The 225,954-nt window shown below is 60.1% G+C and carries 215 protein-coding genes, 4 tRNA genes, 1 other RNA gene, 1 pseudogene and 2 riboswitches (1 of these 223 only partly in view); of the genes and pseudogenes, 137 read left to right on the top strand and 84 right to left on the bottom strand.

Annotation, left to right across the window (positions count from 1 at the left end; all coding sequences use genetic code 11):
* Positions 1 to 45: 45 nt before the first annotated feature.
* Together B5M06_RS02925 and mutY are read left to right on the top strand one after the other, a co-directional pair.
* Positions 46 to 2,013, top strand: a complete 1,968-nt coding sequence (locus B5M06_RS02925; protein WP_054066739.1) for a dynamin family protein — start codon at positions 46 to 48, stop codon at positions 2,011 to 2,013.
* Positions 2,014 to 2,062: 49 nt separating this feature from the next.
* Positions 2,063 to 3,136, top strand: coding sequence for an A/G-specific adenine glycosylase (gene mutY, locus B5M06_RS02920; protein ID WP_054066740.1), 1,074 nt, complete (start codon positions 2,063 to 2,065; stop codon positions 3,134 to 3,136).
* 88 nt (positions 3,137 to 3,224) lie between these two features.
* Here mutY and rapZ read toward each other — a convergent pair whose 3' ends face one another.
* Genes rapZ through B5M06_RS02905 form a run of 3 tightly spaced genes read right to left on the bottom strand, consistent with a single transcriptional unit; the run spans position 3,225 to position 6,718 of the window.
* Positions 3,225 to 4,139 (bottom strand): RNase adapter RapZ, encoded by a 915-nt coding sequence (gene rapZ / locus B5M06_RS02915; protein WP_054066741.1) that lies wholly within the window; start codon positions 4,137 to 4,139, stop codon positions 3,225 to 3,227.
* An 18-nt stretch (positions 4,140 to 4,157) separates the two neighbouring features.
* Entirely contained in the window at positions 4,158 to 5,813 is a 1,656-nt protein-coding gene (recN, locus tag B5M06_RS02910) for a DNA repair protein RecN (RefSeq protein ID WP_054066742.1), read from the bottom strand.
* Between the two features lie 2 nt (positions 5,814 to 5,815).
* Positions 5,816 to 6,718, bottom strand: a complete 903-nt coding sequence (locus tag B5M06_RS02905; RefSeq protein WP_054066743.1) for an NAD kinase — start codon at positions 6,716 to 6,718, stop codon at positions 5,816 to 5,818.
* A gap of 29 nt (positions 6,719 to 6,747) precedes the next feature.
* On the opposite strand from B5M06_RS02905, the gene hrcA reads away from it, so the two are divergent.
* The 4 genes from hrcA to B5M06_RS02885 all read left to right on the top strand — a co-directional run bounded on the left by hrcA (position 6,748) and on the right by B5M06_RS02885 (position 9,989).
* A complete protein-coding gene (gene hrcA / locus B5M06_RS02900) occupies positions 6,748 to 7,755 on the top strand; it encodes a heat-inducible transcriptional repressor HrcA (protein WP_054066744.1) in 1,008 nt (335 codons plus the stop codon).
* Between the two features lie 51 nt (positions 7,756 to 7,806).
* A tRNA-Ile gene (locus B5M06_RS02895) sits at positions 7,807 to 7,883 on the top strand.
* A 335-nt stretch (positions 7,884 to 8,218) separates the two neighbouring features.
* Complete coding sequence (gene ychF / locus B5M06_RS02890; protein WP_054066745.1) at positions 8,219 to 9,313, top strand: redox-regulated ATPase YchF; 1,095 nt, start codon at positions 8,219 to 8,221, stop codon at positions 9,311 to 9,313.
* A gap of 217 nt (positions 9,314 to 9,530) precedes the next feature.
* The gene (locus B5M06_RS02885) at positions 9,531 to 9,989 is read left to right on the top strand and encodes an Arm DNA-binding domain-containing protein (RefSeq protein ID WP_054066746.1); all 459 of its coding nucleotides are present in this window, start codon (positions 9,531 to 9,533) and stop codon (positions 9,987 to 9,989) included.
* On the opposite strand, the gene B5M06_RS02880 is transcribed toward B5M06_RS02885, so the two are convergent.
* Positions 9,937 to 11,120, bottom strand: a protein-coding gene (locus B5M06_RS02880) for an IS3 family transposase (protein WP_114070859.1) whose coding sequence is annotated in 2 segments (ribosomal slippage) — positions 9,937 to 10,844 and positions 10,844 to 11,120 — 1,185 coding nt in all. Because the reading frame shifts where the segments join, the coding sequence is not laid out codon by codon here. The two genes, B5M06_RS02885 and B5M06_RS02880, sit on opposite strands and share 53 nt — an antisense overlap.
* 93 nt (positions 11,121 to 11,213) lie before the next feature.
* On the opposite strand from B5M06_RS02880, the gene B5M06_RS02875 reads away from it, so the two are divergent.
* A complete protein-coding gene (locus B5M06_RS02875; protein ID WP_054067586.1) occupies positions 11,214 to 11,393 on the top strand; it encodes a hypothetical protein in 180 nt (59 codons plus the stop codon).
* Here the strand turns inward: B5M06_RS02875 and B5M06_RS02870 are convergent.
* Positions 11,379 to 12,089, bottom strand: coding sequence for a helix-turn-helix domain-containing protein (locus B5M06_RS02870; RefSeq protein ID WP_054067585.1), 711 nt, complete (start codon positions 12,087 to 12,089; stop codon positions 11,379 to 11,381). The genes B5M06_RS02875 and B5M06_RS02870 overlap by 15 nt on opposite strands.
* Before the next feature lie 129 nt (positions 12,090 to 12,218).
* Between B5M06_RS02870 and B5M06_RS02865 the strand changes: the two genes are divergently transcribed.
* Entirely contained in the window at positions 12,219 to 13,793 is a 1,575-nt protein-coding gene (locus B5M06_RS02865) for an AAA family ATPase (RefSeq protein ID WP_054067584.1), read from the top strand.
* Positions 13,794 to 13,898: 105 nt separating this feature from the next.
* Here the strand turns inward: B5M06_RS02865 and B5M06_RS02860 are convergent, their stop codons facing one another.
* The 12 genes from B5M06_RS02860 to B5M06_RS02805 all read right to left on the bottom strand — a co-directional run bounded on the left by B5M06_RS02860 (position 13,899) and on the right by B5M06_RS02805 (position 21,214).
* Positions 13,899 to 14,336 (bottom strand): GyrI-like domain-containing protein, encoded by a 438-nt coding sequence (locus B5M06_RS02860; RefSeq protein ID WP_054067593.1) that lies wholly within the window; start codon positions 14,334 to 14,336, stop codon positions 13,899 to 13,901.
* Between the two features lie 30 nt (positions 14,337 to 14,366).
* Entirely contained in the window at positions 14,367 to 14,681 is a 315-nt protein-coding gene (locus B5M06_RS16945) for a hypothetical protein (RefSeq protein WP_130932701.1), read from the bottom strand.
* Entirely contained in the window at positions 14,644 to 15,264 is a 621-nt protein-coding gene (locus B5M06_RS02855) for a DUF5710 domain-containing protein (RefSeq protein ID WP_054067583.1), read from the bottom strand. Before B5M06_RS02855 ends, B5M06_RS16945 begins: the two co-directional genes overlap by 38 nt.
* A gap of 170 nt (positions 15,265 to 15,434) precedes the next feature.
* A complete protein-coding gene (locus tag B5M06_RS02850) occupies positions 15,435 to 15,704 on the bottom strand; it encodes a hypothetical protein (RefSeq protein ID WP_054067582.1) in 270 nt (89 codons plus the stop codon).
* A complete protein-coding gene (locus B5M06_RS02845) occupies positions 15,691 to 16,155 on the bottom strand; it encodes a putative molybdenum carrier protein (protein ID WP_240183985.1) in 465 nt (154 codons plus the stop codon). Before B5M06_RS02845 ends, B5M06_RS02850 begins: the two co-directional genes overlap by 14 nt.
* An 11-nt stretch (positions 16,156 to 16,166) precedes the next feature.
* Positions 16,167 to 17,126, bottom strand: coding sequence for a hypothetical protein (locus B5M06_RS02840; RefSeq protein WP_240183984.1), 960 nt, complete (start codon positions 17,124 to 17,126; stop codon positions 16,167 to 16,169).
* 248 nt (positions 17,127 to 17,374) lie between these two features.
* Positions 17,375 to 17,908 (bottom strand): GIY-YIG nuclease family protein, encoded by a 534-nt coding sequence (locus B5M06_RS02830; protein WP_054067581.1) that lies wholly within the window; start codon positions 17,906 to 17,908, stop codon positions 17,375 to 17,377.
* Positions 17,905 to 18,624 carry a hypothetical protein gene (locus B5M06_RS02825; RefSeq protein ID WP_054067580.1) on the bottom strand — a complete coding sequence of 240 codons (720 nt, stop codon included), beginning with the start codon at positions 18,622 to 18,624 and terminating at the stop codon, positions 17,905 to 17,907. The genes B5M06_RS02830 and B5M06_RS02825 overlap by 4 nt, the downstream gene beginning before the upstream one ends.
* Entirely contained in the window at positions 18,621 to 19,358 is a 738-nt protein-coding gene (locus B5M06_RS02820) for a hypothetical protein (RefSeq protein WP_205245384.1), read from the bottom strand. Before B5M06_RS02820 ends, B5M06_RS02825 begins: the two co-directional genes overlap by 4 nt.
* Positions 19,359 to 19,473: 115 nt before the next feature.
* Positions 19,474 to 19,899, bottom strand: a complete 426-nt coding sequence (locus B5M06_RS02815; RefSeq protein WP_054067579.1) for a hypothetical protein — start codon at positions 19,897 to 19,899, stop codon at positions 19,474 to 19,476.
* Positions 19,896 to 20,540 carry a hypothetical protein gene (locus tag B5M06_RS02810; protein WP_054067578.1) on the bottom strand — a complete coding sequence of 215 codons (645 nt, stop codon included), beginning with the start codon at positions 20,538 to 20,540 and terminating at the stop codon, positions 19,896 to 19,898. The genes B5M06_RS02815 and B5M06_RS02810 overlap by 4 nt, the downstream gene beginning before the upstream one ends.
* 17 nt (positions 20,541 to 20,557) lie before the next feature.
* On the bottom strand, positions 20,558 to 21,214 hold the full coding sequence (locus B5M06_RS02805; protein ID WP_054067577.1) for a hypothetical protein: 657 nt from the start codon (positions 21,212 to 21,214) through the stop codon (positions 20,558 to 20,560).
* Positions 21,215 to 21,357: 143 nt separating this feature from the next.
* On the opposite strand from B5M06_RS02805, the gene B5M06_RS02800 reads away from it, so the two are divergent.
* From B5M06_RS02800 to B5M06_RS02750, 11 genes are all read left to right on the top strand, one after another.
* A complete protein-coding gene (locus B5M06_RS02800; protein WP_011806687.1) occupies positions 21,358 to 21,597 on the top strand; it encodes a helix-turn-helix domain-containing protein in 240 nt (79 codons plus the stop codon).
* Between the two features lie 65 nt (positions 21,598 to 21,662).
* Positions 21,663 to 22,037, top strand: coding sequence for a helix-turn-helix domain-containing protein (locus B5M06_RS02795; RefSeq protein WP_240183983.1), 375 nt, complete (start codon positions 21,663 to 21,665; stop codon positions 22,035 to 22,037).
* Positions 22,034 to 23,257, top strand: coding sequence for a type II toxin-antitoxin system HipA family toxin (locus tag B5M06_RS02790; protein ID WP_054067576.1), 1,224 nt, complete (start codon positions 22,034 to 22,036; stop codon positions 23,255 to 23,257). The genes B5M06_RS02795 and B5M06_RS02790 overlap by 4 nt, the downstream gene beginning before the upstream one ends.
* Before the next feature lie 157 nt (positions 23,258 to 23,414).
* Positions 23,415 to 24,341: an NUDIX hydrolase gene (locus B5M06_RS02785; protein ID WP_054067575.1), complete on the top strand. Its 927-nt coding sequence runs from the start codon at positions 23,415 to 23,417 to the stop codon at positions 24,339 to 24,341.
* 85 nt (positions 24,342 to 24,426) lie between these two features.
* The gene (gene nadC, locus B5M06_RS02780) at positions 24,427 to 25,293 is read left to right on the top strand and encodes a carboxylating nicotinate-nucleotide diphosphorylase (RefSeq protein ID WP_054067574.1); all 867 of its coding nucleotides are present in this window, start codon (positions 24,427 to 24,429) and stop codon (positions 25,291 to 25,293) included.
* A 1-nt stretch (position 25,294) separates the two neighbouring features.
* Positions 25,295 to 26,281 carry a tripartite tricarboxylate transporter substrate binding protein gene (locus tag B5M06_RS02775; protein WP_054067588.1) on the top strand — a complete coding sequence of 329 codons (987 nt, stop codon included), beginning with the start codon at positions 25,295 to 25,297 and terminating at the stop codon, positions 26,279 to 26,281.
* A gap of 335 nt (positions 26,282 to 26,616) precedes the next feature.
* Complete coding sequence (locus B5M06_RS02770; RefSeq protein WP_080025151.1) at positions 26,617 to 26,964, top strand: hypothetical protein; 348 nt, start codon at positions 26,617 to 26,619, stop codon at positions 26,962 to 26,964.
* Positions 26,965 to 27,116: 152 nt separating this feature from the next.
* Positions 27,117 to 29,855: a magnesium-translocating P-type ATPase gene (gene mgtA, locus B5M06_RS02765; protein WP_054067572.1), complete on the top strand. Its 2,739-nt coding sequence runs from the start codon at positions 27,117 to 27,119 to the stop codon at positions 29,853 to 29,855.
* Positions 29,856 to 29,946: 91 nt separating this feature from the next.
* Positions 29,947 to 30,687 carry an MgtC/SapB family protein gene (locus B5M06_RS02760; protein WP_417034257.1) on the top strand — a complete coding sequence of 247 codons (741 nt, stop codon included), beginning with the start codon at positions 29,947 to 29,949 and terminating at the stop codon, positions 30,685 to 30,687.
* Positions 30,688 to 30,697: 10 nt separating this feature from the next.
* Positions 30,698 to 31,822, top strand: a complete 1,125-nt coding sequence (locus tag B5M06_RS02755; protein ID WP_054067570.1) for a sensor histidine kinase — start codon at positions 30,698 to 30,700, stop codon at positions 31,820 to 31,822.
* A 1-nt stretch (position 31,823) separates the two neighbouring features.
* Positions 31,824 to 32,480, top strand: a complete 657-nt coding sequence (locus B5M06_RS02750) for a response regulator transcription factor (RefSeq protein WP_417034255.1) — start codon at positions 31,824 to 31,826, stop codon at positions 32,478 to 32,480.
* On the opposite strand, the gene B5M06_RS02745 is transcribed toward B5M06_RS02750, so the two are convergent.
* Positions 32,473 to 32,997 (bottom strand): YqaA family protein, encoded by a 525-nt coding sequence (locus B5M06_RS02745; RefSeq protein ID WP_174566375.1) that lies wholly within the window; start codon positions 32,995 to 32,997, stop codon positions 32,473 to 32,475. The genes B5M06_RS02750 and B5M06_RS02745 overlap by 8 nt on opposite strands.
* 102 nt (positions 32,998 to 33,099) lie before the next feature.
* Here B5M06_RS02745 and B5M06_RS02740 point away from each other — a divergent pair, with 102 nt between their 5' ends.
* The 6 genes from B5M06_RS02740 to B5M06_RS02715 all read left to right on the top strand — a co-directional run bounded on the left by B5M06_RS02740 (position 33,100) and on the right by B5M06_RS02715 (position 39,181).
* Complete coding sequence (locus tag B5M06_RS02740) at positions 33,100 to 33,606, top strand: M15 family metallopeptidase domain-containing protein (protein ID WP_151043781.1); 507 nt, start codon at positions 33,100 to 33,102, stop codon at positions 33,604 to 33,606.
* A 137-nt stretch (positions 33,607 to 33,743) separates the two neighbouring features.
* Positions 33,744 to 34,796 carry a tRNA dihydrouridine synthase DusB gene (dusB, locus tag B5M06_RS02735; protein ID WP_054067555.1) on the top strand — a complete coding sequence of 351 codons (1,053 nt, stop codon included), beginning with the start codon at positions 33,744 to 33,746 and terminating at the stop codon, positions 34,794 to 34,796.
* A complete protein-coding gene (locus tag B5M06_RS02730; protein WP_054067554.1) occupies positions 34,793 to 35,044 on the top strand; it encodes a Fis family transcriptional regulator in 252 nt (83 codons plus the stop codon). Before dusB ends, B5M06_RS02730 begins: the two co-directional genes overlap by 4 nt.
* 84 nt (positions 35,045 to 35,128) lie before the next feature.
* The gene (purH, locus tag B5M06_RS02725; protein ID WP_054067553.1) at positions 35,129 to 36,715 is read left to right on the top strand and encodes a bifunctional phosphoribosylaminoimidazolecarboxamide formyltransferase/IMP cyclohydrolase; all 1,587 of its coding nucleotides are present in this window, start codon (positions 35,129 to 35,131) and stop codon (positions 36,713 to 36,715) included.
* A gap of 238 nt (positions 36,716 to 36,953) precedes the next feature.
* Complete coding sequence (locus tag B5M06_RS02720; RefSeq protein ID WP_054067552.1) at positions 36,954 to 37,403, top strand: c-type cytochrome; 450 nt, start codon at positions 36,954 to 36,956, stop codon at positions 37,401 to 37,403.
* Positions 37,404 to 37,705: 302 nt separating this feature from the next.
* Positions 37,706 to 39,181: an APC family permease gene (locus B5M06_RS02715; protein WP_054067551.1), complete on the top strand. Its 1,476-nt coding sequence runs from the start codon at positions 37,706 to 37,708 to the stop codon at positions 39,179 to 39,181.
* 151 nt (positions 39,182 to 39,332) lie between these two features.
* Here B5M06_RS02715 and hemL read toward each other — a convergent pair whose 3' ends face one another.
* Together hemL and thiD are read right to left on the bottom strand one after the other, a co-directional pair.
* Positions 39,333 to 40,637: a glutamate-1-semialdehyde 2,1-aminomutase gene (gene hemL / locus B5M06_RS02710; RefSeq protein WP_054067550.1), complete on the bottom strand. Its 1,305-nt coding sequence runs from the start codon at positions 40,635 to 40,637 to the stop codon at positions 39,333 to 39,335.
* Positions 40,621 to 41,610 carry a bifunctional hydroxymethylpyrimidine kinase/phosphomethylpyrimidine kinase gene (gene thiD, locus B5M06_RS02705; protein WP_054067567.1) on the bottom strand — a complete coding sequence of 330 codons (990 nt, stop codon included), beginning with the start codon at positions 41,608 to 41,610 and terminating at the stop codon, positions 40,621 to 40,623. Before thiD ends, hemL begins: the two co-directional genes overlap by 17 nt.
* Positions 41,611 to 41,886: 276 nt before the next feature.
* On the opposite strand from thiD, the gene B5M06_RS02700 reads away from it, so the two are divergent.
* The 13 genes from B5M06_RS02700 (at position 41,887) to arsC (ending at position 57,331) form a co-directional block, all read left to right on the top strand.
* The gene (locus B5M06_RS02700; RefSeq protein WP_054067549.1) at positions 41,887 to 42,285 is read left to right on the top strand and encodes a response regulator; all 399 of its coding nucleotides are present in this window, start codon (positions 41,887 to 41,889) and stop codon (positions 42,283 to 42,285) included.
* Between the two features lie 28 nt (positions 42,286 to 42,313).
* The gene (locus B5M06_RS02695) at positions 42,314 to 42,685 is read left to right on the top strand and encodes a response regulator (protein ID WP_054067548.1); all 372 of its coding nucleotides are present in this window, start codon (positions 42,314 to 42,316) and stop codon (positions 42,683 to 42,685) included.
* A gap of 11 nt (positions 42,686 to 42,696) precedes the next feature.
* Entirely contained in the window at positions 42,697 to 43,239 is a 543-nt protein-coding gene (locus B5M06_RS02690; protein WP_054067547.1) for a chemotaxis protein CheW, read from the top strand.
* Positions 43,240 to 43,264: 25 nt separating this feature from the next.
* Complete coding sequence (locus tag B5M06_RS02685; RefSeq protein WP_054067546.1) at positions 43,265 to 45,499, top strand: methyl-accepting chemotaxis protein; 2,235 nt, start codon at positions 43,265 to 43,267, stop codon at positions 45,497 to 45,499.
* A 133-nt stretch (positions 45,500 to 45,632) separates the two neighbouring features.
* Positions 45,633 to 51,572: a hybrid sensor histidine kinase/response regulator gene (locus B5M06_RS02680; RefSeq protein ID WP_054067545.1), complete on the top strand. Its 5,940-nt coding sequence runs from the start codon at positions 45,633 to 45,635 to the stop codon at positions 51,570 to 51,572.
* 176 nt (positions 51,573 to 51,748) lie between these two features.
* Positions 51,749 to 52,348, top strand: coding sequence for a YqgE/AlgH family protein (locus B5M06_RS02675; protein ID WP_054067544.1), 600 nt, complete (start codon positions 51,749 to 51,751; stop codon positions 52,346 to 52,348).
* On the top strand, positions 52,345 to 52,797 hold the full coding sequence (gene ruvX / locus B5M06_RS02670; protein WP_054067543.1) for a Holliday junction resolvase RuvX: 453 nt from the start codon (positions 52,345 to 52,347) through the stop codon (positions 52,795 to 52,797). Before B5M06_RS02675 ends, ruvX begins: the two co-directional genes overlap by 4 nt.
* Positions 52,794 to 53,303, top strand: a complete 510-nt coding sequence (gene pyrR, locus B5M06_RS02665; RefSeq protein WP_054067542.1) for a bifunctional pyr operon transcriptional regulator/uracil phosphoribosyltransferase PyrR — start codon at positions 52,794 to 52,796, stop codon at positions 53,301 to 53,303. Before ruvX ends, pyrR begins: the two co-directional genes overlap by 4 nt.
* A 2-nt stretch (positions 53,304 to 53,305) precedes the next feature.
* Complete coding sequence (locus B5M06_RS02660; protein ID WP_054067566.1) at positions 53,306 to 54,271, top strand: aspartate carbamoyltransferase catalytic subunit; 966 nt, start codon at positions 53,306 to 53,308, stop codon at positions 54,269 to 54,271.
* Positions 54,272 to 54,332: 61 nt separating this feature from the next.
* Positions 54,333 to 55,628 (top strand): dihydroorotase, encoded by a 1,296-nt coding sequence (locus B5M06_RS02655; RefSeq protein ID WP_054067541.1) that lies wholly within the window; start codon positions 54,333 to 54,335, stop codon positions 55,626 to 55,628.
* A gap of 126 nt (positions 55,629 to 55,754) precedes the next feature.
* Positions 55,755 to 56,564 carry a lysophospholipid acyltransferase family protein gene (locus B5M06_RS02650; protein ID WP_077345212.1) on the top strand — a complete coding sequence of 270 codons (810 nt, stop codon included), beginning with the start codon at positions 55,755 to 55,757 and terminating at the stop codon, positions 56,562 to 56,564.
* An 8-nt stretch (positions 56,565 to 56,572) separates the two neighbouring features.
* On the top strand, positions 56,573 to 56,968 hold the full coding sequence (locus B5M06_RS02645; RefSeq protein WP_054067540.1) for a DUF423 domain-containing protein: 396 nt from the start codon (positions 56,573 to 56,575) through the stop codon (positions 56,966 to 56,968).
* Positions 56,969 to 56,980: 12 nt separating this feature from the next.
* Positions 56,981 to 57,331 (top strand): arsenate reductase (glutaredoxin), encoded by a 351-nt coding sequence (gene arsC / locus B5M06_RS02640; protein ID WP_054067539.1) that lies wholly within the window; start codon positions 56,981 to 56,983, stop codon positions 57,329 to 57,331.
* Positions 57,332 to 57,365: 34 nt separating this feature from the next.
* Here arsC and B5M06_RS02635 read toward each other — a convergent pair whose 3' ends face one another.
* The 4 genes from B5M06_RS02635 to trxB form a co-directional block, all read right to left on the bottom strand.
* Positions 57,366 to 57,881: a 6,7-dimethyl-8-ribityllumazine synthase gene (locus tag B5M06_RS02635; protein WP_054067565.1), complete on the bottom strand. Its 516-nt coding sequence runs from the start codon at positions 57,879 to 57,881 to the stop codon at positions 57,366 to 57,368.
* A 115-nt stretch (positions 57,882 to 57,996) separates the two neighbouring features.
* A riboswitch (FMN riboswitch) is annotated at positions 57,997 to 58,150 on the bottom strand.
* A gap of 129 nt (positions 58,151 to 58,279) precedes the next feature.
* A complete protein-coding gene (gene rpmG / locus B5M06_RS02630) occupies positions 58,280 to 58,450 on the bottom strand; it encodes a 50S ribosomal protein L33 (RefSeq protein ID WP_054067538.1) in 171 nt (56 codons plus the stop codon).
* A gap of 22 nt (positions 58,451 to 58,472) precedes the next feature.
* Positions 58,473 to 58,706, bottom strand: coding sequence for a 50S ribosomal protein L28 (gene rpmB / locus B5M06_RS02625; protein WP_003058229.1), 234 nt, complete (start codon positions 58,704 to 58,706; stop codon positions 58,473 to 58,475).
* A gap of 225 nt (positions 58,707 to 58,931) precedes the next feature.
* Positions 58,932 to 59,882, bottom strand: coding sequence for a thioredoxin-disulfide reductase (gene trxB, locus B5M06_RS02620; protein WP_054067537.1), 951 nt, complete (start codon positions 59,880 to 59,882; stop codon positions 58,932 to 58,934).
* 323 nt (positions 59,883 to 60,205) lie between these two features.
* Here trxB and B5M06_RS02615 point away from each other — a divergent pair, with 323 nt between their 5' ends.
* Together B5M06_RS02615 and lolA are read left to right on the top strand one after the other, a co-directional pair.
* Positions 60,206 to 62,530, top strand: a complete 2,325-nt coding sequence (locus B5M06_RS02615; protein WP_054067536.1) for a DNA translocase FtsK — start codon at positions 60,206 to 60,208, stop codon at positions 62,528 to 62,530.
* Between the two features lie 17 nt (positions 62,531 to 62,547).
* Positions 62,548 to 63,186 carry an outer membrane lipoprotein periplasmic chaperone LolA gene (gene lolA, locus B5M06_RS02610; protein WP_054067535.1) on the top strand — a complete coding sequence of 213 codons (639 nt, stop codon included), beginning with the start codon at positions 62,548 to 62,550 and terminating at the stop codon, positions 63,184 to 63,186.
* Positions 63,187 to 63,381: 195 nt separating this feature from the next.
* Here lolA and brnQ read toward each other — a convergent pair whose 3' ends face one another.
* Positions 63,382 to 64,689 carry a branched-chain amino acid transport system II carrier protein gene (gene brnQ, locus B5M06_RS02605; RefSeq protein WP_054067534.1) on the bottom strand — a complete coding sequence of 436 codons (1,308 nt, stop codon included), beginning with the start codon at positions 64,687 to 64,689 and terminating at the stop codon, positions 63,382 to 63,384.
* A gap of 352 nt (positions 64,690 to 65,041) precedes the next feature.
* Between brnQ and B5M06_RS02600 the strand changes: the two genes are divergently transcribed.
* The 3 genes from B5M06_RS02600 to B5M06_RS02590 all read left to right on the top strand — a co-directional run bounded on the left by B5M06_RS02600 (position 65,042) and on the right by B5M06_RS02590 (position 68,464).
* Entirely contained in the window at positions 65,042 to 66,364 is a 1,323-nt protein-coding gene (locus B5M06_RS02600; protein WP_240183982.1) for a replication-associated recombination protein A, read from the top strand.
* Between the two features lie 416 nt (positions 66,365 to 66,780).
* Positions 66,781 to 67,428: a DUF47 domain-containing protein gene (locus B5M06_RS02595; RefSeq protein ID WP_054067563.1), complete on the top strand. Its 648-nt coding sequence runs from the start codon at positions 66,781 to 66,783 to the stop codon at positions 67,426 to 67,428.
* 25 nt (positions 67,429 to 67,453) lie between these two features.
* Positions 67,454 to 68,464 carry an inorganic phosphate transporter gene (locus B5M06_RS02590; RefSeq protein ID WP_054067533.1) on the top strand — a complete coding sequence of 337 codons (1,011 nt, stop codon included), beginning with the start codon at positions 67,454 to 67,456 and terminating at the stop codon, positions 68,462 to 68,464.
* Positions 68,465 to 68,585: 121 nt separating this feature from the next.
* Here B5M06_RS02590 and B5M06_RS02585 read toward each other — a convergent pair whose 3' ends face one another.
* A complete protein-coding gene (locus B5M06_RS02585; protein WP_054067532.1) occupies positions 68,586 to 69,110 on the bottom strand; it encodes a GNAT family N-acetyltransferase in 525 nt (174 codons plus the stop codon).
* Between the two features lie 126 nt (positions 69,111 to 69,236).
* Between B5M06_RS02585 and rpsP the strand changes: the two genes are divergently transcribed.
* From rpsP to B5M06_RS02555, 6 genes are all read left to right on the top strand, one after another.
* On the top strand, positions 69,237 to 69,491 hold the full coding sequence (rpsP, locus tag B5M06_RS02580) for a 30S ribosomal protein S16 (RefSeq protein WP_054067531.1): 255 nt from the start codon (positions 69,237 to 69,239) through the stop codon (positions 69,489 to 69,491).
* Between the two features lie 85 nt (positions 69,492 to 69,576).
* Positions 69,577 to 70,146, top strand: coding sequence for a ribosome maturation factor RimM (gene rimM, locus B5M06_RS02575; RefSeq protein ID WP_054067530.1), 570 nt, complete (start codon positions 69,577 to 69,579; stop codon positions 70,144 to 70,146).
* 11 nt (positions 70,147 to 70,157) lie between these two features.
* Positions 70,158 to 70,928 carry a tRNA (guanosine(37)-N1)-methyltransferase TrmD gene (gene trmD, locus B5M06_RS02570; protein ID WP_054067529.1) on the top strand — a complete coding sequence of 257 codons (771 nt, stop codon included), beginning with the start codon at positions 70,158 to 70,160 and terminating at the stop codon, positions 70,926 to 70,928.
* A 111-nt stretch (positions 70,929 to 71,039) separates the two neighbouring features.
* Complete coding sequence (gene rplS, locus B5M06_RS02565; RefSeq protein WP_054067528.1) at positions 71,040 to 71,426, top strand: 50S ribosomal protein L19; 387 nt, start codon at positions 71,040 to 71,042, stop codon at positions 71,424 to 71,426.
* Positions 71,427 to 71,501: 75 nt separating this feature from the next.
* Positions 71,502 to 72,218, top strand: a complete 717-nt coding sequence (locus B5M06_RS02560; RefSeq protein ID WP_054067527.1) for a CoA pyrophosphatase — start codon at positions 71,502 to 71,504, stop codon at positions 72,216 to 72,218.
* A 50-nt stretch (positions 72,219 to 72,268) separates the two neighbouring features.
* Positions 72,269 to 73,255 (top strand): CobD/CbiB family protein, encoded by a 987-nt coding sequence (locus B5M06_RS02555; protein ID WP_054067526.1) that lies wholly within the window; start codon positions 72,269 to 72,271, stop codon positions 73,253 to 73,255.
* 105 nt (positions 73,256 to 73,360) lie between these two features.
* Here B5M06_RS02555 and rsgA read toward each other — a convergent pair whose 3' ends face one another.
* Together rsgA and B5M06_RS02545 are read right to left on the bottom strand one after the other, a co-directional pair.
* Entirely contained in the window at positions 73,361 to 74,344 is a 984-nt protein-coding gene (rsgA, locus tag B5M06_RS02550) for a ribosome small subunit-dependent GTPase A (RefSeq protein WP_054067525.1), read from the bottom strand.
* Complete coding sequence (locus B5M06_RS02545) at positions 74,341 to 75,633, bottom strand: M48 family metallopeptidase (RefSeq protein WP_080025149.1); 1,293 nt, start codon at positions 75,631 to 75,633, stop codon at positions 74,341 to 74,343. Before B5M06_RS02545 ends, rsgA begins: the two co-directional genes overlap by 4 nt.
* Positions 75,634 to 75,692: 59 nt before the next feature.
* Here B5M06_RS02545 and orn point away from each other — a divergent pair, with 59 nt between their 5' ends.
* Positions 75,693 to 76,289, top strand: a complete 597-nt coding sequence (gene orn, locus B5M06_RS02540; protein ID WP_054067523.1) for an oligoribonuclease — start codon at positions 75,693 to 75,695, stop codon at positions 76,287 to 76,289.
* A 287-nt stretch (positions 76,290 to 76,576) separates the two neighbouring features.
* Positions 76,577 to 78,538, top strand: coding sequence for a DEAD/DEAH box helicase (locus B5M06_RS02535; protein WP_054067522.1), 1,962 nt, complete (start codon positions 76,577 to 76,579; stop codon positions 78,536 to 78,538).
* Between the two features lie 208 nt (positions 78,539 to 78,746).
* Here the strand turns inward: B5M06_RS02535 and B5M06_RS02530 are convergent.
* The 6 genes from B5M06_RS02530 to B5M06_RS02505 form a co-directional block, all read right to left on the bottom strand.
* A tRNA-Lys gene (locus B5M06_RS02530) sits at positions 78,747 to 78,822 on the bottom strand.
* A 49-nt stretch (positions 78,823 to 78,871) separates the two neighbouring features.
* Positions 78,872 to 78,947, bottom strand: a tRNA-Lys gene (locus B5M06_RS02525).
* Between the two features lie 22 nt (positions 78,948 to 78,969).
* Positions 78,970 to 79,045 (bottom strand) — tRNA-Lys (locus B5M06_RS02520).
* Between the two features lie 96 nt (positions 79,046 to 79,141).
* Complete coding sequence (locus B5M06_RS02515; RefSeq protein WP_205245383.1) at positions 79,142 to 80,044, bottom strand: NAD(P)-dependent oxidoreductase; 903 nt, start codon at positions 80,042 to 80,044, stop codon at positions 79,142 to 79,144.
* A gap of 126 nt (positions 80,045 to 80,170) precedes the next feature.
* A complete protein-coding gene (locus B5M06_RS02510) occupies positions 80,171 to 80,713 on the bottom strand; it encodes a VUT family protein (RefSeq protein WP_054067521.1) in 543 nt (180 codons plus the stop codon).
* Between the two features lie 13 nt (positions 80,714 to 80,726).
* On the bottom strand, positions 80,727 to 82,511 hold the full coding sequence (locus B5M06_RS02505; RefSeq protein ID WP_054067520.1) for an NAD(P)/FAD-dependent oxidoreductase: 1,785 nt from the start codon (positions 82,509 to 82,511) through the stop codon (positions 80,727 to 80,729).
* Positions 82,512 to 82,608: 97 nt separating this feature from the next.
* On the opposite strand from B5M06_RS02505, the gene B5M06_RS02500 reads away from it, so the two are divergent.
* Positions 82,609 to 83,685 carry a J domain-containing protein gene (locus B5M06_RS02500; protein WP_080025148.1) on the top strand — a complete coding sequence of 359 codons (1,077 nt, stop codon included), beginning with the start codon at positions 82,609 to 82,611 and terminating at the stop codon, positions 83,683 to 83,685.
* A gap of 5 nt (positions 83,686 to 83,690) precedes the next feature.
* On the opposite strand, the gene B5M06_RS02495 is transcribed toward B5M06_RS02500, so the two are convergent.
* The 5 genes and pseudogenes from B5M06_RS02495 to cysK form a co-directional block, all read right to left on the bottom strand.
* On the bottom strand, positions 83,691 to 87,122 hold the full coding sequence (locus B5M06_RS02495) for an AAA family ATPase (protein ID WP_054067518.1): 3,432 nt from the start codon (positions 87,120 to 87,122) through the stop codon (positions 83,691 to 83,693).
* Complete coding sequence (sbcD, locus tag B5M06_RS02490) at positions 87,119 to 88,360, bottom strand: exonuclease subunit SbcD (protein ID WP_054067517.1); 1,242 nt, start codon at positions 88,358 to 88,360, stop codon at positions 87,119 to 87,121. The genes B5M06_RS02495 and sbcD overlap by 4 nt, the downstream gene beginning before the upstream one ends.
* A 742-nt stretch (positions 88,361 to 89,102) precedes the next feature.
* Positions 89,103 to 89,447: pseudogene (locus tag B5M06_RS17755) on the bottom strand (PAS domain-containing protein); the annotation flags it as partial.
* 283 nt (positions 89,448 to 89,730) lie between these two features.
* Positions 89,731 to 91,575 carry an ABC transporter ATP-binding protein gene (locus B5M06_RS02480; protein ID WP_054067515.1) on the bottom strand — a complete coding sequence of 615 codons (1,845 nt, stop codon included), beginning with the start codon at positions 91,573 to 91,575 and terminating at the stop codon, positions 89,731 to 89,733.
* A 212-nt stretch (positions 91,576 to 91,787) separates the two neighbouring features.
* Positions 91,788 to 92,711: a cysteine synthase A gene (gene cysK / locus B5M06_RS02475; protein ID WP_054067514.1), complete on the bottom strand. Its 924-nt coding sequence runs from the start codon at positions 92,709 to 92,711 to the stop codon at positions 91,788 to 91,790.
* A gap of 181 nt (positions 92,712 to 92,892) precedes the next feature.
* Here cysK and B5M06_RS16940 point away from each other — a divergent pair, with 181 nt between their 5' ends.
* From B5M06_RS16940 to B5M06_RS02460, 4 genes are all read left to right on the top strand, one after another.
* Positions 92,893 to 93,063 (top strand): hypothetical protein, encoded by a 171-nt coding sequence (locus B5M06_RS16940; RefSeq protein WP_162777462.1) that lies wholly within the window; start codon positions 92,893 to 92,895, stop codon positions 93,061 to 93,063.
* 35 nt (positions 93,064 to 93,098) lie between these two features.
* An RNA gene (gene rnpB / locus B5M06_RS02470) (RNase P RNA component class A) lies at positions 93,099 to 93,438 on the top strand.
* Between the two features lie 113 nt (positions 93,439 to 93,551).
* Positions 93,552 to 95,222, top strand: a complete 1,671-nt coding sequence (locus tag B5M06_RS02465; RefSeq protein ID WP_054067561.1) for an MBL fold metallo-hydrolase — start codon at positions 93,552 to 93,554, stop codon at positions 95,220 to 95,222.
* Positions 95,209 to 95,967: a S4 domain-containing protein gene (locus B5M06_RS02460; protein WP_054067512.1), complete on the top strand. Its 759-nt coding sequence runs from the start codon at positions 95,209 to 95,211 to the stop codon at positions 95,965 to 95,967. Before B5M06_RS02465 ends, B5M06_RS02460 begins: the two co-directional genes overlap by 14 nt.
* Positions 95,968 to 96,037: 70 nt before the next feature.
* Here the strand turns inward: B5M06_RS02460 and B5M06_RS02455 are convergent, their stop codons facing one another.
* Positions 96,038 to 96,427, bottom strand: coding sequence for a DoxX family protein (locus B5M06_RS02455; RefSeq protein ID WP_054067511.1), 390 nt, complete (start codon positions 96,425 to 96,427; stop codon positions 96,038 to 96,040).
* Between the two features lie 262 nt (positions 96,428 to 96,689).
* Here B5M06_RS02455 and B5M06_RS02450 point away from each other — a divergent pair, with 262 nt between their 5' ends.
* The 26 genes from B5M06_RS02450 to thiC all read left to right on the top strand — a co-directional run bounded on the left by B5M06_RS02450 (position 96,690) and on the right by thiC (position 127,066).
* Positions 96,690 to 97,259: a lipid-binding SYLF domain-containing protein gene (locus B5M06_RS02450; RefSeq protein ID WP_240183981.1), complete on the top strand. Its 570-nt coding sequence runs from the start codon at positions 96,690 to 96,692 to the stop codon at positions 97,257 to 97,259.
* A gap of 181 nt (positions 97,260 to 97,440) precedes the next feature.
* Positions 97,441 to 98,319 (top strand): diaminopimelate epimerase, encoded by an 879-nt coding sequence (dapF, locus tag B5M06_RS02445; RefSeq protein ID WP_054067509.1) that lies wholly within the window; start codon positions 97,441 to 97,443, stop codon positions 98,317 to 98,319.
* Positions 98,316 to 99,020 carry a DUF484 family protein gene (locus tag B5M06_RS02440; protein ID WP_054067508.1) on the top strand — a complete coding sequence of 235 codons (705 nt, stop codon included), beginning with the start codon at positions 98,316 to 98,318 and terminating at the stop codon, positions 99,018 to 99,020. The genes dapF and B5M06_RS02440 overlap by 4 nt, the downstream gene beginning before the upstream one ends.
* Positions 99,021 to 99,030: 10 nt before the next feature.
* Entirely contained in the window at positions 99,031 to 99,969 is a 939-nt protein-coding gene (locus B5M06_RS02435) for a tyrosine recombinase XerC (RefSeq protein ID WP_054067507.1), read from the top strand.
* Positions 99,970 to 100,177: 208 nt separating this feature from the next.
* A complete protein-coding gene (locus B5M06_RS02430) occupies positions 100,178 to 101,275 on the top strand; it encodes a CobW family GTP-binding protein (protein WP_054067506.1) in 1,098 nt (365 codons plus the stop codon).
* A 173-nt stretch (positions 101,276 to 101,448) separates the two neighbouring features.
* Complete coding sequence (gene dksA, locus B5M06_RS02425; protein ID WP_077345159.1) at positions 101,449 to 102,150, top strand: RNA polymerase-binding protein DksA; 702 nt, start codon at positions 101,449 to 101,451, stop codon at positions 102,148 to 102,150.
* Positions 102,151 to 102,237: 87 nt separating this feature from the next.
* Positions 102,238 to 103,815, top strand: coding sequence for an STAS domain-containing protein (locus B5M06_RS02420; protein ID WP_162777461.1), 1,578 nt, complete (start codon positions 102,238 to 102,240; stop codon positions 103,813 to 103,815).
* Positions 103,816 to 103,873: 58 nt separating this feature from the next.
* A complete protein-coding gene (hslV, locus tag B5M06_RS02415; RefSeq protein WP_054067504.1) occupies positions 103,874 to 104,440 on the top strand; it encodes an ATP-dependent protease subunit HslV in 567 nt (188 codons plus the stop codon).
* 62 nt (positions 104,441 to 104,502) lie between these two features.
* Entirely contained in the window at positions 104,503 to 105,819 is a 1,317-nt protein-coding gene (gene hslU / locus B5M06_RS02410; RefSeq protein ID WP_054067503.1) for an ATP-dependent protease ATPase subunit HslU, read from the top strand.
* A 319-nt stretch (positions 105,820 to 106,138) separates the two neighbouring features.
* Positions 106,139 to 106,567 carry a division/cell wall cluster transcriptional repressor MraZ gene (gene mraZ / locus B5M06_RS02405; RefSeq protein ID WP_054067502.1) on the top strand — a complete coding sequence of 143 codons (429 nt, stop codon included), beginning with the start codon at positions 106,139 to 106,141 and terminating at the stop codon, positions 106,565 to 106,567.
* The gene (gene rsmH / locus B5M06_RS02400; RefSeq protein ID WP_420809973.1) at positions 106,542 to 107,510 is read left to right on the top strand and encodes a 16S rRNA (cytosine(1402)-N(4))-methyltransferase RsmH; all 969 of its coding nucleotides are present in this window, start codon (positions 106,542 to 106,544) and stop codon (positions 107,508 to 107,510) included. Before mraZ ends, rsmH begins: the two co-directional genes overlap by 26 nt.
* A gap of 37 nt (positions 107,511 to 107,547) precedes the next feature.
* Complete coding sequence (ftsL, locus tag B5M06_RS02395; RefSeq protein ID WP_054067559.1) at positions 107,548 to 107,829, top strand: cell division protein FtsL; 282 nt, start codon at positions 107,548 to 107,550, stop codon at positions 107,827 to 107,829.
* Positions 107,826 to 109,568, top strand: coding sequence for a peptidoglycan D,D-transpeptidase FtsI family protein (locus tag B5M06_RS02390; RefSeq protein ID WP_054067500.1), 1,743 nt, complete (start codon positions 107,826 to 107,828; stop codon positions 109,566 to 109,568). The genes ftsL and B5M06_RS02390 overlap by 4 nt, the downstream gene beginning before the upstream one ends.
* Positions 109,565 to 111,064 (top strand): UDP-N-acetylmuramoyl-L-alanyl-D-glutamate--2,6-diaminopimelate ligase, encoded by a 1,500-nt coding sequence (locus tag B5M06_RS02385; protein ID WP_205245382.1) that lies wholly within the window; start codon positions 109,565 to 109,567, stop codon positions 111,062 to 111,064. Before B5M06_RS02390 ends, B5M06_RS02385 begins: the two co-directional genes overlap by 4 nt.
* Positions 111,064 to 112,461, top strand: a complete 1,398-nt coding sequence (locus tag B5M06_RS02380; RefSeq protein WP_054067498.1) for a UDP-N-acetylmuramoyl-tripeptide--D-alanyl-D-alanine ligase — start codon at positions 111,064 to 111,066, stop codon at positions 112,459 to 112,461. The genes B5M06_RS02385 and B5M06_RS02380 overlap by 1 nt, the downstream gene beginning before the upstream one ends.
* Entirely contained in the window at positions 112,452 to 113,630 is a 1,179-nt protein-coding gene (gene mraY, locus B5M06_RS02375; RefSeq protein ID WP_054067497.1) for a phospho-N-acetylmuramoyl-pentapeptide-transferase, read from the top strand. The genes B5M06_RS02380 and mraY overlap by 10 nt, the downstream gene beginning before the upstream one ends.
* Positions 113,631 to 113,633: 3 nt before the next feature.
* Positions 113,634 to 115,526 (top strand): UDP-N-acetylmuramoyl-L-alanine--D-glutamate ligase, encoded by a 1,893-nt coding sequence (gene murD, locus B5M06_RS02370; RefSeq protein ID WP_054067496.1) that lies wholly within the window; start codon positions 113,634 to 113,636, stop codon positions 115,524 to 115,526.
* Positions 115,523 to 116,791, top strand: coding sequence for a putative lipid II flippase FtsW (gene ftsW, locus B5M06_RS02365; RefSeq protein WP_054067495.1), 1,269 nt, complete (start codon positions 115,523 to 115,525; stop codon positions 116,789 to 116,791). Before murD ends, ftsW begins: the two co-directional genes overlap by 4 nt.
* Positions 116,788 to 117,852: an undecaprenyldiphospho-muramoylpentapeptide beta-N-acetylglucosaminyltransferase gene (murG, locus tag B5M06_RS02360; RefSeq protein ID WP_054067494.1), complete on the top strand. Its 1,065-nt coding sequence runs from the start codon at positions 116,788 to 116,790 to the stop codon at positions 117,850 to 117,852. Before ftsW ends, murG begins: the two co-directional genes overlap by 4 nt.
* Entirely contained in the window at positions 117,849 to 119,282 is a 1,434-nt protein-coding gene (murC, locus tag B5M06_RS02355; RefSeq protein ID WP_054067493.1) for a UDP-N-acetylmuramate--L-alanine ligase, read from the top strand. The genes murG and murC overlap by 4 nt, the downstream gene beginning before the upstream one ends.
* A complete protein-coding gene (locus B5M06_RS02350) occupies positions 119,279 to 120,259 on the top strand; it encodes a D-alanine--D-alanine ligase (RefSeq protein ID WP_054067492.1) in 981 nt (326 codons plus the stop codon). The genes murC and B5M06_RS02350 overlap by 4 nt, the downstream gene beginning before the upstream one ends.
* Positions 120,259 to 121,113 carry a cell division protein FtsQ/DivIB gene (locus B5M06_RS02345; protein ID WP_054067491.1) on the top strand — a complete coding sequence of 285 codons (855 nt, stop codon included), beginning with the start codon at positions 120,259 to 120,261 and terminating at the stop codon, positions 121,111 to 121,113. The genes B5M06_RS02350 and B5M06_RS02345 overlap by 1 nt, the downstream gene beginning before the upstream one ends.
* Position 121,114: 1 nt before the next feature.
* Positions 121,115 to 122,344 (top strand): cell division protein FtsA, encoded by a 1,230-nt coding sequence (gene ftsA, locus B5M06_RS02340; RefSeq protein ID WP_054067490.1) that lies wholly within the window; start codon positions 121,115 to 121,117, stop codon positions 122,342 to 122,344.
* Positions 122,345 to 122,465: 121 nt separating this feature from the next.
* Positions 122,466 to 123,716: a cell division protein FtsZ gene (gene ftsZ / locus B5M06_RS02335; protein ID WP_054067489.1), complete on the top strand. Its 1,251-nt coding sequence runs from the start codon at positions 122,466 to 122,468 to the stop codon at positions 123,714 to 123,716.
* A 168-nt stretch (positions 123,717 to 123,884) separates the two neighbouring features.
* The gene (gene lpxC, locus B5M06_RS02330) at positions 123,885 to 124,808 is read left to right on the top strand and encodes a UDP-3-O-acyl-N-acetylglucosamine deacetylase (protein ID WP_054067488.1); all 924 of its coding nucleotides are present in this window, start codon (positions 123,885 to 123,887) and stop codon (positions 124,806 to 124,808) included.
* A gap of 202 nt (positions 124,809 to 125,010) precedes the next feature.
* A riboswitch (TPP riboswitch) is annotated at positions 125,011 to 125,120 on the top strand.
* A gap of 101 nt (positions 125,121 to 125,221) precedes the next feature.
* Positions 125,222 to 127,066, top strand: coding sequence for a phosphomethylpyrimidine synthase ThiC (gene thiC, locus B5M06_RS02325; RefSeq protein ID WP_054067487.1), 1,845 nt, complete (start codon positions 125,222 to 125,224; stop codon positions 127,064 to 127,066).
* 54 nt (positions 127,067 to 127,120) lie between these two features.
* Here the strand turns inward: thiC and ruvC are convergent, their stop codons facing one another.
* From ruvC to B5M06_RS02295, 6 genes are all read right to left on the bottom strand, one after another.
* Positions 127,121 to 127,678, bottom strand: a complete 558-nt coding sequence (gene ruvC / locus B5M06_RS02320; protein WP_054067486.1) for a crossover junction endodeoxyribonuclease RuvC — start codon at positions 127,676 to 127,678, stop codon at positions 127,121 to 127,123.
* A 109-nt stretch (positions 127,679 to 127,787) separates the two neighbouring features.
* Positions 127,788 to 128,501, bottom strand: coding sequence for a monofunctional biosynthetic peptidoglycan transglycosylase (gene mtgA / locus B5M06_RS02315; protein WP_054067485.1), 714 nt, complete (start codon positions 128,499 to 128,501; stop codon positions 127,788 to 127,790).
* Entirely contained in the window at positions 128,489 to 129,355 is an 867-nt protein-coding gene (gene aroE / locus B5M06_RS02310; protein WP_054067484.1) for a shikimate dehydrogenase, read from the bottom strand. Before aroE ends, mtgA begins: the two co-directional genes overlap by 13 nt.
* Positions 129,356 to 129,375: 20 nt before the next feature.
* The gene (locus tag B5M06_RS02305; RefSeq protein WP_417034232.1) at positions 129,376 to 130,209 is read right to left on the bottom strand and encodes an energy transducer TonB; all 834 of its coding nucleotides are present in this window, start codon (positions 130,207 to 130,209) and stop codon (positions 129,376 to 129,378) included.
* A gap of 23 nt (positions 130,210 to 130,232) precedes the next feature.
* Complete coding sequence (locus B5M06_RS02300; RefSeq protein ID WP_054067482.1) at positions 130,233 to 132,311, bottom strand: ribonuclease catalytic domain-containing protein; 2,079 nt, start codon at positions 132,309 to 132,311, stop codon at positions 130,233 to 130,235.
* A gap of 176 nt (positions 132,312 to 132,487) precedes the next feature.
* Positions 132,488 to 133,072: a YqiA/YcfP family alpha/beta fold hydrolase gene (locus B5M06_RS02295; protein WP_054067481.1), complete on the bottom strand. Its 585-nt coding sequence runs from the start codon at positions 133,070 to 133,072 to the stop codon at positions 132,488 to 132,490.
* Positions 133,073 to 133,155: 83 nt separating this feature from the next.
* Between B5M06_RS02295 and rodA the strand changes: the two genes are divergently transcribed.
* The 5 genes from rodA to B5M06_RS02270 all read left to right on the top strand — a co-directional run bounded on the left by rodA (position 133,156) and on the right by B5M06_RS02270 (position 138,305).
* On the top strand, positions 133,156 to 134,328 hold the full coding sequence (gene rodA / locus B5M06_RS02290; protein WP_054067480.1) for a rod shape-determining protein RodA: 1,173 nt from the start codon (positions 133,156 to 133,158) through the stop codon (positions 134,326 to 134,328).
* Between the two features lie 114 nt (positions 134,329 to 134,442).
* Positions 134,443 to 134,784, top strand: coding sequence for a YegP family protein (locus B5M06_RS02285; RefSeq protein WP_054067479.1), 342 nt, complete (start codon positions 134,443 to 134,445; stop codon positions 134,782 to 134,784).
* Positions 134,785 to 134,846: 62 nt separating this feature from the next.
* A complete protein-coding gene (gene tldD, locus B5M06_RS02280; protein ID WP_054067558.1) occupies positions 134,847 to 136,307 on the top strand; it encodes a metalloprotease TldD in 1,461 nt (486 codons plus the stop codon).
* Between the two features lie 316 nt (positions 136,308 to 136,623).
* Entirely contained in the window at positions 136,624 to 137,778 is a 1,155-nt protein-coding gene (locus tag B5M06_RS02275; RefSeq protein WP_054067478.1) for a 3-deoxy-7-phosphoheptulonate synthase, read from the top strand.
* A gap of 215 nt (positions 137,779 to 137,993) precedes the next feature.
* A complete protein-coding gene (locus tag B5M06_RS02270) occupies positions 137,994 to 138,305 on the top strand; it encodes a hypothetical protein (protein WP_054067477.1) in 312 nt (103 codons plus the stop codon).
* A 66-nt stretch (positions 138,306 to 138,371) separates the two neighbouring features.
* Here the strand turns inward: B5M06_RS02270 and mpl are convergent, their stop codons facing one another.
* The gene (gene mpl / locus B5M06_RS02265) at positions 138,372 to 139,775 is read right to left on the bottom strand and encodes a UDP-N-acetylmuramate:L-alanyl-gamma-D-glutamyl-meso-diaminopimelate ligase (protein WP_054067476.1); all 1,404 of its coding nucleotides are present in this window, start codon (positions 139,773 to 139,775) and stop codon (positions 138,372 to 138,374) included.
* Between the two features lie 265 nt (positions 139,776 to 140,040).
* On the opposite strand from mpl, the gene B5M06_RS02260 reads away from it, so the two are divergent.
* The 7 genes from B5M06_RS02260 (at position 140,041) to B5M06_RS02230 (ending at position 146,485) form a co-directional block, all read left to right on the top strand.
* A complete protein-coding gene (locus B5M06_RS02260) occupies positions 140,041 to 140,643 on the top strand; it encodes a hypothetical protein (RefSeq protein WP_054067475.1) in 603 nt (200 codons plus the stop codon).
* Positions 140,640 to 141,188 (top strand): TlpA family protein disulfide reductase, encoded by a 549-nt coding sequence (locus tag B5M06_RS02255; protein ID WP_054067474.1) that lies wholly within the window; start codon positions 140,640 to 140,642, stop codon positions 141,186 to 141,188. The genes B5M06_RS02260 and B5M06_RS02255 overlap by 4 nt, the downstream gene beginning before the upstream one ends.
* A 136-nt stretch (positions 141,189 to 141,324) precedes the next feature.
* On the top strand, positions 141,325 to 141,792 hold the full coding sequence (gene accB, locus B5M06_RS02250; protein WP_054067473.1) for an acetyl-CoA carboxylase biotin carboxyl carrier protein: 468 nt from the start codon (positions 141,325 to 141,327) through the stop codon (positions 141,790 to 141,792).
* An 86-nt stretch (positions 141,793 to 141,878) separates the two neighbouring features.
* Complete coding sequence (gene accC, locus B5M06_RS02245; protein WP_054067472.1) at positions 141,879 to 143,237, top strand: acetyl-CoA carboxylase biotin carboxylase subunit; 1,359 nt, start codon at positions 141,879 to 141,881, stop codon at positions 143,235 to 143,237.
* 82 nt (positions 143,238 to 143,319) lie between these two features.
* Positions 143,320 to 144,210 (top strand): 50S ribosomal protein L11 methyltransferase, encoded by an 891-nt coding sequence (prmA, locus tag B5M06_RS02240; protein WP_054067471.1) that lies wholly within the window; start codon positions 143,320 to 143,322, stop codon positions 144,208 to 144,210.
* Positions 144,211 to 144,332: 122 nt separating this feature from the next.
* Positions 144,333 to 145,553 (top strand): zinc-ribbon and DUF3426 domain-containing protein, encoded by a 1,221-nt coding sequence (locus tag B5M06_RS02235; protein WP_054067470.1) that lies wholly within the window; start codon positions 144,333 to 144,335, stop codon positions 145,551 to 145,553.
* A 23-nt stretch (positions 145,554 to 145,576) separates the two neighbouring features.
* Positions 145,577 to 146,485: a carbohydrate kinase family protein gene (locus tag B5M06_RS02230; RefSeq protein ID WP_054067469.1), complete on the top strand. Its 909-nt coding sequence runs from the start codon at positions 145,577 to 145,579 to the stop codon at positions 146,483 to 146,485.
* A gap of 65 nt (positions 146,486 to 146,550) precedes the next feature.
* Here B5M06_RS02230 and queF read toward each other — a convergent pair whose 3' ends face one another.
* The 3 genes from queF to B5M06_RS02215 all read right to left on the bottom strand — a co-directional run bounded on the left by queF (position 146,551) and on the right by B5M06_RS02215 (position 151,377).
* Positions 146,551 to 147,399, bottom strand: coding sequence for an NADPH-dependent 7-cyano-7-deazaguanine reductase QueF (queF, locus tag B5M06_RS02225; RefSeq protein WP_054067468.1), 849 nt, complete (start codon positions 147,397 to 147,399; stop codon positions 146,551 to 146,553).
* A 108-nt stretch (positions 147,400 to 147,507) separates the two neighbouring features.
* Positions 147,508 to 148,284 carry a peroxide stress protein YaaA gene (yaaA, locus tag B5M06_RS02220; protein ID WP_054067467.1) on the bottom strand — a complete coding sequence of 259 codons (777 nt, stop codon included), beginning with the start codon at positions 148,282 to 148,284 and terminating at the stop codon, positions 147,508 to 147,510.
* A gap of 75 nt (positions 148,285 to 148,359) precedes the next feature.
* Positions 148,360 to 151,377 (bottom strand): Rne/Rng family ribonuclease, encoded by a 3,018-nt coding sequence (locus B5M06_RS02215; protein ID WP_054067466.1) that lies wholly within the window; start codon positions 151,375 to 151,377, stop codon positions 148,360 to 148,362.
* 602 nt (positions 151,378 to 151,979) lie between these two features.
* On the opposite strand from B5M06_RS02215, the gene B5M06_RS02210 reads away from it, so the two are divergent.
* From B5M06_RS02210 to B5M06_RS02200, 3 genes are all read left to right on the top strand, one after another.
* Positions 151,980 to 152,984, top strand: coding sequence for an RluA family pseudouridine synthase (locus B5M06_RS02210; RefSeq protein WP_054067465.1), 1,005 nt, complete (start codon positions 151,980 to 151,982; stop codon positions 152,982 to 152,984).
* 29 nt (positions 152,985 to 153,013) lie between these two features.
* Complete coding sequence (locus tag B5M06_RS02205; protein ID WP_240183980.1) at positions 153,014 to 153,673, top strand: HAD family hydrolase; 660 nt, start codon at positions 153,014 to 153,016, stop codon at positions 153,671 to 153,673.
* Positions 153,674 to 153,734: 61 nt separating this feature from the next.
* Complete coding sequence (locus B5M06_RS02200) at positions 153,735 to 154,790, top strand: S49 family peptidase (RefSeq protein ID WP_054067463.1); 1,056 nt, start codon at positions 153,735 to 153,737, stop codon at positions 154,788 to 154,790.
* Between the two features lie 114 nt (positions 154,791 to 154,904).
* Here B5M06_RS02200 and B5M06_RS02195 read toward each other — a convergent pair whose 3' ends face one another.
* On the bottom strand, positions 154,905 to 155,690 hold the full coding sequence (locus tag B5M06_RS02195) for an SAM-dependent methyltransferase (RefSeq protein ID WP_054067462.1): 786 nt from the start codon (positions 155,688 to 155,690) through the stop codon (positions 154,905 to 154,907).
* On the bottom strand, positions 155,687 to 156,289 hold the full coding sequence (locus tag B5M06_RS02190) for a Maf family nucleotide pyrophosphatase (RefSeq protein ID WP_054067461.1): 603 nt from the start codon (positions 156,287 to 156,289) through the stop codon (positions 155,687 to 155,689). The genes B5M06_RS02195 and B5M06_RS02190 overlap by 4 nt, the downstream gene beginning before the upstream one ends.
* 25 nt (positions 156,290 to 156,314) lie before the next feature.
* Between B5M06_RS02190 and B5M06_RS02185 the strand changes: the two genes are divergently transcribed.
* The 25 genes from B5M06_RS02185 to purT all read left to right on the top strand — a co-directional run bounded on the left by B5M06_RS02185 (position 156,315) and on the right by purT (position 180,378).
* Positions 156,315 to 156,860: a YceD family protein gene (locus tag B5M06_RS02185; RefSeq protein ID WP_054067460.1), complete on the top strand. Its 546-nt coding sequence runs from the start codon at positions 156,315 to 156,317 to the stop codon at positions 156,858 to 156,860.
* 263 nt (positions 156,861 to 157,123) lie between these two features.
* Complete coding sequence (gene rpmF / locus B5M06_RS02180; protein WP_054067459.1) at positions 157,124 to 157,306, top strand: 50S ribosomal protein L32; 183 nt, start codon at positions 157,124 to 157,126, stop codon at positions 157,304 to 157,306.
* A 105-nt stretch (positions 157,307 to 157,411) separates the two neighbouring features.
* Positions 157,412 to 158,464, top strand: coding sequence for a phosphate acyltransferase PlsX (gene plsX, locus B5M06_RS02175; RefSeq protein WP_054067557.1), 1,053 nt, complete (start codon positions 157,412 to 157,414; stop codon positions 158,462 to 158,464).
* Between the two features lie 6 nt (positions 158,465 to 158,470).
* A complete protein-coding gene (locus B5M06_RS02170; protein ID WP_054067458.1) occupies positions 158,471 to 159,448 on the top strand; it encodes a beta-ketoacyl-ACP synthase III in 978 nt (325 codons plus the stop codon).
* Positions 159,449 to 159,509: 61 nt separating this feature from the next.
* Positions 159,510 to 160,454, top strand: coding sequence for an ACP S-malonyltransferase (fabD, locus tag B5M06_RS02165; protein WP_054067457.1), 945 nt, complete (start codon positions 159,510 to 159,512; stop codon positions 160,452 to 160,454).
* Complete coding sequence (gene fabG, locus B5M06_RS02160; protein ID WP_054067456.1) at positions 160,451 to 161,188, top strand: 3-oxoacyl-ACP reductase FabG; 738 nt, start codon at positions 160,451 to 160,453, stop codon at positions 161,186 to 161,188. The genes fabD and fabG overlap by 4 nt, the downstream gene beginning before the upstream one ends.
* Before the next feature lie 105 nt (positions 161,189 to 161,293).
* The gene (acpP, locus tag B5M06_RS02155) at positions 161,294 to 161,533 is read left to right on the top strand and encodes an acyl carrier protein (RefSeq protein WP_019575021.1); all 240 of its coding nucleotides are present in this window, start codon (positions 161,294 to 161,296) and stop codon (positions 161,531 to 161,533) included.
* A gap of 48 nt (positions 161,534 to 161,581) precedes the next feature.
* On the top strand, positions 161,582 to 162,826 hold the full coding sequence (gene fabF / locus B5M06_RS02150) for a beta-ketoacyl-ACP synthase II (RefSeq protein WP_054067455.1): 1,245 nt from the start codon (positions 161,582 to 161,584) through the stop codon (positions 162,824 to 162,826).
* A gap of 99 nt (positions 162,827 to 162,925) precedes the next feature.
* Positions 162,926 to 163,396 carry a hypothetical protein gene (locus B5M06_RS02145; RefSeq protein ID WP_058880112.1) on the top strand — a complete coding sequence of 157 codons (471 nt, stop codon included), beginning with the start codon at positions 162,926 to 162,928 and terminating at the stop codon, positions 163,394 to 163,396.
* Positions 163,397 to 163,447: 51 nt separating this feature from the next.
* A complete protein-coding gene (rpoE, locus tag B5M06_RS02140; protein WP_054067453.1) occupies positions 163,448 to 164,077 on the top strand; it encodes an RNA polymerase sigma factor RpoE in 630 nt (209 codons plus the stop codon).
* Between the two features lie 40 nt (positions 164,078 to 164,117).
* Positions 164,118 to 164,750 (top strand): sigma-E factor negative regulatory protein, encoded by a 633-nt coding sequence (locus B5M06_RS02135; protein ID WP_054067452.1) that lies wholly within the window; start codon positions 164,118 to 164,120, stop codon positions 164,748 to 164,750.
* Positions 164,751 to 164,989: 239 nt separating this feature from the next.
* The gene (locus B5M06_RS02130) at positions 164,990 to 166,507 is read left to right on the top strand and encodes a DegQ family serine endoprotease (protein WP_054067451.1); all 1,518 of its coding nucleotides are present in this window, start codon (positions 164,990 to 164,992) and stop codon (positions 166,505 to 166,507) included.
* 413 nt (positions 166,508 to 166,920) lie between these two features.
* Entirely contained in the window at positions 166,921 to 168,729 is a 1,809-nt protein-coding gene (gene lepA / locus B5M06_RS02125) for a translation elongation factor 4 (protein ID WP_054067450.1), read from the top strand.
* A 15-nt stretch (positions 168,730 to 168,744) separates the two neighbouring features.
* Complete coding sequence (gene lepB / locus B5M06_RS02120; RefSeq protein ID WP_054067449.1) at positions 168,745 to 169,716, top strand: signal peptidase I; 972 nt, start codon at positions 168,745 to 168,747, stop codon at positions 169,714 to 169,716.
* Positions 169,717 to 169,787: 71 nt separating this feature from the next.
* The gene (locus tag B5M06_RS02115) at positions 169,788 to 170,144 is read left to right on the top strand and encodes a DUF4845 domain-containing protein (protein WP_054067448.1); all 357 of its coding nucleotides are present in this window, start codon (positions 169,788 to 169,790) and stop codon (positions 170,142 to 170,144) included.
* Complete coding sequence (gene rnc / locus B5M06_RS02110; protein ID WP_054067447.1) at positions 170,145 to 170,828, top strand: ribonuclease III; 684 nt, start codon at positions 170,145 to 170,147, stop codon at positions 170,826 to 170,828.
* Entirely contained in the window at positions 170,825 to 171,967 is a 1,143-nt protein-coding gene (gene era, locus B5M06_RS02105) for a GTPase Era (RefSeq protein WP_054067446.1), read from the top strand. Before rnc ends, era begins: the two co-directional genes overlap by 4 nt.
* 176 nt (positions 171,968 to 172,143) lie before the next feature.
* The gene (gene recO / locus B5M06_RS02100) at positions 172,144 to 172,908 is read left to right on the top strand and encodes a DNA repair protein RecO (RefSeq protein WP_054067445.1); all 765 of its coding nucleotides are present in this window, start codon (positions 172,144 to 172,146) and stop codon (positions 172,906 to 172,908) included.
* Positions 172,905 to 173,690, top strand: a complete 786-nt coding sequence (locus B5M06_RS02095) for a pyridoxine 5'-phosphate synthase (RefSeq protein ID WP_054067444.1) — start codon at positions 172,905 to 172,907, stop codon at positions 173,688 to 173,690. The genes recO and B5M06_RS02095 overlap by 4 nt, the downstream gene beginning before the upstream one ends.
* A gap of 92 nt (positions 173,691 to 173,782) precedes the next feature.
* Positions 173,783 to 174,184, top strand: a complete 402-nt coding sequence (gene acpS / locus B5M06_RS02090) for a holo-ACP synthase (RefSeq protein WP_054067443.1) — start codon at positions 173,783 to 173,785, stop codon at positions 174,182 to 174,184.
* A 69-nt stretch (positions 174,185 to 174,253) separates the two neighbouring features.
* Positions 174,254 to 175,348 (top strand): beta-N-acetylhexosaminidase, encoded by a 1,095-nt coding sequence (gene nagZ, locus B5M06_RS02085; protein ID WP_054067442.1) that lies wholly within the window; start codon positions 174,254 to 174,256, stop codon positions 175,346 to 175,348.
* Between the two features lie 16 nt (positions 175,349 to 175,364).
* On the top strand, positions 175,365 to 176,420 hold the full coding sequence (locus B5M06_RS02080) for a 6-phosphofructokinase (RefSeq protein WP_054067441.1): 1,056 nt from the start codon (positions 175,365 to 175,367) through the stop codon (positions 176,418 to 176,420).
* Positions 176,421 to 176,697: 277 nt separating this feature from the next.
* The gene (locus B5M06_RS17635; protein ID WP_420809979.1) at positions 176,698 to 178,473 is read left to right on the top strand and encodes a methyl-accepting chemotaxis protein; all 1,776 of its coding nucleotides are present in this window, start codon (positions 176,698 to 176,700) and stop codon (positions 178,471 to 178,473) included.
* Positions 178,474 to 178,591: 118 nt separating this feature from the next.
* Positions 178,592 to 179,074, top strand: coding sequence for a hypothetical protein (locus B5M06_RS02070; RefSeq protein WP_054067439.1), 483 nt, complete (start codon positions 178,592 to 178,594; stop codon positions 179,072 to 179,074).
* A gap of 86 nt (positions 179,075 to 179,160) precedes the next feature.
* A complete protein-coding gene (gene purT, locus B5M06_RS02065; protein WP_054067438.1) occupies positions 179,161 to 180,378 on the top strand; it encodes a formate-dependent phosphoribosylglycinamide formyltransferase in 1,218 nt (405 codons plus the stop codon).
* Positions 180,379 to 180,468: 90 nt separating this feature from the next.
* On the opposite strand, the gene B5M06_RS02060 is transcribed toward purT, so the two are convergent.
* The 3 genes from B5M06_RS02060 to B5M06_RS02050 all read right to left on the bottom strand — a co-directional run bounded on the left by B5M06_RS02060 (position 180,469) and on the right by B5M06_RS02050 (position 183,746).
* Positions 180,469 to 181,182, bottom strand: a complete 714-nt coding sequence (locus tag B5M06_RS02060; protein ID WP_054067437.1) for a mechanosensitive ion channel family protein — start codon at positions 181,180 to 181,182, stop codon at positions 180,469 to 180,471.
* 165 nt (positions 181,183 to 181,347) lie between these two features.
* Positions 181,348 to 182,895, bottom strand: a complete 1,548-nt coding sequence (lysS, locus tag B5M06_RS02055) for a lysine--tRNA ligase (RefSeq protein ID WP_054067436.1) — start codon at positions 182,893 to 182,895, stop codon at positions 181,348 to 181,350.
* 230 nt (positions 182,896 to 183,125) lie between these two features.
* A complete protein-coding gene (locus tag B5M06_RS02050; RefSeq protein ID WP_054067435.1) occupies positions 183,126 to 183,746 on the bottom strand; it encodes an LON peptidase substrate-binding domain-containing protein in 621 nt (206 codons plus the stop codon).
* A gap of 126 nt (positions 183,747 to 183,872) precedes the next feature.
* Here B5M06_RS02050 and B5M06_RS02045 point away from each other — a divergent pair, with 126 nt between their 5' ends.
* A complete protein-coding gene (locus tag B5M06_RS02045; protein WP_054067434.1) occupies positions 183,873 to 184,430 on the top strand; it encodes a YggT family protein in 558 nt (185 codons plus the stop codon).
* Between the two features lie 94 nt (positions 184,431 to 184,524).
* On the opposite strand, the gene accD is transcribed toward B5M06_RS02045, so the two are convergent.
* From accD to grpE, 17 genes are all read right to left on the bottom strand, one after another.
* Entirely contained in the window at positions 184,525 to 185,406 is an 882-nt protein-coding gene (gene accD / locus B5M06_RS02040) for an acetyl-CoA carboxylase, carboxyltransferase subunit beta (RefSeq protein WP_054067433.1), read from the bottom strand.
* Positions 185,407 to 185,472: 66 nt separating this feature from the next.
* Entirely contained in the window at positions 185,473 to 186,294 is an 822-nt protein-coding gene (gene trpA, locus B5M06_RS02035; protein ID WP_054067432.1) for a tryptophan synthase subunit alpha, read from the bottom strand.
* Positions 186,291 to 187,559 carry a tryptophan synthase subunit beta gene (gene trpB, locus B5M06_RS02030; protein WP_054067431.1) on the bottom strand — a complete coding sequence of 423 codons (1,269 nt, stop codon included), beginning with the start codon at positions 187,557 to 187,559 and terminating at the stop codon, positions 186,291 to 186,293. The genes trpA and trpB overlap by 4 nt, the downstream gene beginning before the upstream one ends.
* The gene (locus B5M06_RS02025) at positions 187,552 to 188,283 is read right to left on the bottom strand and encodes a phosphoribosylanthranilate isomerase (RefSeq protein WP_054067430.1); all 732 of its coding nucleotides are present in this window, start codon (positions 188,281 to 188,283) and stop codon (positions 187,552 to 187,554) included. The genes trpB and B5M06_RS02025 overlap by 8 nt, the downstream gene beginning before the upstream one ends.
* Before the next feature lie 24 nt (positions 188,284 to 188,307).
* Positions 188,308 to 189,123, bottom strand: a complete 816-nt coding sequence (gene truA, locus B5M06_RS02020) for a tRNA pseudouridine(38-40) synthase TruA (RefSeq protein ID WP_054067556.1) — start codon at positions 189,121 to 189,123, stop codon at positions 188,308 to 188,310.
* Between the two features lie 44 nt (positions 189,124 to 189,167).
* Positions 189,168 to 191,885 (bottom strand): motility hub landmark protein FimV, encoded by a 2,718-nt coding sequence (locus B5M06_RS02015; RefSeq protein WP_080025145.1) that lies wholly within the window; start codon positions 191,883 to 191,885, stop codon positions 189,168 to 189,170.
* 368 nt (positions 191,886 to 192,253) lie between these two features.
* Positions 192,254 to 193,366 (bottom strand): aspartate-semialdehyde dehydrogenase, encoded by a 1,113-nt coding sequence (gene asd, locus B5M06_RS02010; protein WP_054067428.1) that lies wholly within the window; start codon positions 193,364 to 193,366, stop codon positions 192,254 to 192,256.
* Between the two features lie 389 nt (positions 193,367 to 193,755).
* Complete coding sequence (leuB, locus tag B5M06_RS02005; RefSeq protein WP_054067427.1) at positions 193,756 to 194,835, bottom strand: 3-isopropylmalate dehydrogenase; 1,080 nt, start codon at positions 194,833 to 194,835, stop codon at positions 193,756 to 193,758.
* A gap of 129 nt (positions 194,836 to 194,964) precedes the next feature.
* Positions 194,965 to 195,621: a 3-isopropylmalate dehydratase small subunit gene (gene leuD / locus B5M06_RS02000; protein WP_054067426.1), complete on the bottom strand. Its 657-nt coding sequence runs from the start codon at positions 195,619 to 195,621 to the stop codon at positions 194,965 to 194,967.
* Positions 195,622 to 195,648: 27 nt separating this feature from the next.
* Entirely contained in the window at positions 195,649 to 195,774 is a 126-nt protein-coding gene (locus tag B5M06_RS01995; protein ID WP_054067425.1) for an entericidin A/B family lipoprotein, read from the bottom strand.
* Between the two features lie 35 nt (positions 195,775 to 195,809).
* Positions 195,810 to 197,231, bottom strand: a complete 1,422-nt coding sequence (gene leuC, locus B5M06_RS01990; RefSeq protein WP_054067424.1) for a 3-isopropylmalate dehydratase large subunit — start codon at positions 197,229 to 197,231, stop codon at positions 195,810 to 195,812.
* Positions 197,232 to 197,276: 45 nt separating this feature from the next.
* Positions 197,277 to 198,218 carry a LysR family transcriptional regulator gene (locus B5M06_RS01985; RefSeq protein ID WP_054067429.1) on the bottom strand — a complete coding sequence of 314 codons (942 nt, stop codon included), beginning with the start codon at positions 198,216 to 198,218 and terminating at the stop codon, positions 197,277 to 197,279.
* Between the two features lie 290 nt (positions 198,219 to 198,508).
* Entirely contained in the window at positions 198,509 to 200,668 is a 2,160-nt protein-coding gene (locus B5M06_RS01980; protein WP_054067423.1) for a TonB-dependent receptor family protein, read from the bottom strand.
* Positions 200,669 to 200,856: 188 nt separating this feature from the next.
* The gene (locus tag B5M06_RS01975; RefSeq protein WP_054067422.1) at positions 200,857 to 201,405 is read right to left on the bottom strand and encodes a PQQ-binding-like beta-propeller repeat protein; all 549 of its coding nucleotides are present in this window, start codon (positions 201,403 to 201,405) and stop codon (positions 200,857 to 200,859) included.
* 341 nt (positions 201,406 to 201,746) lie between these two features.
* Positions 201,747 to 202,871 carry a molecular chaperone DnaJ gene (dnaJ, locus tag B5M06_RS01970; RefSeq protein WP_054066809.1) on the bottom strand — a complete coding sequence of 375 codons (1,125 nt, stop codon included), beginning with the start codon at positions 202,869 to 202,871 and terminating at the stop codon, positions 201,747 to 201,749.
* Positions 202,872 to 202,969: 98 nt separating this feature from the next.
* Positions 202,970 to 204,910 (bottom strand): molecular chaperone DnaK, encoded by a 1,941-nt coding sequence (gene dnaK, locus B5M06_RS01965; RefSeq protein WP_054066808.1) that lies wholly within the window; start codon positions 204,908 to 204,910, stop codon positions 202,970 to 202,972.
* A gap of 106 nt (positions 204,911 to 205,016) precedes the next feature.
* Complete coding sequence (grpE, locus tag B5M06_RS01960) at positions 205,017 to 205,574, bottom strand: nucleotide exchange factor GrpE (RefSeq protein ID WP_054066807.1); 558 nt, start codon at positions 205,572 to 205,574, stop codon at positions 205,017 to 205,019.
* A gap of 197 nt (positions 205,575 to 205,771) precedes the next feature.
* On the opposite strand from grpE, the gene rpsF reads away from it, so the two are divergent.
* The 5 genes from rpsF to dnaB all read left to right on the top strand — a co-directional run bounded on the left by rpsF (position 205,772) and on the right by dnaB (position 208,876).
* Positions 205,772 to 206,134 carry a 30S ribosomal protein S6 gene (rpsF, locus tag B5M06_RS01955; protein WP_054066806.1) on the top strand — a complete coding sequence of 121 codons (363 nt, stop codon included), beginning with the start codon at positions 205,772 to 205,774 and terminating at the stop codon, positions 206,132 to 206,134.
* 21 nt (positions 206,135 to 206,155) lie between these two features.
* Entirely contained in the window at positions 206,156 to 206,446 is a 291-nt protein-coding gene (gene priB / locus B5M06_RS01950) for a primosomal replication protein N (protein ID WP_054066805.1), read from the top strand.
* A gap of 18 nt (positions 206,447 to 206,464) precedes the next feature.
* Entirely contained in the window at positions 206,465 to 206,746 is a 282-nt protein-coding gene (gene rpsR, locus B5M06_RS01945) for a 30S ribosomal protein S18 (protein ID WP_042411225.1), read from the top strand.
* A gap of 12 nt (positions 206,747 to 206,758) precedes the next feature.
* The gene (gene rplI, locus B5M06_RS01940; RefSeq protein ID WP_054066804.1) at positions 206,759 to 207,208 is read left to right on the top strand and encodes a 50S ribosomal protein L9; all 450 of its coding nucleotides are present in this window, start codon (positions 206,759 to 206,761) and stop codon (positions 207,206 to 207,208) included.
* Positions 207,209 to 207,448: 240 nt separating this feature from the next.
* A complete protein-coding gene (gene dnaB, locus B5M06_RS01935) occupies positions 207,449 to 208,876 on the top strand; it encodes a replicative DNA helicase (protein WP_054066803.1) in 1,428 nt (475 codons plus the stop codon).
* Positions 208,877 to 209,029: 153 nt separating this feature from the next.
* On the opposite strand, the gene B5M06_RS01930 is transcribed toward dnaB, so the two are convergent.
* From B5M06_RS01930 to B5M06_RS01915, 4 genes are all read right to left on the bottom strand, one after another.
* A complete protein-coding gene (locus B5M06_RS01930) occupies positions 209,030 to 209,431 on the bottom strand; it encodes a hypothetical protein (protein ID WP_054066802.1) in 402 nt (133 codons plus the stop codon).
* Positions 209,431 to 211,305 (bottom strand): PhoH family protein, encoded by a 1,875-nt coding sequence (locus tag B5M06_RS01925; protein ID WP_054066801.1) that lies wholly within the window; start codon positions 211,303 to 211,305, stop codon positions 209,431 to 209,433. The genes B5M06_RS01930 and B5M06_RS01925 overlap by 1 nt, the downstream gene beginning before the upstream one ends.
* Positions 211,306 to 211,479: 174 nt before the next feature.
* Positions 211,480 to 211,968 carry a peroxiredoxin gene (locus B5M06_RS01920; RefSeq protein ID WP_054066800.1) on the bottom strand — a complete coding sequence of 163 codons (489 nt, stop codon included), beginning with the start codon at positions 211,966 to 211,968 and terminating at the stop codon, positions 211,480 to 211,482.
* 139 nt (positions 211,969 to 212,107) lie between these two features.
* The gene (locus B5M06_RS01915; protein WP_054066799.1) at positions 212,108 to 212,476 is read right to left on the bottom strand and encodes an Mth938-like domain-containing protein; all 369 of its coding nucleotides are present in this window, start codon (positions 212,474 to 212,476) and stop codon (positions 212,108 to 212,110) included.
* 177 nt (positions 212,477 to 212,653) lie between these two features.
* Here B5M06_RS01915 and B5M06_RS01910 point away from each other — a divergent pair, with 177 nt between their 5' ends.
* The 7 genes from B5M06_RS01910 (at position 212,654) to B5M06_RS01880 (ending at position 219,357) form a co-directional block, all read left to right on the top strand.
* Complete coding sequence (locus B5M06_RS01910; protein ID WP_054066798.1) at positions 212,654 to 213,937, top strand: pyridoxal phosphate-dependent aminotransferase; 1,284 nt, start codon at positions 212,654 to 212,656, stop codon at positions 213,935 to 213,937.
* A gap of 73 nt (positions 213,938 to 214,010) precedes the next feature.
* Positions 214,011 to 215,345 carry a homoserine dehydrogenase gene (locus tag B5M06_RS01905; RefSeq protein WP_054066797.1) on the top strand — a complete coding sequence of 445 codons (1,335 nt, stop codon included), beginning with the start codon at positions 214,011 to 214,013 and terminating at the stop codon, positions 215,343 to 215,345.
* Positions 215,345 to 216,769 (top strand): threonine synthase, encoded by a 1,425-nt coding sequence (gene thrC / locus B5M06_RS01900; RefSeq protein WP_054066796.1) that lies wholly within the window; start codon positions 215,345 to 215,347, stop codon positions 216,767 to 216,769. The genes B5M06_RS01905 and thrC overlap by 1 nt, the downstream gene beginning before the upstream one ends.
* 188 nt (positions 216,770 to 216,957) lie before the next feature.
* The gene (gene mobB / locus B5M06_RS01895) at positions 216,958 to 217,512 is read left to right on the top strand and encodes a molybdopterin-guanine dinucleotide biosynthesis protein B (protein WP_054066821.1); all 555 of its coding nucleotides are present in this window, start codon (positions 216,958 to 216,960) and stop codon (positions 217,510 to 217,512) included.
* The gene (locus B5M06_RS01890) at positions 217,512 to 218,750 is read left to right on the top strand and encodes a molybdopterin molybdotransferase MoeA (RefSeq protein ID WP_054066795.1); all 1,239 of its coding nucleotides are present in this window, start codon (positions 217,512 to 217,514) and stop codon (positions 218,748 to 218,750) included. Before mobB ends, B5M06_RS01890 begins: the two co-directional genes overlap by 1 nt.
* A 19-nt stretch (positions 218,751 to 218,769) precedes the next feature.
* Positions 218,770 to 219,021, top strand: a complete 252-nt coding sequence (moaD, locus tag B5M06_RS01885; RefSeq protein ID WP_054066794.1) for a molybdopterin converting factor subunit 1 — start codon at positions 218,770 to 218,772, stop codon at positions 219,019 to 219,021.
* 3 nt (positions 219,022 to 219,024) lie between these two features.
* Positions 219,025 to 219,357: a recombinase family protein gene (locus tag B5M06_RS01880; RefSeq protein ID WP_054066793.1), complete on the top strand. Its 333-nt coding sequence runs from the start codon at positions 219,025 to 219,027 to the stop codon at positions 219,355 to 219,357.
* 303 nt (positions 219,358 to 219,660) lie between these two features.
* Here B5M06_RS01880 and B5M06_RS01875 read toward each other — a convergent pair whose 3' ends face one another.
* The 5 genes from B5M06_RS01875 to B5M06_RS01855 all read right to left on the bottom strand — a co-directional run bounded on the left by B5M06_RS01875 (position 219,661) and on the right by B5M06_RS01855 (position 222,737).
* Positions 219,661 to 220,266 (bottom strand): TetR/AcrR family transcriptional regulator, encoded by a 606-nt coding sequence (locus tag B5M06_RS01875; protein WP_054066792.1) that lies wholly within the window; start codon positions 220,264 to 220,266, stop codon positions 219,661 to 219,663.
* Positions 220,267 to 220,308: 42 nt separating this feature from the next.
* Complete coding sequence (locus B5M06_RS01870) at positions 220,309 to 221,526, bottom strand: multidrug effflux MFS transporter (protein WP_054066820.1); 1,218 nt, start codon at positions 221,524 to 221,526, stop codon at positions 220,309 to 220,311.
* Between the two features lie 233 nt (positions 221,527 to 221,759).
* Positions 221,760 to 221,957, bottom strand: coding sequence for a CsbD family protein (locus tag B5M06_RS01865; protein ID WP_054066791.1), 198 nt, complete (start codon positions 221,955 to 221,957; stop codon positions 221,760 to 221,762).
* Between the two features lie 187 nt (positions 221,958 to 222,144).
* Positions 222,145 to 222,471 carry a hypothetical protein gene (locus B5M06_RS01860; protein ID WP_054066790.1) on the bottom strand — a complete coding sequence of 109 codons (327 nt, stop codon included), beginning with the start codon at positions 222,469 to 222,471 and terminating at the stop codon, positions 222,145 to 222,147.
* An 11-nt stretch (positions 222,472 to 222,482) separates the two neighbouring features.
* Positions 222,483 to 222,737 carry a hypothetical protein gene (locus tag B5M06_RS01855; RefSeq protein ID WP_054066789.1) on the bottom strand — a complete coding sequence of 85 codons (255 nt, stop codon included), beginning with the start codon at positions 222,735 to 222,737 and terminating at the stop codon, positions 222,483 to 222,485.
* 118 nt (positions 222,738 to 222,855) lie between these two features.
* Here B5M06_RS01855 and moaE point away from each other — a divergent pair, with 118 nt between their 5' ends.
* A complete protein-coding gene (moaE, locus tag B5M06_RS01850) occupies positions 222,856 to 223,317 on the top strand; it encodes a molybdopterin synthase catalytic subunit MoaE (protein ID WP_054066788.1) in 462 nt (153 codons plus the stop codon).
* 69 nt (positions 223,318 to 223,386) lie between these two features.
* Here moaE and B5M06_RS01845 read toward each other — a convergent pair whose 3' ends face one another.
* The 3 genes from B5M06_RS01845 to B5M06_RS01835 all read right to left on the bottom strand — a co-directional run bounded on the left by B5M06_RS01845 (position 223,387) and on the right by B5M06_RS01835 (position 225,269).
* Complete coding sequence (locus B5M06_RS01845; protein WP_054066819.1) at positions 223,387 to 223,962, bottom strand: YceI family protein; 576 nt, start codon at positions 223,960 to 223,962, stop codon at positions 223,387 to 223,389.
* Between the two features lie 129 nt (positions 223,963 to 224,091).
* Positions 224,092 to 224,664 carry a YceI family protein gene (locus B5M06_RS01840; protein WP_054066818.1) on the bottom strand — a complete coding sequence of 191 codons (573 nt, stop codon included), beginning with the start codon at positions 224,662 to 224,664 and terminating at the stop codon, positions 224,092 to 224,094.
* A gap of 38 nt (positions 224,665 to 224,702) precedes the next feature.
* Positions 224,703 to 225,269 (bottom strand): cytochrome b, encoded by a 567-nt coding sequence (locus B5M06_RS01835; protein ID WP_054066787.1) that lies wholly within the window; start codon positions 225,267 to 225,269, stop codon positions 224,703 to 224,705.
* A 243-nt stretch (positions 225,270 to 225,512) separates the two neighbouring features.
* On the opposite strand from B5M06_RS01835, the gene clpB reads away from it, so the two are divergent.
* Positions 225,513 to 225,954, top strand: partial view of an ATP-dependent chaperone ClpB gene (gene clpB, locus B5M06_RS01830; protein WP_054066786.1) — the 5' portion only. The gene runs 2,168 nt beyond the window's last position; the window shows 442 of its 2,610 coding nt (coding positions 1-442); it begins with the start codon at positions 225,513 to 225,515; its stop codon lies off the right edge, out of view.

The raw sequence follows: 225,954 nt of genomic DNA, 5'->3' as shown, positions 1-225,954 counted from the left end.
TATTCAGAAGCTTTGAGAGGCAATCACAGCGAAGAGGGAGAAATCGTGGGCCCTTCACCTTCATTTAGCGAGCAGTTCGACCGTCTGAGCCACTGGCGCAAAAGCTTTGCGGCGCAGATGGCCAGTTTCCGGGAATGGCTGGCGGCCCATGAACTGCTGGATGCGGCGGTGCAGGAGCAGCTGCAGCGGCTGGAAAACCTGTTGCGTGGCGACAAGGTGAGCGTAGCCTTTGTGGCAGAGTTCTCCCGTGGCAAGTCAGAGCTGATCAATGCCGTGTTTTTTTCCCACTACGGCCGGCGCATCATGCCCGCCAGCCCCGGGCGCACCACCATGTGCCCGACCGAGCTGAGCTACGACACCGGCCTGCAACCCTGCCTGCGCCTGCTACCCATTGAAACACGTGCTCAGCCCTACAGCCTGGCCGAGTGGCGTGAGCGCCCTTCCACCTGGGTGCAGCTGCCGCTGGATGTGGATGATGCCGACCAGCTGGCGCAGACCATGGCCCATGTGGCGCAGGTACGCAAGGTGCCGGTGGACGAAGCCCGCCAGCTGGGTTTCTGGAGCGATGAAGACGGCGTGGAAAACCCGCTGGTGGATGCGCAGGGGCTGGTGGAAATCCCCAAATGGCGCCACGCCCTGATCAATATGGCGCATCCGCTGCTCCGGCAGGGGCTGGTGATTGTGGACACCCCGGGCCTGAACGCCGTGGGTATGGAGCCGGAGCTGACGGTCAACCTCATCGCCCAGGCCCATGCCGTGGTGTTTGTGCTGGCGGCTGATACGGGCGTGACCAAGTCAGACCTGGCGATCTGGAAAGGGCTCCTGCAGCCCTGCCACCGTGAAGGGGATGCGTATCTGGTGGTGCTCAACAAGATTGACACCCTGTGGGGCAGCCTGGACTCCGGCACGGAAGTCAAAGAGTTGCTCAACCGCCAGCGCAGGCAAAGCGCCCAGATTCTGGATATTGATCCGGCGCGCATCGTGCCGCTGTCGGCACAGAAAGGGCTGGTGGCCAAGATTGAAAGCAACACCGCACTGCTGCAAAAAAGCGGTCTGCCCTTGTTTGAGGATTTGCTGGCCCAGGGCATTCTGGCCCATCGCCAGAGCATTTTGCGCAGCGTGGTGGGTGAGGGCATGGCGCATTTGCAGCAGCAGGTGCTGCGTTCCATCCTGATTCGCCGCCGTGATCTGGATGAACAGATGCTGGAGCTGCGCAGCCTGCGCGGCAAAAACACGTCCATGATTGGTCGCATGCGCCAGCGCATTGAGCAGGAGCAGCAGGCCTTTGAGAACAGCACGGCCAAGATACTGGCGCTGCGCACCGTGCATCTGAAGCTGATGAACCAGGCCTTCCATCTGCTGGGCGCGACTTCGCTGCGCAAGGAGCTGGAGCAGCTGTCTGGTGCGCTGGAGCATTCGGGGCTGAAGGTGGGGGTGCGCAAGGTCTATGCCTCAACGTTTGAGCGCCTGCGTGATCTGGGTGCGCAGGTGCGTGCAGCGGCAGCCGAGGTGCAGACCATGCTGGCTGCCATGTTCCGCGAGCTGAATGCGGAGTTCGGCTTTTCGCTGCAGCCGCCAGGTGATCTGCAGCTGCATGACTTTGAGCGCGAGCTGGCGCAGATTGAAGAGAGCTATCTGCAGTACCTGAGCTTTGGCAACACGCTCAAGCTGGCCAACCCCATGTTCGGCCAGCGCATGCTCAAGGCGCTGGGCATGCGGCTGCGTGCGGTGTTTGAATCCGCAGCCAATGACCTGGATTTATGGAGCAAGAGCGCCACGGCACAGCTCGATGCACAATTGAAGGAGCGTAAGCGCAGCTTTGCCCGGCGCATGGAGGCGGTAGACCGCATCCACGAAGCCGCCAGCGGCCTGGCGCAGCGCATTGCCGAGATTGAGTCGGCCGAGCAGCAGTTGGACCAGCTGGAGCAGCGCCTGGCGCAGTGGGCGCAGCAGCTGCTGCAGGTACCGCAGGCGCAGGCCCTGGAGCTAGCCGTTGTGCCCGAGGCGGTCTGAGTGCTGCTGCGCTGACTCTCTGAACCTTCCTCTTTCCCCCGAGCTTCCTTTGAGCGTTCCGAATCCTTTGATTGCCACGCAGGTGGTGCAGTGGCAGGCCGTGCATGGCCGCAACTATCTTCCCTGGCAGCAAACGCGTGACCCGTACCGCGTCTGGCTGTCTGAAATCATGCTGCAGCAGACCCAGGTCACCACAGTGCTGGGCTACTACGAGCGTTTTCTGCAGGCTTTTCCTGATGTGGCCAGCCTGGCGGCTGCACCCGAAGACGATGTGATGGCGCTGTGGAGCGGCCTGGGCTACTACAGCCGCGCACGCAATCTGCACAAATGCGCCAAGGCGGTGATGGCCGAGCATGGTGGCGCTTTCCCGCGCAGTGCCGAGGTGCTGGCGACCTTGCCGGGCATTGGCCGCTCCACCGCAGCGGCCATTGCCTCGTTCTGCTTTGGTGAACGTGCAGCCATTCTGGATGCCAACGTCAAACGCGTGCTCACGCGCGTGCTCGCCTTTGGCGAAGACCTGTCGAGCAGCCGCAATGAAAAAGTGCTGTGGGCGATGGCTGAAGACCTGCTGCCCACGCAGGATTTGCAGCACAGCATGCCGCGCTACACGCAGGGCCTGATGGATCTGGGGGCCACCATTTGTCTGCCACGCAATCCCTCCTGCCTGGTGTGCCCGCTGCAGGCAGACTGCCGTGCTGCACAGCGTGGCAATCCGCAGGACTATCCCGTCAAGACGCGCAAGACCAAGCGTGGCTCACAGGCCTGGTGGCTGCTGGTGTTGCGTGATGTGGGAGGCAATCTCTGCCTGCAGCGCCGCCCTTCCAGCGGTGGTGACACGGGCATCTGGGCGGGGCTGTTCAGCCCGCCGGTCTATGCCGGCGCAGAGGCGTTGAACACGCAGCTGGCCACGCTGGGCGTGCAGGTACAGGCGCGCCAGGACTGGCCTGCGCAGCTGCATGTGCTTACGCACCGTGATCTGTTTCTGCACCCTGTGGTGGTTGATGTGGCCGGAGTGCAGCCTGCGCTGGATGTGCAGGACGCAGGCTGGCAGTGGCAGTCACCGGCCGCATGGCCCCAGTTGGGGTTGCCAGCACCGGTGCGCAAGCTGCTGCAGGATTTATAAAAAACAGAGCTGCCAGCGCTTGTCTAGCAAGTATTTCAGATACTTTTATATCTGAAATGCTTTATTTATAAGCGCTAGCAGCTATTTTTTAGTGAGCGATGGTGACGGTATTTGCCAGCGCGCGGCTGTCCATTTCACGGTGGCGGCGCAGGGTTGACCATTGCTGCTGATAGCGCTGTGCCAGCTGTTCCACCAGATAGACAGAGCGGTGCTGCCCGCCGGTACAGCCAATGGCCACGGTCACATAGCTGCGGTGGTTGGCGTTGAGCACCGGCAGCCAGTGGTCCAGAAACTGCGCAATATGGGCCTGCATGGTCTGCACGTCGGCCTGCTGCTGCAGAAAGTCCTGCACTGGTGCATCCTTGCCGGTCAGCGGGCGCAGCTGCACGTCGTAGTAGGGGTTGGGCAGCATGCGCACATCAAACACATAGTCGGCATCGACCGGAATGCCGTGCTTGAAGCCAAAGGACTGGAACACCAGCGTCATCTGGTTGGCCGGTGCCTGCAGCAGCTGCTTCACATAGCTTTGCAGCTGCGCGCCGCGTATGTCGCTGGTGTCGATGACGTGGGCGTATTCGCGGATTTCGCCGAGTAGCTCGCGCTCGTGGTCGATGATCTGAATCAGCGCCTCGCGTGCCTCCGGGCCCTGTGGCCCCTCGGCCTGTGACAGCGGGTGGCGGCGGCGCGTTTCAGAAAAACGCCGCACCAGGGTGTTGGTGGAGGCGTCCAGAAACACCACATGCAGGCGCAGGCCAGAGGCTTTGAGCCGCTGCAGCTTTTCCAGCTCGCGCGGCAGATTGGGCAGGCTGGTGGCGCTGCGGGCATCAATGGCGACGGCCACGCGGTTGCGCTGCTGTGCGCGCTGCAGGCGGATAAAGTCGCCCAGCAGTTCGGGCGGCAGGTTGTCCACGCAGTAGTAGCCTGTGTCTTCCAGTGCATGCAAAGCCACGGATTTGCCTGAACCGGACATGCCGGTAATCAGCACAATCTCCAAATTCTTCATATCCCTGCCTTCCCTCTCTCAAGCAGACGTTGCGGCCAGCAGCATCTCACGCGCGTGTGCCATGGTCGTGTCAGAAATCTTCTCGCCGCCCAGCATGCGTGCAATTTCGCGCTCGCGCTGACTGCTGTTGGTGGGGGTGACGGTGCTGAAGGTGCCTGCCTTGTCGCGCTTTTTGGACACCACATAGTGGTGATCGGCACAGGCTGCGACCTGGGGCAGGTGGGTGACGGCCAGCACCTGGCGGTCCTTGCCCAGGGCACGCATGAGCTTGCCGACGGTTTCAGCCACGGCACCGCCGACGCCGGAGTCCACCTCGTCAAAAATCAGCGTGCCAGCCTGACCCAGCTTGCTGGTGGTCACGGCAATGGCCAGCGACAGGCGAGAGAGTTCGCCGCCTGAGGCGACCTTGCCAATGGGCTTGGGCGTTGCGCCGGGGTGGCCTGCGACCAGGAATTGCACGCTGTCCAGCCCGTGGGGCGTGGGTTCATCCAGCTTGTCCAGCTGCACTTCAAACTTGCCGCCCTGCATGCCCAGCCCCTGCATGGCCTGGGTGATGGCGCGCGAGAGCTTGGGTGCAGCCTTGGTGCGCTGCAGCGACAGCTCGCGCGCAGCGCTGTGGTAGGCCGCAAGCGCTTGCTGCTCTGCATGGCGCAGGCGGTCCAGGTCCACCACGGCGTCCAGCTGGTGCAACTCTTCACGCCATGACTGCAGCATGCCCGGCAATTCTTCCGGCGTGCGCTTATAGCGGCGTGCCAGCTGCATCCATAGCGACAGGCGCTCGTCCAGCTCGGCCAGCTTGTCTGGGTCCAGCTCGGTGCGGCGCAGATAGATCTGCAGCGAATGCTGGGCATCATTGATCTGCGCCAGACTGGATGCCAGCACATCTGCAATCGCTTTGAATTCAGGCTCCAGATGCTCTTTATCCTGTAGCAAATCCTGGGCGCGGTTCAGCGGGGTGCCGACGCCGCTTTCGTCGTTTTCCAGCAGGTACAGCGCATTCTGTGCGGCATCCAGCAGCGCCTGTGCGTGGGACAGGCGGGTGTGCAGGGTGTTGAGTTCTTCCCACTCATCCATGCCGGGGCTGAGCTTTTCCAGCTCGCCAATCTGCCACTGCAGGCGTTCGCGCTCACGCTGCAGCGTGTCCTGCGCTGCAATGGCGTGTTCCAGGTCTTTGGCTGCAGAGCGCCAGATCAGCCAGTGCTGGCGCAGGCTCTGGGTGTTGACACCGGCGTAGGCATCAAGCAATTGACGCACGGCATCCGCACGGGTCAGGCTCTGCCAGGCGTGCTGGCCGTGAATGTCCAGCAGCTCCTCACCCAGCGTACGCAGCTGCGTGGCGGTGGCCGGTGCGCCGTTGATCCAGGCGCGGCTGCGGCCCTGGCTGTCAATCACACGGCGCAGCAGCAGCACCTCTTCCAACGCAAAGCCGCCTTCTTCCAGCCAGTTGTGCAGGCGGGCGGGACAGTCAAACTCAGCGCTGATGTCCGCCTGTGTCGCACCTTCTCGCACCACTCCGGCATCGGCGCGGCTGCCCAGTACCAGCTGCAGGGCATCAATCAGAATGGATTTACCCGCGCCGGTTTCGCCGGTCAGCACGGTAAAGCCTGCGTGCAAATCCAGCTCCAGCTGCTGCACGATGACAAAGTCGCGCAGCGTGATCCGCTTGAGCGCCATGGTCAGTAACCTCCCTCGTTCCAGCCGAGCTTCTTGCGCAGCGTTGCAAAGTAGTCCCAGCCCACAGGATGGATGAAGCGCACGCTGTGTTCGGAGCGGCGCACATAGATGCGGTCGCCATGCAGCAGTGAGGCCAGTGACTGCATGTCAAAGTTGGCGCTGATGTCCCGGCCGCTGACCACTTCCATCATCACCTCGGTCTGGTCGGACAGCACAATGGGCCGGTTGGACAGCGTATGCGGCGCAATAGGTGCCATCAGCCAGGCAGGAATCGAAGGGTGCATGAGTGGGCCGCCGACCGACAGGGTGTAGGCCGTAGAGCCTGTGGGCGTGGCCACAATCAGGCCGTCTGCACGCTGGTTGGAGACAAAGCGTCCATCTACCTCGACGCGAATTTCCACCATGCCCGAGGTGCCGCCACGGTTGACCACCACATCGTTCATGGCCAGGGCTTCAAACACGGTGGCACCATCGCGCACCACGCGTGCATGCATCAGCGGGCGGGCTTCCTGCTCGTACACGCCCTGCAGCATGGAGGGCAGCACTTCTTCATAGCGGTCCAGCGCAATGTCGGTGACAAAGCCGAGGCGGCCTTGATTGATTCCTATCAGTGGCGTGCCGTATTTGGCCATCTGGCGGGCAATGCCCAGCATGGTGCCATCGCCGCCGACCACAATGCCCAGGTCGCAGTGTTGCCCCAGCTGGTCCACATCCATGGAAGGAAAACTGTGCTGCAGGCCCGTGTGGGCTGCGGTTTCAGCCTCCAGGACGACTTCACATCCCTGTGTACGCAGGAAATTTGCAATACCGTGAAGCACTGTGCTGGACTGCTCGGTAGCAGAACTAGAATGGCTCGGAGACTGGTATTTACCTACCAGTGCGACATGGCGAAACTTGGACGTCATACCGGAAATTACATCATTAAAATCAAAGCATGCTCGATGAACGTGCCAAGTTATTGTTGAAAGCGCTGATCGAGCGCTATATCGCGGATGGTCAGCCGGTGGGCTCGCGCACTTTGTCGCGAGCCTCGGGGCTGGAATTGTCGCCTGCAACCATACGCAATGTCATGTCTGACCTGGAGGAGTTGGGGCTCATCGCCAGTCCTCATACCTCGGCCGGACGGGTGCCCACGGCGCGTGGCTATCGCCTGTTCGTCGACACCATGCTCACGGTCCAGGGCAGCGAACTCACCCCCCCGGAGCTGCCCGCTGAGCAACCCCAGAAAGTGATTGCCAATGCGGCGCAGCTGCTGTCCAACATGTCCCAGTTCGTGGGCGTGGTCATGGCGCCGCGCCGCAGCTCGGTGTTCAAGCACATTGAATTTGTGAAGCTGTCCGAGCACCGGGTGCTGCTCATCATCGTCTCTCCACAGGGCGATGTGCAAAACCGCGTGCTGTTTACCGATGTGGAGTTTGATGCCTCGGAGCTCACCACCGCCTCCAACTTCATCAACACACACTACGCCGGTCTGGACATTGAAGAGGTGCGCGAGCGCATCAAGCAGGAAGTGGTGCGCTTGCAGGGTGAAGTGGTCAAACTCATGCAGTCTGCTGTCAATCTGGGCGCCGAAGCCATGATGCCCGGCCCCCAGGAACAGGTCGTCATCTCTGGAGAGCGCAATCTCCTGTCTGTCAGCGATTTCTCCAGTGACATGGGTAATCTGCGCCGTGCTTTTGAGCTGTTCGAGCAAAAGACCCAGATCCTGCGTCTGCTCGATGTCTCCAGCAAGGCCGAAGGCGTGCGTATCTATATTGGTGGCGAAAGCCAGGTCGTGCCTTTTGAGGAGCTGTCGGTTGTCAGTGCCCCATATGAAGTGGATGGTCAGGTGGTTGGCACTCTGGGCGTGATCGGCCCCACGCGCATGCACTACGACAAGATGATTCAGATTGTGGACATCACATCGAAATTGGTCAGCAATGCGCTCAGTCAGCATCGCTAGCCGTTACAATGCGCGGGTTTCGTCCTTCGCAAGGAGCGGCGAGGCCCGGTTGGGGCGTTAGCTCAGTTGGTTAGAGCAGGGGACTCATAATCCCTTGGTCGTCGGTTCAAGTCCGCCACGCCCTACCAACATACATAAGGAAAGCCTGCTATCTAAAAAGTAGCAGGCTTTTTTCTTGTCTTGATGGACTGGTGCTCTGTCACTGTCAGCCTGATCTGAAAGACACTTGTCAGGCAGCATAGGAGTGGATGAGCCACCGCAATCCGCCCCTCGCCAGCAGAGATTCGCTGATCATTACAATCGGCATAGATTTCAGTGACAAAACTGGCACAAAACTCTGTCTACACAGAGCGCATCCACGTCACATCTGCCCCCGAACACCGAATACGCGTCCATGCGGATCGGGCACTTCCACCACGGCTGTGTGGTGCTCGATAGTGCATTGATATTTAAGGAAAAATCCATGAGCCTCAAATGCGGCATCGTGGGCCTGCCCAACGTCGGCAAGTCCACCCTTTTCAACGCGCTGACCAAGGCTGGCATCGCCGCCGAGAACTATCCCTTCTGCACGATCGAGCCTAACACCGGCGTGGTGGAAGTGCCTGATCCCCGTCTGAAGCAGCTCGAAGAGATTGTCAAACCTGAGCGCATCGTGCCTGCCATCGTGGAGTTTGTGGACATTGCTGGTCTGGTGGCTGGCGCCTCTCAGGGTGAAGGCCTGGGTAACCAGTTCCTGGCTCACATCCGTGAGACAGACGCCATCGTGAACGTGGTGCGCTGCTTTGAAGACCCCAATGTGATTCACGTGGCGGGCAAGGTGGACCCCATTGCCGATATCGAAGTGATTCAAACCGAGCTGTGCCTGGCTGACCTGGCCACCGTGGAAAAGGCGCTGAATCGCTACTCCAAGGCTGCCAAGTCTGGCAACGACAAGGAAGCGGCCAAGCTGGTGTCTCTGCTGACGCCCATTCAGCAGGCGCTGAATGAAGGCAAGCCAGCGCGCGTAGTGCCCGTGTCCAAGGAAGATGCACCGCTGCTCAAGCCCTTCTGCCTGATTACGGCCAAGCCCGCCATGTTTGTGGGCAACGTTTCGGAAGACGGCTTTGAAAACAACCCCATGCTGGACAAGCTCAAGGCCTACGCCGAAGCCCAGGGTGCGCCTGTGGTGGCGATCTGCGCCAAGATTGAAGCGGAAATGTCCGAGATGGACGACGAAGACCGTGACATGTTCCTGCAGGAAATGGGCCTGGAAGAGCCTGGACTGAATCGCCTGATCCGCGCTGGCTACTCGCTGCTGGGTCTGCAGACTTACTTCACTGCAGGTGTGAAGGAAGTGCGTGCCTGGACTGTGCGCGTGGGCGCAACAGCACCTCAGGCTGCTGGCGTGATCCATGGTGACTTCGAGCGTGGTTTTATCCGTGCCCAGACCATTGCGTTTGAAGACTTCATCGCCTACAAGGGCGAACAAGGCGCCAAGGACGCAGGCAAGATGCGTGCTGAAGGCAAGGAATACATCGTCAAGGATGGCGATGTGATGAACTTCCTGTTCAACGTTTGAGTCGCCAAGCCGTTTTCCTGATGTTTCATGAAACACCGGGAAGGTATAAAAACCCCAATAAAACCGCGCAGTTGCGCGGTTTTATTGTTTCATGGTGCTGCTTCGCGTTTCCCGAGCAGTCAAAGCATGCCTGAGTACGCTAGCGAGTACAGCTCTTGGAGTATGTACAAATAAGTGAGTATAGTGACGTTGTCGCCATGACAAGGAGTCAGCCACCATGCTTACCGACACGCACTGCCGCAACGCCAAGCCCAAGGAGAAGCTCTACCGCTTGAATGACCAGCGCGGGCTCTACCTCGAAGTCAAGCCCAACGGAGTCAAGGCTTGGCGATACCGCTTCACACTGGATGGCAAGGCCAGCATGTTTGCGCTTGGCGAATACCCTGCCGTTACGCTCTCTGAAGCCAGGGAACGCAGCGAGGCTGCACGCAAACTGGTCAAGCAAGGCATCAATCCCGCCCAGCAAAGGCAGCTAGACCGCATTCGGCAAGCCAGCGAAGCAAAGAACACCTTCGAGATCGTCGCCAAGGAGTGGCTGCAGACAAAGGACTGGGAAGATGTCACCAAGAACCGGCGTCTGGATATGATGTTGCCCCTGCTTTGTGGAGTTCTTAGCTCCCTGCTTACGCGGCCTTTTTGCGCTGTGCCTCGTACCAGCGTTTCTCGTATTGCATAGGGCTGAGATAGCCCAAGCTCGAATGCAATCTGCGGCAATTGTAGAAGGCCATCCAGTTCATGATGGCCTGCCTTGCTTGCTCCCGAGTAGCGAAGCGCTGCCCATGCACGCAAGCGGTCTTCAATCGACCCCAGAAGCTTTCGATGGGCGAGTTGTCCCAGCAATTGCCTTTGCGGCTCATGGACGAGCGTAGGCCCCAGCCTGCTAACGCAGCTTGGAAGTTCTGGCTGCAATATTGGGCTCCCCTATCGCTGTGGAAGATGGCCCCTGGCTCGGGCCGCCTTCGCCACCAAGCCATTGCCATGGCATCTTTAACCAAGCTGCTTTGCATGTGGGGCTGCAGGCTCCAGCCCACCACCTGACGGCTGAACATGTCAATCACTGCAGCCAAGTACAACCAGCCTTCATCGGTCTGGATGTAAGTGATATCTCCACACAGAAGCTGGTTAGGGGCCTGTGGCGTAAAACGCCGTTGCACCAAGTCTGGAGCTACAGGCAGACTGTGCTTGCTGTCTGTGGTCACGATGAACTTGCGCTTGGTTTTAGCTCGTATGCCATGACTTGCCATCAGCTTACGAACCCGCTCTTTGCCAATGCGCAGCCCTTTGGCTTGCAGCTCTTTGTGCATGCGAGGCCAGCCGTATTCGCCTTTAACCTGTGCATGAATGGCACGTATGTGGGCTAGGGCCAGTTCATCGCTACACAAGCGTGATACCTCACCACCGTTGCGTCTGAATCGGAAGTAACCACTGCTGCTCACTTGCAGAACATGGCAAGAAACAGCGATTGGATAGACGTTCTTCATTTGGTCGATCCAGGCATACCTCGCAGCACGTCCTGCGCGAAGTACGCCGCCGCTTTTTTTGCGATGTCACGCTCCATTCGCAGGCGTGTAACTTCGGCTCGCAGACGGCTTATCTCCATTTGCTCCGGCGTGACCTTGCTTGCACCATCGGCAACCCCAAGCTTCAGAGTACCTGCTTTTACTTGTCGCACCCAACTGCCCAAGCTGGCCTTGGGGATGCCCAGCGTCTGGCACACCTGCATCTGAGACTGCCCGCTTTGCACCAAGCGCACAGCCTCCAACCTAAATTCCTGCGTGTATGCCGCACGTACTTGCTTTGCCACCATTTCTTAGCTCCTTGTCTACATTTTGGACAAAGCTAAGAACTCCCATTTCTAGGGGCAACTTCACAGCTTGGTGATGCTTGTGAATGCTGGCTGATGCCCGACTGGCAAAGCAAACTGGCACGCTATGGCAGCCAGCGGCTATGGCAGGATACGTTTCGGGACTTCGCCAGTGCCGTTGCCCAGTTGCCCGACTATCTGAGCCCGTTAACCGCACAAATGCGCCAATCCGGGCTGGCACTCGAACAGGAAGCGGTCTGGCTACCTGTTCTGTAGATGTCCTTTAAGCAAGCTCGCAATGTCATCTGGGGACAGACCAGCCCCCAGGGCCCGCCTCAGGGCCTGCTCCAGTTGTTGCCAGCCCTGCGCTGAAGAGACATGACTGCCCACTGTTTCAGCTAGGCGAAAAATTAGCCCTTCCAGCAGTTCTTCGTCACCCACATCCGCTGCGGTCTGCTCCGCCAGGGCCAAGAGGACGTTGCGCGCAGATGCCAACGAGTCGATTGGTACCCCGGCCAATGCTGTAGGGGTGCTGATGACACGATCCACCCTGACGACTGTCGCCAAATCAAGGGCTTGATCGACGCCCGGCTCGATCTCCATGCGGATCAGCACATCGCCAGCCAACAGAAAGCGGGTCTTGATAAGCCCCGGCTGCTCATCCTGAAACAACCACACCGGCTGCGTGTTGGCCAGCAGCTTGCCTAGCACGAGCTTGCTGTCATCCAGTGCCCCACGATCCTGCCACTGGTGCAACACGTCGGTACGCAGGCGACCGCCTTCCACGCCGAGGTAGTGCAACAGGCCGACCAGTCGTTTGGCGGAGATCACCTGTTCCTTGCCGCGCAGCCAGACCGAGAGATTAGCGGTGCGGATACCGGTGGCTTCGGCGATCCGCCCCAGCGTTTCCCCGCGCAGTCGTATCAAGGCAGCGGCAAGGGCTGGCAATTGTTCGGGGGCAAGGGTTGGCATGTCGGGCTCTCTGAATTCACTGTAAATCACTATAAGACTTATCGACCAACAAGGCGAGCGTGCAGGTCTTGGCTGTTTGCACAAATCACTGTTATAGTAATTTATAGTTAAACCATTTGGGAGGCCATCATGCGCAAGCCAAAGCAAGCCCGTCCGTTGCGCCTGCGGGAATACGAAGCCGCCATTGCTGCACTCAAGGTGCAGCATCCCTGGCTTGCCCGGCAGATCGTCGAACCTGCGCCGGGGCATTTGGCCGTGGTAGCACATCTGTTTGCCCAAGTGGAATACCTGCTGCCACCCGCCGTGCTCGCCTGCAAGGGCTCACTGTCCGTGAGCTGCAATCGGGATCGCCTGGCCATCCATTACCAGCCGCCGCGACGCCACAGCGAACGCGCAGCAGCCGTGTTCGATCTGATTGCCCAAACGAAGCACCTTTCGCAGCAACAATGCCCCGTTTGCGGTGCACAAGTTATCGGGGACGGCATCCGCCCGCAGCGTTGCCCGCAACATGAAGGAATCCAGGGGCTGTTTGCCGAAGAAGTGCGCCGCAGCCGCCAACTCATCGTCGAACAGGGGGTACAGCAGGTGGTGCGCGATCTGGGCAAGGTGACGACCGAAGACGTGCGCGCTGCCACGGCGGTTGAAGATGAGCCCATTCCGAGTGAAGCCAAGTCGGAGCAGGTTCAGGAGCAGCCAGCAGAAGCCGCTCAATCAGTGCCCTTGCCGAGCATCGTCTTTCTTGATGAAGCAGGACTGGAGGCGTTTGTGAATCGCCACCGACCGAAAGGCGATGACAAGTTCAAGCGCGCGCAGGCGATGGCGGAGCGGATCAAGCGGGCAGGCCATGGTAGCCGCCAACTGGGCCTGCTGCCTCCGGACAGGAAAGCCCTTCTGGATGAGTTCGCGCTGGCTTTTCCAAACTTCCATGAACTGGCCGAGCTGCTACGTGACCACTTTGCCCTCTCCAGCCTGGGCGATGGCCGTGTATCCTGGCCTGCCGTGTTGCTGGTCGGCCCGGCGGGCATTGGCAAAACCGAGGCTGCACGCTGGCTGGCCGATCAGTTGTATTTGCCCTTTCGTGTATTTGATATGGCGAGTACGCAATCGAGTTCGCCGCTCGCAGGTTCCGAAGCCTTCTGGAGCAACTCCGAGCCAGGCCGGCTCTTTGAGCTGCTGGCCTACCAGCCACTGGCCAACCCGGTGGTGGTGCTCGATGAACTGGACAAGGCCAGCAACGGTCGACCGCAATACGATCCGCTGGCCGCGCTCTATACCTTGCTGGAACCGCGCAGTGCGCGGAATTTCATCGACCTGTCGATTCGTGATTTCTCCATCGATGCCAGTCATGTGAATTGGATGGCTACCGCGAATGAGCTGGAGGCAATTCCGGGGCCGCTGCGCTCACGGCTGACGGTGTTGCACATTCAACCGCCCAAGCCGGAGCAGGTCAGAAGCATTGCTCAGTCGATTTACAACCGTCTGCGCGACGAGGCGAGCTGGGGCAACGCCTTTGCCGAGAGGCTGGATGATGATGTCCTGTCCCGTCTGCAAGCCTTGCCGCCGCGCAGTGTGCGTCTGGTTCTTCAGCGCGCCTTAGGTTCGGCGGCTCGTGAAGGCCGGGGACGCGTGCAGGTGCAAGACATCCGATCAACTATCGAGGTAAGTCGCCGAGCTGTTGGTTTTGTCGGCGAAGGGTGGGGTTGAGGCTGCCCAATAAGGCCAGGGAGAAAATGATCATCGGTAAACCCAGCCTCATAGACAGGCGACCTCAATAAAGGGGCAAACTGTACAAGATGTGTTGCTGAAGACTCATTCAATCACACCAATCTGGATCTCAATGCGATTCTTGTCGGATGCAGGTCCGTACCATTCATGATAAACCTCGCGACTTTCATTGCTTGGCGTGAGGCCCGCATCCTCAATGCTGCGAAGCAACGTCTGGTATCCGTGGTTGAACAATCTATCCAGAGGACCTTCGAACATGAAGCAAGCGCAGCGAAAAGCCGACAGTTTCGGCAAATCATTGCCTTTCACAGGTAAACAAAAGGTCAGTTCAAATTCTGTATGAGCGTCCTGGGGCATTGAATGTGCAACAAAAATCGACGGCCCATTTACGACAAGTTGACGTGCTTGAGCCTCTGCACGCATGTTCTCGTATGCCTGTGCTGCCTGTTCGCCAATCTGTGGAATGGTCATGCGCACTGTGCGCTGCAATGCAGTGATTGCTTCTGTTGTATGAATGTTCATGATTCCCTCCTCGTTCGTCATGATGTCAAATTAATAGCCACTGCGCTTCGGTGGAATCCAAGCTGATATGTCATCAAGAGAAGGCGAGATGCTGCTTGAGAGACCATGGTCGACTTCAAGTGTTAACGCCCAAATGACCCATCCGGCAACCCAATCAACCTGCACGACTAGTTCAGAAAGATGCCCCCGAAAGCGAGCACAGAAAGCAAGATGGCGAAGACCACTACCCAGCGCCTTGGCCGAAATTCCGATAAACGCAATAAACTCCACAGTAACAGGCTCATCGATTTCCGGAGGGCTAGCATGATTAGGCCCGCCGCATGTATTCAAAGAGGTGATCGCCATAAGCCGTGCTGCCATTGCAGCCAAACGGTTCGGCAAATTCGTGCAGGACGATCAGGGAAGCGGCACGCTCATCCATCGGAAAGAACGCCCCCTGCGGCTCGCAGTACATCTCGAAGTCCCCTTGCTTCATGCCGCAGTGTTCGCAGTGATTCATCCAGTACGAGCTTTGCGTGGTCTTGCTGAAATCGACGCGGTAGTGCCGCGAGAATGCTTTGATGCGTGTCGCGACGGCGGGGAGAAGATCGGTGACGTAGTGAACAATGGTTGGCTCGTCATACCGATACCACGCATCTCGCTCATAATCCTCTTCGTCGGGTTCCAGCGTTTCATGCCCGGCAGGCAGGATGAAGCCGAACACGCTTGTGTGTTCGTTGCACTTCCAGCACGGCTTGGTGGTCTGGGCGATGAAATAGCTGCTAGAGCGCACGCTGATGTCCGGTTCGCTCGGCAACCAACGCTTGAACACGCCTGCATCCAAACCGTCTGGCACATACCAGAGTTTGCGCTCAGCGTCCCACCGTGCGCCAAGTCGCTTAGCCTCATTCTTCTCTGCGAAGGGTACCGTTAGGTCGATGCGCGGCATACAGCTTCCTTAATATAGTCCTTTGGTTTCCCAGCCTTAGCTCTCTAGCCTGATGGCGGATTGGACTCCTTGCACCAGCGCCGTCAGTTTGTTTCTCGTTGGCCTTAGGAATTACTACATGGTAACGAAGAGGATGCGGATGGAATAGCCAAGCAGGAGATGATCGAGGTTCAGTCTTGTCCTGCAAACCAAGCCGCCCCCGCAGCCAAGGCCGCTGATTCACTAGGATAAGTTGTCGATGGGCCGCTGATGATGCAGGGCTCGTTTTCGCCGTCGCCTTCCACCGTCCACAGCTCCCAAGTTCCGTCGTTTTTCCAGCTGGGGATGGCGGTATAGGGTTTGTCTTTCAGCGCAGCCAGCGCGGCATCCACTTCGGGGCGGATCTGCAGCTCACCCGAATAGATATAAGGTGTCGCGCAGCGGGCGTCAGATGGGTTCATGTTCCGTGCTCCAAAAAAGCGCCAGTAGTGCGCTCGCCTGCAAGTAAATACCGGGGTTGCGAGCTTCACTCGGGCCAGCAATGTTGAGAATAGCGATGGGATGGCTAACCAACCAGTCTTGCCATGCAGCCAACAGCTCTTCTGTAGGGGCATGCAAATCGCACAGCAGCAGCGGCTTGCCGTGTCCCGCCGCCAGATCGCGAGTGAGCAGGCTGCCACCTTCGAGCCTGTCCCAGTAAATGATCAGCGTGGCGTCAGCGTCCAGCACATTGCGCTTGGTACGCTGGCGATAGCCGCTGGATTCGGTCTCCATCAACTGGTAGCGAGCATCCAGTACGCCATCAGCGGCCCGTCGGCCTGCCGGGCACCAGCCGCCGTGCGGAATCTGCCGGGCAATGGCGAAATCCAGCGCTGCTCGGTCTACGCCGGTTTGGCCGCCGGAGATGATCATTAGAACGCCAATCAATCCAGACCCTTTGCTTCCCAGCCTTGGCTGGTCAGCTTGACGGCGTGCTTGGATTCCTTGTTGCCAACACCATCGAGAATGCTCTTGACCACCGGGAAAGCGGCTTGCACCTCGGGCTTCTTGGCCCAGTCGGCAAGGTTGTTGACCTTATAGGTGTAGGTGATGCCTGCCTCTTGGTAGTCACCGAGCTTCATCGGGCCTTCCCACTTCACCACCTTGTCGAGGCTCTTCTGTCCCCAGCACAGATCAGTCTGGGTCACCTTCTGGGAACCGTTCAAACCCCAACTGGTTGCTTCCTTCTCCCGGACAAAGGGTTTGGCGGCATCGGTCAGCGAACAACGCTGTCCCTTGTCCACAGCTTCGCACTTCACCAGCCCGGCGGCCTCAAGCGCGGCCATCTGATTGGCTGTACCGCTTTGCATGGTCTTCTGAAGACGCATGTCCATTTCGGTGACCGCCACCGGGAAGTCGCGGTACTGGTTGAGGCACAACTGCCCCTTTTTCTCGAAATACTGGCTCAGCGCCGCACCGAAGTTCTTTTCGTTTGCATCGGTTTTGCTACCACAAGCGGCGAGCGTGACGGTGCCGAGTACGGCGAGGATGGCAAGCTGTTTGGACATAGGCATGAACTCCCTGTTCTTATTGGTGAATGAAAATGGCATCAGGATAGATCCCAGACTTCGATGGTCAGCACCTTGTCGGGCGGACAGGCGGCGATCTTGTCGTGATGCAAGACGACGGCGAACCCGATTGACGGGCATCACATGGTCGTCGCCGATGACGGCAGGATCGTTGCGCGCTGGCGGGCCGTTCTCGATGATCGGCAGGACATCACTGGCCTTGGCCGTGTAACGGCTGGGATAGCCTCCCGACAGCAGTTGTACCGCCTTGCCCTCATCAACCAGCCGCTGCACCCAGCCATTTCCGCCGACACTGGTTTCCCAGTTCGCCAGCACCGCATCCCTTCGGCCAATGCCTGTATCCCGCTCCTCGGGGGGGCTGGGCGGCAATGACGATCCACCATCCGATCATGTTTTCCTTCCTTCGTCTTCGATCACAACGGAGTTCGACTGGCAACAAACAACTCGACAGGCGTGATGCCACGCTCGACCAGTTCCAGCAGGGGGAGAGACGCGGCAAAGACTTCCATTGCAGGCCAGCGATTCGGCTGGCCTGTAGGGTTTTCTGGCTGCGGCAACCGTCCCTAGTTATGGGCATCGGGAGCTTCGAAGCCCGCCTCAACCGCCAATCTCAGCCAGTAGCCCTCAAATTGGGATGCATAACTCTGGTCGCCATCAACCCATGAGAGAACGGTCGCACGAACCTCGGCCTGTTCGCGAACGGCCCACTCGAAGAGAGCGAACGAGGCATGGCCGGGGCGATGCCGACGCAGATGCTCGCGAAATCGACGTTTGAGATTTACCGTCTGCCCGATGTAGCAGGCTTTTCGCTCGCCATTCCGGCTATGCGCCGTCAGCGCGTAAATCCAGTATCCGCGTGAACGGATGACCGGGACGGCGCCCGTGTCAATCGAACATTCCGGCCTTGTAGGAAATGCGCCGCCGGCAAACGCGAAACGAATCCGGAACCTCTTCCCATCAGGCCCAAGCAACCCGATGTAATCACGCCCATTCCTTGTCACCGTCAGGCCGAGAGCTTCTGCACGCTCAAGCAGTTCTTGCTTCGTGTTGATTTGCCCAGAGGAGATGGCGGCTTGCAACGTGGCTTTCATCGTCATGAAACACTTGCGGCCTCGTTTTCATCGCCGTAGTAGCTTTCGCCTGCCGCTTGCTCGTTCCGCCAATAGCGGATCGTCTCGTCGATGCTTGCCCTGTCGTGAGCCTCGATCTCCTCCCAGACACCATGCTGCTTCCAGTCATCGAAGGTCTGCTCATGCAGTTTTTCCGCGACCTCGGCAAGAGCCATGTTCGGATCAAACAGCTCTTCGTGGTCGATGCCCGGATTGAACCAGTCGTCAGGGTCGTATCCATTGGGCAGATCGCAAAAGCGCCACCATCCCCGATAGGTCTCAGGCGTGCGGCGGGCGCAGTCGGCAAGATACTCGGCCTCATCCTTGTTCGACCATTTACCCCGTTCAATCCGTGAGTCACGGTAGGCATCACGGTCATGGAAGAAGCATTCGTGCATTCTGGGATCGTGTTTCGCCCAGTCGTAAAAGTCACAGCCGATGCCCGACTGTCCCCACCGCATAACGGTTCGCACGACGGCAGACTTCGACGTGCCGAACACCCATTCGTATTCGCGCAAGAAGGTCTGTCCGCTGGTTACGCCTTTGCCCTCGCAGGCAAGTTCGAATTGGCCCTTGTGCTCCTCCCAGAATTGCTCAAGCTCATCAAGTGTCCGCAGGGTGGCAAACATGACGCCATCCTCAAGCAAGACGCGCTCGGGCAACTTTATGTCCACAGGCAACAGCGGCTTTTTCTTCGGCTTCATCGAACTGGCATCCCAAGTTGGGCAGAAGGGTAGTCAACGCTTGCCAGCGCCTCTTGCTCACGCACCAATGGCAGGTGATCACTCGGCACCGCCTCGGACGACACCCAGTCGGTTTCTCCAATCGCGAGGAAGCGGTCAATCGCAGCTTCGATAGCTGCTTGATTGATGACCTCCACATCCTGGACGATACGAAGGCCAATCCCGTAGGCGTAGCTCCAGTCGAGCTTGAACGATTCGTAGATCACAGGCGGCTCGTCGCGAATGATGGCTGTTTCCAGCAGGTCGATCTGCTCGGAGAGTGTCCGTCCGTCGAACTGTACGTACCGAACAGGTTCTCGCTTCACTATCCGATAGGTGAGGACCTTCCCCGTGCGCGAGACATCGGCTGGCTCGAAATCCAGCTTTGGTTCCCTGTCCAGGTCGGCGTCTCCCAGTGCTGCGTAGGCCCGCGAGGACGCCTCGTTGTGCGCGGCATCCCAGAACGCTTGCCGTGCCGTCACAATCTCGGCGTTCCAGATCGTGAATCGATCCATGCCGAGGAAGTAAAAGTCGAACCATTGGTTGTACAGATCGGGGCGGCCCGGCTCGTTTAGCACGAGATGGCTGGTGAATCGCCCGCCATATTCGGCGGCGTCGCGACGCATCTTACCTTTGAGGCGGATGACCTCATCGCTTCGCTTATGCCGTGGCAAAGAACTGAAGGGAGGGCGTTGCTTTCGATGACGCAGGCTCATGCATCCATTCCCACTGTTGCAACCCATCCAGTTTGGGTTCTCAGGCATGCAAAATCATTATGCTAATGTTGCAACGCAGAGTTGTCACTCATTAGCAATAGGCGCCTTTCAACAGCTATTGCCCCACATTCTGCTCCTGCCAGACCTCCGTGCAGCTTACTAAAACCTCTGCGCTGGGCTGATCTGCCGATAGCTGGCCGATGCGCCCGCGCTGGCTGGCAAGCTTCAGTTGCTCGCGCACCTGTTCCAGGCTGCGCTTTTCAATAACCGCTGTATAGCTTGCACCCAGCTCGCCATCCGGGTCGATGAACAGCTCGATCCGCTTCACCGGCAACCCGAACACCGTGAAGCTGCGTGCCGGCGTCAGCGCCCAACTGCCGGGAGCATTGGGCGCAATGCCCTCCAGTACGCGCATCGTCAAGGCTTGGCGGCATTCCACGGCGGCGACAATGGCCGGCTCGATCCGCAACCAGCGGTCGATGTCTGCCGTATTGCCATCCATCAGCACAACCGGCATGGCCGCCAGCAGCAACGCTTTCATCCCTTGATGTTCCTGATCCAGAAGCGGCGGTCATCGACCGTGAAGTTGGGGTCGTAGCCGACCAACGTCAGCAATGAACCGACATAGTAAAGGCCGAACTGATTCATCAGCCAGCGCTCCATCGCCGGGTCGCTGGGCAGCTTGCTGTACGGTGGGATCGGCCCATCGCTGCGAACCTGACCGCTGGTATTGCCGGAGATGGAAAAGCTCTTCCAGGTCAGCACGAAGTTGTTTGACTGTTTCGGCAGCTCCGGCGCGCAAAGCGACAGATTGCTGAAGCGCTCGGAGCGCTTGGCGTCGTGCCAGAGCACGGCGTCAAAGCGAATGCAATCGCTGGCTTTGAGCGTGAGGCTGCGGGTCAGCGTCATCTGATCAGCCGGAATTTGCAGATTGCTGATCACCACCTTGGGCCACTCCGGCGCGCGACCGTCGGTAGACGGATTCTGGCGCAAGGCGTTATGCAGTGGAGTGCCCAGCAAGCTGTTGCGGTTTGCCGCGCTTGCCGACGTAGCCGCTTGCGACAGACGGGCCCCAATGGATTGTCCCAGTCCGTTCAGGGAGTCCAGCGCTCCCTGCATGTCGGTTGTGGCACAACCCGTCAATACAAAAGGCAGAAGCAGCAAGCTCCGGTAGTGTTTCATCGCAGTTCCTCGCGAGGTTATCCGTTGAAGAGGGCGTTGAGCCTGGCACACCAAGTTTCCGCCGCCCGACGGCTCATGGGAAAACTGAGCAGTGGTTGTTGCGGATCGGCGGTTTGCAGCTCGACGGCGAAGTCTTTGGCGCGTACCGTGCGCTCGAAGGTCGGCACGCTCATGCCGCTGGCGTTGACCTGACGGCTGCCGCCGTTCATCTCCATGCTCTCGACCTCGCGCCAGGTCATCCGCCAACCAAGCAGCCAGGAGAAGTCGTGGATTCGCCAGGTTTCATCCACGATTGAACAGACAGCCAGTTTGCGATGCTGCCGGTCAAACACCAGAAAGGCCGGCGCGGGGTAGCCCAAGAGATGTCCAGCATCGAATGACAGGCCCTGCTGGGCGTTGATCCTGGCGACAAGGGCCTGACAGCGGGCCTGCAGACGCGCCAGAAAGCGGAAGGACAGCGTGAAGATCGCCAGCGAAATCAGCAGATAGAGCATCAGCTCACTGGTCAACAGCCCCCAAAGCGATGTCTGTGACAGGCGCGCAGGCCCCACGCCGACCATCGCCAGTACAAGAATCAGCGTAAGACCAGCGGCAGCAAGACCTGAAAGCCCGGCCACCGGAACTGCCAGCCCCGCAGCCGCCCCCATCCCCGCAGTCTTCCAGACGCTTGCCATACGTCATCACCTCCATGTTGTTACTCATAGAGGCCATTTTATGGCGCCTGCATTCAATTGTCACTCATAGTGCGGGTACTTATCGGGCGTAGCCCTATAGAGGGGGCACTCATAGAGTCATTTCTCTTTAAGAAGAGAGAAATATGGCCCTTGATCCCCGACTACGCTTCGGCCTGAAGCTGATAGAAATCAGAAAGACCAGAGGGTGGTCGCAAGAACGCCTGGCACTGGAAAGTGGCTTGGCGCGCAGCTATCTGGGGGGGGTTGAGCGTGGGCAACGCAACATCGCATTGCTGAACATCTTCAAGCTGGCCGAGGCGCTGGGGGTGGAGCCTTCAGTACTGCTGGAGGCACCGGCTGCCGGACAGGAGCCTGCACCGTAACATCGTAGCGTTACGATGGTCACTGCCTGATCGCTCGCGGCAGCTATCGCGGCCATGTGCTTTTAATGGCAAATAAAGTTCACTATAATGGAACTTATGCAATTTATTTGGCGTTAAGGGTCATAAAAGTGGCTTTTAATCTCTCGACTTCCGCCGAAATCCTGCACGCGCTGGGTGTTCGTCTGCGCGAGCAGCGGCTTGCCCAATCGCTTACGCAGCGCGAACTGGCGCAAATGGCCGGACTGTCGCTGGGGGCGTTGCGCAAACTCGAAAGCGATGGCCAGTGCTCGCTGGAAACGCTGGTCCGTGTCGCGCAGGCACTTGGCTTGCTGGAGGCGCTGGACGATCTCTTCGTGCTCAAACGGCAATCCATCGCCCAGATGGAGCAGGCGGACCTTGTCAGCCGCCGCCAGCGTGCGCCGCGTAAGAGAACATCATGAAGCTGCTTACCGTGCATTATTGCGGCTGGGGAGAAGACTGGCCGCTGGGACGCCTGGCCGATGACGGTCAATCCCTGCTCTTCGAATATTCTCCCGAAGCTCTGTCTCAGGGCTTGGAACTGTCGCCCTTGCACCTCAAGCTGCGTGCGGATGCCTACGGTGGTTTTCCGACCCATTTGCATCGCCTTCCGGGCCTAATAGCCGACAGTCTGCCTGACGGCTGGGGTTTGCTGCTGATGGATCGCCTGTTCCGTCAACACGGCTTGCGCCATCCCGGGCCACTGGACCGCCTGGCCTTCATTGGTGAGCGCGCGATGGGCGCGTTGCGCTTCGTTCCGGCAAGCGACGCCGGCGCCCACGAGCCCGACTGGTCCTTGCTGGCGCTGGCCGAGCAAAGCCGTCTCGCGCTCGCGGGCGAGGCGGGGGCAGCCCTGCGCGAGCTCGCGCTCACCGGCGGCTCACCGCAAGGGGCCAGGCCCAAGGCCTTGGTGCAGTACGACGCAATGACCGGGCAGGTCAGCACCCGTCCGGATGCGCCCGGCAGCCCCTGGCTAGTCAAGTTCCCGGCGCAGAACGAACACAAGGAGGTCTGCGTCATCGAGCAGCTCTATGCCGAGTTGGCTCGGGATTGCGGACTGGAAGTGCCCGAAAGTCGCTGGTTCGACCTTGGCCCTGAACTGGCCGCCTTTGGCGTCGCGCGCTTCGACCGGGAAGGTGGGCAACGTGTCCCGGTGCATAGTCTGGCTGGATTGTTGCAGGTGGATTTTCGCCTGCCCGGTGCCACCGACTACACCGCCTTCCTGCGGGCTACCCGTTTCCTGACGCGCGACGAGCGCGAAGTGGAGAAGGCCTACGCGCGAGCCGTCTTCAATGTGCTCTTCCACAACCGGGACGACCATCCCAAGAACTTCGCCTGGCGTCTCGGGCCTGACCGGCGCTGGCGTCTGGCTCCGGCATTCGACCTGACCTTCAGCGAAGGCCCGATGGGTCAGCATCACCTGGACGTTTGCGGCGAAGGTGCTGCCATCGAACGCCGGCATTTATTGCGTCTGGCGGAGGAAGGTGGCGTCCCAAGGAAACGGGCGGAAGATGTCATCGAACGGATGTTGCTGCAGGCAAGCTCATTGGGTGAACGGTTGGAGCGTGCGCCGATCAGGCAGATGCTGGCGCAACAGATAAAATCCACCATTGATGCCTGCCGCTGGCGTCTGAAAAGCTGAATCCGAGCCGGCGCAGCGGCGCCAGATCACGGTTGAACGTACTCAATGCTGAGTTTCTTGAGTACAAACATGAGTATGTTTTTTAATGGAGCAGCATGGTGAACTGTTTATTCAACGACTTGCAGTCACATTCGCTGTTCAACGTTTAACGTCTCAATTGAACGCCACTCCTACCCAGGCTTTGCATGCTGAACTGGTGGCCGTCCTTGTGGCGGTCAGCCAGGGCGCACCCCGTGTGCTGACGACGCAATGCGGGCAGGCGCTGCCAGCGGGCCCGTTCCAGATGGTGCACCGCTCGCTGCAGGCGGGCCTGCGTGCCTGGGTGGAAAGCCAGACCCAGCACTCGCTGGGCTATGTGGAGCAGCTCTATACCTTTGCCGACCGCGAGCGTGAAGAGGCTGCCCATGTGCTGTCCATCAGCTATCTGGGTTTGACCTGTGAGCCGGAGCAAAGCCCGCAGGGCGCGACCAGCTGGCAGGACTGGTATAGCTTTTTTCCCTGGGAAGACTGGCGACAAGGTGCACCTGCAGTACTGCAAAGCTGCATATTGCCGCATCTGCAGGCGTGGGTGGATGAAGCACAAAATCAGGCTCTAAGGCAGACCAGGCAAGCGCGAGTAGCTATTAATTTTGGAATTAATGGCCAGGCCTGGAATGAAGAGCTGGTGCTGCAGCGCTATGAGCTGCTGTTTGAAGCAGGCTTGATTGAAGAAGCGGCACGCCGTGGCTTGCCCATGCGTGGTCAGGTGCCGGGCAAGGCCATGGCGCATGACCATCGCCGTATTCTGGCGACGGGCATGGCACGGCTGCGCGCCAAGATCAAATACCGTCCCGTGGTGTTTGAGCTGATGCCGCCGGAGTTCACCTTGCTGCAGCTGCAGCAGACGGTGGAGGCGCTGGCAGGCCGTGGCCTGCACAAGCAGAACTTCCGCCGCCTGATTGAGCAGCAGGCGCTGGTGGAAGAAACCGGGCAGATGACGGCGGGCAGTGCAGGTCGGCCTGCCAAGCTGTTTCGCTTTCGCAGCGATGTGCTGCAGGAGCGTGCCACGGCTGGCACCAAGCTGCCGCTGGCGCGTGGTGCTTGACAAAAGCTTGTGCTCAAAATTAGCATAACTAGGCATGCTGCTTCATCTGCAGCATGTCTATTTTTTTGTCTGATAAATACTCAAAATGAGCATTAATAACCACCGTTTGCCTGTACCTGCGCTGCCCGATGTGATGCTGCAGCCGCTGGTACAGATGGCCTTGCTGGAAGACCTGGGCCGGGCAGGAGACTTGACGACGGACACCATCGTGCCTGCCGATGCGCAGGCCCAGCTGCGTCTGGTGGCACGCCAGGAAGGTGTGCTGGCCGGGCTGGATATGGCACGGCTGGCCTTTCAGGCGCTGGATCCGCAGGCACGCTTTGAAGTGCTGCTGTGTGATGGCGCGGATTTGCAGCCCGGTGCCGAGATTGCCCGCATCAGCGGCAGTGCGCGCGCCATGCTGTCTGCCGAGCGTGTGGCGCTGAACTATCTGTGCCACCTGAGTGGCGTGGCGACGGCTACGGCCTCCATTGCCCGTGCGATTGCACCGTACGGCGCGCGCGTGACCTGCACACGCAAGACCATGCCCGGTCTGCGTGTGGTGCAGAAGTACGCCGTGCGCGTGGGCGGTGGCAGCAACCACCGCTTTGGTCTGGATGATGCTGTGCTCATCAAGGACAACCATATCGCGCTGGCCGGTGGCGTAGAGCAGGCCGTGCTGCGTGCACGGGCCGGCGTGGGGCATATGGTCAAGATCGAACTGGAGGTGGATACCCTGCAGCAGCTGGAAGTGGCGCTGCAGCTGGGTGTGGATGTAGTTCTGCTGGACAACATGAGCCTGGATGATTTGCGCACGGCTGTCGCCATGTGCAAGGGCCGTGCGATTACTGAGGCGTCCGGCCGTATCACACCAGAAACTGCACCCGCCGTGGCGGCGACGGGCGTGGACCAGATTGCCGTGGGCTGGTTGACGCACAGCGCCCGTGTACTCGACATCGGCTTGGATGCCTGACATGCGTCGCCTTATTCAACGTGCATGCGCTGTGGCGCTGCTTCTGGGGCTGGCAGCCTGTGGTAACCAGAAAGCAGGGGAGGGGCTGCAGACCTTCCAGCCCCAGCAGCCGCTGACCATTGTGGTGACTTTCCCGCCCGGTGGCGGCACAGACTGGCTGGCGCGCAAGCTGGGGGCTGAATTACAGCAGCAGCTGGGCGTGCCCGTGGTGGTGGACAACAAGCCCGGCGCCAGCGGCAATATTGGCGCTAAGATTGTGGCCGATGCCAAGCCGGACGGGCATACGCTGCTCATGGTCAACAGTTCGTTTGCCATCAACCCCGGGGTGTTCAGCAAGCTGGAGTTTGACCCGCGCAAGGACTTTGCAGGGGTGATGAATGTGGGCTTTGTGCCTTCGGTCATCGTCGTGCCTGCAGATTCAGCTTGGCAGAACCTTGCACAGGTACTGGCCGCTGCACAGCAGCAGGAGCCTGTGCCATTTGCCTCCTGCGGCAATGGAACGCCTCAGCATCTGGCCGGGGAAATGCTGGCCCAAGCGCGTCAGGTACCGCTGCAGCAGGTGCCTTACAAGGGCTGCGGCCCGGCGCTGGCGGCTGTGGCAGGCAGCCAGGTGCCCATGGCGATTATTACGGCCAGCAGCGCCGCGCCACTGGTGCAGTCTGGCAAGCTGCGCGCACTGGCGGTCACTTCGCCGCAGCGCTCACCCTTGCTGCCGGGGGTGGCCACAGTGGCGGAGCAGGGTGTGCCTGACTTTGCCGTCGACCAGTGGCATGGCCTGCTGGCACCTGTTGCAACGCCTGCCGCCACAGTGCAGCAGCTCAATCGTGCGCTGCGTGAGGTGCTGCGCAAGCCCGAGGTCGCACAGGCGATTGCGGCCCAGGGCTTTGCCATGGATGGTGGCAGTGCCGAGGATTTTCAACGCATGGTGCTCTCAGATATAGAGCGCTATGCGCAGGTGACACAAGCCATAGGGCTGAAAATTGATTAAAAGCTGCCCCAAGGGCTGCACGCAAAACGGCATCTTTGGATGCCGTTTTTTGTATCTGGGTGGAGGTAGCGATATACCAAGGTATATCGCCACGCTACCAAGAGCATCTGGTCGTCGGCAGGCGTGGCAGTGACAATACATGCAAGCACAGCACAGGCATGGGCTGTGATGTTTTTTTATTCAAGGAGTACTGAGGCATGGATCTGGAACCTGACCCTGAAAGGCGCATAAGCGCCGCTTCGATTGACCGTTTACCGATTGCAAATGGCGGTTTGTCCAGGATCTGATTCCGTGTCTTGACATGGGGCCTGGGCACGCTGCCCTGGAGGATTCCCATGAGCTACCACCCCCTCACCCGTTCTCTGCGCGCAGCCCTGATGGACCGCAATGTCTGCCAGGTGCGTGCCTTGCTGGCCACCCATGGTCTGGTGGCGTTTTGCAACGCCCTGTCTGGCTGCTCTCCCCGTGTGATTGCCGATGTGCTGAGTCTGCTCAATGACAGCAGCCGTGAGGCCGTACTGCGTCATCTGCACAGCGCACAGCGTGCAAGCCTGAAGCCGCTGGGCATTGCGCTGCAGGCAGAGCAGGCAGCAGTTGCTCCCCAGCCTGCTTCTACCGCCAGCCCTGCCGCGCGTCTGCCTCTGCCCTGGGGTGGCCGTCGCCTGTTTGGCATGGCTTTGTAAGCCTTGGCTTCAGCCATTCGCTTGCACTTCATTTTGCGTTCCAGCCTGTACGGCTGAACGCCCCTCCTGATCTGTACACCACCATTGCCTGATGGAGCGCCTCCATCCGGGAAGAGGTGTCTGTGCACGCCTTCCTCCGAGGAGATTGCACCGTGAAATTCATGACCACATGGTTTGGTAATTTTCTGCGCCGCAGGCGCAGCAAAGGGCTGTTTTCGCGCAGCGCGCTGCCAAGCTTTACGCGCCGTGCGGATGGCAAGTCCGACATGGCTTCTGCGCAGGTGTCCGAGCATGTGAGCTGTGCACTGTGGCGTGCGGCCTGTGATGATGTGCCTGCTACTTTGGTTCGCCTGCGTTCATCCGAGTCAGGCTTGACGCAGCAGGAGGCCGAAGAGCGCCTGGAGCGTCATGGTCCGAATGAGGTGGACCATGAAAAGCCACTGGCTTGGTGGCAGCACCTGTGGCAGTGCTACAGCAACCCTTTCAACATTCTGCTGACCGTGCTGGCACTGGTCTCGGCTGCGACCGATGACATGGAAGCCACCGTCGTGATCGGCTGCATGGTGCTGCTGTCTACGGTGATTCGCTTTGTGCAGGAAGGGCGCTCACACCGCAGCGCCGAGCGCCTGAAGGCCATGGTCAGCAGCACGGCCGCCGTGCTGCGCGTGGCGCAGGAGGGCACTGCCGCGCAGCAGATGGAAGTGCCCATGCGCGAACTGGTGCCGGGGGACCACATCGTGCTTTCCGCCGGTGACATGGTGCCTGCTGACTGTCGCGTGATCAGTGCCAAGGATTTGTTTGTGGCGCAGGCTGCCATGACCGGCGAATCGCTGCCCGTGGAAAAGTTTGCGGACCGCCAGCATTCGTCCGAAGGCATTCTGGAGCAGAGCAACCTGCTGTTCATGGGGACGAACATCGTCTCCGGCGTGGCAACGGCAGTGGTGATTTCCACCGGCAATGACACGTACTTTGGCACGCTGGCGCAGCGCACCATGGCAGCTGACCGGGTGCAGACATCGTTCCAGCTGGGGGTGAATAGCGTCTCATGGCTGTTGATCCGCTTTGCGCTGGTCATGGTGCCCATCGTGCTGCTGCTCAATGGCTTTACCAAGGGTGACTGGCCAGAGGCTTTCCTGTTCGCGCTGTCGGTGGCTGTGGGGCTGACGCCCGAGATGCTGCCCATGATTGTGACGTCCACCCTGGCCAAGGGCGCGGTCGTGCTCTCGCGCCAGAAGGTCATCGTCAAGCGGCTCGATGCGATTCAGAACTTTGGTGCCATGGATGTGCTGTGCACCGACAAGACTGGCACCCTGACGCAGGACAAGATTGTGCTGGAGCGCCATACCGATGTGCTGGGTGAAGCCTCACAGGACACCCTGCGCCTGGCCTGGCTCAACAGTTACTACCAGACGGGGTTGAAGAACCTGCTGGACCGTGCGGTGATTGAGCACATGGAGGCGACTCCTCAGGACAACTGGCAGGAGCAGTGGCAGAAGGTGGACGAGATTCCCTTTGACTTTGTGCGCCACTGCATGTCCGTGATTGTGCGCCCCGTAGACAGCGACGAGCATGTACTGGTCTGCAAGGGGGCGGTGGAAGAAATTCTCTCTGCCTGCAGCCATGTCAGTCTGGGCATGGAAACGCTGCCGCTGGCCGAGGCACAACTGGCACGCGTGCGCAGCGTGACGCAGGAGTTGAACAACCAGGGCCTGCGTGTGGTGGCTGTTGCCAGCAAACGCATCCAGCGCCCGCAAGGTGCGCAGGCCTTCCCTTATAGCGTGACTGATGAGGCTGACCTGGTGCTGGTGGGCTATATCGCTTTTCTGGATCCACCCAAGGAGTCGACCGCTCCTGCCATTGAAGCGCTCAAGGCCCATGGCGTGGCCGTCAAAGTGCTCACAGGAGACAACGAACTGGTGGCAGCGCGTGTGTGTGAGCAGGTGGGTATTGACCCTGGTACCCCGCTGACCGGTGCACAGATTGAACGCATGAGCGACAGCGCATTGGCTGAAGCTGCACAAAAGCACCGCCTGTTTGCAAGGCTGACGCCGCTGCACAAGGAACGCCTGGTGCATGCACTGCGCAGCAAAGGCCATGTGGTGGGCTTTATGGGCGACGGTATCAACGATGCGCCTGCGCTGCGTGCGGCCGATATCGGTATCAGCGTGGACAGTGCCGTGGATATCGCGAAGGAAGCGGCCGACATCATCCTGCTGGAAAAGAGCCTGATGGTGCTGGAAGAGGGGGTGATGCAAGGGCGTCGCACCTTCAGCAACATGCTCAAGTACATCCGCATGACGGCCAGCTCCAACTTCGGCAATGTGTTTTCGGTGCTCGTGGCTTCGGCTTTCCTGCCCTTCCTGCCCATGCTGCCGCTGCAGCTCTTGGTGCAGAACCTGCTCTACGATATCTCGCAGATCGCCATTCCCTTTGACAAGGTGGATGACGAACTGGTGCGCGAGCCACTGCGCTGGAACCCGCAGGATATTGGCCGCTTCATGCTGTTCTTTGGGCCGCTGAGTTCGATTTTCGACATTGCTACCTTTGCCATGATGTGGTTCATCTTCCAGGCGAATACCGATGCACAGGCGCCATTGTTCCAGTCCGGCTGGTTTGTGGTGGGGCTGCTGACCCAGACGCTGATCGTGCACATGATCCGCACGCCCAAGATTCCGTTCCTGGAAAGCCGCAGTTCCTGGGCGCTGATGGTGATGACCATCATCATCATGGCCATCGGTGTATGGCTGCCCATGGGGCCGCTGGCTGGCTACTTTGGTCTGGTGCCCTTGCCTGGAGCCTACTGGCCGCTGCTGGTCGCCATTCTGGTGGGATATGCCGCGCTGACGACCTTTGTGAAGCGCTATTACATCCGACGCTTTGGCTGGCAGTAAAAGCCGATGCAGCAAGCCCTGGACTCAAACCCCGGACTTTTTCTGCTGTTGGCTTACGGCAGCTGTCATATGTTTGTGAAACACTTTCACCATGTCATCACACATGCTGCAATGGACAACGTTTGATCTGGCTGCCTGGCTTAGCACCCTGGGCAGTCTCAGTCTTGCCTTTGTGCTTGGTGCACTGGTGGGGCTGGAGCGTCAGGTGCGTCAACGTACGGCGGGGCTACGCACCAACACACTGGTGGCCGTGGGCGCTGCGGTATTTGTAGATCTGGCCGTGCGCTTTTACAGCATGCATGGAGGCTCACCCAGTCCCATGCAGGTGATTGCGTATGTGGTCTCAGGCATCGGCTTTCTGGGTGCAGGTGCCATCATGAAAGAGGGGGCCAATGTCTCAGGGCTGAACACGGCGGCCACGCTGTGGTGCTCTGCAGCCGTGGGCTGCTGCGCCGGAGCGAAGATGCTGCCGGAAGCTGTGCTGGCCACCTTGTTTGTACTGGCTGCCAACACTTTGCTGCGCCCCGTGGTCAACCGTATCAACCGCCAGCCCATGGGCGAGCTGTTTACGGAGGCCACCTATTCCGTGCATGTGGTCTGTCAGCGTGCCTTGCAGGCGGACTTGCGGGAAAAAGCCGTGGAATGGCTGGATGCAGCGCATTACCCCGTGCGAGATATTGAGCAGCATGCAGCAGACCATGGCGAAGTAGAAATTGAGCTGACGCTGTATGCCACTGCCGTGCACGTGGCTGAGCTGGAAGGCATTGTGCAGCGGCTGGAGCAGGAAGCAGGTGTCAGCCAGGCGTACTGGCAGGCGCGGGCACAGGAATAGAGAGGGTGGAATGAGGGCCGTATCCGTATCGCATATGCGCCAAGGTGCGTTGCTGGCTTGCATCGGGCTGGCCATGCTGCTGATTGCCTGGTGGGACACCTATATGGAACAGGCCGTGGCGGCCGCCGTGCTTTACATCATGGTGATCTTGGTGGCGCTGCGCTGGCTGCCTGCACGCAGCGTGGTGACGGTGACGCTGGTTGCCGTGGTGCTGACGGTGCTCAGCTATGCGTGGAGTGCAGGTGTTGCCAGTGAGGCGGGCTGGCAGGTCACAGAGGCAGGATGGATCAATGCCTGCATCAGTGTGCTGGCAATTGTGATTACGGCCTATCTTGGGCTGCGCATGCAGCAGGCGCGGGCGGCGGAGCATGCCGCCCGTGAGCGGCTCGGGCGGCTGACCCGCATGGGAAATCTGGGCGCTTTAGGTGCAGCGATTGCGCATGAGGTGAACCAGCCGCTGAGCGCGATTGTGACCAGCGGTAATGCCTGCCAGCGCTGGCTCAACCGGCAGCCCCCGCAGCTGGAGCGCGCACACCAGGCTTTGCAGCGCATGCTGGATCAGGCAGAGCGTGCCAGCAATGTGATCAACCGGGTGCGTGGCATGGCGCGTGGTGAGGCACCGAATCTGGAGGCGGTAGATCTGGATGCAGTGGTTCAGGAAATGCTGCCATTGATTCAGGCGCGTCTGGCAGAGCGGCACCTGCAGGTGCGCTGGACGCCTCCCGTGGCACTGCCGCATGTGTGGGCTGACAAACTGCAGCTGCAGCAGGTGCTGGGCAATCTGCTGCTCAACGCTGCCGATGCGGTGGAAGAAGCGGTACACCATTGGACTGTGCCCAGCGATCCCATTGCCGTGCAGGTGTCTGCGGCGGTGCTGCCTGCACAGCAGGTGCAGCTGACCGTACAGGATTGCGGTGTAGGCTTGCCAGCAGCCATCGCCGAGCATGTGTTTGATGCTTTCTGGAGCACAAAGCCTCAGGGCATGGGGCTGGGCCTGAGTCTGTGCCGCAGCATGGTGGAATCCATGGGGGGGCGCATCTGGGCGCAGCCTCGCAACGATGGCACCACTGGCGCCATGTTTTTCATCACTTTGCCCCTTGCAGATACAGAGCATGCCATTGCCCAATCTTTCTGAGATGCCTGCCACAGCCACGGTGTTTGTGGTGGATGACGATGCGAGCGTACGCGCAGCGCTGGAGGATTTGCTGGAGTCCGTAGGTCTGCAGGTGCATGGTTTTGGCACGACGGCAGCGTTTGTACAGCACTGGCAGGCACAGCCGCCGCAGGGGGCGGCCTGTCTGGTGCTGGATATACGCATGCCGCAGCAAAGCGGGCTGGATTTTCAGCGCAGCATGCAGCTGCTGGGCATTGGCTTGCCCGTGATTTTTATCACCGGCCATGGAGATGTACCCATGAGCGTGCAGGCCATGAAAAATGGTGCCATTGAGTTTCTGACCAAACCGTTTCGTGACCAGGATCTGCTGGATGCGATCCAGCAGGCTGTAGCCCTGGATGAGCAGCGCTGTGCACAGCAGCAGTCTGATCAGGCCTTGCTGGCGCAGTGGCAGACGCTCACGGCAGGAGAGCAGGCCGTGGTGCGTGGTGTGGTGGCCGGGCAGTTGAACAAGCAGATTGCCGCCGACCTGGGTGTGAGCGAAATCACGGTCAAGGTGCGGCGCGGCAATGCCATGCGCAAGCTGCAGTTGCGTTCGGTGGCAGATGTGGTGCGCCTGTGGGACCGGTTGCAGGCACTGCAGACGGATGCCGGCAGCTCGGGGTCAACAATCAGTTAGGCAGGGCCCAGAGAATGGCCGTAGTCATCACCAGGTAGCGCAGAAATTTGCCTATGGCCATATAGAAGACACAGGGCCAGAAAGGCAGGCGCAGCCAGCCGGCCACGGCGCACAGGGGGTCACCCACAACAGGCAGCCAGCTCAGCAGACAGGTCTTGGCACCCCAGCGACGCAGCCAGATGCGTGCGCGGCGTTCGGTGCGTGTCAATTCTCGTGGTGGTTTGTGGTTGGCAGGCACTGGGTGGCCTTGCCGGCGATGCTGGCGTGCCACTTTCCAGGCCTTGTGAGCGCCAAGCCCCATGAACCAGCTGATGGCGCCTCCAATGGTGTTGCCGGCCGTGGCTGTAAAAATGGCAGGCCAGAACAGTTCAGGGTTGAGGTGCAGCAGGCCAACGACTGCAGGCTCCGAGCCCATGGGCAGCAATGTGGCAGACACGAGTGCCACCAGAAACAGGGTACTCAGACCGTACTGAGGCAGGGCCAGTGCATTGAACAACGCTTGAATCCAGACATCCATGCACGCAAGTGTAGAGGTTGTTTCGCAGCACGCGCTGTACGCCGACAGCGCATGAAAGTTTCTGGTTACAGACGGGCGCAGGCCAGCCTCTACACTGGCAGCATGATCATCAAGTCTTGGAAGCAGAGTGTCTGTATCGGTCTTGGCATGGCATGGGGACTGGCTGCTGCAGTGCATGCCGAAAGCAGCCCGTTGCCTGAAATGACAGAGGCTTCAGAGCGTGCTTTTGAATGTGAGTCTTTGCTGACGGTTTCGCATGCCCGAGGGAGCCTGCAGCTGCTCAAGGTCTGGCTGCATTCCCAGGGCATGCATCTGGTGTTGCAGGGCTGCCCTTTTGTGCGCGTGGCCGAGGCACAGATGGCGCAGGTGCTGGATATACGTGTCGAAGTGCTGGACAGCGAGATTGCTGCCCGCTATGTACGCGGCCCTCTGGCAGACGGCGAGCCCGTGGACATGGGTGATGTGCATCTGGGAGAGCCAGAGCCTGAGGATGACATCTCACCGGATGTCGCTTTCAACCGCCAGTGGCTGGCTGCGGTCATGCAGCGTTACGGCTGGCGGGTGGTGCCGGGACAATGGTGGGCCTTTGTGCCTGCAGCGTCTCGCTAGATTGCTTAGGCGATGCTGTTTACCTGATGCTTTGCTAGTGTCTTTGTAGCGTGGCAATGTGCTCAAAAAATGGGCAGGTAGAATGCAGGCCCTTTCCTTCCTGACAGTTCCCTTTCTCCCCTTTGGGCTTGCCTTCCATGTCTGCGCTACGCATCGGTCAGCACACGCTGACTAACAACCTGTTTGTTGCCCCCATGGCGGGCGTAACGGACCGGCCATTTCGCCAGCTGTGCAAGGCCCTGGGGGCAGGCTATGCGGTCAGTGAGATGGTGACATCGCGCAAAGACCTGTGGAACAGCCTCAAGACCAGCCGCCGAGCCAACCACGCGGGTGAGCCTGGCCCGATTGCCGTGCAGATTGCAGGCACGGATGCGCCCATGATGGCCGAAGCCGCTGTCTACAACATCGAGCGCGGCGCGCAGATCATCGACATCAACATGGGCTGCCCGGCCAAGAAGGTGTGCAACAAATGGGCAGGTTCTGCCCTGATGCAAAACGAGCCCCTGGCCGTGGAAATTGCCCAGGCCGTGGTAGAGGCTGCACGCCCCTACAACGTGCCCGTGACCTTGAAGATGCGCACTGGCTGGTGCGATGCCGAGAAAAACGCCGTCAAGCTGGCGACCCAGTTTGAGGAGGTGGGCATCCAGATGCTGACGGTGCATGGACGCACCCGTGAGCAGGGGTACAAAGGCTTTGCGGAATACGACACCATCGCCGCCGTCAAGCAGGCCGTGCAAGTGCCGGTAGTGGCCAATGGCGACATCACCAGCCCCGAAAAGGCGCGCGACGTGCTGGCCTACACCGGTGCGGATGCCGTGATGATTGGCCGTGCGGCGCAGGGCCGCCCATGGATTTTTCGCGAGATTGGTCACTTTCTGGCAACGGGTGAGCACATGGCGCCACCGCTGGTGTCTGAACTCCGGCAGCTGCTGCTGGAGCATCTGCAGGATCACTACGGCCTGTACGGTGAACTGACCGGGGTGCGCAGCGCGCGCAAGCATATTGCGTGGTATGTGCGTACCTTGCCAGGAGGGGAAGCATTTCGCAAATACATCAACACCATCGAAGACTGCCAAGCGCAGTGGCAGGCCGTGGCCGATTACCTGGACCAGTTAGGCCTGCAGATGGAACGTCTGCCATATGCAACGAATGGGGCAGACGAGCAAGCAATTGAGGAATTGGCTGCATGAGCACCCAAGTACAGAACGACAATCAGAATATTGAGGAATGCATTCGCGCAAGTCTGGAAAACTACTTCCGTGATCTGGGCGGTGAGACCCCCTGCAATATGTATGACATGTTGCTGCGGCTGGTGGAAAAGCCGCTGCTGGATGTGGTCATGCAACATGCAGCCAACAACCAGTCCAAGGCATCCCAGTGGCTGGGCTTGAACCGCAACACCTTGCGCAAGAAGCTGCTGGATCACGGCATGCTCTGAGCGCTGAGGTATTCCTCTTCTGATAGCTGTCAGCGCTTGCAGGGTAAGCGCTGAGTCACGATTTCATCATTATTGAGTTGCACCATGAAAGCACTGCTCTCCGTCTCCGATAAGACCGGTATTGTTGAATTTGCCCAAGCCCTGCACGCGATGGGTATTCAGCTGCTCTCTACCGGCGGTACTGCCAAATTGCTGGCTGACAAGGGACTGCCTGTTACTGAAGTAGCAGAAGTCACCCAGTTCCCTGAGATGCTGGACGGCCGCGTCAAGACCCTGCACCCCAAGGTACACGGCGGTCTGCTGGCCCGCCGCGATCTGCCTGAGCACATGGCTGCGCTCAAGGAACATGGCATCGAGACCATCGACCTGCTGGTGGTGAACCTCTATCCCTTCGAAGCCACCGTGGCCAAGGAAGGCTGCACACTGGCCGACGCCATCGAGAACATCGACATTGGCGGCCCCGCCATGGTGCGCTCCGCTGCCAAGAACTGGAAGGATGTGGGCGTGGTCACGGCCGCTGACCAGTACGAGAAGGTGCTGGCCGAACTGAAGGCCAACGGCAAGCTGTCCAACAAGCTGCGCTTTGAGCTGTCTGTGGCAGCCTTCAACCGCATCAGCCAGTACGACGGCGCAATCAGCAACTACCTGTCGAGCGTGAAGTTCGAAGAAGAAAAGCTGAGCGAAGAGTACGTGCCCGCACGTGCCGAGTTCCCCGGTCAGTTCAACGAGCAGTATGTGAAGGTCCAGGACCTGCGCTACGGCGAAAACAGCCACCAGCAAGCTGCTTGGTACCGCGATCTGGCGCCTGCTGCCGGTTCGCTGGCCACCGGCGTGCAGCTGCAGGGCAAGGAACTGAGCTACAACAACATTGCTGACGCCGATGCTGCGTGGGAATGCGTCAAGAGCTTTGAAGTGCCTGCCTGCGTGATCATCAAGCACGCCAACCCCTGCGGTGTGGCCATTGGTGCCAACCCCTTCGAGGCTTACTCCAAGGCCTTCCAGACCGACCCCACCAGCGCGTTTGGCGGCATCATTGCCTTCAACCGCCCTGTGGACAAGGCCGCCGCCGAAGCCGTGTCCAAGCAGTTCGTGGAAGTGCTGATGGCCCCTGACTTCACCGCCGAAGCGCTGGAAATCTTCAAGGCCAAGGTCAATGTGCGTCTGATGAAGATTGCACTGCCTGAGAACTATGGCGTTGTGCGCAACGCGCTGGAAACCAAGCGTGTGGGTTCCGGTCTGCTGCTGCAGTCTGCCGACAACCACGAGTTGCAACTGGCCGATCTGAAGGTCGTGACCATCAAGCAGCCTACCCCTGAAGAGCTGAACGACCTGCTGTTTGCCTGGAAGGTCGCCAAGTTCGTCAAGTCCAACGCCATCGTATTCTGCAAGAACGGCATGACCATGGGCGTGGGTGCTGGCCAGATGTCGCGTCTGGACTCGGCTCGCATTGCCTCCATCAAGGCAGAAGCCGCCAAGCTGAGCCTGCAAAACACGGTCGTCGCGTCGGATGCCTTCTTCCCCTTCCGCGACGGTCTGGACGTGGTGGTCGATGCCGGCGCAACCTGCGTGGCGCAGCCTGGTGGTTCCATGCGTGACCAGGAAGTGATTGATGCGGCGAACGAGCGTGGTGTGGCGATGGTGTTTACTGGCGTCCGCCACTTCCGCCACTAATATTGAATTGCTGATCTAACCCTTGATACTTCGTTGGGCCAGCTCGCCGTAGCGCTGCTACTGTCTTCGCTGGCCCGCCTCGTCTCAACCGCCCATCTGACGATGGGCTGGGCTACCTCAGCAATTCAAGCGTACAGCGCAAAGCCACTGCCACCATCAGGTTGAGCAAGGCGGCGCACACTCGGCATGGTGGTTTCGGCGCCATGCCGATTTTGGTTTTGGGTGAAAGGATTTTTTCATGGAGGACTACGACGATGTTCCCGTGCAGCGTCCCAAGTGGATTGGCTGGGTCATCATCATTGGCATGATTCTGGTGGTGCTGGGCCTGCTCAATCTGGGCGTGCGCCTGTACATCGGCACACCTTCGGACCAGGCAGCGGCCAAGGTCGTGGGTGATGTGGCGCAGCAGCTCCCGGAGCTGGTGCAGGGCAAGGCCTGGATTGATGGCAGTGACTGCATGCGCTGCCATGGTGTGGATCGCAAGTTTGTCGGCCCCGGCTTTATGCAGGTGGCCGAGCGCTATCGCGAGCAGCCTGAGGTACAGGCCTATCTGGCGCGCAAGATTCGTGAGGGCAGCGTGGGGGTCTGGGGCAATGTGATCATGCCGCGCCACCCGCAGGTGACGCAGGAGCAGTCCGAAGGCATGGCCGCCTGGATCCTGGCGCTGCCGTCTCCAAAAGCTGAATAAGCTTATGAGCTTTGCGTCTTATGGCCCGAAAGCCTGGCTCCAGGTTTTCGGGCTTTTTTGCGTCATATCCGCTCTGCATGCATGTAATAAGCGCTTTGAGGACTGCATGGGCAGGCATCCTGAGTGGGTGTGGGCGCTAACTCGATTGGCCGGCGGTTGCAGGCAGTGTGCGCAATAAACAAGCGTTGCCTCGGGTGTAAATGCAGGCTTTGTGCGCTTGATGCGGGTAATCCCTATGCTCTCTTTTTTGAATCAAAGATGGCTGTCTGCGCTGAACGCGAGGACAGTGAAAAAGGGTTTGCATGCAGTGGTTACGAACCAAATCCGTCGCACAGGCACTGGCTGATGCGGACGAGCCCGGGCGCCAGCTCAAGCGCACGCTGGGTACTTTCGACTTGATCATCATGGGCCTGGCCGTGGCCGTGGGCGCGGGCATTTTCTCGGTGGGCGCACGTGCGGCAGGCACGTTTGCCGGGCCAGCCGTGATCTTTTCTTTCATCATCGCGGCGTTTACCTGCGCGCTGGCCATCATGTGCTATGCGGAGTTTGCGTCCAAGGTGCCTGTCACTGGCAGTGCCTACACCTATACCTATCTGACGCTGGGCGAGGGTCTGGCCTGGATCATTGGCTGGAATCTGCTGCTGGAGATGATCTCGGCCGGTGCAGTGATTGCCAAATACTGGGGCATCTATCTGTCCACCGTGTTTGCCACGGCAGGCTGGGACATTCCCTCTACGATGCAGCTGGGCAGCCTGACGCTGAACTGGGGCCCCTTCCTGATCGTGACCGTGTTCACGCTGCTGCTGATCAAGGGCACCAAGGAATCTGCGCGCGTGAACAACATCCTCACCATAGTGAAGATTGCCATCACCCTGTTTGTGATTGTGGTGGGCTTTACCTATATGGACACCAGCCACTTCACGCCCTTTATTCCTCCGGCACAGGCGCCTGTGATTGCGCATGGCGTGACGGGCGATGTCTGGGGCCAGCCCATGCTGGCCTGGCTGTTTGGCGCGCAACCCAGCCAGTATGGCTGGCTGGGCGTGATTTCGGGGGCTGCGCTGGTGTTCTTTGCCTTCCTGGGCTTTGACATCGTGGCCACTTCCGCCGAAGAAGTAAAAGACCCGCAGCGCACCCTGCCACGTGGCATTCTGGGTGGTCTGGCGCTGGTGACGGTGCTCTACATTCTGGTGACGCTGGCGCTGACTGGCATGGTGCATTACAGCGAGCTGGCCAAGGCCGAGAACCCATCGCTGGCTACCGCCTTCATCGCCGTGGGGGCTGACTGGGCCGCGCAGATCATCGCCATTGGCGTGCTGGCAGGCATGACCACCGTGGTCATGGTGCTGCTCATGGGCAGTGCCCGTGTGCTGCTGGCGCTGTGCCGTGACGGTCTGCTGCCCCGCAGCTGGGGCGTGACTTCCAAGGTCAACAAGACGCCGGTGCGGCTGCAGATTGCCGTGGGTATCGTGGTGGCGCTGCTGGCAGGCTTTACCAATGTGGAAGCGCTGGAAGAGATGATCAACATCGGCACGCTGTCGGCCTTTGTGCTGGTCAGTGTGGGCGTGCTGGTGCTGCGCAAGAAGAACCCCAATGCGGGTGGCTATCGCGTGCCATTGGGCCCGGTGCTGCCTGTGGTGTCGGCCGTGCTGTGCGTGTACCTGATGATGAACCTGACCAACCTGACCTGGGTGCGCTTTCTGGCCTGGATGGGGCTGGGTGTAGCCATCTACATCGGCTACGGCATGCGCCATTCGCGCCTGGCCAAAGGCGAGTGAACTCAAAAATAAAAGCGCCTTGCGCTTGATTCATAAGGGTTTCAAAGTGAAAACTATCTGAAGCCTTTGATTTTCAAGCGCTGGCAGCTATCAAAAAAGCCCTGCAGACATTGCCGCCTGCAGGGCTTTCTGTTGGGTGAAGCTGTGTGGCTTACAGCGTCTTGAACACTTCGCGCGCAGCTTCCACCGTGCGGTCAATGTCTTGCTCGCTGTGGGCCATGCTCACAAAACCGGCTTCGTACAGCGCAGGCGCAAAGTAGTGACCGCGCTCCAGCATGCCGTGGAAGAACTTGTTGAACATGGCACCGTCGGTCTTCATGACCTCGTGGTAGGTCTTGGGCAGCTCGGGCAGCAGGTAGAAGCCAAACAGGCCACCTTGCCAGTCGATGCTGAACGGAATACCGGCTTCATCCGCTTCGGCCTTGAGGCCCTGCATCAGGTGGCCGGTCTTGAGGTGCAGCTCGGCATGGAAGCCGGGGCGGCTGATCAGCTCCAGCGTTTTCAGACCGCAGGCCGTGGCAATAGGGTTGCCCGACAGCGTGCCAGCCTGATAGACCGGGCCCAGGGGCGAGAGCTTTTCCATGATCTCACGGCGGCCACCAAAAGCTGCCATAGGCATGCCGCCGCCAATGACCTTGCCCATCACGGTGATGTCGGGCTCAAAGCCTTCGATCTCCTTGGCATACAGGCTTTGCGCGCAGCCCAGAGCCACGCGGAAACCGGTCATGACTTCGTCATAGATCATCAGCGCGCCGTGCTCCTTGGTCAGCTCACGGATGCGGCGGGTGAACTCTACGGAAGCGCGCACAAAGTTCATATTGCCCGCGATGGGCTCCATGATCACGCAGGCAATCTCGCTGCCCATCTTGGCAAAGGCTTCTTCGAGCTGGGCCACATCGTTGTATTCCAGCACGATGGTGTCCTTGACCACATCGGCAGGCACACCCGCCGAAGAGGACGAACCAAAGGTCGCCAGACCGGAGCCAGCTTTCACCAGCAGCGAATCCGCATGGCCGTGGTAGCAGCCGTTGAACTTGATGATCTTGCTGCGGCCGGTGTAGCCACGGGCCAGGCGCAGGGCGCTCATGCCCGCTTCCGTGCCGGAGGACACCATGCGCACCATTTCCATGGAAGGCACCAGCTCGCGAATCTTTTCGGCCAGCACCACTTCGCGTTCGGTGGGGGCGCCAAAGCTGAAGCCTTCCAGCACGGCGGCCTGCACGGCGGCCACGACTTCAGGGTGGCCGTGGCCCAGGATCATGGGGCCCCAGGAGCCGATGTAGTCCACAAACTGCTGGTCGTTCGTGTCCCAGAAGTAAGCGCCCTGTGCACGCTTGACGAAGCGAGGCGTGCCGCCCACGGCATTGAAGGCACGCACGGGGGAGTTCACGCCACCAGGGATCACGCCCTTGGCGCGCTCGAATAAAGCTTGATTCAGGTCAGTGTTTTGTGTCATGTAGAGGCATCACAAAGCCCTCGAGGGGCGGTTGGTTTTCTGCTTCAGGAGCGGCTGGCTGTGCTTCGGGCGCAGCCTCTGCTTCGGCAGCAGCGGCAACGGTGCCTTCTTCGGGCTGGGCCCAGAACATGCGGTCGGGGATGAGCTGGCCCATGCCAGGGCGAAAGCCCGCTCCCAGGCTGTGGTCCAGATACTCCAGCGCTTCCTGTGCAGCAGCTCCCAGTTCATTGCCAGCGGCCAGCAAGGCCGTCAGCGCTGCCGAAAGGGTATCACCTGCACCATGGAAGCTGCCATCAAACAGCTCAAACTTGCTGCTGCCAATAACGGTTTCGGTGGAGGCCAGCACGTTGTCCAGATGCTGCTCGGGTAGGGGAATGCCCGTGACCAGGACAAACGGTACATCGCGCGCTTCTGCGGCCTTGGCAATATCACGGGCCGTTGGTGGGCGGCTGTGGCTCCAGTCCGGCAGCAGCCAGCGGCTCAAGGTGCCGTAATTGCCGACCAGTACCGAGGTCTGCGGCATGACCAGCGCCTGAAAGGCGTCGAGATATTCTTCGAGACCGTCGCCCTGCCACCAGGACAGGTCCGGCATGTAGCTGATGATGGGAATGTCCGGGTAGTCGCTGGCCAGCTCGGCAATCGCTGCAAGGTTGGACGGGCTGCCCGCAAAACCCAGCTTGATGGCGCGCACGGGAATGTCCTCCAGCGCAGTGCGTGCCTGGTCGGTGACGAGCTCGTCATCCATGGCGGTGTGTGAAAACACATGGCTGGTATCGCGCACGATGACCCCGGTGGCAACGGCGACGGGGTGGCCGCCCACAGAGGCAATGGTGGTGATGTCCGCAGTCAGTCCGCCTGCGCCGCTGGGGTCGATGGCATTGAAGCACATCACGCACATGGGTTGGGCCAGCGTGGCGGAGGGAGTGTCGGGGGAGGGGGGCGCAGTGGGGACTGCAGGGGGCTGAAATGCCATGCGTTGTTCAATGACCTGCTCTTTGTCAAGAGGGGGCGGGTTGGTGCCTAAATACAATCATTGCATTCTATTGGAAGCGACTTTAAGCTGTTGCAGACCCTAAGACTTGGATGTGTTTGGTGGGTGATAGCTGCAAGATGGCGCCTCAGGTGCAAGGCAGCAAAGACCGGGAGGCGGTACAGCCGCCAGACATAAAAATGGTCGAAATGAGAGAGTTGGGCAGTGCCGGGAGGGCGCAGTCCGGGAGATTTCGGTGAACCCTGAGGGCATTTCAAATTGAGTACAGCCGGAGCATCTTTCAGAGTGTTGGTGGTGGATGACAGCAACACCATTCGTCGCAGTGCAGAGATTTTTCTCAAGCAGGGAGGGCATGAGGTCCTGCTTGCCGAAGATGGCTTTGATGCACTGGTCAAGGTGAATGATTTCAGGCCGCATCTGATCTTCTGCGACATCCTGATGCCCAAGCTCGATGGCTATCAGACCTGCGCCATCATCAAGCGCAACGCACATTTCGCAGACACGCCCGTGGTGATGCTTTCATCCAAGGATGGCGTGTTTGACAAGGCACGCGGGCGCATGGTCGGCTGCCAGGACTATCTCACCAAACCATTTACCAAGGACCAGCTGCTCAAGGCTGTGCAGCAGCTTGGCAAGGTCGAATCGGTAGCAGGCTGAACAGAAAACAGACAGAGAGGAGAGGGAAATGTCTATCCAGAAAGTACTGGTCGTGGATGACTCCAAGACGGAGTTGATGTTTCTCACGGAGATATTGCACCAGCAGGGGTACCAGGTACGTACTGCAGAAAACGCCGAGCAGGCACTGGCCAGGCTTGAAGAAGAAAAGCCGGATCTGATTCTGATGGACGTGGTCATGCCCGGTCAGAACGGTTTTCAGCTCACCCGTTCGCTGGCACGCAACACCAAGTTTGCCGATGTGCCCATCATCATGTGCACCAGCAAGAACCAGGAAACCGACCGCGTCTGGGGGCTGCGTCAGGGTGCCAGTGACTACATCACCAAGCCCGTCAATCCGCAGGAGCTGCAGGCCAAGATTGCTGCGCTGTCCAGCGTCTGAAGTGAGCATCCATGGCAAACCGACAAGCGCTGCGTGAGCTTCAGGTACGTCTGGCCGAGCGCCTGCAAGCCGCGCGCAGCAACACATCCAAGGGTGCGAGCTGGCTGGCGGTGCAGGCCGGTTCGCGCAACTATCTGCTGCCGCTGGATCAGGCCGGCGAAATTTTTCCGTGGACTGCCACCATGAAGGTGCCCTATACCGCGCCCTGGTTCTGGGGCGTGGTCAATTTGCGTGGCAGTCTGGCTGGGGTGGTTGATTTGTGTGCCTTGCTCGGGCATCCGGTCGAGCGCACGGAGCAGTCGCTGCATGAGGTGAGCCTGCTGCTGATCAATCCCGGTCTGCAGGTCAATGCGGCGCTGGTGGTGGACCGGCTGCAGGGGCTGCGTGGTGCGGAAGATTTTGCTTCCATGCAGGAGCCTTCCTCGCAGGCCACGGCCCAAACACCATCCAGCTGCCTGGGCACAGGCTATGTGGATCACACCGGCGCGGTGTGGCAGGTCCTGCAATTGCACGCCCTGGTGCAATCGCCGGAGTTTCTGAACATTCGTATGTGAATCTTTTAATTCTTAGAGGTTGAGCATGTCTTTTGTCCAGCGAGTCAGCAAATTTTTTCGTCGCAAGCCTGAGGGCCAAGACGAAGTGACAGTAGCGCAGCAGCAGGAGGCAACTGCGCAGCAGATGTCCGCAGAAGATGCCTGGCCCAGCGTGCAGGACACGGATGTGCTCGACGATGCACCGGTCGAGCAAAGTGAAATCCATCTGCCCTTGCTTGGCCCCGCACCAGCGGCTACCCACCAGCGGCGTCTGCTCACCATGCTGGCTCTGGGTGTGATTTTGCTGGCCCTGGTGGCAGGCTGGGTGCTGCAGCAGGCAGACCGTTCGGCCAAGCAGCTGGCGGCAACGGGTCAGTCGCTGATGCAGTCGCAGCGACTGGCGAAGTCTGTGACGCAGGCCTTGCTCGGCAAGGAGCCTGCCTTCCCTGAGCTGCAGGACAGTGCCAGCGTGCTGGGGCGCAATGTGCGCGCGCTGACCCAGGGGGATGCTGAACTGGGTGTGCAAAGCCTGGATGCAGCCTATGAAGAAGATCTGGGCTCGGTCAGCAGGCTGGCCCAGCAGGCAGAGAAAAACGCCCGTGCGGTGCTCAATCAGCAAAAGATTCTGATGCAGGCCGGTGATGCGCTGCGCTCCATCAATCGCCAGTCTTCGGGCCTGCTGGAGCTGGCAGAAGCCGTGGCCACCACCAAGCTGCAAATTGGCGCCGCAGCGCCCGAAATTGCAGCAGCCAGCCAGCTGGTCATGCTGACGCAGCGCATTGGCAAGTCAGCCAACGAATTCCAGACCATTGATGGCGTGAGTCCCGAGGCAGTGTTTCTGCTGGGGCGCGACCTGAACTCCTTCAAGGAGCTGGCCGAAGGCCTGCTGCATGGCAATGCCGAACTGCGCCTGTCAGCAGCGCGTGATGCGCAGGTGCGTGAGCAGCTGACTGCCATGCTGGAAATGTATGAGCAGACACGTGAGGAAGCGGCTTCGATTCTGAGCAATCTGCAAGGCCTGGTAGCGGCGCGTGAAGCGCAGAATGCCATCATTGCTGACAGCGAACCGCTGCGTGCACAGCTGGAGCAACTGCAGAACAAGCTCTCGCAGCAAAGCGGTATTTCTGCAGGGCAGATGGCTCTGCTGGTGATGCTGGGTCTGTTTGTGCTGCTGTGCGGTATTAGTATCTCGCGCGTGCAGCTGCTGGACAGCCGTCAACGTCAGGAACTGGCCGAGCAGCAGCGCATGGATGCACGCCGTCAGGAGCAGGAAGCCAAGCGCATCAATGATGCCAACCAGGCCGCGATCTTGCGCCTGATGAACGAACTGCAGAACGTGGCTGAAGGTGACCTGACCCAGGAAGCCACGGTGACGGAAGACATCACCGGCGCCATTGCTGACTCGGTGAACTACACGGTGGAAGAGCTGCGTCTGCTGGTGGGCAGTGTGCAGAATACGGCCCAGCGCGTGGCGCAGACTACGGCGCAGGTGGACAGTACTTCCTCACAACTGCTGGCCACATCGGCAGAGCAGCTGCGCGAAATCCGCGAAACCGGTCAGTCGATTCTGGACATGGCTGATCGCATTACCCAGGTGTCAGCACAGGCACAAGAATCTGCTGCGGTGGCGCGCCAGTCCAGACAGGCGGCTGAAGATGGCCAGCGTGCGGTGCAGAACACCATCAATGGCATGAACGCCATTCGCGATCAGATTCAGGAAACTTCCAAGCGCATCAAGCGACTTGGTGAGTCCTCGCAGGAAATTGGCGAAATCACTGAGCTGATTTCCGACATTACCGAGCAGACCAACGTGCTGGCTTTGAACGCCGCTATTCAGGCTGCATCGGCAGGTGAAGCAGGTCGAGGTTTCTCTGTGGTGGCGGAAGAAGTGCAGCGCCTGGCCGAACGCTCGGCGGACGCGACACGCCAGATCGCTGCGCTGGTGAAAACCATTCAGACCGACACCCTGGATGCGGTGGCCGCGATGGAGCGCTCTACCCAGGGCGTGGTGGAAGGCGCACGCCTGTCTGACTCTGCGGGCGCTGCGCTGGCAGAAATTGACGCGGTGTCACGCAAGCTGGCGGATCTGATTGAGCAGATCGCCCAGACCTCGCAGAACGAAGCGGCGCTGGCCGGTGAAGTGGCAGGCAATATTCAGCACATTTTTGCCGTGACCGAGCAGACCGGAAACAGTACCCGCACCACGGCAGAGCAGGTGCAGGAGCTGGCCAAGATGGCTGAGGAACTGCGCCATTCCGTGTCCCGTTTCAAGATTGCCTGAACCATTGATGAGCCGCGCGCGTGTTGATCATCGACAGGTTGAAGAAAACCATGCCACCTGTTGCGCATGGAAAGGCGCTTGAGAAAGCCTATGTCAGATTGCCAGATGGATCGCGGTTGAAAGCCAAGGATAGATGATGTCAACCACTCGAGTCACAGCACCAGCAGCACAGCACTCCCTTGGGGAGCACGATTTAGGTCCATTGGCATGGGTGCTGGAGGAGGTCCGCAAGTCGCTGGACGGCGCCATCAAGGCCACACGACTTTTTGTCCGAGAAGCCGAGGCAGCGCGCGACTCGGACCTGGCAGTGCTGGACAGCAGCCCTTTGCGCATGGCCAAGCAGCATCTGCACCAGTCCTGCGGGGCTCTGGAAATGGTGGGCATGCCGCAGGCTGCATTGCTGCTGCGTTCCATGGAAGCAGCCGTGCAGCATTATGTGCAAAAACCAGCGGATTGCACGGAAGCCGTGGTCCAGACACTGGAAAAAGCCAGCTTTGCCTTGCTGGAGTTTCTGGAGACCGTGCTGGCTGGCAAACGGATTGCGGCGGTGGCCCTGTTCCCCCAGTACCGTGATGTGCAGGCCCTGTTTGATGCCCAGGGCAAGGTGCATCCTGCCGACTTGTGGCCGATTGAGCGTCGTCTGCGTGATCCGGAACTCGGCGTGCAATGTGCACCGCTGGCGTATGACGCACAGCAGCGCAAGATTCTGGATGCGGCCGTGCTGCAGATCGTGCGTGGCGACGATATTGCGCAATCCAGCATGCGCATGCGCGACGTCTGTCTGGGCTATGCCCAGGCGCAGACAGAAGCACCGATGCGCATTTTCTGGAAGGTAGCAGCAGCTTATTTCGATGCCATGGCCCATGGCCTGCTGAAGGTGGACATCTACTCCAAGCGCGTGGCATCGCGCGTGCTGATGGTGTCTGTGGCGCTGGCCAAGGGCGATCCAGTGGCTCCGGAGCGCTTGCTGCAGAACATGCTGTTTTTCTGCGCACAGGCCAGGACCTCGGCCGCGGGGGCGCAGGATGCCACGGTCTGGAAGACGGTCTATGACGCCTTCGGACTGCAGCGGCACACCCCCGTAGATTATGAGCAGGTGCGCTTCGGGCGCTTTGAGCCTACTGCGCTGGCGCAGGCACGCAAGCGGATTGCGGCCGCAGCAGAAATCTGGTCGGCACTGGCTGGTGGCGACGTGCAGAAGATCAAGCCTGCGGTGGATCAGTTCTCTCTGGTCTGTGATTCGCTGCAAAAGCTGATGCCCGGTGGGCAGGGGTTGGCCAAGGCGCTGACGCAGGTGCTCAGCAGTGTGGCCACACGCAACCAGCCGCCTTCACCTGAAGTGGGCATGGAAGTGGCAACAGCCGTGCTGTATCTGCAGGCAGCGTTGACCTCACTCGACATCAGTGATGAGGACATGTCCGCCCATGCAGCAACGCTGGCTCAGCGTCTGACATCGGTGCTGGCAGGTGCCGCATCTCAGCCGCTGGAGTCCTGGATGGAGCAGCTGTATCGTCAGGTGAGCGACCAGCAGACCATGGGCAGTGTGGTGGGGGAACTGCGTGGCACGCTGGCCGAAACCGAAAAGCTGCTCGACCAGTATTTCCGCAGTCCGGACGACAAGTCCATGCTCAGCGCCGTCGCCACCCATTTGTCGCAGATGCGTGGCGTGCTGTCGGTGCTGGGGCTGGAGCCAGCTTCCCAGGCCATGGTGCGCATGCGCCAGTATGTGGAGCGCCTGCAGACCGAAGACATGCCGGAAGACGAACAGCGCACGCTGTTCGACAAGATTGGCAACAGCCTGGGTGCATTGGGCTTTTTGATCGACATGCTGGGCTACCAACGCAATATTGCCCGCAAGCTGTACGAGTTTGACGAGCAGGATGGCGAGCTCAAGCTGCTCATGGGGCGTGTGCGCCTGCGTGCAGGTGATGAGACCGTGGCCAAGCCCGTTGAGGAAGTGCTGCAGGCACGTGTGCAGCAGATTGACCAGCCCATCATCCTCAAGCAGCCTGCTGCGCCCGCAGTGCAGGAAGTGCAGGCGGCGGAGGCAGCAGCTGAGTCAGCGTCTGTGCCTGCTGCGGAACCTGCGTCTGCATCCCAGCCAGCAGCGCCTGCATTGTCCATAGAGCCCGTCGTACAGGCAGACGCTGCGTCTGCAGCGCCGCTTGAAGTCGCACATGAAGACTCGGACGACGAACTGCTGGACATCTTCCTGGAAGAAGCGCGCGAGGTGGTGGGCAATGGCCGTGCAGCCCTGGAGCTGCTGGCCGAAGACCCAGCCAATATGAGCGAGCAGACGGTGCTGCGCCGTGCCTTCCACACCCTCAAGGGTAGCTCGCGCATGGTCGGGCTGGACGAATTTGGGCAGGCAGGCTGGGCCATGGAGCAGATGCTCAATGCATGGCTGGCCGAGCAAAAAGCCATGCCTGCGCCCATGCGCCAGCTGGCAGCTCAGGCGCTGGACGGATTTGAAGCCTGGGTGGCAGCCATTGAGGCCGGTGCTGCCCAGTCCTGGCAATCTGCGCCTTTCCGGGCCAGTGCAGATGCCATGCGGCTGGAAGGTCGCCTGATTGCGTTGGACATTCATGCTGCCAGCGGCCAGCAGGCAGCTGCACCGAGTGTGGTGCTGGAAGTTGCAGATGATGCGCAGGTGGACGCGCTTTCTGTGGCTGCGCTGGAAGACGTAGCCGAAGCAGCGCCTGCGGTGCACGAGGAAGCCAGCGAGTCAGCGCTGCAGCTCGATATCTCTGAGCGGGTGCTGCAGGACGAAGCCGCAGCACCCGCTCTGGAGCCGCAGAGCACCCAGGAGGCGGCTGCAGACATTCCGGTGGCGGAGGAAATCAGCTTTGACGAGTTTGATGCACTGCTCAAGGCCTCAGAGGATGGGCCGCAAAGCAGTGCGGAGCCTGCATCTGTGCAGCCGCAGGAGCCAGAGGCTGCCGAGGTGCCGCAGGTGCTGGAGCTGCCTGAACTGGAAGCACTACAGCTGCAGACGGACGCTGCCGAAACCATGCAGGCCATGCCAGCCGAGAAGGAAATGGAGCCTGAGGCCGAAGCAGTGCCTGTTGCACAGCAAGAGCAGGAAGCGCCCGCTACACCTGCTGTGGAAATCAAGCAGATTGGTGATGTTGCCGTCTCGCTGCCGCTGTTCAATGTCTATCTGGGCGAGGCTGAAGAGTGGTCTGCCCGACTGCTGGCGGCCCTGACAGGCTGGCAGTCCGAACTGCACGAAGCGCAGCCAGACATGGTCAATGTCTGGGCGCATTCGCTGGCTGGCAGTTCCGCCACTGTAGGCTTTGCTGCACTGTCTGGCTTGGCGCGCAAACTCGAGCATGCTCTGCAGCATGTGGCACCACAGTCGCATGGCGTGGCCGAACAGGTGCAGGTGTTTGTGCGTGCTGCAGAGGAAATTCGCTCCATGCTGCACCAGTTTGCTGCTGGCGTGCTGCCGACTGCCTCCGAGCAGCTGCATGCGCAGCTGCAGCACATACTCGATAGCGCACTGCTCAGCCAGGCACCGTCACAAGTGCAGGCAGACGTGGAGGCGGCCGCTACGCCCACGGTTGCAGAGCAGCTGGCGACTGCACCTGAGCCAGAGCCTGTGGTTCCAGCCATGGAGCAGCAGCCCGCCGTGCATGCTGTGGCGCTGGATGATGACGAGATTGAAGCCGTTGACGCCATCGACCCCGACCTCTTCCCCATCTTTGAGGAAGAGGCCATGGAGCTGTTGCCCACCATCGGCGCAGCCATGCGTGAATGGAGCGCGCACCCGGCGCGTACAGAGGCACGCCATACCCTGCTGCGTGCCCTGCACACCTTCAAAGGCAGCTCACGCCTTGCAGGTGCCATGCGTCTGGGTGAAATGGCCCACCGCCTGGAGTCAGCGGTGGAGGCGCTGGATGCTGAGACCGCATCGGCTGAGCGGATCGACCCCCTGTTTGCGCGCCTGGATGCCATGGAAGCAGGCTTTCGGGCACTGTGCGCGCAAGGCGAAGCTGGAGGGGCAGAGCAGCTCAAGCAGCCTGTGCCCGTCGAGGTGGAGGAAGCATCACCACCTGCCACAGCGCAGCCGCAGTACACCGCATGGACAGACGCTACACCTGCAGGGGCTGCAGCACCCGCGGTGCAGGATGCGGCACGTGCAGCCAGCCAGCAGACGGTGCGCGTGCGCTCGCAGCTGCTGGATCGCCTGATCAACGAAGCGGGTGAGGTGCTGATTGCGCGTTCGCGTCTGGATGTGCGCATGCATAGCATCAAGCATTCGCTGCAGGACCTGTCGGTCAATCTGGACAAGCTGCGCCAGCAGCTGCGTGATGTGGAGGTGCAGGCCGAGTCACAGATGCAGTCGCGCATGCAGCTGGCCAAGGAAGCCGGTGCAGACTTTGACCCGCTCGAGTTTGACCGTTTTACGCGTGTGCAGGAGCTCACGCGCATGATGGCCGAGTCGGTCAACGACGTGGCCACGGTGCAGCGCAGTCTGCAGCGGGATGTGGACGCGGCGGAAGACGATCTGATTGCCCAGGGCCGTCAGTCCCGTGAGCTGCAGCGTGACTTGCTGCGCACGCGCATGGTGGAGTTCGACGCTATCTCTGAGCGTCTGTATGCCGTGGTGCGCCGCACGTCCAAGGAAACCGGCAAGCAGGTCAAGCTGGGCCTGACGGGTGGCACCATTGAAATGGACCGTGGCGTGCTCGAGCGCATGGTGCCTGCGTTTGAGCATTTGCTGCGCAACTGCGTGGACCACGGTATTGAAAAGCCCGAGCTGCGCACCGCAGCGGGCAAGCCTGCCAGCGGCACCATCAGCGTGCAGGTGCAGCAGGAAGGCAATGACGTAGCGGTGAGCTTCCACGATGACGGCGCAGGCCTGAATGTGGAGCGTATCCGCGACAAGGCCCTGGCACAGGGGCTGATCACTGCTGATGAGGTGGTGGATGCCGCACGCGCAGCCCAGCTGATCTTCATGCCCGGCTTTACGACGGCGCAGCAGGTCACAGGCGTGTCGGGCCGTGGTATTGGCATGGATGTGGTGCGCTCCGAAGTGCAGGCGCTTGGTGGCCGTATTGAAACGCACACCCTGCCCGGCCAGGGCTCTGCCTTCCGGCTGGTGCTGCCACTGACCACGGCGGTGACGCAGGTTGTGATGCTGCGTGCTGGTAGCTTCTCCGTAGGTGTGCCAGCCAGCCTGGTGGAAGTCGTGCGCCGTGTGAGCATGGCGGATCTGGAAGCCGCCTACCGCAGCGGCGAACTGATGGAGGGCGACGAGCGCATTCCGTTCTACTGGGCCGGTGCCGTTTGGAGCCAGTCACCCCGCAGTGTGGACGATGGCGCAGGCAAGACACGGCCTGTGGTGCTGATCCGAAGCGCCTCGCAGCGCATTGCATTGCACGTGGATGAAGTGCTGGGCCAGCAGGAAGTGGTGATCAAGCCGCTGGGCGCGCAAATGTCTCGCCTGCCTGGTCTGACTGGCATGTCGGTGCTGGCCTCTGGTGCTGTGGTGCTGATCTACAACCCTGTGGCGCTGACTACGGTGTACGGTGCGCAGATCCGTGAACTGGGCAAGGGCTTGCCCGCCGTGCTGGACGAGCAGACCGCCAAGCAGCTGCAGCGCGAAGCAGCGCCTGCCGAGCCCGTCACCGGCGTGCAGCCATCGAGCCAGGTGCCGCTGGTCATGGTGGTGGACGACTCCATCACCGTGCGCCGTGTGTCGCAGCGCCTGCTGCAGCGCGAAGGCTACCGCGTCATCACCGCCAACGATGGCCTGCAGGCGCTGGACAAGCTGCAGGGCGAAGAACTGCCCAGCGTGGTGCTGTCCGATATTGAAATGCCGCGCATGGACGGTTTTGATCTGCTGCGCAGCATCCGTGCTGCCGAGCGTCTGCAGCACCTGCCGGTGATCATGATTACCTCGCGTATTGCCCAGAAGCACCGTGACCATGCCATGGAGCTTGGTGCCAACCACTACCTGGGTAAGCCGTACTCAGACGACGAACTCATGGCGCTGGTGCACCACTATGCAGTGGGCAAGCCTTTGCCTGAGCCGCAGGAAGATGCTGTCGCTGTACGTAGCGAATAAGACTGCTCTTATAAAGAGAGCTGCTAGCGCTTGTTATTCAAGGATTTCAGATGGAAAGTATTCTGAAATCAAGTAATTTCAAGCGCTGGCAGCTCTCTTTTTTCTTGCTTTCAGGACTGCAGGGGCTTGTGTGGCACTGCCAAATGGCGCATGGATCATCGCTAAAATACGCGGTTATGCCCGCTGAATCTGCGCCTATCAATTTGACGCACCACTTCCTGATTGCCATGCCCAATCTGGAGGATGAGTCCTTTTCCCGCAGCGTGGTGTATTTGTGTGAACACAACGAGCGCGGTGCGCTTGGTCTGATCATCAACAAGCCTTCCACGCTGAGTCTGCAATCCTTGCTGCGCAAGATCGATCTGCCCATGGGGCGAGAGGACCTGCAGGAAGACATGGTCTTCCGTGGTGGCCCTGTGCAGACCGATCGCGGCTTTGTACTGCACGACCCCATCATCATCGAAGGCGCGGAAGCCAACCAGTCTGCCTATGCCTCTACGCTGACCGTGCCTGGAGGGCTGGAGATGACCACCTCCAAGGACGTGCTGGAAGCCATTGCCAATGGCGCGGGCCCACGCCGCGTGCTGGTCACGCTGGGCTATGCCTCCTGGGGTGAAGGACAGCTGGAGTCCGAGCTGGGTGAAAACGCCTGGCTGACGGTGCACGCCGACCCCCAGGTGATCTTCGACACCCCCGCCGAAGAGCGCTACAACAAAGCCTTGAGCCTGCTGGGCCTGCAGCCCTGGATGCTCTCTCCCGAAGCAGGTCGCGCATGACCCCCGATACTTCCCTTCCACGGCCCGGCAATGCTGCTGACAAGGCCGTGGTCATTCCTGCGCATGTGCAGCAGTTACTGGCCTTTGACTTCGGCACCAAGCGCACGGGCTGCGCTTCGGGCAACCGTGTGTTTGGCGCAGCCAGTCCGCTGCCCACCATCAAGGCCGAAGGCGCAGATGCACGCTTTGTAGCCATTGAGAAACTGATCAAGGAGTGGCAGCCACAGGCGCTGGTCATTGGTGTGCCTTACCACCCGGATGGCGCACCGCACGAGAACACGGCCAAGGCGCTGAAGTTTGGCCGCCAGCTGCGCGGGCGCTTTAACCTGCCTGTTTATGAAGTGGATGAGCGCTACAGTACTACCGAAGCCCTGGCCGGTGGTGCCAAAGATGCCGATGCTGCGTCGGCATGCATCATCCTGGAGCAATTTTTGAGGAGCATTGCATGAGTCTTTCCGCTGGTTCTTTGGTGCTGGACGCCGAAGCCCTGTACCGTGAGCTGCTGCGCGGCGTGCGCAGTCTGATGGGACCGAACACCCAGTTGGCAGGCGTGGCCTCGGGTGGTGCCTGGCTGGCAGAACGACTGCACAAGGACCTGGGCCTGCCCGGCAAGCCCGGCGTGCTGTCCTCGGCCCTGCACCGCGATGACTTTGCCCAGCGTGGCATGGCGCAGAGCGTGCAGACACAGCTGGACTTTGATGTGAACGGCGCTGACATTCTGGTGCTGGACGATGTGCTCTACACCGGCCGCACCGTGCGTGCCATTTTGAACGAGCTGTACGACTATGGCCGCCCAGCAAGCGTGCGCCTGGCCGTGCTGGTGGACCGTGGTGGCCGTGAGCTGCCAGTGGCCGCCGAATTTGCCGCCGCACGCGTGGCGCTGCCCGCCAGCCAGTCGCTGGCGCTGGCACGCACAGAAGACGGCACCTTCCAATTTGAAGTCAAAGAGGCATGAACGTGCTGTACAAGCGCAACAACCCCCAACTGAACAAGAACGGCGAGCTGATCCACCTGCTCTCCACGGAGGGATTGTCCAAAGACATCCTGACCCAAATTCTGGACACCGCTGAGAACTTCGTCAGCGTCAATGACCGTGAAGTCAAGAAAGTGCCGCTGCTGCGTGGCAAGAGCGTGTTCAATCTGTTCTTTGAAAACAGTACACGCACGCGCACCACGTTTGAGATCGCGGCCAAGCGCCTGTCGGCTGACGTGTTCAATCTGGACATTGCCCGCTCCTCGACCGCCAAGGGCGAGACCCTGCTGGACACCATCGACAACCTCTCGGCCATGGCGGCCGATATTTTTGTCGTGCGCCACAGCGAGTCCGGTGCGCCTTACCTGATTGCCCAGCACGTGGCACCCCATGTGCACGTGGTCAATGCCGGTGACGGCCGTCACGCACACCCCACACAGGGTCTGCTGGACATGTACACCATCCGTCACTACAAGAAGGACTTCTCCAACCTGCGCGTGGCCATCGTGGGCGATGTGCTGCACTCGCGCGTGGCGCGCTCTGACATCCATGCGCTGACCACGCTGGGCGCTGCTGAAGTGCGCGTGGTGGGGCCTCGTACCCTGGTGCCCTCCGACATGAGCAGCATGGGCGTGCGCGTCTTCCACAACCTGGAAGAAGGTATCAAGGACTGCGACGTCATCATCATGCTGCGTTTGCAGAACGAGCGCATGAGCGGCGCGCTGCTGCCTTCGAGCCAGGAATACTTCAAGAGCTTTGGCCTGACCGAAAAGCGCCTGGCACTGGCCAAGCCCGATGCCATCGTCATGCACCCTGGCCCCATCAACCGCGGCGTGGAGATTGACTCCGCCGTGGTCGATGGCCCGCAGGCCGTGATTCTGTCGCAGGTGACGTTTGGTATTGCCGTGCGTATGGCGGTCATGTCTATCGTCGCAGGCAACGAAGCATAATTGTTTTGATAGCTACTAGCGCTTGCTGGATAAGCGCTAGAGGCCAATTTGGTATGTAACCATGAAAATCTTGATTCAAAACGGCCGCGTGATTGATCCGGCCCGTGGTTTTGACCAGGTATGTGATGTGGCCGTGGCTTCTGGCCGTGTGCTGGCCATTGGTCAGCTGCCTGCAGGCTTTGAAGCAGACCGTGTGATTGATGCTTCTGGCCAGTGGGTACTGCCCGGTCTGGTGGACCTGGCGGTGCGCCTGCGTGAACCCGGTCATGAGCACGAAGACATGCTGACGTCCGAAATGGCGGCCAGCGTGGCTGGTGGTGTGACCAGCCTTGTGTGCCTGCCTGATACCGACCCCGTGCTGGACGAGCAGGGACTGGTGGAAATGCTCAAGCTGCGTGCTGAAAAGCTGCACCAGTCGCGCGTCTTCCCCATGGGGGCGCTGACCAAGGGCCTCCAGGGTGAAGTGCTGACGGAAATGGCAGAGCTGTCTGATTCAGGCTGCGTGGCCTTTGGTCAGGCGGATACGCCCCTGTCCAGCATCACCACGCTCAGCCGTGCGCTGAGCTACGCCAACACCTTTGGCTATGCCGTGTGGCTGCGTCCCCAGGATAAGGACCTGGGCAAGGGCGTGGCTGCCAGCGGTGCGCTGGCCACACGCATGGGCTTGTCCGGCGTGCCTGTGGCGGCCGAGACCATTGCCCTGCACACGATTTTTGAGTTGATCCGTGGCTCGCAGACCCGCGTGCACCTGTGCCGTATTTCCAGCGCCGCTGGCGTGGAGCTGGTGCGCAAGGCCAAGGCTGAGGGCATGAATGTGACGGCAGACGTGTCCATCAACAGCCTGCATCTGACGGAAAATGACATCGGCTACTTTGACAGCAGCGCACGCCTGATTCCCGTGCTGCGCCAGCAGCGCGACCGCGAGGCGCTGTCTGCCGCCCTGGCCGATGGCACGATTGATGCGCTGGTGTCTGACCACTGCCCGGTCGATGATGACGCCAAGGTGCTGCCTTTTGCAGAGGCAGAAGCTGGTGCCACTGGCGTGGAGCTGCTGCTGTCGTTGGCTGTCAAGTGGTCGCAAGACCAGAATGTGCCGCTGCTGCGTGCGCTGGAAGTGGTGACCGCTGCTCCTGCACGTCTGCTGGGCAGCGCGCTGGGAACCTTGCAGGCCAGCCTGGGTCAGCTGGTAGAAGGCGGCGTGGCCGACCTGTGCGTGGTTAATCCGCAGCAGGCATGGACTGTCACGCCACAGGCCCTGGTCAGCCAGGGCAAGAGCACACCGTTTACAGGCTATGAAGTGCCTGCACGCGTGCAGCTGACCATGGTCAATGGCCATATCGCGTTTGAGCGCAACTAAGCCTTGATCGCATCACCGGCAGGCTTTGGCTTGCTGGTGGCTGCAGAGCCGTTGCGTGCGAGTGCGCAGCCGTGTGCTGAGGATGAACAAGAGGGTGTAACCGCAAACACAAAGTGGGAGAGCTTGATGGCAGGAACTCTGCGTGCAGTTGGACGTTTTTCGCGCATGCTGTGGCATGCACTCAAGGGTGTGCGCACCGCACGCCAGGGACTTGACCATCTGGATGCGCAGCAACAGCAGCGCATGGTGGAAAACTGGGCACGAGAGTTTTTAAGCAGGGCAGGTATTGCGCTGCACATCGAGGGACAGCCTGTGGCACAGGGTCCTGTGCTGCTGGTGGCCAACCACCAGTCCTGGCTGGATATTCCCACTTTGCATGCGGCACGCCACTGCCGTTTTATCTCCAAGGCAGAGATTGCCAACTGGCCCATCGTCGGCCATCTGGCACGTGCGGCGGGCACGCTGTTTGTGCAGCGCAGCTCGCGCCGTGACACGCAGCGCACGGTGCAGAGCATGACGCAGGCGCTGCGCAACGGTGACATCCTCACCGTCTTCCCCGAAGGCACGACAGGCAATGGTCGTGAACTGCTGCCGTTTCACGGCAATATGCTGCAGGCTGCCATTGATGCCGATGCAGCCGTGCAGCCCGTAGCCATGACCTTTGTGGATGCACGCACGGGTGAGCGCTCCTTTGTGCCCTGCGAGGCCTATGAAGACGAGCCCATGCTGCGCAGCCTGTGGCGCACCATTCAGACCGAGCACCTAGTAGCAGTGGTCCGCTATGGCACACCAGAAAAAGCCAATGGCCGGGATCGCCGGGTATGGGCCCAGGATCTGCGTGACCGTGTCGAGGCGCTGCGCCAGCCATCGCTGGTGGCTGTAGCCCAGGCAAGCCCTGTTTCGAAGCCGCAGCAAGTTGCGGTCATGACAGATTGAAAGCTTTTATGTACAAATTCTGGATTCCTGCGGCAGCCTTGTTGGGTGTGACGGGCGTGGCCATGGCCGCCTATGCTTCGCATGGTTTGGGCTTTATTGCAGATGCTACGGTGCGAGAGGCCACACGCGCTTCGCTGCAGATGGCTGTACAGCAGCAGATGTTCCATGCGCTGGCCTTGCTGGGTGTGGGCATGCTGGCGCTTACAGGGCGCGGCAATCGCTGGATCTGTGCGTCTGGCGGGCTGTTTGTGCTGGGTGTGCTCTTGTTCAGTGGCTTGATCTATCTGCGCACACTGACTGGGGTTGAGGCTTTTCGTCCTTTGGTGCCCTGGGGTGGCAGCTGTCTGATGCTGGCCTGGCTGCTGCTGGGTATTGGCGGCTTCAAAGCCGCGCGCAGCGCATAGACTAGGCATCCTATGAGCGACATCACCATTTTTCACAACAACCGCTGCAGCAATTCGCGCGGCGCCCTGCAAATTCTGCGTGACAAGGGCATTGAGCCAAATATCGTGGATTACATCGCCACGCCGTTGACGGCGCCTGAGCTGTCGGAGCTGGTGGCTCACATTGGTGTTCCCGTGCGTGAGTTGCTGCGCAGCAAGGAAGCTGTGTTCAAGGAACTGGGGCTGGACAACCCAGCGGTGACGGATGAGCAGCTGATCATGGCTGTGGCCCAGCACCCGGTGCTGCTCAACCGCCCCATCGTCGTCACCCCCAAGGGGGCGGCACTGTGCCGTCCACCGGAGAAAGTGCTGGAGCTGCTGTGATGCCATCGGGGCCGCAGCGAGTCTGGGGTGTGATTCAGGCCTGTACTGTTTCGCTGAGCAGGGCGTCAACATTCGCATGTGCTGCCAGTGTCTGCGCGCAGGCATCGGCAGCTTCCATCCCCTTTTTGATGAAATGCTGGCGGAAGAAGCCTTGCAGGTCTTCCGAAGGCTGGAAGTTGTAGGGCGTCAGTGCTACCGAGAAGACAGGCACGCCGGTGCCTAGCTGTACGCGCATCAGACCATCAACCACGGCGGTTGAGACAAACTCATGGTGGTAGATGCCACCGTTCACAATCACGGCGCAGCCAATCACTGCGTCAAACTTGCCAGATTCGGCCAGCTTCTTGGCCATCAGCGGAATTTCAAAGGCACCGGGGACTTCAATCTGATGGATGCGGGCGGGCGCTACGCCGAGCGTCTGCAGCTGGCGTGCGCAGGCATCGCGGGCCTGGTGCACGACATCGCTGTGCCAGTTGGCGCTGATGATGGCGATGCGGGCCTGTTGCAAGGCTGCGTTGGAAGCAATGGTGTGGGTCATGGTCTGATTCATGGTCTGTGTCTGCACAAGAGAGAACAACAAATGAATCAGGGCGCGCGAAGGCAGACATAGCAGAAAGACCAGCGTGCATGCGCACACAGGCCTCTCGGCTGGGAGAGAACTATCTTCACGTTGCTCTTTCATCCGGACTTTGACCGTCGGCTCTGGAGTTACACCAGATCTGCTGACCCTGCATGGCTGGAGCCATCCAGGCGCTCGCGGGCTTGCAGTCAGGGCTGCTTACCGCCGGTGGGGAATTGCACCCCGCCCTGAGAACGTATGTGACCAGCTGAAGCAGCTGGTCACAGCACTGATTGTAGGCAGCGTACAAGCCACTGCCGGGCACGCAGGCAACAAAAAACCGCCAGCGCAGATGCGAAGGCGGTTTTTTTGTAAAAGCAAAGACTGAATTACTTCAGTTTGGTTTCCTTGTACTCGACGTGCTTGCGAGCCTTGGGGTCGAACTTGATGATCGACATCTTTTCAGGCATCGTCTTCTTGTTCTTGGTCGTGGTGTAGAAGTGACCTGTGCCAGCAGTCGAAGCCAGCTTGATCTTTTCGCGTCCGCCTTTGGAAGCCATGTTGATTCTCCTTCAGTGGAAATTAAGCCTGGCCACGGGCGCGCATGTCTGCGAGCACGGAGTCGATGCCGTTCTTGTCGATCAGGCGCAGAGCAGCGCTAGAAACGCGCAGACGCACCCAGCGGTTTTCGCTTTCAACCCAGAAACGACGGTACTGCAGGTTAGGCAGGAAACGACGCTTGGTCTTGTTGTTGGCGTGGGAAACGTTGTTGCCCACCATGGGCTTCTTGCCCGTAACTTCACATACGCGTGCCATTTGGACACTCCGATATTTGAAACGGCCGCCGACTCCGGGGCTCTGCGTTGCGCAAAGCAATGTGTCGACAACCTCACCTCGCCAATTAATGGGTGGCGGTAACCCGATTTGTAGCACCGTGTGCCAGACGCTGGTGCGCCAAGGCCAAATGCAGCAAAGCCCGCGATTATACGGGCTTTGTCTAAATGGGCCTAAGGCTGCAGGGTATTACCTGTGCGCGGCCGTTTATTCCTGTTCCAGGAAGCGCTGGGCATCCAGTGCTGCCATGCAGCCTGTGCCTGCGCTGGTGATGGCCTGGCGGTAGACGCTGTCCTGCACGTCACCCGCAGCAAACACGCCGGGCACGCTGGTCTGTGTGGCAAAGCCCTTGTGACCGCCCTGGGTGACGATGTAGCCGTTTTCCATCTCCAGCTGACCCTTGAAGATCTCGGTGTTGGGCGAGTGGCCGATGGCGATGAAGCAGCCTTGCAGCGTGATGTCTTCGGTGTGGCCATCCTGCGTGTGCTTGATGCGCACGCCGGTCACGCCCGACTGGTCGCCCAGCACTTCATCCAGTGTGAAGTGGGTCTTGAGCTCAATCTTGCCTTCCTTGACCTTGTCCATCATCTTGTCGACCAGGATGGGCTCGGCCGTGAACTTGTCGCGGCGGTGGATGACAGTGACCTTGGAGGCAATATTGGACAGGTACAGCGCCTCTTCCACGGCTGTGTTGCCGCCGCCGACCACGCACACGGGCTGGTCGCGGTAGAAGAAACCGTCGCAGGTCGCGCAGCCGGAAACGCCACGGCCCATGAAGGCTTCTTCGGAGGGCAGGCCCAGGTACTTGGCCGATGCGCCGGTGGCAATGATCAGGCTGTCACAGGTGTAGGTGCCGCTGTCGCCCTGCAGGGTGAAGGGGCGCTTGGACAGATCCACGCTGTGGATGTGGTCAAACACCAGCTGGGCCTTGAAGCGCTCGGCGTGCTCCATGAAGCGCTGCATCAGCTCAGGGCCTTGCACGCCGTTGACGTCGGCAGGCCAGTTGTCCACTTCGGTGGTGGTCATGAGCTGACCGCCTTGCGCCATGCCCGTGACCAGCATGGGGTTGAGGTTGGCACGCGCAGCGTAGATGGCAGCGGTGTAACCGGCAGGGCCGGAGCCCAGGATCAGAACTTTGGCGTGTTGGTTGGTGGACATGTTGCTTTTCGAAGAAGGTGCTGCGCACTTGGCGCAACACGGTTGAACACACGGGCCAGCCCAGATGCATGCCACAGTCATGGCTTGCATGGGATACGCTGGCATTGTAGAAAGCTGGCGGAGTCCCTGCGGCGCATGCCTGTAAACACAGGCTGCTTGCGACAAGGAACTGCCAGCCTGTTGAGCCAGGGCAAGCAGTGTACGGACAGGCTTGTATAGCGCCACGTCTGTCAGACAGTGCCCTGTATGTTGCAAGTGCTTGCACTGGCGTTGCAACCGTTTGTGTAGTGGGCTGCGCGCCTAAGGTAAGCTTCCGCCTGCGTATGACTTATTCCTCGAATGCATTGAATGCCAATTCTTCACCATCTGCGCCCAGATATGGCTTGGCGCGGTTTGGTCATGAGATCTGCCTGATCGCAGGTGCTCTGGGATTGCTGTTCTGGCTGCTGGCCATGTTGAGCTATTCCGGCACCGATCCGGCATGGTCTACCTCGGGCAGCGGTGATGGCGGCATCGTCCATAACTGGCTGGGCCGCTCGGGCGCGCTGCTGGCGGATGCCTGCTATTTTGGTTTTGGCATGTCCGTGTGGTGGCTGCTGCTGATTGCGGGCTATACGCTGGGCAGTTCTGCCTTGCGCTGGGTGCGCGGGCAGAGCATGGAAATCACCTCTGTGCGTGAGCGCATGAAGTGGTGGGCCGGTGTGGGCTTGCTGCTGGCCGTGAGCTGCATGCTGGAGTGGTCGCGCCTGTACCGTTTTGAAGACCTGCTGCCCGGCCATGCCGGTGGCGTGCTTGGTTATGCGCTGGGCTTGGGGGCGGTGCGCTGGCTGGGCTTTACGGGCTCGGGCCTGATTGGCATTGTGCTGATGGTGCTGGCCCTGGCTCTGGTGTTCCGCTTTTCCTGGGGCAGCGTGGCAGAAAAGCTGGGCGCGGCCATTGAAGCGGCGGTGCGCCTGAACCAGCAAAAGCGCGAAAAGATCAAGGACACGGCCGAAGGCCGCAAGGCCGCGCGTGAGCGTGAAAAAGTGGTGGAAGAAGTGCGCCAGGAGCTGGATGACGTGCACCAGCATGAGCCTGTGCTCATCATCACCCCCACGGCAGCGCCTGCAGTGCCCAGTGAGCGCGTGCTCAAGGAGCGCCAGAAGCCGCTGTTTCAGGACACGCAGATGCAGGACGGTCACCTGCCGCAGATTGATCTGCTCGATGCCGCTCCGGTCAAGCAGGAAACCGTCGCTCCTGAGACGCTGGAGATGACCAGCCGCCTGATTGAGAAAAAGCTCAAGGACTTTGGCGTGGAAGTGCGCGTGGTGCAGGCCACGCCCGGCCCTGTGGTCACGCGCTACGAGATTGAACCGGCCACGGGCGTGAAGGGTTCGCAGATTGTGAATCTGGCCAAGGATCTGGCGCGCTCGCTGTCGCTGGTGTCTATCCGCGTGATCGAGACCATTCCCGGCAAGAACTACATGGCGCTGGAATTGCCCAATGCCAAGCGCCAGTCGATTCGCCTGTCGGAAGTGCTGGGCTCGCAGGTCTACCACGAGGCCAAGAGCCTGCTGACCATTGGCCTGGGCAAGGACATCGAAGGCAAACCCGTGGTGGCTGACCTGGCCAAGATGCCCCACGTGCTGGTGGCGGGCACGACCGGCTCCGGCAAGTCCGTGGGTATCAATGCCATGATTTTGTCGCTGCTGTACAAGGCAGACCCCAAGGAAGTGCGCCTGCTCATGATCGACCCCAAGATGCTGGAAATGTCGGTCTACGAAGGCATCCCGCACCTGCTGGCGCCTGTGGTGACCGATATGAAACAGGCTGCCAACGGCCTGAACTGGTGCGTGGCTGAGATGGAGCGCCGTTACAAGCTCATGTCCAAGCTGGGCGTGCGCAATCTGGCGGGCTACAACACCAAGATCAGCGAAGCCAAGGCCAAGGGCGAGAGCATTGGCAACCCCTTCAGCCTGACGCCAGAGCAGCCCGAGCCGCTGGACCGCCTGCCGCACATCGTCATCGTGATCGATGAGCTGGCAGACCTGATGATGGTGGTCGGCAAGAAGATTGAAGAGCTGATTGCCCGTCTGGCCCAGAAGGCGCGTGCAGCGGGTATCCACCTGATTCTGGCCACGCAGCGCCCCAGCGTGGACGTGATTACCGGCCTGATCAAGGCCAACATTCCGACACGTATTGCTTTTCAGGTTTCGTCCAAGATTGACAGCCGCACCGTGCTGGACCAGATGGGTGCCGAGAGCCTGCTGGGCATGGGGGACATGCTCTACATGGCCAGCGGCACAGGTCTGCCCATCCGCGTGCACGGCGCGTTTGTGTCGGACGATGAAGTGCACCGCGTGGTAAGTTATCTGAAAGAGCAGGGCGAGCCTGATTACATCGACGGCGTGCTGGAGGCCGCCACCTCTGAAGAGGGCGGCGTGGACGGCGACGGCGAAGTCGGCGGAGAGCGTGACCCCATGTATGACCAGGCCGTGGAAATTGTGCTGAAAGACCGCAAGGCCAGTATTTCCTACGTGCAGCGCAAGCTGCGTATTGGCTACAACCGTTCGGCCAATCTGCTGGAGCAGATGGAAAAAGCAGGGCTGGTCAGCGCACTGACGGCCAGCGGCCAGCGCGAAGTGCTGATGCCAGCACGGCCGGAATAAAGAGAAAGACAGTTGTCATGAAGAAACAAAGCATAGGCGCATGGGTGCTGCTGGGTCTGCTGCCATTGGCGGCCTGGGCGGATGGGCTGCAGAGCCTGGAGCAATTCATGCGCACGGCCAAGGCTGGGCAGGCGCAGTTCACGCAGACGGTGACAGCCCCTGCAAGGGAAGGCGAGACGGCGCGCAGCAAGGTCAGCAGCGGCAGTTTTGAATTTCAGCGTCCGGGCCAGTTCAAGTTTGTCTACGCCAAGCCTTTTGAGCAGACCATTGTGGCGGACGGCAACAACGTCTGGCTGTATGACGTAGACCTGAACCAGGTCACCCAGCGCAGACAGGCTGATGCGCTGGGCAGCACGCCTGCGGCGGTGCTGGCTTCGGCCAATGACGTGGGGGCGCTGCAAAAGACTTTTCATCTGAAGGCATTGCCTGCAGCGGATGGCCTGGAATGGGTGGAGGCCGAGCCGCGTGAGGCAGACAGCCAGCTCAAGAGCGTGCGCGTAGGCTTTCAGGGTTCTACGCTGGCTGCCATGGACATTCTGGACAGCTTTGGTCAGCGCTCTGTGATCCGCTTTGAGCAGATGCAGGTGCTGCCTTCCCTGCCCGCGGTGAATTTCCGATTTGAAGTGCCTGCAGGTGCAGACATCGTGCAGCAGTAAATCAGATGCCGATGCATGCTTTCAAAGCAATAGCTGCTAGCGCTTGAAATTAGAGGGTTTCAGATACTTTTATATCTGAAGTCATTGATTTATAAGTGCTGGCAGCTTTTCTTTTGATAGTGGCTATGAAAAAAAGCCCTGCGGAGGGCATGTCCGCAGGGCTTTTTTGCTGAAGCAGCAGGCTTTGTGAGGCGCTTAAGCCTTGGCAGGAATGGCGCGAACGCGATCCAGCACGCCTGCCACCACCATGACCACCAGCACGGGCACCAGCCAGCCCAGGCCTACTTCGCTGCCAGGCAGCGAGGCAAACACCTCGGGCACGTTCAGGCCAGCGGCCTTGGCGCCGTCAATCAGGCCAAAGACCAGCGCAGTGCTCATCGCGGGAATGAATACGCGTGCCTTATGGCGCCACAGCTTGGACAGCAGGCCCAGTGCAATCAGGGCAATGGCTACGGGGTAGATCAGCACCAGCACGGGTACGGCCACGGCAATCAGCTGGGCCAGGCCCTGGTTGGCCACGGCGGCGCAGAACACCGACATCACCACCACCACGGTGCGGTACTTCACGCCCAGCAGCTGGCTGAAGTAGGCCGAGCAGGCGCTGACCAGGCCCACGCCTGTGGTCAGGCAGGCCAGCAAAATCACGGCCGCCAGCAGCACAATGCCGCTGGTACCAAAAGTGCGCTCTACATAGAGGGTCAGAATCTGCACGCCGCTGGCATCCGCAGGCACGGTGGTGCCGCTCATGGCACCCAGATAGATCAGCGAGACATAGACCAGACCCAGACCCAGCGCAGCAATGATGCCGGCATAGATGGTGTAGCGGGTGTGCAGACGGGTGTCCGTGACGCCTGCGGCCTTGATGGAAGCCACAATCAGGATGCCAAACACCAGTGATGCCAGCGCATCCATGGTCTGATAGCCCATCAGAAAGCCCTGTGCCAGTGCCTTGCCTGCGGCGTCATAGGCGGCTGCAGGGGCGGCGATGTCACCCGCAGGCGCCACGAAGGCGGCAATGCCCAGAATGGCCAGCACAGCAATCAGCGCAGGGGTGATGATCTTGCCGATGTTGTCCATCAGCTTGCCGGGGAACAGTGCCAGCACCATCACCAGCAAGAAGTAGCCAATGGTGAAGATCAGCAGGGCTTCCGGGGTGTTGCCCGTGAAGGGCGCCATGCCCACCTCAAACGACACGGTGGCCGTACGCGGTGTGGCAAAGAAGGGGCCAATCGTCAGGTAGATGGCCAGGCCCATCAGGGTGCCAGCCAGCTTGCCGATAGGGTGGGTCAGGGTATCCAGACCGCCGCCCACACGTGCCAGCGCAATGACGCCCAGCAGCGGCAGGCCCACGGCTGTCAGCAAAAAGCCAAGCGCTGCCGACCACTGGAACTCACCTGCGGCCAGGCCTACGCTGGGAGGAAAAATGATGTTGCCAGCGCCGAGAAACAGCGCAAATGTCATGAATCCGAGGGCAATGATGTCCCGCGTCTTGAGTGTTTTCATACGAAAAACCGAAATACCTCAGCAACCGTGGCACCGTGGTGCTGCAGTCTGGTGTTAGAACAAGCGATGATTCACGGACTTTGTGAGCGCAGCGTCAGCAGCTGCATGCAGATGGCAGCCAGCGCTGGCTCTCAGATGCGTTGCAGTCGAGGGTCGCAGCGACTGCAAGCGGAGCAGGGAAGATTCGTGCCGTTTAAGCTTGTGGCTTCGCGGAACGAACAAGCAGTGTTGTTGGGCGGTGGTGGTGGCCATCGCGCAAAACATGCAAAGATCCGATGAAACACTGATTCTGCACCATATAAACATCTGTTATATGGCGGCTTTTGTAATACCCGGTAAGAACGAGGCTGATTTGCGTGATATCAAAGCCGATGGCTTGTACCAACCCCTTCCCGAGCGTCTGCGCCCTCGCCATCTGAGCGAGGTGGTTGGCCAGCAGCATGTGCTGGGTGAAGGCATGCCGCTGCGGCTGGCTTTTGAGTCGGGTCGCCCCCACAGCTGCATCCTCTGGGGCCCGCCGGGCGTGGGCAAGACCACGATTGCGCGCCTCATGGCTGATGCCTTTGATGCGCAGTTTCTGACCATCAGTGCCGTGCTCGGCGGCGTCAAGGACATCCGCGAAGCCGTAGAAAAGGCCGAAGCTGCACGCAGCGGCCTGATGCCCCAGTCCACCATTGTGTTTGTGGATGAAGTGCACCGCTTCAACAAAAGCCAGCAGGATGCCTTTTTGCCGCATGTGGAAAGCGGCTTGTTCACCTTTATTGGAGCGACCACGGAAAACCCGTCGTTCGAGGTGAACTCTGCGCTGCTGTCGCGCGCCGCGGTCTATGTGCTGCAAAGTCTGACGCCGGAGGATTTGAAGCAGATTGTGACCAAGGCGCAGGCGCTGAAAGCGGTTCCAGCTATTGAAGATGAAGCGCTGGAGCGCCTGATTGCCTATGCGGACGGCGATGCTCGCCGCCTGCTCAACACGCTGGAGACGCTGTCCATCACGGCCGAGCAGGCCGGGGTGGCAAGCATTACCGATGCCTGGCTGCTGCAGGTGCTGGGCGAGCGCATGCGCCGCTATGACAAGGGAGGGGAGCAGTTCTACGACAGCATCAGCGCGCTGCACAAGTCGGTGCGCGGCTCCGACCCCGACGCTGCGCTGTATTGGCTGTGCCGCATGCTCGACGGTGGGGCAGATCCGCGCTACATGGCACGGCGTATTGTGCGCATGGCCTGGGAAGACATTGGCCTGGCAGACCCGCGCGCCATGCAGATTGCCAATGATGCAGCCGCCACCTACGAGCGCCTGGGCAGCCCCGAAGGGGAGCTGGCGCTGGCCCAGGCGGTGATCTATCTGGCAGTGGCGCCCAAGAGCAATGCAGGCTACAAGGCCTACAACCAGATGAAGGCGCTGGTCAAGACCGAAGGCACACGCCCCATTCCCATGCACCTGCGCAATGCACCGACCAAGATGATGCAAGACATGGACTGGGGCAAGGGCTACCGCTATGCGCATGACGAACCCGAGGCCTTTGCGGCGGGTGAGGATTACTTCCCCGAGGGCATGGACAACCCGCATTTTTACCAGCCCGTGCCACGCGGGCTGGAGATCAAGATTGCTGACAAGCTGGCCCGTCTGCAGCAGCTCAATGCACAGTCGCCGCAGCAGCGCAAACCGCCGCGCTAAAGCATGGATGTGCAGCATCCGTGCCTGTTTTTATGACTGGCCAGGGCTCAATGTTTAAATTTGTTGCGGTGCAGCAACGTTTTTTGCATCCTGATGATCGCTGCATGGAAATATGTCTGTGTGCATAATTCATCAGCGATTCAAATGAAGCTGGCACTTACATAGCCCTGTTCGGGTTTGGGTGTTGTCACAGAAATGTCATAAAAAATTCATCCAATCTTCATGCGGTTGTCATGGAGAATTTCTGAAGTTCCATGCACCTGCAATCGGCGTCATGTCGTGGCGCTTTGCAGTCACTGGTCGGCGAGGCACTTTTTTCTGCGCGCTTGCCGTACAACCAAATATTTCAGCAGCCTACGCTTCATGGTGGCGGGACTGCTTAACTTTTACCTGCACATCATCTTTGGGGAATGTCCATGCTGTTTGGCAAACTCTTGCCGCGCGAAGGCAACTTTTTTGAAATGTTCAACCAACATGCGGATCGCATCGTTGAAGCTGCTCGCGCGTTTTCGCAGCTGGTCGCTAACTACAACGATCCGCACTTGCGCGAAAAGTACATCAGCGATGTGGATAACGCAGAGCGTGCCGCAGACCGCGTGACACACGAAGTCACCAAGACGCTGCACCAGACCTTCATCACGCCACTGGACCGTGAGCACATCCACAGCCTGATCAATGGCATGGACGATGTGGCTGACCTGATCCAGGACTCGGCCGAAGCCATGGCGCTGTATGACATCCGCAGCATGAATGAGGAAATCCACCGCCTGACCGATCTGAGCGTCAAGTGCTGCGAGCGCCTGAGCGATGCCGTCAAGCTGCTGGGCAATATTGCAAATCCCGACAACGTGGAAGCGGCCATCAAGACCTGCGAAGAAATCGACCGTCTGGAGTCGGACGCTGACCGCGTGCTGCGCGCAGCCATGAGCAAGCTGTTCCGTGAAGAAGAAGACGTGCGTGAACTGATCAAGCTCAAGGCCGTGTACGAACTGATGGAAACCATCTCCGACAAGTGCGAAGACGTTGCCAACATCATCGAGGGCATCGTCCTCGAAAACTCCTGATTGACCAGCACAGAGACTCCTGATCATGGAAACCGTACAAGCTGCCCTGTGGGTGGTCATTTTGCTGGTGGCAATGGCGCTGATTTTCGACTTCATGAACGGGTTTCATGATGCGGCGAACTCCATTGCAACCGTTGTCTCTACGGGCGTTCTCAAACCCACGCAGGCCGTGGTGTTTGCCGCCTTTTTCAACTTTGTAGCAATTTTTGTCTTTCACCTGAGCGTAGCTGCGACGGTGGGCAAGGGCATTGTGACCCCTGACATCGTGGACACCCATGTGGTGTTCGGTGCGCTGGCGGGTGCCATTGTCTGGAACCTGATTACCTGGTACTACGGCATTCCATCGAGCTCTTCGCACGCGCTCATCGGTGGCATCGTCGGTGCGGTGGTTGCCAAGGCCGGCACTACGCCCTTGATTGCTGCTGGCCTGATCAAGACCGTTGCCTTTATCTTTATCTCGCCATTGCTGGGCTTTGTCTTCGGTTCGCTGCTGATGGTGATCGTGGCCTGGATTTGCCGCCGTGCACGCCCCAACAAGGTGGATAAGTGGTTCCGTCGCCTGCAGCTGGTGTCTGCCGGTGCGTACTCGCTGGGCCACGGTGGTAACGATGCGCAAAAGACCATCGGTATCGTCTGGCTGCTGCTGCTGGCTACGGGCTATATGTCTTCGGGCGATACATCTCCTCCCATGTGGGTGATTGTGAGCTGCTATGCAGCAATTGGCCTGGGCACCATGTTCGGTGGCTGGCGTATCGTCAAGACCATGGGCCAGAAGATCACCAAGCTCAAGCCTGTGGGTGGTTTCTGTGCTGAAACGGGCGGCGCGATCACGCTGTTCACGGCCACCATGCTGGGCGTGCCTGTGTCGACTACGCACACCATCACCGGCGCTATCGTGGGCGTGGGTTCTACGCAGCGCATGAGTGCCGTGCGCTGGGGTGTAGCGGGCAATATTGTGTGGGCCTGGATTCTGACCATCCCCGCCAGTGCCTTTGTGGCCGCGATTGCATACTGGATCAGCCTGCAGCTGTATTAAGTCGCTTTGATAAGCTAGCAAAAACGAAGCTGCTAGCGCTTGAAAATAAAGGACTTTAAGGTGTTTTTGCCTTGAAGTCCTTTTTATTTCAGCGCTAGATGCTCTCTTTTTTGAATAGAGCTCAGACTGGCGCGGTGCTGGAGCCCGCACCCAGGCTTTTTTCCATCATCACCACATCCAGCCAGCGCTCCAACTTCCAGCCCACATTGCGCAGCGTGCCTGCGTGCTCAAAGCCCATTGCGCGGTGCACGCCAATGGAGCCCGCGTTGCTGCTGTCGCCAATCACCGCAATCAGTTTGCGCACGCCAGCGGCTTCGCACTCGCGGCACAGGGCTTCGAGCAGCAGGCGGCCAATGCCCCGGCCACGGGCATGCTCGGCCACATAGATGGAGTCTTCCGCAGAAAAGCGAAACGCCGGACGTGGCTTGAACCAGTTGGCATAGGCGTAGCCAAGGATGCTGCCGTCCTCATCTTCGGCCACCAGCCAGGGGAGTTGCTTGTCGAGCACATCCTGGCGGCGTTGCGACATTTCTTGGAGCGACGGAGGTTCGGTTTCAAAGCTGCCCGTGCCGTGCAGTACATGGTGTCGGTAAATGGCCGTAATAGCCGGTAAATCTAAAGGCTGGCTTGCCCGGATGGTAGGCATAAAAATCAGAACCCTATATAATCTTTAGTTTTCGGCGTGTCGCTGGCCGGGTGGCCATGTCGCGTGTCTCAAACGCCGTGAAAAACACTTGCAGTAAATTTGCTGCGACCACCCGAAGGATAAATCATGGTCGTTATTCGACTCTCCCGCGGCGGCTCCAAGGCTCGTCCGTTCTTCAATATCGTTGTTGCTGACAAGCGCGTGCGTCGTGACGGTGCTTTCATCGAGCGCTTGGGTTTCTACAACCCTAACGCCCGTGGCGCTGAAGAAGGCCTGCGTTTGGCTATGGACCGCGTGACTTACTGGAAGAGCGTTGGTGCTCAAGCTTCCGACACAGCGGAGCGCCTGATCAAGCAAGCTGCTGCCAAGGCTGCTGCTTAATCAGTCCTGCTGATTGAAAACGGGTTCCGTTGGCTTGTCTGACGGAACCCGTTTTTTTCTTTTCTTCTGCCTTTTATAGATACCCATGAGCCACATGCCTGAACTTGAGTCCACCACGCTGCCTGCCGATGCCGTGGAGGTAGGGCGTATTGCGGATGCCTGGGGTGTGAAGGGCTGGTTTAAGGTCATTGCCTACAGCGCTGACCCTGAGGCCCTGTTCACCGCCAAGCAATGGTTTTTGCTGCCCGCTGAAAAAGGGGCAAAGAATTTTGCAGGTGCCGTGCTGCTGCCTGTGAAGCAGGCGCGTCCTCATTCGGACTCCATCGTGGCGACTTCGCCTGCCGTAGCAGACCGTAATGCTGCGGAAGCGCTGCGCGGCGCCCGTGTGTTCATTGCACGCGAACATTTCCCCAAAACCGATGACGGCGAGTACTACTGGGTGGACTTGCTGGGCCTGAAGGTCAGCAACCGCGAAGGTGTGGCACTGGGTACGGTCAAGGACTTGCTGGCGACTGGCCCTCAGACCACGCTGGTGCTCAGCTATGAAGAGGATGGCAAGGAGCGCGAGCGCATGATCCCCTTTGTGGATGCGTATATCGACCAGGTCGATCTGGCTGCGAAAACCATTGTGGCTGACTGGCAGCCCGATTACTGAGGCCATCTGACATGCGCTTTGACATCATCACCCTGTTCCCCGAGCTGTTTGCCCCATTTCTGGAAAGTGGTGTGACGCGTCGTGCCTATGCCTCCGGGCAGGTGGCCGTGCATCTGTGGAATCCGCGTGATTACGCCCAGGGCAACTACCGCCGTGTGGATGACCGTCCCTTTGGCGGCGGCCCTGGCATGGTGATGATGGCCGAGCCGCTGCAGCACTGCATGGACGCCATCCGTGCAGCGCGCGCTGACAGTGGTGAGACTGAAGCGGTGCCCGTCGTGCTGTTCTCTCCGATTGGCACCACGCTCAAGCATGAGGTGGTGGCGCAGTGGAGCGACAGCCAGGGCGCCATCTTGCTGTGTGGTCGCTACGAAGGCATCGACCAGCGGTTTATCGATAAGCACGTCACGCACCAGATCAGCCTGGGTGACTTTGTGCTCTCGGGTGGCGAGCTGGCGGCCATGGTCATGCTGGATGCAATTGCGCGTTTGCAGCCTGGCGTGCTCAATGATGAAGGCAGCTTTCAGCAGGACAGCTTCAACCCCGCGCTCGACGGCCTGCTGGACTGCCCCCACTACACACGTCCAGAAGTCTGGAATGGGCAGGAAGTGCCGCCAGAACTGCTGTCTGGCCACCATGCCAATATCGAGCGCTGGCGCCGTGAGCAGCGTCTGAAGATCACCAGCCTGCATCGGCCAGAGCTGATCGAGCAGGCACGGGCCAAGGGCTTGCTCACTGCCAAAGACGAAGGGTTTTTGGCAAAAATTGCACAACAGCTATAATTGCCGGATCTTCGATCCTCTATCCGGCCGCTGCAACGGTTTGAATGCAGCCATAGCACCAATCCCGGTGCTTGCCAATCCTGGCGCGGACAAGATCGATTTGGATGAATCATGAACCTGATCCAAACTCTTGAGCAAGAAGAAATTGCTCGCCTGAACAAGGAAATCCCCGCTTTCGCACCTGGTGACACCGTCATCGTGTCCGTGAATGTGGTGGAAGGTAACCGCAAGCGTGTCCAGGCCTACGAAGGCGTGGTGATCGCTAAGCGTAACCGTGGTCTGAACAGCGCTTTCATCGTGCGCAAGATCTCCTCCGGCGAAGGTGTGGAACGTACATTCCAGACCTACTCTCCTATGATCGCTAAGATCGAAGTGAAGCGCCGTGGTGACGTGCGTCGTGCCAAGCTGTACTACCTGCGTGAGCGCAGCGGTAAGTCCGCACGTATCAAGGAAAAGCTGCCACAGCGCAAGGCTGCTGCAGTTGCTGCTGCTGAGTAATCAGCGCCAGTCTTTCCTGAAGAAAACCGCTACAGTTCGCTGTAGCGGTTTTTTTATGTCTGTACCGAGGGACACTTGTCTTCCAACGATTCTCCGAACCAGCGCTTCAGCTCGCTGACGGCCAGTATTCCCAGCTTTGATCCACGCCAGGTGCCTGTCGTTGGCACGGATGCGCACCTGCCAGCGATTGCTGCGGCTGGTATGACGCCGCAAGCCTTGCGCCAGCGCTTTGCACAGCCCCCGCAGTGGCAGCCCGAGGTGCGCCGTGAAGCACGTTTTGCGCAGCGACAGCCTGTGCCTGCATCCGTGCTGGTGCCCGTGGTGCAGCGGGAAGAGTTGACGGTGCTGCTCACCCAGCGCACGCAGCAGCTGTCTACGCATTCCGGGCAGGTGGCTTTCCCCGGAGGCAAACAGGATCCGGAAGACCGCGACCCCATCATGACGGCCTTGCGCGAGGCGCAGGAGGAAGTGGGGCTGGAGCCGTCGGCCGTGGAAGTGCTGGGCAGCCTGCCGATCTATGAAACGGGTACGGCTTTTATCGTCACGCCCGTGGTGGCGCTGATCTCCCCGCGCATCACTTTGCGGCCCAACCCGCAGGAGGTGGCCGATGTGTTTGAGGTGCCGCTGCGCTTTTTGCTGAACCCGGCCAACCATCGCCGTCATCGCCTGCAGTGGCAGGGCATGGAGCGGGAGTGGTTTTCCATGCCTTATGACGATGGGGGGAAGGAGCGCTATATCTGGGGTGCCACCGCAGGCATGCTGCGCAATTTTTACCGGTTCATGACTGCCTGAGATCAGAGAACTCTCATAGCGCGGTGAGTGCTTGCCGCTATCATAGTCCCATGAGCTTCTTCGCCATCTTGCTTGCCTTGCTGCTGGAGCAGGCCCGACCTCTGTCACGCGATAACCTCGTTCACGCGGGGGCCAGAGCGTGGACCGTATCCGTACGTCGCAACTTTGATGCGGGACGAGAACACCATGGATGGGTAGCCTGGGGGCTGGCCGTGGTGCCTCCCGCCTTGCTGGCAGTTGGGGTGTACTGGCTGCTGATGCGCTGGGTGGGTTGGCCGGTTGCCATGCTGTGGAATGTGGCGGTGCTGTACGTGACGCTGGGCTTTCGCCAGTTCAGCCACAACTTCACGCGCATCCGTGATGCGCTCGATCATGGGGATGAGCAGGCCGCTCGTGAAGCGCTGGCTGAATGGCGTCAGGTGGATGCCTCTGAAGTGCCGCGCAGCGAAGTGGTGCGCCATGTGATTGAGTATTCCGTGCTCAGTGCCCACCGCCATGTGTTTGGTGTGCTGTTCTGGTTTGCCCTGCTGGCTGCGCTGGGCATGGGGCCTGCGGGTGCGGTGATGTACCGCATGGCGGAGTACCTGTCGCGCTACTGGTCGCGTAAATCCATTGCGGGTGCAGCGCCGGTGAGTGAACGCCTGCAGCAGTCGGCCAAGCAGGCCTGGACCGTGATTGACTGGATGCCTGCACGCATGACGGCCATGGGCTTTGCCGTGGTCGGCAGTTTTGAGGATGCGATTGACGGCTGGCGTTTCCACACCAAGTACTTCCCCAACGATAACGATGGCGTGATCCTGGCAGCCACGGCCGGTGCCATCAATGTGCGCCTGGGGGGCGCAGGCCTGAAGATGCGCGAAGACCTGACCGTAGCCCCGATCTACGACGACGAGGATAGCAGGCAGGAGCCCGGGGTGACGCCAGGCCGTGAAGCCGAAGTGGGGCATCTGCGCAGCGTGGTGGGCTTGGTCTGGCGCAGCGTGGTGGTGTGGATGCTGCTGCTGGCGCTGCTGAGTTTGGCGCGTCTGCTTGGCTAATTTAATAGCTGCCAGCGCTTTCTGCATAAGCCTTAGAGCCATATTTGATGCATAAAAAAGCCTGCTGTTTGTACAGCAGGCTTTTTGTTTTTCAGTGGCTGGGCTTCAGTATTTGAAGCCCGCGTTCAGCTCCTCAAACAGCTCGGCATAGATGCGGTAGCGGTTCGGGTGGATGTAGTGTGGGCTGCCTTCATTGTCCACCTCGGCCATGACGGCGCAGCCGGGTTCGTGCAGGTGGGTGCAGTTGTAGAACTTGCACTGGTCGGCCAGTGCGCCAATGTCAGGCATGCATTTGGGCAGGTCGGTGGCTGCAATGTGGTACAGGCCAAATTCCTGAAAGCCGGGGGAGTCAATGATGGCGGTGCTGCGTGCCTCATCCATCCAGTACAGGCTGGTGGTGGTCGTGGTGTGCTTGCCGGTGTTGAGCACGCGCGAGATTTCGTTGGTTGCGGCCTGCGCGCCGGGCACCAGCAGATTGATCAGCGTGCTCTTGCCAACGCCCGAGGGGCCGAGCACAAAGCTGCGCTTGCCCTGCAGCAAATCCATGAGGGCTTCTTTTTGCTCAGGGTCATCGCTGGTCAGGTTCAGCGGGATGATGGGGTAGCGCGCGCTGCCATCCGCGTTCAGGATGCCGCGGTAAGCCTCCAGTCGCTGCCAGGCCATGGCAAAAGGCTCTTCCAGATCGTACTTGTTGAGCGCAATGATGGGGGTGATGCCAGCATCTTCGGCGGCAATCAGCGCGCGGGCCAGCTGGCTTTCCGAGAACACGGGCTCGGCGGCAATCAGCACCAGCACCTGGTCGATATTGGCAGCAAAGGTCTTGGTGCGGATTTCATCCTGGCGGTACAGGAGATTGCGGCGCTCGAGCACTTTTTCGATCGTGCCTTCTTCGCCCTGACCCGGAGGTGGCGGCTGCCACAGCACATGGTCGCCAACGACGGCCTGGCTTTTCTTGCCACGGGGGTGGCAGATGCGGCGCTGGCCGTCGGGTGTCTCTACGATGCAGTGGCGGCCATGGCTGCCCACCACCAGACCTTCGGTGGATGCGGCTGCCGAGGCGACTGCGGCTTTGCTATGTCTGCGGCTCATGCGGCGCTCACGGATTCAGGGGCTGTGGGGGCGGGCATGCGTGCCAGGCGCTCCACGGCAGGAGGGTGGGAGTAGTAGTAACGCGCGTACACAGGGTCGGGGGTGAGGGTGGAGGCGTTGTCTTTATAGAGCTTGAGCAGGGCGCTGGCCAGTGCACTGCCTTGGGCTTGCTGCATGGCGTAGGCATCGGCCTCAAATTCATCGCGGCGCGAAAAATGCGCGGTCAGCGGCCCAGCCCAGAAAGTAAAGACGGGCATGGCCAGTGCAAACAGCAGCAGGGCCAGTGCATGGTCATGCGCAGGCAGGCCGAAGGCCATGGCAGGGCTGGGCAGAACGCCCAGGCCCGTAAAGAACCAGACCTGCTGCGACAGCCAGCCCAGCAGGGCAAAGCCAGACAGACTCAAGGCAAACATGCCCAGCATGCGCTTGAGGATGTGCTTGTGCTTGAAGTGGCCCAGCTCGTGGGCGAGCACGGCCTCCACCTCGTCGGCATTGAGCTGCTTGAGCAAAGTGTCATAAAACACCACGCGCTTGGAGTTGCCAAAACCTGTGAAATAGGCATTGGCATGGGCCGAGCGGCGGCTGCCGTCCATGACGAACAGGCCCTTGGCCGCAAAGCCGCAGCGTTGCATCAGCTGTGTCACGCGAGATTTAAGGGATTCATCGGCCAGGGGCTCGAACTTGTTGAACAGCGGGGCGATGAAGCTGGGGAAAATCCACATCAGCAGCAGCTGAAAGCCCGTCCAGATGCACCAGGCCCACAGCCACCACAGGCTGCCAGTGGCTGCCATGAACCACAGAATCACCCATGCAATAGGCAGGCCGATCACAGCGGCCAGCAGGCTGGACTTGAGCAGGTCGCCCAGCCAGATGCCGCGCGTGCTCTTGTTAAAGCCAAAGCGCGCTTCCAGCACAAAGGTCTGGTAGTAGGAGAAAGGCAGGTCCAGCAGGCCGGAAATCAGTGCAAAGCAGCTCAGCAGCACCAGTTGCTGGAGCATGCCGGGTTCCATGGCCTGGAGCAGCAGTTCGTTGAGCAGGTTGAGGCCGCCCAGCAGCGTCCAGCCCAACAAGATCAGTGTGCCCCAGGCCATGTGGGCCAGGCCGAGCCGTGCCTTGGCCAGGGTGTAGTCTGCAGCTTTCTGATGGGACTGCAGGGAAATAAAGGGAGCGAAAACGGCCGGAACAGCATGGCGGTGCTGTGCCACATGGCGCACCTGGCGGGCATTGAGCCAGACCTGCACCAGCAGCTGCAGCACCAGGGCCGCCGCGAAGGCCAGAGTCAATAACATCGAGGGGGAAAGCGAATTTGTTGTCGGCATGTGCCGCGAGTGTAGGCGACAATTTGCGGATGTCTCTTGCTTCTTCCCCTGAAACCCCTGTGTTGCCCAAGTCAGACCTGAACCTGGTGTGGCTGGACTGTGAAATGACGGGGCTGAACCCCGAACATGACCGCATCATTGAAATTGCGGTGGTTGTGACCAATGCCCAGCTCGACATTCGCGTGGAGGGGCCGGTGTTTGCCATTCACCAGAGCGATGCGCTGCTCAATGGCATGGATGCATGGAACAAGGGCACGCACGGCCGCAGTGGTCTGATTGACCGCGTCAAGGCCTCTGAAGTGACCGAGGCCCAGGCGGAAGCCGCGCTGATTGCTTTTCTGAGCAAGTACATCCCCAAGGGCAAGGTGCCGCTGTGTGGCAACAGCATTGGCCAGGATCGCCGCTTTCTGGCGCGCTACATGCCCAAGCTGGAGAGCTATCTGCACTACCGCAATGTGGACGTGAGCACCCTCAAGGAACTGGCCAGACGCTGGAAGCCAGAGGTGGTCAGCCGCTTCAAGAAGGCGCAGCGCCACACGGCACTGGCCGATGTGCTGGAGTCGATTGACGAGCTGGCGCACTATCGCGCGCATTTCCTGGCACTGGCACCTGTGGCGGCTGAATAAAGCCCCTGTCATTGAAGGAAAACCGAGGTCGTGTGATAATCCACCTCTTGCCTTGCTGCGCGAGCAGCTGCATTACACAGGCAATAACGCACATCTCCCATCACTCACCGGGCACCGACACCCGCACGCCGGGCCGCTTGCACAAGCGGCCAGCGCTGCCAGATACGACAGCCCACGGTCTCCACCATGCAGTGGAGCGCATTGTTTGACGGTTGATGTTCCTTCCCTAACCGTCATGAAAGCAGCACCGCCGTTGTGTGTCGTGCAGCTTTCCGTGTGAGAAATACATGAACGACTTTTTGAATGAGCAGGGCCAGCAGGCCGCTGCAGACGTGTCTTTGGACGCAACTTTGGACACCATGCTGGCTGAAATGGATGCGGAAGATACCGCTGCCGCCGCAGAAGAAGTGCCCGCAGGCCCCAATCCTTTTGAAGCACTGGGTCTGGCTCCTGAGCTGGTCCGCGCTGTCACCGACATGGGCTACACCCAGCCTACCCCCGTACAGGCACAGGCCATTCCTCTGGCCATGGGCGAAGGTGCTGATGCGGACGGCTATATCGACCTGATGGTCTCCAGCCAGACAGGTTCGGGCAAGACCGCAGCTTTCCTGCTGCCCGTGCTCAACACCCTGATTCAGCAAAAGGCAGAAGAAGAAGCAGAAGCCAAGGCGGAATACGACCGTCTGGTGGCAGAAGCTGCTGCTCGCGGCGAACCTGCTCCCAAGCGCAACAAGCGCAAGGACCCCACTAATCCTCGCAATTTCAAGGCTGCCGTGCCCGGCGCCCTGATCCTGTGCCCCACACGTGAGCTGGCACAGCAGGTGGCGCATGACGCCATCGAGCTGGTCAAGCACTGCCGTGGCCTGCGCATTGCCAACGTGGTGGGTGGCATGCCTTATCAGGTACAGATTGCCAAGCTGCAGAATGCCAACCTGGTCGTGGCTACGCCAGGCCGCCTGCTGGATCTGCAGCGCTCCATGCAGATCAAGCTGGACAAGGTGCAGTTTCTGGTGGTGGACGAAGCGGACCGCATGCTGGATCTGGGCTTTGCCGATGATCTGGCAGAAGTGAACCAGATGACTGCGCAGCGCAAGCAGACCATGATGTTCTCGGCCACGTTTGCACCACGCGTGCAGCAACTGGCCATGCGTGTGATGCACGACGGTGGTTCCAACGTCAAGAAGGTGACCATCTCTACGGCGCAAGAAAAGCACACCAACATTAAGCAAGTACTGTTCTGGGCGGACAACGCTCAGCACAAGCGCAAGCTGCTGGACCACTGGCTGCGTGATGAGTCCATCAACCAAGCCATCGTGTTTGCCTCTACGCAAGTGGAGTGTGATGGTCTGGCAACTGACCTGCAAGAGGCTGGCTTCTCGGCTGCTGCTTTGCACGGCGCTTTGAGCCAAGGTTTGCGTAACCGCCGTCTGATGGCGCTGCGCAATGGCCAGATTCAGGTGCTGGTGGCAACTGACGTTGCTGCGCGAGGTATTGACGTGCCCACCATCACCCACGTGTTCAACTATGGCCTGCCTATGAAGGCAGAAGACTACACCCACCGCATCGGCCGTACCGGTCGTGCCGGTCGTGAAGGTGTGGCTGTGACATTTGCGGAATTCCGCGACCGCCGCCGTGTGTTTGACATTGAAGGCTATACACGCCAGCAGTTCAAAGCTGAAGCCATTCCTGGCATGGAGCCTCAGCAGCGCTTCCCAGCCGCTGGCGAGCGTGATGGTCGCCGTGGCGGTGGCGGCGGTCGTGGTGGCTTCGGTGGCCGTCGCGATGGCGAAGGCTATGGTCGCAAGCAGGGCTTTGGTGACCGTGGCGGTTTTGGCGGTGGTCGTCGTGAAGGTGGCTTCGGCGGTGATCGTCCTCGATTTGGTGGTGATCGTGACCGTGGTGGCTTCGGTGGTGACCGTCCTCGCTTTGAAGACCGTGGCGGTGATCGCGGTGGCTTCGGCGGTCAGCGTCGCGAAGGTGGTTTTGCAGATCGCAAGCCCGCATTCGGTGACCGTCCTGAGCGCGGTGGCTTCGGTGGCGATCGTCCCCGTTTTGGTGGCGAGCGCGAGCGTGGCAACTTTGGCGGTGACCGTCCTCAGCGCGAGCCTCGCAGCTTTGGCGGTGATCGTCCCCGCTTTGAAGACCGTGGCGGTGACCGTGATCGCGGTGGTTTTGGCGGTGGTCGCCGTGAAGGCAAGTCTTTCGGTGGTCGTGACGACCGTCGCAAGAGCTTCCAGCACGACCGCTAAGCTGCAAAGCTTTTTGCAAGAAAAAACCGGTTGCGTGCCGGTTTTTTTGTGTCTGTTGTTTTAAAAAGAGAAGCGTCTGGCGCTGGTGAAAAGCCAGTTTCAGAATGCTTCCTATCTGAAAGTGGCTTGCTGCCGGCGCAAGCAGCTATGGTTTGTGCAGAAGGCAACAGCAAAAAAGCCTGTCTTGTTTCCAAGACAGGCTTTGATTTGGTGGGCCCTGAAGGATTCGAACCTTCGACCAACGGATTAAGAGTCCGCTGCTCTACCAACTGAGCTAAGAGCCCTTCTGTAACCAGAAAGGATTCAATGCGCTGTGGCAATGAAGAGAAATTTTGGTGGGCCCTGAAGGATTCGAACCTTCGACCAACGGATTAAGAGTCCGCTGCTCTACCAACTGAGCTAAGAGCCCGACTGGACAGGAAGACAAGAAGTGGTGGGCCCTGAAGGATTCGAACCTTCGACCAACGGATTAAGAGTCCGCTGCTCTACCAACTGAGCTAAGAGCCCACTTCGTTGCGCTTCGTATCAAGCGAAGCCGCAATTATGCACCAATTTTTTTATCCCTGCGGGAAAACACTTGCAATTTTTGAAAAAGTAGCGGCCTTACTGCATGGCATTGCGGCTGGCTAATTCCACAAACAGCCCGCTGTGGTCCAGATCACCCAGACCGTGCTCCACGCCATCGGCGTACAGCTGCTCAAACAGGGCGGTAATCGGCGCATCAAAACCGATTTCCTGGGCAGTGGCCATGGCGTTGCGCATGTCCTTGAGCTGCACTGTCATCTTGCCGCGTGCAGCAAAGTCGCGCTCCACCATGCGCTGGCCGTGCAGCTGCAGGATGCGGCTGTCGGCAAAGCCGCCGGTAATGGCTTCGCGCACCTTGGCAGGGTCTGCACCGCCTTTGGCGCACAGCAGCAGGGCTTCCGCCACGGCGCCGATGGTGATGCCCACAATCATCTGGTTGGCCAGTTTGGCCAGCTGCCCTGCGCCATGTGGGCCTACATGCGTGGCACGGCCCAGCGGTGCAAACACGGGCAGGGCCGCCTCAAAGTCTTCGGGTTTGCCACCAGCCATGATGACCAGCGTGCCGGCTTCTGCACCCACAGTGCCGCCGGAAACCGGTGCGTCCAGATGGCGGATACCGCGCTCGGACAGGCGCGCGGCATGGTCGCGGGCTTCGCGGGGCTGGATGGAGGCCATGTCAATCACCAGCACGCCTGCGCGCATGCCCTGGATGGCAGCATCCGGACCCATGCCAAACAGCACTTCACCGACGATCTTGCCGTTTTCCAGCATGCTGATGACGTAGTCGGCATGGAGGCAGGCCAGGCGAGGGCTGTCGTGCACATGGGCGCCTTCCACAGCCAGTGGCTCCGCCTTGGAGCGGGTGCGGTTCCAGATGTGCAGTTCATGGCCTGCAGCCAGCAGTCGGCGTGCCATGGGCAGGCCCATGAGGCCGCAGCCGAGCAAGGCAATGCGCAGGCGTTGCGAAGAGGTGGCAGTCAACGTATGTCTCCGGTCGTAGTTATGGTCGGCTCATGCGCTGCAAGCGGGCGAGACCGTAGGTGCAATGATGGAGAGTTTTTCGCCCATCAGGCTTGCAAATGGCTTGCAAGCCCGGGGCGCTGTGCCTTAGACCGGGGCGTTGGTCTGTGCGTGCCGACCAATGAGCAGGCGAAATGGCAGCAGCAGGCACACAGCCATCAGCAGTTTGACGCCCAGATCACCCAGTGCCCAGGTGATCCAGGGCAGGTCTTCTCCGGCAAAGGCCACGCTCCAGAACACCGTGGTGTCCAGCACGGCCGCCAGTGCCGTGGCTGCCAGCGGCGCGCGCCACCAGCGGCTGTGGCGCAGTTTGTTGAACACGGAAATATCCAGCATCTGCGACAGCAAAAAGGCCAGGCCAGATGCTGCAGCAATGCGTGGTGGTGCCAGCACGGCAGAGGCGGCTACGGCCACGGCAAAGCCTACCCAGGCCACACGTCGCGCCTGCGCTGGGCCAAAGGCGCGGTTGACCAGTTCTGTGACCAGAAAGGCAAACGGATAGGTGATGGCACCCCAGGTCAGCCAGTCATTGATGGCGTACTGCACCAGGATGTTGGACGACAGCACGACCAGGCCCATGGCCAGCACGGCCACGCCCAGTTGTGCAGTGTTGGGACGGGGGTAACGCATCGTGCTGTCCTTCTTAGTAAGCGCCGGAGTTGCGCACGCCAGACGAAGGCACGTCCACGCCCAGAATGGCAGCGGCTACGGCTTCACCCACCTTGATGCCATCCACACCGGCCGACAGAATGCCGCCTGCGTAGCTGGCACCTTCCCCGGCGGGGTACAGGCCGCGCGTATTCACGCTCTGGAAGTTGGCATCACGCGCAATCTTCACAGGCGATGAGGTACGCGTTTCCACGCCCGTGAGCACGGCATCGTGCATGTCGTAGCCGCGAATCTTCTTGCCAAAGGCAGGCAGGGCTTCGCGCATGGCTTCGATCGCAAACGTGGGCAGTGCCTGGTGCAGGTCGCCCCAGGTAATGCCGGGCTTGTAGGAAGGTGGCACGCCACCTACGTCTTGCGAAGGCTTGCCCTTGATAAAGTCGCCCACCAGCTGGCCCGGCGCGTTGTAGTTGCGCCCGCCCAGCACATAGGCCTTGGATTCGAGTTGGCGCTGGAACACGATGCCTGACAGGGGGTGGTACTGGCCTGCAGGCTGGTGCTCTACGCCAAAGGTCTTGCCGTCAAAGGCCCAGGCAAAAGATTCTGCATCCTGTGGGTAGTCCGAGGGCTCAATCGCGCAGACCATGCCCGCATTGGCGTTGCGCTCGGCGCGCGAATACTGGCTCATGCCATTGGTGACCACGCGCTCAGGCTCGCTGGTGGCCGCGACCACGGTGCCGCCGGGGCACATACAGAAGCTATAGACCGCACGGCCATTCTTGGCGTGGTGCACCAGCTTGTAGTCGGCCGCGCCCAGCAGGGGGTGGCCTGCATTCTTGCCCCAGCGTGCCTTGTCAATCACGCTCTGGGGGTGCTCGATACGAAAGCCCACGGAGAAAGGCTTGGCCTCCATGTAGACACCGCGCTCATAGAACATGGTAAAGGTGTCGCGTGAGCTGTGGCCCAGCGCCATCACCACATGATCGGTTTCCAGCGTATAACTTTCGCCCGTGGCCTGCTTCAAAACTTGTAGTGCCGTGACGTGGCGGTCATCGCCTTCACCTTCGATGGTGATGTCGGTCACGCGCTCTTCAAAGCGGATTTCGCCGCCCAGACGGCGGATTTCTTCGCGAATGCCTTCCACCAGCTTCACCAGTTTGAAGGTGCCGATGTGGGGGTGGGCGGCATACATGATCTCGGGCGGTGCGCCATAGGTGACGAACTCGGTCAGCACTTTGCGGCCCAGATGGCGTGGGTCCTTGATCTGGCTGTAGAGCTTGCCGTCAGAGAAGGTACCTGCGCCGCCTTCGCCAAACTGCACGTTGGACTCAGGCGTCAGCTCGCGCTTGCGCCACAGACGCCAGGTGTCCTTGGTGCGCTCGCGCACGGTCTTGCCGCGTTCCAGCACGATGGGCTTGAAGCCCATCTGCGCCAGCACCAGCGCAGCAAACATGCCGCAGGGGCCAAAGCCTACGACCACGGGGCGGTGCTTGAGGTCTGCGGGGGCATGGCCCACAGGCTTCCACGTCATATCGGGCGTGGGGTTCACATGGGGGTGCTCGGCAAACTGGGCCAGCAGCGCGGCTTCCTGTGCGGGGTCTGCCAGTGTGATGTCGATGATGTAGACGGCCAGCAGTTCGGCCTTGTTGCGCGCATCAAAGCTGCGCTTGTGCACGGTGAGTTGGGCGATGGCCTCAGGTGCAATCCCCAGCCGTGCTGCGGCCTGGGCACGCAGCTGGGCTTCGGGATGGTATTCGGTGTGGTTCTCGGGGTGGTATGAAACGGCCGAGAGAGGGACTTTGAGTTCTGCAATACGAATCATGGGCTTGTACCTATCAAGCAAGAGATGCGCATCGTAGCGCCAAGTGTTTGGCCTTGTCGCAGGCTCTGAATGTGCGCTTCACAGACAATTAGCGCCTATGGATACCGCCCGTCTGCCCGTTTTTCCCACCCAGTTATTGATTCGCCCTGCACAGCCTGATGTACCCCTGAGTGCGGCGCAGCAGGCATTCAACCGCTTACTGGAGCAGCTCGATGCTGCCCGCACCCAGTGGCAGGCTTGGCAGGACGCCACGCAGGAAGTGCACACGCGCTATGCGCAGCAGGTGCGCCCGCTGATGCAGCAGCTGTGGCAGGCACAGGCGGCACTGGCGCAGTGGCTGGACAGCTGCTCGGGCCAGGCCATGAGCAAGCTCGATCGCCAGACCCTGCAGCACATGATTGTGCAGCTGAGCGAAGACGGGGCGCAGCAGGCCAGCGGGGTAGTTGGCGCGACACTGGCCGAGCTGCATGCCCGCTATGCACCTGCGCAGCAGGCAGAACCTGAGCCAGCCGAAGAAGTGGCAGCGCAGACGGTTGCGCACAACGCCGCGCCTGAGATCGACTGGAACGATGCAGATGCCGTGGCCGCCTATGTGGAGGCGCAGACCCAGGCTGCACAGCGACAGGCGCAGCGCGCACGGGCCGCGCATCAGCAGCAACGCCAGCGCCAGCAGGCCCAGCGCAAGGCGCAGGCTGCGCAGCAGGAGGCCAAGCCTTCGGTCAAGGCGGTCTACCGCAAGCTGGCCAGCAGCCTGCACCCGGACCGGGAGCAAGACCCGAAAGCCCGCGCACGCAAAACCGCGCTGATGCAGCGTGTGAATCAGGCCTACGAGGCCGATGATTTGTTGGCCCTGCTGGAGCTGCAATGGGAGGTCGAGCTGCTGGATGCTAAGCGCATGGCGCAGTTGCAGGACGCCCATTTGCAGCGCTACAGCCTGGTGCTGCAGGAGCAATTGCAGCAGCTGCAGCAGGCCACACGGGATGCACAGGCCGAGCTGGCCCAGATGCTGGGCCTGAACCCGCAGCTGCGCCATGCGCCGCACAAAATGCCCAAGCTGCTGCGCCAGTATGTGCAAAGCCTGCAGCAGCAGGTGGCGCAGCTGCAGCATGCCACCGTGCATTTGCAGCGCCAGCCAGATGCGCTGGTGGACTGGCTGCGCGCACAGCGCGCATAGCTGGGTTAATACGTCAGGGTGGAATAGCCTACGCCGCCTGCCTTGCTCACGCGGATTTGCACGGGAATGCGCTCCTTGAGGGCTTCCACGTGGCTGATGATGCCAATCATCTTGCCGCTGGCGTTCAGGGCATCGAGGGCGCTGAGGGCCGTCTCCAGCGTATCGCCATCCAGTGTGCCAAAACCTTCGTCGAGGAAGAGCGAATCAATAGACACCTTGTGGCTGACCAGATCCGACAGGGCCAGCGCCAGTGCCAGACTCACGAGGAAGGATTCACCGCCTGAGAGTGTGCGCGTGTCGCGTGCCACATCGCCCTGCCAGCCATCCACAATGTCCAGTTCCAGCTCGCCCGTGGTTTTGCGGCGCAGGCTGTAGCGGCCATGCAGGCGCTGCAGATGCCGGTTGGCCAGGTGCAGCAGGTGGTCCAGCGTCAGCCCCTGCGCAAACCTGCGGAATTTGTCGCCCTTGGCAGAGCCAATCAGGGCATCCAGCCGTTGCCAGACGTCGCAGTCCTGCTGCGCACGTTCGATGGCTTGCAGCAAGGCCTGCTGTTGCTCGCGCAGCTGGGCGTCCGCTTCAAGGCGTGCCAGGTTAGCGCCCAGCTGTGTGTTGTGTTGATCGCGCTGGTTCTGCACATCGGCCATGTGTGCCTGAATGGCATCCGGTGCTTCTTCGCTCAATGCCTGTTGCTGCAGTTCAGCCAGACGCTGCTGGGCCGCGTTCCACAGCGCATGGCTGCGCTGCACTTCGCCATGCAGCTGCTCGTGCAGGCGCTGCAGACGTAGCAGCTCGGCTTCAGGCAGCAGTGCGGCAAGGAAGTCCTGCTCTGTGGCGAAAGGGCTGGCCTGCAGGGCCTGCTGCCAGTCGGCTTGCGCAGCCTGCAGGTCTTGCTGCAGTTGATGCAGGGTCGCTTCCGCCTGGCGCAGTTGGCCTTGCTGGCTGTGCTGTTGCTGGCGGCAGTGTTCCAGTTGTTGCACGCAGCTTTCCAGATCCGCTGGCAGTTGGGCATTGCGTCCAGACAGGGCATCGGGCGCAAGGCCCAGCGCTGCACATTGCTGCTGCCAGTGCTCGGCGGTGGACGCAGCCTGTGTGTGCTGGTGGTGCAGGCTGTCCAGCGTGCGCGCCAGTGCCTGGAGTTGTTGCTGGCGCTGCTGCCAGCTGTGCCACTCCTGCTGGCGGGCCTGCAGCCAGTTCTGCATGTCGGCGGCCTCGGGCAAGGCATAACCCTGTGCCTTGAGACTGTCTGACAGGGCTTGTTGCAGTGCCTGCATGTCCTGCTGCAGCGTCTGTAACTCGGTCTGGGCCTGTTGCAGTTGCTGTACGCGCTCGTGCAGTTGCTGCTCGGTCAGCGCGAGGGTGTGGGCGCAGTCCTTGTGCTGCTGCTCGGCCTGCTGCAGGGCTTGCTGGGTTTGCTGCAGCTGCTGCTCGGCGGCATCGGCAGCTTGCAGCTGTTGGTGCAGCTGTTCGGTGGCTTGCTGGGCTTGCCGGTACTGTGCTTCCAGCGCCTGCGCCGAGGTTTCGGCGGCGGCGGTGCTGGCCGTCAAAACTTCCCAGCGCTGCTGCCATTGCGCCAGCTGCTGCTCAGCGGCTTGCAGCTGGGTGTTCCGCTCTGTCTGCTGGGCGTGGACGGCGGCCAGCTCGGCGCTGACCGTTTCACCCTGGCGCTGTACGGCATCGCGCTCGGCTTCTGCCTGCTGCAGGGCCTGCTGTGTGGCGGAGACATCCAGCGCCGCATAGCGCGCAATGGCCGGGTGTTCCTGAGAGCCGCACAGCGGGCAGGCTTCGCCGGGCTGCAGCGCATGGCGGTACTGCTCCAGACTCTGGATGCGTTGCTCCTGTAGCAGCAGGGTCTGCTTGTCCTGCACTTTTTCCTGCAGGGCCTTGTATTGCGTACGTAGCTGGTGGCGCTGCGCTTCCAGTTGCACGATGCGCTGCGCAATGTCCTGCAGGGCCAGCGCATGCTGCTGGCGTTGCACTTCCATGGCACTGCGCTGCGCGGCATGGTCGCGCAGCTGCTGCCTGTGCTGTGCCGTTTCCAGTGTGATCTGCCAGCGCTGGCGCAGGGCTTGCAGGCTGCTTTCCGCACCCAGTTGCTGCTGCAACGCCTTTGTAGCCCGTGCGTGCTGCTGCTGTGCGGTCTGCACGGCTTGCGCGGCCTGTGTGCAGGCTGTCTGCTGCTGGCCGCGCTGTTGTTGCAGGCGTTCAGCAGCGTGCTTGAGCTCAGCGATATGGCGGTTGTGGGCTGCCAGCTTGCCTTGGTCTTGCTGCAGTTGCTCCAGCTTGGAGCGCCAGCCGCTCAGCGCTTCGCCCAGCTGTGCATAGGGGGCATGTTGCTGCAGCCAGTCTTGCCATTCGGATTGCTGTTGCTGGGTTTGCGCGAGTGCTTGCTCAACCTGCTGCAGCGCATGGGTACTCAGCGTACGGGCCTGCAGGTGCAGCAGCTCCAGCGCCTGCTGTGTCTGCTGCAGGCTGCGCTGCAGTTGCTGGCGCTCGGCGCTGGCCTGTGTGTGCTGCTGGTGCAGGCGCTGGCAGTGGGCATGGCGTGGCGCAATGGCCTGGGCGGGGGCATGGGCCTGCAGACGCTGCAACTCGGCGCTGGCGTTGTACAAGGCTTGCTGGGCTGCGGCATGGGCTTGCTCCGCACGCGTGACTTCCTCAGCCGTGCTGGTGGTCTGTGCTTGCCATTGCGCAATGGTGTGCAGTTGGCGCAGCTGTTCCTGTAATTGCTGCAATGTGCTGCGCAGGGTGTCGGACTGGGTTTGCAGCGCTTCGCGTGTGGTGGCGTCCAGCGGCTGCATGCCTTGCAGCAGGGCTTGCTGCTTTTCCAGCTGCTGGCGTGCTTCGCGGGCACGCTCAAACACAGCTTGAGAGATCTGGCCGTAGACCTCGGTGCCGGTCAGCTCTTCGAGCAGCTCGGCACGCTCGTTGGCGTTGGCGTTCAGAAAAGCCGCAAAACCGCCTTGCGCCAGCAGCATGGACTTGGTGAATCGTCCAAAGTCCAGGCCCGTGAGGCCGACGATGCGCTTGAGCTTGTCATTGCTGTGGGTGGTGAGAATTGCTCCTTCACCCGTGGCTGGGTCAATGTGTGCCAGCTCTACCTTGGGTGGCTGCAGTGCGCCATGGGCCTTGTCACGCGCACGGCGCTGGCTCCAGAAGGCACGGTAGGTCTGGCCTTTGACGGAAAAAGTCACCTCGGCCATGCAGTCGGCCGTGTGGCGCGTCATCAAATCGTTGTTGCTGCCACCAATGCTGCTCAGGCGCGGGGTCTGGTGGTACAGGGCCAGGCAGATGGCATCGAGCAGGGTGGACTTGCCAGCCCCCGTCGGCCCGGTGATGGCAAACAGGCTGTTGTCGGCAAAGGGCGGCTGGCTGAAGTCAATGGCAAATTCGCCTTTGAGGGCGTTGAGGTTTTTCAGGCGCAGGCTCAGGATTTTCATGCGGCCTCTCCAGTAGTGATGCTGCGCAGCACGTGCTCATAGCGCTGCTGCAGCGCGGTCTGCAGCTCGGGCGCCAGGCTTTCCTGCGCCAGCCTGCGTGCAAACACGTCCTGCGGCGTGAGTTCCTGCAGCGATTCGCTGGGCTCGCCCAACAGCTGGGCGGTGGCTGTGCCGCGCTGGCGCTTGGTGCGCAGCACTTCCACGGGTAAGTCCTCCGTCATGCTGGCAATGCGTGCAGCCAGATCGGGCAGGTAGTCGTCTTCCTGCACCGTCACTTCCACCCAGGCGGGGTGCTCGGTGCTAACGCCTTCACGGGCAGCGATTTCCTTGAGGGCAGCGGGCAAGCTGGTCAGATTGCCGGAGACCGAGGCCAGTACCTGAACCACCGGCGTGGGCAGGGGCGTGACGCTGTGCAGGCCTTGTGCGTGGAGATCCACCAGCAGCACTTCCTTGGTCTGTCTGGCTTCGTCGAAGCCCAGTGCAATGGGTGAGCCGCAGTAGCGAATGTGTTCCAGCCCACCGACTTTTTGTGGCTTGTGGATATGGCCGAGCGCAATGTAATCAGCGGGGGGGAAGGCGCTGGTCGGGAACGCTTCTAGTGCACCCACATAAATTTCGCGCACGGATTCATTGCTGCTGGCACCCACGGTGGTCAGGTGCCCGGTGGCAACAATGGGCACTTGCACGCCATGGGCCTGCTGCAGTGCGGTCTGCTGGGCCTGTGCGGCGGCAAAGACGCGGGCATAGGTGTCGGCAATGGCAGTCTGCAGGCTGCGCTGCTTGTCTTCGGCGCTTTGCCCGGCCTGGCTGGTCAGCACATCGCGGGGGCGGATAAAGGGCAGGGCGCAGACAATGCAGCCGGGTTGCGCGCTGCCGCGCAGGGGCAGGGTGATGACATGCTGGGCTGCCTTGCCCGTGGCCGCAATCACTGTGGTGTTCAGGTGGTGCATCAGCGGCAGGCTTTCGCTGAGCACGCTGACGGAGTCATGGTTGCCGCCCAGCAGCAGCAGCGCCACGTTCTGGCGGTGCAGTTCGGCAATCAGGCGGTAGTACAGCGCACGGGCGTAGCTGGGCGGGGTGCCGGTGTCGAAAATGTCACCCGCAATCAGCACGGCGTCCACCGCGTGCTGCTGTACCTGTTCCAGCAGCCAGTCAATCAGCAGCGCGTGCTCGCGCTCGCGGCTGTGGTTCATGAAGTTCTGGCCCAGGTGCCAGTCAGAGGTGTGAAGAATGCGCATGCGGTAGCAAGGAGAAAAGACAAAGCAGACAGCATGTGGATGCTATCAATGCCGCAGTGGCTGTGCGGCGGTGCTTGAAAAATAAGAGCTTCCAGCGCTTGATAGTGCTTGGATTCAAATTGAAAAGCATCTGAAATCCTTGCAATACAAGCGCTGGCAGCTATGAAAAGTAGTAGCGCTTTCAGAGCCTGCAGATGTCCAGCGTGCGGCGCAGAATGCCTGCGTGGGCATCCATGTGGTGGGCCGACTGGGCAGAGACCTCTGCCAACTGTGCATTGTCCTGGGTGACGGTGTCCAGGTCATGGAGCGCATCGTTGACCTGGGCAATGCCCTGGCTTTGCGCGTCCGCTGCCGTGGTCACGTCCTGCAGCAGCTGGCTGACGTCGGTGACCGAGGCCACCACCTGCTGGATGGTCTGGCTGGCCTGCTGCATATGGCGTGCGCTTTGCTCGATCTGGCCGGCCAGGCTGGAAAAGCCGTCAATCTCATGCCGGGCATCCCCCACCACAGCGCGCAAGTTGGTCTGCACCTGCTTGAGCCGCTCCAGCAGAAAGCCCATGGGGTGTCGCCCCTGGTAGGCGGGCAGCGCACCATCGAGCTTGCAGCCTGCAATATCGCTGCACAGCGACACGGCGGCCTCAAAAGGCTGGGTAATGCGCAGATGCTGGCGGTACAGCACCAGGCCCGTCAGCGCCGCCAGCAGCATGGCTTGCAGGCCTATCTGCCAGCCCTGCGTGCCCTGGCGGAATCTGGCGTACAGCGCAGTGGCAGCGCGCACTTCGCCGTCCGTAGGCTTGACACGCACCGACATATGGCCGCGCGGCTTGCCGCCTTCCATGATGGGGGTGACATAGGCTCGCACCCAGTAGTAGCGCCTGTCCTTGCGCAGGTTCTTGACCAGCCCGGTCCAGGTGCGGCCATGGCCGATGGTGGCCCACATGTCCTTGAAGGCTTCGGCAGGCATGTCGGGGTGGCGCACCATGTTGTGCGGCTGGCCCATGAGCTCATCCATGCTGTTGTAGCCGCTGACGTGGCAGAAGGCAGCGTTGCAGTGGGTGATACGGCCCGTGCGGTCCGTGGTGGACATGAGCAGTTCGTGCTCAGGGAAGACAAATGCCTCATCGCGCACGGCGATGCTGCGCTGTGCGGGTTCAAACACCGGAGGGGGTGGAGGTGGTGTCTGAATTCTGGGCGATGTGCGGCGCTGTGTGATGGCGTCAGATCGCGAAGCCGTAACCTGCATGGAGCCTCCTTCATGCTGCGTTTTTTCAGGTCAAAAACGCTGACATGCTAGGTAGACCCTGTCTCCAAGCAGGCACCGCTCATCACATGAACGGTGCCTGCATGGCAGCTTGTTTTAGAGCAAGCAGTTACAGCTGCCCTTCCGTGGGCTCATTCAGGAAACCCCCACTCTGGTGGGCCCACAGGCGTGCGTAGATGCCGCCCAGCTGCAACAGCTCCTGGTGCGTGCCCTGCTCCACGATATGGCCCTTGTCCATGACGATGAGGCGGTCCATGGCGGCAATGGTGGAGAGGCGGTGGGCAATCGCAATCACGGTCTTGCCTTCCATGAGGTCGTCCAGGCTTTGCTGGATCGCGGCTTCCACCTCGCTGTCCAGCGCGCTGGTGGCCTCGTCCAGCAGCAAGATGGGCGCGTCCTTGAGCATCACGCGCGCAATCGCCACGCGCTGGCGCTGGCCGCCTGAGAGTTTCACGCCGCGCTCGCCCACTTGTGCGTCATAGCCGCTGCGGCCATGGCGGTCGGTCAGCGTGTCAATGAACTCGGCCGCCTTGGCACGCTCGGCGGCGGCGCGCATTTGCTCCTCGGTGGCATCGGGGCGGCCATACAGAATGTTTTCACGCATGGAGCGGTGCAGCAGCGAGGTGTCCTGCGTCACCATGCCAATTGCGCCGCGCAGGCTGTCCTGCGTGACCTGGCTGATGTCCTGGCCGTCAATGGTGATGCGGCCCGCCTGTGGCTCGTGAAAGCGCAGCAGCAGGTTCACCAGCGTGGACTTGCCTGCACCCGAGCGGCCAATCAGGCCAATGCGCTCGCCGGGGCGAATGTGCAGGTCCAGCCCGTCGATGATTTTCTTGGCGCCGTCCTTGTAGCCAAAGCTCACGTGCTCAAAACGAATTTCGCCCTGCTTGACCTGCAGCGCAGGAGCGTTGGGTGCATCCACAATGGTGCGGGGCTTGGACAAGGTGGTAATGCCGTCATGGATGGTGCCAATGTTTTCAAACAGGCCCGTCATCTGCCACATCACCCAGTGGGAGTAGCCCGCAATGCGCAGCGCCATGGCAATCACGGCCGCGACCACGCCTGCGCCGGTCTGGCCCGTGCTCCACAGCCACAGCGCCATGCCGCCACTGCTCAGAATCAGGAGCGTGATCATGGTGTGGTTGCTCAGCTCGAACAGGCTGACCAGACGCATCTGCGCGTAGCCGGTTTTCTTGAAGTCTTCCATGGCGCTGCGTGCGTACTCGGCCTCGCGGCGGGTATGGGCAAACAGCTTGACGGTGGCGATGTTGGTGTAGGCATCGGTCACACGGCCCGTCATCATGGATCGCGCATCGGCCTGCTCCTGGCCAATCTTGCCCAGACGCGGCACAAAGTACCAGCAGGCCAGGGCATAGCAGAGCAGCCAGATGCCAAAGGGCAGCAGCAGGTAGGCATCAAAACTGCCAGCCAGCAGCAAGATGCTGATGAAGTACACGCCCACGCCGACCAGCACATCGACCACGATGAAGATCACCTCACGCACAGCCAGCGCGGTCTGCATGATCTTGGTGGTGATGCGTCCGGCAAACTCGTCTGCGTAGAACGACATGCTCTGGCCCAGCATCAGCCGGTGGAACACCCAGCGCATGCGCATGGGAAAGTTGATCGCCAGCACCTGGTGCATGACCATGGTGTGCAGGGCCAGCAGCACGATGGAGCCCAGCAAGATGGCTGCAATGCCGAGCAGACTGCCGCGCTGCACCTGCCAGAACTCTGCCATCGGCGTGGTAGACAGCCAGTCCACCACGCGGCTCATCACGCCAAACAGAAAGGCTTCATAGATGGCCAGCAGGGCGCTGGTGATGGTCATCAGCACAATCCAGCCGCGCATGCCGCGCGTGCAGGACCACAGAAAGGCGACAAAGCCCGTGGGCGGCAGCTGGGGCTCGTCCGCGGGATAGGGGGGAATGCGTTTTTCAAAAAATCCGAGCAAGCTGTGTTTCTCCTTGTTCGGGCAATGGTAGGCAAGAGCCTTGACCTGTGAGGGTGCAGGGATTCGTTTTCTGAAAACAATAGCTGCCAGCGCTTGTATTTATTGAATTTCAGATAGAAAACTATCTGAAATCCTTTATTTGCAAGCACTGGCAGCTATAAAAAAGCCGCCGGCATGGCGTGCGGCGGCTGATGGGGCAAAGACAGCGTGTCTTATGCGCCAGTCGGCAAAAAGCCCTCGACGGACAGATAGCGCTCGCCCGTGTCATAGGCAAAGCCCAGCACCTTGGCGCCAGCGGGCAGCTCAGGCAGCTTTTGCGCAATCGCAGCCAGCGTTGCCCCCGACGAAATACCGACCAGCAGGCCTTCCTGCGCAGCCGCGCGGCGGGCGTATTCACGGGCAGGCTCACCTTCGACCTGGATGACACCGTCCAGCAGCGCCACGTCAAGGTTCTTGGGAATAAAGCCCGCACCAATGCCCTGAATAGGGTGGGGCGCAGGGCTGCCGCCAGAGATCACGGGCGAAGCCGCAGGCTCCACGGCAAACACTTTCAGATTCGGGAACTTGGCCTTGAGTACCTTGGCCACGCCAGACAGGTGGCCGCCCGTGCCTACGCCGGTGATCAGCACGTCCAGCCCATCGGGGAAGTCCGCCAGGATTTCCTGGGCCGTGGTGGCTTCGTGGATGTCTACGTTGGCAGGGTTTTCAAACTGTTGGGGAATCCATGCGCCGGGAGTCTGTGCCGCCAGTTCCTGCGCGCGGGCGATGGCGCCCTTCATGCCTTTTTCCTTGGGGGTCAGATCAAACGTAGCGCCATAGGCCAGCATCAGGCGGCGGCGCTCGATGGACATGCTCTCTGGCATGACCAGAATCAGCTTGTAGCCCTTGACTGCTGCGACCAAGGCCAGACCCACGCCGGTATTGCCGCTGGTGGGCTCAATGATGATGCCGCCGGGTTTGAGTGCGCCGGATTTTTCTGCCGCTTCCACCATGGCCAGTGCAATGCGGTCCTTGATGGAGCCACCGGGGTTGCCGCGCTCAGACTTGATCCACACATTGGCATTGCTGCCGAAGATGCGGTTCATGCGGATGATGGGCGTGTTGCCAATCGTCTGTAAAACGTTGTCGAACTTCATTGCGGCTCCTTGGGTGCATGCACGTTAGATCAGAACATTGTGGCGCAATTGTTCACACACCGGGCGATATGCATATAGCTGCTTGCCATATGTTCCGTATCAGCTTGTGCGTGCAGACTGCTTGCTATCCGGTACGGCCTCCGTTACCGTGTCACACAGACTGACAAAGGGAGTCCAAGCGTTGCCTTTACTGCACATCAACATGGCCGTGATGACGGTTGCCTGCCTCTTGCTGCTGGTAGGTTTTTCACTGCGCGAATACGTATGGGGTCCGGGAATGATGCTGCTGGGCTCACTGACCATCATGGGCCTCATCATCTACGACATACGGATTCTTTCCGCCATGTCCTGAGGGTGCACAGATTCCTGAGGGATAATGGCCGCCGTGAAGTTCGCCAGACTGCCGCTGGTGCAAGCGTGGAAACACGGCACTGGAGGAACGTCCGGACTGCATAGGGCAGCGTAGCAGCTAACAGCTGTCCACCGTGAGGTGAGGATCAGAGCAACAGAGACGTAGTCTTGGGGGCGTACCGCAAGGTAAACCACCAAGGGTGAAACGGGCAATCTCTACGCGCAGCAATACCAAGTAGGCACACGTTGACGGGGCCCCCGGAGTGTGCGGGTAGGTAGCATCGAGCCAGTTGGGCGACCACTGGCCCAGAGTAATGGCAGTCACGCAGCGGGTAACCGCTGTGCACAGAATCCGGCTTATCGGCGGACTTCACACTTATCAAACACCCATACCAGCGCCCCGGACCTCCGGGGCGCTGCTGTTTCTGGCGCGTGCAACGGCTTTGCAGGTGACAGCTCTGACAGCATGCTTGCTCAATAATGTGCAGCATGCTGCGTCCTGAACAATTGCTCTATCCCCAGCGGGTGCCCAGCGAGCCGCTGGCTGCCTCCACCTTGCTGCTGCTGCGTGACCGCCCCGAAGGTGGCTGGGAGGTCCTGATGACACGGCGCTCCAGCGCCGCCAGCTTTGGCCCTGGCATGTACGTCTTTCCTGGTGGCTGCATTGAAGCGCAGGATGGGCAGATCCCTGCAGAGGTGGTGCAGTTCCGCCCGGAGATGGAGGCCGCGACCCCCACGGCCACCGTGGCGGCCCTGCGCGAAACTCTGGAAGAGATGGGCGTGCTGCTGGCCTTGCGTGCCGATGGTGCGCCTGCCGCGCAGGCAGAGGTGGATGCGCTGGACCGCCATGCACCGCTGTGGCCCCAGCTGCAGCAGACCGGGTTGCGGCTGGATGCAGCAGCGCTGTGGCAGGTCGGGCACTTCACGGCTCCGGCCCATCTGCCCAAGCGCTTTGCCGTGCCCTTTTTTGTGGCACGCATGCCAGAGGGGCAGACGCCCGTGCCTGACAACAGCGAGCAGTTTGAAGCTGTCTGGATAGAGCCCAAGGCCGCACTCGACAAGCACCGCAGCAAGCAGATGCCCATGATGCTGCCCACGGTGTATACGCTCAAATACCTGTCACGCTATGACAGCGTGCAGGCGATCCAGCAGGCCGCAGCCCATGGTTTGCTGTGGAGCCATGCACCACGCTTTGTGCTGGACCAGGGCAAGGAGCGGGCGCTGATTGAAAGCGATCTGGCCTATGGTGAAGCGGCCATGGTCTGCCCTGATGGCCAGGTGCTGCACGACATTGCCTGGCAAAACGAGCGTGCCGTGCCGCTGCGCAAAAACCTGCTGCGCCTGACGGCACCGAACGCCAATGTGATGACTGGCCCTGGCACCAACAGCTATCTGGTGGGGGAGCAGGCTACGGGCTATATCGCTATCGACCCTGGACCGGCAGACCGCGCGCATGTGCAGCGCCTGCTGGATGCGGCTGGGGGGGATATTCGCCACATTGTCTGCACCCATTCCCATCCGGATCACTCGCCCGGCGCATTTTTGCTGCAGTCGCTGTGCGAGACGCGGGGCTGGCGGCCGCAGATTTACGGCATGCCATCGGCGGCCACTTCCCGTGCAGACAGCCAGTTTGTGCCCGATGTGGTGCTGCAAGATGGTGAGCAGCTTAGGCTTGTGGGACAAGCGCTGGATGGCAAAAACATTGTGCATACCCTGCGTGCTGTCTTCACGCCGGGCCATGCGGCCAATCACCTGTGCCTGCTGCTGGAAGAGGATGCGCTGCTGTTCAGCGGTGACCACATCCTCAATGGCAGCACCACCATCATCGATCTGCCGGATGGCAATATGCGCGACTACATTGCCAGCCTGGACAAGCTGGCGGCGCTGTGTGCACAGCAGGGCGTGGAGTTCTTGCTGCCTGCCCATGGCTATGTGCTGGGTCAGGCGCAGCAGGTGATTGCCCAGCTCAAGGCCCACCGCCTGGCGCGTGAGGCCAAGGTGCTCGCTGCCATGCAGCAAAAACCTGATGGAACGCCGCAGGACTGGGTGGCACTGGCTTATGCCGACACGCCCCAGCATCTGTGGAAGCTGGCAGAAAGAAGCCTGATGGCGCACGTGGATCGGATTCGTGCCCTAAGCTTATTGCATGTCACAGACTGAATCCCACAAGGACAACGCCGTTCGGCTGTCCAAGCGACTGGCCGAGCAACTGCAATGCTCGCGCCGCGAAGCAGCGCTTTATATTGAAAACGGGGCCGTGCAGGTGGACGGTATCACCGTCGAACACCCGGGTGCGCGCGTGCTGCCAGAGCAAACCATCACGTTGGAGGCCGGGGCCAAGCCGCAGGAGGTGCCGCCTGTCACCATCTTGCTGCACAAGCCTGCCCATTACGCTGCATTGACCCCGCGCGGTGCAGAGCAGAGTGCGCAGGACTTGCTGACGGTTGACCACTGGAACCAGGGCAATACGCCAGCTCCCATCCGCGTGCTGAACAAGCATTTTCAGCATCTGGAGTGCCTGGAAGCTTTGCCGCTGCCTGCCAGTGGACTGACGATTTACTCTCAGGACAGGCGCGTGATACGCAAGCTGCAGGAGGAGGCTCGTTTTCTGGAGCAGGAGTGCATTGCCGAAGTGCAGGGCAAGATCGTGGACGGCGGCCTGGAGTGCCTGTGCAATGGCACTGCGATAGAAGGCAAGCAGCTGCCACGCATCAAGGTCAGCTGGCAAAGCGAGCAACGCCTGCGTTTTGCGCTCAAGGGGATTGCCCCGCATGAAATCGATGCCATGTGCCGGGGCGTGGGGCTGAAGCTGGTCGGGCTCAAGCGCCTGCGCGTAGGCCGCATCTCCATGGCTGGGCTGACCGAAGGGCAGTGGCGTTACCTCATGCCCTGGGAGCGCTTTTAACTGCTTGCTTCACGCAGCAGCAAATGCAAAGGGGCCGTCAGGCCCCTTGTGCTTTTCAGGTGCAAAGCGTTTATTTGCTTTTGCTGTGTCCCATGGCAACCACCAGCGCGGTCACCAGAAAAAACGCCTGCAGCTCCAGCATCCAGCCCCCCGATTTGTTGAGAAGCAGAAACTGCTGGCTGTGCACCAGAATCAGTGCTACGACCATATTGATGGCGATGACCAGTGCCGCAGGCACTACGTACAGCCCTACGAGCAGAAACAGTGGGGCTACCACCTCGCCCAGAAATACCGCATAGGCCAGAAAACCTGGCAGCCCGGTCTGCGTCACCATGGCTTCAATATGCCCGATGCCATAGCGGACCTTGGCCCAGCCGTGGAACAACATCAGTATCGCCAGTGTGACTCTCAGTAACACCATGGCTGCCTGCGGATGGTAGAAATATTTCCAGAAGCTCATGGGCGTTCAGCTTACGCAGTTTCGCGCGTCAATGAAAGGGTGGTGGCAGGGTAAAGGCTGCTCCAGCGCATATTGCTGTTTAACGTGCAGCATGAACGATGCAGATCAGGGTGCAGCCTGTGTAGTCCAAGTTCGCTACTTGTGGCTGAAAAGCAGGAATGTGGCGCTTTCCGTCACCTGAGCCAGCAGGCATTGCGTATGCTTTCAATCATGGGTGTGCACTGCACACGTATGTCAAAAAGGGGTGTGAATGAAACAGTCTTTGCAAGCAAAAGTATGGGCCGCCAGCCTGGTGGCTGTGCTGGGTATGGTGGGCTGCTCCACCACGGGAACAACGCAGGGCCAGGGTGGAGCACCCAGCACGCGGGCGGAGCTGGAGGTGCAATCGACCGCAGCGCTCAACCGCCTGTACAAGGCCATGCCAGATACGCAGCAGCTGGTGGCCAAGTCCACCGGGGTCTTGATCTGCCCGGCGGTGATTGGTGGCAGCTTTGTCGTGGGTGCTGAATATGGTCAGTGCGTGCTGCGCTCTGGTGGCGCTACGCACGGTGTGTATCGGCTGATGGGCGCATCGGTGGGCTGGCAGGCTGGTGGCTTGTCCAAGTCCGTGATTTATGTGTTCACCACGCGCGACGCCTACCAGAACTTTGTGGACAGCGATGGCGTCTCCTTTGGTGCCGGGGTGAATGTGGCTGTGGGCCGTGCAGGGGTGAATGGCCGTATCGACACGGAAACGGCCATGGCCCCAGTCAGTGCCTATGTGCTCAACAACGTGGGGCTGGAAGCTGGCGCTTCGGTGCAGGGGCTGAAGTTCAGCAAGATTGCGCAGTAATCACAGACTGCCATGCTGAGACTGACCGGCTGCAGCCGGTCTTTTTCATGGTGCACAGTGCTGACAGGCAGATAATTCGCACCTGTCCCTGCCGCATGTTCCCGCTGAACAGGTGCAAGCAGCAGGCTGACATATCTATCACTTTCGCGTGGCCATGGCCACGCATGGATCTCACTGCACCATGCACATTCGCTTCACCAAAATGCAGGGCGCGGGCAATGACTTTGTCGTGCTCGATGAAACACAAGGCCGGCTGGGCCTGACGCCAGCGCACTACCGTTTTCTGGCCGATCGCCACTTTGGCGTAGGTGCCGACCAGATTCTGACGGTGCGCCCTGCGCCAGCCGATGGCCTGGATTTTGAATATGTGATCCATAACGCCGATGGCGGTGAAGTCGAGCAGTGCGGCAATGGGGCACGCTGCTTTGCGCGCTACGTGTATGACAAAGGCTTGACCAGCAAGACCGAAATCCGTGTGCAGACCAAGGCCGGAGTGATTGCTCCACGGCTGACGGATGATGGCCGCGTGACCGTGAATATGGGCAGGCCTGTGCTGGATGCAGCCCAAGTGCCTTTTGATGTCAGCGGCCTGACGGCACGCCAGCAGTCCCATGCCCAGGTCTGGCCTCTGGCGTTACCTGCATCTGCTTGCGTTGCGCAGGTGGAGGTCGTGGCGGTTTCCATGGGCAATCCCCATGCCGTGCAATGGGTAGAGAACGTGGACACGGCGCCTGTTGCAGAGCTGGGCCCGCTGGTAGAGTTGCATCCGCGTTTTCCGCAGCGCGTGAATGCGGGTTTTGCACAGCAGCTATCTGCTTCGGAGATTCGACTGCGTGTGTATGAGCGTGGAGCCGGTGAAACCCTGGCGTGCGGGACAGGAGCCTGTGCTGCCGTGGTTGCCGGTATCCTCTTGGGGAAACTGGAGCACTGCGTGGACGTACACACGCGCGGTGGACGGTTGACCATTGAATGGTCAGGTGGGGCCCAAGATGCTGTCATGATGACGGGTCCGGCTACCACCGTGTTCGAAGGCCAGATTGAGATACCTGACGAGATATGAACAGCATCGACAACTCCGCTATCAATGAAGAGCGCATCGCTGAATACCTGCTGCAGCATCCCGAATTTTTTGAGCGCCATGCGGAAATGCTCACCCGTGTGCAGCTGAGCAGTGGTCATGGTAGCCGTGCCGTCAGCCTGCAGGAGCGCCAGGCTGAAATGCTGCGTGACAAGATCAAGGGGCTGGAGCAGCGCATCATGGAAATGGTGCGCAACAGCAGCGAGAACGCATCGATTGCACACAAGGTGCACCGCTGGAGCTGTGCGCTGGCACAGGTCAGCGATCCCCGCAATCTGCCCCATGCCATTGCAGAGGGCATCCAGCAGGAGTTTGATGTGCCCCAGGTAGGGATACGCGTCTGGGATGTGGCTGGCCCTTATGTGGGTTCGCTCTTCACCATGGGCGTGAGTGATGATGCGAAATCCTTTGCCACATCGCTGACCATGCCGTTCTGTGGTCCTAACCTAGGCTTTGAACCCACAGCCTGGCTGCCTAACCCCAGCGAAGTGCAGTCCATTGCCTTGCTGACACTGCGCGAAGGCAGCAACGACAGCCAGACCCCGGCCTTTGGTTTGCTGGTGCTGGGTTCACCGGATCCGCTGCGTTTCGATGCCACCATGGGCACGGAATTCCTCTCGCGCATTGCGGAACAGGCCAGCGCCGCGCTGGGCCGTTTGCGTGTAACAGCATCTGGCAACTGATCGCGCCACCATGCCAGCGGCTGCCGAGCTTGCTCCAGAACTGCAGCGCTATGTGCAGCATGTAAGCAGTGAGCGTAGGCTGGCAGCACGCACTGTCGCCATTTATACGGAAGGGCTGCAACAGCTGCAGACCATGGCCCAGCAGGCTGGGCATGAGGTGCTGGCGCTGCAGTCAAATCATATTCGCCGTTTTGTGGCGGCACTGCATGCCAAAGGCCGACATGGACGCAGCATTGCGCTGTGGCTGTCGTGCTGGCGGGGTTTTTTCAGATGGGCTGCCTGGCAAGGGCTGGTGGCGCGTAACCCGGTAGAAGGGATTCGTGCCCCGAAAACCTCTAAACCCCTGCCCAAGGCGCTGGGGGTGGATGCCGCGGTGCAGCTCGCCTCTTTTTCCGATCCTCAAGCCGATCCCTGGGAAGAAGCGCGCGATGCAGCCATGACAGAGCTGCTCTACAGCAGCGGCCTGCGTGTCAGTGAGCTGGCGAATCTGGACGTTGAAGCAGGTGCTGGCCTGGGCTGGCTGGATCTGCAGGCGAGGCTGGTGCATGTCACCGGTAAGGGCGGCAAGCGCCGCAGCGTACCTGTGGGGACTGCTGCCAAGGCTGCCTTGCAACGCTGGCTGGATCTGCGTGCCAGTCGTTTTTCACCGCACTGGCAGGAAGCAGCCTTGTTTGTCGGTGTGCGCGGTGCACGTATGACACCGCAAGCGATCTGGAAAAGTCTGCGCCAGCGCAGCCAGCAGGCCGGGCTGACGCAGGCGGTGCATCCCCACGTGCTGCGGCACTCCTTTGCCAGCCATGTGCTGCAGTCCAGTGGCGATCTGCGCGCGGTGCAGGAGCTGCTGGGGCACGCCAACATCACGACCACCCAGATCTATACCCGGCTGGATTTCCAGCATCTGGCGCAGGCCTATGCCCAGGCACACCCCAGGGCACAGAAAAAATCTTGAGGGCTGCAGCACTTGCGAAGCCCACGAATGACACCATGTTTAGCTGCTCAGGCAGCTTCGAGCATCTCCGGTAAAAGCCATATGCTTGGTGGGATGGCTACACTTGCTGCCTTCAACGCCGCCCTGACAGCGGCTCGCGTTGTGTTTTTTGACTAATTGGCAAGCTGCCTATTGGGTGGTTTGCATACTGCGACAAGGTTGTATTTCCATGGCACTCATTCCCGTCAGCATCCTTACCGGCTTCCTGGGCTCGGGCAAGACCACGCTGCTCAAGCGCGTGCTCAGCGAGTCGCACGGCATGAAGATTGCCGTGATCGAAAACGAGTTCGGTGAAGAAAATATTGATACCGACATTCTCAAGACCGAATCCAAAGAACAAATCCTGCAGATGAGCAATGGCTGCATCTGCTGCACCATCCGCGAAGACCTGCGCGAAGCTCTGCAGCTGCTGGCTGCCAAGCGCCGTAAAGGGCTGGTGGAGTTCGACCGCATCGTGATTGAAACCACGGGTCTGGCTGATCCTGGTCCTGTGGCTCAGACTTTCTTCATGGACGATGAGATCGCTGAGACCTACATGATCGATTCCATCCTGACGCTGGTGGATGCCAAGCATGCCAACCAGCAGCTGGATGACCGCCAGGAAGCGCGCCGCCAGGTTGGCTTTGCTGACCAGATCTTCCTGTCCAAGACCGATCTGGTGACTGAAGCTGAAAAAGATGCGCTGATTCATCGCCTCAAGCACATGAACCCACGTGCACCTATCAAGGCGGTGCATTTTGGCGAAGTGGCGCTGAATGAAGTGTTTGACCTGCGCGGCTTCAACCTGAACGCCAAGCTGGACATCGACCCTGACTTCCTCAAGGAAGACGAGCACGATCACAGCCATTGTGACCATGAGCATGGCCACTGCACGCATGACCACGACCACGAGCATCACCATGGTCATGACTGCGGCCACGATCACGAACATGGCGAACACTGCAGCCATCCTCACCACCATCACCACGACGATGATGTGAAGAGCTTTGTGTATCGTGCCGATCGTGCTTTCGATCCTGCCAAGCTGGAGGACTTTCTGGGTGCCATCGTCAATATCTATGGCCCCAAGATGCTGCGCTATAAAGGCGTGCTCGACATGAAGGGTACCAACCGCAAGGTGATTTTTCAGGGGGTCCACCAGTTGATGGGCAGTGATTTGGGCCCAGAATGGGCCCCCGACGAGCAACGCCAGAGCAAGATGGTCTTTATTGGCATTGATCTGCCACAAGATATATTCCGCCAAGGTCTGGAGCAGTGCCTGGCCTGAGGGCTTACATTCCTCAGCCAGGGATTTATCCAGATAAGACTGTGCGTTATGTGCAACTACAGGGGCGTGAAGGTATCTGGTCGATACAATCGCGGCCCTGACAGGCGTCGGGCGCTCCTGTTCCATCGGGGCAGGGCTGCCCAGGCCATGCTAGTACTGTGAGGAGACAGGAAGTGACAGCAGTAGAAACCAGTAAGAAAAAAGCGACGACCAAAGCAGCTGCCAATGCCACAGAGCAGAAGGTCAAGGTTGCAGCCAAGAAGACTGCTGCCAAGTCCAGCGCTACTGCTGCCAAAACCACGGCGGGAGCCAAATCCCGCTCGGTTCCCAATGAATCCATCAAGGCTTCTGTTGCTGCTACTCACGCAACCTCAGCCGTTTCTGACAAAACCATGCCAACGACTACTTCCTCTGTGATCCAACGTGATCCCAAGCTCGCCAACAACTGGAAAACCAAGCCTGTGGAAGCGCTGACTGACGCTGAAATCGTGGCCATGCCTGATGACGAGTACATGAACGATGTACAGCTGGCGTATTTCCGCGCCAAGCTGTCCAAGCTCAAGCAGGACATGCACCAGAACGCGGGTGAAACTGCTGAAAATCTGCGTGAAGACACTGTGGTGGTGCCTGATCCAGCAGACCGCGCGACCATCGAAGAAGAGCATGCGCTGGAGCTGCGTACGCGCGACCGCGAGCGCAAGCTGCTGAAAAAAATCGAGCAGGCTATTGCGCGTATTGATGCGGGCGAATATGGTTACTGCGATGAGACGGGCGAGCCCATCGGCGTGCCCCGTCTGCTGGCTCGCCCCACGGCCACGTTGTCGCTGGAAGCACAGCAGCGTCGTGAGCTCAAACAGAAAATGTTTGGTGACTAAATCTTCTGCCGGGCCTGATGCACGGCTTTGAACTATTTGCCCATGCACCCAGATAGCAGCAAATCAGGCGGTTTTTTCAGCAAAGTCATGCATCTGATGCGCAGCAAGGCTGGCACGGATATTCCGTCGGATGCAGACCATCTGGGTGTTTTGGAAACTTCGCAGGAAGTGCGTGAGCGCAGGCGTCGCAATGAAGCCATTCGCCGCCAGGAATTTGCGCAGTTGCGTGCGCTGCGACAAAACGGTGCCGAAGGTGCAGCGCTGACACCAGCGCACCAGCGCGATGAAGTCCTGCAGTCCGTTCTGGGACAGGAAACGCGCACTGCGGAAACCCTGCAAAAAATCGATGCCATCGAGGCACAGATGTCTGACCAATGGTGGCGTCAGCGGCCTGCATCAGCCGATAAGGCTACGACGACGGCTTTTCAGGGAAGTGAATGCAGCGCATCAACCACTGCCGAAAAGCTTCCTGCAGGTGCAGCAGCCACTGCGGTGAGCACCGCTGCAGCCCAGATGCAGCCTGTCGAAGCCCCGCAGCCTGCGTCTGCTGCAGATACTGCGCTTACACCGGTGTTGCGCTCCTTTGTTCCTCACCCTGATGTGGAGGAGGCCGCCATCTTGTTTGCCCATGGCGATATGGATGGTGCACGCACGTGTCTGCTGGAGCAGCTGCTGCAAGCGCTCAATAACTCACCTGTAGACGACGGCAAGGTCGCAGTCCTGTGGCATGCCGCGCTGGACCTGTGTCGGGCGACTGGTGATGAAGAAGCCTTTGAGTCGCTGGCGATTGACTATGCCGAGCACTTTGGTCGTTCTGCGCCGCTGTGGGTGTCCATTCCTGAACGTCTGGGGCTGCCTGCCCTGTGTGGTGCGATGCGGCCTGTGGTGAACAAGCGTCAGTTTCAATGGTCTGCCGCAAGCGTGCTCACGGTCAGCAGTGTGGCTGCGCTGCGAGCATCCAAGGAAGGGGCGCAGCAGCCCTGGCACCTTTCCTGGACGCGCCTGACGGAGATCGAAGCCGCAGCGCTTGCGCCGCTGGCGGATCTGCTGCAGGAGTGGGCAGACAGTGCGGGCCAGTTCGTTTTCTCAGATGCCGCCAAGCTGCTGCAGGTGCTGGAGCAGCACACGCTGGTATCTGATGCCAGTCAGCGCATGGAGTGGTGGACGCTGCGCATGGCGCTGCTGCGGCTGATGGGGCGCATGCAAGCTTACGAGCAGGTGGCGCTGGATTACTGCATCACCTACGAGGTGTCACCGCCATCCTGGGTGGAGCCTCAGTGCCATTGCGTGGTCCAGGAAGAGGGCGAGGCCGATGTCTCGCTGCTGCATGACGCATCGCAACACACGGGGGCTGCTCAGGAAGGTGGCGCGGTGCCCGTGGTCATTGATCGCAGCCAGGGGCTGGCAGGTGTGATCGAGGGTGATCTGCAGGAATGGCTGGATTTGCTGGGGCAGCAGGCACAGCCCGGGCAAGTGCTGGATGTGTCGTGCGACAACCTGATCCGACTGGATTTCGTGGCGGCCAGCTGTGTACTCAACTGGGCTGCAGAGATGCAGAGCAAGGGCGTGCAGCTGCGCTTTAGCCGCCTGCACCAGTTGATGGCTGCCTTCCTCCATGTCATGGGCGTGCATGAGCACGCCACTGTGCAGGCCACGCTGGCCTGAAAAAATCTTCAAAAAAAGCGCTTGCATTGATGGCAAGTGTCCCCATCTGAAGCGACCTATGGAACAGTATCACGGCACAACCATCATCAGCGTGCGTCGCCAGACGCCCGAAGGCATTCAGGTCGCTATTGGCGGCGACGGGCAAGTGACCCTGGGGCACATCGTGGTTAAGGGCAGCGCACGCAAGGTGCGCAAGCTCTACCACGGCAAGGTGCTGGCAGGTTTTGCCGGAGCTACGGCAGACGCATTTACCTTGTTCGAGCGCTTTGAGGCCAAGCTGGAAAAACACCAGGGCCATCTCACACGTGCAGCGATTGAGCTGACCAAGGAATGGCGCACCGACCGCGTGCTGCGCAAGCTGGAAGCCATGCTGGCCGTGGCCGATCACAGCGCTTCACTCATCATCACCGGCAACGGCGATGTGCTTGAGCCTGAGCAAGGGATTGTGGCCATTGGCTCGGGCGGTGCTTATGCACACTCGGCAGCCAAGGCCCTGCTTAACAACACCGAGCTGCCAGCGGAGGTCATCGTCAAAAAATCTCTGGAGATTGCGGGCGAGTTGTGCATCTACACCAATATGAACCACATCATTGAGACGCTGTCTGTAGCGCCTGCTCAATCCTAAATAAATAGCTGCTAGCGCTTTCTGCATAAGCGCTAGAGCCTGATTTGACTAATATTTTGCTTATGTCTTCCATGACGCCCCAAGAGATCGTTTCCGAACTCGATCGCCACATCGTGGGTCAGCCTGCTGCCAAGCGCGCGGTGGCGATTGCGCTGCGCAACCGCTGGCGTCGCCAGCAGGTCGCAGAAGGCCTGCGCCAGGAAATCACACCCAAGAACATTCTCATGATTGGCCCCACCGGTGTGGGCAAGACTGAGATTGCACGCCGTCTCGCGCGTCTGGCGGATGCGCCCTTTATCAAGGTCGAAGCCACCAAGTTCACGGAAGTGGGCTATGTGGGCAAGGATGTGGACGCCATCATCCGTGATCTGGCGGAAATCGCCGTCAAGCAGGCGCGAGAGACCGAGATGAAGAAGCAGCGCATGCGCGCCGAAGATGCGGCCGAAGACCGCATCCTCGATGTATTGCTGCCACCTGCACGCACGGGTGAAGCCCCCGAAGAGACAGGCACGCGCCAGATCTTCCGCAAGAAGCTGCGTGAAGGCCAGCTGGACGACAAGGAAATCGAAATCGAGCTGGTGGATAGCAAGCCACAGCTGGAAATTCTTGGACCCCAGGGTATGGAAGAGATGGCCGAGCAGCTGCGCGGCATGTTCAGCCAGATGGGGCAGGAGCGTCGCAAGACACGCAAGCTCAAGATCAAGGATGCGCTCAAGCAGCTGATCGATGAGGAAGCCGCCAAGCTGGTCAATGAGGAAGAGACCAAGACGCGTGCACTGGCCAATCTAGAGCAAAACGGCATTGTCTTTATCGATGAGATTGACAAAGTCGCTACGCGTCAGGAAACCAGTGGCTCGGATGTCTCGCGCCAGGGCGTGCAGCGCGACCTGCTGCCGCTGGTGGAGGGCACGACCGTCTCGACCAAGTACGGCATGGTCAAGACCGACCACATCCTGTTCATCGCCTCGGGAGCTTTTCACCTGTCCAAGCCCAGCGATCTGATTCCTGAGCTGCAGGGGCGCTTCCCTATTCGTGTGGAGCTGGATTCCCTGTCGGTGCAGGACTTTGAGGCCATCCTCACGCAAACCCATGCATCGCTGGTCAAGCAGTACCAGGCACTGCTGGAAACTGAAGGCGTGAAGCTGGAATTCACGCCTGAGGGCATCACACGTCTGGCCTACACGGCCTACACCGTCAATGAACGCACGGAAAACATTGGTGCGCGCCGCCTGGCAACGGTGATGGAGCGTCTGCTCGATGAAGTGAGCTTTGACGCCGTGAAGCTGGCAGGTCAGACCGTGACCATTGACGCCGCCTATGTGGATGCCCGTTTGCAGATGCTGAGCCAGGACGAAGACCTGTCCCGATACATTCTGTAAACCGCAAAAACTTGCACGTCCCCCTTGCCGATGTCATGTCGGCAAGGGGGATTTGTTTTGCAAAAGAATGCCAAAAGTGTGTAGGACGGTAACGTTTCTTTGAATTTGTCTAAGCATTTGAATTCAAAGGGAATTTTTCGTTTTATGGGCGTTTTTGTCTGCTAAGCCATTGATTTCATTGCAAACCTTTGTGTTTCCTCTAGTGGTGGAGCACAAATTTGCTGCTACAGTGCAAAAAAGTGCAATTAAGTGGTGAAAGTTGCCTAAAGCGTCCTGCGCAGGATGTCCAAGGCCCAAGCGAACGGGGTGTTAACCAATCGTGTTTCAAGGGGCTTCGTCATTGAATCTCGATGGAAAGGGGCGGTTGTCCATACCGACCCGGCATCGTGACGCCCTCATTTCGCAAGCGCAAGGTCAAGTCACTATCACCAAGCATCCGCATGGCTGCCTGATGCTTTTCCCCCGTCCTGAATGGTTGTTGTTTCGTGAACGTATCGGTCAGCTGCCGATGTCTGCGCAATGGTGGAAACGTATTTTTCTGGGCAATGCCATGGATGTGGAGATGGATGGCACGGGGCGCGTGTTGATCTCTCCGGAGCTGCGCAAGGCCGTGAACTTGAGTCGCGAAGTGATTTTGCTCGGCATGGGCAACCATTTTGAGCTCTGGGACCAAGCCACTTATGAAGCCAATGAGGCAGAGGCCATGCAGGCCCCCATGCCCGATGTATTCCAGGATTTCGCTTTTTAAAAAAGGATCAGCGTTGAACCCGCAGCCTCTCCAACACATAACCGTTTTGCTGCATGAGGCCGTCGATGCCTTGCTGGGTGGAGCTGTGTCTGCTGCCAACGGCACCTACGTGGATGGAACGTTTGGCCGGGGTGGTCACTCGCGCCTGATTTTGTCCAGGCTCAGCCCGCAGGGACGCCTGATAGCTTTCGACAAGGATCCCTTGGCGATTGCAGAAGCCGGGCGTATTGAAGACGCCCGTTTTTCTATTCGCCACGAGGGTTTTCGGCACATGGGCGAGCTGCCTGCAGCCAGTGTCGATGGCATTTTGATGGACCTGGGCGTCAGCTCGCCGCAGATTGACCAGGCCGACCGCGGTTTCAGTTTCCGCTTTGAAGGTCCGCTGGACATGCGCATGGACACAACACGCGGTATGAGTGTGGCCCAGTGGCTGGCTGAAGCCGAGGTGCAGCAGATCACTGACGTGATTCGCGACTATGGCGAAGAGCGTATGGCCTACCCGATTGCCAAAGCCATCGTGGCGCATCGCGAGGCCCATGGTCCGCTGCAGACCACGACCGAGCTGTCCAATCTGGTCGGCAAGATTGTGAAAAGCCGTGACGGACAGAACCCGGCTACCCGTACCTTTCAGGCGCTGCGCATTTTCATCAATGCGGAGCTGCTGGAGCTTGAAGAAGCGCTGCAGGCCAGCCTGCGCGTGCTCAAGCCAGGTGGGCGTCTGGCGGTGATTAGTTTCCACTCGCTGGAAGACCGCATCGTCAAGCAGTTCATTGCGGATCACTCCAAGGAGGTCTTTGACCGCCGTGCGCCATTTGCGGCGCCCAAGCCCATGCACCTGAAGGCGCTGGAGCGTATCAAGCCCAGCAAGGCCGAGGTCGAGGCCAACCCGCGCTCACGCAGTGCCGTGATGCGTGTGGCTGAGCGTACCGAGGTGCCTGTATGAGCAAGCTGGTTTGTTCATGCATGTCAAGGGGGAGGTCATGCTTCGCCTGAACTTCCTGCTGTTGCTTGCCGTCATGCTGAGTGCTCTGTACCTGGTGCAGACCCAGTATGAATCACGTCGCCTGTTTACTGCATTGCACCAGGCGACGAATGAGGCACGCAATCTGGAAACGGAGTATCAGCGACTGCAGGTGGAGCTGCGCGCACAGTCTGCGCCTTCGCGGATTGAGTCCATGGCAGCCGCTCAGGGCATGCAGAGTGCATCGCCTGCCATCACGCACTATGTGCATGATGTGCAGCAAGAGGGAGGTGCGCAGTGAGGCGCGGCCTGAACTACACCTCCAGCCCCTTGCTGGCCAGCAAGACACCTGCATGGCGTAGCAAATTTGTCATGGCCTGTCTGGTGCTGGCTTTTACGGGGCTGGCCGCACGAGCCGCCTGGGTGCAGGTGATCGACAATGACTTTTTCCTGCGTCAGGGAGAGGTGCGCTTTGCGCGTACGCTGGAGTTGTCTGCCAACCGCGGCCGCATTCTGGACCGCAATGGCCTGATTCTGGCCTCCAGCGTGCCAGCGGCCAGCATCTGGGCCATTCCCGAAGATGTGGAAAAGAACACGCCGGAAGATCTGGCCAAGCTGCCTCAACTGGCCAAGCTGATGGACATGCCGCTCGATCAGCTCAAGAAAAAGCTGTCGGAAGACAAGAGCTTTGTCTGGGTCAAGCGCCAGCTGGACTGGGAAGTCGGTCAGAAGATCAAGGAGCTGGGGATCAAGGGTGTCTACCAGTCGCGTGAGTACAAGCGCCAGTATCCCGAAGGTGAAGCTGCCGCCCACATCGTAGGCTTTACCAATGTGGAAGACAAAGGCCAGGAAGGCATGGAGCTGGCTTTTGAGAACGATCTGGCGGGCCGCAAAGGTTCACGCCGCGTGATCAAGGATCGTCTGGGGCGTGTGGTCGAAGGCGTGGGGGAAGAAATCCCGCCCATCGATGGCCGTGACATTCAGCTGTCGATCGACAGCAAGATTCAGTTCTTTGCCTACCAGAAGCTCAAGGAGCAGGTGATTGCGCACAAGGCCGTAGGTGGCAGTGTGGTGGTCATGGATGCCAAGACTGGTGAGTTGCTGGCACTGGCCAACTATCCGAGCTTTGACCCGGCTAACCGCAAGCGCCTGACCGGTGAGCAGCTGCGCAACCGTGCCATTACCGATGTGTTCGAGCCTGGCTCGATCATGAAACCTATTACCGTGGGCATCGCACTGGAGAGCGGCAAGTTCAGACCAAGTTCGGTGATTGACACCACACCAGGTCGCATCAATGTGACCGGTTCTGTCATTTCCGACACGCGCAACTATGGTGTATTGACGGTGGAGGGCGTGATCCAGAAGTCTTCCAACGTGGGTACGACCAAGATTGCCCAGCAGCTGAGTGCCCAGGAAATGTGGGAAACCTTCTCTGCGGTGGGCTTTGGCCAGAAGCCGCAGATTTCCTTCCCTGGTGCTGCCAGTGGCCGTCTGCGCCCCCACAAGACCTGGCGACCTGTGGAACAGGCCACCATGTCCTATGGCTATGGACTCTCAGCCAGCTTGGTGCAGATGGTGCGTGCCTATACCGTGTTCTCCAATGGTGGCAAGGTGATACCTGCCACCATGCTCAAGCTCGACAGGCCTCCTGTGGGCGTTCCCGTGTTTTCGGAGCGTACTGCCGAGCAGGTGCGCAAGATGCTGGCGTTGGCGACAGGTCCAGGTGGTACAGGCCAGCGGGCGCAAACCGTGGGCTATTCCGTCGGTGGCAAGTCGGGTACAGCACGCAAGCAGGTGGGCAAAAGCTATGCCGCAGGAAAATACCGCGCTTGGTTTGCTGGCATGGCGCCGATTGAGAATCCGCGCGTAATTGTGGCGGTCATGGTCGATGAGCCTAGCAACGGCACTTATTACGGTGGAGCTGTGGCAGCCCCCGTGTTCAGTACCGTCGTGCAGCACAGCTTACGGCTGTTGGGGGTCGCGCCTGACATGGCAGTGCAACCACAAATCGTGGCCGACCCCGTGGAGGAATCGCTGTGAGCAGCGCAATCAAGCAAATTCAAGACCTGCAGCAGGCAGTGGCGTGGCTGCGCGCCCGTGTGAGCGGTCATTTACGCACCGACAGCCGTCAGGTGCAGCCCGGCGATGGTTTTATTGCATGGCCAGGTGGTGTCACCGATGGCCGCAAATATGTGGCAGCAGCGCTGGAGCGCGGCGCAGCAGCTTGCCTGGTCGAGCAGGATGGCCTGCAAGCCTTTGACCTGCAGGGGCCTGTGGCCAGCATGACGGGTCTGAAGGCGGCGACCGCCCTGATTGCGGATGCCTGGTATGGCCAGCCCTCGGGCCAGCTGCAGGTGCTGGCGGTGACTGGTACCAATGGCAAGACGTCGACAGCCTGGTGGCTGGCGCATGCGCTGGCGCAGTACCAGCACGGCGTGCGCAAGGGCTGCGCCATGGTCGGTACGCTGGGGATTGGCGTGCCACCTGCGGTACAGACCACCGGCATGACCACGCCAGACCCCGTGTGCCTGCAGCAGGCTTTTGCCGACTATGCAGCCCAAGGCATTGCTGCCTGTGCCATCGAAGCTTCTTCGATCGGCATTGAGGAACATCGCCTGGATGGCACGCAGATCCACGCCGCCATCTTTACCAATTTCACCCAGGATCACCTGGACTACCACGGCAGCATGGATGCCTACTGGCAGGCCAAGGCCAGGCTGTTTGCATGGCCGGGTCTGAAAGCCGCCGTCATCAATATCGATGATGCACATGGCGCAGCACTGGCTCAGGACTTGATGGCTCAGGGTCAGCTGGATGTCTGGACGGTGGCTGTCGATGCACCAGCCCGTCTGCAAGCCAAAGATGTACGCCATGGCCTGCGCGGCCTGCGCTTTGAAGTGCAGGAGGGCGAACAGGTCTTCACCATGGAGACCGGTCTGATTGGCCAGTACAACGTCAGCAACATGCTGGGTGTGCTGGCCACGCTGCGCACGCTGGGCATCGGCCTGGTGGATGCAGTGCAGATCTGTGCCGATCTGGAGCCTGTTCCGGGCCGCATGCAGCAGATTGCCCTGCCCGAGCAACCACTGGTGGTGGTGGACTATGCGCATACGCCCGATGCGCTGGAGCAGGCCCTCAAAGGCCTGCGGCCTGTGGCCAGGGCGCGTGGCGGCCAGCTGCACTGTGTGTTTGGCTGCGGAGGTAACCGCGACGCGACCAAGCGCCCCCTGATGGGCCAGGCTGCACAGCGTCAGGCTGACGTGGTCTGGGTGACCAGCGACAACCCCCGTGGTGAAGTACCCGATGCCATTGTGCAGGACATTGTGCAGGGCATGCAGCTGCAAGGCGTGCATGTGCAGGTGGATCGCACACAGGCCATTACGCAGGCCATTGCCCAGGCGGATGCCCACGATGTGGTGCTGCTGGCGGGTAAGGGGCATGAGGACTACCAGGAAATCCAGGGTGTGAAGTACCCGTTTTCCGATATGGACAAGGCGCGCGGAGCATTGGCTTTGCGCAAAGGAAGTAGCAAGTGATGATGAATTTGCAACAGGCTCTGGCGTGGATTGCCACCTTCCAGCCGCAGGCGCGGCTGGTGGGTGATGCCGCCACGGCGCTGCTGCGCGTGCATACCGACAGCCGCACGCTGCAGGCCGGAGACCTGTTTGTGGCGCTCAAAGGCGAGCGCATGGATGCGAATGACTTTTTGCCTCAGGTCAAAAGCCAGGGATTGGCTGCCGCTGCCATTGCGCATGGCGGGCTGGAGGCGCTGGGCCTGGCGGGCATTGAGGTGCCAGACACCACGGTAGCCCTGGGCGCGCTGGCGGCAGGCTGGCGCAGCCAGTTTGCGCTGCCCCTGATTGCCGTGACCGGCAGCAATGGCAAGACTACGGTCACGCAGATGATTGCCAGCATTTTGCGTGCCCACGCAGGCGATGACGCACTGGCCACGCAGGGTAACTTCAACAACGCCATTGGTGTGCCGCTGACCCTGTTTCGCATGACGGCGCAGCACCGCATTGGCGTGGTGGAGCTGGGCATGAACCACCCCGGCGAGATCGACCATCTGGCTCGGATCACACAGCCTACCGTGGCACTGGTGAACAACGCCCAGCGTGAGCACCAGGAGTTCATGCACACCGTGGAAGCTGTGGCGCGTGAAAACGCCAGCGTGTTTGCCCACCTGCCTGCGGATGGCGTGGCCGTATTCCCGGCAGATGATGCTTTCACTCCTTTGTGGCGCGAGCTGGCAGCGGGTCGCGAGTGCATGTGCTTTGGTGCTGCAGATGCCGATGTGCAGGCCACCTCTGCCGTCTGGGCAGACAGCGCCTGGCAGGTGCAGGTGCGCACGCCACAGGGCAGTTTTGACTGTGCGCTGCATATTGCAGGCCAGCACAACGTGCGCAATGCACTGGCTGCAACGGCCTGTGCGCTGGCCGCGGGTGTGCCGCTGGCAGCGATTGCTGCGGGACTGAGCGCCTTTGAACCTGTCAAGGGTCGTTCACGCTCCACAGCAGTGCACTGCGCAGGCCGTCGCATTGATGTGGTGGACGACACCTACAACGCCAATCCTGACTCCATGCAGGCCGCGATTGCGGTGCTGGCTGAGCTGTCTGCACCGCGCCTGCTGGTGCTGGGTGACATGGGCGAGGTGGGTGATCAAGGCCCAGCCTTCCACGCCGAAGTGGGCGCCAGCGCCCGTCAGGCCGGTATTGAGCATCTGATGACCATTGGCACGCTGATGCAGCATGCCGTGGATGCCTATGGCGCAGGTGCTGAGCATTTTGAGGACATGGCTGCGCTGATTGCGGCTGTGCAGCAGCGGGTGGGGCAGGTTGGCGCAGTGCTGGTCAAGGGCTCCCGGAGCATGAAGATGGAACAAGTGGTGCAAGCCCTGGAAAACGCTTGCAGTAAGGAGGCAGGATGCTGCTGATTTTGGCTGGATGGTTGCAGTCCCTGTCGCCAGACTTGAGTTTTTTGCGCGTGGTGCAGTACATCACGTTCCGTGCCGTGGCTGCGGCTTTGACCGCGCTGACCATTGGTCTGTGGGTGGGCCCCAAGGCCATTCGCATGCTGACCGCACTGAAGATGGGTCAGCCCGTGCGTGGCTACGCCATGCAAACCCACCTGGTCAAGAACGGCACCCCCACCATGGGCGGTGTGCTGATTCTGTTTGCCATTGCCGTGTCTACGCTGCTGTGGTTTGACCTGAGCAACCGCTTTGTCTGGATTGTGCTGCTGGTCACGCTGGGTTTTGGTGCGATTGGCTGGGTGGACGACTGGCGCAAGGTGGTCAACAAAGACCCCGAAGGCATGCGTTCGCGCGAGAAGTATTTCTGGCAGTCGGTCATTGGTGTGATTGCTTCGGTGGCGCTGGTGTTCAGCATTTCCGAAAACTCCAATGCACGTGCGTTTGAGCTGTTTGTGACCTGGGTGCAGTCGGGCTTTTCGATGGACTTGCCGCCCCAGGCAGGCCTGCAGGTGCCGTTCTTCAAGGAAGTCAGCTACCCGCTGGGCGTGCTGGGCTTTGTGATCCTGACATATCTGGTCATCGTGGGTGCCAGCAATGCCGTGAACCTGACCGATGGCCTCGATGGTCTGGCCATCATGCCCGTGATCATGGTGGGCACAGCCCTGGGCATTTTTGCCTATGTGACGGGCAACGCACAGTACGCACGCTATCTGCATTTCCCGAGCATCCCCGGCACGGGCGAGCTGATGATTTTCTGCGGTGCCATGGCGGGGGCTGGCTTGGCTTTCCTGTGGTTCAACGCCCACCCTGCACAAATCTTCATGGGTGATGTGGGGGCACTGGCACTGGGCGGTGCGCTGGGCACAATCGCCGTGATCGTGCGCCAGGAAATTGTGCTGGCCATCATGGGCGGTATCTTTGTGGCCGAAGCCGTGTCCGTGATGCTGCAGGTCGTGTGGTTCAAGTACACCAAGAAGCGTTACGGCGAAGGCCGACGCCTGCTGAAGATGGCACCGCTGCACCACCACTTTGAAAAGAGTGGCTGGAAGGAAACACAGGTCGTGATTCGCTTCTGGATCATCACCATGCTGCTGTGCCTGATTGGCCTGTCCACCCTGAAGCTGAGGTAAGCCATGCAAGACCCAGACTTCATGCACCAGCAGCCTTCTGTCACAGAGCCAGAAGCTGCAGCTGCGGTGGAAAATGCAGAATTGATAGCTGCTAGCGCTGAAGAAATCAGTGTTTCAGATGGAAAAGCATCTGAAATAATTGATGAACAAGCGCTGCAAGCTACAGAAATAAAAGCGATATCGGCTGCTGACACCGTGATTCCCTCGCTGGATACGCTGACCGCTGCCAAGGACGCTGCCGCTTTTGTGGCCCAGATTTTTGCCGACCCCGGTGTCTCGGACGCCGCAGACAACGAAGTCACGCAGCCCGAGCCGCAGGAGACGGTGGAGGTGGTGGAGCTGCCGCCCGTGCCCGCCCAATGGCCTCAAGGCCAGGCGCAGCATCTGCAGGGCCAGCGTGTGCTGATTCTGGGCCTGGGTGCTTCTGGCATGGCCATGGCGCGCTGGTGTGTGCGTGCAGGTGCGCAGGTCACGGTGGCCGACACCCGCGAAGCACCGCCCCAGCTGCCCAAGCTGCAGCAGGAATTGCCCAGCGTGCGATTTGTGGGCGGCGCGCTGACGGCGGCACTGGTCGATGGGCAGAACCTCACGGCGGTGTATCGCTCGCCCGGCCTCACTCCCGAGTCCATCGCGGAGGTCGTACATGCTGCGCGTGCGATTGGGCTACCCGTGGGCGGCGAACTGGATCTGTTTGCCGCTGCGCTGCAAGGTTTGCAGCAGGCCCATGGCTATGCACCCAAGGTGCTGTCGGTAACGGGCACGAACGGCAAGACCACGGTGACTTCGCTGACCGGCAAGCTGCTCGAGCATGCTGGCATGAGCGTGGGCGTGGCCGGTAATATCGGCCCCACATTGCTCGATACGCTGAGCGCTCGCATTGATGCTGAGGATTTGCCGCAGGCATGGGTGCTGGAGCTGTCGAGCTTCCAGCTCGATGGCGTGCAGGGCTTTGAACCCACAGCCGCCGTGGTGCTCAACGTCACGCAGGACCACCTCGACTGGCACGGCAGCATGCAGGCCTATGCTGCTGCCAAGGCCTGCATCTTCGGGGAAACGGCGCTGATGGTGCTCAACCGCGAAGACCGCATCGTCATGGACATGCTGCCTGCGCCGGTCAAGGTCAAACTGCAAAAGCCCCAGCTGCGTGCCCATGTGACCTTTGGCTATGACATGCCACGCCGCCCCGGTGACTTTGGCATTGAAATGGTCGCAGGCATGCCCTGGCTGGTGCGCGCCATGGACGCAGACAACACCGGCCGCCGTGCGCGTGATCCGGAGGAGGAACTGCACATCCAGCGCCTGCTGCCTGCAGACGCTTTGCGCATTCGCGGTCGCCACAACGCTACCAATGCCATGGCCGCACTGGCTCTGGCGCAGGCGGCGGGAGCCGCGCTGGCCCCCATGCTCTACGGTCTGCGTGAATACCGGGGCGAGCCCCACCGCGTGGAGCCCATCGGCATGGTCAACGGCGTGGAATATTTCGACGACAGCAAGGGCACGAACGTGGGCGCGACGGTGGCTGCGCTCACCGGCCTGGGAGCAGACCGTCGTATGGTGCTGATCCTGGGTGGTCTGGGCAAAGGCCAGGACTTTGCGCCACTGGCTGCCCCTGTGGAGCGCTATGTGCGCGCCGTGGTGCTGATTGGCCGCGATGCCCCCTTGATTCGCCAGGCCCTGCAGGGCACGGGCGTGCCGCTGCTGGATGCACAGGACATGGCGCAGGCCGTGCAGCTGGCCAGCCAGCATGCCAAAGCCGGAGAAGCTGTATTGATGAGCCCTGCCTGCGCCAGCATGGACATGTACCGTGACTATGCGCATCGCGCACAGGCCTTTATCGACGCGGTCAAGGATCTGGCGGATGAGGCTGGGCAAGTGCTGGAGGGCTATCCCCTATGAAGGACTGGTCCGCCCTGCGCGCACGTTTTTCGCACTGGCTGAAAGGGGCTGAAGACAAGCCCGTGGATGTGCTGCCCGTGCGCGTGAGCGGAACCGAGTATCGGCAGACGCGTGCCCTGCCGCCTGCGGCACTGGGGCTGGACCAGGCGCTGATCTGGGTGGTCATCGGTCTGCTGGCATGGGGGCTGGTCATGGTGTATTCAGCCTCGATTGCCATGCCGGACAACCCGCGCTTCGGCAAGATTGAGCACTACCACTTCCTGCTGCGCCATTCGATGGCGCTCGGTGTGGGCTTTGTCGGGGCATTGATGGCGTTTCAGATTTCCATGAAGACATGGGAGCGGCTGGCCGTTCCCATGTTTCTGGTGGCCCTGTTTCTGCTGGTGCTGGTGCTGGTGCCGGGGGTGGGGCTGGTCGTCAACGGTGCGCGGCGCTGGCTGCCGCTGGGGGTCATGAACTTCCAGCCATCTGAACTGGCCAAGTTCGCCGTACTCATCTATGCCGCTAACTACATGGTGCGCCGCATGGACGTGAAGGAGCGGTTCTTCCGCGCTGTCTGGCCCATGGCGGTGGCCGTGGTGATGGTGGGCGTGCTGCTGCTGGCAGAGCCTGATATGGGCGCCTTCATCGTGATCGTAGTGATCTCGATGGGCATTCTGTTCCTCGGCGGTGTGAATGCACGCATGTTCTTTCTGATGGCGGCACTGGTGGTCGCAGCTTTTGTCACCATGATTGCCCTCTCGCCCTGGCGGCGTGAGCGAATCTTCGCGTATCTGGACCCGTTCTCGGCCGACCATGCGCTGGGCAAGGGCTACCAGCTCTCGCACGCGCTGATTGCGATTGGTCGCGGCGAAATGTTTGGCGTGGGGCTGGGCCGCAGCGTGGAAAAACTGCACTGGCTGCCAGAGGCGCACACTGACTTTTTGCTGTCCGTGATCGGTGAGGAGTTCGGCTTTGTCGGCATCTTGCTGCTGATCATTGCCTTTGTGTGGCTGACCCGTCGCATTACCGAAATCGGCCGCGAAGCCATTGCGCTGGACCGTGTGTTCTCTGGTCTGGTCGCGCAGGGCGTCGCGCTGTGGTTTGGCTTCCAGGCTTTCATCAACATGGGTGTGAACCTGGGCGCCTTGCCCACCAAGGGTCTGACGCTGCCGTTGATGAGTTTTGGTGGCTCGGCCATTTTGATGAACTTGATCGCCGTAGCCGTGGTGCTGCGGATTGACTACGAAAACAAGCTCCTCAGCCCGAGGATGAGAAGGATATGAAAGAAAAAGTGGCTTTGATCATGGCCGGCGGCACGGGAGGGCACATCTTCCCGGGGCTGGCCGTGGCTCAGGCATTGCGTGAGCAAGGCTGGCGTGTGCACTGGCTCGGCGCTCCCAACAGCATGGAAGCGCGCCTGGTGCCGACCTATGGCTTTGCGCTGGAAACCATTGATTTCGGTGGCGTGCGCGGCAAAGGGCTGACCACGCTGGCGCTGCTGCCGCTGCGTTTGCTCAAGGCATTCTGGCAGTCGCTGGCCGTGGTGCGTCGGGTCAAGCCTGATGTGCTGGTGGGCTTTGGGGGCTACATCACCTTTCCCGGCGGGATGATGGGCGTGCTGACTGGCAAGAAGCTGGTGCTGCACGAACAGAACTCCGTGGCCGGTGCTGCCAACAAGGTGCTGGCAGGCATTGCCGACCGTGTCTTTACCGCCTTTCCCAAGGCACTGAAAACAGGCCAGTGGGTGGGCAATCCGCTGCGTGAAGACTTTTTGCGCCAGCCAGACCCTGCCCAGCGTTTTGCCGGGCGCAGCGGCCCGCTCAAGGTGCTGGTGGTGGGCGGCAGTCTGGGTGCCAAGGCGCTCAATGACATCGTGCCGCAGGCACTGGCATTGATCCCGGCTGAACAGCGCCCACAGGTGGTGCACCAAAGCGGCGCCAAGCAGATCGATGCCCTGCGTGCCAACTACGAGGCTGCTGGTGTGCAGGCAGAGCTGCTGCCTTTTATCGACAACATGGCTCAGGCCTTTGCCGACGCCGATCTGGTGATCTGCCGCGCAGGTGCCAGCACGGTCACGGAAATTGCTGCCGTGGGCGCGGCTGCCATCTATGTGCCTTTCCCCCATGCGGTGGATGACCACCAGACGCACAACGCGAAGTTTCTGGTCGATGCAGGTGGTGGATGGTTAATACAACAAGATGCATTGAATGCACCAAAATTGGCTGAAATGCTACAGAATATGCAGCGTTCCGTACTCTTGAATGCTGCCCTTAAAGCGAAAACGATGCAGAAGATTGATGCAACCCATGCCGTGGTTGCTGCGTGCGAGGAGATCGCCGCATGAAACACGCCATTCAAAACATCCACTTTGTGGGTCTCGGTGGCTCGGGAATGAGTGGTATTGCCGAGGTGTTGCACAACCTCGGCTATTGCGTCTCTGGCTCTGACCTGGCGCACAGTGCCACGCTGCAGCGTTTGCAATCGCTGGGGATCAAGACCTTTGTGGGCCACGATGCGGCCCATGTGCAGGGGGTCGATGTGGTGGTGACTTCCACCGCCGTCAAAGCCGACAACCCCGAAGTGATCGAAGCGCGTGCGCGCAAGATTCCTGTGGTGCCGCGCGCCCTGATGCTGGCTGAGCTGATGCGCTTCAAGCAAGGCATTGCCATTGCGGGCGCTCACGGTAAGACCACCACCACCAGCCTGGTCACCAGCGTGCTGGCGGAAGGCGGCCTGGACCCCACTTTTGTGATTGGCGGCAAGCTCAACAGCGCCGGAGCCAACGCCAAGCTGGGCCATGGCGACTACATCGTGGTGGAAGCGGATGAGTCCGATGCCTCGTTTCTGAACCTGCTGCCCATCATGGCCGTGGTCACGAACATCGATGCTGACCACATGGAAACCTACGGCCATGACTTTGGCAAGCTCAAGCAGGCCTTTGTGGATTTCCTGCACCGCATGCCTTTCTATGGCCGTGCCATCGTCTGCGCGGAAAGCCCTGCGGTGCGCGAGATCCTGCCGCAGCTGGCACGTCCCGTAACTACCTACGGCTTCGCAGAAGACGTGCAGGTGCGTGCCATCAACGTGCGTGCCGAGCATGGCCAGATGCGCTTTACCGTGCTGCGCCAGAACGGCCACACCTATCCAGCGCTGGACGTCACCCTGAGTCTGGCTGGCGAGCACAACGTGCTCAATGCGCTGGCTGCCGTGGCGGTGGCCATGGAACTGGAGGTTCCTGATGACGCCTTGTTGCGTGCGCTGGAAGGCTTCAAGGGGGTGGGCCGCCGTTTCCAGCGCTATGGTGATCTGCCCTGCAAGCAGGGCGGCAACTTCACGGTGATTGACGACTATGGCCATCACCCAGTGGAAATGGCAGCGACGCTGGCTGCAGCGCGTGGCGCCTTCCCTGGCCGCCGCCTGGTGCTGGCCTTCCAGCCCCACCGCTACACCCGCACCCGCGACTGCTTTGAAGACTTTGTGAAAGTGCTGGGGCAGGCCGATGCTGTCTTGCTCAACGAAGTCTATGCCGCTGGCGAAGAGCCCGTAGTGGCTGCAGACGGTCGTGCGCTCGCGCGTGCCGTGCGTGTGGCAGGCCGTGTAGAGCCCATTTTTGTTGAGAAAATTGAAGATTTGCCGCAGATGATTGCAGACAATGCGCAGCCCGGCGATGTGGTGCTGTGCATGGGGGCAGGGTCGATTGGCGCAGTGCCAGCGCAGCTGGTTAGTTTGCTAGAGAAAAAAGAGCAAATAACGCAGGGAGGATCTGCGTTATGAGCAATAATATGAAAAGTATTGATGTAAAAGCCCTGGGCAAGGTTGCGGTGCTGATGGGAGGTCGTTCATCTGAGCGAGAGGTCTCTCTGATGTCCGGACAAGGTGTGTTGGCAGCCTTGCTGTCGCAGGGCGTAGATGCCTACGCTTTTGATCCCGCAGAGCGTGACCTCGGGGCACTCAAGACAGATGGTGTGGACCGCTGCTTTATCGCCCTGCACGGTCGCTTTGGTGAGGATGGCACGGTGCAGGGTGCACTGGAGCTGCTGGGCATTCCCTATACAGGTTCCGGTGTGATGGCTTCGAGCATTGCCATGGACAAGATCATGACCAAGCGCATCTGGCGCAGCGAGAACCTGCCTACGCCAGACTGGCGCATGGTGGCCAGCGCTGCACAGACGGAAGCTGCATTTGCCGAGCTGGGTGCCCCCATGATTGTCAAGCCTGCACGCGATGGCTCCAGCATGGGGCTGACCAAGGTGACGGATGCCAGCCAGTGTGCCCAGGCCTATGCCCTGGCTGCACAGTACGACGAAGAAGTGCTGTGCGAGCAGTTCATTGCCGGTGAAGAAACTACCTGTGCCGTTCTGGGCGAGGGTGCCAGTGCCCGCGCGCTGCCTGTGATTCGCATCGAGGCACCAGACGGCAACTATGACTACCAGAACAAGTATTTCACTGACGTTACGCAGTATCACTGCCCCAGCGGACTGCCTGCTGAGGAAGAGACACGCATTCAGCAGATCGTGGAGCGCGCTTTCCGGACCCTGGGCTGCCGTGGCTGGGGACGTGCGGACGTGATGATTCGCAGCAGTGACCGCCAGCCCTTCCTGCTGGAAATCAATACCTCTCCCGGCATGACCAGCCACTCGCTGGTGCCTATGGCTGCGCGTGCTCAGGGTATGAGCTATGAACAACTGTGCCTGTCCATCCTGGCCACCGCCTCGCTGGACAGCGCTGCAACCGAGGAGTGCAAAGCCTGATGAGCTACTCCATGTCAGCACCTCTGGATGTCAAGCTGATGAATGTGACGGCCACCGTCATGTTCACGGGCTTTGCCGTCCTCGTGCTGGCATTGGCGAGCTGGTGGGTGGTGCGCCATCCTGCGTTCTCGATTGCACGCATCGTGGTCGAGGGAGAGCTGGTGCATAACAACGCAGTGACACTGCGTGCCAATGTGGCACCTCACCTCACAGGCAACTTCTTCACGATTGACCTGCAAAAAGCGCGCGAAGTGTTTGAGCAGGTGCCTTGGGTGCGGCAAGCCGAAGTGCGGCGGGAGTACCCGAATAGTTTGCGCGTGCTCCTGCTGGAGCATGAACCCCAGGCGTACTGGGGGCCGGATACCGGCACCGCCATGGTCAACACCATGGGAGAAATTTTTGAGGCCAATGTGGGCGAGGTGGAGCGTGAAGGCTTGCCTCGCCTTTCCGGTCCTCCGGACTCCGCTGCCGAGGTGCTGCGCATGTACTACGCACTGGAGCCCGTGTTCACGGCGCTGGACACCCCCATTGATGCCCTGACTTTGCGCGATGGCGGCAGCTGGCAGGTGAAGCTGGATAACGGTGCAGACATCGAACTGGGCGGCGGTAGTGAGCAGCAGGTGCTGCAGCGCATGCAGCGCTTTGTGCGCACGCTGCCCCAGATTACCCAGCAGTACCAGCGGACGGCAGAAGCACTGGAATATGCGGATTTGCGTTACCCGGACGGCTATGCCCTGCGACTGCGCGGAGTGAGCACGGTATCGCGTGAGAAAGCGCTGGAAATGGCCAAGCGCCAGGCAGCAAAGCAACAACAAGACAGTAAAAAGATTCGACCTTCTGAGGGCAGACACTGATATGGCAAGAGAGTACAAAGACGTCGTCGTCGGTTTGGACATTGGCACCGCCAAGGTCATGGCTGTGGTCGCCGAAGTCGCGCCCAGCGGCGAGCTCAAGCTGGCAGGTCTTGGCGTCGCCCCAAGCAATGGCCTCAAGCGCGGCGTAGTGGTGAACATTGAAGCCACCGTGCAGAGCATCCAGCAGGCGCTGAAAGAAGCCGAGCTGATGGCCGACTGCAAGATCCAGCGCGTCTACACCGGCATCACGGGCAGCCACATTCGTGGTCTGAACCAGAGCGGCATGGTGGCGATCAAGGACAAGGAAGTCACGCCGACCGACGTGGCACGCGTGATCGAAACCGCCAAGGCGGTGAGTATCTCGTCCGACCAGCGTCTGCTGCTGGTGGAGCCTCAGGAGTTTGTGATTGACGGCCAGGATGTCAAAGAGCCGGTGGGCATGAGCGGCATCCGTCTGGAGGCCAAGGTGCACATCGTCACCGGTGCGCAGAGCGCGGCTGAAAACATCATCAAGTGCGTGCGCCGCTGCGGCCTGGAGGTAGAGCAGCTACTGCTCAATCCGCTGGCTGCCAGCCAGGCTGTGCTGACGGATGATGAGCGTGATCTGGGCGTGGCGCTCGTGGACATCGGTGCGGGTACGACCGACGTGGCCATCTTCACCGGAGGTGCAATTCGCCACACGGCCGTGATTCCGATTGCGGGTGACCTGATCACCAGCGACATCGCCATGGCCCTGCGCACGCCTACCAAGGATGCCGAAGACATCAAGGTCGAAAGCGGTTATGCCAAGCAGATGCTGGCAGACCCAGACAGCCAGGTGGAAGTGCCGGGTCTGGGCGATCGTGGCCCTCGCATGATCAGCAAGCAGGCGCTGGCAGGCGTGATCGAGCCACGTGTGGAAGAAATTTTCTCTCTGGTACAGCAAGTCATCCGTGAATCTGGCTATGAAGAGGTGCTGTCCTCCGGCATCGTTCTTACGGGCGGCAGTGCAGTGATGCCGGGCATGGTCGAGCTGGGTGAAGACATCTTCCTCAAGCCTGTGCGCCGTGGCATCCCCAAGTATTCCAGTGCATTGGCCGATATGGTGGCGCAGCCTCGCTCTGCCACCGTCATGGGCTTGCTGGAAGAAGCGCGACAGGCAAGATTGCGCGGGTTCAAGGTGGCTCAAAAGAGTGGGTCTGTGAAGACCGCTTTTGGTCGATTTAAAGACTTCATTGTGGGAAACTTCTAACTATGTGCTCTAGACGTATGCGCATCACGGGGCCTCCCACAGATTTCCGATACCGAAGTCAGAGAGAAACCCACCATTTAGCTATAGCGAGTCCATTTCAAAAATTTCCAGGAGCACCAACATGACCATCGACATGATCGAAGCCGAAACATTCAATCAGGGTACGCAGATCAAGGTGATCGGTGTCGGCGGCGGCGGCGGTAACGCTGTCGAGCACATGATTGCCAGCAATGTGCAGGGCGTTGAGTTCATCAGCGCGAACACCGATGCGCAGGCGCTGATTCGCAGCAACGCACATCGCACGATTCAGCTGGGGCACAGTGGTCTGGGTGCTGGCAGCAAGCCTGACAAGGGCCGTGAAGCTGCGGAAGCTGCAGTGGACGATATTCGCGCAGCCATCGAAGGTGCCCACATGCTGTTCATCACTGCCGGCATGGGCGGCGGTACGGGGACTGGCGCTGCACCTGTGATTGCTCGCGTAGCTAAGGATATGGGCATTCTGACCGTGGGCGTGGTGACCAAGCCTTTCGAGTGGGAAGGTGGCCGTCGCATGTCCAATGCAGACAGCGGTCTGACCGAGCTGGAAGCCAATGTGGACTCGCTGATCGTGGTGCTCAACGAGAAGCTGCTGGAAGTGCTGGGCGATGACATCACCCAGGAAGAAGCTTTCGCACATGCCAACGACGTGCTCAAGAACGCCGTGGGCGGTATTGCTGAAATCATCAACGAATACGGCCATGTGAACGTCGACTTTGAAGACGTACGCACCGTGATGGGTGAGCCAGGCAAGGCCATGATGGGGACAGCCCGCGCCTCCGGTCCTGACCGCGCACGTCTGGCGGCTGAACAGGCGGTGGCCTGCCCGCTGCTGGAAGGCATTGACCTGTCCGGCGCCAAGGGTGTGCTGGTGCTGGTGACTGCTGCACGCGGTAGCCTGAAGCTGGCAGAGTCCCGCCTGGCCATGTCCACCATCAACGCCTACGCTTCGCCAGAGGCACACGTGATCTACGGCGCTGCCTATGATGACTCGCTGGGCGACGATATCCGCGTGACCGTGGTTGCAACCGGTCTGTCGCGTCCTGCAGCACGTCGCCAGACCATGTCGGTGGTCCAAGGTGGTCTGCGTACCGGTACTGACGGTGACTTTGCCTACGGTGGCGCACCTGTTGCTGCCATGGGTGGTGCAACCATGGGTGCCGCAACGACCATGGGTGCAGCAAGCACCACGGCAGGTGGTAGCTATGGCGATGTGAGCGTGCCCAGCGTCTGGCGTACCAACCGTACACAGGCTGCAGCACGTGTGGACGCACTGGCTTCGGGTGGCATGGATGATCTGGAAATTCCTGCATTCCTGCGCAAGCAAGCCGACTGATTCGCGTCCCGCATGGACCCCAAGAACCGAGCCCGCATGGCTCGGTTTTTTTTTATGTATCACAGGTTGAGGCATCTGCTGGGTCAACGTGCGCAGCCAATCGCCGTTATAGATATATCCAAACCCTTTCATCCCTTGAAAACAGCAGGCAGCCGGTAAAATCAATCCATGCTCCAGCAACGTACCATCAAAACTATCACCCGTGCCGTCGGCATGGGGCTGCACAGTGGCCAGCGGGTCGAAATGACGCTGCGCCCCGCTCAGCCTGATACGGGCATTGTGTTCCGTCGGGTGGACTTGCCTGAGCCTGTCGATATGCCCATCACCGCCCATGCCATCGTGGATACACGCATGGCCTCCACCATTGGCGTGGGCAATGCCAAGGTACACACCATCGAGCATCTGATGTCAGCCTTGTGCGGTCTGGGCATTGACAACCTCTACGTCGACATTACGGCTGAAGAAGTGCCCATTCTGGATGGTTCCTCTTCGTCCTTTGTCTTCCTGCTGCAAAGTGCAGGCATTGAGCTGCAGAAGGCCCCCAAGAAGTTCATCCGCATCAAGCGCCCGGTTGAAGTGCGCGAAGGCGAGGGCAAACAGCTCAAGTGGGCACGTTTTGAGCCCTACCACGGCTTCAAGCTCAAGTTTGATATCGACTTCTCGCACCCCGCCGTGGACTCCACCGGGCAGTCGTTCGAATTCGACATGGGCGAGGGTAACTACATGCGCGACATTGCGCGTGCCCGCACCTTTGGTTTCACCAAGGATGTGGAAATGTTGCGCACCAATGGACTGGCGCTGGGTGGCGGCCTGGACAATGCCATCGTCATGGATGACTACAAGGTGCTCAACAGTGACGGTCTGCGCTATGACGACGAGTTTGTGAAACACAAGATTCTGGATGCCATCGGTGACCTGTACGTGATTGGTCATCCGATTCTGGGGGCTTACAGAGCCTTCCGTTCCGGTCACGGCATGAACAATCAGCTGATCCGTGCCGTGCTGGCAGATGCCGAGAACTGGGAAATAGTGACGTTTGACAACGAACGCAAAGCCCCCGCTGGCTTTGCACAGACGGCACTGGCTTGGTGAAAAGATAGCGCTCTGTGCAGCAACTGCTTGGGCTGGCGTGCTTTTTCATACTGAACTGGCCGCGCGCTGCCTGATTACGCAGCAAGTCAGTGCTGTGGTAAGCGGGACGCGCATCCAGGCGTAGCTACCAATGGTGGACAGTAAAGGCTCGGTAACCCCGAGCCTTTTTGCTGGGTGCTACCCGGGATTGCCGCCTATACTCACGCCTGCTCCGGGGTGCACGTAATGGCGTGCTGAGATGGCGGACCTGACCGCCGGAACCGCGAACTTGATCTGGTTAGTACCAGCGAAAGAAGAGCTGCAGCTGAAATGTAGGGATACGTGCGCGTGCACCGTTGTGGGTGGTCGTGCGCGTGGCTCTGCGTGAGGCCGATTGCGGAGCATTTCATCCCATACCGACAGGAGTGCCCGCCATGAATGCCCCCGACAAGTTTGCCCAGTTGCTCGCCCGTACGCGCGAAGCCTTCCCCGCCTCCAGCAAAAGTTACCTGACCGGCAGCCGATCTGATCTGCGTGTGCCGGTACGTGATATTGCGCTGACAAACGGTGAAGTGGTCAGCGTGTATGACACGTCAGGCCCGTATACCGACCCGGCCGCCACGATTGATGTGCGCCAGGGGCTGGCCAGCGTGCGCGGGGCATGGATTGCCCAGCGCAACGACACCGAAAGTTATGCCGGGCGTGTGCGCCAGGCGCTGGATGACGGCCAGAAAGGCGAAGAGGGCGAGCGCCTGGCACAACTGCGCCAGGAGGCCAGTGCTCTGCAGCGCCAGCCCCTGCGTGCCAAAGCGGGGGGCAATGTCACGCAGATGCACTATGCCAAGCGCGGCATCATCACCCCCGAGATGGAATACGTGGCCCTGCGCGAAAATGGCCGCCGCGAGTGGATGGCGCAGTACCAGCAGGATGCGGTGCGTGAGCAGCGTCTGGCAGGCAACCCTATGGGGGCCAGCATTCCCAAGATCATCACCCCCGAGTTCGTGCGCGACGAAGTGGCACGCGGGCGCGCCATCATCCCGGCCAACATCAACCACCCCGAGGTGGAGCCCATGGCGATTGGGCGCAACTTCAAGGTGAAGATCAATGCCAACATTGGCAACTCGGCCGTCACATCCAGCATCGAGGAAGAGGTTGAAAAGCTGGTCTGGGCCATCCGCTGGGGCGCGGACAGCGTGATGGATCTGTCCACCGGCAAGGCCATCCACACCACGCGCGACTGGATCGTGCGCAACAGCCCCGTGCCGATTGGCACCGTGCCCATCTACCAGGCGCTGGAGAAGGTCGGCGGCATTGCCGAGGATCTGACTTGGGAGATCTTCCGCGACACGCTGATTGAACAGGCCGAGCAGGGTGTGGACTACTTCACCATTCACGCCGGCGTGCGGCTGGCCTATATCCACCTGACGGCCCAGCGCCGCACCGGCATCGTCTCGCGTGGCGGCTCCATCATGGCCAAGTGGTGTATGGCCCACCACCGTGAAAGCTTCCTGTACGAGCACTTCGAAGACATCTGCGACATCATGAAGCAGTACGACGTGTCCTTCAGCCTGGGGGACGGTCTGCGCCCCGGCTGTGCCTCGGATGCTAACGATGAGGCCCAGTTTGCCGAATTGCGCACGCTGGGTGAGCTGACCCAAGTGGCCTGGAAGCACGATGTGCAGACCATGATCGAAGGCCCCGGTCACGTGCCCCTGCACATGATCCAGGCGAACATGACCGAGCAGCTCAAGCACTGCCACGAGGCGCCGTTCTACACCCTGGGCCCGCTGACCATCGACATTGCCCCCGGCTATGACCACATTGCCAGCGCCATTGGCGCGGCCATGATCGGCTGGTTTGGCACGGCCATGCTGTGCTATGTCACGCCCAAGGAGCACCTGGGCCTGCCGGACCGCGAGGACGTCAAGCAGGGCATCATCGCCTACAAGATTGCGGCCCACGCGGCCGATGTGGCCAAGGGCCACCCCGGTGCGCGCGCACGCGATGATGCGCTGAGCCAGGCGCGCTTTGACTTCCGCTGGCAAGACCAGTTCAACCTGGGGCTGGACCCCGACACGGCACGTGCCTTCCATGACGAAACCCTGCCCAAGGACAGCGCCAAGGTGGCGCACTTTTGCAGCATGTGCGGGCCCAAGTTCTGCTCCATGAAGATCACGCAGGAGGTGCGTGAGTTTGCCCAGCAGGGCATGCAGCAGAAGGCAGTGGAGTTTCAGCGCAACGGCGGTGCCTTGTACGTGCCGCTGACGCCGCAAGACTGATAGCACTGCACCCGCACCACGCCAGCACTGCGCGGGCGTTTGCCCCGGACAGACTCAGTATGCGCGCCCAGCTTTGAGCATGGCGTGCTGCCTGCGGCGCAGGTCAGATTCCTGCCCCAGCTTGTCCAGCATGGCGCCTGCATGGGCGTGGGTGATAGCCAGTCCCAGTGCGTCAGCTGCGTCGGTGCCGGGCAGGCCGGGCAGCTGCAGCATGCGTTTAACCATTTCCTGAATCTGGGACTTGGCAGCGCGTCCATGGCCGGTGATGGCTTTTTTCATCTGCAGCGCTGTGTATTCGGCCACGAGCAGGTCGTTGGTGACCAGGGCGGTCAGTGCCGCACCACGCGCTTGCCCCAGCAGCAGCGTGGACTGGGGATTGACGTTGACAAACACAATTTCGATAGCGGCCACCTCAGGCTGGTAGCGCTCTACTATCTCGCTGATGCCCTCGTACAGAATCTTCAGGCGCGCAGGCAGATTGCCCAGCTCTACCCCTTCGGTGCGCGTGGTGCGTATGGTGCCGCTGGCCACATAACGCAGATGTTGGCCTTCGCGCTCAATCACGCCAAAGCCGGTGGTTTGCAGGCCGGGGTCAATGCCAAGAATTCGCATGAGAAATATTTTGATAGCTGCTAGCGCTTATCTGGTAATCCTTAGAGGCTGATTTTCCTTGTAATCAGAAAGTCTGAGCCTCTTGCTGCCCATCATACGCATGTACCACTCAGGGCAAAGGCGTAGCACCCATGCGGCGCTGGATGGCACTGCTGCGTGACTGCAGATAGCGTGAGCCAGGGTGCTGCTCGTAGTAGCGGGGGCGGGGCAGCATCACGGCCAGGCGAGCCGCCTCATAAGGGGTGAGCTTGGAGGCGCTTTTGCGGAAGTAGTGCTGGGCAGCAGCTTCGGCACCAAAAATGCCCTGGCCCCATTCCACGTTGTTCAGGTAAATCTCCAGAATGCGCTGCTTGCTCAGAAACAGCTCCAGCAGATGGGTCAGCACCAGCTCCTGTCCCTTGCGCAAAAAGCTGCGCTCACCCGAGAGCAGCAGGTTCTTGGCCAGCTGCTGGGTGATGGTTGAGCCTCCGTAAATCTTGGCAGGCTTGGCGCTGGTCTGGGCCTGAGCAAGTGCCTTCTGGTTGCGTTCCCAGGCTTTTTCAATCGCCTCCCATTGCACGCCGGTGTGCTCCACAAAACCGTCGTCCTCGGCCGTCAGCACGGCGCGTTTGAGGTGGCTGGAGATGTGCTCGTAATCCACCCATTGCTGTTTCCAGGGACGCTGCTGCGCGCTCTGGTGCCAGATGCGCCAGGCTTCCGAGCGCTGAAAGGCGGTGGATTGCGGGTCCCACCATGCGGCCAGCGCAATGCGCAGCACAAAGAACAGCTGCAGCGCCAGGAAGGCGGCAAGCACCAGCAGCAGCCAGCGGGTCAGCGCGTGCATGCCTTGGTTTCTTGCGCGATGACTTCGCGCAGTTCTTCCAGTACTTGCTGAGAGGGAGGACGCACACCGCGCCACAGGGCAAAGGATTCGGCCGCCTGCTCTACCAGCATGCCCAGACCATCACGGCCTGTTGCACCATGTGCCTGCGCCCATGCCAGAAAGGGGGTAGCGGCTGCGCCATACATCATGTCGTAGGCCAGGCAGCCGGGCCGCAGCACGCGCGCCGTCACGGGAATACCAGCGCCTTGCAGGCTGGCTGCCGTGGCGTTGATGACGATGTCGAAATCGCCCTCCAGGGCTTGCAGTTCCTGCGCTAGCAGCTCTACTTTTTGTTGGGCAGCCAGTGGTGCATGCTGCTCTACCAGCGTCTGCGCCTTGGCAAAGGTACGGTTGCAGATGGTGATGCTGCGGGGCTGCTGCTCCAGCAGGGGGCCGAGCACGCCAGCAGCAGCGCCGCCAGCGCCAATCAAGAGCACATCCTTGCCGGTGATGGCAACGCCCGCATTGCGGGTGATGTCGGCCACCAAGCCCAGGCCATCGGTGTTGTCAGCATGGATGCGGCCATCGCCGTCAATGACCAGGGTGTTGGCCGCACCAGCCAGTGCTACGCGCGGGCTTTGCGAGTGCGCGGCCTGCGCGGCTTCCAGCTTGAAGGGGACGGTCACATTGCAGCCCTTGCCGCCTTCGGCAATGAGCTGCTGCAGATCTTCGGCAAAGCCCTGCAGCGGCACCAGGCGGCGGCGGTAGTCCAGTGCCTGCTGTGTCAGCTGCGCAAAGCGTGCGTGGATCCAGGGAGAGCGGCTGTGGGCCACGGGGTTGCCCATGACGCAGTACATGTCGAGCGTGGTTTGCATGGCGAAGAGGGCCTCAGGCGTTAACGCACATTGGTTTCCAGGGTCTGGTCGCGGGTGAACTTAAAGCGTGACACCACGGCAATCTGGTCGGCCTTGGCACGCATGGCGGGGCCAAAGTGGCCGAAAGGACTGGCTGCCCGTGCAATGGCCTGGGCGCGCTGATCCAGCTGTGGATTGCCGGAACCTTGCACGATTTCGGTGTCCAGCACATGACCATCATGGTTCACGGTCAGCACCATGACCAGCTCGCCATAGAGCTTTCTGCCCTGGTGCTCGGGAAAGTTCTCCGTGCCCTTGTCTTCTACCTTGCGGCGCAGTGCGTCGTAGTAGACGGCATACACCTCCTCGCGCGTGGCAGGGCTGATGTAGCGTTTCTTGGGGCGTGCGTTTTCTTCGTTGATGCGCTTTTCAATTTCGGCCAGCAGCTTGACGAGCTGCTTGCGCTTTTGCTCCTGCTGCTCCTGGTCCTGCTGGCGCGACACTTCGCGTGGGTCAAACTCCGGCAGGGCAGCCAGCTGTTTGCGCAGCTGGGTCAGCAGCACGGTCTGCTGCTCCTGCAGTGCATCCAGTTTTTTCTGGCGCTCTTCGAAATCGTCGCCAATGGCAGTCAGTGCCGAGTAGGGCAGCGGGCTGGTGGCGCGACCCTGGGCCGCATCACCGCCACCGGCCAGTGCCGCCTGGGCAATGGCCTGGGCTTTTTCCGGTCGCTCCTGCGTGTGCGCATTGACCAGGATGACCTCCAGCGGCGTGTCCTGAAAGACACGGTTGAACTGCTCGGGCGCGACAAAGCGCACGGTCAGCAAGGCGGCATGGATGGCAACGGACACCCCCAGCGCAATGCTGAGGGTAGACATGGAGCGGAACGCGGAAAAGAGCTTCACGGTGCAGGATTATCGGCGCTGGTGCTGTCGGCTTCATTGACGTCCACCGCGATGGCAATGGGGCCTGCAGCCACATCGTCTTCATCCTCGGCAGCGTCATCAAGGGGTGCATCATCGCTGGAGTCCAGCGGATCGTCCAGCCGTTCGATCACGGTGCCGTGAATATCCAGCGTGATTTCGTCAATCGCGCCCAGCTTCACACGCACGCGGGCACCACGGGGCAGGTCTTGCGCACCGATGATGCTGATGACCAGCGGCAGCGTGTCTGCACGCACCAGAATGCCGTTGGGGCCGTTGTCCTTGATGACGGCGCAGTCCAGCTCGGTGATGCCGTTCTGCTCCACGTACTTCAGCGTCCAGAAGCGTTCCATGCTCTGCTGGTAACCGTTGTAGGCGCTGTAGGCGCCGTCAAAGCTGCTGATGATGCCGAACAGCTCGGCATCCTTGGGCTTGAAGGGAGCAGCCAGCGCGGCGGTGGCGCCATGGCGTGCGCAGGCAATGATCTGCCACTGGTTGACCAGGTCCACATAGCGGCGCAGCGGCGAAGTGGCCCAGGAGTAGCTCTTGACGCCAATGCCTGCGTGGGGCAGTGCCTTGGTCGACATGCGCACTTTCACGCCCGGGGCCATGCTGGCCTGGCTGCGGTAGATGCCGGGCACGCCCAGCTCGGCCAGCCAGCCACCCCAGGTGCTGTTGGCCACGATGGCGGCCTCGGCCACGATCAGGTCCAGCGGAGCACCACGCTTGCGCACGGAGATGCTGACGGTTTCGCTGCCATTGGGTTCTTCGTCGCCATTGCCTTCCAGGCGGAAGGTGTAGTCGGGGCGCGAGAAGTTCTCTGGCTTGCCGCGCACTTCCTCGCGGCCCTTCTTCAGGTGCTTGGCCAGGCGGTGCAGGAACATCAGCTCCTGGCGGCGCTCGGCCAGATTGGCCGGCGTGCCTTCCACTTCCAGCGTGGGGTCGGCCAGCCATTCTTCGGTCACGATGTGGTCCAGCTTGTCGTGGCGGAAGTTCACCACCACAGGCACGCGCTCGAGCTTGGTGACTTTGTCCTTGACTTCCAGCGTTGCCTCGTCATAGGTCACATACAGCGACACAGCGGGGTTGGCGCGGCCTTCGTCCAGTGTGTAGATCTGCACGACTTCGTCGGGCAGCATGGTGATCTTGTAGCCGGGCATGTAGACCGTGGACAGGCGGTTGCGCCCCAGCTTGTCCAGATCCGAGCCAGGTTCAATCGCCAGACCGGGCGCGGCAATGTGAATGCCCAGCGTCACGGTGCCGGTGCCCAGGCCCTGCACGGACAGTGCATCGTCGATTTCCGTGGTCATGGAGTCGTCGATGGAGTAGGCCTGCACATTCGCCACCGGCAGGTCTTCGGGCGGCTGGGGGGCTGTCAGTTCGGGGAAGCGTGTGCCCTTGGGGAAGTTCTCGAACAGGAAGCGCTTCCAGTGGAACTGGTAGGCCGAGTCGATGGCACCTGCGGCCTGCAGCAGCTCCAGTGGTGCTTTTTGTGCGCTGCGGCTGGCTTCGACTACGGCCTTGTACTCGGGCGCGTTCTTGTCGGGCTTGAACAGAATCTTGTACAGCTGCTCGCGAATAGGCTGGGGGCAAGTGCCAGCGGCCAGTTCCTGGGCCCAGCCATCAATCTGTGCCTGGATCTGCTTTTTCTTTTCAATGGCGGCCAGTGCCTGCTGCAGGATTTCAGCGGGCGCTTTGCGGAAACGGCCCTTGCCAGCGCGGCGGAAATAGTGGGGTGCGCCATACAGCGCAAACAGCATGCCGATCTGCTGGGTGTTGGGGGCGCTGTCCGAGAAGTAGTCGCGCGCCAGATCGGCAAAGCCAAATTCTTCTTCGGGGGCAAATTCCCAGGCCAGGTCCAGCTCGATGGTGGAGGCAATGGCCTCGGCTTCGGCCATCAGGACGGCAGGCTCGGGCTTTTCAAACTTGAGCAGGATGTGGGCGGCCTTGACCTTGACGCGCTTGCCAGAGGCCAGCTCGACTTGGGAGGAGGCATCGGCCTCAGACAGGATACGGCCGGCCAAAAACTTACCGGCATCTTCAAACAATGCGTGCATAGGGCGGTGATTGTCCCACGCTGCAGATTTCCCCCGAGCGCTGCACGCCTCGAAAAATGCAGTGTGGAATGTGTGCTTTTGAAAAAGGAGCTGCCAGCGCTGGTTATGCATTGGTTTCCATATGTTTTATATGTAAAACCATTGTCTATCAAGCGCTGGCAGCTCATGTTTTTGATTCAGGCCAGATCCAGAAAGTCCAGCACGTGCGACATCTGGCTGTCAAATTCGCTGATGGCGTGATCGCCCCCTTCCAGAATGATCTGCTTGGCCTGCGGGTAGCGCGCCACCATTTCGCGCCAGTCCAGCACTTCATCGCCCTTGGCAAAAATGCCCAGCTGCTCGCCCGGCGCGGCCTGCGTGTGCAGTGCCATGTCGCGCAGCTCCTGGATGTATTCGGGCTTGAAGAAGAAGGACTCTTCCGGGTTGTGCCAGCTGGTCTGCGCGCCAATGTAGCGCTCGAGCGTGCGGTCCGGGTAGACGGACGGGTTGAGCACCACCAGCTTGCAGTGCTTGTGGTGCGCGACCCAGGTGGCGTAGTAGCCGCCCAGCGAGGAGCCAATCACGGCCATGGTCTCGCTGGGCCAGTCCTTGACGGCTTCCATCACCATGTCCATGGCTTCCTTGGGCGAGGGCGGCAGCTGCGGGCACAGCCATGTCACCTCGGGGTGGTGCTGCTGTACGTACTGCGCCATGGTGCGCGCCTTGTTTGACTGGGGCGAGGAGCGAAATCCGTGCAGGTACAGCAAATGGGTGGTGGGCATGGTGGCGGTGGTCCTCACAAAATGAAGGGGGAGACAAAAGTGGCTTGGCGCAGGCACAGACACTGCGCTGATAATCGCACGCTATGTCCGCTGAATTCGATAAGCCCCATATTCTTCAACGTATCTTGCCGATGTTCCGCGGCTTTGATCCGCTTTTGCTGCTGTGCATCGCGTGGCTGGCGGGCATAGGGCTGCTGGCCATGTATTCCGCAGGATACGACCATGGCACGCGCTTTGTCGATCACGCGCGCAACATGCTGCTGGCCGCAGGCATCCTGTTTGTGGTGGCGCAGATTCCCCCGCAGCGGCTGATGATGGTGGCGGTGCCGCTGTACACCGTCGGCGTGCTGCTGCTGCTGGCCGTGCTGCTGTTTGGCATCACCAAAAAAGGCGCGACACGCTGGGTGAATGTGGGCGTGGTGATTCAGCCTTCGGAAATCATGAAGATTGCGGCCCCGCTGATGCTGGCCTGGTGGTTCCATCGGCGCGAAAGCGTGCTGCATGCCCTGGACTTTGTGATTGCCTTTGCCCTGCTGGCGCTGCCTGTGGCGCTCATCCTCAAGCAGCCCGACCTGGGTACTTCGCTGCTGGTGCTGGCAGCGGGTCTGGCGGTGATCTTTTTTGCAGGTCTGCCCTGGAAGCTGGTCGTGCCGCCGGCGGTGCTGGCAGCGGTTGGCATTACCTGGCTGATCTGGAACGAGCCCTGGCTGTGTCAGGACGGCATGAGCTGGTACTTTCTGCACGACTACCAGCGCACCCGGGTGTGTACCTTGCTCGACCCCATGCGCGATCCGCTGGGCAAGGGCTTTCACATCATTCAGGGCATGATTGCCATTGGCTCTGGCGGCATCTGGGGCAAGGGCTTTATGGCGGGCACGCAGACCCACCTGGAGTTCATTCCCGAACGCACCACCGACTTCATTTTTGCCGCGTATTCCGAAGAGTTCGGCCTGCTGGGCAATCTGATGCTGATTCTGGGCTTTTTGCTGCTGGTCTGGCGCGGCCTGGCCATTGCCGCCAAGGCGCAGTCCCTGTTTGGCCGTCTGATGGCCGGGGCCGTGGCCATGATTTTCTTCACCTACGCCTTTGTGAACATGGGTATGGTCAGCGGCATCCTGCCTGTGGTGGGCGTGCCTCTGCCCTTTATCAGCTATGGCGGCACAGCCATGGTCACACTGGGCCTGGCACTGGGCGTGCTGATGTCCATCGCGCGCTACCAGCGGCTGGCCATGGCAGAGCCCAAGCACACTTTGTAAAACTTGGTCATTCGCACAGTACCGGGCTGGCAGGACTTCGGGGCAGTGGCTATAACCCCAGGCAGGGTCTCTCATGGTGAGAGGCCGTGCAACCAACCAGAAGGGGATCCAGCCATGGCGGCCAAGTACGTGCTCAAGAAGTCGAAAAACGACAAATTCTTTTTCAATCTGCATGCCACCAATGGCCAGTCCATTCTCAGCAGTGAGCTGTATGAAGCCAAGGCCAGTGCCCTCAACGGCATAGAGTCAGTGCGCAAGAACGGCGTGCAGGAAACGCGTTTTGACAAGCTCAGCGCCAAGGATGGCTCTCCGTATTTCACCCTCAAGGCTTCCAATGGACAGGTGATTGGTCAAAGCGAGATGTACACATCCACGGCCGCGCGCGACAACGGCATTGCTTCCGTGATGAAAAATGCAGCCGATGCCGAGCTGGACGACCAGAGCACCACAGCCTGAAAAGCGGCCTGACTCAAGCCGGTGCGTGGTGAGGTCATGGCGGCTTGCCTAAAATGCTTGCCATGATCTCTCGTGAACCCACCATCGAGCGCCTGGCCACGGCCCGGCAACTGCTGCTAGAGCCTTTTGGCCTGGATGAATCCCATCTGTCCCGTGCGCTGGCCGAAATCCGTGCACACCAGGTTGATGATGCCGACCTGTATTTCCAGTACACCCGCGCTGAGGGCTGGAGTCTGGAAGAAGGCATTGTCAAGACAGGTTCGTTCTCCATCGACCAGGGCGTGGGTGTGCGCGCGGTCAGCGGTGAAAAAACCGCTTTCGCGTATTCCGACGATATCTCCGAAGCTTCGCTGCTCGACGCTGCCCGCGCCGTGCGCGCCATCTCTGGCAGCCAGCAGCAGCGCAAGGTCAAGATTCCCAAGTCCACGATTGCGCCTTCGCGCAGCCTCTACCCCGGCGTGGACCCCATTGCCAGCATGAACAGCACCGAAAAGGTGGAGCTGCTCGGCAAGGTGGAAAAGCTGGCACGCGCCAAGGACCCTCGCATCGTGCAGGTGATGGCAGGGCTGGCCAGCGAATACGACGTGGTCATGGTCGCGCGTGCCGACGGCACACTGGCTGCGGACGTGCGCCCGCTGGTGCGTCTGTCGGTCACCGTGATCGCGGAGCAAAATGGCCGCCGTGAAGTGGGTTCGTCCGGCGGTGGTGGCCGTTTTGGTCTGGCTTACTTCAGCGATGAGCAGATCACCACCTATGTCAATGAAGCGGTGGAGCAGGCACTGGTGAATCTGGACTCGCGCCCAGCCCCTGCGGGCGAGATGACCGTGGTGCTTGGCCCCGGCTGGCCCGGTGTGCTGCTGCACGAAGCCGTGGGTCACGGTCTGGAAGGTGACTTCAACCGCAAGGGCTCCAGCGCTTTCAGCGGTCGTATTGGCGAGCGCGTGGCCGCCAAGGGCGTCACCATTCTGGACGATGGCACGCTGGCAGACCGCCGTGGCTCGCTTAATGTGGACGACGAAGGCTGCCCCACACAGGCCAATGTGCTGATTGAGGACGGCATCCTGAAGGGCTATATGCAGGACGCGCTCAATGCCCGTCTGATGGGTGTCAAGCCTACGGGCAACGGCCGCCGTGAAAGCTATGCCCATCTGCCCATGCCCCGCATGACCAACACCTATATGCTCGGCGGTGACAAGTATCCACAGGAAATCGTGGCCTCCATCAAGAAGGGCCTGTACGCGACCAACTTCGGCGGCGGTCAGGTGGACATTACCAGCGGCAAGTTTGTGTTCTCTGCCAGCCAGGCCTACTGGGTGGAAAACGGCAAGATCCAGTACCCCGTCAAGGGCGCGACCCTGGTGGGCAATGGCCCTGAATGCATGAAGAAAGTTAGCCTGATTGGCAACGACATGCGCCTGGACAGCGGCGTGGGTACCTGTGGCAAGGAAGGCCAGAGCGTGCCTGTGGGCGTGGGGCAGCCCACCATGCGCATCGATGGCTTGACCGTCGGTGGTACTGCGTAATTGCTAAAGATTTGCAGGTTTTTTGCCTGAAAATCAAAAAAGGCTGATTTATTGCGTTGAATCAGCTTTTTTTTATGCTGGATTTGAAGTTTTCTTGTTTTTAAGGTGGCTGACTTGCATTGCGAGGCAGGCATTCCGGTGTTAAAGTCAGCCGCTATGCAAGTTCGTAGCGCTTTCTATTTCTACTTTTGGTTCTCGGTCCCAGGCGGATGAGAGGCAATAGCTCGCGCACACGAACAAACCCTCTTCAAAGAACCGCCGAAGCTGAAAAGCCCGGCGGTTTTTTTATACCTCATCACTTTTTACAGAGGCAGATATGACAGCACATGAATATGGCGAAGCTTGGTATCGCAGCTCGGTCAACCAGAAAACAGGACAAACCGATGACGAACGCATCCAGGAAATTACCGTGCTGCCTCCACCCGAACACCTTATTCGTTTCTTTCCCATCCAGAACACCCCTTCCGAGCGCCTGATCAGTGATACGCGCCGCACCATCGGCAACATCATGCATGGCCGTGGTGACGACCGTCTGCTGGTGATCGTGGGCCCTTGCTCTATCCATGACCCAGCTGCTGCCCTGGACTATGCCCGCCGCCTGGCCGATGTGCGTGAGCAGTACAAGGACACGCTGGAAGTGGTGATGCGCGTGTACTTCGAAAAGCCTCGCACCACCGTGGGCTGGAAGGGGCTGATCAACGACCCCTACCTGGACGGCAGCTACCGCATTGACGAGGGCCTGCGCATTGCGCGCCAGCTGCTCATCGACATCAACCGCCTGGGCGTGCCAGCGGCCAGCGAGTTCCTGGACGTGATCTCGCCCCAGTACATTGGTGACCTGATCAGCTGGGGGGCCATTGGTGCCCGCACCACCGAAAGCCAGGTGCACCGCGAGCTGGCCTCTGGCATTTCGGCTCCCATCGGTTTCAAGAACGGCACGGACGGCAATATCCGCATTGCTACGGATGCCATCCAGTCCGCCAGCAAGGGGCACCACTTCCTGTCCGTGCACAAGAACGGTCAGGTGGCCATTGTGCATACCAAGGGCAATCAGGACTGCCACGTCATTTTGCGCGGCGGCAAGACACCGAACTACGACGCTGCCAGCGTTGCCACTGCCTGTGCCGATCTGGAGAAGGCCGGCCTGTACCCCAGCCTGATGGTGGACTGCAGCCATGCTAACAGCCTCAAGCAGCACGAGCGCCAGAAGGATGTGGCAGCCGACATCGCCCAGCAGATTGCCGGTGGTTCGCAGCAGATCTTTGGTGTGATGCTGGAAAGCCATCTAGTGGCCGGTGCACAGAAGTTCACGCCAGGCCAGGACGATGTGTGCAAGCTGCAATATGGCCAGAGCATCACCGATGCCTGCATCGGCTGGAACGACACACTGGATGTGCTGGAGCAGCTGTCGCAGGCCGTGCAGACACGCCGCACGCTGGTGGATGCAGCAGCACCTCAGATGGTGGCTTAAGCGGTGGTGCAAGCGGGCGACTCAGCCCGCTGGGGCTAGCAAATGTCTTTGGGCTGACTTTTGCCTCCAGGGCTTGTCAGTACAGCGTTGCTAGCTCTTATTTTTTCACTGTGTTTTGTGGCATTTCAGGTACAAACACGCTTAACTTTGCGGTGGGCTGTCGCTAAGCTGTAGCCATCATTGCACCAGGTTGCCAGTCACCAGAAAGGCCAGAAATGATCAGTGAAGTCATTGTGAAATGGAGCGCCGAACAGGAGTTTCGTGCCAATGTGGACAAGCTTGCCCCCATGGGCAATGAAGAGGCCCGCCGCTGGCTTGATGAGCAGTTCACCTCACTCGATGGCGAGCCCCTGCGTCCCAGTGGCAAAGTCTTGCTGGCAGACAAGGTGCTGGTCGTGGCGCGGGAAGCTGGCGTGGGCCGTCTTTCAGACGAAACCTGGTTCCATGCCTATGCGCGTGCGGCACATGCGGTGCTGGCCCGCCCGCTGATCAAGGTGGATGTGCCAGCCATGACCGTGAGCTACTGACGCTTTGCTTCACCCGCAAAAAAGCCGACTGAAATTTCAGTCGGCTTTTTTGTTGCCTGTTGAGCCTCAGCGTGTGCCGAAATGTGCCTGCAGTGCGGCCAGCAGCTTGCCGTGGATGCCGCCAAAGCCACCATTGCTCATGCAGACGATGTGGTCGCCCGGGCGTACCTGGGCCATGACCTGCTGCACCACGGTATCGACCGAGTCGGCCGTCCAGGCCGCATCACCCAGCGCCTCCAGGGCTTCGGCAGCATTCCAGTCCAGACCTGCGGTGTGGCAGAAGGCCAGATCGGCTTCCTTGAGCGACCAGGGCAGCTGCGCCTTCATGGTGCCCAGCTTCATGGTGTTGCTGCGAGGCTCGAACACGGCCAGGATGCGCTGGCTCTGGCCCACGCGCTGGCGCAGACCGTCCAGCGTAGTGCGAATGGCTGTGGGGTGGTGGGCAAAGTCGTCATAGACGTGGATATTGGCCACGGTGCCGCGCAGTTCCATGCGGCGCTTGACGTTCTGGAAGCGGCTCAGGGCCTCCGCAGCCACCGCAGGCGCTACGCCCACATGCTCGGCTGCTGCAATGGCAGCCAGTGCATTGAGCTGGTTGTGCTCGCCACTCAAGGCCCACTCCACGCGGCCCACTTTTTTGCCTTGCTGCAGCACGTCAAAGGCATGGTGCTCGCCCTGGGCAGTGAAGTCGCTCACGGCAGCGCCAAAGCTGCGCTGCTCGCTCCAGCAGCCTTGGTGCAGCACGCGGGCCAGCGATTCTTCCAGCCCGTTGAATACCACACGACCTGTTGCAGGCACGGTGCGCACCAGATGGTGGAACTGGCGCTCAATGGCGGCCAGGTCCGGGAAGATGTCAGCGTGGTCAAACTCCAGATTGTTCAGCACCGCCGTGCGGGGGCGGTAGTGCACAAACTTGCTGCGTTTGTCGAAGAAGGCCGTGTCATATTCATCGGCCTCGATCACAAACAGTGAGCGTTCCTGCTCTGGCGCTTTCTGGCCCAGACGGGCAGACACGCCAAAGTCCAGCGGCACGCCGCCGACCAGAAAACCGGGTGTGAGCTGAGCGCATTCCAGAATCCATGCCAGCATGGAGGTGGTCGTGGTCTTGCCATGGGTGCCAGCCACGGCCAGCACATGGCGGCCCTGCAGCACATGTTCGCTCAGCCACTGGGGGCCGCTGGTGTAGGGCAGGCCCTGGTCGAGGATGGCTTCCATCAACGGGAACTTGGGGCTGCCATCGGCCAGGTGTGCGCGGCTGACCACATTGCCAATGACGAACATGTCGGGCTGGAGGGTCAGCTGCTCCGTGCCATAGCCTTCGATCAGTTCAATGCCCAGGGCCTGCAGCTGGTCGCTCATGGGAGGGTAGACCCCCGCGTCACAACCGGTGACCTTATGACCCGCTTCGCGTGCCAGCGCGGCGACACCGCCCATGAAGGTGCCGCAAATGCCCAAGATATGAATATGCATGGTCAGGGATTCTAAGTCGGCGCCTGAGGCGCTTTGTGGGGCTGCACAGGGCGGATTGCAAGCGTTTGTCCCAAGTTGCTTTCAAAAAAGAAGCTGCTGGTGCTTGAAATACCTTGTTTTCAGAACTATAGCTATCTGAAATCAAGTATTTGCGTGCGCTAGCAGCTCTTTTTATAAGAGCATATGGTGGTCTACGAGTCCGTCTGGTTCGGAGGCTTGCTGGTATTTCCCATAATGGCGGCTTGTCCGTCCCTGAGGTTTCTCCATGTATCCAACTTCTGCCGCCCAGGAAATTGCCCAGACCGCTGCCCGCTTGGTGGTGGAAGAGGGGCTGGAATGGGGCGCTGCCAAGCGCCGTGCCGTCAAGCAGCTAGGTTTGCCTGCGCGCACGCCGCTGCCGGACAACGATGCGCTGGAGGCCGCCGTGCGCGAATACATCGACATCTTCTGCCCAGACACCCAGCCCCAGGAGCTGCGCGCGCTGCGTGAACTGGCGCTGGTGTGGATGGAGCGCCTGCAGGAATTTCGCCCCCATCTGGCGGGCGCTGTCTGGCGCGGTACGGCCACACGCATGTCAGATATCTATATTGGCCTGTTCTGTGATGACTCCAAGTCGGCCGAGATCGCGCTGATCAACCATAACGTGCAGTATGACGTGACCCAGGTCACGGGCTTCAACGGCGAGACCGTGGATGCGCTGAGCATCAGCAGCCTGTGCAAGCCACTGGGCGAAACCGTAGGCGTGCATCTGATGGTGTATGACTATGACGATCTGCGGGGTGCCCTCAAGTCCGACGGCCAGGGCCGCACCCAGCGTGGTGATATTGAAGCGCTGCGCAAGCTGCTGGCGCAGGAGGAGGCGCAATGAAGGCAGACAAAAGCATGCAGCGCCGCCATTGGCTGATGGGCGGTGTGGCGCTGGCTGCCGTGGCGGGTGGTGGCATCTATGCCTGGCAGGCCACGCGTGACATGCGCAGCAATGACGAGGCGGTCGATGCCTTCTGGGCACTGCAGCTGCAGCAGCCCGATGGGCAGATGCTTGCCTTGCAAAGCCTGCGCGGACGGCCTTTGCTGGTGAATTTCTGGGCCACCTGGTGCCCGCCCTGCGTGCGAGAGCTGCCCATGCTGGACCGCTTTGCCCAGGAGCAGGCACAGCGTGGCAGCCAGGGCGTGCAAATGCTGGGGCTGGCGGTAGACCAGGCTGCATCGGTGCAGCGCTGGCTGCAGCGCCAGCCTTTGTCTTTCCCCGTAGCGCTGACCGGCACCGGTGGTGTGACGCTGACGCGCAGCCTGGGCAATATCAACGGAGGCCTTCCCTTCAGTCTGCTATTTGACGGGCAAGGTCGGCTTCAACAGCGTAAAATCGGCGAACTTTCACCGCAGGATCTGCAGCAATGGGCCGCACAGGTCTAGGCAGAACAGGGGCTGATGTACAGCGCCATATCAAAAAACCTCGGTGAAGTTATTGAAAAATGTTTGGGAATGCGCGCAGAAGGCCGAAATTGGGGTAAATTCGCGGCCTCATTTAGTTTTAGCCGTTGGAGCTTCCATGGATCTGCGTAAACTCAAGACCCTTATCGACTTGGTGTCCGAATCGAATGTATCGGAGCTGGAAATCACCGAGGCAGAGGGCAAAGTCCGCATCGTCAAGAGCGGTGGCAATGTGGTGCAGCAATTCGTTGCCGCCCCTGTGCAAGCTGCTCCCGCACCCGTGCAAGCCGCCGCTGCCCCTGCCGCTGCTGCAGCAGCTCCCGCAGAGTTGCCTGCGCCTGCCGCTGTGACCGGCCACCAGGTGAAGTCGCCCATGGTGGGTACGTTCTACCGTGCCTCCAGCCCTGGCGCCAAGCCCTTCATCGAAGTGGGCGACCAGGTCAAGGAAGGCGACACGCTGTGCATTATCGAAGCCATGAAGATCTTGAACGAGATCGAGGCTGACAAGTCCGGTACCGTGACTCGTATCCTGGCCGAAAACGGCCAAGCTGTGGAATACGGCCAACCGCTGTTCGTGATCGAGTGATATCTGCCCATGCCGGTGGCAGACCTGCCCCGGCAGGACAGGTGAACGATTCGCCCCAGATGGGGCGGTGAACAACGAGGACCTCCATGTTTAAGAAAATTTTGGTTGCCAATCGGGGTGAAATCGCCCTGCGCATCCAGCGCGCTTGCCGCGAGATGGGCATCAAGGCCGTGATGGTCTACTCCGAGGCAGACCGTGATGCCAAGTACGTCAAGCTGGCCGATGAGGCCGTATGTATTGGCCCAGCACCATCGCCTCTGAGCTATCTGAACATGCCTGCCATCATCTCGGCGGCAGAAGTCACAGATGCAGAGGCCATCCACCCCGGCTACGGCTTCCTGTCTGAAAACGCAGACTTTGCCGAGCGTGTGGAACAAAGCGGCTTCAAGTTCATTGGCCCTACTGCCGAGTCCATCCGCATCATGGGTGACAAGGTGTCGGCCAAGCAGGCCATGATCAAGGCTGGCGTGCCCTGCGTGCCCGGTTCCGACGGCGAACTGCCTGACGATCCGACACAGATCAAGCGCATTGCCAAGGCCATTGGCTACCCTGTGATCATCAAGGCCGCAGGCGGCGGCGGTGGCCGTGGCATGCGCGTGGTGCACACCGAGGCTGCACTGATCAACGCCGTGCAGATGACCAAGGCAGAAGCTGGCGTCGCATTCGGCAATCCCGCGGTGTATATGGAGAAGTTCCTCCAGAACCCCCGTCACGTCGAAATTCAGGTGCTGTGTGACCAGCACAAGAACGGCGTGTATCTGGGCGAGCGTGACTGCTCCATGCAGCGTCGCCACCAGAAGGTGATTGAAGAGGCGCCTGCGCCTGGCATTCCACGCCGTCTGGTGGAAAAGGTGGGCGAGCGCTGCGTGGCTGCCTGCAAGAAGATCGGCTACCGTGGTGCGGGTACGTTTGAGTTCCTCTATGAAAACGGGGAGTTCTACTTCATTGAGATGAATACCCGCGTGCAGGTGGAGCACCCTGTGACCGAAATGATCACGGGCGTGGACATCGTGAAGACCCAGATCATGGTGGCTGCGGGCGAGAAACTGCCTTTCTCCCAGCGCGAGATCAACAACCGTCTGCATGGCCACGCCATCGAGTGCCGTATCAACGCGGAAGATCCCTACAACTTCATGCCTTCGCCCGGCCGTGTGACCATGTGGCACATGCCTGGTGGCCCCGGCGTGCGTGTGGACTCCCACGTGTACAACAACTACTTCGTGCCACCGAACTACGACTCCATGATCGGCAAGCTGATCGTGCACGGCGACACCCGCGAGCAGGCTCTGGCCCGTATGCGTACCGCCCTGTCGGAAGTGGTGATCGAAGGCATCAAGACCAATGTGCCTCTGCACCAGGACTTGATGGTTGACGCTGCCTTCGCTGAAGGTGGCACCAACATCCACTATCTGGAACACTGGCTGGAAAATCGCAAAAAGCGTTAATTTCGCGTCGGTCATGACCAGCCATGCTGGCCCTTGGAAACAAGGGCCAGCATTTCGTTTTTTAGCTTCAAGGAACAGCCTCATGCATGAGCTCAACCTAATGTGCCCCGAAGAGCGGGTGGAAGACGTGAGCGATGCGCTCGATGCACTGGATGCGCTGAGCGTGTCCGTGGAAGACATGGACGCACACACTGAGTCCGAGCAGCCCTTGTTTGGTGAGCCCGGCATGCCTGTGCCCAAGGAAGGCTGGAACCGCAGCCGCATCGTGGCCTTGTTTCCTGATGAAGCTGCTGCACAGCAGGCACAGGCCCTGCTGGTGCTGCAGGACTTTTTTGAAGGTTGCCAGGTGCTGGGCATCCGCGAAGTGGAGCAGCAGGACTGGGTGCGCCTGACTCAGTCGCAGTTCCAGCCGGTGGATATCACGCCTGAATTCTGGATCGTGCCTACCTGGCATGAACTGCCTGAAGCCGCCAAGGTCAGCATCCGTCTGGATCCCGGTCTGGCCTTTGGTACGGGCACTCACCCCACGACCCGCATGTGCCTGCGCTGGATTGCACGCCAGCCCAAGGGTGCGCTGGGCCGTACGCTGGACTATGGCTGTGGCTCGGGCATTCTGGCCATTGGTGCGGCCAAGTTCGGCGCGGTGGAAATTGACGCGGTGGACATCGACCCAGATGCCGTGACATCGACGGAATTCAACGCACTGGCCAACCATGTGCAGCTCAATGCCGGTCTGCCCGACAAGGCCAAGGGCGAATACCAGACCGTGCTGGCCAATATCTTGGCAACACCGCTGAAGATGCTGGCGCCTTTGCTGGTCAGCCACGTGCAGCAAGGTGGCCATCTGGTGCTGGCAGGCATTCTGGAGCGCCAGGCCGATGAACTCAAAGAGGCCTATGCGCCTTACATCCAGCTGGAAGTGGCCGACAGCGAAGACGGCTGGATTCTGATGACAGCCCACAAGCAGTCATAGTCGCAGTGTCGTGAACGTGCCCACACCTGTGGGCAGGTGAACGGCCTGTGCCTACCAGCTTCTACAATCGACGCTCAATGAGCCTCACTACTTGCTGCCCTTCTTGCGGAACCCGATTTCGTGTGGTTGCCGACCAGCTGCGCATCTCCGATGGATGGGTGCGCTGTGGCCGCTGCCAGGAAGTGTTTGATGCCACGCAGGCACTGCAGGAAGTGGTGCCGCCCGCCACGCCTGTACCTCAGGGGAAGGTAGCAACGGAAGCGGCGCCAGCCGCGCAGCAGCCTGCAGAGATGCCAGCCAGCGCAGCGCCTGAGGCCAGCTATCCCTCGTTGAGCGAGGTACATGCCAAGCTCCGTCAGGCTGTAGAGCCAGAGCCAGAGCCAGAGCCTGCACCTGCACCTGCACCTGCACCTGCACCTGCACCTGCACCTGCACCTGCACCTGCACCTGCCGCGCAGGGCTATGAACTGCCTGTGCCGCCGGATGCGGCGGATGACATCTGGCTTGATGCACCGGTGCAGGACGCTCCCATTGCGCAGCGCATGCCAGGCCGTGCACCGCACGCTGCGCTGGAGCCACGCGAACCAAGGCTGGAACCTGAAGTGCCGCAGCCAGTGGTGCAGTCCGAACGGGAGGTGTTCTCGGGCGCAGCCCTGCCTGGTGAAGAGGCACAGGCCATGGACTGGGCGGATGCCTGGCAGGCAGGGAAGCAGGGCGCAGTGTCTGAAAGCGCTGACGAAACGCCAGTCGTTGAGGCAAGAGAGGCGGAGCAACAAGCGCCAGAGGCACAGCAGACAGGCGATGAGCTGGATGCAGGTGATGCTCCCATCCCCAGCTTTGTGAAGCAGGCGCAGCGCAAGGCATGGTGGAACAAGCCTGCTGTGCGCTTTGTCATGGGTATGTTGCTGATCTTTTTGCCCTTGTCACTGGCCCTGCAGGTGGCCGTGCAGGAGCGCAATACGCTGGTGGCCTGGAAGCCGCAGTGGCGGCCAGCCTTTGAGAGCATGTGTCTGCTGCTGCGCTGTGAACTGGCACCTCGACGAGATATTGCATCGGTGGTGCTCACAGGCTCGTCTTTCCACCAGGAGGCGCAGGCACACCGCTACCAGCTGGGGCTGAGCATTCAGAACCAGGGTGCTCTGGCCGTGGCCACGCCCGCCGTAGAACTGACATTGACGGACACCCAGGACCAGGTACTGGTTCGCAAGGTGTTCACGCCCCAGGAAATCGGTGCCCCCGAGGAACTGGCAGCGCGCAGCGAGTGGAATGGCACATTGCCGCTGCAAACCCAAGGCCTGAACCTGCCGGTCTCCGGCTACCGGGTCATGGCTTTTTACCCCTGATTTTTTGCAAACAGAAAGTATCTATGTCCGCCCTGATTTGTGGCTCTCTGGCGTTTGACACCATCATGAGCTTTGAAGGCAAGTTCGCCAACCAGATCCTGCCCGAACAGCTACACATTCTGAATGTGTCCTTTCTTGTGCCTTCGCTGCGCCGCGATTTTGGTGGTTGTGCTGGCAATATCGCCTACAGCCTCAAGCTGCTGGGCGGCAAGCCGCTGCCCATGGCGACCGTGGGCGAGGACGGCGCAGCCTATCTGGCACGCCTGAAGTCGCTGGACATTGATACGCGCTTTGTGAAGCAGCTGGACGACAGCTACACCGCGCAGGCCATGATCATGACCGACAAGGACAACAACCAGATCACGGCCTTCCACCCCGGTGCCATGGCGGAAGCACATGTCAACGTCATCGACGGCAGCGAAGGTGCAGCCATCGGCATCGTCTCGCCCGACGGGCGCGACGCCATGATCCAGCACGCTGCGCAGTTCAAGGCGGCAGGCATTCCTTTTGTGTTTGACCCCGGCCAGGGCCTGCCCATGTTCAATGGGGAAGAACTGCTGGCTTTTGTGGAGCAGGCCACCTGGATCACCGTGAACGACTACGAGGGCAAGATGCTGTGCGACCGTACCGGCCTGGATCTGGCTGCACTGTCCATGAAGGTCAAGGGGCTGGTGGTGACGCTGGGTGAGCAGGGCTGTGAAGTCTGGGAGCAGGGCAGCAAGACGCTGGTGGCACCTGTGAAGGCCAAGGAAGTGGTAGATCCAACAGGCTGTGGCGATGCATGGCGTGGTGCGCTGCTCTATGGTCTGGAGCAGGGCTGGTCTTTGCCTAAGTGTGCTGCGCTGGGTAACCGTGTGGGCGCACTCAAGGTGGCCGCCAAGGGGCCTCAGAACTATGTGCTGGACTTTGATCCAGCGACTTTTGAAGCCTGATACGGTTCAGGCCACTGCATAAAAAAGGAAGCTTTGAGCTTCCTTTTTTTATAGCTGCCAACGCTTTACTGGCGGGCGGTACGCACGTTTTGCGGGATGGCCATGGGTGCGCTGGTGCGCAGCGGGTTGATGTCCAGCCCACCACGGCGTGTGTAGCGTGCGTAGACGCTGAGCTTGAGCGGTCTGCACAGGCGCATGATGTCCATGAAGATGCGCTCCACGCACTGCTCATGGAATTCGTTGTGGTTGCGAAAGCTCACGATATAGCGCAGCAGACCTTCCTGGTCGATGGCAGCGCCCGTGTAGCTGATCTGCACGCTGCCCCAGTCGGGCTGGCCGGTGACCAGGCAGTTGCTCTTGAGCAGGTGGCTCACCAGCGTTTCGGTCACGGGTGGGTTGTCGTGGTCCGCCTTGAGCAGATCCGGGCGGGGGCTGTAGTCCGTGCACTCCACATCCAGACGGTCCAGGCTCAAGCCCTCCAGCTCCTGCACACGCTGGGTCTCAAAGTGCTCGGGCGCCATCACGCGCACGCTGGCAGACGACAGACGTGCGGGAGCCCCACGCCACAGCGCTTCGTTGATGTCTTCACGCAGGCGCTCCTGCACCGCTTCCAGACTGTCAAAGCGTGTGTTGTTGAAACTGTTCAGATAGAGCTTGAACGACTTGCTCTCAATGATGTTGGGTGTCTCACATGGAATGGTGAAGTGCGCTAGCGCCACTTGGGGTTTGCCACGCTGGTTGAGCCAGGACAGCTCGAAGGCCGTCCACAGGTCGGCACCAAAAAATGGCAGCTTGTCCTGAATGCCGATTTCATCGCGCTTGGGCTGGCGGGGCAGGGGAAACAGCAGGCTGGGGTCGTACTGGTCAGCGTAGGCGGACGTCTTGCCCAGCTGGGATTGTTCTGGCGTATGCATGGTGAATTCACTGTTTTTATAGCTTCCAGCGCTTGCTGCATAAGCCCTGGAGGCTGATTTGGCTATGAATTGCCAAAGGTTGGCAGCAGGCGCTGCAGGGAAGCGGTGTCAGGCTGTGTTGCGGCGGAAGACCAGGCGGTCGGGCGACGACACTTCTGGGGCATAGGCATAGCCTGCGCTGTCAAAGGCCATGAGCTGCTCGGGCTGTGTGAGGCGGTGCTCGATGGCGTAGCGTGCCATCAGTCCGCGCGCATGCTTGGCGTGGAAGCTGATGATCTTGTACTTGCCGCCCTTGTAGTCTTCAAACACACACTCCACCACACGGGCCTTGAGGTGCTTGAGGTCCACGGACTTGAAGTATTCCTGCGACGCCAGATTGATGACTACAGGCTGCGTTTCCTGCGCCTGGCGTTTGTTGATCAGCTGGGCAATGCGTGTGCCCCAGAACTGGTAGAGATTGCTGCCGTGCGCCGTGCCAAGGCGTGTGCCCATTTCCAGGCGGTAGGGCTGCATCCAGTCCAGCGGGCGCAGCGCGCCGTACAGGCCGCTGAGCATGAGGAGATGGTCCTGCGCCCAGGCAATGTCATCGTGCTGCAGGCTGTAGGCATCCAGGCCTTCGTAGACATCGCCATTGAAGGCAAACAGGGCCTGGCGGGCGTTCTGTGCCGTGAACTCAGGGCTCCAGGCAGCGTAGCGGGCCACATTGAGCTGGGCAAGCTTGTCGCTGATGGACATGAGTGCAGCCACGTCCTGCGGTGCCAGCTGGCGCAATACGGCAATCAGTTCCTCTGACTGGGGAATGAAAGGCGGCAGGGTATGGGGCAGGTCTGCGGGCAGGGGGCGTTCGTAATCCAGCGACTTGGCGGGGGAGAGCAAAAACAGCATGGTCTCGTTCCGTCAGAAAAACAGGGGGATAGATGCAATCGGGGGCCAGAGGCCCCCGATTTGGTGTCAACGCTTTTAAGCGTTGTGCTCTGGTGTCTGCTCAAACGGCAGCACCATGGCGCTCAAGTCCTTGCGTGTTTCCACCAGCACCAGCGGGCCTTCGTCCAGAATCACGACGGGAGGACGCTCGCGGGGGATGTGCACAGGCTTGGGCTCGGCAGCAATCGCAGCCTGCACGGCAGCGACCTTTTCCGCATCGGAGTTCACCCACTGCAGTCCCGCAGCGCTGGCCAGCTCTTGCAGTTCCTGCACGGGCAGGATGTAGGCTGCGGTGCGCACGGGTTGGGCGGCAGGCACTTCGGCAGGTGCTGCTGCTTGCACTGGCTCGGCAGCGGCTTCGGCCTGGGGCTGCTCCACGGCTTCGGGTGCAACCGCTGCGACTTCCTGCACGGCAGGGGCTGCAGCAGGCTCAACCACAGCGTTCGCTGCTTCAGCCACTGGCACTGCAGGTGCGGCTTCAGCTGCTGGCTGGGCTGCAGCGGCAGGCTCTGCAGCTTGCACAGCAGGCTGAACCTGGCTGAAGTAGCTGCGGCGTGGCGCGCTTTGCTCATTCACTTCAGTCACTGCTTCAGCACTGGTGTCTGGAGCCTGTGTGACTTCGGCGTTTTCAGCGGCTGCAGCTAGGGCTGCATTCTCGTCACGCGCTGCGGGCTGGCGCTCGCGGTTGTTGCGGCGGTCACGGCCGTAGCGGTCGCGCGAGCGGCGGCCATTGCGTGGAGCGTCTTCACCGTTGGTTGCGGGTGCTGCTGCATCCTGTGCCTGGGCTTCGTTCACCGTTTCCTGCACAGCCTGTGCCGTAGCTTCCAGCTGCTGCGCGGCTGCAGCTTGCGCCTGCACTTCCACGTTGCGTGGCTGACGCTCACGGCGCTGGCGTGGCTGGCGCTCTGGGCGCTCAGCAGCTTCAGGTGTGTTGTGCTCAGCACCGGTCACACCTTGCTGGTTGCGCTGCTCTGCAGCTTCCAGATTGCGGGGCTGGCGTTCGCCACGGTTGCGTGGTTCGCGCTGTGGGCGTGCATTGTCTGCATTGCGCTCAACGCGTTCCTGGCGATCCTGACGGTCTTCACGGCGGTGGCTGGACTCGTTGTCGCCACGCTCATTGCGCTCGTTGCGTTCACCGTTGCGGCCATTGCGCTCGTTGCGGCCATTGCGTTCACCACGCTCGCCACGTTCACCGTTGCGGCCGTTACGACCGCCACGGCCATTGCGCTCACCATTGCGTGCTTCGCGGGTGCCCTCGGGCTTGACAGGGGCAGCCACTGGCTCTACGGGCGCGGGCTTGGGGCCAAAGCCGAACAGGCTCTTGAGCCATGCGAAGAAGCCTTGTTCGCGCACTTCGGTGCGTGGTGCTGCGGCAGCTGCCTGCTGTGCAGCGGGGCGGCCATTCTTGGCTGCGCGTGCGGCAGGCTGGGGACGCGCCTCAGGTGCGGGAGGTGCATCAGGCAGCACGCCCTTGATCACAGGAGTCTGCTTGTTGGTGGGTTCCTGCGAGCGGCGTGTGACCTTGGTCACATCTTCCACTTCTTCGGCCAGCTTGTACGAGGCGTCCAGATTCTCCAGACGTGGGTCATCGTGCTTGAGGCGCTCGAGCTTGTAGTGTGGCGTCTCCAGCGACTTGTTGGGCACCATGAGCACGGACACGCGCTGCTTGAGCTCGATCTTGGCAATTTCCGTACGCTTTTCGTTGAGCAGGAAGGAAGCCACTTCCACAGGCACCTGGCAGTGCACAGCGGCCGTGTTGTCCTTCATGGACTCTTCCTGAATGATGCGCAGGATCTGCAGCGCCGAAGACTCGGTGTCGCGGATGTGGCCGGAACCACCGCAGCGTGGGCAGTTGATGTGCGCGCCTTCAGACAGGGCGGGCTTCAGACGCTGGCGGCTCATTTCCATCAGGCCGAACTTGCTGATGGTGCCGAACTGCACGCGGGCACGGTCCTGACGCAGGGCTTCGCGCAGGCGGTTTTCCACTTCGCGGCGGTTCTTGGCGTCTTCCATGTCGATGAAGTCGATCACGATCAGACCGCCCAGGTCACGCAGGCGCATCTGGCGTGCCACTTCGTCAGCAGCTTCCAGGTTGGTGCGGGTGGCGGTTTCCTCGATGTCGCCGCCCTTGATGGCGCGGGCCGAGTTCACGTCGATGGACACCAGCGCTTCGGTGTGGTCGATCACGATGGCGCCGCCGGAAGGCAGCTGCACAGTGCGCGAGTAGGCGGACTCGATCTGGTGCTCGATCTGGAAGCGGCTGAACAGCGGTGCATCGTCGCGGTAGCGCTTCACACGGCTGGCATGCTCGGGCATGACGTGCTGCATGAACTGCTGCGCCTGCTCGAAGATGTCGTCGGTGTCGATCAGGATGTCGCCGATGTCGTTGTTGAAGTAGTCGCGAATGGCGCGGATCACCAGGCTCGATTCCTGGTAGATCAGGAAGGCGCCCTTGCCAGCCTTGGCCGCACCGTCAATGGCGCTCCACAGCTGCAGCAGGTAGTTCAAGTCCCATTGCAGCTCGGGCGCGGTGCGGCCGATACCGGCTGTGCGCGCGATGATGGACATCCCCTTGGGGTACTCCAGTTGGTCCATGGCTTCCTTGAGCTCGGCGCGTTCCTCGCCCTCGATGCGGCGCGAAACGCCACCGCCACGGGGGTTGTTGGGCATCAGCACCACATAGCGGCCAGCCAGCGAGATAAAGGTGGTCAGGGCTGCGCCCTTGTTGCCGCGTTCTTCTTTTTCAACCTGAACGATCAGCTCCTGGCCTTCCTTGATCACATCGTTGATGCGGGCCTGGCTGGGGGCAATGCCTTCGGCAAAGTATTGCTTGGAGATTTCCTTGAAAGGCAGGAAGCCGTGGCGGTCTTCACCATAGTCAACAAAGCATGCTTCCAGAGAGGGCTCGACACGGGTGACGACGGCTTTGTAGATATTGCCTTTGCGTTGTTCCCGACCTTCGATCTCGATCTCGTAGTCCAGCAGCTTCTGTCCATCAACGATCGCGAGGCGGCGTTCTTCGGACTGCGTTGCGTTAATCAGCATCCGTTTCATGATGCATATCCTTTTCGTTGTACGGCGGCCGGCCGACAGCGACAACGCTGCCTGGCCGACACGCCTTTGACTCTTCATCAAAGACAGGCTCTATAGGAGCCGTTGATGCCGGATTGCTGCGTTGAAACGAAAAGAAGGGGAATCGCCCTGGGCCTGATTGCGTGCAGTGCTGTAGTTATGTCAGCAAAGGTGGCAAGGGCAGGAGGCAGGGTACGAGCGCTGCTGCGTTCAAGCCTTGCACCCTGCGGCGGAGACTTGCTTTCGCGAGGACTGGAGGGCGGGCATTCAGCGCAGGCGCATGCTGCACAGGCTCATGCCTCTGCGTCACGCGTAGCAACCAAGAAATCAATACCCACATGCTCGTTGATTTTTCATATACGAGGATGGCCCGGAGCAATCGCTCCCATACACCACCATCCACGTGAAGATTCCGTTCAGTGTTTCAATGCGTCAACCAGACAAATTCCGCACCGCCAGCACGACGATCTGGGTGCTTTTACGCGGACACGGCATCTGTGGCATCGACCTGCCTGCGCCGGGGGAAATGGCTGGGTGGACTAAAATCCAGATGAAACAACCACTTACACATAAAGTTCGCGCAGGTGAAACACATTATAGAGGGCAAACAGCCCCAAGAACGTACCCCAAACCCCGCATTTGCTGCTGTGCGTCTGATTGAGGTCGATGAAGACGGGGCAGGTCAGCGTCTGGACAACTTTCTTATGCGTCACCTCAAGGGGGTGCCCAAGACCCATGTCTACCGCATCATCCGCAGTGGCGAGGTGCGTATCAACAAGGGCCGCTGCCAGGCTGACTCCCGTGTCGAAGCCGGGGATGTGGTGCGCGTGCCGCCCGTGCGCATTTCTGAAAAAGTGCAGGAAAAGGCGGACCGACCCGCGCCAGCGCGTGAGTTTCCCATCCTGTTTGAAGACGAACACCTGATTGCCATCGACAAGCCAGCCGGTGTGGCTGTACACGGCGGCTCGGGCGTGAGCTTTGGAGTGATTGAGCAGCTGCGCCAGGCGCGCCCACAGGCCAAGTTCCTGGAGCTGGTGCACCGTCTGGACCGTGAGACTTCCGGCATTTTGCTGGTGGCCAAGAAGCGCTCGGCTCTGACCAAGCTGCAGGACCAGTTCCGTGAACGCGAGACGGGGAAGACCTATCTGGCGCTGGTCAGCGGTGCATGGCCTGCGAACAAGAAGGTCATTGACACTCCGCTGCATAAATACCTGTTGCCCGATGGCGAGCGCCGCGTGCGCGTGACCACGCCGGACGACCCGGATGCCATGCGCGCGCTGACCCTGGTCAAGGTGCGCTCGCAGCATGCACCCCGGCCCATGCAGGGGCTGCCTGCGATGAGTCTGCTGGAAGTGACCATCAAGACGGGCCGCACGCACCAGATCCGTGTGCACCTGTCTTCGCAGGGCCATGGCATTGCGGGGGATGACAAGTATGGCGACTTTGACCTGAACAAGCGCCTGCCCAAGCAGGGCCTCAAGCGCATGTTCCTGCATGCCTGGCGTCTGCAGTTCAACCATCCTGCTACGCAGGAGCGCATTGAAATTCGTGCCGAGCTGCCCAGAGAACTGGCAGACTTTGTGGCCTGAAACCGCTTTTCATGAACTACAGGGTTGCCATGCGTGCTCGCCAATTTGATTTGATTGCCTTCGACTGGGATGGCACTTTGTTTGATTCCACCGTCGCCATCACCCGCAGCATTCAGCTGGCGGTGGCTGATGTTGGGGGCGCAGTGCCTTCGGACGAGCGTGCCTCCTATGTGATTGGCATGGCGCTGATGCCGGCGCTGGCCTATGCCGCGCCCGATGTGCCCCAGGAAAAGTACACCGAGCTGGCTAACCGCTACCGCTACCACTATTTCAAGCTGCAGGAGCAGGTCACGCTGTTCCAGGGCGTGCTGCCTATGCTGGATGCGCTGCGTGAGCGCGGTCACCTGCTGGCTGTAGCCACGGGCAAAAGCCGCAGGGGCTTGAATGAGGCGCTGCAGCAGGCCGACCTGCGCGGTGTGTTTGACAGTTCGCGCACGGCCGATGAAACCGCGGGCAAGCCCAACCCGCTGATGCTGCAGGAGCTGATGGCGGAGTTTGGTGTGGACCCCGAGCGCTTGCTGATGATTGGTGACACCACGCACGACCTGGAAATGGCGCGCAATGCAGGCTGTGCCAGTGTGGGCGTAGCCTATGGTGCGCATGCGCCCGAGCAGCTGCAGGCCTGTAGCCCGCTGCATGTGGCGCAGGACGTGGCTCAGCTGCACCAGTGGCTCCAGGCCCATGCGTAAGATGCGCATGGTTTCGCGCTGGCATACTGCCAGCAGAGATTGCAACCAGTAAAGCGAGTCTATGAATTCTCCTTCTTCGTCCGATCGTGAGGGCGCTGCTGCGCCAGAGCAGGTGCCTGGCCAGGATTTGTGGGCACGTGCTGCTTCCGGTGCACAGGATGGCTCCAAGAGCGGCGCATCACCCTCGTCCAAGCCAGGCTGGGAGCGTGATGTGCTCGAGCGCCTGGTGTTCGCCACGGTCAAGGAGCAGCGTGCAGCACGCCGCTGGCGCAACTTCTGGCGCATGGCCTGGGTGGCGTTGATTGTTGCGGCAGTGTGGTGGATGGGCAGCGCAAGCTCGGGCACGGCCATGAGCGGCCCCCATACGGCGGTGGTAGAGATCAAGGGCACGATTGCCAGTGATTCCACGGCCAATGCGGAGTTTGTGAATGCCGCCATGCGCACGGCGCTGGAAGATCCAGGCTCGCGCGCGCTGGTGCTGCTGATCAACTCGCCCGGTGGTAGTCCTGTGCAGGCGGGCATGATCAATGACGAAATCGTGCGCCTGAAGTCGCTGCACAACAAACCCATCTACGCCGTGGTGGAAGAAACCTGCGCCTCGGCGGCTTACTACATTGCAGCGGCGGCCGATGAAATCTTTGTGAACAAGGCCAGCATTGTGGGCAGCATTGGTGTGCTCATGGATGGCTTTGGCTTTACCGAAGTCATGGAGAAAGTGGGTGTGCAGCGTCGCCTGTACACCGCGGGTGACAACAAGGGCATGCTGGACCCTTTCAGCCCCGTCAAGCCTGAGCAGCGTGAGTTTGTGCAGGTGATGCTGGATCAGATCCACCAGCAGTTCATTGATGTGGTCAAGGCAGGCCGCGGTGAGCGCCTGAAGATTACGGATGAAACTTTCAGCGGCCTGTTCTGGACAGGGCAGCAGGCGGTGGAGCTGGGGCTGGCGGACAAGTTTGGCTCGCTGGACAGCGTGGCGCGCGAAGTGGTGCAGGCTGAAGACATCGTGGACTACACGCGCAATGAGAACCTGGCAGAGCGTTTTGCCAAGCGCTTTGGCGCTTCCATCGGCGGCGGTGCGGTTGGTGCACTGCGTGACCTGGGATTCCAGCTGCGCTAATCAGATCTGCAAAAACAAGAGCGCCTTGCGCTGGGTGTACAAAGGATTCGGATATAAAACATTCTGAAGCCCTTGTGCATTCAGCGCAAGGCGCTCTTTTTTATTGAGCAGTCTTTACTGGCCGATGGCAAATACGACGGGGGTGCGGTTGTCAGGCGCGGTGCCGAGCTTTTTCCAGTCCTTGACGTAGCGGCTCTGGATGCTGGCGCTCTCCAGCGTCAGTCCGCTGGCCATCACCAGGCGTGTATTGGCCTGCAGGCTTGTCAGCAGTGCCTGCCACAGCGCGGGGTTGCGGTAGGGTGTTTCAATGAAGAGCTGGGCCTGGTTGTGGCGCTGGGCCAGCTGCTCCAGTTCCTTGATGCGCTGCGTGCGCTGGCTGGCATCCTGGGGCAGGTAGCCCACAAAGGCAAAGTTCTGGCCGTTCAGTCCGCTGGCAGCCAGTGTCATCAAGAGCGATACGGGGCCAACCAGTGGTATCACGGGAATGCCCGCATCGTGCGCGGCACGCACGATGGAGCTGCCGGGGTCAGCCACGGCAGGCATGCCCGCTTCGCTGACCAGGCCCATGTCGTGGCCTGCGAGTGCAGGTGCCAGCAGCGCCTTGGCATCAAACACTGCGCCACTTTTGCCGCCGTGGTCACCTTTCTTGTGCGCTTCGCGGGGCAGCTCTTGCAACTGCATCTGCTGAATGGGGGCGATCAGCGGCGTGTGCTCGCCCACGCGCTTGAGGTAGGCGCGCGCGCTTTTGGCGTTTTCGCAGATCCAGTGCTGCAGGCTGGCAGCGGTGCGCAGCGTCAGCTCAGGCAGTACATCGGTAATGGGTGACTGGGTGGCGCAGCCAAAGTCCAGCGGCGCTGGCACCAGGTACAGCTTGCCCTTGCGGCTGTGGTGGTCGTTCATGGCAGCTGGATTCCTGCAGCGCGCACCATGCGGCAGGTGCGGATCATGGGTAGGCCAATCAGGGCGGTGGGGTCATCGCTGTGGATGGCGTCCAGCAGGCTAATCCCTAAGCCTTCACTCTTGGCGCTGCCTGCGCAGTCATAAGGCTGCTCGGCGCGCAGATAGCGCTCGATGGCGTCATCGCTCAGATCGCTGCGAAAGACGGTCTTGATCACTGCGATGTCACTGTGTTCAAAGCCTGTGGCCTTGCAGACCACGGCCACGGCCGTGTGAAACAGCACGGTCTGCCCGCGCATGGCGCGCAGCATCTCGACAGCGCGCTCATGCACCAGCGGCTTGCCCATGGGCTGGCCGTTCAGGTCGGACACCTGGTCCGAGCCAATCACGATGGCATCGGGGTGCTGCTCAGCCACGGCATGGGCCTTAGCCAGTGCCAGGCGCATGGCCAGTGCACCGGGGGCTTCGCCGGGCAGCGGGGTTTCATCCACTTCCGGTGAAACCGTGGTGAAGGGGATGTTCAGGCGTTCCATCAGTTCTCTGCGGTAACGCGAGGTAGACCCCAGAATCAAGGGGCGCTGTGGGGTGAGGGATTCAGACATACAGGGATTCTCTTACACTGCCGCCATGAGCAAGGAATATTCATTGGATCACCTTGATGTCGCCGCATTTGCCAAGGCCAATGCAGTGATCGAAGGTGAAGAGCCTGTATCTGCATTTGAGCGCCTGGCCCAGGAAGCACATGCCAGCGTGGATGGCATGATGGTCTCGTGGTACGCCGAGGGTGAGCACGAGCCTGAAACCGGCGGCCCCGGTCAGCTGTGGCTGCACCTGGATGTGGAAGCCCAGCTGCCCATGCAATGTCAGCGCTGCCTGGGCAGCGTGACCATGCCTTTGCATGTGGAGCGCTCGTTCCGCTTTGTGAAGGATGAGGCCACGGCCGAGACGCTGGACGACGAAGCCGAAGAAGACGTGCTGGCGCTGAACAAGGATTTCAATCTGCGCCAGCTCATCGAGGATGAGCTGCTGATGGCATTGCCCTTTGTGCCCATGCACGAGGTCTGCCCGGAATCTGTACCCATGGCATCGAGCGACACGGATTTCGAGGCGGCGAATGAGGAAAAGACCAATCCGTTTGCAGTGTTGGCTGGCCTGCGCAAGAATGCGGACTGATACCCAAACCTGTATGTGATCAGTCTTGCCACCGCCTTCGGGCGGTTTTTGACAGGCATTTTGCAGCAGCGGCTGTTCAATGCAGGTCTGAGAAAGACGCGTGGTGATTCCGGTGCTGGCCAGCGATTTCCTCTGAGAATTTGGAGGCCTCGCTTTGTTTGCCGGGATTGCGCTATAATCGGGGGCTTCGCGCGAAACCCCCTCGTGTCTTTAATGGGCTGATCGCGTATTTTTACCAACCCTTTCAAGACTCAGGAGCCATCATGGCTGTTCAGCAAAACAAAAAGTCCCCTTCCAAGCGCGGTATGCACCGCTCGCACAACGCTCTGAATGTGCCAGGCATCGCAGTGGAATCCACTACCGGCGAAGTGCACCTGCGTCACCACATCAGCCCCAACGGTGTATACCGTGGCCGTCAGGTGTTGAAGAACAAGTCTGAAGCCTAATAGCGTTTCAGCTGTCTAAAGGCCCGTAGCTACTCGTAGCTCGGGCTTTTGTTTTTTAATGCTGCTTATTCCAGCTCTGGTCTGCAGCAGACCCCTAAGTCATTCATGATCACACTGGCAGTCGATTGCATGGGGGGCGATCATGGCCCCAGCGTTACGCTTCCTGCGTGCCGCCAATTTCTTTCTACCCATCCTGAGGCGCGTTTGCTGCTGGTGGGCTTGCCCGACGCATTTGCAGGCTGGCAGGCACACGAGCGCGCAGAAATCGTGCCGTGCTCGGAAGTCGTGACCATGGATGACCCGGTGGAGGTCGCCCTGCGTCGCAAGAAGGACTCTTCGATGCGCGTGGCCATCCAGCAGGTCAAGGAGGGCAAGGCGCAGGTCGCCGTGTCTGCTGGCAATACCGGGGCGCTGATGGCGGTGTCCCGCTACCTGCTGAAAACCATGGATGGCATTGACCGTCCAGCCATTGCCACACAGCTGCCCAACGAAAAAGGCGCTGCCACCACGGTGCTGGACCTGGGTGCCAATGTGGATTGCCAGCCTGAGCACCTGCTGCAGTTTGCAGTGATGGGCTCTGCTCTGGTGTCAGCGCTGCGTGCGCAGAACACAGAACCTTCGGTGGGCTTGCTCAATATTGGGGAAGAGGCCATCAAGGGCAATGAAGTCATCAAACGCACAGGCGAACTGCTGCGCAGTGCGAATGAGGCGAACGCGATCCATTTTGTCGGGAATGTCGAAGGCAATGACATTTTCAAGGGCGGCGTAGACATTGTGGTCTGCGACGGCTTTGTCGGCAATGTGGCGCTGAAGTCTTCGGAAGGTGTGGCCTCCATGATCGTGGGTGGCCTGAAGACGGAATTTAAACGCAACATCTTCACCAAATTTGCTGCCATCTTGGCTTATCCCGTGCTAAAGGCGCTGATGAAGCGCATGGATCATCGCCGCTATAACGGTGCAGCCCTGCTGGGACTGCGTGGTCTGGTATTCAAGAGCCACGGATCTGCCGACAGAACCGGTTACGAGCATGCCTTGAACCGCGCTTATGATGCAGTCCGCAATAACCTACTTGACCGTGTGCAAGGTCGCATCGCCCAGACGGCCCCTGTGTTGGAGTCAGCTGCCAGCGCTGCAGCCCATGGCGACACGGTGGCTTGAGACAACATGACACGATATGCACGCATCATTGGCACGGGCAGTCACCTGCCTGAACGCCGATTGACCAACCATGAACTGGCCGCTCAACTGGCTGAACGTGGTATCGAAACCTCCCACGAATGGATTGTGGAGCGCACGGGGATTGAGGCACGCCATTTTGCGGATGGCAACACCTACAGCAGTGATCTGGCTCTGCAGGCTTCGCGCAAGGCGCTGGAAGCCGCTGGTGTGACGGCGCAGGACATCGATCTGATCATCGTGGCGACATCGACGCCCGATATGGTTTTTCCTTCGACCGCCTGCATTCTGCAGAACAAGCTGGGCGCCAATGGCTGCCCCGCGTTCGACGTGCAGGCTGTGTGCAGCGGCTTTGTGTATGCGCTGACCGTGGCGGACTCCATGATTCGCTCGGGTGCTGCCAGCCGCGCGCTGGTGGTGGGAGCCGAAGTGTTCAGCCGCCTGCTCAATTTTGATGACCGTACCACCTGCGTGCTGTTTGGTGATGGTGCGGGTGCCGTGGTGCTGGAAGCTTCGCAAGAGCCCGGCATTCTGGCCACCGATCTGCACGCTGATGGCCAGCATGTCGGTATTCTGTGCGTGCCCGGCAATGTCTCGGGGGGTAATGTCATGGGCTCACCCATGTTGACCATGGATGGTCAGGCAGTGTTCAAGCTGGCGGTCGGCGTGCTGGAAAAGGCGGCGCGTGCTGTGCTGGTGAAAGCAGGCAAGACCGAGGCTGATATTGACTGGCTGGTGCCCCATCAGGCCAATATCCGCATCATGCAAAGCACCGCCCGCAAGCTGAAGCTGCCCATGGAAAAGGTGATTGTGACCGTGCAGGAGCATGGCAACACCTCGGCGGCCTCCATTCCGCTGGCCCTGGATGAAGGGGTGCGCAGCGGCAAGATCCAAAAGGGTGACACCGTCATGCTCGAAGGCGTGGGTGGCGGTTTCACCTGGGGTGCTGTGCTTTTAAATATGTAGCTGCTGGCGCTTGCTAAATAAGCGCTAGAGCCGTTTTTTATTAATAACGAGTGACCGTCATATGAAGAAATTCGCATTCGTCTTTCCGGGGCAAGGTTCGCAGTCCGTAGGCATGCTGGACGCATGGGGTGACCACCCCGTCGTCGCACAGACGCTGCAGGAAGCTTCGGACGCCCTGGGTGAAGACATTGGTGCGCTGATCCAAAACGGCCCCAAGGAAGCTTTGGCGCTGACCACCAACACCCAGCCTGTGATGCTGGTCGCCGGCGTGGCGGCTTGGCGTGTCTGGCAGGCTGAAGGCGGTGCCATGCCTGATGCTGTAGCCGGTCACTCGCTGGGTGAGTATTCGGCGCTGGTGGCTGCTGGCGTGCTGACGCTGGCCCAGGCCGCACCGCTGGTGCGCCTGCGTGCTGCTGCCATGCAGGAGGCCGTGCCAGTGGGTACGGGTGCCATGGCTGCCGTGCTGGGTCTGCCTGCCGACAAGGTCAAGGAAGTCTGCGCCGCTGTGGCCGCTCAGCTGGGCGGCAGCGAAGTGGTGGAAGCCGTGAACTTTAATGACCCAGGTCAGACCGTGATCGCGGGCTCCAAGGCTGCGGTAGAAGCTGCCAGCGCAGCGGTCAAGGAAGCAGGCGCCAAGCGTGCGCTGCCCCTGCCTGTGTCCGCGCCTTTCCACTCCAGCCTGATGAAGCCTGCAGCTGAGAAGCTGAAGGTCGCGCTGGATGCGCTGGAGCTGGGTGTGCCCCAGATTCCTGTGATCAACAACATCGACGTTGCGGTGCAGACAGATGCAGCCGCTATCCGTGATGCGCTGTACCGTCAAGCTTTTGGCCCTGTGCGCTGGGTGGAATGCGTGCAGGCCATGAAGGCTCGCGGCATTACGCATTTGGTAGAGTGCGGTCCTGGCAAGGTGCTGGCAGGAATGACCAAGCGCATTGATGCAGAACTGGTGGGCGCAGCCCTCTATGACCCTGCTACGCTGACAGAAGTGAAAGAATTGCTCGCATGATCGAACAAAAGAAACAAGTTGCGCTGGTGACTGGCGCATCGCGCGGTATTGGCGCGGCCATTGCAGCCGAGCTGGCTGAGCGTGGTTACACTGTGATTGGTACTGCCACCACTGACGCTGGTGCAGCACGTATTACCGAAACCCTGGCTGCCAAGGGCGGCCGTGGTGTGAATCTGAATGTGAACGACGCCGCAGGCGTGGACGCGCTTATTGACGATCTGGTCAAGAACGAAGGCGGTCTGCATGTGCTGGTCAATAATGCCGGCATCACCCGTGACACCCTGGCCATGCGCATGAAGGATGAGGACTGGGAAGCCGTTTTGGATACCAATCTGAAGGCTGTTTTCCGACTCAGCCGTGCGGCTATTCGCCCCATGATGAAGCAGCGCTTTGGCCGCATCATCAGTGTGACCAGCGTGGTCGGTGCCACGGGCAACCCCGGTCAGGCCAACTACGCAGCAGCCAAGGCTGGCGTAGCAGGTATGTCCCGCGCTCTGGCGCGTGAGTTGGGCAGCCGCGGTATTACCGTAAACTGCGTGGCTCCTGGCTTTATTGCTACAGATATGACAGCAGCTCTGCCTGAAGAGCAGCAAAAGGCTTTGGCAGCACAGATCCCTCTGGGACAGCTGGGCAAGCCTGCCGACATTGCACATGCCGTGGCCTTCCTGGCCTCGGAAGGGGCTGGTTACATTACCGGACACGAGTTGCATGTCAATGGCGGCATGTACATGTAAATTAACGAAAGTTATGCCGTTTCCTCGCGACGGCAGGCTGTTTCGGGGAGGATTTCCTGAAACGGCTAGAATCGCGGGTTCATTCACAACCCCCTGAGGGAAACCATGAGCGATATCGAAGCACGTGTCAAAAAAATCATTGCTGAACAACTCGGCGTTGAAGAGTCTCAAGTAACCAACGAAAAGGCCTTCGTGGCTGACCTGGGCGCTGACTCCCTGGACACGGTCGAACTGGTGATGGCCCTGGAAGATGAATTCGGCATCGAAATCCCCGATGAAGATGCTGAAAAGATCACGACGGTGCAAAACGCCATCGACTACGCCAATACCCACCACAAGGCTTAATTCATTAAGCATTTACGCACCGAAGCGATAAAAATAAGGTTTGAACGCATGAGCCGTCGTCGCGTTGTCGTGACCGGCCTGGGATGCATCAGCCCCGTGGGCAACACGGTGGCTGAAGCCTGGGCCAATCTTTTGGCCGGCCAGTCCGGTATTGACCGCATCACCAAGTTTGATGCCTCTAACTTCTCCTGCCAGATTGCAGGCGAGGTCAAGGGATTCAATGTAGAGGAGTACATGAGCGCCAAGGATGCGCGTTCCATGGACACCTTTATCCACTATGGCATCGCGGCTGCGGATCAGGCTGTGAAGGATGCAGGCCTGCCTACGGGTGAGGCCTTGTCCGATGACCTTGCTACCCGCATCGGTTGCGTGATTGGGTCTGGCATCGGGGGCTTGCCCCTGATCGAGAACACTCAGATTGAGTTGTCCAATCGCGGCCCCCGCCGCATCACCCCATTCTTTGTGCCCGCTTCCATTATCAATATGGTGGCTGGACACGTTTCCATGCGTCATGGCTTCAAGGGTCCCAACCTGTCGGTGGTGACGGCTTGTACCACTGGCCTGCACTGCATCGGTGAGGCTGGACGCATGATTGAATACGGCGACGCGGACATCGTGATCGCCGGTGGCGCTGAATCGACTGTATCCCCACTGGGTATCGGCGGTTTTGCAGCCATGCGCGCACTGTCTACGCGCAATGACGACCCCAAGGCCGCATCGCGCCCCTGGGATAAAGACCGTGACGGTTTTGTGCTGGGCGAAGGCGCTGGTGTACTGGTGCTCGAAGAGTACGAGCACGCCAAGGCACGCGGCGCCAAGATTTACGCCGAGCTGGGCGGTTATGGCATGAGTGCTGACGCTGGTCACATGACTGCGCCCAATATGGACGGCCCACGCCGCGCCATGCTCAACGCCATGCGCAATGCCGGTGTGAACCCTGATCAGATCAACTATCTGAACGCACACGGCACATCGACTCCTCTGGGCGACAAGAACGAAAGCAACGCCATCAAGGCAGCGCTGGGCGACGCGGCTTACAAGACCGTGGTTAGCTCAACCAAGTCCATGACGGGTCACCTGCTGGGCGGTGCTGGTGGTATCGAGAGCGTCTTTACCGTCATGGCTATCCATGACCAGAAGATTCCTCCCACCATCAATCTGCTGAATCAGGATCCTGACTGCGATCTGGACTACTGCGCCAATGTGGCGCGCGATGCCAAGATCGACGTGGCACTGAAGAACAACTTTGGCTTTGGTGGCACCAACGGATCGCTGATCTTCAAGCGCATCTAAGCATCTGGCAGGAAGGTGTGAAAATGCCTTCTCTGTGACTGAACCCGCTTGTGGCTGCAAGGCTCAAGCGGGTTTTGTTTTGATTTGCATGAGGTACGCATGACCGCTCGCCACAGTCCCGCCGTGCACTATCCGCTGCAGCGTCCGGTGCTGCTGTGGTGTATCTGGAAGTGGGTGTCTGTGCTTAGCGCTGCACTGCTGCTGATGTGGCTCTGGCTGGGGGCGGGTCAGGGGTTGTTGCTTGCAGCATTGGCTGCTGTAGTGTGCTGGGTGCTGGAGGTCTGGGCCGTGCACTGCAGCCTGTTGCGCTTGCCGCAAGGCCATCTGCACTGGGATGGCAAGTGCTGGAGTCTGGTGCAAGGCGGTGGCAGCAGCGCTGTGCTGGTATCGCTGCGGGTGATTGCTGATATGCAGCAGTTGCTGGTGCTACGGCTGGAGTGCCTGCAGGGCCGTAGCTGCCATGTGCTGCTCGAGAAAAAATGGGCGCCTGAGCGCTGGCTGGATTTGCGGCGTGCGGTATATTCATCAGCTTATCTGTCGCAACCCCACCAACAGTCAGGGGCTGCATAACCGCTTCTGCACTGTGCGGCACGATGCCCTCTGCGAGAGAACTTCGCTTTCATGAATTCAGCCTCTGCGCCCTCTCTTTCCTCTGACAGTGACCTGCAACTGGTGGAACGTACCGTTGCGGGCGATCAGCGCGCGTATGAGCTGCTGGTGATCAAATACCAGCGCCGCATTGAACGCCTGATTGCACGCATGGTGCGCGATCCCGATCTGGTGCAGGATATTGCTCAGGAAACTTTCTTGCGTGCCTACCGGGCGCTGCACCAGTTCCGGGGTGAGGCGCAGTTCTATACCTGGCTGTACCGCATTGCTGTCAATACCGCCAAGAAGGCGCTGGTGGAGATGCGGCGCGATCCGGTCATGCTCGAGAGTGCGTTACATGTTTCGGACGAGGACGATGAAACTTTTCGTGCACGTAACGAACCAAGTACAGACGAAACGCCAGAGACTGTCATGGCTGCGCAGGAGATTGCTGCAGCTGTGAATGCAGCCATGGATGCTTTGCCCGAAGACTTGCGCCAGGCCGTGACATTGCGTGAAATTGAAGGTCTGAGCTACGAGGAAATCGCAGCAGCCATGAATTGTCCGATTGGTACGGTGCGTTCGCGTATCTTTCGGGCGCGTGAAGCGATTTCAGCCAAGGTCAAGCCTTTGCTGGAGCGCCAAAGTGGCAAGCGATGGTGAGAAAAGGATATTGGTCTACAGCCAGTGAGCAGGTGAACCCATGATGGAACAAGAAATGAACAAGGAATTGCTGTCTGCCTTGGTGGATGGCGAGCTGCACGGTGAAGAACTGGAGCAGGCCTTGGCGTGCGCAGAGTCTGCAGAAGGCTGCGCAAGCTGGGAGATCTACCATCTCGTGGGGGATGTGCTGCGCTCGCCCGATCTGGCGCACCACAGTCAGCACGATTTGCTCAGCGGCCTGCGTGAAAAGCTGGCACAGGAGCCGCCTCCCTTGCAGCTGGCTTCTTCGCAGCTGCAGCAGGTGGCGACTGGCCTGGCCCAGTCTGATGCCCGCGTGGTGCCGCTGCGCGATCCTGCGGCGAACAGCTCCGTGTTCCGCTGGAAGGTGGCTGCGAGCTTTGCTACCGTGGCTGCCGTGGCAGCGCTGGGCTGGAATTTGCTGGGCACGGTCAATGCACCACAGGGTGCGCAGCTTGCGGCAGCGCCTGCAAGCATCAGTACGCCCGTGCTAGTAGCTACCGGTGAGGGCGATGTGCTGCGTGATCCCAAGCTGGACGCGCTGCTGGCCAATCACCAGCAATATGCCAGCCGTCCCTCGCTGCAGACGCCTGCGGAGTTCTTGCGCAATGCCAGCTTTGCCGCGCGCAGTAGCGCACAGGCCGGCAGCAAGTAAGTCTACTTTCAAAAAAGTGAGCACTTTGCGTTGGATGAATAAGGGATTCCAGTTCAAATGATGCCCAAACATAGAAAGAGCGTGCGCAAGCCGCTCTTTTTTTATATTGGGCCTTTGCTGCAAAGAAAACTGTATTTATGTAAACGGTTTATAAAGCTGGGAACCAATTGCTGGTCTTTTTTTCTGAGTATGCAGCTGCACGTTGTGCAGAAAGAAATTTAGAAAAGGACGTGTAGAAAATGCCTTCGATGAAAATGAAATCTATTTATGCTGCCATCTTGGCTGTGGGTATTGCGGCTGGTGCAGGCTCCGTGGCATGGAAGGACAGCGTCAGCACCAATGTGCTGCCCGCAGCGCACGCACAGGCTGCGACGGCGCCCGTGGTCTCTGGCCTGCCTGACTTCACCCAGCTGGTAGACCTGGTGGGCCCAGCGGTTGTGAATATTCGCACCGCTGAAAAGGTGCGCAGCAATCCCATGGCATCTGGCGGCATGGATGAAGAAATGCTGGAGTTCTTCCGCCGCTTTGGTCTGCCTGTGCCCAATGCACCTCGCCAGGGTCGTCCCGGCCCTGCGCCCGGTGATGATGAGGAAGTACGCCCCAGCGGTGTAGGTTCCGGCTTTATCGTCAGCCCCGATGGCTATGTGATGACCAATGCCCACGTGGTGGATGGCGCCAGCGAAGTGATTGTGACGCTGGCGGACAAGCGTGAATTCAAAGCCAAGATTGTGGGTGCGGACAAGCGCACTGACGTGGCGGTGGTCAAGATCGACGCCAAGGACTTGCCTGCCGTGAAGATTGGCAATGTCAATAACCTCAAGGTGGGTGAATGGGTGCTGGCGATTGGCTCTCCATTTGACCTGGAAAATACCGTGACAGCCGGTATTGTTTCGGCCAAGCAGCGTGATACGGGTGATTACCTGCCATTTATCCAGACCGATGTGGCGATTAACCCTGGTAACTCCGGTGGCCCCTTGCTGAATATGCATGGTGAAGTGGTGGGTATTAACAGCCAGATCTATTCGCGCTCCGGTGGCTTTATGGGTATTTCCTTTGCTATCCCTATCGATGAAGCTGTGCGCGTGAGCGACCAGCTGCGTGCGACTGGCAAGGTCTCGCGTGGCCGCATCGGCGTGCAGATCGGTGCGGTGACCAAGGATGTGGCGGAGTCCATTGGCCTGGGCAAGGCTCAGGGTGCGCTGGTGTCTGCGGTGGAGCCTGACTCGCCAGCTGCCAAGGCCGGCATCGAGGCCGGTGACATCATCGTGAAATACGATGGTAAAGACATTGAGAAGGTGGCCGACCTGCCGCGCATGGTGGGTAACACCAAGCCTGGCAGCAAGGCGGAGGTGACGGTTTTCCGTCGCGGTCAGCTGCGCAACCTGTCCATCGTGGTCGCAGAGGTCGAGCCAGAGGAGGTTGCACAGGTGCAAACTGACGAAGCTGCAGAGTCCGGCTCCATCGCAACCGCTACGGCCAAGAAGCTGGGCTTGGTGGTGGGTGACCTGACTGCTGCACAGCAAAAGGAACTGGGCATCAAGGGTGGTGTGCGTGTGCTGACCGCATCGGGCGCTGCAGCGCGTGCCAACCTGCGCGAGGGCGATGTGATTCTGGCCGTGGCCAACCAGGAAGTGACTGGCATCAAGAGCTTTGAAGCAGCGCTGGCCAAGGCCGACCTGACCAAGCCAGTGAATGTGCTGGTGCGTCGCGGCGAGTGGACGCAGTATGTGCTCATCCGCCCACGCAGCAATCCTTGATTCGACAGCAGCGCATCCCTGCGTCAGCGGCATATGTCCTGACGTAGGGCTGAGTCTGGGGGTAATGCCTGGCAAGTGGAGTGCTTGGTTAGAATGGCCGCTTCAGAGCGCGGTCACGGACTGAGACAAGCGAGCACTTGCTGCAGATACAGCACCTGATGGTGCTGTTTTTGCGCAAGGTCTGCCTGCATGGAATCTGTGGTTAACTTGTGGAAAATGGCGTTCGGGGCGCACATGAATGCCCGAGTCATAGCAAATGGATGCTTGGTTTTTGGGCAGTTTTGCCTACAATTGGCAGTCCAACCTCATCGCAGTTGCCAGAGATTGTTGGTTCAGGGTGCGTCAACATCTGACGCGCCCTTTTTTTCTTGCAATGACCACGCTTTCTCTTTAATTACAAACGCTTATCGTTGATGAAGCACATCCGAAATTTTTCCATCATTGCGCACATTGACCACGGCAAATCGACACTTGCCGACCGCCTGATCCAACGCTGTGGTGGCTTGGCAGAGCGTGAAATGGAGGCGCAGGTGCTTGACTCGATGGATATCGAGAAAGAGCGCGGCATCACCATCAAGGCACAGACCGCCGCCCTGCAATACAAGGCCAAGGACGGCAATGTCTACAACCTGAACCTGATCGACACTCCCGGTCACGTGGACTTCTCTTATGAAGTGTCGCGCTCGCTGTCGGCCTGTGAAGGCGGCTTGCTGGTGGTGGATGCTTCGCAAGGCGTGGAAGCGCAGACCGTGGCCAACTGCTACACCGCGCTGGACCTGGGCGTGGAAGTGTTTGCCGTGCTGAACAAGATGGACCTGCCCCAGGCTGATCCTGATAACGCCAAGGCCGAGATCGAAGACGTGATCGGCATTGATGCCAGCGATGCCATTCCCTGCTCGGCCAAGACCGGCATGGGCATTGATGACATCCTGGAGGCCATCGTCGCCAAGGTGCCCCCTCCCAAGGGCAACCCTGATGCGCCTTTGCGCGCCATGATCGTGGACAGCTGGTTTGACCCCTATGTGGGCGTTGTGATGCTGGTGCGCGTGGTTGACGGTGAGCTCAAGAAGAATGAGCGCTTCAAGATGATGGCTACGGGCGCCGCCTATGAAGCCAACCAGGTGGGCGTGTTCACCCCTGCGAACTCTCCGCGTGACTCGCTCAAGGCGGGTGAAGTGGGTTACATCATTGCCGGCATCAAGGAATTGAAGGCCGCCAAGGTGGGCGACACCATTACGCTGGAAAAGAAGCTGCCCAACAATCTGGGCCCTGCTGAGACACCGCTGCCTGGCTTCAAGGAAGTCAAGCCCCAGGTGTTTGCTGGCCTCTACCCCACAGAAGCTTCTGAATACGACCAGCTGCGCGACGCACTGGAAAAGCTGCAGCTCAATGATGCGGCCCTGCAGTTTGAGCCAGAAGTCTCTCAGGCGCTGGGCTTTGGCTTCCGCTGCGGCTTCCTGGGCCTGCTGCACATGGAAATCGTGCAGGAGCGTCTGGAGCGTGAGTTCGACCAAGACCTGATCACCACCGCGCCCAGCGTGGTCTACAAGGTGGTCAAGGGCGACGGTGAAGTCATCGATGTGGAAAACCCCTCGAAGATGCCTGATGTGGGACGCATCCAGGAAATTCTGGAGCCCATCGTGACCGTGCACCTGTACATGCCGCAGGACTACGTGGGCCCCGTGATGACGCTGGCCAATCAGAAGCGTGGCATCCAGATGAACATGCAGTACCACGGCCGTCAGGTCATGCTGACCTACGAAATGCCCCTGGGCGAAATCGTGCTGGACTTCTTTGACAAGCTCAAGTCGGTCTCGCGCGGCTATGCCTCCATGGACTATGAGTTCCTGGAGTACCGTGCGTCTGACGTGGTGAAGGTCGACATCCTGCTCAATGGCGAGAAGGTGGATGCGCTGTCCATCATCGTGCACCGTTCGCAGGCGGTGTACCGTGGCCGTGCCGTGGTGAGCAAGATGCGCGAAATCATCAGCCGCCAGATGTTTGACGTGGCGATTCAGGCAGCCATTGGCGCCAACATCATCGCGCGTGAAACCGTCAAGGCGCTGCGCAAGAACGTGCTGGCCAAGTGCTACGGTGGTGACATTACCCGTAAGCGCAAGCTGCTCGAAAAGCAGAAGGCTGGTAAGAAGCGCATGAAGCAGATTGGCTCGGTGGAAGTGCCGCAGGAAGCTTTCCTGGCCATCCTGCAGGTCGAAGAGTAAACAGAAGAGGGAACCATGCAAGCCATGCAGTGGATCACCGCGGTTATCTTGGCCGCATTCGTTGCCTATATTGGGGCGTGGTATGTCGGCGCCATCGAAGGCAACTTTGCCTTGCTGATGTTCCTGGCGACTTTTGTCACCGGTATTTACTGGCTGGCCGAACGCTTTTACTTCTTTCCGCAGCGCAAGAAAGAAGCAGAGCGCCTGAACGCTGAGGCCGAGGCACGCCGTGCCGAGCTGGAGCGCCAGGGGTTGCGCCATGACATGGATACCAAGCCAGGAGAGACCCGCATCCTGCGCCAGCCCTGGTGGCTGGACTGGACGGCGGGCCTGTTCCCGGTGCTGTTCGTGGTGTTTGTACTGCGTTCCTTCTTGTTTGAGCCCTTCAAGATTCCATCGGGCTCCATGATTCCCACGCTGATGGTGGGCGACCTGATCCTGGTGAACAAGTTCCACTATGGTGTGCGCCTGCCTGTGATCAATACCAAGGTGACCGACGGCAATCCCGTTGAGCGTGGCGATGTGATGGTGTTCCGCTATCCCCCTCAGCCTACGCTGGACTACATCAAGCGTGTGGTGGGCCTGCCTGGTGACACCGTGGCCTACCTCAACAAGCGCCTGACCATCAACGGCGTGGAAGTGCCCACCGAGCAGCTGCCCGACTTTTTCGACACCGATGCCATGCGTTACTTCAAGCAGCTGGAAGAACATCTGGGCGAGAAGCCGCACCGCATGCTCAACACGCCTGGTGTGCCTGCGTACATTCAAGGGGCGTCTGAGTACCCCTACCGCGAAAACTGCGTCTACAGCGTGGAAGGCGTGACCTGCAAGGTGCCAGAGGGCTACTACTGGGTGCTGGGCGACAACCGCGACAACTCGCTGGACTCGCGCTACTGGGGCTTTGTGCCTGAAGCCAACATTGTCGGAAAAGCCTTTTTCATCTGGATGAATTTCGGTAACCTCAAACGCATCGGTAGCTTTCATTAAAAGTGCGCAGCACTTGAATCAGAGAAATGGCCGCTGTAGCGGCCATTTCCATAAGAGCAGAGGGAATATCTATGCGTGGAGCCACTCGTCACAGCCAGCGCGGTCTGTCTTTCATCGGTTTTGTCGTGATTGCTGTGCTGGCAGTTGCGGTTTTTGCGATTGGCGGACAATCGCTGCCTATCCTTCTGGAATATCAGTCGGCCCAGAAAGCAGCGACCAAGGCTGCGCGGGAAGGCGATACCGTGTCAGAAGTGCGTGCAGTGTTTGACAGGGCTGCACAGATTGACGACATCACCACCATCTCTGGCAAGGATCTGGAGATCTCCAAGGTCAATGACCGGGTTGTGGTGGGCTTTGAATATGAGCGTTCCGTTCCGTTGGTAGGCCCTGCCTACCTTGTTTACCGTTTTAATTACCAGACCAAATAGGTGCCAATCACCCTGCAAGAACTGCAGCAGACGCTGCAGTACACATTCCAAAATCCTGCCTTGCTGCAGCGTGCGCTGACGCACCGCAGCTTCTCGGCAGACAACAACGAGCGTCTGGAGTTTCTGGGAGACTCTGTGCTGAGTCTGGCCATCTCCAGTCTTTTGTTCCAGCGCCTGCGTGAGCTGCCCGAAGGTGATCTGTCGCGCGTGCGTTCCAACCTCGTCAAGGAAGGCACGCTGCACCAGATTGCGCTCAAGCTCCAGCTGCCCGAGCTGCTGCGCCTGGGCGAAGGTGAGGCCAAGTCCGGCGGCAAGAACCGCCCCTCGATTCTGGCAGACGCCGTCGAAGCCATTCTGGGCGCGGTGTACCTGGACGCTGACTTTGTCGCTGCCGAGCAAGTGGTACACCGCCTGTTTGAAGGCGTGGACATCAACCCCCACATGCGTGCGGCCGAGAAAGACCCCAAGACGGCTTTGCAGGAGTGGCTGCAAGGCCGCCGCATGCAGCTGCCCCAATACAGCGTGCTGGCCATTACCGGGGCTGCGCACAAGCAGACCTTTGAAGTGGCCTGCATGATTTCCGAACTCAAGCTGGGCGCCAAGGGCACAGGACCATCGCGTCGTGCCGGCGAACAGGCTGCTGCCAGCGCCATGCTGGCCATTTTGAAAGCGAAACACCCATGAACGATGCTGCGAAAAAAGTAGCTAGCACCGCAGGCGCCAAGGGCGCTAAAGGCCAAAAAGGCATTAAATCTCCAGTCCCTTCGTTTCCTGATGTGACACCTGCTGGCCAGAGCATGGCCGAGCTGGATGCCATGCTGGCTGCGGCCAAGCCCGGCGCAACCCCCTCGCTGGTGGCACGTGCGGCAGAGATTGAGGCCGAGAAAGCTGCTGAAGCTGCCGCGCCCGTGCGTGTGTACGCTCCCGAAGAGCAGCGCTGTGGCCTGATCGCCATCGTGGGCAAGCCCAATGTGGGCAAGTCCACGCTGATGAATGCGCTGGTGGGGCAGAAGGTGTCCATCACCTCGCGCAAGTCGCAGACCACACGCCACCGCATCACCGGCATCCGCACCAAGGAAGAGACGCAGTTCATTTTTGTGGACACGCCCGGCTTCCAGACCAAGCACTCCACGGCCCTGAACAAGTCGCTGAACAAGGCCGTGATGGGCGTCATTGGTGATGTGGACCTGATCCTGTTCGTGGTGGAAGCAGGCAGCTTCACCCTGGCCGATGCCAAGGTGCTGAGCCTGTTCAAGCCCGGCATTCCCACCATTTTGGTGGCGAACAAGCTGGACACCGTGGGCCGCCGTCACGAGATTGCCCCCTGGCTCAAGAGCATGCAGGATCGCCACCCCTTTGCAGAGTTTGTGCCCATGTCGGCCAAGAGCAAGGGTGACATCGAGCGCCTGTTCGGCATCTGCGCCAAGTACCTGCCCGAGCAGCCCTGGTTCTACGGTGAAGACGAGCTGACCGACCGCAGCGAAAACTTCATGGCCGCGGAAATCGTGCGTGAAAAGCTGTTCCGCTTCACAGGCGATGAGCTGCCTTACACCTCCACCGTGGTGATCGACAAGTTTGTCGAAGAGCCCAGCAAGGTGCACAACCGCTTCATGCGCATTGCCGCCACCATCGTGGTGGAGCGCGATGGCCACAAGGCCATGGTGATTGGTCAGGGCGGCGAGCGCCTCAAGCGCATCTCGACCGAAGCCCGCCAGGAAATGGAAAAGCTGTTTGACGCCAAGGTTTTCCTGGAAGTGTGGGTCAAGGTCAAGTCGGGCTGGGCGGATGATGAAGTCCGCGTCAAGTCCTTCGGCTACGAGTAAGGTGTCGGGTGCCGCCTGGCGTTGCCGATACTTTGTCGCACCCGCTTGCCGTGGCGCTGCCACTGTCTGCGCGGGTGCTTTGCGTCTCGGGCGCTTCGCTCAACGCTATGCGACACTTCAAGCTTCGTGCTTTTCCTAAAGGTCTCACTGAGGCCTTTTTGTCTTTTTGAGAACCTATGGCCGCCAAGCGCGTGGGTGATGAACCCGCCTTTATCCTGCACCGCTATGACTGGAGCGAGTCCAGCCTGATTCTGGAGGTGTTCACACGCCACCGTGGCCGTGTGGCGCTGCTGGCCAAGGGCGTCAAGCGCCACACCTCCAACTTTCGTCCCGTGCTGCTGGCGCTGCAGCCGCTCAAAGTCAGCTACACGCTTTCGGGTGATGGCAATGCCGACATCCATGTGCTCAAAGGCGCGGAGTGGGCGGGTGGGCACATCATGCCCATGGGCAACAACCTGCTCACCGGGCTGTATCTGAACGAGCTGCTCATGCGCCTGCTGGCGCGGGACGACCCGTATGCTTACCTGTTTGATGTGTATGGCGCCGTGGTCAAACTGCTGGCTACCCAGCAGGAAGAAGTGATTGAACCCGTGCTGCGCGCGTTTGAACTGATTTTGCTGCGCGAGCTGGGCTTGCTCCCATCGCTGGAGCTGGAAACGCAGACGCTGCAGGCGCTGGAGCCGCAAAAGTCTTATGTGCTGGTGGCCGAGATGGGTTTGCGCCCGGCGCTGGACGGCGACCGTGCCAGCCTCACCGGGGTGCAGTGGCGCAGCCTGCAGCACGCGCTGGAGCAGGGTGAGGCCGCTTACCCCGCCACTGTACGCGCCTGTGCAGCGGTGGCATCGGCATTGAAGCCGCAGCTGCGCCATTTGCTGCAATACCATTGCGGCAGCCCCCTGCTGCGCACGCGGCAGCTGATGATGGATTTGCAAACGCTATGACTGCTTCGTCTTCCCCATTTCGTCGCACGGCCCTGTCCGTGAATGTCAACAAAGTCGCTCTGGTGCGCAATACGCGCCATCTGGGTATTCCTTCGGTCACACGTGCCGCGCAGCTGTGCCTGGAAGCTGGGGCGCAGGGCATCACCATCCACCCCCGCCCGGATGAACGCCATATCCGTGCCAGCGATGTGTATGAACTGGCAGCGCTGCTCAAGGCCTGGCCGCAAGCCGAGTTCAACATCGAAGGTAACCCCACGCAGAACCTGATGCAGTTCATTCGCGATGTGCGTCCGCACCAGGCCACTTTTGTGCCTGACAGCGAAGACCAGTTCACCAGCGACCACGGCTGGAGCTTCCCGCAGGATGCCGAGCGCCTGCGCCCCTTGATTGCCGAATGCAAGGCCCTGGGCGTGCGCGTGAGCCTGTTCATGGACCCTGTTCCCGCGCAAATGGCCGCTGCCAAGGCAGTGGGTGCAGACCGCGTTGAGCTGTACACCGAGCCTTATGCCGCAGCCTGGGGCACGGCCGATCAGGAACAGCAGCTGGCTATTTACGCCCAGGCGGCGCAGGCAGCGCTGGATGCCGGGCTGGAGGTAAATGCTGGCCACGACTTGAGCCGCGACAATCTGGCCGCCTTTGTGGCCCGTGTGCCCGGTGTGGCCGAAGTCTCTATTGGCCACGCGCTGATTGCTGACGCGCTGGAGCTGGGCTATGGCGCTACCGTCAAGGCCTACCAGGCCTGTATCGATGCAGGCATACAGGCCAGACTACTGAATAAATAGCGTCTAGCGCTGGTCAATAAAGCATTTCAGATGGTTTTCTATCTGAAATGCTTGAAATATCAGCGCTAACAGCTCTTCTTTTTGATGAATACATGATTTACGGCATTGGTACGGACATCTGCGACATTCGCCGCATCCGCGACAGTCTGGAGTGCCACGGCGACCGCTTTGCAGAAAAAGTGCTGACCGCGCAGGAACTGCAGGTCTGGCGCGCCCGCAGCGCACGCTGGCCTGAACGCGGCGTGCGCTATCTGGCCACGCGCTTTTCGGCCAAGGAAGCCTTCAGCAAGGCCGTTGGCATGGGCATGCGCATGCCCATGACCTGGCGCAACTGCGAGATTGCCAACCTGCCCAGTGGCCAGCCCACCATCGTGCTGCATGGCGCGATGAAGCAGTGGATGGACGAAAAAGGCCTGAAGGCCCACATCACCGTGACCGACGAGAGCGAATACGCAGCCAGCTTTTGCGTGGTGGAAACACAGGCAGCTGCCTGAGCGCCCACGCAAGCGCGGCTTCGGGCTCATACTTGAGGTTTTGTAGCAAACGCCCCTGTTGTGACCACCATGACCGCCATGCATGCCCCTTTGATCATCGACATCGCAGGCCACAGCCTGACCGATGTGGACCGCGCCCGCCTCGCCCATCCCCTGGTAGGCGGCATCATTTTGTTTGCCCGTAACTGGGAAAGCCGTGCGCAGCTGGTGCAGCTGTGTGCCGACATCAAGGCCGTCAAGGAAGACCTGCTGATCTGCGTGGACCATGAAGGGGGGCGCGTGCAGCGCTTCAAGACCGATGGGTTTACGCACATCCCATCCATGCGCACATTTGGCGAGATGTGGATGGATGACGGTAAGGGTAAGCAGCGTCGCAAAGGTAGCGGAGCCATGCGTGCCATGAATGCCGCCACTGCAGCAGGCTATGTGCTGGGCAGTGAATTGCGCGCCTGTGGTGTGGACTTCAGTTTTACGCCGGTGCTCGATCTGGACTATGGTGAAAGCTCGGTCATTGGCGACCGCAGCTTTCATCGCGATCCGCGTGTAGTGACAGCCCTGGCCAAGAGCCTGATGCATGGCTTGTTGCAGGCGGGCATGGGAAATTGCGGCAAGCACTTCCCCGGGCACGGTCATGTGAAGGCAGATTCACACATTGATATCCCGGTGGACAAGCGCAAGCTTAAAAAAATTCTGAGAGAAGACGCTGCGCCATACCCATGGCTGTCCAGCGTGCTCACGGCTGTCATGCCTGCGCATGTGATTTATCCCAAGGTGGATGCGCTGCCCGCAGGTTTCTCCAAAGTCTGGCTGCAGGACATTCTGCGCGGCGAGCTGCGCTATGACGGCGCCATCTTCAGTGACGACTTGAGTATGGAAGCTGCGCGCCGCATAGATGGTGAGGTCATCAGCTACACCGAAGCGGCTTTGCGTGCTCTGAACGCGGGCTGCGACATGGTGCTGCTGTGCAACCAGAGCCTGGGTTTGGGTGAGCATGTCGATGCACTGCTGGACGGCATGGACGACGCACTGCGCACGGGTCGCTGGGTGCCGGATGTGGACTCGGAGTCACGCCGCCTGTCGCTGCTGCCCGAGACCATGCCCCAGCCCTGGGATGAGCTGATGCTGCAGCCTGCCTATCAGGATGCATTGAATTTGCTGAACTAAGAAGAAAGAGGGAGTGATGAAAGTTGGCGTGTTGACAGGGGGCGGCGACTGCCCCGGCTTGAACGCGGTGATCCGCGCCGTGACCAAGTCTTTGATCAGCCAGGGGCAGTGTGAGGTCATTGGCATTCAGGATGGCTTTGAAGGCCTGATGGGCGAGACGCCTCGCGTCAAGCCGCTGGGCTGGGATGAGGTTTCAGGCATCCTGCACATTGGAGGCACCATTCTGGGCACCAGCAACAGCGCCAACCCGCTCAAGAACGAGGAAATACTGGCCCAGGTCAAGCGCAATGTGCAGGCGCTGGGTCTGGACGTGGTGGTGTCCATTGGCGGTGACGGCACGCAAAGCCTGGCCTATGGCCTGGCCCATGCCGTTGGCATGCAGTGCGTGGGTGTGCCCAAGACCATTGACAACGACATTGCCAACTGCGAACGCAGCTTTGGTTTTGACACGGCCGTGGCTACCGCCACCGAGGCCCTGCGCCGCATTGAAAGCACGGCCAACAGCCACCACCGCGTGATGATTGTGGAGACCATGGGCCGCAATGCGGGCTGGCTGGCGCTGGAAGCGGGCATTGCCGGGGCGGCAGACATCATCCTGATTCCCGAGATCGACTACGACCTGCAGACCATTATCGACGTGTGCAAGGCGCGCGAGCAGCGCCAGCGCTACACCATCATCTGCATCGGCGAGGGTGCCAAGGAAAGCGGCCACAGCCTGACGGTGCGCGAAACCGTGGCCTACAGCCCTGACCCTGTGCGTTTGGGGGGCGTCGGTCATGTGCTGCGTGAGCGTTTGCAGCCACACCTCAAGAGCGAGGTGCGTACCACCGTGCTGGGCCACGTGCAGCGCGGTGGCGACCCTACGCCGTTTGACCGTGTGCTGGCCACCCAGTTTGGTCACCATGCCGCGCAGCTGATTCTGTCCGGCCAGTTTGGCCGCATGGTCACCCTGCAGAACGGCCAGATTGGCAGCGTAGCAATTGCCACGGTTGCCAATACCCAGCGCCGCATAGCGCTGGACCACCCGCTGCTGACCATGGCGCGGGACATTGGGATCTGCCTGGGGGCTTAAGCTGGTAGCCGTGCATGCGCAGAAAACAAGAAGCCGCTGGGGCCTGCACCAGCGGTTTTTTTCATGGACTTGGCTTGTGATGCCTGCAATGCAACAGATTGTACGTAAATGTAAAAAAAGGTTAATGAACAAGTGATTACAGGTAAACCCCAGGCAGTTTTCGACGATAAACCATGGAACGCGTGGCTCGTGATCTGCAAGGCCCGGGCCTTTTTTATTTGTTAGGAAAGATATGCAGTTTCAGAACTTGTCGGTGTCCAAAAAGATTTGGGCGCTGATGCTCTTGGTGATGGGTGCCTTGCTCGCTGCAGGCTTGGGCATGCAGACCTATATGCTGAGTCTGGAAAGCAGTTTGCGCCAGCAGCTGCAAAGCGTGGAAGAGCGCATCCGGGTGGTGGTGCAATGGCGAGGTGCGGTAGAAACCTCGGCCAGCTTTCTGGTGGCAGCCAATATGGCTCAGGACCAAGCGAGCATGGACTTTTTCAACACACGTTATGAAGAAGCACGCAAGATCACCACCGTGCTGCGCGAAGAAACGGAGGAGCATCTAGAGACGGCGGCCGGACGTCAGCGCTTCGAGAGCATCAATGCTGCCCGCGAGAAGGTGAACAATATTTCCCAGCAGGTGGCCATGGAGCGTCGCAGTGATGGTGATGTTGCCGCCATGGTGCAGTCTGATCTGATACCCGCAGTGACCAGCTACATAGCGGAGCTGGATGCCATGGTCAAACTGCAGGAGCAGTTGCGTACCACCATCATTCAGGACAGCGACAGCATCCGTACCCGAGCCATGATCATTGGAGGGCTAGGCTTGCTGGCTGTGGTGGTCGTAGGCTTGCTGATTTCAGCATGGCTGGTGCGCCAGCTAACAGCACCTTTGGCGAGGGCCGTAGATTTGGCACAGGAAATTGCCAACGGCAATCTCACCCGCGATGTACATGACGACCGCAAGGACGAGCTGGGCCAGCTGCTGCGCAGCCTGAACACCATGACGCAAAAGCTGCGCGCTGTGGTGGGTGAAGTGCGCAATGGCGTGGATTCTGTGTCCTCGGCCGCAACCCAGATCGCTTCAGGCAATCAGGATCTGTCGGCACGTACTGAGCAGACGGCTGCCAACCTGGAAGAAACCGCGGCTTCCATCGAAGAGCTGACAGCCACCGTGACCCAGTCTGCCGATACCGCACGCCAGGCCAATCAGCTGGCAGCCACGGCCGTGCAGGCCGCTGAGCGCGGTGGTGAGGTGGTCAGCCAGGTGGTCATGAGCATGGACCATATCAATACCTCCAGCCGCAAGATCAGCGACATCATCGGTGTGATCGACGGGATTGCCTTCCAGACCAATATCCTGGCGCTGAACGCCGCGGTGGAAGCTGCCCGAGCGGGCGAGCAGGGCCGTGGCTTTGCCGTGGTGGCCGGTGAAGTGCGCTCGCTGGCGCAGCGCAGTGCCGAGGCGGCCAAGGAAATCAAGGCCTTGATCACGACCAGCGTGGGCAATGTGGAAGTGGGCGCTGAGCAGGTTGCGCAGGCCGGTGAGAGCATGCAGGCAATCGTTGCCAGCGTGCGCCGCGTGACGGATCTGATCGGGGAAATCTCTGCTTCTTCCCAGGAGCAGCGCGATGGTATTGCTCAGGTCAACCAGGCGGTGAGCAATCTGGATCAGATGACCCAGCAAAACGCTGCGCTGGTGGAAGAGTCCTCGGCCGCCGCGATTGCCATGAACGAGCAGGCACAGCGCCTGGCCCAGGTGGTGGCACTTTTCAATGTGGGGCAGGAGCAGGTGCAGCGTCTGGCAAGCCCAGCCTCAGCACCTCGCGCCAGTACAGCTGCAGCCCCCGCTGTGCCACGCAAGCCTGAAAATGTGGCCAAGGCTACAGTGCCCAAGTTGAGCAGCAAATCTGGCACAGCCAGCAAAGCAGACGCCGCGCAAGAAAAACCTGCATCTGCCGCCGCCAAGCCAGCACAGGAGGCTGCACCCAAGCTGCTGCGGCCTGCACCATTGCATGCAGCAAGCAGCAAAAATACCGTCAACGATGACGACTGGGAAACCTTCTAAGCCCCGTCGCCGTATCCGGTACAAGGGAGTCCTAGGGACTCCTTTTTTATGCGCAAAATAAGGCAGGAACGCTTATTTCATCAGCGCAATCAGCTATTCATTCAGAAAGCCAGACACCATGGACCGACACGAAGAAGCCGTCATGCATTTGCTCACGGCCAATGGCGACACCTTTATCGCGCCGCAGTACGACGTAGCTTCTGGTTGGATGTGTCCAGACTTTGTCGCTTTGCGGCCTGCCAAAAAACAGATCTGGGTGGCAGAGGTCACGGCATCTGGCTATCCCATTGGTCTGGTGGACAAGATCAACCAGCGTGTGGAGCGCTGCTACGCCCCATTGCTGGAGCAGCTGCAGCGCCTGCAGCTGACGGACAGTGAGTGGAGCATTGGCATGTTGATCTTTGCACGCGATGACCAGCTGGAATGGCTCAAGGGGCGTATCAAGGACAGCGCAGGCGTGCATGTGCTGAGCCTGGAGACTGCCAGCAGCTCCTGGCTGTGGGCAGACCTGGTGTGGTCTGAGGACATGGACTTTGGCCTGGGCTATATCCCGCGCAAAGATGGTGTCATACCTGCGGCCAGCAAGCCCACTACGCATTAACACGTTGCAGGCGGGCCACTGCCGTCACCTATGATCTGGGGCAGTTTGTGCAACACGGGCTGCCGTGCCCGAGACTGGGACGAGAAATGACAACGCTGGGAACGCCTTTATCTGCCAATGCCACCAAGGTCATGCTGCTGGGCAGCGGAGAGCTGGGCAAGGAAGTCTTGATTGCGCTGCAGCGCCTGGGTGTGGAAACCATTGCTGTGGATCGCTACGAGAATGCGCCCGGCCAGCAGGTGGCCCACCATGCGCGCACCATCACCATGAGTGATCCGGCGCAACTCAAGGCGCTGATTGAAGCCGTCAAGCCCGATCTGGTAGTGCCCGAGATTGAGGCCATCGCTACCCCCATGCTGGAAGCGCTGGAGGCCGCAGGCGTCATCACCTGCATTCCCACTGCGCGTGCCGCACGCCTGACCATGGACCGGGAAGGCATTCGCCGCCTGGCTGCCGAGACGCTGGGCTTGCCTACCAGTCCTTACCGCTTCTGTGATTCGCTGCAGGAGTTGCAGGCCGCCATCGATGGCAGCGACGGCCAGCCCGCCATTGGCTACCCCTGCGTGGTCAAGCCGGTGATGAGCAGCTCGGGCAAGGGCCAGAGCAAGATTGATGGCCCAGCGGACGTGGACAAGGCCTGGGACTACGCCATGGCGGGCGGCCGTGTGGCCAAGGGCCGTGTGATTGTGGAAGGCTTTATCGACTTTGATTACGAAATCACCCAGCTGACCGTGCGTGCCAAGGGCAAGGACGGCCAGGTGGAAACCCACTTCTGTGACCCCGTGGGTCATATCCAGCAGTCGGGCGACTATGTGGAAAGCTGGCAGCCGCACCCCATGCACCCCGCAGCGCTGGAAAAGGCGCGCCAGATTGCCAAGGCAGTGACGGACGATCTGGGGGGGCTGGGTCTGTTTGGCGTGGAGCTGTTCGTCAAGGGTGAGCAGGTCTGGTTCAGCGAAGTCTCTCCCCGTCCGCACGACACAGGTCTGGTGACGCTGTGCACCCAGTGGCAGTCCGAGTTTGAACTGCATGCGCGTGCCATTCTGGGCCTGCCTGTGGATGCCAGCCTGCGCAACCCCGGCGCCAGCGCGGTGATCTATGGCGGCCAGGATGCAGAAGGCCTGGTGTTTGATGGCGTGGATGAAGCGCTGGCCATCGAAGGCACAGACCTGCGCCTGTTCGGCAAGCCAGAAGCCTTTGTGAAGCGCCGCATGGGCGTGGCACTGGCCCGTGCCAAGGATGTGGATACGGCCCGTGCGAATGCCAAGCTGGCAGCCAGCAAGGTGCAGCCCAGAAAGCCTTAAATTTTGTAGCTTCTAGCGTTTGCTGCATGGGCGTTAGAGCTCTGAAAGACCATAAAAAAACGCTGCCAGATCAGGGCAGCGTTTTTTGTTTCAGGGAATGATGGGCGTGTGTGATGGCTGCTTGCTGCTGTCAGCCGGCACGGCCTGCGTGGGCATGGCGGCCTCGGCTGCGCGCTGTACGCGGTGGGTGGGCACCGGTGTGCCCGCACGCCAGCGGCGCACCACGCGCTGAAAGATCAGGGCGTTGGGCACCTGGATCAGCGAGCCGGGCTGCTCGGTGGTCAGATCTTCCAGCGTGGTGTAGAGCAGGTTGATATCCACGACGCGGCCCAGTGCACCGGGCTTTTCGGCCGTGTCCAGCACTTCAATATGATCACCCACCCGGAAGGGGCCTACGGTAAAGATCAGGAAGGCGCAGAACAGGTTGGACAGCACACTCCAGGCCGCAAAAAATGCAACCGCACCTACGGTGGCAAAGCCCGTGAAGGCCGACCACAGCACACTGGCAGACACGCCCAGACGTTCCAGCACCAGCAGCAGGGAGCCCGCCACAATCAGCCAGCGCACGACAGCATGTACCGGGCGCAGCAGCTCATCGGGGAAGTCGTAGTGATGGCTGGCACGCTGCACCAGGCGCTTGAGCATGCGCTGCAGCAGCCAGGCCACGCCAATAATCAGCAGAATCTGTAAGACGGGGATAACGATTTCCACCCATTCGTGCAGCCACGTTGGCAGATGGTGGCGCAGGTTGGCAAGGCGATCGAACAAAGTCACAACAATCAATTCCTCTGGTTCAAAAAGCATGCAGACAGCTGGTGGCTGCTGCAGGCAAGGCGGTGTTCATGGTAGCTATTTGTCAGCCATTGATGCAAAGCCAGGCTGGTTTTTGGGCTTTTGCCAGATGCATGACAAAAAAAGGTGCGCCCGGCGCAGCTGGACACACCTTATCGCTTGCGGCTATGAATGTGCTCAGATCTGTTCGCGGCGCAGAGCAGGGAACAGAATCACGTCACGGATGCTGGGGCTGTCAGTCAGCAGCATCAGCAGACGGTCGATACCGATACCGCAGCCACCTGTGGGGGGCATGCCGTATTCCAGCGCGCGCACAAAGTCGTGGTCGAAGTACATGGCTTCGTCGTCGCCACCGTCCTTGGCTTCGACCTGGGCGTTAAAGCGTGCGGCCTGGTCTTCGGCGTCGTTCAGCTCCGAGAAGCCATTGCCGAATTCGCGGCCGGTGATGTACAGCTCAAAGCGCTCGGTCACTTCGGGGCGCTGGTCGTTGGCACGGGCCAGTGGCGAGATTTCTGTGGGGTGCTCCATGATGAAGGTGGGGTTCCACAGCTTTTCTTCGACCACTTCTTCGAAGTACAGCACCTGCAGGCTGGCCAGTGAGCGGGTGGACAGCTTGTCCTTTTCCTCGTTCATGCCCAGCTTCTTCAGAGCGTTGATCAGCCAGTCGCGGCTGGTGACGTTGTCACCGGCTTCGGTGTACTTCACGATGGCTTCGGGGATGGTCAGGCGTTCGAAAGGCTTGGCCAGGTCCACCGGCTTGCCGCCGTAGGTGCACTGCAGCGTGCCCACTGCCTTCATGGCGGCGTCACGGATCAGCTGCTCGGTGTAGTTCATCAGGTCCTGGTAGTCCCAGTACGTGGCGTAGAACTCCATCATGGTGAACTCGGGGTTGTGGCGCACCGAGATACCTTCGTTACGGAAGTTGCGGTTGATCTCAAACACGCGCTCAAAGCCACCGACGATCAGGCGCTTCAGATACAGCTCAGGCGCAATGCGCAGGTACATGTCCTGGTCCAGCGCATTGTGGTGGGTGATGAAGGGCTTGGCGTTGGCACCACCGGGGATGGGGTGCAGCATGGGGGTTTCCACTTCCAGGAAGCCGTGCTCCACCATGAATTCGCGGATACCAGCCACTGCCTTGGAGCGTGCCACGAAGCGCTTGCGTGCGTCTTCGTTCATCATCAGATCGACATAGCGCTGGCGCACCTTCTGCTCGGGGTCAGCCATGCCGTGGAACTTGTCGGGCATGGGGCGCAGGCTCTTGGTGAGCAGGCGGATCTTGCTGGCCTTGATCGACAGCTCGCCGGTCTTGGTCTTCATCAGCGTGCCTTCGACGGCAATGATGTCGCCCAGGTCCCACTTCTTGAAGTCGGCATAGACCTCTTCACCTACGGCGTCGCGGGTGATGTAGGCCTGGATGCGGCCGGTAGCGTCCTGCACGGTGGCAAAGCTGGCCTTGCCCATGACGCGCTTGAGCATCATGCGGCCGCCTACGGATACGCTCAGGCCTTCAGCTTCCAGCGCTTCGGCTTCTTTCTCGCCGTGGGCTTCGATCAGGGGCAGGGCACGGTCAGCAGGCTTGAAATCGTTGGGGAATGCCGCTGTACCTGCAGCCTTGGCAGCTTCGCGCAAGGCTTTGAGTTTTTCGCGGCGCTCAGCGATGAGTTTGTTTTCGTCCTGGGGGGCAGCGGTTTCTGCTGCAGGTGTGTTTTGTGGTTCAGACATGGATGAGCGCAGCGCAGTGGCTGGTAAGACTTGCCAAAACCCGCTATTTTAGGTTTTTGTGCATCCCGGTGCATGCATGGCGTGCAATTACAAGGCTTTCTGGCTGATCGTGCAGCAGACAGGGCATGAAAAAATAAAAAAATAGCTGCAAGCGCTTGTATTTACTGGGTTTCAGATAGAAACCATCTTCAATTGCTTGCAGGGCAAGCGCAAGCTGCTATTTTTTTGTGTCAAACAATGCCAGCGCGCTCCAGCGCATCGGTGACCAGCTCCAGCCGCAGCAAGGGGCTGGCCGTCTCCAGCAGCTGCAATTGCAGGTCTGTATCCAGCGGCAGCAGCTCGCACCAGCGGTTGGCCACCCAGCCACATTCATTCCAGCGCACATCGCTGGCGGGCAGCATGATCGGCTGCTGCGGCAGTTTGTTCAGCACCTGGCGCAGTGCAGTGGCGCTGTGGGCCAGATCGGGGGGGATGGCCATGGACATGTCTGGTGGCAGCAATTGCACATCTGCCACCCAGATGCTGCTTTGCAGCTGGCGTGTGCTGGTGATGCGAAAGCGCTCGCAGCCCTGGCCCTGCAGCAGTGCCAGCTGGGGGCTGATGGCAGAAAGCTCTGTGATCTTGGCCAGCGTACCCAGGGGATGAAAGCGTCCCTGGGCGGGCTGCTCTGCAGCTTCGTTCTGGGAATGTGTCAGTGTTACCACGCCAAAGGGGGCGTCCTGCTCCAGACAGCAGCGCACCATGGTGCGGTAGCGTTGTTCAAAGACGCGCAGCGTCAGCCTGCCATCCGGAAACAGTACGGTGCGCAGCGGGAACAGGGGTAGAGAAACCAGGGTCAGAGGAGGATTCATGGAGCATTACGGCGATACGCTGGATATGATGGCCTGCAGTGCCGCAGTGCTCGCGTAGGCAAAAGTCCCACACTCTTGCCTGTGGAGCTGGCTTTTCTCGTAGTGTTCCAAGCGCTTTCAAACTACATGATTGTTCAAATTCTTCAGTTCTTGCTGGAAGTGGCATGTGGCCTGGTGGCCGGTGCCTGTCTGCTGCGTCTGTATATGCAGGCCCAGCGCATTCCGTTTTCCAACCCCATCGGGCAACTGGTGTTCGCGCTGTCGGACTGGCTGGTCATGCCGCTGCGCAAGCTCATTCCCAACCGAAGCAAGTACGACTTGTCCAGCCTGGCTGGGGCGTTGCTGGTCATGCTGGCGCAGTATGTGCTGGTCTGGCTGCTGCTGGGCGCGGTGGGCAACCCCGTCATGATTGTGCTGCTGGCCTGCTTTGGCCTGCTGCGCATGGTGCTCACGGGGCTGATTGGCATTCTTATCGTCTATGCCATCCTGAGCTGGGTGCAGCCACAGTCGCCGATTGCAGGCGTGCTGTACCGCCTGAGTGAGCCGCTGCTGCGCCCGCTGCGCAAGGTGATTCCGCTGGTAGGTGGCGTGGATCTGTCCGTGCTGGCAGCGATTGTCATTTTGCAGGTGCTGATGATGGTGCTGGGCCATCTGCAGCTGACTGCGCTGGGCGTGCTGTATTGACAATGGACAAAGCGCGCATGTCGCCGTTGCGGCGGCTTCAGCCATAAAAAAAGGCTCCTTATTCAGGAGCCTTTTTTGTGCGTGCGAAGAGCGCTTAGTCTTGCACCACGGCGTCAGCAGGCAGGCGCTGCAGCATGGCCAGCGTAGAGGCCACGGTTTCGCGCAGCTCGCGGCGGTCCACGATCATGTCCACGGCACCCTTTTCCTGCAGGAATTCGGAGCGCTGGAAGCCTTCGGGGAGCTTCACACGCACGGTGGTTTCAATCACGCGGGGGCCGGCAAAGCCGATCAGCGCCTTGGGCTCGGCCATGACGATGTCGCCCATGAAGGCAAAGCCGGCAGACACGCCGCCCATGGTGGGGTCGGTCAGCACGGAAATGTAGGGCAGGCCCTTCTTGGCAAGACGGGTCAGCGCTGCATTGGTCTTGGCCATTTGCATCAGCGACAGCAGGCCTTCCTGCATGCGCGCGCCGCCGGTGGCGGTAAAGCACACAAAAGGCACCTTCTGCTCGATGGCGGTTTCCACGCCACGCACAAAGCGCTCGCCCACCACGGAGCCCATGGAGCCGCCCATGAAGTCAAATTCAAAGCAGGCCACGACCAGCTCGATGCCCTTGACGGAGCCGCCCATCACCACCAGTGCATCGGTTTCACCGGTGTTTTCCATCGCTTCTTTCAGGCGCTGGGGGTACTTGCGGCTGTCCTGGAACTTCAGTGGGTCCACAGGCAGGACTTCCTGGCCAATTTCATAGCGGCCTTCGCCATCGAGGAAATGGTTCAGACGTGCACGTGCGTTGATGCGGTGATGGTGGCCGCAGGTGGGGCAGACGTTCTGGTTGCTTTCCAGATCGGTCTTGTACAGCACCGATTCGCAGCTGGGGCACTTGATCCACAGACCTTCAGGAATCTGCTGTTGGCGATCCTTAGCTTCGGTTTGCTGAATTTTGGCGGGTAAAAGTTTTTCGAGCCAAGACATACGGTTTCCTTTTCAGGGCGATCGGGCTGTGCCGGTGCTGTGCACCGGCAGGCCAAGGGTCGCACATTATGCGTCCATCGCTTTGCGCACACCGCGCAAGAAGTCAATGGCCAGGGGAACAATCTTTTCGTGGGGCTGGTCTTCCAGCAGCTGGATGATGCGGCTGCCGATGATGGCGGCATCGGCAATCTCGGCCACAGCGTGGGCCGTCTGCGCATCGCGGATGCCGAATCCTACGCCAACTGGCAGATTCACGTACTGCTTGATGCGGGGCATCATGGCTGCCACATCTTCGATGTCCAGGGCATTGGAGCCCGTCACGCCCTTGAGCGAAACGTAGTAGACATAGCCGCTGGCAATGCGTGCCACCTGCTGAATGCGCTCGTCCGTGCTGGTGGGCGCCAGCAGGAAAATCTGGTCCATGCCGTGTGCGCGCAGCTTGGCAGCAAAGCTTTCGCTTTCTTCTGGAGGGTAGTCCACCACCAGAATGCCATCTACACCGGCTTCAGCAGCGTCACGCACAAAAGCGTCTTCGCCGTGCAGCTGGTCATAGCGTTCGATGGGGTTGGCATAGCCCATCAGCACCACGGGGGTGGTGTGGTTTTTCTGACGGAACTCACGTACATAGCCCAGCACCTGCTTGAGGCCCACGCCGTTGGCAATGGCGCGGTCGCCAGCCTTCTGAATGGTCGGGCCGTCGGCCATGGGGTCGGAAAACGGCACGCCCAGTTCGATGATGTCAGCACCGGCTTCCACCATGCCGTGCATCAGCGAAGGCGTGATGGCAGCAAATGGATAGCCCGCAGTGACAAAAGGAATCAGGGCCTTGCGGCCTTCGGCATTCAGTTTGGCAAAAGTAGCGGCAATACGAGACTGATTAGGGCTCATGCAACAGGCCCTCCCTTGACGGACAGACCGCGTGAACTGGGGCGGTCATAAAAATCAACGCCGGACAGATCGGCCACAGTGCCGATGTCCTTGTCACCACGGCCGGACAGGCAGACCAGGATGGACTCTTCGGTCTTCATGGTCTTGGCCAGCTTCATGGCGTAGGCAATGGCATGGCTGGATTCCAGCGCAGGAATAATGCCTTCGGCACGGCACAGGTAGTGGAAGGCATCCAGCGCTTCCTTGTCGGTAATGCCCACGTACTGGGCACGGCCGATTTCCTGCAGCCAGGCGTGCTCGGGACCCACGCCAGGGTAGTCCAGGCCTGCACTGATGGAGTGCGTGTCCAGAATCTGGCCGTTGTCGTCCTGCATGATGAAGGTGCGGTTGCCGTGCAGCACACCGGAGCTGCCTTTTTGCAGCGAGGCAGCGTGCTTGCCTGTATCCAGACCTTCACCAGCAGCTTCCACGCCGATGAGCTTGGTGTTTTCAAACGGAATATAGGGGTAGAAGATGCCCATGGCGTTGGAGCCACCGCCCACGCAGGCCACAACGGCATCGGGCTGCTCGGCGGCCATCTTCAATTCCTTGAAGAGCTCGGGCATCTGTGTGAGGCACTCCTGGCCAATCACGCTCTGAAAATCGCGCACCATGGCCGGGTAGGGGGCAGGACCTGCAACCGTGCCGATGATGTAGAAAGTGTTGTCCACATTGGCTACCCAGTCGCGCATGGCCTCGTTGAGCGCATCCTTGAGCGTCTTGGAGCCCGATTCCACGGGAATCACAGTCGCGCCCAGCAGCTTCATGCGGTAGACGTTGGGGCTTTGGCGCTTCACGTCTTCGGCACCCATGTAGACGATGCATTCCAGACCATAGCGTGCGCAGATGGTGGCAGTAGCCACCCCGTGCTGACCTGCGCCAGTTTCGGCAATGATGCGCGTCTTGCCCATGCGCTTGGCCAGCATGGCCTGACCGATCACGTTGTTGATCTTGTGAGCGCCGGTGTGGTTGAGGTCTTCACGCTTGAGGTAGATCTGCGCGCCGCCCATTTCGCGGGACATGCGGGCTGCGTGGTAGACCGGCGAGGGACGACCCACGAAGTGGGCCAGTTCGGACTGGAATTCAGCAATGAATTCCGGATCGTTCTGGTACTTGGCATAGGCCTGACGCAGCTCATTCAGGGCGTGAGTGAGCGTTTCGCTGGCAAAGCTGCCACCGTAAGGGCCAAAGTGGCCGCTGGCATCGGGGTAAGAGTATTCAAACATCAGGATTAAGGGCAATTTGGGCGTCGGCGGTGCGTACTGCAGCGACGAAGCGTTGAATTTTTTCAGCATCCTTGATGCCCTTGAGCGGCTTGCCGTCAGGGCATGTAGCTTCTACACCGGAGCTGACATCAACTGCCAGAGACAGGCAGCGTGGGCGCAGTTGGCGGATGCCATCGATCACGTTTGCAGGCGTAAGTCCACCAGACAAAACGAGATGAGCGCTGACGCTTGGTGGAAGCAGTGACCAATTGAATGCTTTGCCTGCGCCACCGTAGCCGTCCACATGGGCGTCTAGCAAAATGGCCTGGGCCTGAGAGTACTGATGCGCGTATTCTACGAGGTCAAAGTCACGGGCTGCATCGCCAAGGGGAATGCGTGCTGCCCGCAGATAGCGCACGCGGCCTTGCTGGCTCAGCCTTGTGCAGACTTGCGGGCTTTCATCGCCATGAAACTGCAGCAAGGCGTGGGGAATGGCGTGCAATGCTGCATCTACCTCCTCCTGGCTGGCGTTCACAAAGAGCAACACAGGTGTGACCAGGGGCGGCAGACGATCGATCAGCCTGCTCGCCTGTGCCAGGCTCACGGCGCGTGGGCTTTTGGGGTAGAGCACAAAGCCCAGAGCATCTACCCCGGCTGCCACGGCAGCATCTACGTCACACGCACGGGTCAGGCCACAGACTTTGATGCGGGTACGGGAAACAGGAGCATTCAACGCAGTATTCATAAGCGCTAGAGGGCAATTTAATGCTTAAGGCAGCCAGTCAAAGCCGGGCACATGGTCAGGCAGGCCCCACTGCGCATCGTAGCGCGGCCCCATGAAGTACAGGCCATCGGGAGAGAAGGTGGGGGCTGCCGCATCGCGCGAACGTGCATCCAGCACCTGCTGCATCCACTCAGGGGGGTGGGAGCCCTGGCCAATGTAGATCAGGCAGCCCATGATGTTGCGGATCATGTGGTGCAAAAAGGCGTTGCCCTCAAACTCGAAACGCCAGTAGCAGCATTCCATGTCGCGGTGCTGCGCGGAGGAAATGTTGCGGCGCGTGATGTCAATGCGGTGCAGGGTCTTGATGGGGGTCAGCGACTGGCAGGCAGCTGCGCGGAAGGAGCTGAAGTCATGCTCGCCCAGCAGGCAGGATGCTGCCTTGCGCATGGCATCCCCATCCAGAGGGTTGAACACCCAGCCCACGCGCCCGGTTTCCACGCTGGGGCGCACGGGCGATTGCAGCAGCACATAGGCATAGCGGCGTGAGGTGGCGCAGGCGCGGCTGTGGAAGGCATCCGGCATATGGCGTGCCCACTGCACGGCAATGTCGGGTGGCAAAAAGGTATTGGTGCCGCGCACCCAGGCGTTTTCGGGGCGCACGATGTCGGTGTCAAAGTGCACGACCTGCATCAGGCCATGTACACCGGCGTCGGTACGCCCAGCACACAAAGTGGAGATCTTTTCAGTAGCAAAGCGGCCCAGGGCCGCTTCGAGTTTGTCTTGAACGGTATTGCCGTTCGGTTGACTTTGCCAGCCGTTATAGGCTTGGCCGTTGTAGCTCAGCCCGAGGGCTATACGCATGCTGGCTCCTAGGGAAGCGGCCGCAGCCGCTTCAGAAAAATGCATCAATCAAGTTCGGACAGCATCTTCTGTGCACGCTCCTTGAGCGAACCGCTGGCTTCGGCCAGCACTTCCTCAATCAGGGCGCGTGCACCTTCGCTGTCGCCAATGGCGTTGAATTCCCTGGCCAGGTCAAGCTTGGTGGACAGGGGATCATCGGCGAGATTGTGCATGGGCTTGGCATTGTCTGCAGGCTTGGCGCTGGTGTCTGTGCCCAGGTCGAGGTTCAGAGAGCCCAGGTCAAAGTCCAGACTGGTGTCTGGCGCAGGGGCCGACGGTGCTTCTGCAGGAGCAGCCTCCGCTGCGGGCGCTTCGATATTCAGATCGAAGTTGAGGCCGTCGTCCAGCTGGTCGGCAGCAGCGGCAGGTTCCGTGGCTGGTGTGCTCTGGCTCTGTGGCAAGTTGGCTTCAAAGCCCGACAGGTCCAGATCCAGTGCATCGCTGATGCTGTCGTTGTCCTGCACTGTGTCCTGCACCAGCGATGGTGGCTCGGACGGTGTGAAGGGGGAAGACAGGTCCAGCTGGCTGTCCAGCGCGCTGGTATCGCCTTTGGTTTCGGACGCAGACGAAGTGGTGTCTGTGGCCGGAGTCGCTGGCGCAGTTTCCGAAGGCTCGGCAAATGCGGCAGACAGATCCAGAATGGGTAGCTCTGGGCTGGATGCAGTGTCTGTATCGCTGGCCAGTGCGCCTGCTGCTGCACCCGTTGCGGCAGCGGCTGTGCTGGCTTGCAAGGCTGCGGCAAAACCGGAGCCTGGCTTGTCAGCGGGGGCGTTGCTGGCCGCATCGGCAAACAGGGGGTTCTGTGGTGCAAGCTGGCGGCCTAGTGCCGTGACGCGCTGCCACTCCGAAGAGCCAGGTTCGGTGTGTGGCTGCAGGCTGCGGGCGATTTCTTCCAGTGCCTTGGCGTCTTCGCGCTTGGCATAGATTTCTGCGAGCTTGACGTAGATGGCCGTGCGCTCAGGCTGGGTGCGAAGGGCTTCCTTGAGGATTTCCTCTGCCTGCACATCACGGCCATAGGCCAGGTAGACATCGGCTTCGGCGACGGGATCCACGTCTGCACCGCCATCGAGCTGGCTGAGCGCGTAGGCCATGGTGGTGGCTGCAGCATCCGTGGTGTCCACGTGCTGGCCGCCACTGCCGGCAAAGAAGGTGTCGGGGTGGAGCTGGCTGTCACCCAGGCTGGGGTCTTGCTCTGCAGCCTGTGCTGCACGGCGACGCTTCCAGGTGCTGTAGCCCAGCAGACCCAGCAGGATGGCAATCAGTGCACCACCGGCAGGAACCAGCGGGTTGTCTAGCAGCGAGGGCTCTTCCACAGGCATGGGCGCAGGTGCTGGCGCTGGGCGAGGTTGTGCAGCAGCGGGCTTGGGCGCTGGCTCTTCGGCAGGCGCTGCTGGTGGGGCTTCGTCGCTGCTGGCAGCGGGTGTGGCATCGGCAGCAGCGCTGGCATTGGATTCGATCAGCGCCGCATTGGCGCTGGCCACTTCTACGGCAGGTAGGGAGGCATTAGCCTCTGCCGATGCAGCAGCTTGGCTGTCTGCAGGAGCCGCTGTAGCCGCTGCAGGGGCTGCAGGGGTTTCAGCAGGCTGGGTGCTGGCGTTGGCAGACGCTGGTGTGCTGCTCTGTGCCAGCTCGTTGAGTTCTGCCAGGTTGCGCTGCAGCTCAGACAGGCGGCTTTCCTGCGCTTCGGCCTGTTTATGTGCGGCCAGCTTTTCTTCTTCTGCTGCAGTCTGGATGGCCCCCTTGGACAAAGTCAGCTTGTCTGCGGTCTCTGCATTGGCACGGGTTTCAGACACCTGGGCCTGTACCTGGCCGCTGGCGCTACGTGCGGCAGCCTGCACGGCGGCCCGAGGTGCCTTGGCTGCCAGGCTGCGGCGGTAGGCATTGAAGTCACGGCTTTGGGCGGCGACGATCTGGCGCGCTTCCTGGGCGGAAGTCTCCAGTGCCTGTTCACGGCTGGGCATCTGCAGCACGGTGCCAGCACGCAGGCGGTTGACGTTGCCGTTGATAAAGGCATTGGGGTTGCCGCGCAGCATGGCGACCAGCATCTGGTCGAGCGACACACCTGCAGGGCGGTTGGCGTTGGCGATGCGCCCCGCAGTGTCGCCGGAGCGCACGCGCACGGCTTCATTCTGAGCGCCGGCAGGAGCAGGAGCTGGTGCCGCAGCTGCCGCGACTGGCTGGGCGGGAGGTGTGGTCGCGCGGATGCGTGGGCTGGAGGAGTAAGTCTTGCCTGTGACCGATACAGGTGCTGGAGCAGTGACCTGCGGTGCGGTGATCTGTGGTGCCGCAGCAGTTGCAGGTGCTGCGCTGCGCGGGGTGGAAGGAGGGTCCAGCAGCAGGGTGTAGCTGCGCTGCATGCTGCCGGTGTTCCATTGCGTGTCCACGATCAGATCGACAAAGGGATCGTTCAGTGGCGCATTGCTGCGCAGTTGCAGCAGGGCGGTGCCATCAGGCTTTTGGACCAGTTGCACATTGATGGAGCTGGCTGCAGCGCTGTAGTCCAGACCACGGGCTCGGAAGGCTTCGGGGGGCGCGATCTGCACAATCAGGTTGCTCAACTCTGCAGGCGTGGCCTGTGGAATGGCAATTTCAGCGCGCAGGCTCTCGCCCAGCGCAGAATCAACGCGCAATGCACCCAGGGTCAAGGCAGAGGCACTCAGGCTGGTGAATGCGGTGGTGGCAAAGGCGGCCGCGGCCAGAGCTGAAAGTTTCCAACGATGCATGTTTGTGGTCACGTTCAAAATGTATGGCCGCTAGGTTTCGGCCAGTGTTCTTATCGGAGGTGCGCCCAGATTCCCCCCAGCGCAATGGATGCGCTGACATTAGCAGTATTGCCAGAGGGTGACAAGCAAGACCAAGGAGCAAAAAACAGGCTGTTTTGGCGCTGGAATGCTGTGAGCGTGCTCCATTATGTCAAGCGAAGCAGGAGCCAAGGCTTCAGTGACGTGCAAGGCGATGGGGTAGGGCATGTCAGATCAAAAGATGCACAGCGCATTGGTGTCCTACTGTTGTCTGGCGGAGACATTCTGCCGGAAGACGGGCACGAAAAAAGGAAGCCGAAGCTTCCTTTGCAGTGCAGGCAGGGGCTTGATTACTTGGCCAGCAGAATGCGCAGCATGCGGCGCAGGGGCTCGGCAGCACCCCACAGCAGCTGGTCGCCGATCACGAAGGCCGACAGGTATTCGCCGCCCATGTTCAGCTTGCGCACGCGGCCCACAGCCACTTCCAGGCCGCCGGTGGTGGCCGCTGGGGTCAATTCCTTGACGGTCTCAGCACGGTCGTTGGCCACGAACTTGACCCAGGGGTTGCCGCCCTTGATCAGTGCTTCGATTTCTTCCAGTGGCAAGTCCTTCTTCAGCTTTAAAGTCAAAGCCAAAGAGTGGCAGCGCATGGCGCCGATGCGCACGCACAGGCCGTCGACAGGGATGGTGGCTTCGGTGCCGAGGATCTTGTTGACTTCGGCCTGGCCCTTCCACTCTTCCTTGGACTGGCCGTTGGGCAGCTGCACGTCGATCCATGGGATCAGGCCGCCAGCCAGCGGTGCGCCGAAGAATTCGGTGGGCACATCTTCGCGGATGGTCTGGGCGACCTTGCGGTCGATATCCAGAATGGCGGAAGCGGGGGTGGCCAGCTGGTCCGCCACGGCAGCGTGGATCACGCCCATGCCCTTGAGCAGTTCGCGCATGTGGTTGGCACCGCCACCCGATGCGGCTTGGTAAGTCATGGAAGACACCCACTCCACCAGACCCGCCTTGAACAGGCCGCCCAGGCCCATCAGCAGGATGGAGTTGGTGCAGTTGCCGCCAATCCAGTTCTTGCCGCCTGCGGCCAGTTTCTTCTGGATCAGATCGTCGTTGACGGGGTCCAGCACGATGACGGCATCTTCTTCCATGCGCAGGGAAGATGCAGCGTCAATCCAATGGCCTTGCCAGCCCGCCGCGCGGATCTTGGGGAAGACTTCCTTGGTGTAGTCGCCACCCTGGCAGGTGATGATGATGTCGCACTTGGACAGCTCGGCGATGTCGTTGGCGTCCTTCAGTTCAGTGTGTGCCTTGGCCATGGCTGGGGCCTTGCCGCCAGCGTTGGAGGTGGAGAAGAACACGGGCTCGATCAGGTCAAAGTCGCCCTCGGCCTGCATGCGGTCCATCAGAACGGAGCCGACCATGCCGCGCCAGCCCACCAAACCTACCAATTGCTTGCTCATTGTTGAAACGCCCTTAAGAGAGATGTTGCAAAAACAGATGTGAAGAAGTGCTCAATCTGGCTTTCTGCACCCGGCTCGTCTGGCCGGTACAAGGGCGCACGACGAACCGGGCTGGGTCAGCCTTTAATCGTCGTAATGGTTGTCGCGCGCACGGCCACATCTGCCAGCAAGGCTTGGATGTGAGAGGCAGTGGGGGAGTGTGCGGCAAACATTGTGCGAGGATTGTAGCTTAACTAATGCGGCTTTAGAGAATCTAATTCCCTCCCGCCGTGGGAGTGATTGCTGGCATTGTGACCGTAAACCGTACGCACAAGGCCTGAAATTTGCTGAGCAGGCTTTAGCTGCATCCAAAAAGCCGCGTGACTGCATGGGCCACGCGGCTGTTCGTTTTAGACCGCTGCCAGCGCGGCGACGACGGCATCACCCATTTCGCTGGTGGAGACCTTGGTCGTGCCTTCGCTGTAGATGTCGGCAGTGCGCAGGCCATCGGCCAGCACCTTCTGCACCGCAGCTTCGATCTTCTGGGCTGCAGCTTCCTGGTTCAGAGAGAAGCGCAGCATCATCGCGGCCGACAGGATGGTGGCCAGCGGGTTGGCAATGCCCTTGCCAGCGATGTCGGGGGCCGAGCCGTGGCTGGGTTCGTACAGGCCCTGGCCCTTGGAGTTCAGCGAAGCCGAAGGCAGCATGCCGATGGAGCCTGTGAGCATGGACGCTTCGTCGCTCAGGATGTCGCCAAACATATTGCCGGTGACGACCACGTCAAAGCGCTTGGGTTCCTTGACCAGCTGCATGGCGGCGTTGTCCACGTACATGTGGTCCAGTGCGACGTCTGGGTACTGCTTGCCGACTTCGGTGACGATGTCTTTCCAGAACTGGAAGGTTTCCAGCACGTTGGCCTTGTCCACGCTGGTCACGCGCTTGCTGCGCTTTTGCGCGGCCTGGAAGGCCACGTGGGCGATGCGCTCGATCTCGGGGCGCGAGTAGCGCATGGTGTCAAACGCTTCCTCGGTGCCGGGGAAGTGGCCGTCTTCGGCCGTGCGGCGGCCGCGGGGCTGGCCGAAGTAGATGTCGCCCGTCAGCTCACGGATGATGAGGATGTCCAGGCCGGCGACCAGCTCGGGCTTGAGGCTGGAAGCGTGGGTCAGTTCCTTGTAGCAGATGGCAGGGCGGAAGTTGGCGAACAGGCCCATGGCCTTGCGCAGGCCCAGAATGGCTTGCTCGGGGCGCAGGCGGCGCTCCAGCGTGTCGTACTTCCAGTCGCCCACGGCGCCGAACAGCACGGCGTCCGATTCCATGGCCAGCTTCAGCGTGGCTTCAGGCAGGGGGTGGCCCGCAGCTTCGTAGGCGGCACCGCCCACAGGTGCGGTTTCCATCTCCAGGTTCAGATCCAGTGCGTTGAGCACTTTCACGGCTTCAGCGACGATTTCCGGGCCAATGCCATCACCGGGCAGGACTGCAATCTTTGTCATGGTGTTTCCTCAACTTTGATAGCTGCTAGCGCTTGGTATTGCTTGTTTTCAGATAGTTTTCTATTGGAAAACCTTGCAGATCAAGCGCAAGCAGCTCTTTTATTTATAGATTTATAGATGTGGCGAGGCTTAGCCCTGCACCAGGGTGTGGGCCAGCCAGGGCTTCTGGGCCAGACGTTCGGCTTCGAAGGCCTTGATCTTGTCGGCGTGGCGCAGGGTCAGGCCGATATCGTCAAAGCCGTTGAGCAGGCAGTACTTGCGGAAAGGAATGACGTCGAAGGGGATCTCTTCACCCTGGGGGCGCACGATGACCTGGCGCTCTAAGTCAATGGTCAGCTCGTAGCCGGGAAAGGCCGCTACTTCGTGGAACAGCAGGTCAATCGTGGCCTCGGGCAGCACGATGGGCAGCAGGCCGTTCTTGAAGCAGTTGTTGAAGAAGATGTCGGCAAAGCTGGGGGCCAGAATGGCGCGGAAGCCGTACTGGTCCAGCGCCCAGGGGGCGTGCTCGCGGCTGGAGCCGCAGCCAAAGTTCTTGCGCGCAATCAGGATACTCGCACCTTTGTAGCGGGGCTGGTTCAGCACAAAGTCGGGGTTGGGCTTGCGCTGAGATTCAGGCACGCCGGGCTGGCCGGGCTGGTCCAGGTAGCGCCATTCATCAAAAGCATTCACGCCAAAGCCGGTCTTTTTGATCGACTTGAGGAACTGCTTGGGAATGATGGCATCGGTGTCGACGTTCTCGCGGTCCATGGGGGCTACCAGGCCCTTGTGCACGGTGAATTTCTGCATGGCTTGTTCTTCAGTGTTCAGTAGCGTTCAACGGGCTGCACGCTCAATGGCGTTGCCGGCTTTCTGGATGTCCTGGCCCAGCCCCTGCACGGTGTTGCAGGCGGCCAGGGTGAAGGCCAGTCCAAGGAGCAAAATGGTGAAAGAGGGCTTCATGGCAAAGTTCTCTCGCAGTCCGTGTGGCACAAGGGTTAGGCGAATTTGCGGATGTCCACGAAGTGGCCGTGGATGGCGGCAGCCGCAGCCATCGCGGGGCTGACCAGGTGGGTGCGGCCACCCGCGCCCTGACGGCCTTCGAAGTTGCGGTTGGACGTGGAGGCGCAGCGCTCGCCGGGCTCCAGACGGTCGGCATTCATGGCCAGGCACATGGAGCAGCCTGGTTCACGCCATTCAAAACCAGCGGCCTTGAAGATCTGGTCCAGACCTTCACGCTCGGCTTGCTCCTTGACCAGGCCAGAGCCGGGAACCACCATGGCGAGCTTCACGTTCTTCGCGACCTTCTGGCCCAGTTTTTTCACCACAGCTGCGGCTTCGCGCATGTCTTCGATGCGGCTGTTGGTGCACGAGCCGATGAACACCTTGTCCACGCAGATGTCGCTCAGCGGCTTGCCGGGCTCCAGCGCCATATAGGTCAGCGCGCGCTCGATGGCGTTGCGCTTGTTGGGGTCTTGTTCCTTGTCAGGATCGGGCACGCTGGCGTCCACGCCCAGCACCATCTCGGGCGATGTGCCCCAGGTCACCTGCGGCACGATCTCGGCGGCGTTCAGCTCCACCACGTGGTCGAACTGGGCGTCTGCGTCGGAGTGCAGCGTCTTCCAGTAGGCCACGGCAGCATCCCACTCCGCGCCTGTAGGTGCCAGCGGGCGGCCCTTGATGTATTCAATGGTCTTGTCGTCCACGGCCACCAGACCGGCGCGGGCACCGGCTTCGATCGCCATGTTGCACACGGTCATGCGGCCTTCCATGGACAGATCGCGGATGGCTTCACCGGCGAACTCGATGGTGTAGCCCGTGCCACCTGCGGTGCCAATCTTGCCGATGATGGCCAGCACGATGTCCTTGGCGGTGATGCCGGGAGCCACCTTGCCGTTGACCTTGACCAGCATGTTCTTGGCCTTTTTGGCCAGCAGGGTCTGCGTGGCCATGACGTGCTCGACTTCCGAGGTGCCAATGCCGTGTGCCAGTGCGCCAAAGGCGCCATGGGTGGAAGTGTGGCTGTCGCCGCAAACCACGGTCATGCCGGGCAGGGTGGCGCCCTGCTCAGGGCCCATCACGTGCACAATGCCCTGGCCCTTGCTCATGAAGGGGAAGAAAGCGGCAGCGCCAAACTCGGCAATATTGGTATTCAGCGTGGTGATCTGTTCCTTGCTGATGGGGTCGGCAATGCCCTCATAGCCCAGTTCCCAGCCATTGGTGGGCGTGTTGTGGTCGGCCGTTGCCACCACGGAGCTGATGCGCCACAGCTTGCGACCTGCCAGACGCAGCCCTTCAAAAGCCTGGGGGCTGGTGACTTCGTGCACCAGATGGCGGTCGATGTAGAGGATGGAGGTGCCATCTTCTTCGGTGTGGATGACGTGCTCGTCAAAAATCTTGTCGTAAAGCGTGCGGCCCATATGTTGTTCTCTGCTTCGTGGGGTGGGAAGTTGTCTCGGTAAATTTTAGGCAGCCGACTTGACGGGTGGCACCCAGCCTTTGCCGAGGTGCTCCACCAGCAAACGCGATGTCACTGGCAGGGCGTCAAAGTCGCGCGCGACCAGGCTCAGCGTACGCTGGGCCCAGCTGTCGGTCAGTGGCACGCTCTTTAAGCGGCCCACGCCATGCATGAGTTCGAACGCGCGGTCGGGGATGATGCCCACGCCCAGGCCGTTGTCGATCATGCGGCACATGGCATCCAGGCTTGTGACCTGAATGCGTTGTTGCAAGGGGCGGCCAGAGCGGGCTGCCGCGCCGCGCATGGCCAGGCTGATGGAGCTGCCGCCCTGCAGGCCCACCACGTCCCATTCCAGCACTTCTTCAAACGAGATGTTTTCGCGCTTGGCCAGGGGGTGGTCCTGTGGCACGACCAGCAGCAGGCGGTCAGTGCGGTAAGGCTTGGTCTGCAGGCCATTGGTATTGGCCTGGCCCATGTTGCAGATGCCGATGTCGGCTGTGCCTTCGTGCACAGCCTGCAGCACGTCGGCCGACAGGTGCTCCTGCAGGTCAATCTTGATCTGGGGGTGGCCCTTGCTGAAGGCACCCAGGTCTTCTGGCAGGAACTGCACGATGGCCGAGATGTTGGCGTGCATACGCACATGGCCACGAATGCCGTCGGCGTACTCGGACAGCTCGCCCTGCATGCGCTCCAGTCCGTACAGCACGTTGCGAGCGTGATGCAGCAGGCTTTCACCAGCGGGGGTCAGGGTCACGCCACGGCTGTGGCGGTAGAGCAGCGCGGTATCGACGGCCGCTTCCAAATCAGACAGGCGCTTGCTGACAGCAGAGGCGGCAATGTATTCGCGCTCAGCAGCGCGGCCAATGCTGCCCAGTTCGCACACGGCGACGAACAGTTGCAAAGAGGTCAGGTCAATACGACGAGCAAAACTGCGTTCGGAATTCTTCATGGCGGGGTCAATGTTTTCAGTCTTCTCGTTTTGAGAAGTTGATGTCATTTTGCGTCATGAAAATGCGTTTGTCATCGCGCGGTGCGAAGACGATGCCAGATAAAACGCAAGTCAGGCATCGCGTTTCACGATGTCTATGCTTTTTTCTTATTAAAAAGAGAGCGGTTAGTGCATATCAAATCTGGCTTTGATAAGCATTTGTGCTTAAAAATGGCAAAAATAAAGCGCAGGCAGCTCCTGATTTAGAAGCGGCCTGCGCTGGAAGCGCGTTCAGACGGTCTGACGCTGATTTAGAAGTTGTAGCGCAGGTTTACGCCGGTAGCCCAGTTGCGGCCTTGTGCGCTTTCGTAATAGCGGCCGTTGCCATCGTTGACGATGACGGAGCCCACATAGTTGCGGTCAAACAGGTTGTCCACACGCGCAAACGCATGCAGGCGCCAGTCGCCCATATCCTTGGTGTAGCCCACGCTGGCCGAGGCAATGGTGAAGGCGGGTGCGGCTTCGCTGTTGCTGTCATTCACAAACACCTTGCTGGCGTGCTGTGCAGACAGGCCCAGCTTCCATGCAGGGGTCAGCTGGTAGCTGGTGGCCACAAACATGTTCTGCTTGGACAGGCCGGGCAGCTGATTGCCCATGGCAGCATCGCCCGAAGCCTGGCGGAATGTGGCGTCCAGATAGGTGTAGGCCGCCTGCACTTGCCACTTGGGTGTCAGGTGCATATCGGCTTGCAGCTCTACGCCCTGGCGGCGGGTCTTGCCAGCATTGCGGTAGGTGGTGCGGCCCCCGGTACCACCGGCGCTGACGATTTCATCGCTGGTCTGCGAGTGGAATACAGCAGCGCTCCACTGGCCCTTGACGCTGCCACGCAGGCGCTGGCGATAGCCCAGTTCGTACTGGGTGCTCACGCTGGGCTGCAGGTTCAGGTTCAGACCATTGATGTTGTTAGGGCTGTAGGACAGCTCGGCAAAGGTCGGCGTTTCAAAGCCACGGCCTACGCTGGCGTAGACGGTGTCATCCGGTGTGAGTGCATGGGCCAGCGAAACCACGGGCAGCGCCTTGCGGTGCGTGACCTTGCCGGAGTCGTCGGGGTTGGCTTTATCGCCTGTAATGTTGGGATTGGCGGGAGCCGTGAAATAGTCGGTCGTTTTGAATTTGACGCGGCTGTAGCGTAAACCAGTGTCCAAGGTCCATGTGGTAGCTAACTTCCAGGTGGCTTGTACATAAGGGTCGATATTGGTGATGGTGTTTTTCTCATCACGCGTCAGAGCACCTTTGATGCCCTGTGCTGTTGGGGCAGTGGCAGCACCTGTGTAGTTGCGATAGCCCTGGCGGTCTTCTTGTACATAGTCAAGAGCAAGCCCTGCACTCACAGTGACGGGCATCACCGCATTTGTGAAGTTGCCTGTCCAGCGTGCATCCAGACCTGCATAGTCGCGCGACATATCAATCACGCCGCCTGCATGACGTGCTTGTTCTTGAATGGGCTTGCCATATGAGATCAAGGGAATGGACTGGTACTGTTCCATGGAACGGTGACCGGCATAGGCCATCAGCGCGATGCTGTGCGTGCCGCTGAGGCGGCGCTCGTACGTCATGCCGACCTGGGTTTGCTCCAGCGACTTGCGGGTGTTAAAACGCTCTGCCACCACGGAAGGCTGCTTGCGGTTGGCCAGGTATTGGTCCCATGTCAGCCCCTGCGGATCCTGCGCACTGGACTTCATGGTATTGGCCACCAGGGTCCAGCGGGCATCGTCGCCAATGGCGGCAGACAGCTTCACATTGCCCACATTGCGGTCGGCAGCGCTGTGCGCACGGTAGCCATCGGTCAGAAAGCGGCTGGCGCTGACCAGATAGCTCAGGCCCTGGGCGGTTTCGCCACCGGCCTTGGCGGAAAAGCGCTTCTGGCCATTGCTGCCAAAGGCCACGCCAGCTTCCACAAAAGGCTTGCCTTCCGGTGTTTCGGTAAAGATGCTGACTACGCCGCCGGACGAGTTACCGTACAGGGCCGAGTAGGGGCCGCGCAGCACTTCAACGCGCTCAATGCTGCCAATATCGATGTGCGAGAGCGAGCCCTGGCCATCAGGCATGGTGGCAGGGATGTTGTCGACATACAGGCGCACACCACGCACGCCAAAGGTGGAGCGCGCACCATAGCCGCGGATGGAAAGCTGCAAGTCCTGTGCGTAGTTCTGGCGGTTCTTGATCTGCAGGCCGGGTACGCTGGCCAGACCTTCGGAGAGGTTGACCTGCAGCTGGTGTTCACGCATGTGCTCACCGTCCAGCACGGTGGCCGAGGTGGGCAGGGACTGCAGGCTGGCCCCATTGGTGGCGGAGCGGATTTCTACGGTGTCCAGCGTGGGTGTGGCGTCTTGGGCGAAGGCGCTCAGGCTCAAGCTGCCGAACAAAATGGCAATGGCTTGGCTCTGGGCCGAAGGGGCAAAGGAAGGCATCTGAATCAGCAGTAAAAGTGCTTGAAAAATAAGCAGTCGTAGGAAGGCGATGCTAGGGTGGTTGATGGTATTTAGGGGTTAACCCTTAAATAATCCATGATCGCGCCATTGCTTTCTGGCTGCCTGGTCGTCATCACAAAAAAAGGGAGGCCCATGGGCCTCCCTGCATGACGTAAATACCTGTGTACTTATTTCTTAGGCAGTGCAAAGGCGATCACGTAGTCACCCTTTTCTGGGGTCATGCGTGCACCGCCCGCAGAGACCACCACAAACTGGCGGCCCGACTCTGGCGAGAGGTAGGACATGGGGGTCGCCTGCGCGCCCACGGGCATGCGGTACTTCCACACTTCCTTGCCAGTCTTGTTGTCAAAGGCACGGATGTAACGGTCCATGGAGCCTGCAAAGAAGGTCAGGCCACCGGCTGTGGTGATGGGGCCGGACAGCGAAGGCATGCCCACGGGGATGGTGGCATCCACGGTCACACCAGCCATTTGCGAGCCAGCCACGGTGCCCAGAGGCACTTGCCAGGCGATGCTCTTGGTGTTCATGTCAATCGCGGTCAGATTGCCCCACGAAGGCTGGTGGCAAGGCAGGCCCAGGAAGGAATTGAACGCACCACGGATCGACTGGAAGGGGGTGCCTTCCTGGACGTGGGTGGCCCATGCCGACTTGTGCATGCCGTCTTCTGCCTTGAGCTTGGTCAGGATGTCAGCTGCCTGGTCTTGTGGTGCCAGCAAGCCGAGCCTTACTCGCCTACAACTTGGTGCGACTGGAAATGGCTGAAATAGCAAAAGAAAGCCGGTTGCATCCAACCGAATTGAGCTTTGTTGCTGCCATGGACTATCTGCAGCTCGAATGGATCACGCTAGCAAGTTGCCCCAGCCCTGGGAACTTGCCTGCGCTGCTGCAGCGTATGCGCATAAGGCTCAGCGAGAGGTTGTTGCCCAAACAACGACGGGGGCGAACATGCCCCCGTGTGGTCAAAAAAAGTGCCTTCACGCTATCCCGTCAGGCAGGTCAGAAAACCTTAAGTGAACGGCATTACCGCCAGGGCGGGGTTTGCAGTGAGGTTGTGGCTTTAGCTAAAGAAACGCTTGAGCTTGTCTGTCCAGCTGTCTGCGCTGGGCGAGTGCTTGCTGCCACCCTTTTTCAGAGATTCTTCCAGCTCGCGCAGCAGCTTGCGCTGGTACTCGGTCAGCTTCACGGGCGTTTCCACCACGATGTGGCAGTACAGGTCACCGGGGTAGCTGGAGCGCACCCCCTTGATGCCCTTGCCACGCAGGCGGAACTGCTTGCCAGCCTGGGTGCCTTCGGGGATGTCAATCGCCACCTTGCCTTGCAGGGTCGGCACCTCAATCTCACCGCCCAGCGCTGCCGTGATAAAGCTCACGGGCACCTGGCAGTGCAAGTCATCGCCGTCGCGCTCAAAGATGTCGTGTTCCTTGACGCGAATTTCGATGTACAGGTCGCCGGGAGGACCGCCGTTGACGCCGGGCTCGCCATTGCCGCTGGAGCGGATGCGCATGCCATCGTCGATACCCGCGGGAATCTTGACCTCCAGCGTCTTCTGGCGCTTGATCTTGCCTTGGCCGCTGCAGCTTGGGCATGGCTCGGGAATGATCTTGCCCGTGCCACGGCAGTGGGGGCAGGTCTGCTGCACGCTGAAGAAACCCTGGCGCATCTGCACCGAGCCCTGACCACCGCAAGTGGTACAGGTCTTGGGGCTGGTGCCGGGCTTGGCGCCGCTGCCATGGCAGGTGTCGCAGCTGTCCCAGCTGGGGATGCGGATCTGGGCATCCTTGCCCTTGGCCGCTTCCTCCAGGGTGATTTCCATGGTGTAGCTCAGATCATTGCCGCGATAGACCTGGCGACCGCCGCGTGCGCGTGCGCCGCCGAACATATCGCCAAAGATGTCGCCAAAAGCTTCGGCGAAACCGCCGGCACCAAAGCCGCCGCCCATGCCACTGTTGGAGTCTACGCCGGCATGGCCGTACTGGTCATAGGCTGCGCGCTTCTGACCGTCCGAGAGCATCTCGTAGGCCTCTTTGACCTCCTTGAACTTCTCTTCGGCTTCCTTGGCTTTTTCACCCTGATTGCGGTCAGGGTGGTACTTCATGGCCAGCTTGCGGTAGGCCTTCTTGATTTCATCGTCCGAGGCCGTCTTGGAGACGCCCAGAACTTCGTAATAGTCGCGTTTGGACATGTGATGTGCAGCCGGTTAAAACAGGAACGCCGCGCAAGTCGCCCCAGTTGAGGCGGCAGCGCGGCGGCAAGCGGTCAGGAATGCCGCTCTGCGTCCAATTACTTCTTCACTTCCTTGACTTCAGCGTCAACGATATCGTCGTCGCCGGTGCCAGCGGGCTTGGCCTGTGCAGCTTCTGCACCAGCTTCGGCAGCGCCGCCTGCAGCTGCCGCAGCCTGGGCTTCGGCGTAGACCTTCTCGCCCAGCTTCTGGCTGGCAGTCATCAGGGCAGTGGTCTTGGCCTCGATGGCGTCCTTGTCGGAACCATTCAGGGCTTCTTCCAGATCCTTGATGGCAGCTTCAATCGCTTCCTTCTCGGCAGCTTCCAGCTTGTCGCCGTGCTCGCCCAGGCTCTTCTTGACGCTGTGGACAGCGGCTTCGCCCTGGTTCTTGGCCTGCACCAGCTCCAGCTTCTTCTTGTCTTCGGCGGCGTTCAGTTCCGCGTCCTTGACCATCTGCTGGATTTCTTCTTCCGACAGACCGGAGTTGGCCTTGATGGTGATCTTGTTTTCCTTGCCAGTGCCCTTGTCCTTGGCGGACACGTTCAGGATACCGTTGGCGTCGATGTCAAAAGTCACCTCAATCTGGGGCGTGCCGCGAGGAGCGGAAGGAATGCCTTCCAGGTTGAATTCACCCAGCAGCTTGTTGCCCGAAGCCATCTCACGCTCGCCCTGGTAGACCTTGATGGTCACTGCAGGCTGGTTGTCCTCAGCGGTTGAGAAAGTCTGCGAGAACTTGGTGGGAATGGTCGTGTTCTTGGTGATCATCTTGGTCATGACGCCGCCCAGGGTTTCGATACCCAGAGACAGAGGGGTCACGTCCAGCAGCAGCACGTCGGAACGCTCACCACCCAGCACCTGGCCTTGCACGGCAGCACCCACGGCCACGGCTTCGTCAGGGTTCACGTCCTTGCGGGGATCCTTGCCGAAGAATTCCTTGACCTTTTCCTGCACTTTGGGCATGCGGCTCATACCACCGACCAGGATCACGTCCTGAATGTCAGACACAGAGATACCTGCGTCCTTGATGGCAGTGCGGCAGGGAGCGATGGTGCGCTCGATCAGGTCTTCCACCAGCGATTCCAGCTTGGCGCGGGTCAGCTTCAGGTTCAGGTGCTTGGGACCGGAGGCGTCAGCCGTGATGTAGGGCAGGTTGATGTCGGTCTGTGTGGAGTTCGACAGCTCGATCTTGGCCTTTTCAGCAGCTTCCTTCAGGCGTTGCAGCGCCAGCACGTCCTTGGTCAGGTCTACGCCTTGCTCTTTCTTGAACTCGGCAATGATGTAGTCAATGATGCGCTGGTCAAAGTCTTCGCCGCCCAGGAAGGTGTCGCCGTTGGTCGACAGCACTTCGAACTGCTTTTCGCCGTCCACGTCAGCGATTTCGATGATGGACACGTCGAACGTACCGCCACCCAGGTCATACACGGCAATCTTGCGGTCGCCCTTGCCAGCCTTGTCCAGGCCGAAGGCCAGTGCAGCAGCAGTAGGCTCGTTGATGATGCGCTTGACTTCCAGACCTGCGATGCGGCCGGCGTCCTTGGTCGCCTGACGCTGTGCGTCGTTGAAGTAGGCAGGCACGGTGATCACGGCTTCGGTCACGGGCTCGCCCAGGAAGTCCTCAGCGGTCTTCTTCATCTTGCGCAGCACTTCTGCGGAGATCTGGGGAGGTGCCAGCTTCTGGCCGCGCACTTCCACCCAGGCGTCGCCGTTGTCAGCCTTGGTGATGGTGAAGGGCATCAGGTCGATGTCCTTTTGCACTTCCTTTTCGTCGAACTTGCGGCCAATCAGACGCTTGGCGGCAAAGATGGTGTTCTTGGGGTTGGTGACAGCTTGGCGCTTGGCAGATGCACCCACCAGAATCTCACCGTCTTCCAGGTAAGCAACGATCGAAGGCGTGGTGCGCGCACCTTCGCTGTTTTCGATCACGCGGGTGTTGTTGCCTTCCATCACAGCCACGCAGCTGTTGGTGGTGCCCAGGTCAATACCGATAATTTTTCCCATTTGAATGCTCCGAATTCTGAAATTTGTTGGTCGATTGGCTTGTAACTAAGGGTTGTGCCGGAGGTTTCAAGTCAATCGATGAAATTTTTTTGTGGCTGCTATGCGCTTACTTAGGGGCTGCCACGGTCACCAGGGCAGGGCGCAGCACACGGTCTGCAATCAGGTAGCCCTTTTGCAGCACGGTCACGATGGTGTTGGCTTCCTGCTCGGCAGGCACCACGGAGATGGCCTGGTGCTGGTGGGGGTCAAACTTGCTGGCAGGGGCGGGGTTGATCACCACCACCTTGTTGCGCTCCAGGGCCTGCTGCAGTTGGCGCAGTGTGGCTTCAGAGCCTTCGCGCAGTTGTTCGGCGGTAGCGTTCTGGATGGCCAGTGCAGCGTCCAGGCTGTCGCACACGGGCAGCAGGCTTTCTGCAAAGCTTTCGATGCCAAACTTGCGGGCCTTGGCCACTTCTTCGTCTGCGCGGCGGCGCATGTTTTCTGTTTCGGCCTTGGCGCGCAGGTACTGGTCGGCCATTTCACCGTTCTTGGCCTTGAGCTCACTCAGCTCGGCCTGCAGGCGGGAGATTTCGTCTGCCACATTGGCGGCCATTGCGGCTTCCATCTCTTCAGCGGAAGCATCGGAAGGCGCGGCATTTTGTGTAGTGTGTTGTTGTTCGGTCATGTGGATAGCGTCTCTAAAGAGTGAAACCTGAAAAGTCAGGTGGGGATGCCTGAAAGCTTTTCAAGGTCTTGGACACACTGAGGATATTCAAAGCCCCTCGGAGTGTACAAGCCTGCTGGGAATGCCTATAATTGCCCGTTTTACCTTGCCCCACCGCTACAGACGCAGTGGGGGGCTTAACCCAAAAGGGAGTTTTCATGCGTCATTACGAAATCATTTTGTTGATCCATCCGGATCAAAGCGAGCAAGTTCCAGCCATGCTGGAGCGTTACAAGGGCATGATTGTCGCTGGTGGCGGCAAGGTGCACCGCGAAGAAGACTGGGGCCGTCGTCAGCTGGCTTACATGATCAACAAGCTCGCCAAGGCTCACTACATCTGCTTGAACATCGAAGCCGACCAGGCTGTGATGGCTGAGCTGGAGCACGCATTCAAGTTCAACGATGCTGTGCTGCGTCACCTGACAGTTCAGAAGAAGAAGGCTGAAACAGCTGCTTCTTCCATGATGAAGACTGTCGAGCGTGAAGAAGCTCGCAAGGCTAACCAAGCCGCTGAAGCCTAATTCCTAGACTTCGCTTGGAGAGTGGAAAACCACGTTGTCCTGACGGCCTGTATTGATGAGCTGCAAAGCCTGCGATACACGCCCGCTGGATTGCCTGCTCTGGATTTGCGCCTGGTGCACGAATCCTCTCAAGTAGAAGCAGGCAGCCCGCGCAAGGTCTCGGCAGCTGTGAAGGCGGTGGCATTTGGCGCACTGGCTGAGCGACTTGCTCGTCAGGCGCCGGGAAGTATCTGGACTTTTCAGGGCTTTCTTGCCACGCCGCGCAACAGCAAAACCGTGGTGCTGCATATCCAGGATGTTCAACAAAATTAATTTTCAAGAGGTCCAGTAATGGCCACGTTCAAGAAATTCAACAAAGACAAGCGCCCAAAGCGCAACACCCAGTCGCTGCTGTTCAAGCGCAAGCGCTTCTGCCGCTTCACCGTGGCAGGTGTTGAAGAGATCGATTACAAGGATGTAGACACCCTGCGTGACTTCATCGCCGAAAACGGCAAGATCATCCCCGCACGCCTGACAGGCACTCGCGCCATCTACCAGCGTCAGCTGAACACAGCCATCAAGCGCGCTCGCTTCCTGGCTCTGCTGCCCTACACCGACCAGCACAAGATCTAAGGAGTCGCAACCATGCAAATCATTCTGCTCGAAAAGGTTGTGAACCTGGGTAACCTGGGCGATATCGTCAAGGTGAAGGACGGCTACGCTCGCAACTTCCTGATCCCCTCTGGCAAGGCTCGCCGTGCTACCGAAGCAGCTAAGGCTGAATTCGAAGCCAAGCGTGCTGAACTGGAAAAGGCTGCTGCTCAGAAGCTGGCTGCTGCACAAGCTGAAGGCGAAAAGCTGAACGGTTTCACCGTGAAGCTGTCGCAAAAGGCTGGCGTGGACGGCCGTCTGTTCGGTTCCGTGACCAACTACGACATCGCCGACGCTCTGACAGCCCAAGGCTTCAACGTGCACAAGGCGCAAGTGCGTATGCCTAACGGTCCTATCAAGACTGTTTCTGCTTCCACCGTGGAAGTGGCGCTGCACACTGACGTGGTAGTGGAAGTGAACGTGGAAGTGACAGGCGAAGCCTAATCACTGCTGCGGAAATTTTTCCCTGCACTGCAAAAGCCGCCTTCGGGCGGCTTTTGTGTTTTATGCGTTCTTATGCATAAAAATGCCTGCCAGCGCTTGCTGTGTCTGTGCTGGCAGCTTCTGTTTTGAAAGCATGTTTGGCACTAAGCCGTGCGTGCATGTCTGTGTTTGGCAAGGTTGGAGTGACGTCTGTATGCGCTGGCGTTACGATCTCAGGCTTGTCTTTTTGTGGGTGGATCGATGTCCTCTGTAATGCCTCCGTTGGAAGATGATGTGTTTGGCACACCTGCGCCTGAAGCTGATGACCAGCAGGTGGCCAAGCTGCGCCTGCCGCAGTACTCCATGGAATCCGAATCCAGTGTGCTGGGTGGCTTGCTGCTGGATAACTCGGCCTGGGACCGCGTGGGGGACTTGCTCACCGAGCGCGATTTCTACCGCCACGAGCACCAGCTGATCTACGCAGCCATTGGCAAGCTGATCAATGAAAGCAAGCCAGCTGACGTGATTACGGTGTTCGAGCACCTGCAGGGCATGGGCAAGGCCGAGGAGGTGGGGGGGATTCTCTACCTCAACCAGCTGGCCCAGTATGTGCCCAGTGCCACGAACATCCGCCGCTATGCGGAAATCGTGCGCGAGAAGGGCATCTTGCGCAAGCTGCTCACGGTGAGTGACGAGATTGCTACCAATGCACTCAACCCCCAGGGCAAGCCGGTAGAGCGCATTCTGGATGAAGCCGAGCAGAAGATCTTTGCCATTGGCGAAGAAGGCTCACGCATGAAGCAGGGCTTCCAGAGCATGGAAACCCTGGTGGGTGATCTGCTGGACCGCGTGCAGGAAATGGCAGACAACCCGGTCGATGTGACCGGTATTCCCACCGGTTTTGCGGATCTGGACCGCATGACCAGCGGCCTGCAGGCTGGTGACCTGGTGATTCTGGCGGCCCGCCCTTCCATGGGTAAGACCTCGTTTGCGGTGAATATTGCCGAGCACGTGGCGCTCAACGAAGGTCTGCCAGTGGCCATCTTCTCCATGGAAATGGGTGCCGCCCAACTGGCGGTGCGTATCGTGGGTTCAATTGGCCGTGTGAACCAGGGTCACCTGCGTACCGGCAAGCTCGAGCCCGATGAATGGGCGCGCCTGACCGAAGCGGTGGAAAAGCTCAGCCAGATCTCGCTGCACATTGACGAAACGCCGGGTCTGACGCCTTCGGAGCTGCGTGCCAACGCACGTCGTCTGGCGCGTACCTGCGGCAAGCTGGGTCTGATCGTGGTCGACTATTTGCAGCTGATGAGTGGCTCCAGCGGCGGTGGTGGTGACAATCGTGCGACCGAGCTGGGTGAAATCTCGCGAGGCCTGAAGATGCTGGCCAAGGAGCTGCAGTGTCCGGTGATTGCGCTGTCGCAGCTCAACCGCTCGGTGGAGCAGCGCACCGACAAGCGTCCCATGATGTCTGACCTGCGTGAATCCGGCGCTATCGAGCAGGACGCGGACATCATCATGTTCATCTACCGCGACGACTACTACAACAAGGACTCCAAGGAGCCCAATATTGCGGAAGTCATTATCGGCAAGCAGCGTAACGGCCCGACAGGCACCGTGAAGCTGTACTTCCAGAAGAACCAGACGCGCTTTGAAAATCTGGCCATGGGGGCGGGTGACGACTACTGAGAGCCTGTAGCCGATGCCGTCCAAAGAAAAGGCCTTGTCAGATGACAAGGCCTTTTTGCTTGTGAAAGTAGAGCGCCTAGCGCTTGATATACATAGAGTTTAGATACTTATCTATCTGAAATCTATGAATAATGAGCGCTGGCAGCTATGTTTTTAGAAGCTGTAGACCAGCAGGCCGATCACCGCCACGCTCAGAATGCCGCAGGCCCACGCCAGGCGTGTAGCGCCCGTGCGCAGCAGGCCTACGGTCTTGACGATTTGCGCTTGCTGCTCGGCCATCTTCTCCAGCACCTGGTTGGAGGCGCGCTGCGCCGCTTCCAGCTGCTGGATGCGAGCCTCCAGCTGTGCCACCTTCTGCAGTGCCAGTTCGCCCGCATTGGCGGCAGGCGTCTGGCTTTCGGCGCTGGCAGGGAAGGCCGCCTGTGCGGCGTCTTCCAGCTCCTGCTCGGGGCTTTTCTTCATCAGGCCCTTGGCGGCCTTGAGTACCGTGGGGGCGGCCTGAATGACATCGCCCCAGGGCACCAGTTTGAGAGCACTTACCCAGCTGATCGCCATCACAGCACCTCACTCGCAAAGTCCGCCAGACGCGAGCGTTCGCCGCGTGCCAGCTGGATATGACCGCCGTGGGCCCAGCCCTTGAAGCGGTCGACGGCAAAGGTCAGGCCTGACGAACCTTCGGTCAGGTAGGGTGTATCGATCTGCGCCAGATTGCCCATGCAGATGATCTTGGTGCCGGGGCCGGCGCGCGTGATCAAGGTTTTCATCTGCTTGGGGGTCAGGTTCTGCGCTTCGTCGATGATGACCCACTTGTTCAGAAAGGTGCGACCGCGCATGAAGTTCATGCTCTTGATCTTGATGCGGCTGCGGATCAGCTCATTGGTGGCTGCACGGCCCCATTCGCCGGGATTGCCGCCGTCGCCCTTGGCCAGAAATTCGAGGTTGTCGTCCAGCGCGCCCATCCAGGGGCCCATCTTCTCTTCCTCGGTGCCGGGCAGAAAGCCAATGTCTTCGCCCACGCTCACCGTGGCACGGGTCATGATGATTTCTGTGTAACGGCGGTCGTCGAGCACCTGCGACAGGCCTGCTGCCAGCGCCATCAGTGTCTTGCCGGTGCCGGCGGTGCCGGTCAGGCTGACGAAGTCGATGTTGGGGTCCATGAGCAGGTTCAGTGCAAAGTTCTGCTCGCGGTTGCGTGCGTTCACGCCCCAGACATTGTGCTTGCTGCTGCTGTAGTCGCGCAGGGTTTCCAGCACCGCGGTCTTGTCGCGGATCTCGACCACGCGCGCGTGCAGGCTGGGCTCGTTGGGAGCCTCAAAGTACACGTACTGGTTGATCAGCATCTGGCTGGTGAGCGGGCTGGTGAAGCTGTAGTAGGTCTTGCCGCGGTCCTGCCAGCTCTCCACGTTCTTGGCTTTTTTCCAGAAGTCTGCGGGCAGGGCCAGGCTGCCGGTGTACAGCAGGTCGCCGTCGTCCAGCGTCTTGTCGTTGCGGTAGTCCTCGGCGGGCAGGCCCAGTGCGCGCGCCTTGACGCGCATATTGATGTCCTTGGACACCAGCACCACTTCCTGCTGACCTTGCTTGAGCAGGCGCAATGCTTGCACTACACCCAGAATCTGGTTGTCGGCCTTGCCCTGTGGCAGGCTGGAGGGCAGTTTGTAGTCCAGCGGCACGGTCTGGAAGAACAGATGGCCGGTGGCTGTTTTGTGGCCCGTGGCATCCAGGCGCAGGCCTGCGGCCAGGTCGGCATCCTTCTGGGCATCGACCAGTGCATCCAGCGTGCGGCTGACTTGGCGGCCATTGCGTGCCACTTCAGTCATGCCCTTTTTGTGGGCGTCCAGCTCTTCGAGCACCACCATGGGCAGGAAGATGTCGTGCTCTTCAAAGCGGAAGATGCTGGTGGGGTCGTGCAGCAGCACATTGGTGTCCAGCACAAACAGGCAGGACTGGCCGCTGCGCTTTTTGCCCACAGGGCTGGCTGTCTTTGGTTTGGCGGTGCTAGCAGCCTTGCTTACGGCCTGGACTGGCTTGGCCGCGGTTGTGGCCGCTGCTTTGTTATCTGCAGGCGCTTGCGCCTTGGTGGCTGTGGGTGCTGCCTGTGTTGCGGCTGTGTGCTGTGCGCTTTGCGCGGCCTGTGCAGCCTGCACGGCGGCGCGCTGTTGAGCCAGCAGCATGGCGGCGGTATTGGTGGCTGCGCTGGCAGCGGGATTGGCAGGCGCAGCTTTTTTGCGGCTGCGCGCTGCTGCAGTGGTGGTCGTTGCGGTCACGGCAGGTGCTGCAGGGATTATTGCTGCCGCAGCTGGCAGCTCATCATCCAGTGAGACGACTGCAGACTTGCTGCCCATGGCACGCTTGGGCGCACGAGCGGTGACTTCAAAAGCTTCCTTGGCAACGCGCGCGGCGCGTTTGGTAGGGGCTGGAGGCAATGGCATAGGTGTTTCAGTCCTTGTTTTCAGGGCTGCAGAAAGCACAAAGCCGCCGGGCACGAGCCCAGGCGGCTTTGTTAGCAAAGGGTTGGCAATGCAGGGGCATGGTGCGCAAAGGCATGCCCCATTATGCATATCCTGCTGTCTGCATGGCTGCAGACTCCGCAGAATGTATGTGGCTTAGGCAGCCTTCTTGGCAGCGGTCTTCAGGGCCTTGACGGCCTTGAGCACTTCGTCCACGTGACCGGGCACCTTCAGGCCACGCCACTCTTGCACCAAAATACCATTGGCGTCGATCAGGAATGTGGAGCGCTCAATGCCCTTGACCTTCTTGCCGTACATGATCTTGTTCTTGACCACGCCGAACATGTGGCACATTTTCTCTTCGGTGTCAGCGATGAGTTCGAAGGGCAGTTCCAGCTTGGTCTTGAAGTCGTCGTGCGACTTCATGTTGTCGCGCGACACGCCAAAGACGATGGCACCGGCCTTTTCAAATTCTTTGTGCTTGTCCCGGAACTGCATGGCTTCGGTGGTGCAACCAGGCGTATTGTCCTTGGGATAGAAGTACAGGATCAGAATCTGGCCTGTGTGCGAGGTATTGGATACCTTCACGCCACCTGTAGCGTTGGCTTCAAATTCGGGAAGGGGTTTGTTGACAACGATCGCCATGCGCTTTGATCTCTCGGGAGTAGTCGTTGGAATGCCGAGGGGTGTAGGTTGGTGTTGCTTTTATTTAAAAGTAGTGCCCCTCGACCGCAACCTGCGATTTTACCCCGGATCATAGGTTTTGACGAGCCCCTCCCGGATATTACTCCAATAGCAGTGCGGCTATCACATTGCGGCCTTCTCCAGCCAAAACGTTGTAGGTGCGGCATGCGGCATGGGTGTCCATGGTCTCCAGGCCAATGCGCTTTTGCATCAGTGGCTGCAGCCAGGAAGGGTGCACAAAGCGGATGCTTTTGCCGCTGCCAAAGATGATGACTTCGGCATTGAGCTCGGCCAGCTCGGCAAAGTGTGCGGCGGTCAGGTCTTCAAAACGCGAGCAATTCCAAGGGCGTAGAAAGCCGCTGGAGCCCAGCAGCAGGTTGTTGCGGTGCTCCTGTTTGTTGATGGCGATCCAGCTTGGGCCGTAGCCTGTCACCATTTGCACGTCAGAACGGTCGGCGTGTAGCTGCATGGGAATTCCTTCTCGGGGGCGTGTGCAAAGAGGTCGGTGGGCGGTTGCCTTGCAGCTAAATAGCATGGGCACCGCCGTTTGCGCGGGGGCATTCGGCCTGAACTGTGGTCAAATTATAGGTTTCACCGAGGCGCGGGCGCGCCTTGGCGCTGTTCAAGCTAGAGGTTGCATATTTCCATGAAAACCGTCCAAAAATCCGCAAAGCTGGCCCACGTTTGTTATGACATCCGGGGGCCGATCATGGACGCGGCCAAACAGATGGAAGAAGACGGCCACAAGATCATCAAGCTCAACATCGGCAATCTGGCTGTGTTCGGCTTTGATGCGCCGGAAGAAATCCAGCAGGACATGATCCGCAACCTGCCCAACTCGGCAGGCTACTCGGACAGCAAGGGCATTTTCGCGGCGCGCAAGGCGGTGATGCATGAAACCCAGCGTCAGGGTGTCAAAGGCGTGACGCTGGACGATATCTATCTGGGCAATGGTGCATCCGAGCTGATCAGCCTGGCCACCAACGCACTGCTGGACAACGGCGATGAGCTGCTGCTGCCTGCCCCTGACTATCCCCTGTGGACAGCGGCGACCAGCCTCTCGGGTGGCACACCCGTGCACTACATCTGTGACGAAAACAATGGCTGGATGCCCAGCCTGGACGACATTCGCAGCAAAGTGACACCCCGCACCAAGGGCATTGTGGTGATCAACCCCAACAACCCCACGGGCGCGCTGTATTCCAAGGAACTGCTGCTGGGCATTATCGAGATTGCCCGTGAGCATGGCCTGGTGATCTTTGCTGACGAGGTCTATGACAAGGTGCTGTATGACGATGTCAAGCACATTCCTCTGGCCACGCTGTCGGAAGATGTGCTGACGCTGACGTTCAACTCGCTGTCCAAGGCCTATCGCTCCTGCGGCTACCGTGCGGGCTGGATGGTGATTTCGGGCGACAAAAAGCCTGCCAAGGATTACATCGAGGGCCTGAACATGCTCTCGAACATGCGCCTGTGCGCTAACGTGCCCGGTCAGTGGGCGGTGCAGACTGCGCTGGGTGGCTATCAATCCATCAATGATCTGGTCTGCGAGGGCGGCCGTCTGCGCAAGCAGCGTGACTTGGCCTGGGAAATGATCAATGCCATCCCCGGTGTGAGCTGTGTGAAGCCGCAAGGCGCGCTGTACATGTTTCCCCGCCTGGATCCTGAGATTTACCCCATCCAGGACGACCAGCAGTTCTTCCTGGAAGTGTTGCAGGAAACCAAGGTCATGCTGGTGCAGGGCACGGGCTTTAACTGGCCCCATCCTGACCACTTCCGCATCGTCTTCCTGCCCCATGAGGCCGACCTGCGCGAAGCCATCAACCGCCTGGCGACTTTCCTCGCCAAGTACCGCCAGCGCCATGGCACGGACAAGCTGCTGAACAAGCCATCCGCCAAGGCCAAGCACAAGGCAGAGGCGGCAGCCTGAGATTTTTTGATAGCTGCAAGCGCAGACCCCGTAAGCGCTGTAGCCACTTTTGACGTAGAAACCAAAGAGACTTATGAAACCGATCCAAGTAGGCCTGTTGGGCATTGGCACCGTGGGTAGCGGCACATTCCATGTGCTCCAGCGTAACCAAGAAGAGATTCGCCGCCGTGCGGGTCGTGGCATTGAGATTGCCATGGTGGCCGACTTGGACACGACACGCGCCAAGCAGATCGTGGGTGATGCTGCCAAGGTGGTGGGCGATGCACGTGAAGTCATTGCCAACCCCGATATCGACGTCGTGGTCGAGCTGATCGGTGGCTACGGCATTGCCAAGGCGCTGGTGCTCGAAGCCATTGCCGCTGGCAAGCATGTGGTGACTGCCAACAAGGCGTTGCTGGCCGTGCATGGCACAGAAATCTTCAAGGCTGCGGCTGAGAAGGGCGTGATGGTGGCCTACGAAGCAGCCGTGGCTGGTGGCATTCCCATCATCAAGGCGCTGCGCGAAGGCCTGACGGCCAACTCCATCCAGTGGGTGGCAGGCATCATCAACGGCACGACCAACTTCATCCTGTCCGAAATGCGTGACAAGGGCCTGGACTTTGACGTTGTTCTGAAGGAAGCCCAGCGTCTGGGCTATGCCGAGGCCGACCCCACCTTTGACATCGAAGGCGTGGACGCCGCGCACAAGGCGACCTTGATGAGCGCGATTGCCTTTGGCATTCCTGTGCAGTTTGACAAGGCCTATGTGGAAGGCATTACCAAGCTGACCTCCACCGACATCAAGTACGCCGAGCAGCTGGGCTACCGCATCAAGCTGCTGGGCATTACCAAGCGCACCGACAAGGGCGTGGAGCTGCGCGTGCACCCCTCGCTGGTGCCCACCAAGCGCCTGATTGCCAATGTGGAAGGTGCGATGAATGCTGTGGTCGTGCATGGCGACGCCGTGGGCACCACGCTGTACTACGGCAAGGGTGCAGGCTCTGAGCCCACCGCTTCGGCCGTAATTGCAGACCTGGTAGACATTGCCCGCATGGATGGCTCTGACCCCGCACACCGCGTGCCTGCGCTGGCATTCCAGGCCAACACCCTGGCGGCAGCGGGCAACGAACTGCCCGTGCTGCCCATGGCCGATGTGGTCACCAGCTACTACCTGCGCATCCGCGTGGCGGACGAAGCAGGCGTGCTGGCCAAGATCACCACGCTGCTGGCCAATGCCGGCATCAGCATTGACGCCGTGATCCAGCGCGAAGCCGATGAAGTGGGCGGCGAAGGCTCGAACCAGACCGACCTCATCATCCTGACGCACGACACCCGCGAGGGTGATATGGACAAGGCACTGGCCGAAATCCAGGGCCTGCCCACCGTGCTGGCACCTATCACCCGCATCCGCAAGGAAGAGCTGAACTGATGCTGTATCTGTCCACCCGTGGTCATGCAGACCGCAAACGCTTTTGCGACATCCTGCTCGAAGGCCTGGCACCCGATGGTGGCCTGTACCTGCCTGAGCACTACCCACAGATTGACGATGCCAAGCTGACCCAGCTGCGCACCGTGCTGGCGCAGCAGGGCTACGCTGGGCTGGCGTTTGAAATCCTGTCGCTGTACATCGATGACATTCCTGCTGACGACCTGCGCGCCCTGTGCGCCAAGACGTACACCCCCGAAGTGTTCGGCACGGACGCCATCGTGCCCGTGCGCAAGCTGGAAAACAATCTGTACATCGAAGCCCTGTCCAACGGCCCCACACTGGCCTTCAAGGACATGGCCATGCAGCTGCTGGGCAACCTGTTCGAGTACGAACTGGCACGCCGTGGCGAAGAGCTGAACATTCTGGGCGCCACCTCGGGCGACACCGGCAGCGCGGCGGAATACGCCATGCGCGGCAAAAAGGGTGTGCGCGTGTTCATGACCAGCCCGCACGGCCGCATGAGCCCCTTCCAGCAGGCGCAGATGTTCAGCCTGCAGGACGCCAACATCCACAACATCGCCATCGAAGGCGTGTTTGACGACTGCCAGGACATCGTCAAGGCGGTGTCCAACGACCACGCCTTCAAGGCCAAGTACAAGATCGGCACCGTCAACTCCATCAACTGGGCACGTCTGCTGGCACAGGTGGTGTACTACTTTGCGGGCTATCTGCAGATCACCACGCACAATGCCGAGAAGGTGAGTTTCACCGTGCCTTCGGGCAACTTCGGCAATATCTGCGCAGGCCATGTGGCACGCCAGATGGGTCTGCCGATTGCGCAGCTGGTGGTGGCGACCAATGAAAACGATGTGCTGGACGAGTTCTTCCGCACGGGCGTCTATCAGGTGCGTGGCTCGGCCAATACCTATGAGACATCGAGCCCCTCTATGGACATCTCCAAGGCCAGCAACTTTGAGCGCTTTATCTTTGACTTGGTCGGCCGCGATGGCGAGCGCACGCGCCAGCTGTTTGCCGAAGGCGTGGCCAAGCAGGGCAAGTTTGACCTGAGCCAGGACGCCGTCTTCCAAGACGCTGCCATGAAGTATGGCTTTGTCAGCGGCAAGAGCACGCACGCCGACCGTTTGGCTACCATCAAAGACTGCTACGAGCGTCTGGGTCAGATGATCGACACCCACACCGCCGATGGCGTGAAGGTGGCGCGTGAGCGCCTGCGTGCTGAGCCCATGATCGTGCTGGAGACGGCATTGCCCATCAAGTTTGCAGCCACGATTGAGGAAGCGCTGGGCCGCCAGCCCGATCGTCCCGCCAAGTTTGAAGGCATCGAAGCCTTACCGAAGCGTGTGGTGGTGATGCCTGCGGATGTGGAAAAGGTTAAGGCCTATATTCAGCAGCACTGTGATTAAGCCATTGCAGAGCTTGTAAAAAGATAGCTGCCAGCGCTTGATAGAAAAGGTTTTGCGATAGAAATGATTTGCAAGCCAAGGAAATTCAAGCGCTGCAAGCTCTGATTTTTGAAGCTCTGCAGGCGAAAGCACATGGACGGCGCTTGGTTTTCAAGCGCCGTTTGTTATTGGAAAAGAAAGCGCACACCATGAAAGCTCTGGGCTTTGCCGCTTACTCCGGCATGGGCAAGACGACCTTGCTGGAACAATTGATCGCCGCGCTGCGCGCGCGCGGCCAGCGTGTGTCTACCGTCAAGCACGCCCACCATGATGTGGACATCGACATCCCCGGCAAGGACAGCTGGCGCCACCGCCAGGCGGGTGCCTCTGAAGTGCTGCTGATCTGCGACAAGCGCCTGGCGCTGGTGCGCGAGTTTGAGGCTGAGCAAGACCTGGATGTGCATGCCATGCTGGCCGAGCTGCGCTCAGATGTGGACTGGGTGCTGATCGAAGGCTTCAAGCACGGCAATCTGCCCAAGGTGGAAATCTGGCGTGCGCCAGATCCCGCCAGCGGCAAGCTGCCCAAGCCGCTGCGCTTTCCTGAAGACCCGCACGTTGTGGCGCTGGCTACCGATGATGTGGCGGCACTGCCCGTGCAGCCGCCTGCCCATATGGCACTGTTAGATTTGAACCAGCCGGAACAGATTGCCGACTGGATGCTGGCCAACGCCAGCCGTTTTGAATACCAAGGAGTGAATGCCTGATGGCTGCTATGACCACTTTGGATGATGCGCTGGCCCATGTGCTGGCGCAGGCCCAGCTGCTGGGCGTGGAACATGTTGACCTGTTTAACGCCGATGGCCGCGTGCTGGCGCAGGACTGCATCTCGGCCCTGCAGGTGCCACCGCAAGACAACTCCGCCATGGACGGCTATGCCGTGCGCGTGGCAGACATTACGGCTGCGGGCGTGCAGCTGCCCGTGAGCCAGCGCATTCCCGCAGGCCATGTCGGCACGGAATTGCAGCCGGGCACAGTTGCCCGTATTTTCACCGGCGCGCCTGTGCCCCACGGTGCAGATGCGGTGCTGATGCAGGAAGACACCCTGGTGCTCGATGATGGCCGCGTACAGTTCAACGCTGTACCCAAGCTGGGCCAGAACATCCGCCGCGCGGGCGAAGACATTGCCCTGCACAGCGCTGTGCTGAGCCGTGGCATGCGCCTGACGCCTGCTGCCGTGGGCCTGGCCGCCAGCATTGGCATGGCCACGCTGCCCGTGGGCCGCAAGCCCCGCGTGGCGCTGTTTTCCACGGGCGATGAGCTGGTCATCCCCGGTACTGTGGCGCCGCAAGACATGCAGCCCGGCCATATCTACAACAGCAACCGTTACTTTCTGCGCGCGTTGCTGCAGCGCCTGGGCTGTGAGGTGGTGGATGGCGGCATCCTGCCCGACAACCGTGAACAGACGGTGGAGGCCATTCATCAAGTGGCGCAGGACTGCGATCTGGTGCTCTCCAGCGCCGGTGTCTCCGTGGGCGAAGAGGACCACGTCAAGCCTGCCGTGGAGCAGCAGGGCGAGTTGAACCTGTGGATGATCTCCATGAAGCCCGGCAAGCCCTTTGCCTATGGCCGCGTGTTCCGCAATGGCAAGGATGATGCACAAGGCGTGGCCCACTTCATGGGCCTGCCCGGCAATCCGGTCTCCAGCTTCATCACTTTCTTGCTGCTGGTGCGCCCCTTTGTGCTGCGCCTGCAGGGCATGGAAGATGTCGCGCCCAAGGCCATCGAAGTGCAGGCCCAGTTTGACTGGCTCAAGAACGAAAAACGCCGCGAATTCCTGCGTGCACGCCACACGGGCAATGGTGGGCTGGCACTGTTTGGCAACCAGGGCTCTGGCGTGCTGACTTCGACTGTCTGGGGCGATGGCTTGATCGACAACCCGCCGCTCACGCAAATCCGCCAGGGCGACATCGTGCGCTTTATTCCCTTCTCGGAATTGATGTAAGCAGCCAAGGAATACATCTATGAATATCACCGTTCGATACTTTGCATCCATTCGCGAAGCCATGGGCACCAGCAGCGAAAGCCTGACGACCACGGCCACTACCGTTGGTGCGCTGCGTGAAGAGTTGATGGCACGCAGCGAGGCAGCAGCCAATGCCCTGGCCCACGGCAAGGCTGTGCGCATGGCGCTGAACCAGGAGATGTGCCAGGGCGATGCCGCTTTGAAGGCAGGCGATGAAGTGGCTTTCTTCCCGCCTGTCACCGGTGGCTAAGCCATGACAGCGGCCAACAAAGACGTGGATGAGGCCATCAGCCGCCGCACGCGCCAGGCGCTCAGCGAAGCCAAGGCGCGCGGCGTGCAGCTGGGCAAGGCGGGCGCAGACAACATCCGCGCCACCGTGGAAAAGCGCAAGTCGGCGGCCGATGCTTTTGCCAGGCAGCATGAGGCCTTGTTTGCCGAGTTGGTGGCGCAGGGCCTCACGCACCGCAAGATGGCCGACGTGCTCAATGAACGCGGCATTCCTGCCGCCAAGGGTGGGCCCTGGACGCATGGGCAGGTACAGCGCATTCTGAACCGCTACGCCGACTGGGCGCAGGCCCAAACTTAAGCACCAGCGGCTGAATAGGCCGCAACGCTGACCCATTGGTCTAGGGCGTGTTCACATAAAGCTTGAGATTCGCGTTGAAGGCTTGGGGATGGGATGCTAGGCGCGGTGGCGCAGCAATGCCCAGCGCCTTGCAAGCTGCCGCAACAACGCAGACCGCCCCAAGCCTTCAACCCCATTTGTGATCTCCATAATCAGGGGCAGCGAACCCAATGTTGATGTGAACACGGCCTAGCCCCCATAACAAAGCCCATCTGCTTGCCGATGGGCTTTGTTATGGGGTGCGGACATGCGCCGCTTCGGCGCTTAGCGGGCAGGAACCGCCTTGCTGTGCAAGGCCAGTGAGTCGCTCAATATTCCCCACATGGCCGTGTAGCGCCGCTGCATCTGGGCACGGCCGGCGTATTGCAGCTCCACGCACAGGCTCTCCACAATGCCTTGGTAGGCATCGGCATAGCGGTCGGTTTCAGCCGCGCTGAAGTGCTGGCCATAGGTGGCATGCATTTGGTGCAAGTAATGCTGGCGCACCAAGTCCCCCAAGCTTTCAAACAGCACGGCAATGCTGGCGCGGTGCTGCTGTGGAGGCAAGAACGCTGCGCGCAGCATGAAGCGCATGTGGGCAGAGTTTTCATAGCGCTCCCCCAGCGCCCGGGCGTAGGCTGCGCCCGGGCCGTCGGAGTCCACAGGCGCAGAGAGCATCTGCGTGGCAAAGTCTTTTTCAGCGGCAATTGCTTCTTCCAAGCACAGCACAAACAAAGCGTCTTTACCTGCCACGTGGGAGTACAGCGACGCTTTGCGGATGCCTACCAGGTCGGCAATCGCGCTGAGCGATGCACCGTCATAGCCATGCTCTGCAAAGTGGCTCATGGCAGCGGTGCAAATGCGCTGCAGGGCGGGGGAGTGTTTGCTCATAGCCAATGGCCTCCGTGGTAGATGTAGGGATGGTGTCGTGCGTTAGTGTGCGTGGCTCACCGTCACGCCGGACTGAACGATCATGCGGGCGGTGCGTACGCTCAAAGCCACGGCGATGACCCCCACGGCAAAGATCAAACCCAGCCATGTGGCGGCGTTGTGTTTTGCAGCAATGGCTGCCACCGGGGTGATGGCTGCACCCAGCAGCAAAGGTACGGCCCCCAAGAGGGCGGCGCTGGCACCCAGTGCGGTGCTGCGCAGCGACAAGGCCATGGACATCAGCATGGCCTCTGCCATGCCCACACCCGCCAAGGCAATGAAAAAGCCAGCGATGATGCCGGGCAAGCCAATGGCCGTGAGGGCAGACACCAGCCCTACCAGCGCGCCGACGGCCAAGCAGGTCAAGCCAGCGATGGCCAATTGTTCGGTACGAAAGCGTGCGACCAGTTTGGCTGTGGCGGCTGCGCCTATGAATACGGCGATGCCCGTACCCCCAAAGACAAAACCAAAGTCACGCGGCGACAGACCGTAATGCGTCTGATAGACGTAGGCTGCGCCGCCCACATAGACAAAGATAAAGACAAAAGCGGCAGACAAGGTCAGCCCCGCCAGCACAAAGCGCTGGTCTTGCATGATGGCGGCATAGGTGCGCAGCACCTCTCCCGGGCGCAAAGAGCTGCGTGCGGCAGGCGGCAGTGTTTCCTTCAGGTGGATGGCCGAGTTAATGGTCGCCATACAGCCCAGCATCGCCAGCGCAATGAACACCCCGCGCCAGCCAAAAGCACTGCCAATCAAACCGCCTGCAGCAGGTGCCAGCACAGGGCCTACGCCTTGGATGGTCATCAGCATGGCAAACAGTTTGGCGGCGTCGGCGCCTTCGGTCACATCGCGCACCGTGCTCATGGCGGTCACCAGCACCAAGGAGGCGGCCAGGCCTTGCACTGCACGCGCCAGCAGCAGCACGGGCAGGTTGTAGGCGTAGGCTGCCCCCAAGGAGGCCAGTGCAAACACGAACAAGGCGGTCAGCAAAGGGCGGCGACGGCCATAGGCATCAATCAGCGGGCCGCAGATTAGCTGCCCAGCGCCAAGCGCCACCAAAAACACGGCCAGCGTCAGCTGCATGGCGGCGTAGTCAGTGCCCAGCTCCTGCGCCATGGCAGGGATAAAAGGCAGGTACATATCGATCGACGCAGGGCCGATGAGGGTGATCAGGCCTAGCGAAACCGCGATGAGGCCCAGAGAAATGGAAGGGGAAGGCATGAGAGAGTGGGTGCGCCCCAGCGCCATTGACAAACGCTTGGGTGAGATGGAATAAAAAAAGCTACCGATCGGTAGGTAGCTTAATCGAGTACATCGACAGGCGTTGGGGTGCCGCGCAGCAAGCATGCTGTGGTGAGGGTTTTCTAGACATTGGGTTGGGGGCAGCAGTCAATACCCATAAAAAAGGAGCGCAGCAAGCGCTCCTGTACGGGATGAGGGCTCCGAGGGATGCGTCAGATGCGCTTCTTCACGGCATCAGCGGCATCTTTCGCCGCTTCTTTGACGTCGCCCACTTTCTGCTGGGCCAGCCCTTCCGCCTGTTTGGCCAAGCCCTTGGCCTGTTGCTCGGGGCTGTCGATCAGCTCGCCGGTCTTTTGCTGCACTTTGCCTACGGTTTCCTTGATCGTGCCGGTGATTTGGTCTTTGTTCATACCGCCTCCTTACATCGTAAAAACAAGGGCGGTCAGCACTTGCTGACCGTTCGAAGGGATAGCGTAACCCGATGAGCGGCTGGGGATGGACGGTCAGAGGCGCCCATGTCTGTGCGCGATGACTGACAGGCAGAGCCTGCTTTTTAGAGAGCATGCAGCGTAGAAGGGGCAAGCGCTGGAGGCTGTTTTATGCTTGGTCCTGCAATGCGGGCAACTGTGGTGTAGGCCACTCCAGCAGCTCTGCCAAGCGCTGGATGACCCAGCCCGCTTCGGCTGGGGTGACGGGGCCACCTTCGGCAGACAGCGCCGCATGAAAACCCAGCAAAATGCCCTCTTCGCTGGAATTGCCGCTGTGGTACAGCGTCTGCGCCTGTTCCACCAGGTGGCAGGCCAGGTCTTCGCACAGCTCGTAGCGCGCGACGACCTCGGCAATCGGCGTCTTCAGCACCCCGGCGCGGCTGCGGAACAGGTTGGCAAAGCTCTCGGGGGGCTGAATCTGGCTGGTGTTATCCATGGTGCAGCTGCTTATTCGTGGTCGTACAGGCGCTCAAAGCGCAGGATGTCAATTTCCAGCTCACAGGTCACCAGCTGCCCGTTTTTGCCATCGGCCTTGCGGTGGGCCGCAAACAGCGTGGCCTTGCCGTCAAAGTCATAGTCCGGCAGGTGGATGAGGGCGTAGGCATCGGAGACAAAGCATTGGTGCTCGAACACTACGCGGTGTTCGTTGCGCGGAGAGGGGTACAGGATGTACTCAGGGGTATCAATGGTTTGAGCGGCCATACAAGCGAAAAAAATTTCGTCTCCGTAATTTCTAGTGGGCGACAATCCTAGCGCGTTAGTGCAGGCTTTCATGCGCATGTGGGCATGTACTCCATCACCTGCTGCGACAATCGTGTCCATGACTGCCCCTCGCGTTTTGATCCAGACCCAAGATTTCGATGTTTCTGCCGAGCTGGCCGCCCTGCGTGCAGGCGATGCACGCGTTGGAGCGGTGTGCTGCTTTGTGGGCACGGTGCGTGACCGCAATGAGGGAGCCAGTGTCTCGGCCATGGAGCTGGAGCACTACCCCGGCATGACCGAAAAAAGCATTGAGGCCATCATTGAACGCGCCACCGAGCGCTTTGGCATCCATGCCGCCAAGGTGATTCACCGCATTGGCCCGCTGCAGCCCATGGACCAGATTGTGTTTGTGGGTGTGACATCGGCCCACCGTGGCATGAGCTTTCAGGCCTGCGAATTCATCATGGACTACCTCAAGTCCGAAGCCCCTTTCTGGAAGAAAGAGCAGACGCCCGAAGGCGCGCGTTGGGTGGATGCGCGCGTCAGCGACGAAGAAGCACTGGCGCGCTGGCAGCCGTAAATACGGTTGCACGCAGCCTATGAAAAACGGGCCTGCATGCGGGCCCGTTTTGTTTGTAGCAGGTGTCGCTTAAGGTTGCTTCACGGCTTCCATCTGCAGCACCAGTCGCACGTTCTTGGGGAAGCCCCAGTCGACGCCGTAGTTCACGCCCCACTGGGTGCGGTCGATGGTGGTTTCAAAGTCACCGCCGCAGACTTCTGTCTTGAGCATGGGGCTGTCATAGCAGGTGAACTTGTTGGCCTGGATGGTCACGGGGTGGGTCTGGCCGTTCATGGTCAGCTGGCCGGTCACTTCCTTGAGCTTGTCGCCGTCAAACACAAACTTGTCAGAGACAAACTTGGCTTCAGGGAACTGCTCCACGTTAAAGATGTCGGCGCTCTTGAGGTGCTTGTCGAACGCGGCAGTGCCGGAGTTCACGGATGCGGTTTTCAGCACCACTTCTACCTTGCCGTTCTTGCCAGCCTTGTCGAAAGCCACAGTGCCGTCAATGTCGTCAAAGCGTGCACGGTTGGTGGATGCGCCAAAGTGGTCGATCTCGAACGTGGCGAAGGTGTGTGTGGGGTCGATGGTGTAGTTCGCAGGGGCAGCGTGTGCGGCGGTGGCAAACAGACCAGCGGCGGTCAGGGTCAACAGAGTAGTGCGCATGAAGATCTCCTTGAAGTTCAGTGAACGTGCTTTGAAATAAGGAGCTGCCAGCGCTTGTGATTGCTTATTTTCAAAGTGATATGGCTTTGAAATGGTGCAAATACAGCGCAAGCAGCTATGAAAACAGAATCAGAGCTTGCCAATGCCCGTCAGTGCCAGCTTGAACTGGACGTTGACCTCATTGGCGACCATGGAGGTGTCCGCCCAGTCGCCATCGCCAATCTTGAAGGACAGGCGCTGCAGCGGCAAGCTGCCGGTGGCGGTGGTGATGTCGCCAGATTGCGTCAGCGTCACCGGTACGGAGACTGGCTGGCTCTGGCCCTTGATGGTGAGCGTGCCGTCAATCTGGTACTTGCCATCGCCCAGCGCCTTGACGGCAGTGGAGTCAAACGTGGCCTTGGGGAACTGGCCCACATTGAACCAGTCGGCACTCAGCAGATTGCTGTCGGTCTCCTTGCTGCCCATGGTGGCGCTGCCCGTGTCCACGGTGAACACAATCTTGCTGGTTTCGGGCTTGGCCACATCAAACTGCAGCTGCGCTTCAAATTGCTTGAAATGGCCTTTGAGCGGCACGCCCAGCTGTTTGGCAGTGAACTCAATGCTGCTTTGTGCAGGCAGTACGCCCTGCTGGGCCATGGCAGCCGTGCCCAGCAGGGCCAGGCTGGCAAAGCTCAGGGTGCGGAAGGTGGTGGTGAAGGTCATGGAAGTCTCCTTGTGACGCTTGGCAAACAAATATTCCATCATCGTGATCCGTCGCGGCCAGGCAGCATGCGCTGCAGCAGGCCATCGCGGTCGATCAGCTGGTGCTTCAGGGCGGCCGCTACGTGCAGCACGATGAGCACGGCCAGGGTGTAGGCCGTGATCATGTGCCATGGCTTGATGGTTTCGGCCAGCTCAGGGCTGGCGGCCACCAGATCAGGCAGCTGCCATACGCCAAACCACACGACCGGAAAACCTGCGGCCGAGCTGTAGGCCCAGCCCAGCAGCGGCACGGCAAAAAACAGCACATACATCAGGTGGTGTACACCGTGGTGTGCCACCTGTTGCCAGCGCGGCATGAGGCTGGTGATGCGGGCAGGCAGGGCAGGCGGGCGGTGCGTGATGCGCCACAGCAGGCGCAGCGCACTCAGGGCCAAAATGGTCATGCCCGCCCATTTGTGCCAGTTGTAGTACTTGAGCTTGGTGGGCGAAAACGGCAGCCCCACCATGTACCAGCCAAAAACCAGCAAACCAATCAAGCCAAGGGCCAGCAGCCAGTGCAGGGCCATGGCAGTGAGGGTGTAGCGCGTGGTGGTGTGGGATGGCATAGGTACGGTTGCAGTTCGGACGAGGCACTCAGTCTAGAAGCAGGGGGTGGCCTTGGCATTCAATGCGCTTGAAGACACACTTCAAATCATTGCAAGGAACTTTGTGCAAGCGGCGCAATCGGCATGCTCGGTGCCGGGGTGATGAAAAAAAGTGCAGATGCATGGCTTGTCATATCTTGAAAACTGTGCCAAAGCCCTGAACTGCTTATCAGCAAACGAATAACAGATAAGGACACAATTAATATGCGCATCGACAAACTCACCACCAAATTCCAAGAGGCATTGAGCGACGCCCAGAGCCTGGCCCTGGGCAACGATCACGCCTATATCGACCCCCTGCACCTGCTGGCTGCCATGCTGCGCCAGAACGACGGCCCCAAGGCCTTGCTCGAGCGTGCAGGCGCGAATGTGGCCGCCATGAGCACGGCGGTGGAAAACGCCGTCAAGCAGCTGCCCCAGGTGACAGGGCAAGACCAAGTGCAGGTCGGCCCCGATCTGGCCAAGCTGCTGCAGGCCACGGAAAAAGAAGCCATCAAGCGTGGCGACCAGTTCATTGCCAGCGAGCTGTTCCTGCTGGCGCTGGCAGACAGCGACACCAAGGCGGCCAAGATTGCCAAGGACAACGGCCTGAACCGCAAGGCCATGGAAGCTGCCATCAGCCTGGTGCGCGGCGGCAAAACCATGG

It is taken from the genome of Comamonas kerstersii, assembly GCF_002056725.1.
In the GTDB taxonomy this organism is placed as follows: domain Bacteria; phylum Pseudomonadota; class Gammaproteobacteria; order Burkholderiales; family Burkholderiaceae_C; genus Comamonas; species Comamonas kerstersii.
This window is presented reverse-complemented; position numbering and strand designations above follow the sequence as displayed.

Bases quoted from the DNA above. Each gene is read 5' to 3' on its own strand.
- B5M06_RS01920 (WP_054066800.1), bottom strand. From the start codon at position 211,968: ATGGCGATCGTTGTCAACAAACCCCTTCCCGAATTTGAAGCCAACGCT.
- nadC (WP_054067574.1), top strand. From the start codon at position 24,427: ATGAGCATTAATAACCACCGTTTGCCTGTACCTGCGCTGCCCGATGTG.
- B5M06_RS01905 (WP_054066797.1), top strand. From the start codon at position 214,011: ATGAAACCGATCCAAGTAGGCCTGTTGGGCATTGGCACCGTGGGTAGC.
- B5M06_RS02095 (WP_054067444.1), top strand. From the start codon at position 172,905: ATGACTGCTTCGTCTTCCCCATTTCGTCGCACGGCCCTGTCCGTGAAT.
- B5M06_RS02865 (WP_054067584.1), top strand. From the start codon at position 12,219: ATGCGCAAGCCAAAGCAAGCCCGTCCGTTGCGCCTGCGGGAATACGAA.
- ftsL (WP_054067559.1), top strand. From the start codon at position 107,548: ATGCTTCGCCTGAACTTCCTGCTGTTGCTTGCCGTCATGCTGAGTGCT.
- B5M06_RS02215 (WP_054067466.1), bottom strand. From the start codon at position 151,377: ATGAAACGGATGCTGATTAACGCAACGCAGTCCGAAGAACGCCGCCTC.
- B5M06_RS02645 (WP_054067540.1), top strand. From the start codon at position 56,573: ATGTACAAATTCTGGATTCCTGCGGCAGCCTTGTTGGGTGTGACGGGC.
- rpmB (WP_003058229.1), bottom strand. From the start codon at position 58,706: ATGGCACGCGTATGTGAAGTTACGGGCAAGAAGCCCATGGTGGGCAAC.
- lepB (WP_054067449.1), top strand. From the start codon at position 168,745: ATGCAAGCCATGCAGTGGATCACCGCGGTTATCTTGGCCGCATTCGTT.
- rpsP (WP_054067531.1), top strand. From the start codon at position 69,237: ATGGTCGTTATTCGACTCTCCCGCGGCGGCTCCAAGGCTCGTCCGTTC.
- rapZ (WP_054066741.1), bottom strand. From the start codon at position 4,139: ATGAAGAATTTGGAGATTGTGCTGATTACCGGCATGTCCGGTTCAGGC.
- B5M06_RS01840 (WP_054066818.1), bottom strand. From the start codon at position 224,664: ATGACCTTCACCACCACCTTCCGCACCCTGAGCTTTGCCAGCCTGGCC.
- yaaA (WP_054067467.1), bottom strand. From the start codon at position 148,284: ATGCTGTTTTTGCTCTCCCCCGCCAAGTCGCTGGATTACGAACGCCCC.
- B5M06_RS02795 (WP_240183983.1), top strand. From the start codon at position 21,663: ATGGCAAATAAAGTTCACTATAATGGAACTTATGCAATTTATTTGGCG.
- B5M06_RS02135 (WP_054067452.1), top strand. From the start codon at position 164,118: ATGATGGAACAAGAAATGAACAAGGAATTGCTGTCTGCCTTGGTGGAT.
- hemL (WP_054067550.1), bottom strand. From the start codon at position 40,637: ATGACACAAAACACTGACCTGAATCAAGCTTTATTCGAGCGCGCCAAG.
- B5M06_RS02655 (WP_054067541.1), top strand. From the start codon at position 54,333: ATGAAAATCTTGATTCAAAACGGCCGCGTGATTGATCCGGCCCGTGGT.
- ftsZ (WP_054067489.1), top strand. From the start codon at position 122,466: ATGACCATCGACATGATCGAAGCCGAAACATTCAATCAGGGTACGCAG.
- accB (WP_054067473.1), top strand. From the start codon at position 141,325: ATGGATCTGCGTAAACTCAAGACCCTTATCGACTTGGTGTCCGAATCG.
- trpB (WP_054067431.1), bottom strand. From the start codon at position 187,559: ATGTTTGAATACTCTTACCCCGATGCCAGCGGCCACTTTGGCCCTTAC.
- B5M06_RS02495 (WP_054067518.1), bottom strand. From the start codon at position 87,122: ATGAAAATCCTGAGCCTGCGCCTGAAAAACCTCAACGCCCTCAAAGGC.
- B5M06_RS02875 (WP_054067586.1), top strand. From the start codon at position 11,214: ATGCCCGACTGGCAAAGCAAACTGGCACGCTATGGCAGCCAGCGGCTA.
- rsgA (WP_054067525.1), bottom strand. From the start codon at position 74,344: ATGAGCCGCAGACATAGCAAAGCCGCAGTCGCCTCGGCAGCCGCATCC.
- B5M06_RS02420 (WP_162777461.1), top strand. From the start codon at position 102,238: ATGCATCTGATGCGCAGCAAGGCTGGCACGGATATTCCGTCGGATGCA.
- B5M06_RS02465 (WP_054067561.1), top strand. From the start codon at position 93,552: ATGCTGCGTCCTGAACAATTGCTCTATCCCCAGCGGGTGCCCAGCGAG.
- B5M06_RS02505 (WP_054067520.1), bottom strand. From the start codon at position 82,511: ATGATTCGTATTGCAGAACTCAAAGTCCCTCTCTCGGCCGTTTCATAC.
- B5M06_RS02305 (WP_417034232.1), bottom strand. From the start codon at position 130,209: ATGTCTACCCTCAGCATTGCGCTGGGGGTGTCCGTTGCCATCCATGCC.
- B5M06_RS02300 (WP_054067482.1), bottom strand. From the start codon at position 132,311: ATGCACGCATTGTTTGAAGATGCCGGTAAGTTTTTGGCCGGCCGTATC.
- cysK (WP_054067514.1), bottom strand. From the start codon at position 92,711: ATGAAGTTCGACAACGTTTTACAGACGATTGGCAACACGCCCATCATC.
- B5M06_RS02830 (WP_054067581.1), bottom strand. From the start codon at position 17,908: ATGACGATGAAAGCCACGTTGCAAGCCGCCATCTCCTCTGGGCAAATC.
- B5M06_RS02860 (WP_054067593.1), bottom strand. From the start codon at position 14,336: ATGAACATTCATACAACAGAAGCAATCACTGCATTGCAGCGCACAGTG.
- B5M06_RS02845 (WP_240183985.1), bottom strand. From the start codon at position 16,155: ATGATCATCTCCGGCGGCCAAACCGGCGTAGACCGAGCAGCGCTGGAT.
- murC (WP_054067493.1), top strand. From the start codon at position 117,849: ATGAAACACGCCATTCAAAACATCCACTTTGTGGGTCTCGGTGGCTCG.
- B5M06_RS02255 (WP_054067474.1), top strand. From the start codon at position 140,640: ATGAAGGCAGACAAAAGCATGCAGCGCCGCCATTGGCTGATGGGCGGT.
- aroE (WP_054067484.1), bottom strand. From the start codon at position 129,355: ATGCAAACCACGCTCGACATGTACTGCGTCATGGGCAACCCCGTGGCC.
- B5M06_RS02870 (WP_054067585.1), bottom strand. From the start codon at position 12,089: ATGCCAACCCTTGCCCCCGAACAATTGCCAGCCCTTGCCGCTGCCTTG.
- B5M06_RS02170 (WP_054067458.1), top strand. From the start codon at position 158,471: ATGACACGATATGCACGCATCATTGGCACGGGCAGTCACCTGCCTGAA.
- recN (WP_054066742.1), bottom strand. From the start codon at position 5,813: ATGGCGCTCAAGCGGATCACGCTGCGCGACTTTGTCATCGTGCAGCAG.
- ruvX (WP_054067543.1), top strand. From the start codon at position 52,345: ATGACCCCCGATACTTCCCTTCCACGGCCCGGCAATGCTGCTGACAAG.
- rpoE (WP_054067453.1), top strand. From the start codon at position 163,448: ATGAATTCAGCCTCTGCGCCCTCTCTTTCCTCTGACAGTGACCTGCAA.
- B5M06_RS02790 (WP_054067576.1), top strand. From the start codon at position 22,034: ATGAAGCTGCTTACCGTGCATTATTGCGGCTGGGGAGAAGACTGGCCG.
- murD (WP_054067496.1), top strand. From the start codon at position 113,634: ATGCAAGACCCAGACTTCATGCACCAGCAGCCTTCTGTCACAGAGCCA.
- lolA (WP_054067535.1), top strand. From the start codon at position 62,548: ATGAAGAAACAAAGCATAGGCGCATGGGTGCTGCTGGGTCTGCTGCCA.
- B5M06_RS02820 (WP_205245384.1), bottom strand. From the start codon at position 19,358: ATGAGCCTGCGTCATCGAAAGCAACGCCCTCCCTTCAGTTCTTTGCCA.
- B5M06_RS02285 (WP_054067479.1), top strand. From the start codon at position 134,443: ATGGCGGCCAAGTACGTGCTCAAGAAGTCGAAAAACGACAAATTCTTT.
- rplS (WP_054067528.1), top strand. From the start codon at position 71,040: ATGAACCTGATCCAAACTCTTGAGCAAGAAGAAATTGCTCGCCTGAAC.
- B5M06_RS01855 (WP_054066789.1), bottom strand. From the start codon at position 222,737: ATGGCCGCTCAAACCATTGATACCCCTGAGTACATCCTGTACCCCTCT.
- B5M06_RS01865 (WP_054066791.1), bottom strand. From the start codon at position 221,957: ATGAACAAAGACCAAATCACCGGCACGATCAAGGAAACCGTAGGCAAA.
- dnaJ (WP_054066809.1), bottom strand. From the start codon at position 202,871: ATGTCCAAACGCGACTATTACGAAGTTCTGGGCGTCTCCAAGACGGCC.
- hslU (WP_054067503.1), top strand. From the start codon at position 104,503: ATGTCTTCCATGACGCCCCAAGAGATCGTTTCCGAACTCGATCGCCAC.
- sbcD (WP_054067517.1), bottom strand. From the start codon at position 88,360: ATGCGCATTCTTCACACCTCTGACTGGCACCTGGGCCAGAACTTCATG.
- B5M06_RS02025 (WP_054067430.1), bottom strand. From the start codon at position 188,283: ATGAATACTGCGTTGAATGCTCCTGTTTCCCGTACCCGCATCAAAGTC.
- B5M06_RS02800 (WP_011806687.1), top strand. From the start codon at position 21,358: ATGGCCCTTGATCCCCGACTACGCTTCGGCCTGAAGCTGATAGAAATC.
- mpl (WP_054067476.1), bottom strand. From the start codon at position 139,775: ATGCATATTCATATCTTGGGCATTTGCGGCACCTTCATGGGCGGTGTC.
- B5M06_RS02195 (WP_054067462.1), bottom strand. From the start codon at position 155,690: ATGAACGACCACCACAGCCGCAAGGGCAAGCTGTACCTGGTGCCAGCG.
- rplI (WP_054066804.1), top strand. From the start codon at position 206,759: ATGCAAATCATTCTGCTCGAAAAGGTTGTGAACCTGGGTAACCTGGGC.
- arsC (WP_054067539.1), top strand. From the start codon at position 56,981: ATGAGCGACATCACCATTTTTCACAACAACCGCTGCAGCAATTCGCGC.
- B5M06_RS01995 (WP_054067425.1), bottom strand. From the start codon at position 195,774: ATGAAGCCCTCTTTCACCATTTTGCTCCTTGGACTGGCCTTCACCCTG.
- purH (WP_054067553.1), top strand. From the start codon at position 35,129: ATGAAAGCACTGCTCTCCGTCTCCGATAAGACCGGTATTGTTGAATTT.
- asd (WP_054067428.1), bottom strand. From the start codon at position 193,366: ATGAGCAAGCAATTGGTAGGTTTGGTGGGCTGGCGCGGCATGGTCGGC.
- acpP (WP_019575021.1), top strand. From the start codon at position 161,294: ATGAGCGATATCGAAGCACGTGTCAAAAAAATCATTGCTGAACAACTC.
- B5M06_RS02080 (WP_054067441.1), top strand. From the start codon at position 175,365: ATGAAAGTTGGCGTGTTGACAGGGGGCGGCGACTGCCCCGGCTTGAAC.
- B5M06_RS02545 (WP_080025149.1), bottom strand. From the start codon at position 75,633: ATGTTATTGACTCTGGCCTTCGCGGCGGCCCTGGTGCTGCAGCTGCTG.
- B5M06_RS02675 (WP_054067544.1), top strand. From the start codon at position 51,749: ATGCCCGCTGAATCTGCGCCTATCAATTTGACGCACCACTTCCTGATT.
- lepA (WP_054067450.1), top strand. From the start codon at position 166,921: ATGAAGCACATCCGAAATTTTTCCATCATTGCGCACATTGACCACGGC.
- B5M06_RS02190 (WP_054067461.1), bottom strand. From the start codon at position 156,289: ATGTCTGAATCCCTCACCCCACAGCGCCCCTTGATTCTGGGGTCTACC.
- B5M06_RS01925 (WP_054066801.1), bottom strand. From the start codon at position 211,305: ATGCCATTGCCTCCAGCCCCTACCAAACGCGCCGCGCGCGTTGCCAAG.
- B5M06_RS02760 (WP_417034257.1), top strand. From the start codon at position 29,947: ATGTCATCACACATGCTGCAATGGACAACGTTTGATCTGGCTGCCTGG.
- B5M06_RS02740 (WP_151043781.1), top strand. From the start codon at position 33,100: ATGATCATCAAGTCTTGGAAGCAGAGTGTCTGTATCGGTCTTGGCATG.
- hrcA (WP_054066744.1), top strand. From the start codon at position 6,748: ATGCTCGATGAACGTGCCAAGTTATTGTTGAAAGCGCTGATCGAGCGC.
- B5M06_RS02805 (WP_054067577.1), bottom strand. From the start codon at position 21,214: ATGGCAAGCGTCTGGAAGACTGCGGGGATGGGGGCGGCTGCGGGGCTG.
- ftsW (WP_054067495.1), top strand. From the start codon at position 115,523: ATGAAGGACTGGTCCGCCCTGCGCGCACGTTTTTCGCACTGGCTGAAA.
- B5M06_RS01910 (WP_054066798.1), top strand. From the start codon at position 212,654: ATGAAAACCGTCCAAAAATCCGCAAAGCTGGCCCACGTTTGTTATGAC.
- mraY (WP_054067497.1), top strand. From the start codon at position 112,452: ATGCTGCTGATTTTGGCTGGATGGTTGCAGTCCCTGTCGCCAGACTTG.
- B5M06_RS02380 (WP_054067498.1), top strand. From the start codon at position 111,064: ATGATGAATTTGCAACAGGCTCTGGCGTGGATTGCCACCTTCCAGCCG.
- fabD (WP_054067457.1), top strand. From the start codon at position 159,510: ATGAAGAAATTCGCATTCGTCTTTCCGGGGCAAGGTTCGCAGTCCGTA.
- lpxC (WP_054067488.1), top strand. From the start codon at position 123,885: ATGCTCCAGCAACGTACCATCAAAACTATCACCCGTGCCGTCGGCATG.
- B5M06_RS02615 (WP_054067536.1), top strand. From the start codon at position 60,206: ATGACTTATTCCTCGAATGCATTGAATGCCAATTCTTCACCATCTGCG.
- B5M06_RS02730 (WP_054067554.1), top strand. From the start codon at position 34,793: ATGAGCACCCAAGTACAGAACGACAATCAGAATATTGAGGAATGCATT.
- mobB (WP_054066821.1), top strand. From the start codon at position 216,958: ATGAAAGCTCTGGGCTTTGCCGCTTACTCCGGCATGGGCAAGACGACC.
- B5M06_RS02350 (WP_054067492.1), top strand. From the start codon at position 119,279: ATGAGCAATAATATGAAAAGTATTGATGTAAAAGCCCTGGGCAAGGTT.
- nagZ (WP_054067442.1), top strand. From the start codon at position 174,254: ATGACCGCCATGCATGCCCCTTTGATCATCGACATCGCAGGCCACAGC.
- era (WP_054067446.1), top strand. From the start codon at position 170,825: ATGAACGATGCTGCGAAAAAAGTAGCTAGCACCGCAGGCGCCAAGGGC.
- B5M06_RS02590 (WP_054067533.1), top strand. From the start codon at position 67,454: ATGGAAACCGTACAAGCTGCCCTGTGGGTGGTCATTTTGCTGGTGGCA.
- B5M06_RS02275 (WP_054067478.1), top strand. From the start codon at position 136,624: ATGACAGCACATGAATATGGCGAAGCTTGGTATCGCAGCTCGGTCAAC.
- B5M06_RS02260 (WP_054067475.1), top strand. From the start codon at position 140,041: ATGTATCCAACTTCTGCCGCCCAGGAAATTGCCCAGACCGCTGCCCGC.
- B5M06_RS02295 (WP_054067481.1), bottom strand. From the start codon at position 133,072: ATGCCCACCACCCATTTGCTGTACCTGCACGGATTTCGCTCCTCGCCC.
- B5M06_RS17635 (WP_420809979.1), top strand. From the start codon at position 176,698: ATGCTCTTGGTGATGGGTGCCTTGCTCGCTGCAGGCTTGGGCATGCAG.
- acpS (WP_054067443.1), top strand. From the start codon at position 173,783: ATGATTTACGGCATTGGTACGGACATCTGCGACATTCGCCGCATCCGC.
- B5M06_RS01890 (WP_054066795.1), top strand. From the start codon at position 217,512: ATGGCTGCTATGACCACTTTGGATGATGCGCTGGCCCATGTGCTGGCG.
- B5M06_RS02435 (WP_054067507.1), top strand. From the start codon at position 99,031: ATGCCAGCGGCTGCCGAGCTTGCTCCAGAACTGCAGCGCTATGTGCAG.
- B5M06_RS02200 (WP_054067463.1), top strand. From the start codon at position 153,735: ATGAATTCTCCTTCTTCGTCCGATCGTGAGGGCGCTGCTGCGCCAGAG.
- B5M06_RS02070 (WP_054067439.1), top strand. From the start codon at position 178,592: ATGGACCGACACGAAGAAGCCGTCATGCATTTGCTCACGGCCAATGGC.
- B5M06_RS02650 (WP_077345212.1), top strand. From the start codon at position 55,755: ATGGCAGGAACTCTGCGTGCAGTTGGACGTTTTTCGCGCATGCTGTGG.
- B5M06_RS01880 (WP_054066793.1), top strand. From the start codon at position 219,025: ATGACAGCGGCCAACAAAGACGTGGATGAGGCCATCAGCCGCCGCACG.
- B5M06_RS02745 (WP_174566375.1), bottom strand. From the start codon at position 32,997: ATGGATGTCTGGATTCAAGCGTTGTTCAATGCACTGGCCCTGCCTCAG.
- trmD (WP_054067529.1), top strand. From the start codon at position 70,158: ATGCGCTTTGACATCATCACCCTGTTCCCCGAGCTGTTTGCCCCATTT.
- B5M06_RS02115 (WP_054067448.1), top strand. From the start codon at position 169,788: ATGCGTGGAGCCACTCGTCACAGCCAGCGCGGTCTGTCTTTCATCGGT.
- thiD (WP_054067567.1), bottom strand. From the start codon at position 41,610: ATGGCATTTCAGCCCCCTGCAGTCCCCACTGCGCCCCCCTCCCCCGAC.
- B5M06_RS02685 (WP_054067546.1), top strand. From the start codon at position 43,265: ATGTCTTTTGTCCAGCGAGTCAGCAAATTTTTTCGTCGCAAGCCTGAG.
- trxB (WP_054067537.1), bottom strand. From the start codon at position 59,882: ATGTCCACCAACCAACACGCCAAAGTTCTGATCCTGGGCTCCGGCCCT.
- B5M06_RS02680 (WP_054067545.1), top strand. From the start codon at position 45,633: ATGATGTCAACCACTCGAGTCACAGCACCAGCAGCACAGCACTCCCTT.
- B5M06_RS02185 (WP_054067460.1), top strand. From the start codon at position 156,315: ATGAGCAAGGAATATTCATTGGATCACCTTGATGTCGCCGCATTTGCC.
- truA (WP_054067556.1), bottom strand. From the start codon at position 189,123: ATGCGTATAGCCCTCGGGCTGAGCTACAACGGCCAAGCCTATAACGGC.
- accC (WP_054067472.1), top strand. From the start codon at position 141,879: ATGTTTAAGAAAATTTTGGTTGCCAATCGGGGTGAAATCGCCCTGCGC.
- B5M06_RS02850 (WP_054067582.1), bottom strand. From the start codon at position 15,704: ATGAACCCATCTGACGCCCGCTGCGCGACACCTTATATCTATTCGGGT.
- B5M06_RS02720 (WP_054067552.1), top strand. From the start codon at position 36,954: ATGGAGGACTACGACGATGTTCCCGTGCAGCGTCCCAAGTGGATTGGC.
- B5M06_RS02810 (WP_054067578.1), bottom strand. From the start codon at position 20,540: ATGAAACACTACCGGAGCTTGCTGCTTCTGCCTTTTGTATTGACGGGT.
- purT (WP_054067438.1), top strand. From the start codon at position 179,161: ATGACAACGCTGGGAACGCCTTTATCTGCCAATGCCACCAAGGTCATG.
- B5M06_RS02060 (WP_054067437.1), bottom strand. From the start codon at position 181,182: ATGCTTTTTGAACCAGAGGAATTGATTGTTGTGACTTTGTTCGATCGC.
- B5M06_RS02440 (WP_054067508.1), top strand. From the start codon at position 98,316: ATGAACAGCATCGACAACTCCGCTATCAATGAAGAGCGCATCGCTGAA.
- murG (WP_054067494.1), top strand. From the start codon at position 116,788: ATGAAAGAAAAAGTGGCTTTGATCATGGCCGGCGGCACGGGAGGGCAC.
- leuD (WP_054067426.1), bottom strand. From the start codon at position 195,621: ATGCAGAAATTCACCGTGCACAAGGGCCTGGTAGCCCCCATGGACCGC.
- B5M06_RS02825 (WP_054067580.1), bottom strand. From the start codon at position 18,624: ATGAAGCCGAAGAAAAAGCCGCTGTTGCCTGTGGACATAAAGTTGCCC.
- B5M06_RS02905 (WP_054066743.1), bottom strand. From the start codon at position 6,718: ATGACGTCCAAGTTTCGCCATGTCGCACTGGTAGGTAAATACCAGTCT.
- rpmG (WP_054067538.1), bottom strand. From the start codon at position 58,450: ATGGCTTCCAAAGGCGGACGCGAAAAGATCAAGCTGGCTTCGACTGCT.
- B5M06_RS02430 (WP_054067506.1), top strand. From the start codon at position 100,178: ATGGCACTCATTCCCGTCAGCATCCTTACCGGCTTCCTGGGCTCGGGC.
- B5M06_RS16945 (WP_130932701.1), bottom strand. From the start codon at position 14,681: ATGGCGATCACCTCTTTGAATACATGCGGCGGGCCTAATCATGCTAGC.
- B5M06_RS02050 (WP_054067435.1), bottom strand. From the start codon at position 183,746: ATGAATCCTCCTCTGACCCTGGTTTCTCTACCCCTGTTCCCGCTGCGC.
- ychF (WP_054066745.1), top strand. From the start codon at position 8,219: ATGAGCCTCAAATGCGGCATCGTGGGCCTGCCCAACGTCGGCAAGTCC.
- dnaB (WP_054066803.1), top strand. From the start codon at position 207,449: ATGTCCTCTGTAATGCCTCCGTTGGAAGATGATGTGTTTGGCACACCT.
- fabF (WP_054067455.1), top strand. From the start codon at position 161,582: ATGAGCCGTCGTCGCGTTGTCGTGACCGGCCTGGGATGCATCAGCCCC.
- prmA (WP_054067471.1), top strand. From the start codon at position 143,320: ATGCATGAGCTCAACCTAATGTGCCCCGAAGAGCGGGTGGAAGACGTG.
- B5M06_RS02230 (WP_054067469.1), top strand. From the start codon at position 145,577: ATGTCCGCCCTGATTTGTGGCTCTCTGGCGTTTGACACCATCATGAGC.
- dapF (WP_054067509.1), top strand. From the start codon at position 97,441: ATGCACATTCGCTTCACCAAAATGCAGGGCGCGGGCAATGACTTTGTC.
- thrC (WP_054066796.1), top strand. From the start codon at position 215,345: ATGCTGTATCTGTCCACCCGTGGTCATGCAGACCGCAAACGCTTTTGC.
- rsmH (WP_420809973.1), top strand. From the start codon at position 106,542: ATGTATTCCAGGATTTCGCTTTTTAAAAAAGGATCAGCGTTGAACCCG.
- accD (WP_054067433.1), bottom strand. From the start codon at position 185,406: ATGTCTTGGCTCGAAAAACTTTTACCCGCCAAAATTCAGCAAACCGAA.
- rpmF (WP_054067459.1), top strand. From the start codon at position 157,124: ATGGCTGTTCAGCAAAACAAAAAGTCCCCTTCCAAGCGCGGTATGCAC.
- hslV (WP_054067504.1), top strand. From the start codon at position 103,874: ATGGAACAGTATCACGGCACAACCATCATCAGCGTGCGTCGCCAGACG.
- mtgA (WP_054067485.1), bottom strand. From the start codon at position 128,501: ATGCACGCGCTGACCCGCTGGCTGCTGCTGGTGCTTGCCGCCTTCCTG.
- lysS (WP_054067436.1), bottom strand. From the start codon at position 182,895: ATGTCTGAACCACAAAACACACCTGCAGCAGAAACCGCTGCCCCCCAG.
- rimM (WP_054067530.1), top strand. From the start codon at position 69,577: ATGAGCCACATGCCTGAACTTGAGTCCACCACGCTGCCTGCCGATGCC.
- moaE (WP_054066788.1), top strand. From the start codon at position 222,856: ATGACTGCCCCTCGCGTTTTGATCCAGACCCAAGATTTCGATGTTTCT.
- B5M06_RS02205 (WP_240183980.1), top strand. From the start codon at position 153,014: ATGCGTGCTCGCCAATTTGATTTGATTGCCTTCGACTGGGATGGCACT.
- B5M06_RS02770 (WP_080025151.1), top strand. From the start codon at position 26,617: ATGAGCTACCACCCCCTCACCCGTTCTCTGCGCGCAGCCCTGATGGAC.
- B5M06_RS01875 (WP_054066792.1), bottom strand. From the start codon at position 220,266: ATGAGCAAACACTCCCCCGCCCTGCAGCGCATTTGCACCGCTGCCATG.
- dusB (WP_054067555.1), top strand. From the start codon at position 33,744: ATGTCTGCGCTACGCATCGGTCAGCACACGCTGACTAACAACCTGTTT.
- B5M06_RS02130 (WP_054067451.1), top strand. From the start codon at position 164,990: ATGCCTTCGATGAAAATGAAATCTATTTATGCTGCCATCTTGGCTGTG.
- B5M06_RS02270 (WP_054067477.1), top strand. From the start codon at position 137,994: ATGATCAGTGAAGTCATTGTGAAATGGAGCGCCGAACAGGAGTTTCGT.
- leuB (WP_054067427.1), bottom strand. From the start codon at position 194,835: ATGACAAAGATTGCAGTCCTGCCCGGTGATGGCATTGGCCCGGAAATC.
- B5M06_RS01930 (WP_054066802.1), bottom strand. From the start codon at position 209,431: ATGGCGATCAGCTGGGTAAGTGCTCTCAAACTGGTGCCCTGGGGCGAT.
- B5M06_RS02695 (WP_054067548.1), top strand. From the start codon at position 42,314: ATGTCTATCCAGAAAGTACTGGTCGTGGATGACTCCAAGACGGAGTTG.
- B5M06_RS02585 (WP_054067532.1), bottom strand. From the start codon at position 69,110: ATGCCTACCATCCGGGCAAGCCAGCCTTTAGATTTACCGGCTATTACG.
- recO (WP_054067445.1), top strand. From the start codon at position 172,144: ATGGCCGCCAAGCGCGTGGGTGATGAACCCGCCTTTATCCTGCACCGC.
- B5M06_RS02775 (WP_054067588.1), top strand. From the start codon at position 25,295: ATGCGTCGCCTTATTCAACGTGCATGCGCTGTGGCGCTGCTTCTGGGG.
- B5M06_RS02535 (WP_054067522.1), top strand. From the start codon at position 76,577: ATGAACGACTTTTTGAATGAGCAGGGCCAGCAGGCCGCTGCAGACGTG.
- ftsA (WP_054067490.1), top strand. From the start codon at position 121,115: ATGGCAAGAGAGTACAAAGACGTCGTCGTCGGTTTGGACATTGGCACC.
- B5M06_RS01915 (WP_054066799.1), bottom strand. From the start codon at position 212,476: ATGCAGCTACACGCCGACCGTTCTGACGTGCAAATGGTGACAGGCTAC.
- B5M06_RS01985 (WP_054067429.1), bottom strand. From the start codon at position 198,218: ATGAAGAATTCCGAACGCAGTTTTGCTCGTCGTATTGACCTGACCTCT.
- rpsF (WP_054066806.1), top strand. From the start codon at position 205,772: ATGCGTCATTACGAAATCATTTTGTTGATCCATCCGGATCAAAGCGAG.
- B5M06_RS02145 (WP_058880112.1), top strand. From the start codon at position 162,926: ATGACCGCTCGCCACAGTCCCGCCGTGCACTATCCGCTGCAGCGTCCG.
- trpA (WP_054067432.1), bottom strand. From the start codon at position 186,294: ATGAGCCCTAATCAGTCTCGTATTGCCGCTACTTTTGCCAAACTGAAT.
- B5M06_RS02690 (WP_054067547.1), top strand. From the start codon at position 42,697: ATGGCAAACCGACAAGCGCTGCGTGAGCTTCAGGTACGTCTGGCCGAG.
- rodA (WP_054067480.1), top strand. From the start codon at position 133,156: ATGTCCGCTGAATTCGATAAGCCCCATATTCTTCAACGTATCTTGCCG.
- B5M06_RS02015 (WP_080025145.1), bottom strand. From the start codon at position 191,885: ATGCATCGTTGGAAACTTTCAGCTCTGGCCGCGGCCGCCTTTGCCACC.
- B5M06_RS02715 (WP_054067551.1), top strand. From the start codon at position 37,706: ATGCAGTGGTTACGAACCAAATCCGTCGCACAGGCACTGGCTGATGCG.
- orn (WP_054067523.1), top strand. From the start codon at position 75,693: ATGTCTCTTGCTTCTTCCCCTGAAACCCCTGTGTTGCCCAAGTCAGAC.
- B5M06_RS01860 (WP_054066790.1), bottom strand. From the start codon at position 222,471: ATGGATAACACCAGCCAGATTCAGCCCCCCGAGAGCTTTGCCAACCTG.
- dnaK (WP_054066808.1), bottom strand. From the start codon at position 204,910: ATGGGAAAAATTATCGGTATTGACCTGGGCACCACCAACAGCTGCGTG.
- B5M06_RS01845 (WP_054066819.1), bottom strand. From the start codon at position 223,962: ATGCGCACTACTCTGTTGACCCTGACCGCCGCTGGTCTGTTTGCCACC.
- B5M06_RS02755 (WP_054067570.1), top strand. From the start codon at position 30,698: ATGAGGGCCGTATCCGTATCGCATATGCGCCAAGGTGCGTTGCTGGCT.
- B5M06_RS02750 (WP_417034255.1), top strand. From the start codon at position 31,824: ATGCCTGCCACAGCCACGGTGTTTGTGGTGGATGACGATGCGAGCGTA.
- plsX (WP_054067557.1), top strand. From the start codon at position 157,412: ATGATCACACTGGCAGTCGATTGCATGGGGGGCGATCATGGCCCCAGC.
- B5M06_RS02635 (WP_054067565.1), bottom strand. From the start codon at position 57,881: ATGAATCAGACCATGACCCACACCATTGCTTCCAACGCAGCCTTGCAA.
- B5M06_RS02455 (WP_054067511.1), bottom strand. From the start codon at position 96,427: ATGAGCTTCTGGAAATATTTCTACCATCCGCAGGCAGCCATGGTGTTA.
- moaD (WP_054066794.1), top strand. From the start codon at position 218,770: ATGAATATCACCGTTCGATACTTTGCATCCATTCGCGAAGCCATGGGC.
- grpE (WP_054066807.1), bottom strand. From the start codon at position 205,574: ATGACCGAACAACAACACACTACACAAAATGCCGCGCCTTCCGATGCT.
- leuC (WP_054067424.1), bottom strand. From the start codon at position 197,231: ATGGGCCGCACGCTTTACGACAAGATTTTTGACGAGCACGTCATCCAC.
- B5M06_RS02500 (WP_080025148.1), top strand. From the start codon at position 82,609: ATGGATACCGCCCGTCTGCCCGTTTTTCCCACCCAGTTATTGATTCGC.
- B5M06_RS02885 (WP_054066746.1), top strand. From the start codon at position 9,531: ATGCTTACCGACACGCACTGCCGCAACGCCAAGCCCAAGGAGAAGCTC.
- thiC (WP_054067487.1), top strand. From the start codon at position 125,222: ATGAATGCCCCCGACAAGTTTGCCCAGTTGCTCGCCCGTACGCGCGAA.
- B5M06_RS01835 (WP_054066787.1), bottom strand. From the start codon at position 225,269: ATGCCATCCCACACCACCACGCGCTACACCCTCACTGCCATGGCCCTG.
- B5M06_RS02815 (WP_054067579.1), bottom strand. From the start codon at position 19,899: ATGAAAGCGTTGCTGCTGGCGGCCATGCCGGTTGTGCTGATGGATGGC.
- B5M06_RS02510 (WP_054067521.1), bottom strand. From the start codon at position 80,713: ATGCGTTACCCCCGTCCCAACACTGCACAACTGGGCGTGGCCGTGCTG.
- B5M06_RS02460 (WP_054067512.1), top strand. From the start codon at position 95,209: ATGTCACAGACTGAATCCCACAAGGACAACGCCGTTCGGCTGTCCAAG.
- B5M06_RS02555 (WP_054067526.1), top strand. From the start codon at position 72,269: ATGAGCTTCTTCGCCATCTTGCTTGCCTTGCTGCTGGAGCAGGCCCGA.
- B5M06_RS02045 (WP_054067434.1), top strand. From the start codon at position 183,873: ATGATTGTTCAAATTCTTCAGTTCTTGCTGGAAGTGGCATGTGGCCTG.
- B5M06_RS02855 (WP_054067583.1), bottom strand. From the start codon at position 15,264: ATGCCGCGCATCGACCTAACGGTACCCTTCGCAGAGAAGAATGAGGCT.
- rpsR (WP_042411225.1), top strand. From the start codon at position 206,465: ATGGCCACGTTCAAGAAATTCAACAAAGACAAGCGCCCAAAGCGCAAC.
- B5M06_RS01980 (WP_054067423.1), bottom strand. From the start codon at position 200,668: ATGCCTTCCTTTGCCCCTTCGGCCCAGAGCCAAGCCATTGCCATTTTG.
- B5M06_RS02595 (WP_054067563.1), top strand. From the start codon at position 66,781: ATGCTGTTTGGCAAACTCTTGCCGCGCGAAGGCAACTTTTTTGAAATG.
- ruvC (WP_054067486.1), bottom strand. From the start codon at position 127,678: ATGCGAATTCTTGGCATTGACCCCGGCCTGCAAACCACCGGCTTTGGC.
- brnQ (WP_054067534.1), bottom strand. From the start codon at position 64,689: ATGAAAACACTCAAGACGCGGGACATCATTGCCCTCGGATTCATGACA.
- fabG (WP_054067456.1), top strand. From the start codon at position 160,451: ATGATCGAACAAAAGAAACAAGTTGCGCTGGTGACTGGCGCATCGCGC.
- B5M06_RS02345 (WP_054067491.1), top strand. From the start codon at position 120,259: ATGAGCTACTCCATGTCAGCACCTCTGGATGTCAAGCTGATGAATGTG.
- tldD (WP_054067558.1), top strand. From the start codon at position 134,847: ATGATCTCTCGTGAACCCACCATCGAGCGCCTGGCCACGGCCCGGCAA.
- queF (WP_054067468.1), bottom strand. From the start codon at position 147,399: ATGCATACGCCAGAACAATCCCAGCTGGGCAAGACGTCCGCCTACGCT.
- B5M06_RS01870 (WP_054066820.1), bottom strand. From the start codon at position 221,526: ATGCCTTCCCCTTCCATTTCTCTGGGCCTCATCGCGGTTTCGCTAGGC.
- pyrR (WP_054067542.1), top strand. From the start codon at position 52,794: ATGAGTCTTTCCGCTGGTTCTTTGGTGCTGGACGCCGAAGCCCTGTAC.